Below are 224896 nucleotides of genomic sequence, written 5' to 3'. Positions count from 1 at the left end.
GCATCTCCCGCACCGCCAGGATGTCGGCCGCGTCGGCATCGTCGGACTTCACGATCGCCTTGTCCGACTTCAGCGGGAGGTCGTAGCCCTTCTCGACCTCCACGCCCGCGAGGATCAACCGGGCGCGGGCGATCTCCGCGTCGAAGACCGCTCCGAGCAGGAGCACGACGTTCGCGATCCAGATCCACAGCAGGAAGACGATGATCCCGGCGAGGGTGCCGTAGGTCTTGTCGTAGTGCCCGAAGTTCGCCACGTAGAACGCGAACAGCGCGGAGGCGACACCGAGGAGCAGGATCGCGACGACGGCGCCGGGCGTCAGCCAGCGGAACCGCGGCTGCCGTACGTTCGGCGTCGCCGAGTACAGGAGCGCGACGAGCAGCACCAGGGCGAACACGACGACCGGCCAGCGCAGGATCGACCACGCCGTCTTCGCGGCGTCGCCGACGCCGAGGGCGTTCCCGAGGGCCTCGAGGATCGGCCCGGAGATCACGAGCAGCACCGCCACGATCGCGACGAGCACGAGCGACGCGATCGTCACCCCGAGCTGGACGGGGCGCAGCGCGAACGCGGACCGGCCCTCCCGCACCCCGTACACGCGGTTGAGGGCGCGGCCGAAGCCGCCGACGTACCCGGACGCCGACCAGATGGCGCCCACGATGCCGACCACCAGCGCGACGCCGGTCGCGGGGGACTTCGCGAGCGCCTCGATCGGGCCCTGGACGGTCGTGAGCATCCCGGGCGCGAGCTGGTCGACCATCCCGAACAGCGCGTGGATCCCCGCCGAGCTCTGCCCGACCAGGCCGAGGACGCTGACGAGCGCGATCATCGCCGGGAACAGCGACAGCACGCCGAAGTAGGTGAGCCCGGCAGCGAGGTCGGTGCAGGAGGCCTTGCCGAAGCTGCGCAGTGTGCGCTTCAGGATGTAGCCCCAGGGAAGGCGGGGCAGGGAGGCCTCAGCGGCCACGCGCGACCCCTCGCGCCACGAGAGCGGCCGCGCCGGCCAGCACCGTCAGGTACACCGCCGCGGCGGCGATGGGGTGCGACCGGATCTGCACGCGCACGTTGAACGTGGCGAAGATGTCGTCGAGCGTCGCGGCGAGCTGGTCGCGGGTCTCCTCCAGCTCGAGCTTGAGCGTGTTCATCCCCTTGCCGGTCACGGCTGCTCTCCCTTCAGCGCCTGCGCGTCCGCCTTCAGCTCGGGGCCGAGGTCGTCGGGGACGGGCGGCACTCCGCGCTTGAGCATGGCCCGGCCGATGAGGGCGAGGATGATCGCGAGGACAATCAGGATGCCGGCGACGATGAGCGCCGCGAGCCAGCCGGGGACGACCAGGGCGAACGCGAACACGGCCGCGGTGATCAGGACGCCGAGCGCGAAGAACACGAAGACCAGGGCGCCGACGAGGAGCCCGACGCCGACGCCGGCGGCCTTCGCCTTGGCGGTCAGCTCGGCCTTGAACAGGGCCAGCTCGGCGCTGACCAGCCGCTTCAGCTGGGCCGTCGCGTCGCGCGTCAGCTCAGGAAGCGGCCGCAGTCCGCGGGTGGTCCGGCGGCGCTCTCGGGGGAGCACGGCCTTGCTCTCGGTCATTCCTCGGCCTCCCTGGGGGTTCGCGTCCGACCGTACCCCACGGTGGTGGACGAGCCAAGGGAGTGCCGACTCCGCGTGGCCCACCGGATGGTGCACACTAGTCGCATGAGCGGCAACGGCAGCGGCGGGATGGGCGCCACGGGGTCCGGGGGAGTGCTCGTCGCCGTCGTCCCAGGCCAGCCGACCGTCGTGCTCGACCAGGCGGCCCGGCTCGCCGACGACCTCGACGTCCCGCTGGTGTGCGCCAACGTCGACCCCAACCGCTACCTGGTCTCCAGCTACGTGGACGGCACGGTGGTCGCGCTCCCGTACGACCCCGACCTCCCCGAGGTGGAGGACGAGACCTTCGACCCCGAACTGGAGACGGACATCCGCGCCGCGCTGGACGGCCGCGGCGTCCCGTACTCGCTCAAGCAGCTCGCCGGCGATCCCGCATGGGCGCTCGCGCGACTCGCCGACGAGATGGACGCCCGCTACATCGTGGTCGGGACGCGAGAGGCGGGACTGCGGGGCAGCCTCCGCGAGTTCTTCAACGGCTCGGTCGCGGTGCACCTGGCCCACCGGCAGCACCGGCCGGTGATCGTGGTGCCGCTGGCGCCGGTGAGCGGCGCCCAGACGCTGCCGTGGGAGGACCCGCCGGTATAGTGGAGCGGCGGCGATGGATCTCGCCGGGGCCGGCAGGCCCGAACCGCGACGGTCGCTGATAGCTTGGGCTCAATCGGTCGTTGCAACACCGTGTTGTTGAAGCGAGCGTAGCTGTTCCTCGAAGACTTCCGCGGGAGTGCGCCAGTTCAGGCTTTTCCGTGGCCGGTTGTTGAGCGCGAGAGCGACGGCTTCGAGGTCCTCGGCCGACCACCGCGAGAGGTCCGTGCCCTTCGGGAAGTATTGACGCAGCAACCCGTTTGTGTTCTCGTTCGTCGGCCGCTGCCAGGGCGAGTGGGGGTCGGCGAAGAACACCTTCGTGCCCGTCTCAAGCGCGAACTGGGCATGCGCAGAAAGCTCCTTGCCGCGATCCCAGGTGAGTGTCTTGCGAAGCTGTTCTGGAAGCTTCGTCATGGTCGCGACGAGAGCAGCATTCATCGCGACGGCGCCGTAGCCTCCCAGTGCAGGACCGTTCTTCACATATGGGTTCTCGCCCCAGCCCTCCAGGCGGGGCAGGTGCACCAGCAGAGTCGAGCGGCTCTTGCGCTCGACGACAGTGCCGATCGCCGATCGGCCCGTTCCGATGATCAGATCCCCCTCCCAGTGCCCAGGAACGGCGCGGTCCGCCGCCTCCGCAGGACGTTCGGAGAACACGACATCGGCGGTGACATGCCCTTGCGGCCGGTTCTGCGCTCGAGCTCGTGGCTGCCGGAGTGCGCGACCGGTTCGCAGGCAGGTGACGAGTTCGCGTTTGAGCGCGCCACGGCCCTGGATGAACAGCGACTGGTAGATCGCCTCGTGGCTGATGCGCATGGACTCATCATCCGGGAAGTCGACCTTCAGGCGGTGTGAGATCTGCTCCGGGCTCCACGCGATCGCCCACCGCCGGTCCTGCCGATGCGGCTTGTTCCGCCCCTTCCATGCCAGCGGCTCAGGGCCGACGACCACGCTGCCATCGGGTCGGCGGACGTTGCCGGCGAGACGGTCCTGGACGTACTCGCGCAGCCTAGCGTTGGTCACCAACCTCGCCTTCTTCGGCCGCTTCGCCGCCTGCTGCGCCTTCCACTGCGCCACCAGCGCCCGGTATTCCTGCTTGCCGCTGCGCGTGGCGGCATTGCGGCGCAGCTCGCGGGAGATCGTTCCCGGGTCGCGGCCGATCCTGCGGGCGATCTCACGCACGCCGAGCTGCTTGGCGCGGAGAAGCGCGATCTCCTCGCGTTCCTCGAAGGACAGATAGCGACCTGTGGGCGGGGCGAGGCTGATCGGCGGCATGCCGCCAGCGTGACGAAACCAACGGGTCCCGACCGGCACAGACACGCCCACCGTCAGCGCCGCTTCGGCGGAGGTGATACCCGTCGCGATCAGACGCCAGAACTGCCGTTGCACCTCCCGCGAAGGCTCAGGCCGCCCGGGCGAGCGCATCGGCGGACGCAACGCCCGATCCGCACGCCACTGCCGACGCGCACTCACGGGCACTTCGCTGGTCTTCTTGCTCCAATCCGCCGTCACCATCGCTGAACACCTCTCGATCGAGGTGTTGCGACAACCAGTTGAATCCGCCTAGTTCCTGCGCTTCATTGTGAAGGGTGGATGCCGCTTGCCCGCGAGAACCCCGTTGCCGGTGCATCTGCACTGGCGGTCCGTCCTGCTCGTCTTCGTCGGCGGAGCCATCGGCACGACCGTGCGCTACCTGCTGTCGGCGGCCGTGCCGACCGTGGCGGGCATCCCGCTCATCACGCTGGTCATCAACGTCACGGGTGCGTTCGTGCTCGGCTGGCTGCTGGAAGCGCTGGCCCTGCGCGGACCGGACGCCGGGCGGCGCCGTGACCTGCGGCTGTTCGCCGGCACCGGCATCCTCGGCGGCTACACGACCTACAGCTCCTTCGCCGTCGACACCGACGGGCTGTTCGCCGCGCACAACCCGGGCGGAGGAATCGGCTACGCGGTCGCGACCATCCTCATCGGCGCTGCGGCGTCGGTCGCCGGGATCGCGGCCGCCGCGGCGCTCGGCCGGCGACGGGCGCGGCGCGCGGGAGCCGGCCGGTGACGCCGCTGCTGGTGCTCGCGGTGGCGGTGGCGGGCGGCCTGGGAGCGGTCTCCCGGCTGGTGCTCGACGGCGTGCTGCGCAGCCGGTTCCGGATCGGCTACCCGTTCGGCACGACGGTCATCAACGTGACAGGGTCGTTGGTCCTCGGCCTCGTCACCGGGCTGGCGCTCGCCCACGGCCTGCCGCCGGAGTGGCGGGCCATCCTGGGTACCGGGTTCCTCGGCGGGTACACGACCTTCAGCACGGCGAGCTACGAGACCGTGCGGCTCGCACAGCAGCGGCGGTACCGGGCGGCGCTGTTCAACGGCGTCGGGATGCTGATCCTCGCGCTCGCCGCCGCCGCGCTGGGGCTGTGGCTGGGCGGCCTGCTCTGAACATCCCGGCTCTCGACGGCCGAGCGGGGAGGGTCAGCCCTCCTGCTCCATCCACCACTCGGTGAACTCCTCGGCGCGGCCGTCCGGCGCCAGCACCACGACCCAGAGGTTCGAGTAGGTCGGGCCGTCGTGGTAGTCGGTCACGCCCTCCACGAAGTACTGGGAGCCGTCCTGGCCGAGCAGCCGCCACTCGAAGTCGACGGAGCCCGGGTCGTCCTGCGCGTCCAGCCAGCCCTCGACGATCTCGAGGTGCCCCTCCCACGGCTCGGCGAACGGCTCCGTGCGGTAGCTCGCGTCCTCCGTGAAGAGCGCGCGGATGTCGTCGGGGTCGTTGGACTCCCACGCGCGGCGATAGCGGTCGATCCAGGTCGTGATCGCGTCGGCCATTCCCCCGTTATACGCCCTGCCGCGGTCGACTCACCAGACTTGACAGGGGGCCGCAGCTCTGCGCCGTTCCGGCCGCCGGCCGCTCAGGTGCGGGCGAGGGCGAGTTGCGGCAGGGCGTCGAGCAGCGGGGCGAGCTCCGGGATGCGGTGCGCCTCCGCGAGGGCGGCCTCCAGCGCCTCGTCGTGCACCGGCCGGGCGCTGTCGAGCAGGCGGTGGCCGCCCGCGGTGAGCTCGGTGTAGATACCGCGCCGGTCGTCCAGGCAGTCGATGCGGGTGAGGAGGCCGCGCTCCTCCAGCCGGTTGACCAGCCGGGTGGTCGCCGAGGGGCTCAGCGCGCTGGCGCGGGCGAGCTGCTGCATGCGCATGTGCCAACCGTCCTGCCGGCTGAGGGCGTCGAGCACCGTGTACTCGACGACGGACAGTCCTGCCTCGCGGGAGAGCGCCCGCTCCAGCTCGTTCTCGATGAAGTTGTGCAGTGCGGCGAGGGTGCGCCAGCCTTGCGCGCGCACCTCGACGGCGTCGTCGGCGATGCCCATGTGTGCTCCTCGGGTCGTGATGGTTCCGGGCGGGGTTGCGCGAAGTAATTGCATGTGCAACTATTTATGGCGCGTCTGCAACTAACTACTGTACGCGGTCGCCCTCCCCGTCCCCGACATTCTCAGGAGTTCTCATGCCTGCTGGCCTGATCGCCCTCGCGCTGGGCGGATTCGGGATCGGCCTGACCGAGTTCGTGATCGCCGGCCTCCTGCCGGAGGTGGCCGCCGACTTCCATGTCGACGCCGCCGCGGCCGGCTGGCTGATCTCCGGCTACGCCCTGGCGGTCGCCGTCGGAGCGATCGGCCTCACGGCGGCCGTCACGCGCCTGCCGCGCAAGGGCGTGCTGCTCGGGCTGATGGTGCTGTTCATTGCGGGGAACGCGGTGTCCGCCGTGGCGCCCGACTACGCGACGATGCTCACCGGCCGGGTCCTGGCCGCCCTCTGCCACGGCGCCTTCTTCGGCATCGGCTCGGTGGTCGCTGCGAACCTGGTGGACCCGGCCAGGAGGGCTCGCGCCATCGCGATCATGTTCACGGGGCTCACGGCCGCGAACGTCCTCGGCGTGCCGTTCGGCACCCTGCTCGGCCAGCAGCTGGGCTGGCGCTCGACGTTCTGGGCGATCACGGCGATCGGAGTGCTCGCCCTGATCGGGCTCGCGCTGCTGGTGCCCCGTGACGCCGGGCGGGCGGACTCCGCCGCAGACCACGGGCTCCGGGGCGAGCTGCGCGCGTTCCGCTCCGGCCAGCTGTGGCTGTCGCTCACGGCGACGGTGCTCGGCTTCGGTGGGATGTTCGGCGCGTTCACCTACATCGCCTACACGCTGACCGGCCTGTCCGGGTTCCCCGCGGCGGCGGTGCCGTGGCTGCTCATCCTGTTCGGGCTGGGCCTCTTCGCCGGCAACGCGGTCGGCGGCCGGTTCGCCGACCGGTCGGTCGACGGCACGCTGCTGGTCGTGCTCGCCGTCCTCGCGGCGATCCTGGTGGCGTTCGCCCTGCTGGCGGCGCTGCCGGTCGCCGCGGTGATCGCGCTCGTGCTGATGGGCGCGTTCGGGTTCGCTACGGTTCCCGGCCTCCAGCTGCGGGTGCTGCGGTCGGCGGAGGACGCGCCGACCCTGGCCTCCGGGGCGAACATCGCCGCGTTCAACGTCGGCAACGCCCTCGGCGCGTGGCTGGGCGGTCTCGCGATCGCCGCCGGCCTCGGCTTCGCCTCGCCGTTGTGGGTCGGAGCCGCGATGACCCTCGGCGCGTTCGCCGTGATCGCGGCGGCCGCGGCGGCGCTTAATCCACGCTTCCGGTCCGGTAGACAGCGGAGTACACTCGCTCCTGTCTCGAACGGAAGGCCGACGATCAGGGGGTGATCGTGTGGTGGACGTGCCGGTGGTACGCCGCTCCGCGTTCCCTCCTGCGCGGCTTCTGATCGGTTCCCTTCTTCTCGGCGGCGGCATCGTCGCGCTGGGGCTGCTCTTCAGCGGCGGCTCCGCCCAGGCGGCCGAGCCGCCCGCGCCGAACCCGCTCGGTGGCGTGGTCGCATCGGTGACTTCGGTCGCCGCAGGTGTGGGGGACACCGCGGGGACGGCGGTCTCCACGGCCGCCCCCGCTGTGCCCGCGCCGGTCCGCGACGTCGTCGCGCAGGTGACGCAGCCCGTGACGGCGGCCGTCCAGCAGGTGGCGCAGGCCGCGCCGGTCGAAGCCGTGGTGACGCCGGTCGCGCAGACGGCGGACACCGTCGTCGCCTCGACCCCGGTGGCCCAGGTTCCCGCCGCATTGCCGGTCGTCGGCTCCGTTCTCGGCGACCACCCGGTCGCGAACCTGACGGAGCCGGTCGCATCCGCCGCGGATCACGCGGTCTCGGGTGTCGCGGGAGCGGTCGACGCGGTCGTCGCACCGCTCGCCGCAGCCGTCGTGTCTGCTCCACCGGCCGGGGATCCGTCCGGCGGAGGCGTGGCCGGCGTGACCGAGCCTTCTACGACCGCGCCGGGCGTGGTGTCGATTGTGGCGCTGGGCGGCCTCCTCGTCCCGGGCGCGGGCGTTCTTGCGGCGGCCGGTTCCGGATCCGGCGCCGCCGGGCCGCCCACGTCCGCTGCGAGCTCGATAACGACGTCCGGATCGCCTGGCGGCGCTCCCCCCGGCGGCTCCGACCTGCCGTCACCCGGGGCGCCGTCCGGTGCGCTCGGCACGAACTCGGCGAACGGAGGCGCGGGCGGATCCGCGCCGGGGTTCGCCGCCTGGGCCGCCGCTGCGGCGTCGCCCGGAACCGCGCTGACCGGCCGTGCCGGCCTGCCCGCGGACGACGACCTCCCGTCGTCGCCTCTCTTCGATCACGACATCAGCCCCGACTGAGTGGGATCGGCTCTGCCCGCGCGACGCCGTCGCGCCGAGCAGAACACGATCCTGCGCTCCCGCCCGGGAGCAGCACACTCGACTCGAAAGGCTGATCGATGAACAAATACGTCTCCAGAGGGCTGTGGTTCACCCTCTGCGTCGGCGGGCTCTGGCTCGCCGGAACAGCGGCGGCGAACGCCGCGCAAACGACGACCGACGGAACCGGCGGGGTCGCCTCCGGCAACCAGGCCGCGGTCGGCGTCACGGTACCGGTCACGGTCTCGGGCAACGGCATCTCCGTTCTCGGCGACTCGTCGTCCGCGGGCGGCGGGGCGGCTCCCGCGTCCGCGCCGGCTCCCGCTCCTGCCGTATCCACGATCGGACTCGGTGGAGTGGCCGGTGGGGATCAGGCGCTGGTGAGCGTCGCGGTTCCGGTCACGGTGACCGGGAACGCGGCGAGCGTGGCGGGGGACTCCGGGAGCGGGGGTGCGGCGCCTGCCGCGGCTGCTCCTGCTGCTGCTCCGGCCGCTCCTGCCGCCGGCCTGACGACCTCGGGCACGAACGGCGTGGCCTCGGCAGCTCCCGCTGCGGCTTCTCCGGCGTCCCCGGGTCTGACGACCTCGGGCACGAACGGTGTGGCCTCGGGCGCGCAGGTGCCCGTGGACGCCGCGGTTCCGGTGGCGGCGAACGGCAACTCGATCGCCGTCCTCGGCGACGCGAGCAGCACCGCCCCGTCCGCGAGCGCTCCGCCGCAGTTCTACCCTGCCTCGACCGCTCCTGCTGCCTCGGGTGCTCCGGCTGCCTCGGGTGCTACGACCTCGGGTGCGACGACCTCGGGTGCGAACGGTCTGGCCTCGGGTACTCAGGTTCCGGTCGGTGCTGCCGTTCCGGTGGCGGCGACCGGCAACTCGGTGGCCGTGCTGGGTGATGCGGCCTCGTCCGGTTCGTCGGCTTCGCCGGCGTCCGGTGGCTCCAGCGCCTCGGGTGCGACGACCTCGGGTGCGAACGCCCTCGCGTCGGGCACTCAGGTTCCGGTCGGTGCTGCCGTTCCGGTGGCGGCGACTGGTAACTCGGTGGCGGTGCTGGGTGATGCGGCCAGTTCTGGTTCGTCGGCTTCGCCGGCGGCCGGTGGCTCCAGCGCCTCCGGTGCGACGACCTCGGGTGCGAACGGTGTGGCCTCTGGTACTCAGGTTCCGGTCGGTGCTGCCGTTCCGGTGGCGGCGACCGGTAACTCGGTGGCGGTGCTGGGTGAAGCGGCCGGCTCTGGTTCGTCGGCTTCGCCGGCGGCTGGTGGCTCCAACACCTCCGGACTGACCACCTCGGGTACGAACGGTGCGGCCTCGGGCACTCAAGTACCGGTCGGTGCTGCCGTTCCGGTGGCGGCGACCGGTAACTCGGTAGCCGTGCTGGGTGATGCGGCCTCGTCTGGTTCGACGGCTGCGCCGGCGTCCGGTGGCTCGAACGCCTCCGGTGCGACGACCTCGGGTGCGAACGGTCTGGCCTCGGGTGCTCAGGTTCCTGTGGGAGCTGCGGCTCCGATCACGGCAGGTGGAAATTCCATCGCCGTGCTCGGCGACGCGAGCAACACGGGTTCCACGACGCCGTCGACCGCCGGCGGCTCCAGCACTCCGGGTCTGACGACCTCGGGCTCGAACGGTGCCGCCTCCGGCGCTCAGGTGCCGGTGAACCTGGCGGCTCCCGTGACGGCGGGTGGCAACTCGGTCGCCGTCCTCGGTAACGCGAGCAACTCCGGTTCGGCGTCGGCTCCGGCCGGGACCGGTTCGATCCTGCCGACGCTGAACACGACCGGTGGCGGTGGCCTCCTCGGGGGTCTGCAGGCGCCGGTCGGTGTCTCGCTCCCGGTGACGGTGGGGGGCAACTCCCTCGCTGTCGGGGGTGACGCCGCCACGGTCGGGACGGGGACGACCGGATCCACCGGTGGCACCGGCTCGACCGGGGGTACCGGCTCGACGGGTGGCGGCGGGCAGTCCGTCTCCACCGACGTCGGGGGCCAGGGCGTGGCCGGGACGAACCCGGGCTCGGCAGGGCTGAGTGCGGCTGCGCTGGGCTCGGCTGGGCTGGGCTCGGCCGGGCTGGGTGACTCCGCGGCGGGCGCCTCCGTCCTGGCGTCCACCGGGTCGGACGCGCTCACGATCGGTGGGATCGGGGCGCTGCTCGCCATGCTGGGCACGCTCGTCCTGTTCGGGGCCGCGAACCGGGAGCGTCGCCACCACACCCGGTGACGCAGGCGGAACGCCGACTCCCACACACCCGACAGCGACAACCCTGACGCGACGGGCCCGGGACGGCCGAGAGGCCGGCCCGGCCCGGGCGCGTCCCGGGCCTGGCGCGCCTGTCAGTAGCCGATCGGGCGTCCCGGTGTGAGCGGGGCGTCGCTGGCGGCGTACTCCTCGCCGCGGTTGTACTCGGCCTCGCGCCGCTCGACCTCGGCGATCAGCGCCTTGTTGAGCATCTCCGACCAGCTGCTGTCCCGCTCCTCGAACGAGGTCGAGCGGTAGGCGGCGCGCGCTCGGTTGCGGAGGGTCTCGGAGAGGTAGAACGTCACCGACGTGCGGCGGTCGGTGGTGAGCGCGCCGGCGATCGCGTTCGGCCGGCCTGCTGGCTCCGGGAGCGGCTCGTCGCGCGAGCCGGTGAGCTCGGCCGCGGTCTCACCGGCGATGTCCGGGGCCTGCGCCTCCGTCGCAGGGGGAGCGTCCTCCGCCGGAGTCTCCGTGCTGACAGTGGGGAGGTCGAGAAGAGTCACGAAAGCACCTCGCAAAATACCGCATGTATGATCTGCCAGCAACATACTATGTGATGACCTTCAGGAAGGCCAGAGCGGGATCCGCGTCAGCGCGACAGTCGCTCCACGATCGCGCCGAAGAGCTGCGGCCGGGCGCTCGCCGTGGGCACGATCCGCGGCCGGAAGGACGACCGCGCGGCGACGACCAGTCCGGTCGTCAGCATCCGGAAGTCGCGGGTCGTGGCCCGCCAGGCCCGCTCGTACTGCTCCGTGTTCCCCGCCCGCACAGCGGCGACGGCGGCACGCGCCTGCGCGAACCCCACGCGCATTCCCTCGCCGGTGAGCGCGTCCACGTAGCCGGAGGCGTCGCCGGCGAGCAGGACCCGTCCGGACGCCCGCGACCGGGAACGCTGCAGGAGGGGGCCGGCGCCGCGCGCCTCCGTCACGGCCTCCGCTCCCGCCAGCCGCTCGCCGAGGGCCGGGATCGCCTCGATCGCGGCGGCCTGGTCGAGCGGACGCGGGCCGAGGACGGCGACGCCGACCGTGCGGTCGTCCACCGGGGTCACGTAGGCCTCCACGAGGGGCGACCAGTGCACCTCGACCAGGTCGGTCCAGGGTGCGACGGCGTAGTGCCTGCGCAGGCCGTACCTCCGGCGCACGGGATGCTGCGCCCGCCCGTCCAGTCCGAGCAGCCGGCGGACGGGGGAGTGCAGGCCGTCGGCCCCGATCACCCACGGGGCCTCGACGAGTTCCCCGTCGGCCAGCCGCAGCTGCACCCCGTCCCTGCGCTGCTCCAGCCCCGCGACGCGGCCCCGGACGACGCGCGTGTTCAGCTCGGCGGCCCGTCGCGCCAGCTCGCGGTGCAGCACCGTGCGCCGCACGCCCCGCCCCGGCCGCTCGGCGAAGCGGTGCTCCACGCGGTTCGCGCCGTCGAGGTAGGCGATCCCGGCGAGCGGATGCCCGGGCGGGTCGACGCCGATGCGGTGCAGTGCGGCGAGGGCGCCGGGCATCAGGCCTTCCCCGCAGGCCTTGTCGATCGGGTCGTCGCGCGGCTCGATCACCAGCACGTCCATCCCCGCGAGCCGCGCCTCGATGGCGCAGGCCAGCCCGATCGGGCCGCCGCCGACCACGACGAGCCCTGCCGCGGTCATGCGGGCGCAGACGCGGCGGCGACGCCGGCGAGCGCCCGGTTCTCGCACGGGATCCGGAAGCCCAGCAGCAGGACGGCGTTCAGCGCGGTGAAGGCCAGCGCGGTGATCCACGCGGTGTGCACGAGCGGGAGGGCGAACCCTTCGACGACGACGGCGACGTAGTTGGGGTGGGACAGCCACCGGTACGGGCCGCGGCGCACCAGCGGGAGGCCGGGGACGACGATCACGCGGGTGTTCCAGCGCGGCCCGAGCGTCCCGATGCACCACCAGCGCAGCGCCTGGCTCGCCAGGACCAGCACGAGCATCGGCCAGCCCAGCCACGGCAGGAACGGCCGGTCGAGCAGCCACACCTCGGCGAGGCAGGCGAGCAGGAGGCCGGTGTGCAGGGCGACCATCGGCGGGAAGTGCGCGCGCCCGTACTCGACCCCGCCGCGGGCGAACGACCAGCGGGCGTTGCGCGTGGAGACCACCAGCTCCGCGATCCGTTCGGCCCCGGTGGCGAGGATGAGGACGGTGTACCAGATCACGCCGCGGCGCCGATCGCGTTCCCGGCGCCCGCCGCCTGGGCTCCCGCCGCCCAGCGCAGCAGCACCAGCTCGCTGGTGACCCCGGGCCCCAGCGCGAACAGCAGCCCGACGGTCCCCGGCGGGTGCGCGTCCAGCTGCTCGGCCAGCACGTGCAGGACGGCCGCCGACGACAGGTTGCCGACCCGCGCCAGGGACCGCCAACTCGCCTCCAGGGCGTCAGCGGGCAGGTCCAGCGAGCGGGCGAACGCCTCCAGCACCTTCGGGCCGCCGGGATGCGCGGCCCAGGCGTCCACGTCGGACACCGCGAGACCGTGCTCGGCGAGCAGGCCGCGGGCGTCACCCGCGAAGTTGCGATCGATCACGTCCGGCACGCCGGCGCTCAGCACGATGCGGAAGCCGGTCCCGCCGATGTCCCAGCCGATCACGTCCTCGGTGTCCGGGTAGATGCGGCTGCGGGTGTCGACGACCTCCGGTCCGGGGAGGCCGAGCTCGCGGGCGCGGTCGTCGCCGGCCATGACGACGGCCGCCGCGCCGTCGCCGAACAGCCCGCTCGCCACGATGTTGGCCATCGAGTCGTCGCGCGCCTGCACGGTCAGCGAGCAGAGCTCGACGGAGAGCAGCACGGCGATCTCGCCGGGATGGCCGGCCAGGTAGTCGTGCACCCGGGCGATCCCCGCGGCTCCGGCGACGCAGCCGAGGCCGAAGCTGGGCAGGCGCTTGACGTCCGGCCGCATCCCGAGCCGCTGGACCAGCTGCGCGTCGATGGAGGGCGCGGCGATCCCGGTCACCGAGGTGAAGAGCAGATAGTCGACGTCGGCCGCGCTGAGCCCGGCGGTCGCGAGCGCCTGGGTGACCGCGCGCTCGGCGAGCGTGGTGCCCTCCGCGATGAAGAAGTCGTTGGACTCGCGGAACGAGGCGAGCTCGCTGTAGCGCTCCAGCGGCATCACCAGGCTGCGCGTCTCCACCCCGCTCGCCGCGTGGATCCGCCGCATCACGGCCTGCCGGGTGGGGTCGGTCGTGATCATCGCGAGCAGCGCTGTCGTGATCTCGCCCTGGCTGTAGCTGCGGGCGGGCAGCACAGGCGCCACGGCGACGATACGGCTCACAAGCGAAACGTACCACCGGGGTGGTTCCCGCGGCGGAGGTCGCGGTGAACTGTCAGACCGGGGTTACGCCCCAGAAGATAGAACAGCGAACGCATCGATCTCGACGAGCATCTCGGCGCGCGGGAGGCCGGTGAACACCGTGGTGCGCGCGGGCAGCACGCCGGAGGCGACCCGGGTGGACAGGAACTCCCCGTACGCCTCGTTCATCGCCGCGAAGTCGTCGCGGGTGGTCAGGTAGACGCGGAGCATCATCACGTCGTCGAAGCCGGCGCCGCCCGCCGCGAGCACGGCCTCCACGTTGCGCAGGGTGCGCTCGGTCTGCGCCTTCACGTTGCCCGGGTGCAGGTACTCGTTCGTCGCGGGATCGACCGGACCCTGGCCGGAGACCTGCAGGAAGGGGCCGCGCTTCACGCCCTGCGAGAAGGTGTGCGCGGGCGCGGGGGCGTCGGCCGTGCTGACGGCGATGCGGTCGGTCATGGGGTTCCCTTCGGTGCTGCGGATGCGGTCGGTGCGGATGTGCTGGGTGCGGATGCGGGCGACGGCGCCGCCGTGCGCGCCCCCAGCTCGGTGGAGATCCGCGCCGTCGCGGCGAGCAGCGCCGGCAGCAGCGCGAGCACGCCCTCGTGGGGGAGGACCACGTTCGGCACCGAGATCGAGACGGCCGCCGCGACCCGGCCGTCCGGCCCGTGGACGGGCGCGCCGACGCAGTTCATGAACGTCTCGTGCTCCTCGTGGTCCTCGGCCCAGCCGCGTTCGGCACTGATCGCGACGTCGGCGAGCAGCCCGTCGACCGTCACGTGCGTCCGCGGGGTGAAGGCGCGGAGGTCCAGGCCGGCGGCGACGCGCTCCCGCTCGGCCGGGTCCAGTCCGCCGAGCAGCACCTTGCCGACCGCGGTCGCGTGGATCGCCGCCGGGAGGCCGATCCGCGAGTACATCCGCAGCCCCTGCCGCGACTCCACCTTGTCGATGTACGTCACCACACCGTCCTGGTACGTCGCCAGGTGCACGGTCTGGCCCGTCTCGGCGGCCAGCGCGCGCAGGGTCGGCGACGCTGCGGCGCGCACGTCCACGGCGTCGAGCGCGTCGGACGCCAGCGCGAACACCGCCGGGCCGACCCGATACCGGTGGCCGGCGTCGTGCGCGACGAACCCGCGCGACTCCAGCGTCTGCAGAAGCCGCAGGACGGTCGACTTGTGCACGCCGGCCTCCTCGGCCAGGGCCTCGAGCGTGCGGACGCCGCGCGAGACGAGGTCGAGCAGGTCGAGGGCGCGGGCGACGGACTGGCTCACGGCGCGGCCTCCGGCGATGCGGCCTCCCGCGAAGCCGCAGGGACGCGTCCACCGGCCCAGGGGATGTCCCCGGGGTGGACGCGCCAGTGCTCCCAGACCGCGTCCTCCGCGGCGGAGATCGTGTCGCGCTCGCCGCGGTCCGGGACGGACAGCGGCCGGTCGCCGTGACCGATGAGCGTGAGCGAGGCGAGCGCGTGCCCGAGCCGCAGGGCGGCGGTGTCGTCGCGTCCCTCGGCGCGGCCGGCGAGGAACCCGGCGGCGAACGCGTCGCCCGCGCCGACCGGCTCGACGACCTCCACGGTCAGGCAGGGCACGTGCGTCTCGCTGCCGTCCCGGCGGTAGGCGGAGGCGCGGCGCTCCTCGTCCTTCAGCACGAGCGTCTCCAGGTGCGGGAGCTCGGCGAACAGACGCGCCGGGTCGACGTGCCCGAAGTGCGCGCCGGTCTCCTCGTGGCCCGCGAACAGCAGGTCGGCCTGGGCGACCAGGCCGTCGAGCGCGATCCGGTCGCGCCCGGTCCAGAGCGCCGGGCGCAGGTTGAGGTCGACGCTGATGAGCGTGTCCGGGCCGACGAGCGAGCGCAGCGTGGACGCGACCTCGGCGGCGGAGGCGGACAGTGCAGGCGTGATGCCCGAGGTGTGCGCGACGGTCGCGCTGCGCAGCAGGGACGCCGCGGGTTCACTGCGCAGCTGCGCCACGCCGAGGGCGGAGGCCGCCGACCAGCTGCGGTAGTAGTGCATCCGGGTCCGCACGCCGCCGGCGCCGGCGACGGGCTCCTTCACGTAGAGGCCGGTCGGCCGGTTCGCGTCCCGCTCGACCGCGGAGGTGTCGACCCCGGCCTCGTGCGCCGCAGCGAGGATCCGGTCGCCGAACCCGTCGCCCCCGAGGCGCGACACCCACGCGGTGGGGAGGCCGAGTCGGGCGAGGGTCGTCGCCACGTTGAACTCCGCGCCGCCGACGTCGGAGCCGAAGGTGTGCGCGTCGGCCAGGGGGAGGTGGTGGTCGGGGTAGAGCACGACCATCGCCTCGCCGATGGTCACCAGGCGTGCGGGAGCGGGCATCCGCCGTCCTCTCGTGATCGTCGATGGGCTGGGTCGAGCCTTCGCGATCGACCGTCTTTCGCGATCGACTGGCCTCATGCTAGACAAGAGGGCAGTCAAACTGCAATGCACGTTGCACGATACGCAATGAACGGGAGAGCGCATGGAGGCGTACAAGGCCGTACCGCTCGGCTTCGGCCCCGCCGAGGTGGCCGACCTCCCGCGCACCCGCCCCCTGCTGCGCGACTTCCCGACCCCGGTCGTGACCCTCAGCAAGTCCGCGGTGGCGCACAACCTCGCGACGATGGCCGACTGGTGCGCGGAGGCCGGCGTCGCGCTCGCGCCGCACGGCAAGACGACGATGAGCCGCGAGCTCTGGCAGCGCCAGCTCGACGCGGGCGCGTGGGGCATCACCGTGGCGACACCGTGGCAGGCGTCCGTCGCGCTCGGCTGGGGGATCCCGCGGGTGCTGCTCGCGAACGCGCTCGTGCAGCCCGCCGCCCTCCGCGCGTTCGCCGCCGACCTCGACCGGCTGACGGTGTGGGCGGACTCGCCGCGCGCCGTCGAGATCATGACCGAGACGCTGACCGGCGCCGGCGCCGCGGGGCCGCTCGCCGTGCTGGTCGAGCTCGGCGCGGAGGGAGCCCGCACCGGCGCACGCGGTCTGAAGGCCGCGCTCGCCGTGGCCGCGGCGGTCGCGGCGTCCCCGGTCCTCCGGCTCGCCGGGGTCGCCGGCTACGAGGGTGCGCTCGCGCACGACGCGTCGCCGGCGTCGCTCGCGCGCGTCCAGGCCTACCTGGAGGAGCTGCTGGCACTGCACGACGCGATCGAGGCCGCGGGCCTGTACCCGCCGGGCGCACCCGTCATCCTGACCGCGGGAGGCAGCGCCTACTTCGACCAGGTCGCCGAGGTCCTCGCGCCGCGCCGCTCGCCGGCCGGGGGAGACGGTCGCGAGGTGGAGGTGCTGCTGCGGTCGGGCTCGTACGTGACGCACGACGACGGCTTCTACCGCTCGATCACCCCGTTGCGCCGCGGAGGAGGCCACCACAACGCAGCCGGCCGCGAGTTCCACGCCGCGATCCACGGCTGGGCGACCGTGGTCTCCCACCCGGAGCCCGGGCTGGTGCTCGTGGACGCGGGCAAGCGCGACCTCCCGTACGACGAGGGGCTGCCGATCCCGCTGGCCGTCCGCCCGTTCGGCGCCACGGCCGCGGTGCCGCTGGAGGGGGCCGTCGTCACCGCCCTCAACGACCAGCACGCGTTCGTGCGGGTGCCGGAGGACGCCGCCGTGGCGGTCGGCGACGTCATCCGGTTCGGGCTCTCGCACCCCTGCACGACCTTCGACAAGTGGCGCGCGCTCGCCGTGGTGGACGACGCCCTCGCGCCGGAGCCGCGCGTGATCGGGCTCGTGGAGACGACGTTCGGATGACCGGAGCACCCATGCTGATCGAGACCCTCACCGTCGACCGGACGCTCGCTGTCATCCGGGCGCCGCGCATCGACGACCCGGCGGCGCTCTGCCAAGCGCTCGCCGCCGGCGGCATCCGCACGGTCGAGTTCACGTTCACCACGCCGGGCGTGGAGGCGGTGATCGCGGCGGCCGCGGCGGACCCGCGCGGCGCGCTGATCGGGGCGGGCACCGTCACCGACGCCCGCACGGCGGAGGCCGCCATCGCGGCGGGCGCACGGTTCCTGGTGACGCCCGGCCTCAGCGAGGGCGCGGCGGCGGTGGCCCGCGACGCCGGCGTGCCGATCATGCTCGGCGCGCTCAGCCCCTCGGAGGTCATGCGCGCCGTCGAGCTCGGCTCTGCGGCGGTGAAGCTGTTCCCCGCGTCGGCCGTCGGTCCCGGGTATCTGAAGGACCTGCGCGGGCCGTTCCCCGGCATCCCGTTCATCCCGTCGGGCGGCCTCCACGCGGGCAACGCGGGGGAGTGGCGGGCGGCGGGCGCGCTGGCCGTCACGGCGGGGTCGAGCGTGGTCAGCGCGGCCGACATCGAGGCGGCGGCGTGGGAGGCGGTGACCGGACGGGCGCGCGCGTTCAGCCGGGCGGCGACCGCGTGACGGGAGCCAGGGACCCCGAGCCGCTGCTGATCCGCGGCGGCCTTGTCCTCGACGGCGCCGGCGGTCCCGGGCGGCACGGCGACGTGCTCGTCGCCGGTGGCCGCATCGTGGAGGTCGGCGACGGGATCGACGCCTCGACCGCCCGGGTGATCGACGCCGGCGGCCTCGCCGTGGCCCCGGGCTTCATCGACCTCCACGCGCACGCGGACCTCGCCGTGCTCGCAGACCCGCAGGGCCTCGCCGCGGTCAGCCAGGGTGTGACCACGCAGGTCGTCGGGCAGGACGGCCTCTCCTACGCGCCGGCGGGCGACGAGACCCTGGCGGTCCTCCGCGGGCAGCTGGCCGGCTGGAACGGCCTCCAGCGCCCGGGCGTCGGCTGGGCCGACGTCGCCGGCTATCTCGCGGAGGTGGACCGGCGCGGCAGCGCGACGAACGTCGCGTACCTGGTCCCGCACGGGACCGTCCGGCTCAACGTCGTCGGGCCGGACGACCGGCCCGCGACCGCGGCCGAGCTCGCCGCGATGCGCGCCCAGGTCGACCGGGGGATGCGGGACGGCGCCTTCGGGCTCTCGGCCGGGCTCAGCTACGTCCCCGGGATGTTCGCGGACACGGCCGAGCTCGTCGCGCTGTGCGAGGTCGTCGCCGCCCGCGGCGGGTACTTCGCGCCGCACCAGCGCTCGTACGGCGCCGGCGCGCTGGCGGGTTACGCCGAGATGATCGCCATCGCGCGCCGGGCCGGCTGCGCCCTCCACCTCACCCACGCGACCATGAACTTCGCCGTCAACCGCGGCCGCGCCGGCGAGCTGGTGGACCTGATCGACGCGGCGCTCGCGGACGGGGCCGACATCACGCTCGACACCTACCCGTACCTCCCGGGATCGACCACTCTCTCGGCGCTGCTGCCCGGCTGGGCGGCGGCGGGCGGCCCGGACGCGACGCTCGCGCGCCTGGCCGACCCGGTCGCACGGGCGCGCATCGTGCACGCGCTCGACGTCGTCGGCTCCGACGGCGCGCACGGCGTCCCGGTCGACTGGAGCGCCGTCGAGGTCTCCGGCGTCCGCGACCGAGCGCTCGCCGACCGGGTCGGCCGCACGATCGCCGAGCTCGCCGCGGAGCAGGGCCGCCCTCCCGCGGAGGCGGCGCTCGACCTCCTGGTGGCCGACCGGCTCGGCACCGGCATCCTCCAGCACGTCGGCGACAAGGACAACGTGCGCACGATGATGCGCCACCCGCGGCACACCGGCGGCAGCGACGGGATCCTGGTGGGCGACAAGCCGCACCCGCGCGCGTGGGGGACGTTCCCGCGCTACCTCGGGCACTACGTGCGCGAGGAGGGCGTCCTGACGCTGGAGGACGCGATCGTGCACCTGTCCGCCCGTCCCGCCGCACGCCTCGGGCTGACCGACCGCGGCCGGATCGCGCCGGGGATGGTCGCGGACCTCGTGCTCTTCGACCCGGACACCGTCGCCGACCGGGCCACGTTCGAGGAGCCTCGCCGGCAGGCGGCCGGCATCCCGTGGGTGCTCGTCGCGGGGGTCCCGGTCGTCGCGGAAGGACACCGGACGGAGGCCGTGCCCGGCCGGGCGCTACGCTCGGCCTCATGCGCGCCTTCCTGATCCTGCACGGCTGGGACAACTTCCGGCCGCCTGGGCACTGGCAGTTCGAGCTCGCCGCTGCCCTGCGCGCGCGGGGCGAGCGGGTGGTGTACCCGCAGCTCCCCGATGCGGAGCGGCCGGAGGTGGACGCCTGGCGGGAGGCCGCGGCCGCGGCGCTCGCGGAGGCGGCAGCGGACGGCGCCCGGGTGACGGTCGTCGCCCACAGCCTGGGCGCGATGCTCTGGCTGGGCGCGCGTCCCGCCGACGACAGTGCCGTCGAGCGCGTCCTGCTCGTCGCGCCGCCGTCGCCCGGCTTCCTGCTCGACAACCCCGAGGTCGCCGCGTTCGCCGCGCTGGCGCCGAGCCGGCCGGGCGCCGAGACGCGCATCGTCGCCTCCGACGCCGACCCGTGCAACCCGGAGGGCGCGGCGGCCGTGTTCGCCGGTCCGCTCGGTCTCCCGCTCACGACGATCCCGGACGGCGGCCATCTCACGCTCGCGTCCGGATACGGAACGTGGCCGTCGGTGTTCGAGTGGTGCCTCGACCCGACGGCCACGATCCTCCCGCGCTAGCGGGAGGAATGCCGGAGACTCAGTACTCGCCGCTCAGTACTCGGCGGCGCGCACGACCGCCACGAGCGGCTCGAAGAGCGCCTCGCCGCGCGTCACGCCCATGACCTCGTCGACGATGTCCTCCGGGTCCGCGCGGCGCAGGAGCTGCTGGAACTCCACGCTCTGGGTGTCCTCCGGGACGTCGAAGCGCAGCGCGGCGCCGATCGCCGCGATCAGCGCCTCCGGGATGCCACCCACGTACTGCACGTAGTCGGCGGCCGGCCCGACGAACCGGTCGTTGCGGCCCAGCTTGCGCAGCGGCTCGCGGCCGACGCGGATCACCTCGTCCACCAGGTAGGGGTTGCGGAAGCGGTTCAGGATCTTCGCCCGGTACGCCGCCAGCTCCTCCGGGTCGAGCCCGTGCTTGGCGCTGAGCGCAGCCGACGTCTCCGCCAGCGCGGCCTCCGTCGCCTCCAGCACGGACGGGATGCCGATCGCCTCGCTGATGATCGTCGCTCCCGCGAGGAACCCGGTGTAGGCCACCGTCGCGTGCCCCGTGTTGACCGTGAACAGCTTGCGCTCGATGTACGGTCCCAGCGAGTCCACGAAGTGCGCTCCCGGGATCGGCGGCACGTTCCCGTTGAACGGGCTGCGGTCGACCACCCACTCGTAGAACGTCTCCACCGTCACGTCGATGCCCGCGTCGGGCGCCTGCGCCGGCACGATCCGGTCGACGGCGGTGTTGGCGAAGACCGCGCGGGCGGCCAGCTCCTCGCGGGTGTCGTCGTCGGGGAGGCCGTCCATCAGCTCGGCCGCGAGGAGGTCGGTCGCGCCGATCGCGTTCTCGCACGCCATCACCGCGAGCCGGGGAGCGTCCGCGGCCCGGGCGGCGAGGCCGCGCGCGATCACCGGAGCGACGAAGCGCAGGATGCGCGGCCCGACCGCCGTGGTCACCACGTCGGCGGTCGCGATCTCGGCGACCAGCGCGTCCTCGGCGGTCGCGCTGTTGATCGCGCGGAACCCCGTGACGGTCTTCGTCTCCGCGTCGTCGCCGACCAGGTGGACATCGTAGGACTCCGCCGCGTCGAGCGCCTCGATCAGCTCGGCGTTGACGTCCGCGAACACCACCTCGTACCCGGCTTCGTGGAGCAGGAGCCCCACGAAGCCGCGCCCGATGTTGCCCGCGCCGAAGTGGACGGCTTTCATGCGAGCTCCCCCTCAGTCGTTGACGTCGCCGAGCAGTGCGAACAGGGCGTCCGCGTCCGGTGCGTCGATGAGCTGCTGCACATCGTCCTCCTCCGAGAAGAGGATGGCGATCTTGCTCAGGATGTCGAGGTGCTCGTTGTTCTTCCCGGCGATGCCCACGACGAACCGCACCTCCTCGCCGCCCCAGTCGAGCGGCGAGGAGTAGCGGATGAAGGAGAGCGCCGAACGCACGATCTCGTCCTTGGACTCGTTGGTGCCGTGCGGGATGGCCAGGCCGTTCCCCATGAAGGTGGAGACGGTCGCCTCGCGCTGCGCCATCGAGTCGACGTAACCCGGCTGCACGGCGCCCGCCCTCACGAGCAGCTCACCCGCCTCCCGGATCGCGTCCTCCCGCGTGGTCGCGGTGCCCGCGGCCACGACGTTCGCCCGGTCGAGAATCGTGTCGGTCATTTGCTGGCGTCCTCCGTAACGGTCTGCTGCTGCTTCGCGACGAGGTCGACGACCTCGTCGTACTTGGGGCTGTTCATGAAGTTGTCGACGGACACGTGGAGCGAGGCCGGCGACTGGCCCTTGGCCCGGTCGGTGAGCTCACGCTGCGTGATCACCAGGTCGGCCGAGCCGTCGAGGTTGCTGATGGCCTGGTTCGTCACCGTGACCCCCTCCACGCCGGCCTTCTTGATCTTGTTCCGCAGCACGGACGCGCCCATCGCGGACGAGCCCATCCCAGCGTCGCACGCGAAGACGATGTTGCGCACCAGTCGGTCGGTGCCGTCGCCCTGCGCGTCGCCGGTGTCGTGCTCGCCCTCCTGGACCAGACCCTCCAGGACCGACGAGGACTTGCCCTTGTTGGCCTCGGTCTGAGCCACGGCGGCGTTCAGGTCGCCCAGGTTGCCGGCGGCGATGTCGCGGCGGCGGCTGGCTCGCAGGATGATCGACGCGACCACGAACGACACCGTCGCCGCTCCCACCACCGAGAGCGCGACACCGGGGATGCTGCTGAGCGGTGCCTGCACCAGGACCGCGATGATCGACCCGGGGGAGGCCGGAGCGCGCAGGCCCGAGTTGAACGTCACGTTGATCGCGATGCCGGTCATGCCGCCGAGGATGGCCGCGATGACGATCATCGGCTTCATCAGCACGTACGGGAAGTAGATCTCGTGGATGCCGCCGACGAACTGGATCAGCGCCGCGCCGGGCGCGCTCGCCTTGGCGATGCCCATGCCGAAGATCGAGTAGGCGATCAGGATTCCGAAGCCGGGGCCGGGGTTGGCCTCCAGCAGGAACAGGATGGACTTGCCCTGCTGCTGCGCCTGCTCGATGCCGAGCGGGGTGAGCACGCCGTGGTTGATCGCGTTGTTGAGGAACAGCACCTTGCCCGGCTCGATCAGGATGCTCGCGAACGGCAGCAGGTGTACCGAGATCAGCCAGTTGACCGCGTTGCTCAGCACGCCGCTCAGCCACTCGACGAGCGGGGCGATCCCGAAGAACGCACCGATCGACAGCAGCATGCCGACGATGCCGGCCGAGAAGTTGTTCACCAGCATCTCGAAGCCGGCCTTGATCTTGCCTTCCCAGATGCTGTCGACCTTCTTCATGACCCACGCGCTGAGCGGGCCCATGATCATCGCACCGATGAACATCGGGATGTTCGAGCCGACGATGACGCCCATGGTCGCGATGCTGCCCACCACGCCGCCGCGGACGCCGTAGACCATGCGGCCGCCGGTGTTCGCGATGAGGAGCGGAAGCAGGTACGTGATCATCGGGCCGACGAGGCCCACGTACTGCTGGAAGGTGTGGCCGCTGGGGTCCTGCGCGAGCACGGTGGCCGCGCCGGTCCAGCCGATCTTCGCCTGATCGCCGAAGCCGCCCAGGATGCCGTTGATCGCCCAGCCGGTGCTCTGCAGCCAGCCGGTGGCGATGAAGAGGGCCGTGATGAACCCCCAGGCGATGAACGCCGGGATGTTCGGCATGACCATGTTCGAGAGGAAGGTCCCGAAGCGCTGCACGTGGACGCGAGCGCTGCTGGGCTGCTTCGGCGTCGTCGCTGTCGCCGATGTCATGATGGTGCCTCGTTTCTGTGTCGGTCCTGCCGAGGCAGGTGGGGTTCCTGCCTAGGCAGGCGGATGGGCGAACCCGGCGGCCGTGGTTCGGACGGCCTCCCGGGCTTCGGCCGCGCCGTCGGCGGCCAGTGCTGCCTCGGCCAGGGCTCTCGCCTGGTCGAGGGTGTAACGGGTGAGGGACAGCCGCACGTCGGCGAGGGCCGCCGGCGACATCGAGAGAGTGGTCGCGCCGAGGCCGACGAGCACGACGGCGAGCAGCGGGTCGGCCGCGGCCTCGCCGCAGATGCCGACCGGCTTGCCGTGCGCGGCACCCGCTGCGCCGACCTCGCCGACGAGGCGGAGGACGGCCGGGTGCCACGGGTCCTGGAAGCCGGCGACCGAGCCGAGGAGGCGGTCGGCGGCCATCGTGTACTGGGTGAGGTCGTTGGTGCCGATGGACGCGAACGCGGCCTCGGCCAGGATCCGGTCGGCCAGCAGGGCGGCGGAGGGGACCTCCACCATCACCCCGACGGTCTTGAGCCCGAACTCGGTCGCGAGTCTCACGAAGTACCGGGTCTCCTCGACCGTGGCGACCATCGGAGCCATGACCCACAGGTCCGCCTCCGTCTGCGCGTCCGCTTCGGCGAGGGCGGTGAGCTGCTCGCGGAGGATGTCCTCGTTGGCACGCAGCGCGCGGAGGCCGCGCAGGCCCAGGGCCGGGTTGTCCTCGTGGGCGTCGTTGAGGAACTCCAGCGGCTTGTCCGCCCCTGCATCGAGGACCCGGACCACGACCTTCTTGCCCGGGAACGCCTGCAGCAGCTTCACATACTGCTCGCGCTGCTGCTCCACGGTCGGTGCCATCCGGGCGTCCAGGAACAGGAACTCGGTGCGGAACAGGCCGACACCCTCCGCGCCGGCCTCGACCGCCTTCTGCGCGCCCTCGGCCGAGCCGAGGTTGGCCAGCAGCGGGATCGGCGTGCCGTCGGCCAGCGCGCCGGGCTCCAGGCCACCGGCCAGCGCCGCCTCGCGCTCGGCGATGCGGCGGCGGGCGTCCTCGGACTGCGCCGAAGTCGGTGCGACCGTGACCGTCCCGGCGCCGGCGTCGAGGATCACCTCGGTGCCCGCGGCCAGGGCGTCCGCCCCGGCGACGCCGACGATCGCGACGATCGCCTTCTCCCGCGCCAGGATCGCCGTGTGCGAGGTCGGGCCGCCCTCGCGGGTGACCAGGCCGAGCACCTTCGTCAGGTCCAGCAGCGCCGTGTCGGCCGGAGCCAGGTCGCGGGCGACCAGGATGTACGGCTCGTCGGATTCGGGGACACCCGGGGCCGGCCGGCCCTCCAGGGCGGCGATCACCCGCTGGGCCACGTCGTCCAGGTCGGTGGCGCGCTCGCCCATGTAGCCGCCGAGGCCGATCAGCATGTCGCGGAACACCCCGAAGCCCTCGAACACGGCCCGCTCGGCGGTCGTGCCGCCGTCGATCCGGGAGGCGACGTCGTCGGCGAGGGAGGAGTCCTCCGCCATCATCGACTGCGCCTCCAGCACGTCCGCCGCGGTGCCGGACACGCGGCCGGCGCGCTCGCGGAGGTCGGCGGCCACGGTCGCGACGGCCTGCGCGACGCGGGCCTTCTCCTCGTCCGGGGTGCGGGTGCTGGGAGTGGTGTCCGGCTCGGGGAGCGGGTCGGACATGCGGAGCACGTGGCCCAGGGCGATCCCCTGGCCGATGCCGGCCCCGGTCAGCTGCGACGTCTGCGTCGTGTTGTCTGTGGTCTCGGACATGGTCAGGCGTCGTGGTCCGTGGTGAGGATCTCGGCCAGGTCGTCGAGGACCGCCTCGGCGTTCGGGGCGTCGGTCGCGAGGACGATCTTGTCGCCGTGGTCGATGCCCAGCGAGATCACGCCGAGGATGCTGCCGGCGTCGACCGTGCGCCCGCCCTCCTTCGAGAGCGACACCTTCGCACCGGAGGCGCCGACGGCCTCCACGAAGAGCTTGGCGGGTCGGGCGTGCAGCCCGTGGGTCGATCCGACGGTGATGATCCGCTCAGCCATTGTTCCGGTCTCCTTCGTTCTCGGGTGGCACGGTACGCCGCGGTCCCGCGGCGCCGTTCGCTCTCATCGTGCCCCGGCCTTCGCGCTCAGGGCCAGGTCCAGCGCCTGGGCGCCGTCCAGGGCGGCGGGTGAGACGGGCGGGAGCACAGCGACCGCGGTCCCGGTGCCGGCCGCCCTCGCGCGCAGCCCGGCCACGCCGGACTCGAGGTGCGCGCCGACGAGCACGACGTCGATCCCGGCGAACGAGTCGAGCTGACTCGCGCTCCCGGCGGCGACCTGCACCTGCAGCCCGCGAGCGGCCGCGGCGGACCGCAGCTTCACGGCGACGAAGGTGCTGGAGGCGCCCGCGCCGCAGACAACGACGATCTTCATCGACCTCATGCCTTTCGGTGGAACGGTGGAACGGGTGGTCCGGTGGATCGTGACCATGCTCCGCCCGGCGGGCGGGTGCGGGCCAGGACGGTTTCTTCCTGGGGGGCGGAAGGGGCGGGCGATCTGAAACATGTTGAATTGACATTGATGCTCTATGCTCAGGGAGCATGCACCTCCGGGCCCTCTCCAGACCCCTTCGTCTGCCCGCCGCCGCTCTCGTCGTCGGCGCGCTCGTCGCCACGACGACGGCGGCTTCGGCAGACGATCCGTCGGCCGCGCAGCGCCTGTCCGTCGAGTCCGTCGACGGCCGCGTCTCGGCGACGCTGAACACGGGACCGGACGGAACACTCGACCTCACGACGTCGCTGGACGGCCGTCCCGTGCTGCAGCCCGTGCGGCTGGGCATCGTGACGGAAGCGGCCGACCTCACGACCGGGCTGACCTTCGAACGCTCCGAGCGCCGGCGGATCCAGTCCAGCTACGCGCCCGGCGGCGCGGAGAAGGGGACCGTCTCCTCTGTCATGGATGAGCTGGTGGCCGTCTACCGCAAGGGGACGGCCGGCCTGACCGTCGCGGTCCGGGCGACTCCGTCCGGTGTGGCGTTCCGGTACACGGCCGACCTCCCCGGTTCCTCCGCGGTCGTGGCCGAAGCGACCGCGTTCGAACTCCTGGCCGGCTCGACGGTCTGGGCGAGCCCCTACGAGCGCAACTACGAAGGCAAGCCGCAGCGGTTCGGGCCGACGGAGCTGGGTGGTAACCGGCTGTCCATGCCCGCGCTCGTCTCCGCACCGGACGGCCGCTGGGTGCAGCTGACGGAGGCCGCCGTGCGCGCTGGCGGCGGTCCCTACCCGGCGGTGCGGCTCGATGCCCCCCGCGGCAAAGGGCAGGCACTCCGGGTGGCGCTGCCCGGGCCGGACAACGCCGTCTTCGATGAATCTCCGGCGAGCGTGCGAGTGCCTTTCGACGGATCGCTGACGACACCGTGGCGCGTGATCGGAATGGGGAGCGGGCTCGACGCTCTGGTGGAGTCCCACCTCCTCACCGATCTCAACGCTCCTCCGGCCCCGGAGCTGACCGGGTCGGCGGCGAACTGGATCCGGCCGGGCGTCTCGCTCTGGCCGTGGTGGTCGAACTCGATGGCGAGCGGCGACGACTACCTCGCACTGCACCGCCAGTACGTCGACGCTGCCGAGCGACTCGGCCTTCCGTACGTGACCGCGGACGCGGGCTACTCCTCGTGGGATCAGCTCGAGGAACTGGCGGACTACGCGAAGGCGCGCGGCGTCGGCATCTTCGCGTGGATGCACCGCAACGAATTCCGGAGGGCGGATAAGACGCTCTTCGATCAAAGCGAGATCGACAGCGCCATGAAGAAGCTCGCGGAGCGCGGCGTCGTCGGGCTGAAGATCGACTTCTTCGACTCCGATCGTGCGGACATCATGCGCTTCTACGACCGGCTCAGCATCGGCGCGGGCCGCGCGAAACTCATGCTCGACTTCCACGGTTCGACCAAGCCGGGAGGCGAGCAGCGCACCTACCCGCACGTGCTCACGAGCGAGGGCGTCGCGGGCGCCGAGGGATACAAGAACGGCAACCCGGCATCGGCGCGGGACAACGTCAACCTCACGCTCGGCCGCGGGCTTCTCGGCAGCGCCGACGCGACACCGGTCGCCCTGTCGCTCGCGAATCCGCTGACGACCCAAGCGCACCAGCTGGCTCTGTCGGTCGCCTTCACGTCGGCGCTCACCACGCTGGCCGACACTCCGGCCGCGTACGAGACCTGGCCGGGCGTGGATGTGCTCCGATCCCTCCCGACCGTCTGGGACCAGTCCCTGCTTGTCGACGCGGCCCCGGACAGCCACGCCGCCTTCGCCCGCCGGTCCGGTCAGGACTGGTACGTGGGCGCGATCACGGATGGCGCACGGCAGCTCCCCGTGCCGCTCGACTTCCTCGGGTCTGGGACCTACACGGCGACGGTCTACCGGGATGGCGGGGCGAACGGGCAGCCCCTGGTCGAGCGATCCGCGGTCACCTCGGCCGATACGCTCACCCTCCCGCTCGCGGAGCACGGCGGGGCGATGGTCGTCCTGACGCCCGGGCATCCCGCGCCGACCCCGAAGGCCGATCGGATCCTCGAGGCCGAGTCCGCCGCGATGGGCGGCAGCGCACGCGTCGCGCCCTGTGCGTCCTGCTCCGGCGGGGCCAAGGCCGGTTATGTGGGCTACGCGGGGATCACGTTCTCGGACGTCGAAGCTGAGGGCGCGTACACCGCCCGCATCGCCTACCTCTCCGGCGAGAAGCGGAGGCTGACCGTCACGGTGGACGGGGTCGCGTCGCCGCCGGTGACTCCGGCGGAGTCCGGGCGTGGAAGCGGCGATCCCAACGGCTGGAACGTCCCCCGCACGATCGACGTGCCTCTTCACTTCGCGCCGGGGAAGCACACGATCGTGCTGTCCGGGACCGATGGGAACGCCCCGGACCTCGACCGGGTCGAGCTCATCCGGACCTATCAGGCGGAGGACGCGGCCAACGTCCTCACCGGAAGGGCCACCCGGGCGCCGTGCGCAGCGGCCGGCTGCAGCGGCGAGATGGTAGGCCAGCTCGGGTACGGCGCCTCCGTGACCTTCACGGGCGTGACGGCAATGAAGGCCGGCGCGACGACGGTCGGCATCCGCTACGCCTCCGCTCAGGTGCGGTCCATCGTCGTCCGCGTCAACGGAGGACCGGAGCGCGTCGTCACGTTCCCGCGCACCGCGTCGTGGGACGACTGGAGTCTCCGAACCATCAGCGTGGACCTCGTCGAAGGACTCAACTCGATCACGCTCGCCGCGGAGGCGTCCGGCTGGGCTCCCGACATCGACGCGATCGACGTCGCGCAGTAGCGGAGTCTCCCATGCCGATTCCCACCGACGACGTCGCCTCCACGCTCACCCGCAGGGGTGCCCGCCGCGCCACTCCCCACCCCCGCCTCGCCATCCTCGACCTCCTCCGCCTCGCCGCCGCCCTCTCCGTGGTCGCCTACCACTGGCTGTTCTGGGGCATCGAGCACGGCGCCATCCACTCGTTCGGAGCCACGCCCGTCTCCTGGCTGGCCGCGTACGGGTTCCTCGGTGTCCAGCTGTTCTTCCTGATCAGCGGGTTCGTCATCTTTCTGTCCGCGTCCGGGCGCGAGGCGTCCGCGTTCGCTGCCGGGCGGGCGACGCGGCTGTATCCGGCCTACTGGGCCGGGGTCGCGCTCACCTCGGCGACCCTGCTGGTCACCGGGCAGACCGCTCCGCTCGAGCTGCTGCCGAAGTTCCTCGCCAACCTCACGATGGCGCCCGCCGTGTTCCGGCAGCCGCAGCTCGACGGGGTGTACTGGACGCTCACCCTCGAGCTGCAGTTCTACGCGCTCGTCTTCCTCTTCCTGCTGTTCCGGCGGCGGCGCTGGCTCGACACGTTCTTCCCGCTGTGGGCGATCGGGATGCTCGGGACGACGCTGTTCGTGCCCCGGGTGGCCGCCCTCCCGCTCTGCGGCGACCTGTTCACGCTGTTCGCGGGCGGCGCGATCATCGCGATGATCTCGCGCAGCGGGTGGACCGCGTTGCGCGCGGCCGGCCTGCTCGCGAGCGTCGTCGGCGGTGTCGTGGCGACCATCCGGCACGCGGACGAGTCGGGCGACGGTGCCGCGACCGACCCGGTCGCGCTGGGGGTCGTCGTGGTCCTGCTCTTCGTGCTCGTGCTCGTCCTCACCCGGCCCGCGGTCGCCGCGCTCCCTGTCCCGGGGAGCCGGTTCCTGGGGGCGCTGACCTACCCGCTCTACCTCAGTCACGCCGTCTTCGGCTACGCACTGCTCAACCGATGGGTGGACCCGGGCGCGATCTGGCCGGGGATCGCGGCGGCCCTCCTCGTCGTCCTCGGGGTCGCCGCCGCGGTCCACTTCCTCGTGGAGCGGGCGGGCGCGCCGCTCTGGCGGTCCCTCTTCCGGTTCGTGTTCTCACCGGTCGCCAGGCTGGAGGCGCGGTCCAGACGAACTTCCTGAGGGGCGGAAACTTGCCGCGAGCGACCTGCGGCAACCGCTGCCGAGTGATTGACTCGGGTGGGAAAGGTGGTCGCGGTCCATGGCGCTCTCCGCGAAGCAGACGAGGATGCTCGACATCCTGTCGCGTCGTGCTGCCTGGGTGACCGCCGCGGAGCTCGCGCACGACCTGGGCGTCACCTCCCGCAGCATCCGCAGCTACGCCGCCGCGCTCGGCGAGCTGGTCGAGTCCGGTCCCACCGGGTACCGGGTGAAGGGCGACGCGTACGCCGCCTACCTCGCCGACACCTCCGGCGCGGCCCCGGCGGCCGGGTCGCCGCAGGAGCGGCTGGCGTTCCTCGCGCGGAGGCTGCTGGACGAGCCCGACGGGATCGACGTCTACGAGACGGCGGAGAGCCTGTTCGTGTCCGACTCCACCATCGAGTCCGACCTCACCCGGGTCCGCAGCCTCCTCGCCGGCACCGAGCTCGCGCTCGACCGGCACGGACCGGTGGCGCAGCTGACCGGCCCGGAGATCGCCCGGCGCAAGCTCATTAGCCGGCTGTTCCGCGACGAGACGCGCCAGGGCGTCGTGGATGTGTCCCGCATCCAGGAGGCGTTCGGGTCGCAGGGGCTGGCCGCGTTCAAGTCCGACCTGGTGGAGATGCTGGACGCGCGCGGGTTCTTCGTGAACGAGTACGGCATCAACGACGTCCTCCTGCACATGGCCGTCGCGCTCGACCGGGTGGCCAAGGACCGGGTGCTCCCCGCCGCGGGCGGCGCCGACGCGGGGGAGGCACTGCGCGGCCTCGCCGACGACCTCGGCGGGCTGGTGCGGAAGCACTTCGGCGTCGAGCTGGACCCGACCGAGCTGCGCTACCTCGCCATCCTGCTGCGCACCCGGGTGATCGCGCCGGGCGCGCGTGCGGACAGCGTGGCCGAGTTCGTCAGCGACGAGGACCTGGCCGTCGTGCGCGGCATCGTCGCACGGGCCTCCACCGAGTATCTGGTCGACCTCCGCGACGAGGACTTCATCGTGCGGCTCACGCTGCACGTCCAGAACCTGGTGGCGCGCGCGCACGAGAACACCTACTCCCGCAACCCCCTGACCCGCTCGATCAAGAGCTCCTACCCGATGACCTACGAGCTGGCCGTCTACATCGCCAGCCGGCTGCAGGCCGCGGAGGGGATCGCGGTCAACGACGACGAGATCGCCTACATCGCCATGCACGTCGGCGCCTACCTCGAGCAGCAGTCGCGCCGCAGGGACGCCGTGCGCACCGCCGTGGTCTGCCCCAACTACTACGACATGCACATCCTGCTGCGCGAGAAGCTGGAGAGCGCCCTCGGCGACGAGCTGGACATCGTGAGCGTCATCACGTCGACCGACGCCGACTGGTCGGCCATCGACGCCGACCTCGTGCTGACCACGATCGACCCGCGCGGGCGCCGGGAGAACACGGTCATCGTGCAGCCGTTCCTCACCGAGACCGACGTGGAGCACATCCGGCAGTCGGTCGCCCGCATTCGCCGGCAGCGGCGCCGGGCCGGGATCAAGAACGAGCTGCTCGAGTACTTCGACGAGAGCCTGTTCCTGCGCAACTTCTACGCGCGCGACGCGATCACGATGATCCGCGCCCTCGGCGACCGGATGATCGCGGCCGACGCGATCGGCAGCGACTACGTGGAGCAGGCGGTCGAGCGCGAGCAGATGTCGTCGACGGCGTTCACGGACACGCTGGCGGTGCCGCACGCGATGACCATGAACGCCAAGCGCACCGCCATCGCGATCGTGGTCAACGACACCGCGATGGACTGGGGCGACGCCCGGGTCAACGTGATCGCGTTCATCGCGTTCTCGGAGGGCGGCCGCGCGGCGTTCCAGACGGTGTTCGACCAGTTCGTGGAGGTGTTCTCCGACCGGGAGGCCGTGCTCGGCCTCATCCGCCGGGCCGACACCTTCACGGCGTTCATCGACGAGCTCGTCCGCATCATCGACGCCTAGCGGCGGCACATTCGTCACGAATGTCGCGTTTGCCGCCGCGATTCCCCACATTCGGCACGAATGTGCCGGCGTACATTCAGCACGAATGTCGCGTTTGGCGGCGCGATTCGCGACATTCAGCACGAATCGCGCGGCGCTGGAACGGCGGAAGCCGCCGGGCGCGCAGCGGAACGTGCGCGCCCGACGGCTTCCGGGCCGCCGTCAGTTGGCGGTGACGAGGTACGTCACGGCGACACCGGGGGTGCCGATCGCGACGGTGTACTTGTCGTTCTTGTAGACGGCCTTGCTGTCGGTCGCGCCGGGCTGGACCGTGTAACCGGCCTTCTCGAGTGCGGCCTTCGCGTCGGCGAAGCCGTTCTTGTCCTTCGGCTGGACCGTGACGGACCAGCCGTCGTTGTGGTCGCCGTTCGCGACGAGCACGGTGCCGGCGACGATCGGGACGTCCGACTTCGGGAAGTCGGAGGGCAGCGACTTGGAGGTCGCCTCCTGGGAGGCCGACGCCGACGGCGTCGAGCTGGAGCCGCTACCGCTGCCGGAGCAGCCGGTGAGTGCGGCGATGGACAGTGCCGCGACCAGGGCGGCGGGAACGAGCATTTTGCTGTTGGTGCGCATGATTCTTCCTAGTGCTGTATGGAGTGCGGTAGTGCAACACTCCAGCCTACTGCGCAGCCTCCGACGCTCCCGGCGGGACCTCCCGCGCCCGGGTCAGCCCAGCAGCAGCGTGCTGAGCTGGTCGGCCGAGTGCACGACCGCGATCGCGCCGGCCGCCTCCGCGGGCGAGCCGTAGCCCCACTCGACGAGGATGGTCGGGATGCCGTGCTCGGCGGCGCCCTCCACGTCGAACTGGCGGTCGCCGACCATCACGGTGTGGTCGAGCGCGACGCCCTGCTCGCCGAGGCGGCGCAGCGCGTCGGCGACGACGTCGGCCTTGGCGCTGCGGCTCTCGTCGTCGGTCGCGCCGGCGATGACGTCGAAGTACTGCGCGAGCTCGAAGTGCTCCAGGATGCGCGTGGCCTGCGTCTCCGGCTTGCTGGTGGCGACGGCGAGCGGGATGCCGGCGGCCTGCAGGCGCTGCAGGAGGCCGCGGATGCCGGGGAAGACGGCGCTGTCGAACGCGCCGTTGGCCGCATAGTCCGCGCGGTAGACCGTGAGGGCGTCGCGGGCGGCCGCCTCGTCGAAGCCGGCCATCGACTGCAGCGAGTCGAGCAGCGGCGGTCCGACGTACTCCACGAGCTCGGCGGGGGTGGGGATGGGGAGGCCGAGCGTCTCGAACATGCGCACCAGGGAGGCGGTGATGCCGGGTGCGGAGTCGGTGAGGGTGCCGTCGAGGTCGAAGAGGACGCAGGTCCAGGTGCGCGCGACGGTCGTGGGCGCGTCGGTGGTCGTGGTGATCGGGTTTGTCATAGCCGTCCCATGATATGTGAGGTGTTCGTGCGTGCCGTCAGTGCTCGCTGAGAGCTGACTCGATGTGCGAGCGCGCGACGACCATCGTGTGCGCCGCTCCCGGGTCGAACTGGACCGCCACGAAGTCGGCATTGGCGATGTAGCCGAGCGCTTCGGCGGCAGGGACGATGACGGCCTGCACGCGGGTTCCCTTGCCTCCGGCGGCGCCGACGGCGTTCCGCAGCGCCTTCATGGAGGTGAACAGCGGCAGCACGGGCTCGCCCGCCGTCGACTGGATCGTGCGCAGTCTCACCTCGTCCGGCGTCGACCCCGTGACGTCGACGACCAGGCCGCCCTTCGTCGCGGCGGCGAGCAGAGCCTCCAGGTTCTCCAGCGTCGGCTCTGCCGTGATGGCCGCGAGAGCCTTGCGGACCGGCCCGTTCTCGTAGGTCTGGGGGAAGCGTCCCGCGGGTGCGGCCATTAGAACAGCCTGCTGTCGCTGTCGTCCAGCCCGCGCATGGCGTCGTAGTCGAGCACGAGGCAGCGGATGCCGCGATCCTCGGCCAGCGTGCGGGCCTGCGGTTTGATCTCCTGCGCCGCGAACACCCCGGACACGGGAGCCAGCAGCGGGTCGCGGTTCATCAGCTCCAAGTACCGGGTGAGCTGTTCGACGCCGTCGATGTCGCCGCGGCGCTTCAACTCGACCGCGACTGAGGCGCCGCGCTCGTCACGGGCCAGGATGTCGACCGGCCCGATCGCCGTCATGTACTCGCGGCGGACCAGCACATGGCCATCGCCGAGGAGGTGGATCTGCTCGGCCAGCAGCTTCTGGAGGTGCGCCTCCACACCATCCTTCTGCAGCCCGGGGTCGATGCCGAGGTCGTGCGCGGAGTCGTGCAGCACCTCGTGGATGGAGACGATGAGCATGTCGGCGGTCTTCGCCTGCGTGACGCGCCAGACCTCGGTGATCCCGGCCTCCCGCTGCAGCTCGTCGGGCTCGTCGACCGTGAGGGTGCACGGCGGGCTCATCCAGTTGAGGGGTTTGTAGGAGCCGCCGTCGGAGTGGACGAGGAGGCTGCCGTCGGCCTTGAGCATGAGCAGGCGCTTGGCCAGCGGGAGGTGGGCGCTCAGGCGGCCGGCGTAGTCGACGGAACAGTTGGCTATCACGAGGCGCACCGGTCAAGTGTACGGTGCCGGCGGTGCTGCCGCCTGGGCGGTGCTGGCAGGATGAGGGCATGGCCCACGACCTCCTCATCGGCACGTACACCCAGCGCCTCCCGCACGTCGACGGTCACGCCGAGGGAGTGCTCTCGGCACGGTTCGACGGCACGGCGGTCGGCGACGTCGCCGTGGCGGCGCGCGTCCCGAACCCGTCGTGGGTAGCCGTGTCGGTCGACGGCTCGCGGGTCTACGCGGTGGAGGAGACCGGGCCGGACGGCGGCGTCTCGGCGTTCGCGCGCTCGGCCGACGGATCGCTGCGGCCGCTGGGCCGGGTGTCGAGCGGCGGCGATTCGCCCGCGCATCTGGCGCTGCACCCCTCCGGCCGGTTCCTGCTGACCGGGACGTACGTGGGCGGGAACGTCTCGGTCTTCGCGCTCGACGCCGGCGGAGCGCTCGGCGAGCGGACCGCGTTCGTGCAGCACGAGGGCCGCGGCCCGGATGCGGTGCGGCAGGAGGCGCCGCACGTGCACCAGCTCGGCATGGACCCGGTCACCGGGGCCGTCGTCGTCGTGGACCTCGGAATCGGGGAGGTGCGCTGGTACGCGCTCTCGGACGCGGGCGAGCTGACGCTCCGGCCGGAGGCGACCGTCGCGGTCGGTGCCGAGGGGCCCCGGCACCTGGCGTACCACCCGGACGGCCGGCACATCCTCCTGCTGAACGAGCTCGGCAGCACGCTCGAGGTCCTCCGCCGCGAGGGCGATCGGTTCGAGCGAGTTTCCTCGGTCGGGACGCGGGGACCCGCAGCCGACGCGTCGGCCGCGAACCTCACCGCCGCGGTGCGGCTGACGGCGGACGGGCGCACCGTCCTCGCGACCAACCGCGGCGACGACACGATCGCCGTCTTCGCGTTCGACGCGTCGACGTCCGGGCTGGAGCTGGTGGAGGTCGTCCCCGTGGGCGGCAGGGCGCCGCGCGACCTGGTCCTCTCGCCGGAGGGCGACCGGGTGCTGGCGGCCTGTCAGGACAGCGACGAGGTCGTCGTGTTCGCGTTCGACCCCGCGACGCGCGCGCTGCGCCGGCTGGGCTCCTCGCCCGTGCCGACCCCCGTCTGCCTCGCGTTCGCCTGAGCGAACCCGTCGCGCGACGCGCGTCCGACTCCACATCGGGCTCCCGCCGGCCGCGCACCAGCCGAGTACGCAGATAATCCGCGTACTCGAGCGTTCTCGCCTGACTTTGCGCGTACTCGCCGGTTGGGCAACAGCCGAGTACGCAGATTATCCGCGTACTCGCGTGTTCTCGCCTGACTTTCCGCGTACTCGCGGGTTGGGCGACTGCCGAGTACGCGGATTATCCGCGGACTCGCGCGGCTTCGCCTGACTTTCCGTGCGCTCGCATGCGAGGCCCGAGCTCAGTCGGCGGCGGCCGCCAGGTCCCGCGCGCGCCGCTCGGCCGCCGGGCGCACCGCAGGCGCGGCCAGGAAGGACGCGACCAGCAGCACGAGGATGAGGTACAGCGCGTTCAGGAGGCCGAACTCCTTGCCGAGGAAGCCGATCAGCGGCGGCCCGACCAGGAAGGCGCAGTAGCCGATGATCGCCACGGCGGACACGCGCGCGGCCGGGTTCTCGGTCCCCTCCGAGGCCGCCGACATGCCGAGCGGGAAGCCGAGGGAGACGCCGAAGCCCCACAGCACGGTTCCGATCACGGCCACCCAGAGCGGCCCGCCGAGGATGAAGAGCAGCAGCCCGGCGACGCCCATCGCGGCGGTCAGCCGGATCGCGGCGACGCGTCCCACCCGGTCGACGATCGGGCCGCCGAGCACGCGGCCGAGGGTCATCGCGGAGACGAAGAAGCCGAACACGAGCGCGCCGGTGGAGTTGGACTGGCCGTGGCCGTCCACCGTGGCCAGCGCGATCCAGTCGTTGGCGGATCCCTCGCCGAACGCCATGCCGAGCATGACGACGCCGATCAGGATGAGCCGCCAGTCCGCCCAGACCGCCAGCGAGGCGCGCAGCCGCTGCCCGAACGGCACGCGCTCCGTCTCGCCCGTCTCGTCGCCGAGCTCGGCCTCGCGCGGGATGAAGCGGATCGCGACCAGCGCCACGACGACCATCAGGACGGCGATGAACGAGAGGTGCCAGACCACGCCGATGTGCAGGGCCGCGGCGCCGGCGCCGATGCCGGCGCCGAGGACGGTGCCGAGGCTGAAGAAGGCGTGCATGAGCGGCATCAGCGTCTTGCCGATCTCGCGCTCGACCGCGGTGCCCTCCACGTTCATCATCACGTCGACCATCCCGTTGCCGAATCCGAGCAGGATCAGGCCGACCGCGACCATCGGCACCGCGTGGAACACCGTCGAGCCGAAACCGATCGCCAGGGTGCCGATCGCGACGATCGCCAGGCTGCCGACCATCCCCTTGTGCGGGCCGAAGCGGACGAGCACCAGCGAGGACACCGAGAGGCCGACGATCGCGCCCGCCGACATGCCGAGGATGAGGTAGCCGACCGACGACGGGTCGCGGCCGAGGCCTAGGTCGTCCCGCACGCCGGGGATGCGGGCCACCCAGGTCGCCATCGCGAGCCCGCTGAGGATGAAGATGACGAAGACGGCGTTCCGCCAGGCGCGCAGTTCGCGGCGGCTGCGGGTCGTCGTCGGGGTCGGCTGTGACATCGGCTGTCCTGGGAGAGCGAAGGGGGCCGCGGGCGGCCGCCGGGTTCTGGTGGGGAGCGGATTTTCGCCGCTCGAATCGTTTCGATCGAAACGATTCGACTAAGCTATCACACGTGAACGACAGCAGCACACCCCTCGCGGGCGCCCGGCCGACTCTGGCCGCCGTCGCCCGCCTGGCCGGTGTCTCCAACTCCACCGCATCGCTCGCCTTCTCCGGCACCGGCCCCGTCTCGGACGCCACGCGCGAGCGCGTCCTCGACGCCGCGAAGCAGCTCAACTACGCCGGCCCCGACCCGCGTGCGCGGTCGCTGCGGCGCGGACGGTCCGGGATCGTCGGGGTCGTCATGGAGGAGCGGGTCGGCGACGCCTTCCGCGACCCGATCAAGATCGCGCTCCTGGACGGCATCTCCGACGAGATCGCCGCGGTGGACGCCGGCCTCCTCATCCTCACCGACGCGGGCGACACCGCTCAGCGCATCGAGGACGCCCCGATGGACGCGGTCGTCCTCGTCGGCTGCAGCCCCCGCCTGGACGAGTCGGTGGCGATGCTGCGCCAGCGCGGCATCCCGCTCGTCGCGATCGAGGGCGACCCGGCGGACGACGTCCCCTCCATCGGCCAGGACAACCGGGAGGCCACCCGCCTCGCCGCGCAGCACCTCCACGACCTCGGCCACCGGGAGGTCGCGCTGGTCACGCTGCCGCTCACGCGGGACCGGGCGCGCGGGCCGCTGACCCCCGCGCTCGTCGGCGGCAGCAGTTCCACCACCGCCACCGAGCGCCTGGCCGGCGCGCGGGACGTGTTCCCGGACGCGGGCGGCTGGACCACGCGCGGCTCGTTCGTGGAGGAGGGCCGGATCGCGGGCGTCGCCCTCCTCTCCGACCCGTCGCGGCGGCCGACGGCGATCATCGCCCAGAGCGACCTGCTGGCGGCCGGGGTGATCCGCGCGGCGGAGGAGCTCGGCCTAGAGGTCCCGGCCGACCTCAGCGTGGTCGGCTTCGACGGCGTCCGGGTGGACGGCCTCTGGCCCTACGACCTCACGACCCTCGTCCAGCCCGCCGTCGAGAAGGGCCGCGCCGCCGGCCACGCCATCGTGGAGATGCTGGAGGGCCGCCCGCCGCGCCCCACCTCTTTCACAAGCGAGTTCCACCGCGGCAACACCACCGCCGAGCCGCGCGCCTAGCGCGGGCGCCCGGAGTCGTCGCGAGCGGAGGATATTCGGCCGCTCCCGTCCCGGATCTCCTCCGCAGCCTGCGTCCGCCCGGCGTGTCGCCCGGGATCTCCTCCGTTGCCGACGCCACCGCCAGCCGCGCTCGCCACGATGCCGGCGCCGCGGAGAGCGGAGGACATGCAGTCGCTCCCATCCCGGATCTCCTCCGCAGCCTGCGTCCGCCCGGCGTGTCGCCCGGGATCTCCTCCGTTGCCGACACACGCCCCCGCAAACCCCTCCACCCCGGCCCGCATAGGGTGGGTCCATGGACCTCGAAGCCCTCTACCGCGACCTCCACGCCCATCCCGAGCTCTCGTTCCAGGAGCATCGCACCGCCGGCATCGTCGCCGAGCAGCTGTCGGCCCTCGGCCTGGAGGTGCACACCGGCATCGGCCGCACCGGCGTCGCGGGGGTGCTGCGCAACGGCGACGGGCCGACCGTCCTCCTGCGCGCCGACATGGACGGCCTGCCCGTGCGGGAGGAGACCGGCCTGCCGTGGGCGTCGACGCAGACCGCGCCCGGCGACGACGGCAACCCGGTCCCGGTGATGCACGCCTGCGGCCACGACATCCACATCACCTGCCTGCTCGGCGCCGTCGAGCGGTTCGCCGAGACCACCGACGACTGGTCGGGCACGCTGGTCGCCGTCTTCCAGCCTGCGGAGGAGCACGGCGGAGGCGCCGAGGTGATGGTGCAGGACGGCCTCTACGAGAAGGTTCCCGCCCCCGACATCGTCCTCGGCCAGCACGTCACCCCGTTCCCGGCCGGGATGGCGGGCGCGCATCCCGGTGCCGCGATGGCCGCGGTGGACGCGTTCGAGGTGACGCTGCACGGCCGCGGCGGCCACGGCTCCCGGCCGGAGACCACCATCGACCCCGTCGTCATGGCGGCGTCCGCCGTGATGCGGCTGCAGACGGTCGTGTCGCGGGAGATCGCGCCCCAGGACACCGCGGTCGTCACCGTCGGCACCCTCCACGCCGGGACGAAGAACAACATCATCGCGCCGTCCGCGACCCTGGGGATCAGCGTCCGCAGCTTCGACGATGCCGTCCGTGCGCGGGTGCTCGACGGGGTGGACCGCATCCTCCGCGCCGAACTGCAGGCGAGCGGCTCGCCGCACGAGCCCACCACGGACTGGGGCGAGCGCTACCCGGTCACGGTGAACGACGTGGAGGCCACCGCACGCGTCAACGCGGCCTTCGCGGCTGAGTTCGGCGAGGAGGCCGTGCTGGAGCCGGGTGCGCTGTCCGGCAGCGAGGACGTGGGCAACCTGGCGACGGCCGCGGGCGTCCCGCTCGTCTACTGGCTGCTCGGCGGCGGCGACCCGGAGAGAGTCCGCGCGGCGATCGCTGCCGGGACAGTCGAAACCGACATCCCGTCCAACCACTCGCCGTTCTTCGCGCCGGTGCCGCAGCCGACCATCGACACGGGCGTCCGCGCCCTGGTGGCGGCGGCGCGCGAGTGGCTGGCGTGAGCCAGCGCTACCGCACCGCCCCCACCCGCATCCACGCCCGGGTGCGCGCCCGCAGGCCGAGCGTCAGCGCCCGCGCCCCGAGGTAGCCGAACGCGAACGCGGCGGTCAGCCAGGCGAGCCCGCCCGCGCCGGGCGGCCCCCAGGCGACCGCCGCGAGCGCCAACGGCACGAACACCGCGACGTTGAGCACCCCCGTCAGCGCGAGGTAGCGGGCGTCGCCGGCGCCGATCAGCACGCCGTCGAGGACGAACACATACCCGCCCAGCGGCGCGCTCACGCCGATGATCGTGAGCGCGGGCGGCAGCAGCGCGGCGACCGACGGGTCGCTCGTGAACAGGCCGGCGGCCACCGGACTGAGGGCGACGGTCACCGCTCCCAGCACCACCCCCGCCCCGAGTCCCCACTGCACGCAGCGGCGGAGGACCTGGCGCACGTCGTCCAGCTCGCCGGCCCCGAGTCCTTTGCCCACCAGCGCCTGCGCCGCGATCGCGAGCGCGTCGAGCGCGAACGCGAGGGTCGCGAAGACGGTCATCGTCACCTGGAACGCGGCCAGCTCACCGGGGCCGAGCCGGGTCGCGCAGAACACCGCCAGCAGCATGGCAGCGCGCAGGCTCGCCGTGCGGACGAACAGCCAGCCTCCCGCCCGGGCGGTGCGGCCGATCCCGGCGTGGTGGGGGAGCAGCGGCGAGCCGACGCGCCGGGCGTGCCGGACGACGATGACCGCGTACACGGCGACCATCGCCCACTGCGCCACGACCGTGCCGAGCGCGGAGCCCGCGATCCCGAGGCCGGCCAGGTAGATGAAGCAGAAGTTGAGCAGGATGTTCGCGCCGAACCCGGCCACCGCGACCGCCAGCGGGGTGCGGGTGTCCTGGAGGCCGCGCAGCAGCCCGGTCATGGCGAACACGAGCAGCATGGCGGGCAGGCCGAGCATCGAGATCGACAGGTAGGTCTCCGCCTGCGCCGCGACCTCGGCGGACGCCCCGAACAGTCCCACCAGCACCGGGGACGCCGCCCAGCCCGCCGCCGCGAGCACGACGCCGAGGCCGAGCGCCAGCCAGCTCCCGTCCACCCCGGCGCCGACCGCCCCGCGCTCGTCCCCGGCGCCGAGCTTCCGCGCGACCGCGGGGGTCGTCGAATACGCGAGGAACACCATCAGGCCGACGATGGTCTGCAGGACGGCGCTCGCGATCCCCAGTCCCGCGAGCGGCGCGACTCCCAGGTGCCCGACCATCGCCGAGTCGGCCAGCAGGAACAGCGGCTCGGCCACGAGCGCGCCGAGCGCGGGCACCGCGAGACGGAGGATCTCGCGGTCGAGCGGGCGGCGGGGGAGGACGTTCACGGCCCGACAACGCTACCGCGGGCGTGCGACACACGACGTGCGGGAGGTCCGCCCGCTAGCATCGCCGGATGCGCCTCACCGTCCTCGGCACCGCCAGCCACTACCCGACCCCGGAGGCCGCCTGCTCCGGCTACCTGCTCGAGCACGGCCGCGCCGCCGTCTGGGTGGATGCCGGGCCCGGCAGCCTCGCCGAGCTCCAGCGGCACCGCTCGCCCGCCGACCTCGACGCGCTCTGGATCTCGCACGCGCACGCGGACCACACCGCCGACCTGCTCCCGCTCTACTACGCGCTCGCGTTCGGCGACCTCCCGCCGCGGCCGCCGCTGCCTCTGCTCGGCCCGGCCGACCTGCGCGGGCGGCTCGTCGGGTTCCTCGGCCCCGGCGCCGGCCCCGAGCTCGACCGGGTGTTCGCGTTCGCGTCCCTCGCCGACCGCCGGAGCCTGCGCATCGGCGGCCTCGAACTGGACTGGGAGGCCGTGCCGCACGACGTCCCCGCCTGGGCGCTGCGGGCGCGGGCCGGGGACGCCTCCCTCGTCTACACCGGCGACGCGACCCTGTCGCCCGGGCTCGTCGCTTTCGCCGGCGGGTGCGACCTGCTGCTCTCGGAGGCCGGGGCCGACCGGCCGGACGGCAGCCACCTCACGCCGGAGGACGCGGGCGCGCTCGCCGCGGACGCGCGCGCCGGACGCCTCCTGCTCACCCACCTCGCCCTCGGCCTGGACCCCGCGGAGGCCGTCCGGCGCGCCGCAGGGAACTACGACGGGCCCATCGCTCCGGCCCGTCCGGGCGACGTCGTGTCGGTCGGCCCGGTGTCGGAGGCTGTTCCTACAGTGGAGGCATGAGCCACCTGATGCCGGAACTGCTGTCCACCTGGTCCTGGCGGCTCGAGCGGGTGCGCAACGGGCGCACGGTGCTCACCAAGGGGCAGGCGGCCTCCGCCCGCACCGATCTGCTGCACGACCGGTCCGCGCACCCGGCCGACTACTCCGGCTACGAGGAGGAGTACGCCACCGCCCTCGACGCGCTGGGCGTGCTCGCGCAGCAGGCCAACCGCAGCGACGACCTCCTCTCGGTGCTGCGCGCCGAGCGGCGCTCGCAGGACCAGCCCGCGCGTGAGCGCTACGCGACCGCGCCGGACAGCGCCGGCGCCCAGCGCACCTCCCTCGCGGCCGAGCACGACCGGGTCCCGACGGGTCTCCCGGAGGCGCTGGACCAGTGGGTGCACCGGCTGATCCGCTACCGCAGCGGAGCAAAGATCATCGCCCCGATCGAGGCGGCGCGCGCCGAGATCCGGCTGCGCAACGAGGCCGACCTCAACCCGGGCGCCTACCGCAACGCGACCGCCGCGCCGTACTTCGGCCGGGTGATGCGGGAGCTGGGCGAGATCGCCACCGCGCAGCGCCCCGGCGTCCACATCTCCCGGCGCGGCCTGCACCGCGGCCTCACCGACGACTCCTTCCTGTGAGCCGCGCCTCCACGCGGCGCCGCGGGCCGGCGTCGCTGCCGGTCGTCGTCGCCCTGCTGGTCGTCCTGGCGGGCGCAGGAGGGTATGCGGCGCTGACCGGGGGCGGTGCCGGCGGCGCACCCGCGGATCGGTCGTCGTCCGTCGCGTCCTCCGACCCTTCCACGCTCGCCTCCCCGGCCGGCGCCCGCGCGGCGGACGGCCTGCTCGACGCGGCCGGAGCGCGTGCCGCGCTGGCGCAGCTCCCGGTGAAGGGCCGCGCCCCCGCGACCGGCTATGACCGTGTCGCGCGCTTCGGGGAGGCTTGGCTCGACGTGGACGGGAACGGCTGCGACACCCGGGACGACATCCTCGCCCGGGATCTCGCCGGCGTGACCCGGCGCACGGACTGCAAGGTCCTCACCGGCACCCTGGACGACCCCTACACCGGCCGGAGCATCGCGTTCACGCGCGGCGTGCAGACCTCCGCCCTCGTGCAGATCGACCACGTCGTGGCGTTGCTGGACGCCTGGCAGACCGGCGCGCAGGGCCTCACTCAGGAGGCGAGGGTCCGGCTCGCCAACGACCCGCTCGAACTCCTGGCCGTGGACGGCGCCACCAACCAGGCCAAAGGCGCGGGCGACGCCGCCACGTGGCTGCCGCCGAACCGCGGATTCCGCTGCGAGTACGCGGCCCGGCAGGTCGCGGTGAAGGCGAAGTACGGCCTGTGGGTGACGCCCGCGGAGGGCGCGGCCCTGAAGGGCATCCTGGCCGCCTGCTGACCGTCGCGTCGCCGCGTGCCGGGCGCCGTGGACGCCGCTACGATCAACGCATGCAGCAGCCAGAGCGCACGATCCGCCTTCGGTCCGGCGCCGCCGCGGGGCGACCGTGACGCCCGCCGAGGCGGCCGGCCTCCTCGGACTCCCCGACGGCGCGACCGAAGCCCAGATCGAGGAGGCGTACGCCGCGCGCGTCGCCGCCGTCCCGGAGAGCGACACCGCGGCCGTCGACGCCCTGACGCGGGCTCGGGATGCGCTGCTCGCCGGCGTCCGCTGGCAGCCGCCGCAGGGCGGAGGTGCGCAGAGCGCGCCCGGCGGAGCTCCGCAGAGCGCGCTTGGGGGAGGTGCGCAGAGCGCGCCCGGCGTCCCGCAGAACGGGGCGCATTCGTCCGCTGACGCCTGGGCACGTCCCGCGGCGCCGTCGCAGACGGGGTACCCGCTCCAGCCGGGCTCCGTGCCGCCGTCGGCCGCCGGGTACTCGACGCCTGCCGGCTCCGTCGCCCCGCCGCAGGCTGGCGTGGCACCGCAGCCTGGCGCCCCCGCGCAGCCCGCCCCTGCCGCGCAGTCTGGGGCCCCCGCGCAGCCCGCCCCTGCTGCGCAGCCCGGCGCCCCCGCGCAGCCTGGCTACCCCGCGCAGCCCGGCTACCCCGGCTACCCCGCGCAGCCCGCATACCGCGCCCAGCCACCTCAGCCGGCCCAGCGTTTCCCCGAGCAGCGCTTCGGCCAGCAGCCCGTCGTCCCCGCGCCTCCCGGCTACGCGCCCCCCGGCTACGCGCCCCCGGGCTACCCGCCGTACGCGGGCTATCCCGCCGCCCCGACCCCGCCGCGCAGGGGCCTGTCCACCGGCGGGATCATCGGCATCGCGCTCGGCGGCACCGCGGCGCTTCTCGTCTTCCTGCTCGTCGTCGTGCTGACGGTCGTCGGGAGCGCGCACCGTGGCGCCTCGGACGCCTCCCAGCACGGTTCGGCCGCCGCGCCCTCCACCTCGTCGCCGTCCGCCAGCGGGAGCGAGAGCTACGTCATCGACGGCGTGACCATCCAGCCGGAGCAGGGGTGGACCTTCCTGCTCACCTCGCAGCGCGACTGCCCGGGCGCCGAGGTGGTGGTCGGGTTCGCCGACACGGTCGACGGCGACTCGATCGACCAGCGCACCGAGACCGTGACCCTGAAGGCGGGCGTCCCGTACACGTACACCGTGCCCGACACGGCGTCCACGCACCCGTACGCGGGCATCGACGATCTGCAGTGCATCCCGACCTGACGCGACAAGCATCGGCGGCCGGCGACACGCGTAAAGATTCTGTTAGAAGTTTTCACAAATTATTGAAACGCGCGTAGAGTCACGCCATGACCACAGTGATTGAGGCCGCGGGCCTCGAGAAGCGATTCGGCAGGGTCCGGGCACTCGACGGACTCGACCTCACCGTCAGCGAGGGCGAAGTCCACGGTTTCCTCGGGCCGAACGGCGCAGGCAAGTCCACGACCATCCGCATCCTCCTGGGCCTCGCCCGCTCCAACGGCGGCTCGGCTCGGGTCTTCGGCAGCGACCCCTGGCGGGACGCCGTCGCACTCCACCGGTGCATCGCCTACGTCCCGGGCGACGTCAGCCTCTGGCCGAACCTGTCCGGCGGCGAGGCCATCGACCTCCTCGCCCGGCTGCGCGGCGGCACCGCCGACAAGGCCGCCTACGCCGAGCGCAAGAAGCGTCTGATCGAGGTCTTCCAGCTCGACCCGACCAAGAAGGGGCGCGCCTACTCGAAGGGCAACCGCCAGAAAGTCGCTCTGGTCGCCGCCTTCGCGACCCCGGCCGACCTGTACATCCTCGACGAGCCGACGAGCGGCCTCGACCCGCTGATGGAGGCCACCTTCAACGCCGAGATCGCCCGGATCTCCCGGGACGGTGCGACCGTGCTGCTCTCCAGCCACATCCTCTCGGAGGTCGAGCAGCTCTGCGACCGGGTCAGCATCATCCGCGAGGGCAAGACCGTCGAGTCCGGCACGCTGGACGAGCTCCGCCACCTGACCCGCACCGAGGTCTCGTTCGCCGAGGACGGCACGACGGACGCACAGCTCGCGCGCATCCCCGACGCCCACGACCTGCGCACCGACAACGGCCGGATCAAGTTCACCGCGGACAGCGACGGCCTCGCACCCGTCCTCGCAGCGCTCGCCGAGCTGAACGTGAAGAGCCTGACCGTCGCGCCGCCGTCCCTGGAGGAGCTGTTCCTCCGCCACTACGGCGACGAGCTGGCCGGCGTCGACAAGCTGGAGGCGGAGGCGAAGGGGCGATGAGCACCACGACCACCGACCGCCCGGCCGCGCGGGCCGGGCAGACCGCGGTCCCCGAGCGCGGACGCGTCGCGACCCTCGGGGTCCTGCTCCGTCAGCGCCTGCGGCGCGACCGCTGGCAGCTGCTCATCTGGATCCTCTCCATCGCCTTCCTCGCGCTGTTCTCGGCCGCGAGCATCGTCCAGACCTACGGGTCGGCGGCCGGCCGCGAGGAGCTCATCCGGCTGGCGATCGCCAATCCGACCGTCCTCGTCCTCCGCGGGCTGCCGCAGGGGACCGGACTCGCCGCGGTCACCTTCTTCGAGATCTACACCTTCCTGGCGCTGCTCGCCGGCCTCATGAACACCTTCCTCGCCGTGCGGCACTCGCGCGCGGAGGAGGAGTCGGGCCGCGCCGAGCTGATCGGCTCCACCCCGGCGGCGCGGTTGACGCCCACCGTGGCCACGGTCGTCCACGGCGTCCTCGCGGACATCGTGCTGGCGCTCGCGACCGCGCTCGGCTTCATGGCGGCGGGCCTGCCCGCGTACGGCTCGCTCGTCGCCGGCGCGGCGGTCGGCGGCGCGGGCATCGCCTTCCTCGCGGTCGGCCTCCTGCTCGCGCAGGTGATGAGCACCTCCCGCGGCGCCAATGGATACGCCTCCGCCGTCGTCGTGCTGGCCTGGGTGCTGCGCGGGATCGGCGACGCGATCGGCACGGTCACGAGCAGCGGGACGACCATGGTGTCCGGCTGGCCCACCTGGCTCAGCCCGATCGGCTGGGGCGAGCAGTTCTCCCCGTGGGTGCGCAACGACTGGACGCCGCTGCTTCTGCAGCTCGGGTTCGCCGTCGTGCTCATCGCCGCCGTGTTCGGCCTCCAGGCCGTGCGCGACTCGGGCGCGGGAATCGTCCCGGAGCGCGCGGGGCGCGCGGACGCGCTGCCGACGCTGAACGGCCCGCTGGGGCTCGCCTGGCGCCTGCAGTGGCCGACGATCCTCGGCTGGACGGTCGGCGGCCTCCTGACCGGTGTCCTCGCGGGGGCGCTCGGCAGCGTGGTCAGCTCCTCGATCGCCAACGACCCCAACCTGGCGAACATCCGGGATGCCGTCGCCCACCTGGGCGCGGGCGGCTCCGGACCGATGACGGCGCTGTTCCTCTCCGCGATCATGTCGATCGTCGGCGTGCTCGCCGCGGCCTGCGCGGTGCAGGCGGTCATCCGGCTGCGGCAGGAGGAGGTCGGCGGCTCGGCCGAGGTGATGATGGCGACTCCGGTCTCCCGCGTGCGCTGGCTGTTCGACTTCGTCCTGGTCGGCCTGATCGCGATCGTGCTGGTGCTGGTGGCCGCGGCCCTCGCCGCCGGGCTGTCTGCCATCGCGGCCGGCGAGAAGGCGTCGAGCTTCAACGACGCGTTCGCCGCCGCCGCCGCGCAGTTCCCGGTGGCCCTGGTCTACCTGGGCGTGCTGACGCTGGTGTTCGTGGTGCTGCCGAGCTGGACCGTCCCGGTCGGCTGGGCCGCCCTCGGCGCCGGGGCCTTCATCGGCATCTTCGGCGCCCTGATCAAGCTCCCGGACTGGCTGCGGCACGTCTCCCCGTTCGCGGACGCGCCCGTGGTCGTCGGGAAGGTCGATTGGACCGGTGGATACTGGATGTTCGGCATCGCGATCGTCGCGCTCGCCGCCTCGGCGGTGCTGATCCGCCGCCGCGACTTCGCGATCGGGTAGGGACGGGAATGGCCAGGGACGAACGGGCGCTGACGGAGATGATGGAGCACTCCGCGGCGGTGCTGACCGCCGCGGGGTTCCCGAAGATGCCCGCCCGGGTGCTGATGGCGCTCACCGTGACCGACTCGGCCGGTCTCACGGCCGCGCAGCTGGCCGAGCGGCTGGACGTGAGCGCCGCGGCCATCTCCGGCGCGGTCCGCTACCTGCAGACCCTCGGGATCGTGCGGCGGCTCTCCCAGAACGGCAGCCGCCGCGACCTCTACCAGATGCCCGCCGACTGGTATGCGCTGATGGTCCGCAACAGCCCGATCTACGGCGTCCTCGCCGACCAGGCGGATGCCGGCCTGGCGGCGATCGACGACCCGGACGACCCCGCCACCGAGCGCCTGCGTGACATGGCCGGCTTCTACCGCTTCATGCGGGACCGCCTGCCCGACATGCTCAACGAGTGGGAGCAGATCCGCGCGGCGCGGGACGCGTAGCGGCCCCCATCAGCACCGCGCCCGTATCCTGATCGTCGTGCCGACCGGATATCTGTGGCTCGGCGTGGCCTTCGCCGCCGCGTCGGTGATCGCGATCGTGGTGTGGATCGTGGTGGAGCGCCGGCGAGGGACCCGGGCCGCATCGGCGCGGGCCCGCTCGGCGGCCTGGTCCGTCGGCACCACCAACAATCTCGCAGAGCTCCACGGGGCGGTCCTCTCCCGGGTGACCTTCGACGGCTCGGACCCGCAGCTCGAGTTCGAGAAGGACTTGCGCCTGGTGGTCACGCTGACCCGGTGGCCCGCGCTCGTCGTCGGCAACCGAGTGCTCCGATTCGGCCACGCCGAATACCGGGTCCGGCTCGCGGAGCTGCTGGGCGACCGGGTGCGCTCGGCGCGCACGTCGATCGACGACGAGGTGGTCCTCGAGCTGTCTCGCGGCAGCCTGCTCATCGAGCCGTAGCGGGGGATCGGCGAGCATACGGAGCCGCGGATCCGTCCGGCGACCGGCGTGCCTGGCCTCCACCGCTGTCGACATCTGAAATGCTAGTGATCGACTCACCCAGGGGGACCGATCCATGCGTTTCACCACTCCGGCGCAGAAGGCGCTCGTGGTCGCGGTGCTGCTCGCCGTCGACGTGGTGCTCGTGCTGTTGTTCGACGCGCTCCACTCGGAGGCGGCCTCCATCGTGCTGACAGTGCTCCAGGTCGCCGGCTGGTACTTCGCGACGCGCGTGTTCCGCGGCCCGGGGGAGTCGGTGAGCGCGGCGCGGCCGTGGTGGCGGATGACGAACCGGCCGCTGCTGTCGCTGCTCGTCGGTTCGGGCTACGCGGTCCTCGCCGTGGTGAACGTCGGCTTCTCCCTCGCGGGCTACGGCAGCCTCTCCGGAACGGTCTCGATCGTCGCCGAGCTCCTCCTGGCGGCGCTGTTCCTCAACTCGTACGCGTGCCTCCGCCCACGCCCGCGCGTCAGCGGCGGCGCGCGCACCTGACAGCCGGGCGGCCGCGCCGTAGGCTGGGGCGCATGACGCTCTCCTCCGGCATCGCCACCGACGAACTCGACCCCACGATCCGCCCGCAGGACGACCTGTTCCGGCACGTGAACGGCACGTGGATCGCCCGCACCGAGATCCCGTCCGACAAGGCGCGCTGGGGCTCCTTCATGGAGCTCGCGGAGCAGTCGGAGGCGGCCGTGCGCGAGATCGTCGAGGCCGCCCAGTCGGCGCCGGAGGGCACCGAGGAGCGCAAGTTCGGCGACCTGTACACGAGCTTCCTCGACGAGGACCGGGTCGACGCGCTCGGGGTGAAGCCCATCGAGGCCCAGCTCGCCATCGCGAGCGACGTGTCCAGCATCCCGGAGTTCCTGAAGACCCTCGGCGAGCTGGAGCGGCACGGCGTCGGCGGCATCTACCAGCTGTTCGTCGACAACGACCCGGGCGACCCCTCCCGTTACCTCGTCTTCGCCGAGCAGGCGGGTATCTCGCTGCCGGACGAGTCCTACTTCCGCGAGGAGCGGTTCGCCCCGATCCGCGAGGCGTTCGCCGCGCACGTGCAGCGGATGTTCGAGCTGGCCGGCTTCCAGGACGCGCCGGAGCGCGCCCAGCGCGTCTACGACCTCGAGGTGGAGATCGCGGCCCAGCACTGGGACAACGTGACCTCCCGCGACTCCGAGAAGACCTACAACCTTTTCACCTGGGCCGACGCGACCGCCCTGTTCGCCGGGGCGGCGGCGGACGGCGGCCACGCGCACGCCGCCACCGGCCTCGACAGCTGGGCCGCCGGCCTCGGCGCTCCGCAGGGCGCCCTCGCCGAGATCGTCCTGCGCCAGCCGTCGTTCACCTCCGGCGTCGCCGCGCTCCTCACCGAGGAGAAGCTGCAGTCCTGGAAGGACTGGCTGGCGTGGCAGATCATCCACGACTCCGCCCCCTACCTGACGGGCGACTTCGTGGACGCGAACTTCGACTTCTACGGCCGCACCCTCACCGGCACGCCCGAGATGCGCGCCCGCTGGAAGCGCGGCGTCTCGCTCGTGGAGGGCGTGATGGGGGAGGCCGTCGGCCGCATCTACGTCGAGAAGCACTTCCCGCCCGCCGCCAAGCAGGCGATGGACGAACTGGTCGCCAACCTGATCGAGGCCTACCGGCAGAGCATCCAGAAGCTCGAGTGGATGGGTGAGGACACCCGCGAGCGCGCGCTCGACAAGCTGAGCAAGTTCACGCCCAAGATCGGCTACCCGGTGAAGTGGCGCGACTACTCCGCGCTCGTCATCGACCCGACCGACCTCGTCGGCAACGTGCGCGCCGCCGCCCTCTTCGAGTTCAACCGCGAGCTGGACAAGATCGGCAAGCCGATCGACCGCGACGAGTGGTTCATGACCCCGCAGACGATCAACGCGTACTACAACCCCGGCTTCAACGAGATCGTGTTCCCCGCGGCCATCCTGCAGTACCCGTTCTTCGACCAGGGCCGGGACGCCGCCGCGAACTACGGCGCGATCGGCGCCGTGATCGGCCACGAGATCGGCCACGGCTTCGACGACCAGGGCTCCAAGTTCGACGGCGACGGCAAGCTCGACGACTGGTGGACCGCCGCCGACCGTGCCGCGTTCGAGAAGCGCACCGGCAGCCTGATCGCCCAGTACGATGCGCTCGCGCCGGCCCAGGTGCCCGACCACCACGTCAACGGCGCCCTCACGATCGGCGAGAACATCGGCGACCTGGGCGGCCTCGGCATCGCGTGGAAGGCCTACCTGCTGTCGCTGGGCGGCGAGGAGCCCCCGGTGGTCGACGGCCTCAGCGGCGCGGAACGGTTCTTCCTGTCGTGGGCGCAGGCCTGGCAGCAGAAGGGCCGCGACGAGGAGGTCATCCGTCTGCTGGCGATCGACCCGCACTCGCCGAACGAGTTCCGCTGCAACCAGATCGTCCGCAACATCGACGCCTTCTACGACACGTTCGGCGTCACCGAGAGCGACGCGCTGTGGCTGGCGCCGGAGGAGCGCGTGACCATCTGGTGACGCGCGCCGACGTGCGCGAACGGGATCGCCCCGGGACCCCCCGTCCGGGGTAACATCATCCCTATCGTGTCGAGGAGCCCTACCTCGACGCGTGGCGGGCCGGGGGGACCGCAGCACCGACCGATGCCCCCGACTCGGAAGAAAGACCCAGCGCGACAGTGACGATCCAGACCCAGGAGACCGAGCGCCGCCGCAGGCATGCGACCGCCCGTCGAGGACGGCATCGCGGCACCGCGGCCTCCACCCCCGAGGTGTTCAGCCGCGGCTTCGAGGCGCTCGGCCGGCTGGCCGTGCAGGGCGTCCAGGTCTCCGCGCGCGCGACGGACCTGTCGACCGGCGAGGTGCTCTTCTCGGTGGACGACCACGTGGTGATGCCGACGGCGAGCATCGGCAAGGTGCTCCTGCTGGTGGAGGTCGCGGCGCGGCTGCAGTCCCGCCAGCTGAGCCCGCTGGCCCAGCTCGACCGCAGCCCGCAGGACATCGCGGGCGAGTCCGGCATCTGGCAGCACCTGCAGGTCCCCGCCCTGCCGGTGGCGGACCTCGCGGCGCTCGTCGGCGCGACCAGCGACAACCTCGCGACGAACGTCCTGCTGCGGCGCGTCGGCCTGGAGGCCGTCAGCGCCCGTACGGAGTCCCTCGGCCTCACCCGCACGGCCCTCCTGGACCTGGTCCGCGACCACCGCGGCCCGGACGACGCCCCGCAGCTCTCGGTCGGCAGCGCGAACGAGCTCACCTGGCTGTTCTCGGCCCTGGCCCGCGGCGAGGTCGTGGACGCGGCGACGAGCCGCCAGGTCATCTCCTGGCTCTCCCTGAACAGCGACTTCTCCCTCGTCTCGAGCGCATTCGGCCTCGACCCGCACTCGCACCGCCACCCGGAGCACGGCATCCTGCTGGTCAACAAGACGGGCACCGACGCGGGAGTCCGCAGCGAGGTCGGCGTGCTGCGCGGGCCGCGCGCGGGCGTCACCTACGCGGTGTCGACCTACTTCGACGACACGGCCCTGCCCGCCCGCCTGGCGGTCATCGACGGGATGCGGACGGTGGGGCTGGATCTGCTGGAGTACGTGTTCTGAGGCGTCATCGCCCCGCCAAGAAAGCATCCTCCGCCTCATAGTCGAACCACCGGTCCGCCGCCGCGCGCTGTGCGAGCGTCGGGAAGACCTGCTCCCACCCTTGCCCGCGGCGCTCGCCTGCGCGCACCTCGCGTACGGCCCAGTCCACCGCGTCCGCCACGGCCGCGCGGTACGGCACCGGCTGACGGTAGCCGAGTTCCACGATGGCCGCGGCCATGCTCAGCAGGAGCGGGTGCGCGACGCTCCAGGGCGTGCCGCCGACCTCGTTCACGGGCGGCCCGGCGAAGGTCACGACCTCCACCTCCTGGTCGAGTGCCGCGTACACCGCGTGAGCGATCTCCGCGACGCTCACGTCGTCCTCGTCGACGGCGTTGAGCACGCGGCGGCCCGGGTGGTCGGCGCACAGGGCGACCAGCTCGGCGATGTTGACGGTGGCGGACGTGCTGAACCGGTTGCCGCCGTCATCGGAGAGCAGCACCGTCCGGCGGCCGTCCAGCGCGCGCTTGATGAAGAACCACTCCCGCAGCGCCGGGCTGAATGGGCCGTGGATAGCACCGGGGCGGAGGATGCTTACCGGCAGGTCCTCGACCCCGAGCAGCCGGCGCTCCATCGCGGCCTTCAGCGGGGAGTATGTGCGCTCGGCGTTGTCGACGGTCGGGTCCGTCTCGCGGAGCGGGAGCGGGTACTCGGGGAAGTCGTCCGGGCCGGTCACGATGTCCAGGTAGCCGCCCTCCCGGCCGATGTAGACGGAAGCGGTGGAGATGACGACGAGCGAGCCGACGTCGCCAGCGAGCGCGGCGAGCTGGTCGGCATGCTTCGGCTCGTACGCGACCGTGTCGAGGATCAGATCGCGCCCGCGCGCCAGCGCGAGCAGGGCGTCCGTGTCGTCGCGGTCGAGACGGACGGTGGTGACGTCCAGGTCGGCCAGGGCGGTGTCGCCGAAGTTTCGCCCGCGGTGGGCGACCAGCACGGACCAGCCGTCGGCGGCGAGCCGGCGGGCGGCGGCGGAGCCGATCTGCCCGGTCCCGCCGATGATCATCGCGGTGCGCCCCGCGGCGCCGGAGTCGACCGTCATGGCGCAACCGTACGCCGAGCGGCGCGGCCGCGGCAGGATCCCGGGTCTGCCGTCAGCAGACCGTCACCCCAGCAGCGCCCTCACCCCAGCAGAGTCCGTGCCAGCGCCACATACTCCCGCGCGTTCGCGTCCGGCAGGTACGCCCGCCCGATCGCGTTCCCGATCGCCGGCAGCGACACCGCGTCGGGGTAGGCCAGCCACAGCGTCTCGTAGGTCGGGTTGAACTTGCTCTTGAAGGCGAACAGCGACCGGAAGCCGTACGCGGGCTCGAGCGTCCGGGCGAGGAACGCGAGCAGCCGGTCCATCACAGCGGGCTCTTCGTCGGGTCCATCCTCGTCGGCGTCCTCCGGAGCGGCCGCACCCGCCGGCTTCGTCGCCAGCGGCGCGCCGGACAGGCTCAGCACCTCCACCCCCTCGCCGCGCATCCGCTGCGCCGCCGACGCGATCACGAACTCCATGATCCCCGGGATGGTCTTGTCCGCCCGCCGCATGAAGTCGATCGTGTAGCCGACGATGCGGCCGTCGCGCCAGCTCGGCAGCCAGCTGGTGACCGCCTGGAGGTCGCCCTGCGGGTCGTAGGCCAGGTAGAGCCGCACCTCGGGGTCCTTCAGCTCGGCCATCCCGCCGAGGGTGAAGCCCATCTCCGGCAGCTCCTTCTCGGACACCCACTGCTCGCTCAGCGCGACGATCTGGGTCTGCTGGATCGGGGGCAGCTCGTTCCACGTCGTCCACAGCGTGGAGATGCGCTCCTTCACACCCCGGTTGTGCGCCTGCCGCACCTTCTGCCAGGGCTTGCCCTGCATGTCGAAGGTCTGCGGGTGCATGAGGGTCTCCTCGCCGACGGAGACGCTCTGCCAGCCGAGGGACTCGAACACCGGGAGGAACGCGCCGTGGATGCTGTAGAACGCGGGCGTCCAGCTGTTGGCGTCGCAGAACCCGATGAAGTCGATGATGGTCTGCTCCGCGCGCTCGGGGCGGCAGACCGGGTCGGACAGGGTGATCGCCACCCCGTTGATGACCCGGTAGGCGACCGCGGCCTCCCCGTCCTCGGAGAACCAGTACACGTTGCCGGGCCAGGTGCCCATGAAGCCCAGCGTCCCGCCGCCGCCGGCGTGCAGGAGCTCGCGGAAGTGCAGCTCGTCGCCGACGGTGCGGCCAGTGGAGGTCGCCCGGTACAGCCGCATGGTCCCGACGACGAAGATGATCCAGAACACCGGGCCCACCCACTGGTAGAGCAGCAGGGTGAACGGCGCGGTCGGGACGATCACCGAGCCGAGCACCGACTCGAAGCCGGAGGGCACGAACCGGCGCAGCATGGAGGCGAAGACGTCGCCGATGGAGGCCTCCGGCACGAACGACGACAGCGTCCCGAGCGCCGCGATCAGGTACAGCACCGCGAGCAGCGCGAACGCGACCACCACCAGGATGGTGAAGCGCACCACCGCGTCCCTGGGCGCGCGGATCTGGAACTGGCGGCGTGTGGCCACCAGCAGCGCGATCGACGCCAGCGGGACCAGCAGCGTCGCGATCAGCCAGAGCAGCACCTCGATCGCGGGCGCCAGCGCGTCCAGGCTGTCCACGTTGATCGTGATCCGTCCGCCGGGGAGCGCCGTGAACGGGAGGACGATCATCCCCGCGTTCACGATGATCCCGAGGACCCACGCGAAGTGCCGGCCGCGGCGGAGGCCGATGGCGGTCACGATCAGCAGCACCAGGGGGAGCAGGCTGAGCAGGAGTGGGCCGACACCCTGCACCGAGACGGCCGCGAGCTCGTCGCGGCAGTTGCTGGTGTCGGCCGCACGGCAGGCCGCCAGCACGGTCACGGCGTCCACCTGGCGGTGCTGGAAGAGCGCGGCGATGAACGAAAGCGGCCCGAGGCCACCGGGCGGCAGCAGTGCGGCGAGCGGCCCGACCGCCGTGATCGCGACGATCGCGGCGACCAGGTTGCGGGTCTCGGCGTGCGAGCTGCGGCGCATCCGGTGCACGCGGCCGCGGCGGAGGATCACGCCGAGCGCGAGACCGAGCAGCGCGGCGATGAGGCGGTACACGTTGTTCTGGTCGCCGTTGTACAGCACGAACATGACCACCGTGGCGAAGGTCAGGAGCCGGATGCGCCTGCGCCACAGCGTCGTGGCGAAGGCGCTCGCCGCCACGAGCGCGCCGACGATCCCGATCGTCGGGTCGAGGGTGAAGTCGAACTCCGTGGCGCGGGCGAGGATCTCGCCGATGCCCGCCGCGGCCCACTGGCCGAGCACCCCGATCGTGATGCCCAGCACCCCGGTGACGAGGAAGGCGACGATGAGCCGGACCGTCCCGAGCAGCCGTTCGGCGGCGGCGAGCAGGGTCAGGGCCAGCAGGAACGAGATCACGACCTGGATCGGGTCCTCCGGCACGAACAGCGCGGTGAACGGCGTCCACCAGAAGCCGGCCCGGATGGTCGTGGACACGCCCGCGGCCCAGACCAGGGAGCCGCCGCCGACGCTCGCGGCGCTCCACAGGGTCCCGGTGGCGATGGAGGTCGCCAGCACGATGACCGCGAGGCTCACGCTGGCCGGCGCGATCTGCACGTAGGCGCGCAGCATCGCCCACGCCGGCGGCCGTCCGGGCGAGGGATCCGCCGCCGGCGACGGTGCGGTGTCTGTGGGAGCCGTGCTCATCGTGTCTCCGTCGCGGTGGCCCCCACCCTAGCGGTCGTCATCCGTCCGCGGAGGCAGAATGTGCGGTCCGGAGGGCGGCTGGCGTGTTCGCGGAGGGTCAGATCTCGCGCAGGCGCTCCGCGAGGTAGCGGTCGAGGCCCTCGAGCGGGATGCGCTCCTGCTTCATGGTGTCGCGGTCGCGGACCGTCACGGCGTCGTCCTCGAGCGAGTCGAAGTCGACGGTCACCGCGAGCGGCGTGCCGATCTCGTCCTGGCGGCGGTAGCGGCGACCGATCGCGCCGGAGTCGTCGAAGTCGACGTTGCGGCGCTTGCGGAGCCGGTCCGCCAGCGAGCGGGCGAGCGGCGACAGGGCCTCGTTGCGGGACAGCGGCAGCACGGCCACCTTCACCGGCGCGAGGCGCGGGTCGAGGTGCAGCACGGTGCGCTTGTCGGTGCCGCCCTTGGCGTTCGGCACCTCCTCCTCGTCGTACGCGTCGACCAGGAACGCCATCAGCGCGCGGGTGAGGCCGAACGACGGCTCGATCACGTACGGCACGTAGCGCTCGTTCTTGTTCTGGTCGAAGTAGCTCAGGTCTTTGCCGGAGTGCTCGATGTGGGTCCGCAGGTCGTAGTCGGTGCGGTTGGCGACGCCCATCAGCTCGCCCCACTCACTGCCCACGAAGTCGAACTTGTACTCGATGTCGATGGTGCGCTTCGAGTAGTGCGCCAGCGCGTCCTTCGGGTGCTCGAAACGGCGGATATGGGACGGGTCGATGCCGAGGTCGACGAACCAGTCCCAGCAGAGGTCGATCCAGGTCTGGAACCACTCCTCGTCGGTGCCGGGCTCGACGAAGTACTCGATCTCCATCTGCTCGAACTCGCGGGTGCGGAAGATGAAGTTGCCCGGCGTGATCTCGTTGCGGAACGCCTTGCCGATCTGGCCGATGCCGAACGGCGGCTTCTTGCGCGCGGCCTGCAGCACGTGCGCGAAGTCGGTGAAGATGCCCTGCGCGGTCTCCGGGCGCATGTAGTGCAGGCCGGACTCGTCGTCCACGACGCCGAGGAAGGTCTTCATCAGGCCGGAGAACTGCCGGATCGGCGTCCACTGGCCGACCTTGTCCGGGTGGTCGGGGTCGGCGATGTCGTCGAGGCCGTTCGCCGGCGGGTGGCCGTGCTCGGCCTCGTACGCCTCGAACAGGTGGTCGGCCCGGTAGCGCTTGTGGGTGATGAGCGACTCGGTCAGCGGGTCGCTGAAGACCTGCACGTGACCGGAGGCCTCCCACACCGCCGTGGGCAGGATGATCGCGGAGTCGAGGCCGACCATGTCGCCGCGGCCGCGCACGAACGCGTTCCACCACTCGCGCTTGATGTTCTCCTTGAGCTCGACGCCGAGGGGACCGTAGTCCCACGCCGAGCGCGTGCCGCCGTAGATCTCCCCGGAGGGGAACACGAATCCGCGGTGCTGCGCCAGCGTGATGACGGATTCCAGTCTCGACGGTGCGGCCATGGGTGCTCCCTGTTCGGTGCCGGGGTGGTGGGGGACCCGTCCATCCTACTGAGGATGCGCCGCCGGCGTTTGGCTCGCCGAGGCGGCTGACTCTACCTTGTAGTAGACTTGCGAACGCAAAACTCCATGCAGGCTTATGAACTGCTCGCGGGGTATTGCGATCCGCGGACCCCTGGCTCAGGCCGGGGGTTCTTGCGTTGGGCTGAGCCAGTGCACGCCGTCGTCGCTGTCGGCCGGCCAATGGGCCGAGGTCTGCATGTACGCCGCGATCGCAGCGTGCGACGGTTGAAACGAGCCGCCCCAGACATCTGGATTCGTTTGACGGTGCTTGTGGTACGCGCCATAGGCGATCAAGTCCGCGGCTTGGATGAGCTGGCTGTACCGACTGTCCTGCATGACGACGTCCTCCACGATCCGTCGTGTGGACAACTCCAGAGACCGATGGACGTCGCGATACGGACCCGATGCGCGTAGTGCACGCTCCCAGAGCTCGTGTCGTTCCTTCGCGTCGAGCGTACCGGTCTCGTCGAGGCCGTGCTGTCCGTCGTAGAAGATCATCACCCGGGTGTCGCGGAGCGCCGCCCAGTCCTCCAGCCAGGCGATGAATCTCGCGTACATCACGTGCGGTGATCGCTCAGCGGCCCCGACGGTGACCAGCTCGAATGAACTCCGCTTGCTCAGGTGGCTCAGAGCGATACGGGCGGCCGTGGCACGGGAGCTGCCGGTGAACGCGGCCTCCTGCTCCGGGCTGTCGCAGAACTGTCCGCGCCCCTTGAACAACTTGTTCGCGTGGAGCTCCCGGCGCTTGTGGACCCCGAAGAGTCGATGCAGCTCTTCGCGTCCGGTCAGCCACGCATCGAGGACGTGGGACCAATCGACATCCCGGATCAGTAACGCGGTCAGCAGCTTCCCGCGTGAAGGGTCGCCCGAATCATCGACATAGCAGAGGTGCACGCATCTATGATTTCAGATGCCGCCGACCTCACCGGCCCGCGCGGAAGTCGTCCTCCAGGATCGCGAACACCGCGGTGTCCGACCACTCGCCCTTGTAGATCTCGCTCCCGCGCAGCAGCGCCTCCTGCGTCATCCCGATGATGCCGCAGAGCCGCGCCGACGCCTCGTTGCGGGCGTCGAGCTGGGCGAAGACGCGGTGGCCGCCGAGGGTTTCGAAGCAGAGCTCCAGAAGGCGGGTGGTCGCTTCGGTGGCGTAGCCGCGGCCGTGGACGGCCGGGTGGAACACCCAGCCCATCTCGAACTTCGCCCACTCCGCCTTCTTGAGGAAGAGGCTCACGTGGCCGATCACCCGGCTGTGCCCGCCCTCGGGGTCCGGCAGCTCGACCGCGTAGACGATGCCGTCGCCGTCGGCCGCGAGGCGGTTCATCGCGATGCGCTTGCGCAGGTGCTCGGCCGACTCGTCGTGGTCGTGCACCTCCCAGTAGAGGTAGCGGGCCACGTCCTTCAGCCGCTCGAACTCGTGCGCGTTCTCCAGGTCGCCGCTGTTGAGCGGGCGGAGCAGCAGTCGCTCGGTGCGGAGCTCCTCCGCCGCGTAGGGCAGGCCGGTGGCGGCGTGCGGCTCGGTGGCGGTGATCGTGGCCTCGTCGCTCACGTGTCCTCCTCTGGTGGGTGCTCCTGGACGGACGTCAGGAGGCGGCGGTCTCGTCGTCGACGGCGCGGAGGCCGGCAGCGCGCGGGGGCTCCTCGACCTCGACGCCGAACAGGGCGGCTGCGGCGTCGACGAACGCCTGGGCGTCGCCGTTCCTGGCGAGTTCGCGGGCGCGCACCGACGGGGTGTGCAGGAGCACGCCGGCGAGGTGGCGCAGGGCGGCCTCGGTCTGCTCGGACGAGTCGCCGCGCGAGCGGGCCCGTGCGATCTCCGCGTCGAGGACGCCGAACACGTGCGTGCGGAGGGCGACCAGTGCCGGGGTGATGGCCTGCTCGGCGCTCTGCGCGGCGAACTCGGCGGCGGCCGCGCCGACGAGCTCACGGGCGTCGGCTGCGGCATTCAGCTCCTCCACCGGGGCGTGGATGCTGATGGTCTCCAGGTCGAGCAGTTCGACGCCGCGCAGCTCGGCGACCGCGGGGTCGACGTTGCGCGGGAGGCCGAGGTCGATCACGAGGCGGCGTTCGGCGGCGTCCGGTGCGGCGATCGCGTCCGCCAGCAGGGTGCGGGTGATCACGTGGTCCGTCACGGCCGAGCAGGTGACGACCAGGTCCGCGGCGCCGAGCGCCTCCAGGAGGTCGTCGGACTCGACGGGGACGACATCGTGCGACAGCGCGAACTTCGCGGCGCGCCCGGTCGGCGAGAACACCTGCACGTCGACCACGCCGCGCTCGCGCAGCGCCGCCAGGCTGGCCCCGGCGTACTTGCCGGTCCCGACCAGCAGGACGCGCACAGCGGCCCAGTCCGTGATCCGGCTCTCGGCCAGTTCGAGCGCGAGGCGGACCATCGAGCGGCCGGCGGTCATGATGCCGGTCTGGTTCTTGACGCCGCGGGAGGTGCGCGACGCGACCTGGAAGACGCGCTCCAGGTTCCCGGTCACGGTGCCGGAGGTGCGGGCCGCCTGCAGCGCGCGGCGCACCTGCCCGGCGATCTCGCCTTCGCCGACGACGACGGACTCGAGGCCGCTGGAGACGGAGAAGAGGTGCTCGGCGACGGCGTCGTCGCTGTAGACGGCGCTGGAGGAGCGCAGCACGTCGGCGTCGATGCCGCTTGCGGCGGCGACGGTCTCGATCACGTGGTCCGCGGTCGCGGCCCCGGCGAGGCGCTGCGCGTCCACGTCGAGGTAGGCCTCGAAGCGGTTGCAGGTCGCGAGGACGACCGATCCGGCGACGATCCCGTGCTGCTCCGCGAGTGCCGCGGTGACGGCCGGCGCATGGCGCTCGAGCCGTTCGAGGAGGTCGAACTCCGCAGTGCGGTGGCTCGACGAGAAGCAGAGAAGCACGGGTGAAAGGATACGCTCGGCGCCGTCGAGACTCGAATCGGGATACCCCGTCCTGAGCCTGTTCGACAGGATTCCCGGGGGATTGGCAGATTGGGCCCTGGCAGAATCGACGAGTGACCTCCCTCGACCCGTCCCACCCGCTCTCCGCCGGCCGCACCGCGGACAGCCGCCTGGTCCGCTCCTACCAGGGCGAACGCCAGGAGACCGTCCCCGTCTGGTTCATGCGCCAGGCCGGGCGCTCGCTCCCCGAGTACCGCGAGCTGCGGGTCGGGACGCGCATGCTCGACGCCTGCCTCGACCCCGCGATGGCGAGCGAGATGACCCTGCAGCCGGTGCGCAGGCACGGTGTGGACGCGGGCATCTTCTTCAGCGACATCGTCGTGCCGCTCAAGCTCGCGGGCGTCGCGGTCGAGATCCAGCCCGGCAAGGGCCCGGTCTTCGAGCAGCCCGTGCGCACCGCCGCCGACGTGGCGCGCCTCGAGGAGGTCGACCCGGCCTCCCTCGGCGCCGAGACCTTCGCCCCGATCGCCGAGGCGGTCCGGCTGACGACGGCGGAGCTCGGCGACACCCCGCTGATCGGTTTCGCCGGCGCGCCCTTCACGCTCGCGGCGTACCTCGTGGAGGGCGGCCCCTCGAAGGACCACATCCGCGCCCGCACGCTCATGCACGCCGACCCGGAGACCTGGGCGCGACTGATGGCGTGGAGCGCCGACGTCACCGGCGCCTTCCTGCGGGCGCAGCTGCTGGCCGGCGCGAGCGCCGCGCAGCTGTTCGACTCCTGGGCGGGCTCGCTGTCGCTGCACGACTATGTCGAGCACGTCGCGCCCGCGTCCGCCCGGGCGCTCTCGCACGTGCGCGACCTCACCTACGAGGTGCCACGGCCCCCGGCGGCCGACGCCGACGCGATCGGCGACCTCGAGCCGCTGGTGCGCAACGTCCCGATCGTGCACTTCGGCGTCGGAACCGGCGAGTTGCTCAAGGCGATGCACGAGGTGGGAGCCGACACCGTCGGCGTGGACTACCGCACGCCCCTGGACGAGGCCGCGCGCCGGCTCGGCCACGTCGTGCCGGTGCAGGGCAACGTCGACCCGGCGATGCTCGACGCGCCCTGGGAGGTGCTCTCGGCGCACGTCGTCGACGTCCTGGAGCGCGGCCGGGAGGCGCCGGCCCACGTCCTCAACCTCGGTCACGGCGTCCCGCCCGAGACCGATCCGACGGTGCTGACGCGCGTGGTGGAGCTCGTCCACGGATGGCGGGCATGATCTCCGGACCGCTCGATCGCGACGGCCTCGACCACGATGGCCTCGACCACGACGGCCTCGACCACGACGCCCTCGCCGAGGGCATCCGCCACGCCGTGGAGGCGCCGCCGACCCGGATCGTCGTCATCGGCGGCGGAGTCTCCGGACTGGTCGTCGCCCGGGAGTGCGCCCGGCCCGGCTTCGAGGTGACCCTGCTGGAGGCCTCCGGCCGGGTCGGCGGATCCGTGGCGCCGCTGGAGCTCGGCGGGATCACCGTGGACGCCGGTGCCGAGAGCTACGCGACGCGCGGCGGCCACGTCGCCGCCCTCCTGAACGAACTGGGTCTCGGCGACGACATCGTGGAGCCGAACCCCGCGGGCGCGTGGGTCCGCAACGGCACGCGCACCGTTCCGCTCCCGAAAGCCGGGCTGCTCGGCATCCCGAGCTCGCCCCTGGCCACCGATGTCGTCGCCGCCATCGGCTGGGGCGGCGCCGTGCGCGCCTACCTCGACCGGCTCATCCCCGTCCTCAAGATCGGCCAGGAGCGCCGGCTCGGCACGCTGGTCCGCAAGCGCATGGGCGCCAAGGTCCTCGACGAGCTCGTCTCGCCTGTCGTCACCGGCGTCTACTCCGCGAACCCCGACGACCTGGACGTCGACGTGGTCGCCCCCGGACTGAACGCCGCGCTGACCCGGCTCGGCTCCCTCTCCGGCGCGGTGGGGGAGCTGCGTTCGAAGGCGAAGGCCGGCAGCGCGGTGCAGGGCATCCGCGGCGGCATGTGGCGGCTGCCGGAGGCGCTCGCCGGAGACATCGCGGCCCGCGGCGGCACGATCCGCACGGACGCAGCGGTCGTCTCGGTGACCCCCTGGGTCGCGCCGGACCCCGAGGAGGTCGCGGCGGCGGCCGTGGAGGACGCCCTGGTCGAGGCCGCCGGCGACCTCGCGCTCGACGGGCTCGTCCCGGAGGACGGCGGCCTCGACGCGCGCCCGAACGCCGACCCCGCCGACCCCGCCGACCCCGCCGACCCCGCCGACGCGCGTCCGGCCCGCTGGACCGTGACCCTCGCCGACGGCGCCGCCCTGGACGCCGACGTGGTCGTTGTGACGTCGCCCGCCGACGCCGCTCTCGCCCTGCTCCCGGGCATGGACGCCGCCCTCGCCGACCTCGGCGCCCTCGACTGGCCTGCGGCCTCCAGCGTCGAGCTGGTCACCCTGGTCCTCACCGACGACCGCGTCGGCGCGGCCCCGCGCGGCACCGGCGTGCTCGTCGCCGACGGCCCGGACTCCGGCGTCGCCGCCAAGGCGATGACCCACTCCAGCGCCAAGTGGGCGTGGGTCGCCGAGGCGGCGGGGCCCGGACGCCACGTGGTCCGGCTGTCGTACGGACGCGCCGGCCGCCCGGCCGACACGCTCGCCCTCGGCGACACCGCGCTCCGCGATCAGGCGGTCGCGGACGCGGCTGCGCTGCTGAATATTCCGCTCACGGCATCCGATGTCGCCGCCTTCGCCCGGACCCCCTGGACGAACGCCCTCCCCTATGCCACAGTGGGGCAGCGGGAGCGCATCGCGCGCGTCCGCGACGGAGCAGAGGGCGTCGAAGGACTCGAGGTGACCGGCTCCTGGCTGACCGGCACCGGGCTCGCCTCCGTCATCCCGGACGCGCGCCGGGTGGCCGAGCGGGCCAGGGGGCTACGCTGGAAGGCACTGACCGACGACCTGGAAGGGTAGGACGGAATGCGGGGCAAGATCCTCTTCGTGACGGGAGCGGCGGTCGGCTACGTGCTGGGCACGCGCGCCGGGCGCAAGCGCTACGAGCAGATGAAGGCGGCCGCGCAGAAGGTCTGGGAGTCACCGGGGGTGCAGAAGCAGGTGAACGCTGTCGAGGACTTCGTCGCCGCGAAGGTCGGCGAAGCCCCCGAGGCCATCTACGTCACGGTCAGGAAGGCCGTCGCCCGGGCGAACGACCGGCGCCGCGAGGCCCGCAGGCCGGCAGGCACGGCGGGGGTGGCCGTCGTCGCCGCCACGCGAGATGATCCAGAGACGACCTGATCCGGTCGCGAGCAGTCGAACACGGATGCCACGGATGTCACGAAAAGGGCGGGTGAGCCGATGACCGATCGGGAGAGCGCCAGGTCGCAGTCGCTGGGTGAGCTGATCGCGTCGCTGCCGCGGCTGCTGATCCAGCTGGTCAAGGCCGAGCTGGCGAACCTCAGGGCCGAGTACGCCGAGAAGGCGAAGTATGCCGGAATCGGCATAGGGCTCTTCGTGGTCGCCGCCGCCTTCCTCTTCTTCGCGCTGGGCGTGCTCGTCGCGGCGGCGATCCTGGGACTCGCGGTCGTGCTGCCGGGCTGGGCGGCGGCGCTCATCGTCTTCGGCGCCCTCCTGATCATCGCGGCGATCCTGGCGCTGATCGGCGTCGGCTCGCTCAAGCGCGTGGACGGCGCAGCGCCCAAGGAGACCATCGCGAGCGTCCGGTCGGACATCGACGCAGTGAAGGGGTTGGGCCGATATGACAACTGACCGCAGCGGCGTCGAGCGGGCCAGGGCCGACCTGGCCGCCACCATCGACGCCATCCAGTACAAGGTGAACGTCCCCGCGCGGACGGCGGAGCGGTTCCGCCGGCTGCGGGACGACAACCCGCTCGCCCTGGTCGGGATCGCCGTCGGGGTGGCCGTGGCCGTGGGGGGCGCGGTCTGGGGGATCGTGGCGGCGTCGCGCCGCTGACACCGGGCCGTCCGACGGACGCGGCCCGTCCGGTTTTTGCCTTCTCAGCTTTGCGAGGGAGACTGTCGGTATGAGTACCCCGGCTGCCGTTCCGGCAGAGTCGACCGCCCCCGAAGACACCACCCCCGAAGGCCCCAGCGGTTTCACCCTCTGGGCCGTCCTGCGCCGGGACCCCGCCCGTCCCGACGACCTCGACGGCACCGACGTGCCGAAGGCCGTCCAAGAGCTCGAAGGCGTGATCGCCGACATCGAGCTGCAGGGCGTCGTCACCCGCGGACTCTACGACGTGAGCGGCCTCAAGGCCGACGCCGACGTCATGATCTGGCTGCACGGCCCGGAGGCCGAGGCGCTGCAGTGGGGGCTCCGCCAGCTCCGCCGCACCCGGCTCTTCAAGTCGCTGCTCCCCACCTGGAACGCGATGGGAGTGCACCGCGACGCCGAGTTCAACCGCCAGCACGTGCCCGGGTTCCTCCGCGGCAAGGAGCCGCGTGGCTGGCTCTGCGTCTACCCCTTCGTGCGCAGCTACGACTGGTACCTGCTGCCCGAGGACGAGCGTTCTCAGATGCTCGCCGAGCACGGTCGCATGGGCGCCGCGTTCCGGGGTGTCCTGGCCAACACGGTCGCCTCGTTCGCGCTCGGCGACTACGAGTGGATCCTGCCGCTGGAGGCCGACGAGCTCACCGACCTGGTGGACATGATGCGCGACCTCCGCTACACCGAGGCGCGCCGCCACGTGCGCGAAGAGGTGCCGTTCTTCACCGGCCGCCGCATCCAGCCGGCCGAGGTCGTGGAGGTGCTCCAGTGACGGGTACCGAGGCCGTGCCGCGGGTGCTCGGCGCGACGCCGGCCGCCGCCTCCGGCCCGGAGCACGTGACCGAGCCGGTCGCCTACGACGCGATCCTCCTCGCCGGCTTCGGCGGCCCCGAGGGCCAGGACGATGTCATCCCGTTCTTGCGCAACGTGACCCGCGGTCGCGGCATCCCGGAGGAGCGCCTGGAGGAGGTCGCGCACCACTACCGCCACTTCGGCGGGGTGAGCCCGATCAACGACCAGAACCGCGAGCTGAAGGCCGCGCTGGAGGCCGAGCTGGCGTCGCGCGGCATCGACCTCCCCGTGCTGTGGGGCAACCGCAACTGGGACCCGTACCTCGAGGACGCCCTGGCCGAGGCGCAGGAGCGCGGCTTCACCAAGCTGATCGCCATCGCGACGAGCGCCTACTCCTCCTATTCGAGCTGCCGCCAATACCGCGAGGACTTCGCCCGCGTGCTGGAGGAGAAGGGCCTGGAGGGCACCATCCAGATCGACAAGGTGCGCCAGTTCTTCGACCACCCCGGCTTCGTGGAGCCGTTCATCGAGGGCGTACGCAACGCCGTCGACGAGCTCCGCGAGCGCGTGCCGGGCATCGACCCGGCGACCGAGATGCGCATCCTCTACTCGACGCACTCCATCCCGTCGACGGACGCAGCCAAGTCCGGTCCCGCCGAGCGCGGCTTCGGAGAGGGCGGCGCCTACGCGGCCCAGCACCTGGCCGTCGCCGAGATCGTCTCGCAGGAGGCGACCGGCGGCGTCATCGGCTGGGACCTCGTCTACCAGTCCCGCTCCGGCCCGCCGTCGATGCCGTGGCTGGAGCCCGACATCAACGACCGGATCGCCGAGCTCCCCGCGCTCGGCGTCAAGGCCGTCATCATCGTGCCGCTCGGTTTCGTGAGCGACCACATGGAGGTGCTCTGGGACCTCGACAACGAGGCGATGGAGACCAGCGAGGAGAACGGCCTCGTCGCCGTCCGCGTGCCCACCCCCGGCACCCACGCCCGCTACGTGAAGGGCCTGGTCGACCTCGTCCTGGAGCGCCGCGACGGCGTCCCGGTCGAGCAGCGCCCCGCGCTGACCACGCTCGGTCCCTGGTACGACGTGTGCCGCCCGGGCTGCTGCGAGAACGTCCGCCTCGGCTTCAAGCCGGCCGCCGCGGGGCTCGCGCCGTGAGCGGCACGGTGAGCAAGGCCGAGGGCGCGTCCGCGCGCCGCGACGGCGTGCTGCGCATCGGCACCCGCGGCAGCGCGCTCGCGGTCGCGCAGACGACCGCCGTCGCCGAGTCGATCGCCCGGGCGACCGGGCTTGACATCGAGCTGGTCACCGTCACCACGCACGGCGACACCTCGCGCGAGTCGCTGTCGGAGCTCGGCGGCACCGGCGTCTTCGCCACCGCGCTGCGGGAGGCCCTCCTCGCCGACGAGTGCGACCTGCTCGTCCACTCGCTCAAGGACCTGCCGACCGCGCAGGCGCCCGGCCTGGTCATCGGCGCCGTGCCGAAGCGGGCGGACGCGCGCGACGCGCTCTGCGCGCGCGACGGCCTCACGCTGGAGACGCTGCCCGAGGGCGCCACGGTGGGCACCGGCTCGCCGCGCCGCGTCGCCCAGCTGAAGTCGGTCCGTCCCGACCTGGAGGTCGTCGACATCCGCGGCAACGTGGACACCCGGCTCGGGAGGGTCGCCGAGGGCGACCTCGACGCCGTCGTGCTCGCCGCCGCGGGGCTCGGCCGGCTCGGCCGCCTCGACGCGGTCACCGACTTCTTCGCGCTGTCCCAGGTGCCGACGGCCCCCGGACAGGGCGCGCTCGCGCTGGAGGTCCGGGCGGGCGAGGAGACCGGCCGCGGAGACGTCGCCCGCGCGCTGAAGGCCGTCGACCACGCGACCACGCACGCCTGCGCGACCGCCGAGCGCGCCGTCCTCGCCGGTCTCGAGGCGGGCTGCGCGGCCCCGATCGGCGCCTCGGCGCTGGTGGACGACGGTCTCCTGTTCCTCACCGCCACCGTGTACCGCCCGGACGGGTCCGAGCGGCTCACGGCATCCCACGCCGCCACCCCCGACTCCTTCGGCGCCGCCGACCTCGACGAGGCCGCGCGTGACGTCGGAGCACGCGTAGTGGCCGAACTGCTCGGCGCGGGGGCGGCCGACCTGGCCCCGCTCGGGAGCGCATGATGCCCTCCACGCCGTCCTCTCCGAAGCCGCTCGCCGGCTGGCGCGTGCTCGTGCCCCGGGGAGGGCCGTGGGGCGACTCGGTCGCCGCCGACCTGCGCGCCAAGGGAGCGTCGCCCGTCGTCGCCGCGATGATCAACTTCGCGCCGACCGCCGACGCCCCGGCCCTGGAGGCCGCGCTGGCGCGGCTCGCCGCCGGCGGCTTCGACTGGGTGACCGTCACCAGCGCCACCACGGTCGACGTGCTGAGCGCCGCGCGCGCCGTCACCCCGCCGTCCACCCGCGTCGCAGCCGTCGGGGAGACCACGGCCGCCGCGCTGGCCGCCGCCGGGTACGCCGTCGACCTGGTCCCGTCGGAGGACAACTCCGCGCGCGGGCTGCTCGCCGAGTGGGAGGCCGCGACCGAGGGCGTCGTGCCGCTGCGCATCCTCACCCTCCGCTCGGAGATCGCCAAGCCACTGCTGACCGAGGGGCTGCGCCGCATCGGCCACGACGTGGAGTCCGTCGTCGCCTACCGGACGGTGGGCATCCCTGTCCCGGAGAACATCGTCGCCGACGTGCGCGACGGCCTCGTGCAGGCCATCCTCGTCACGAGCGGCTCCGTCGCCGAGCAGGTGCAGGTGCAGCTCGGACCCATCCCCGAGACCACGCTCGTCGCCGCGATCGGCCCGCAGACCGCCCGCGACGCCCGCGAGTACGGCCTCCGCGTCGACGTGATCGCCGAGGAGCGCACCGCCGCCTCCCTCATCGAGGCCGTCGCGGCCGTCGCAGCGTCCCGCCCCACCCCCGCCTCCTGACCGCAGCGGCGGCTGCCGCGTGCGGCGGGCACCCAGCGCCGCGGGCGTAAGCTGGGGAGAGTGAGTGAGTTGCATCCCGTCGTACGGCCCCGGCGCCTCCGGCAGTCACCTGCCCTGCGCCGTCTGACGGCCGAGACCCGTCTTCATCCGGCCGAGCTGATCCTCCCGCTGTTCGTGCGGGAAGGCGCCTCCGAGCCGCGCCCGCTCGGTTCCATGCCGGGCGTCATGCAGCACAGCCTCGACTCCCTGAAGCGCGCGGCGGCGGAGGCCGCCGAGGCCGGCGTCGGCGGCGTCATGCTCTTCGGCGTCCCGGAGACCCGCGACGCGGTCGGCAGCGCCGCGACCGACCCGGACGGCATCCTGAACGTCGCCACGCGAGCCGTGGCCGCGGAGGTGGGCGACGCCCTCGTCGTGCAGACCGACCTGTGCCTGGACGAGTTCACCGACCACGGGCACTGCGGGGTCCTCGACGCCCAGGGCCACGTCGACAACGACGCCACGCTGATCCGCTACCGCGACATGGCGATCGCCCAGGCCGAGGCCGGCTCCCAGCTGCTCGGTCTCAGCGGGATGATGGACGGCCAGGTCGCCGCGGTGCGCGACGCGCTCGACGCCGCCGGCCGCACCGATGTCGTCATCCTCGCCTACTCCGCCAAGTACGCCTCCGGCTTCTACGGCCCGTTCCGGGAGGCTGTGGACTCGCAGCTCTCCGGCGACCGCCGCGCCTACCAGCAGGACCCGGCCAACCGCCGCGAGGGCCTGCGCGAGGCGCAGCTCGACCTCGCAGAGGGCGCCGACATCCTCATGGTGAAGCCGGCGCTCAGCTACCTCGACGTCCTCAGCGACGTGGCGTCCATCAGCGACGTGCCGGTCTGGGCCTACCAGGTCTCCGGCGAGTACGCGATGGTGGAGGCCGCCGCCGCGAACGGCTGGATCGACCGCGAGCGCGTGATCGAGGAGACCCTGATCGGCGTGCGGCGTGCCGGCGCCGACGCCGTGCTCACCTACTGGGCGACCGAGGTCGCAGGATGGCTGCGATGAACGACTTCCACCACACCGACTCCCTCGACCTCCAGGCGCTGGCCGACGACGCCGCGCTCGGCGACATCAACCTCGCCCAGTTCGAGCGCGCCCAGCGCGTGATCCCCGGCGGCGTGAACTCCCCGGTCCGCGCCTTCCGCTCGGTCGGCGGCACCCCGCGCTTCATGGTGTCGGCGCACGGCCCGTACATCGTGGACGCGCAGGGCCGCGAGTACGTCGACCTGGTCGCGTCCTGGGGTCCGGCGATCCTCGGCCACGCGCATCCCGCCGTGATCGACGCCGTGCAGGCGGCCGCCGCGCGCGGGCTCTCGTTCGGCGCCTCCACGCCGGCGGAGACCGAGCTGGCGGAGGCCGTGCTCGGCCGCGTCCCGTTCATCGACAAGCTGCGGCTGGTCTCCACGGGCACCGAGGCCACCATGACCGCGATCCGCCTGGCGCGCGGCTTCACCGGCCGCCCGCTGCTGATCAAGTTCGCCGGCCACTACCACGGCCACTCCGACAGCCTCCTCGCCGAGGCGGGGTCGGGCCTGGCGACGCTGTCGCTCCCGGGCTCCGCGGGCGTCACCGAGGCCACGGCCGCGCAGACGCTGGTCCTCCCGTACAACGACCTGGACGCCGTCCGCGCCGCCTTCGAGGCGAACGGCCCCGACATCGCAGCCGTCATCACGGAGGCCGCCGCCGCGAACATGGGCGTCGTCGCGCCGGACGAGGGCTTCAACGCGGCCCTGACCGACCTGGCCCACGAGTACGGCGCGCTGCTCATCCTCGACGAGGTGCTCACCGGCTTCCGGGTGAGCGACGCGGGATTCTGGGGACTGGACCGCGGCTACACGCCCGACCTGGTCACCTTCGGCAAGGTCATCGGCGGCGGGATGCCGCTGGCGGCCGTCGGCGGACGCGCGGAGCTGATGGACTTCCTGGCGCCGACCGGCCCGGTCTACCAGGCCGGAACCCTCTCCGGGAACCCGGTCGCCGTGGCCGCGGGCCTCGCCACGCTGGCGAACGCCGACGAGGCGGTCTACGACCGCCTCGACGTGGTGGCCGACACCCTGTCGAGCGCCGTCTCCGACGCTCTCGCCGCGGAAGGCGTCGCCCATCGCGTGCAGCGCGCGGGCAACCTGTTCAGCTTCGTCTTCGGCGACTTCGCGGCGGCGCCGCGCACGTACGCCGAGGTGCAGTCGCAGGAGGCGTTCCGCTACCGGCCGTTCTTCCACGCCATGCTCGACGCGGGCGTCTCGCTCCCGCCGAGCGTGTTCGAGGCGTGGTTCGTCACGGCCGCCCACGACGACGCGGCGGTCGCGCGCATCCTGGAGGCCCTCCCGGCCGCCGCCCGCGCGGCGGAGCAGGCCACCCCGGCCTGATCCTCCGCCCCTCGACTCACTCGTCGGCGGCGGAGGGCTCGCGCGACAGCGACTCGACATACGTGTAGGTGGCGGACGCTGGCCAGCCGTCCGCGTCGAGCAGCGCGTAGACGTCGAAGTTGAGCGTCCCGCCGCCGCCGGCCGCGCGCCGCAGCGTGCGCGGCGGGACGTCCGAGGACGCCCGCACCGTCACCGTCTGCGGGTCGACGCCCGAACGGAGAAGGCGGGCGTGGAAGGTGGTGGTTCGGGTCACCGGTCCACCTTCTCACACCCGCCCGGGGCGCCGTCCGCCTATGCTTGCCCGTGCGATTCGCGCGAGCGGCGGGACAGCGAGTCGATGATGACCGCGAGCAGCAGGACCGCTCCGGTGATCATGAAGCGGTACGACGAGTCGAGGTTGAGCAGCGTCAGGCCGTTCGAGATCGACTGGATGACGAGAATGCCGAGCAGGGCCGACCACGCCGATCCGCGGCCGCCGAAGAGGCTCGTGCCGCCGATGACCGCGGCGGCGATCGCGTTCAGGTTGGTGTCCGTCCCACCGGAGCCCGCGCTCACCGACGCCAGGCGGGCCGCGGCGAGCAGGCCGCCGATCGCCGCGAAGGTGGAGCAGAGCACGAACACGCTGATGAAGATGCGGTTCACCTTGATGCCGGCGCGGCGGGCCGCCTCCACCGAGCCGCCGACGGCGAACACCGAGCGGCCCCACTTCGTCCGGGTGAGGAAGAAGTTCATGATGACGACGAGGATCACGAAGAACAGGAACATCGCGCCGGTGCCGCGGTCGGTCGAGAGGTACCAGACGGCGATGCAGAGCCCGATCAGGAGCAGTCCGGACTTGATGAGGACCACGGCCATCGAGCCCTCGGAGAGACCGGCGTTGCGCCGGCGGACGTTGCGCCGCCAGTCCGACCAGAACATCGAGAGCGCGGCGATCGCTGCCAGCGCGTACGCCGCCCACGGCGGCAGGAACGTCTGCTGCGCGAAGTTCACGATCCACGAGTCGTAGGGGATGTTGATCGAGCTGTTCGGCCCGAGGATCCAGAGCTGGACGCCCAGGAAGCCGAGCAGACCGGCCAGGGTGATCACGAAGCTCGGCACGCCGAACCGGGTGAACAGCTGGCCGTAGAGGAAGCCGATCAGCGAGCCGGCGAGGATGGCGACGATCACCGTGAGCGCCAGCGGCCAGTGCAGCTGCGTGAAGCCGACGCCGAGGATCGCCGCGGCGACACCGCTCACCGAGCCGACCGACAGGTCGATCTGGCCGAGCAGCAGCACCAGGACGATGCCGATCGAGATCGTGCCGATCGCCGCGCACTGCAGGGTCAGGTTGACCAGGTTGTTGGCGCTGAGGAAGTTCGGGTTGAGGATCTGGAAGACCACCCAGATCACGATGAGCCCGACGACGACGGGCAGCGAGCCCAGGTCGCCGCCGCGCACGCGGCGGCCGAACGCGCGGACCGCGCCGCCCAGCCCCTGTTCGCGGATGAGGCGCTCGTCCTGGAGGTCGGCCGCGACCTGGGCCGGGGTCTCTGGTGCCTTGGTCATCAGGCCTGCTTCCCTTCGCTGTTCTCGATGCGCTCGACGCGCTCCTCGATGCGTTCGGCCCGTTGCGCGACGACGTTGTCGGTGGCGCCGGTGATCGCCGAGATGATCTCTTCGTAGCTGACGTCGGGGACCCGGAAGTCCCCGTTGTTGCGGCCGAGCCGCAGGACCGCGACCCGGTCGGCGACCGCCTGGACGTCCGCCATGTTGTGGCTGATCAGGATGACCCCGAGCCCGCGTTCGCGCAGCCGCTCGATGAGGTTCAGCACCTCGGCGGTCTGGGCGACGCCGAGCGCGGCGGTCGGCTCGTCCAGGATGACGATGCGCGGGTCGCCGATCAGCGAGCGGGCGATGGCGACCGTCTGCCGCTGCCCGCCCGAGAGCGACGCGACCGCGATGCGGACCGACGGGATCCGCGCCGAGAGCTGCCGAAGCAGGCTCCACGACCGCTTCTCCATCTCCTCCTCGTCGAGCGTTCCTCGGGTGATCTCCCGGCCGAGGAAGAGATTGGAGACGACGTCCAGGTTGTCGCAGAGCGCGAGGTCCTGGAACACCGTGGCGATGCCCAGCCCGCGCGACGCCGCGGGCGACGGGATGTTGACGTCCTGGCCGTCGAAGGTGATCGTCCCGGAGTCCTGCGGGTGAACCCCCGCGAGGATCTTGACCAGGGTGGACTTCCCGGCTCCGTTGTCGCCGACGAGGGCGACGACCTCCCCCGGGTAGACGTCGAGGTGGATGTCGGTGAGCGCCTGCACGGCGCCGAATCCTTTCGAGATCCCCCGCAGCGAGAGGACGGGCTCTCGGCTGGACCGCTCCTGGTCGGTGACCGCGGATTCCATCGTCACGGCGTTCTCCTTCGGGCCTGACGCGATGCTGTCGCGTGGTGCTGGATGGTGCTGTCTTGGCTAACTGTATGGCGGAACCACCCGGCCCGGGGATGCGGGATTCCGCACCCTCGGGCCGGGTGGCCCCTGGTGGTTCTGAGGACTACTTGATGCCGTACTTGTCGCACGCCGCCTTGTAGTCCGGGGTGCAGATCTTCGCCGCGGAGTCGGGACCGTAGAACTGGTCCTTCACGACCGTGGACTCGATGTTGTCCGTGGTCACCGCGACCGGGGTCAGCAGGATGGACGCGATCTTCGCGCCGCCCGCGGTGGAGACCTGGACGGTCTGCTCGGACGGCTTCTGGCCCTTGGTCAGAGCGATGGCGAGGGTCGCCGCCTGCTCGGCCTCCGGCTTCAGCGCCTTGTAGACGGTCATGTACTGGTCGCCGGCGAGGATCCGCTGGATGCCCGCGAGCTCAGCGTCCTGACCGGTCGTCGGGGGCAGCGGGCTCAGGTTGGCCGCCTTCATGGCCGCGATCGCGCCACCGCCGGTGCCGTCGTTCGCCGCGTAGACGCCCTTGATCTGGCTCTTGAACTGCGAGACCTGACCGGACACCCAGTCCTGGGCCTTGGCGGGGTCCCATCCTGGTGTGTCGTACTCGGCGAGCACCTTGAAGCCGCTCGAGTCGATCACGCTGTGCGCGCCCTTCTTGAAGAGAGTGGCGTTGTTGTCCGTCGGCGAGCCGTTGACCATCAGGATGCCGCTGCCGGAGGGCACGCCGTCCTTCTTCAGCTTGTCGACGAGGGCGGTGGCCTGCAGCTGGCCGACCTTCTCGTTGTCGAACGAGATGTAGTAGTTCAGGTCGGGGCTGTTGATCAGGCGGTCGTAGGAGATGACCGGGATGTTCTTGGCCTTCGCCTCGCCGACGATCGACGCGGCGGCCTCACCGTCGAACGGGTCGAGGACGAGCACCTTGACGCCCTGGGTCAGCATGGACTCGGCCTGCTGCTGCTGCTTGCTGGCGTCGCCGTCCGCGTTCGCGTACAGGACGGTGCAGCCGGAGCAGAGCTCCTTGACCTTCGCCTCGAAGTAGGGCTTGTCGGCCGCTTCGTAGCGGGCGGTGACCGAGTCGGGGAGGAGGAGACCGATCTTGGCGTTCGCGGCGCCCGACGCGTTGTTCGTCGACGTGTTGCCGGAACCGTTGGAACAGGCTGTGAGGGTGAGGGCTGTGGCCAGGATCGCGGCGGACGCTATGACCGCTCTCTTGGTGGCGATCTTCATTGAAAAACCTCCGATTCGAGGCCGCCGACGTTGGCGGCTGGGTTGAGTGTGTCAGGGGCCGGCGCTTGGCGTCAATACTTGAATCCAAGCTTTCGATAACGGTTCGTCACGGACGGGGGTCAACGGGGGACACGGCGGCTGCGCGGTCTCAGACCGCGACGCCCACGCTCGTGATGGAGATGCTGTCGACCGCGTGCGCCACGGCTCCGAGCGTGGCCGCGCGCACCCCGAGCTGACCCTGGACGATGTCCGGCATGAGGTCCTCGTTCACGATGATCGAGCGCTCGACGGCATGCCGCATCGGGCCGAGCAGCAGCTCGCCTGCGCGGGCGAGCTCGCCGCCGACGACGACCCGCTCCGGGTCGAGCAGGTTGCACAGGTTGGCGGTCGCGATCCCGATGTGCCGGCCGGCGTCGGCGATCGCCCGGATGCAGCGGGCGTCGCCCGCCATCGCCTGCAGCACCACGTCGCCGAGCTTGAGGCTGCCGAGGTGGTCGCGGAGCTCGTCGAGGATGGCAGGGCCTCCCGCGATCGCCTCCAGGCAGCCGCGGTTGCCGCAGCGGCAGAGCGGCCCGTTCTCCCGGATCGTGGTGTGGCCGAACTCGCCGGCGACGCCGTTGTTGCCCCGGAAGAGCTGGCCGTTCAGCAGCAGGCCGGCGCCGATCCCGTCGCCGACGTCGAGCGTGATCGTGGTCCGCTTGCCGCGGCCCGCTCCGAGCCGGGACTCCGCCAGGGCGGTGAGGTTGGCGGCGTTGTCGATGAACACCGGGCGCTTCACCCGGCGTTCCAGCGCCTCCGCGATGACCACGCCGTCCCAGCCGCGCATGATGCCGCTGCGCGCGATCGTGCCGGTCGCGCGGTCGAGCGGGGCGGGGACCGCCAGCCCGACCGCCAGCACCTCGTCGCGGGAGGCGTCGACCGAGTCGAGCATGTCCGTCAGCAGCATGGACACCTTGTCGAGCTCGTTGTCCGCGCGGTGGTCCTTGGCGAGCGGCATGTGGTTCTCGGCGACGACCGTGTTCGCGACGTCGGCGAGCGCCACGCGCAGGTGCCGCGTGGAGAAGTGGACGCCGACGACGAGCCCGAGCGCGTGCGCGAGCGTGACGTGCTGGGCGCGCCGGCCGGAGCGGATGCTCTGCGCCGTATGCAGGACGCCGGAGGTGGAGAGCTCCTTGACGATGTTGGAGACGGTGGCGGGGGAGAGCCCCGTCGCGCCGGCCAGTTCGACCTGCGTCAGGCCCCCGTGCTTCTTGATGGCGTCGACGATCCGAGCCCGGTTGGCTTCACGAAGTGAAGTCTGCGAGCCCGGAGTTCGCCGCTGCGTTGCCACGACGAGAAGGATACATGCCGTCCGAGCATGCGGATCATGAGAGTCCTGCCACCGCCCGGCGCTCCCGCGCGGCGGCTCTCCAAGTCAACGGTTACGGGTTTGTGAGATTCACGACACCCTTCGGCCCCGGGCGGCGGGCAGGATAGAGCTATGGCCGACCTGCACGTTCACCCCGACCGCCTGGAGATCCACCTCACCCGGGCCGAGAAGGTGCTCTCCGTGCGTCGGGAGGACCTCGTGATCCCGCGGGAGAGCATCCGCTCGGTCGCGATCACCGAGGATCCGTGGATCTGGATCCGCGGCATCCGCGCCCCGGGCTCCGTGGTCCCGCTCACGCTCTCGGTCGGGACGTGGAAGTTCCACGGCGGCAAGGACTTCCTGCTCATCAAGGGCAAGCAGCGCGCCGCGGTGGTCGTCGACCTGGATGGCGAGGAGTTCTCGCGCGTGATCGTCTCGACCCCGCACGCCGCCAAGCTGGTCGAGGCGCTGCGCGTCGACGTCCGCGAGATCCCCGCGGACGGAGAGATCATCGACTGATCCGCTGCCGGCGCGGCCGGCCCCGCGCGTCACCCCGCGTGCGCGACCGAGAACAGCACCAGCCCGAGCAGCGGCGGAAGCCCCTGCAGCAGCGACGCGCCCCAGTAGCGCCGGCCGGTCGTCAGCAGCACGATCGCGGCCAGGACCATGGACGCCCCGGTGAAGAACATCAGGCCGAAGCCGACGTGCCGCAGGGTCGTCCAGTACAGCACCAAGCCCACCGCGGCGCCGCCGGCCAGGAAGAGGTTGTAGAAGCCCTGGTTGTAGGCCATCGGCCGCACCACGTCCGCGTCCCGCTGGCTCGTCAGCCCGAACCGGCGCCAGACGGTCGGCGATGACCACAGCATGCTCTCCATCGCGAAGAACCCGAGGTGCACCACCGCCGCGAGCGCGATGAGGACGGAGCCGAGGATCGCCATGGGGGGAGACTACGCTGCCTGGTGATGGAATCGCTGCAGGCGTCCTGCGCCGTCTCCGGGGGTGGGCCCGCGGGGATGATGCTCGGACTGATCCTCGCCCGCGCCGGGCTCGACGTGGTCGTGCTCGAGAAGCACGCCGACTTCTTCCGCGACTTCCGCGGCGACACCATCCATCCGTCCACCGTCGGCGTGCTGGGGGAGCTCGGGCTGCGCGACGCGTTCCTCGGCCTCCCGCACACCAGCATCCGAACGCTCGACGCGGTGGTCGACGGCACCCGGCTGCATCCGATCGACTTCCGCAGGCTGCCGCCTCCCGACGACTTCCTAGTGCTCGCGCCGCAGTGGGACTTCCTGACCTTCCTGGCCGGGGAGGCCGAGCGGCACCCGAACTTCCGGCTGCTGATGAGCACCGCCGCGACCGGGCTGATCCGCGACGGCGACACCGTCCGCGGGCTGGTGGCCGAGGGCCCGGACGGCCCCGTGCGCGTGGAGGCCGACCTGACCGTGGCCGCGGACGGGCGCGACTCCGCGCTGCGGGCCACCGCGGGGCTCCGGCCGCGCCGCTTCGGCGTGCCGATCGACGTCATCTGGTTCCGGCTGCCGAAACCCGCAGAGACGCACCCTTCGACGCTCGCGTACCTCGGCGACGGCGCCATGGTGATCACGATCGACCGCGGCGACTACTTCCAGACCGGGCTGGTCATCGCCAAGGGCGGCATCGATCAGCTGCGTGCGGCGGGTCTGCCGGCCTTCCGGTCCGCGGTGGCGGGCGCGGCGCCGTTCCTGCGCGGGCCGCTGGAGACGATCACCGACTGGGAGCCGCTCACGCTGCTGAGCGTGCAGATCGACCGCCTTCCGCGCTGGTACCGGCACGGCTTCCTCGCGATCGGCGACGCGGCGCACGCGATGTCCCCGGCCTTCGGCGTCGGCGTCAACTACGCCGTGCAGGACGCGGTCGCCGCGGCGAACGCGCTGGCGGCGCCCCTCCGCGACGGGCCCGTCGACCTGCGCCTCCTCGACGCGGTGCAGCGCAGGAGGCTGCCCCCGGTCGAGTGGATGCAGCGCATCCAGCTGGCCGCGCACCGCGGGATCAGCCGCCCGGGCGCCGGGCCGCTGCTGTCGCGCTCGCCGTCGCCGGCGCTGCGGCTGGCGATCGCCGCGGCGACGCCGGTCGCGCAGCGGCTCACCGCCCGGCTGATCGGGCGCGGCCTGCGCCCGGAGTCGGTCGCGCCCGAGCTGCGCTGACCGCCCCGGAGGCGTCCGCTACGAGAACAGCATGAGCACGATGCCGATCAGCGGCAGGGTGCCCTGGATGAGCGCAGGGCGCACATAACCGCGCCCGCTCGTCACGAGCACGACGGACGCCGCGAGCATGCTCGCCATCGTGAAGTAGATGAGCGCGAGGCCGGCCGCGTGCAGGCCGACACCGAAGAGGATCAGCCCGATGACGGCGCCGATGGCCAGGAACAGGTTGTAGAAGCCCTGGTTGTAGGCGAGCGGGCGGGTGGTGTCGGCCGACGCCTGGTCGGCGACGCCGAAGCGCCGCCAGACGGCGGGCCGCGCCCAGGCGACGCTCTCCATGACGAAGATCCCGACGTGGAGCGCAGCTGCCAGCGTGACGACGACGGTCGCGAGGACGATCATGCGGTCAGCCTACGGCAGCGGGCGGCTCACGCCCGGACGTCGACGACGGTGCGCCCCCGGAGCCGGCCCGCCAGGATGTCGTCGGCGGCCGGGATCGCCTCGGCGAGCGGGATGAACCGGGTCATCGCGGCGAGCGCCTCCTCGTCCAGGTCGGTGGCGAGCCGGCGCCAGGCCGTGTCGCGGAGGGCGGCGGGCGCCTCCACGGAGTTGATCCCCACCAGGCTGACCGCCCGCAGGATGAACGGCAGCACCGTCGCAGGCAGGTCGGGACCCTGGGCGAGCCCGCAGGCCGCGACCGTCCCGCCGTAGTTCGTCTGGGCGAGGACGTTGGCGAGGGTGTGGCTTCCGACGGAGTCGACGGCCCCGGCCCAGCGCTGGCTCTGCAGCGGCCGTCCCTCGTCGGAGAGCTCGGCCCGGTCGATGACGGCGGTGGTGCCGAGGTCGGTGAGGTAGCCCGCCAGCTGCTCGGGCCGGCCGGTCGAGGCCGTAACCGGGTAGCCGAGTTTTGCCAGCAGCGCGATGGCGACGGATCCCACGCCGCCGCCGGCGCCGGTCACCAGCACGCTCGACCCCGCGGCGTGCACGGCCTCCGGGTCGACGCCGTTGCGCTCCAGCGCGAGCACGGCCAGCATCGCCGTGAATCCGGCCGTCCCGATCGCGGCGGCCTGCCCGGACGTCAGCGTGCCCGGTACCCGGACGAGTGCGTCGCCGCGCACGCGGGCGCGCTCGGCCAGGCCGCCATGGTGGCTCTCGCCGATGCCGTCGCCGTTGAGCACGACCCGGTCGCCCGGGCGCCAGCGCGGATCCTCCGACGACTCCACGACCCCGACGAGGTCGATCCCGGGGATGAGCGGCGACACCCGCGCCACCCCCGGCCGGCCCGCGATGGCCAGCCCATCCTTGTAGTTGAGGTCGGAGAACTCGACGGCGATCGTCACGTCGCCCGGCATGAGGAAGTCGTCGGTCACGCGCCGGACCTCGGCGGTGTGGGCCAGGATCCGGGACCCCTCCTTCTCCTGCTCGATGACGATGGCGCGGAAGTCGCCCATGGTTCTCCTTCGGTCGCGGCGGGAGGGTGCGGTCAGTTCAGGACGGGGACGTCGGCGGGCAGCTCGCCGCCGGCGTAGAGCTCCGAGGCGGTGCGCTGCAGGGCGGCGAGCGCGACGCGCTGCGTCCACGGGCCGTAGGAGACCCGGGCGACGCCCAGCTCGTGCAGCCGCGCGGGCGGCAGCGACCCCGGCACCGCGATCACGCTCAGCTTCCGGACGCCGAGCCCGGCGACGAGCTCCCGCACGGTCTCCTCGTCGAGGCGGCCGGGGACGAAAACGCAGGTCGCACCCTCGTCGAGGAACGCCCGGCCGCGGCGCACCGCCTCCGCGGTCTTCTCGGCGGCGGTCGGGAGGGCGTTCCTGAGCCAGACGTCGGTGCGCGCGTTGAGGGCGAACGGCACGCCCTCCTTGTCCGCGGCGGCGACCGCGGCACGCACGTGCGCGACGGCCTCCTCGAACGGACGCACCTGGTCCTCCAGGTTGGCTCCGACCGCGCCGACGCCGATCGCCCGGCGGATCGTCTCGCCCGGGTCGCCGTAGCCGCCTTCGAGGTCGGCGCTCACCGGGAGATCGGTGGCCGCGACGATGCGGCCGACCATGTCGAGCATCAGGTCGAGCGGGATGTTCTCGCCGTCCTCGTAGCCGAGCGTCGCCGCGATCGAATGACTCGCGGTCGCCAGCGCGCGGGTCTCCGGGAGGGCGGCCACGGCCTTCGCGCTGATCGCGTCCCACACGTTGACGACCTGGAGCAGCTCGGGGGCGTCGTGGAGACGGCGCAGCTCGGCGCCGCGTTCGGTGATGGAGGTCATGACGCCACCCTACGACCCGCGCGCGACCCGCTCTAGGATGAGCGCATGGCGGGGACCGGTGAGCCGGACGGGCCGGTGCGGGCGGAACCCGCGCCAGGCGGCACCGGGCCGTCCACGACCGGGAGCGGGCCCTCCGGAATCAGTGCCGAGCCCTCCAAGACCCTGTCCGCGACCGGGCGCCGGGTCTCGGTCAACGCCGTCGTCGACAACATCTTCTTCGTCTTCGGCGGGGTCGCGGCCGTCTGGCTGGCGTTCATCATCCTCACGGAGAGCTTCTCCTGGGGCTGGTTCCTGCTCGCCTTCTTCGTCCTGTTCTGGATCGTGCTCGCCTACCTCGTGCTCCCGCGGCTGCACCGCATCCTCACCCAGATCTACGTGCCGGACTACTTCATCGGCCGCGCCCGGACGAGCGACGGCCTCCTGGGCGACCCGATCAACCTCGCCCTCCTGGGCTCGGAGGCGCAGCTCGACGAGGCGATGACCTCCGCCGGCTGGACCCGGGCGGACGACGTGACCGCGGCCTCCAGCCGACGCATCATCACTTCCACCCTGCTCCGCCGCAGCTACGACGAGGCGCCCGTCAGCCCGCTCTTCCTGTTCGGGCACCAGCAGGACATGGCGTACCAGCAGGAGGTCCAGGGCAATCCCGCCAAGCGCCACCACGTCCGGTTCTGGCGCTGCCCGGAGGGCTGGCTGCTGCCGGGAGGCCACCGGGTCGAGTGGCTCGCGGCCGGCACGTTCGACCGGTCGGTGGGCTTCTCGCTGTTCACACTGCAGATCACGCACAAGATCGACGCCAACACCGACATCGAGCGCGACCACATCGTCTCGACGCTCCAGCGGGCGGACCTCGGGGTCGAGGTCGCGGTCATCCGGGACTTCTCGTCCGGCTACCACGCCCGCAACGGCGGCGGCGACGCCATCGAGACCGACGGCGACCTCCCGGTGGTCGACCTCACCGCCGTGGAGGTGGAGCCGCGCGCGGTCGCGGTCGCCGCGGACGCCGACCAGCGGCGGCTCGAGCGGGCCGAGCGCCGGCCGGTGCCGACGACGCTGGGCTTCCTGCTCATGCTGCTGCGCGTGGTGGCGGGCGTGGTGACGGTGGTGACCACCGTGCTGGCCTGGCCGGCGTTCATCCGGGCCGAGCTGCTGTCGGGGACCGGCAAGGCGCTCTCGGCGGCCGAGCAGCAGAGCGCGGACCTCGTCTTCGGGATCGCGATGGGCGTGTTCGCGGCGGGGCTGGTGTTCTACTTCGCGATCTCGCTGCTCGTCTTCACCGGGAGCAACTGGGCGCGCATCGTCGCCATGTCGTACAGCGCGCTGCTGATCCTGGTGGCCGCGATCGACTTCTTCAACGGCGGTGAGCAGGTGACCCTGCGCACGAACATCCTCGGCCTCCCGCTCGACATCCTGGTCGTGCTCGCGCTCTCGTCCCAGCGGGCGCGGCACTGGGCACGGCGCCCGCGCGCGCGGTCGCGGCGCGGAGCGGGCCGCGGAGCGGGCGCGGCCGGGGGAGCGGGCGTGGCCCGGGAACGCGCGGAGGCGGCGGCGCTCGCCGCGGAGGACGCGCCGGCCGACGACACCACCGTCCGCTGACGTGGCGGCCCCGCGGCCTCACATCAGCTTCTTGCCCTCCGACCCTCCCGCCTTCAGCGCCGACTCCTCGGCGTCGAGGAACGCCAGCACCGACCGCACCGCCAGCTCCTGGTACCGGCCCTCCTCCCGCGCGTCGAGCACCGCCTGCCGCTCGGCCACGATCATCGACCGCCGCAGCCTCCGGTACTCGAGGGGAGCCGCCACCTCGGCGTCCGGGACCGGGTTCTCGAGCGCCTCGGAGAGGAACACCGCGTTGACCCGCAGCCGTTCGATCACCCGCTCGTCCTCCTGGCCGGTGACCTGCGACTCCAGGTGCTCCAGGCCGGCCGCCTGCGCCTCGGCGAGCAGCCGCTCCATCTCGCCGGCCTCCTGCGCGAAGTCCGGTGGCGGCAGCTTGAGCCGGCGGATCACCCACGGCAGCGCGAGCCCTTCCAGGAGCGTCGCGACCACCACGACGAAGGCCAGGAACTGCAGGAACTCCCGGTGCGGCGTGGCCGCGGGGAGCAGGAACACGGCCGCGAGGGTGACCACGCCGCGGATCCCGGCGAAGGACACGGCGATGCCGGTCGGCCAGGTCCAGCCGCGCTCGCGGAGGCGTTGCGGCCCGTACCGGTAGAGCGCGGTCGTGCCCACCATCCAGAGGAACCGCGCCAGGAACAGCGCCAGCAGCACCGCGATGCTGATCCAGACGGTCTGCGCCACGGTGATGCCGGAGCGGAACGCCGAGCTGAGGATGCCCGACAGCTCCAGCCCGATGAAGAGGAAGACGGCGTTCTGCAGCAGGAACTCGATCGTGCGCCAGTTGATCGTCTCGGCGATGCGCGCCTCGGCCGTCTGGATGGTCGGCGACCGGTACCCGAGGTAGAGGCCGGCGACGACGACGGAGAGGATGCCCGACCCGTGCAGGAACTGCGACGGGATGAACGCCAGATAGGGGGTGATGAGCCCGAGCGAGGTGTCCAGGACAGGGGAGCGGAGCTGCTTGCGGATGATCGAGAGCACCAGACCGACCACCAGGCCGATCCCGACGCCCACCACCACGGCGATCACGAAGTCCCCGGCGATCGCCCACGGGTTCACGACGCTGACGATCGCCGCGATGCTCGCGTTCAGCGCCACCAGGGCCGTGGCGTCGTTGAGCAGGCTCTCACCCTCCAGGACGGTCACGAGCCGCCGGGGGAGGTGCACCCGGCCCGCGATCGCCGTCACCGCCACCGTGTCGGTCGGCGCCACCACGGCGCCGAAGGCGAACGCGGCCGCGACCGTGATCGCCGGGACGACCAGCCAGGTCGTGAAGCCGACGACCACGACGGTGAACACCACCAGGCCGACCGAGAGCAGCAGGATGCCGTCGCGCCGGGCGCGGACGTCGACGATGGAGGTCTGGATCGCCGCGGCGAAGAGCAGCGGCGGAAGCAGCCCGAACAGCACGAGTTCCGGGTCCACCGCGACCTGCGGCACCCCGGGGATGAACGACGCGATCGCGCCCACGACCACGAGGACGACGGGGGCCGACCAGTTGACGCGACGCGAGAGGCCCGTGACCGTGACCGTGACGACGACGAAGGACACGATCCAGACGATGGTGGTGACCGGATCCATGAGGTTCATCTTGGCCGCAACGCGAAACGGCCAGCAATGGTTCCCGCGAATCGGGGGAGAACGCGCCGAACCCTGAAGCTGTGGAGGACTACCGCCGGGTCACGCCGCGTGCGCGGCGCACTCCACGACGTCGCACGCCTCGCACACCACCAGCTGCTCCCGGCACGAGGGATCGCTGCAGTTCCGCATCCGATCGGTCCCGACGCCGCACCCCGCGCAGCGCCCGACCACCGCGGCACGGTCGGAGAACCGCACCGATCCGCGCCCGTCGAAGACGTACAGCGACCCCTCCCACAGGCCGTCGTCGCCGAAGCGCTCGCCGTAGCGGACCACGCCGCCGTCGAGCTGGTAGACCTCCTCGAATCCCCGCGAGCGCATCAATCCCGACAGCACCTCGCAGCGGATGCCGCCGGTGCAATACGTCACGACGGGCTTGTCCTTGAGATGGTCGTACCGACCGCTCTCCAGCTCGGCGACGAACTCGCGGGTCGTCGCCACGTCGGGGACCACCGCGTCGCGGAACCGCCCGATCTCCGCCTCGAACCGGTTGCGGCCGTCGAAGAACACCACGTCGTCCCGCTCGTCGAGCAGGGCGTGCAGCGCCTCGGGATCGAGCCGCGCGCCGCCACCGATGACGCCCGACGCGTCCACCCGCAGCTCGTCCGGCGCCCCGAACGACACGATCTCGTCGCGCACCCGCACGGAGAGCCGCGGGAAGTCGCGGCTGCCGCCGTCCTGGTCGAGCCCCGACCCCTCGCTCCACTTCACATCCAGGCCGCGGAACGCCGCGTACTCCTTCGTCTTGCGCAGATACCGCTTGAGCGCGCCGAGCTCGCCGCCCAGCGTCCCGTTGATTCCGTCGCCCGACAGCAGGATGCGGCCACGCAGGCCGAGCGACTCGCACAGGTCGCGCTGCCAGAGCCGCACCGCCTCCGGATCGGGGAGCGGGGTGAAGGCGTAGAAGAGGAGGACTTTCGCGACGGGCACCGGGGGATGCTAACAGCGGTCACTGCGAGAACAGACAGATTCGTTCGCCATCCGTTCAGCGGAATGGACCAGAGTAGGAGGATGCGAACCATCGTCATCCTGCCCACTTACAACGAGCGGGAGAACATCGGGCCCGTGGTCGGCCGCATCCGCGCCTCGGCGCCGGAGGTCGACGTGCTCGTGGTCGACGACGGTTCGCCGGACGGCACGGGCGAGATCGCGGACGCGCTCGCCGCGACCGACGCCAACGTCAAGGTCCTGCACCGCGCCGGCAAGGAAGGCCTCGGCGCCGCCTACCGGGCGGGCATGGGCTGGGCGCTCGACGCCGGTTACGACGCGGTGGTCGAGATGGACGCCGACGGCTCGCACCGTCCCGAGGAGCTCCCGGCGCTGCTGGCGGCCCTCCGCCGCCTCCCGCAGGGCGACGCGGCCGAGGGGGCCGACCTCGTGCTGGGCTCCCGCTGGGTCGAGGGCGGCGGCGTGGTCAACTGGCCCGCGCGCCGGCGCCTGCTCTCGAAGGGCGGCAGCACCTACTCCCGCCTGTGGCTGGGCGTCCCGGCGAAGGACGTGACCGGCGGCTACCGCGCGTTCACCGCCGACGCGCTGCGCCGCATCCACTTCGAGGACGTGGAGAGCCAGGGCTACTGCTTCCAGATCGACATGCTGCGCCGGGCATACGACGCGGGCCTCACCGTCGTGGAGGTGCCGATCACCTTCGTGGAGCGCGAGCACGGTGTCTCCAAGATGAGCGGCAACATCGTCGTCGAGGCCATGCTGCGCGTCACCGGCTGGGGGATCGTCGGCCTCCCGCGGCGCTTCCGCCGCCGCCCCGCCCCCGCTACCGTCACGGAGACCACCCAGCGGGCGTAGCGTGAGCGCCATGTCGAAAGATCCGCTGGAGCGCTTCGGCGCCGTTCCTCAGTTCACCGTCACGAGCGACGACGTCGCCGACGACCGACCGCTCGACCGCGCGCAGTGGGGCGCGGGAGGCGGAGGCGGCGACGTCTCGCCGCAGCTCTCCTGGAGCGGGTTCCCCGCCGAGACGAAGAGCTTCGCCGTCACCATCCACGACCCCGACGCCCCGACCGGCTCGGGATTCTGGCACTGGGCGGTCTACAACCTCCCGGCGTCGGTGACCTCGCTGCCGTCCGGCGCGGGCGCGGTGGGCGGCGCGAACCTGCCGCGCGGCGCCGCCATGCTCTCCAACGAGCTGGGCTCGAAGAGCTTCACCGGAGCGGGTCCGCCTCCCGGGACCGGCACGCACCACTACTACATCGTCGTGCACGCGCTCGACGTCGACCACCTCGACCTCGACCCGGAGTCGACGCCCGCCATCCTGGGCTTCAACGCGCACTTCCACGCGCTGGGCCGCGCCGTCGTCGTCCCGGTCGCGACCGCAGGGGACATCTAGACGGCTGACGGGCTCAGTGCTTGTTCCCGGTCAGCGCGAGGATCCCGCCGAGCCCGATCATCAGCACCCCGCCGGTCGCGCCGAGCCGCTCGACCCGCTTCGGGGACCGTCCGAACCACGCCCGGGCGGTCCCCGCGGCGAGCGCCCAGACGCTGTCGAACGTCAGTGCGAGCAGCAGGAAGACCACTCCGAGCTCGAACAGCTGCATCGGGATCCCGCCCGCCTGGTAGTCGACGAACTGCGGCAGCACCGCGACGAAGAAGACCAGCGACTTCGGGTTGGTCAGCCCGACCAGCATCCCCTCGCCGACGCTGCGCCAGTGCGAGCGCCGCGGTGGGGTCGCCTCGTGCGTGACCGCCGTGTGCCTGCGGTGCCGGATCGCCTGGACCCCGAGGTACATCAGGTACGCGGCCCCGGCGAACTTCACGATCGTGAACGCGACCGCCGACTGCGCCACGAGCGCTCCGATCCCGAGCGAGACCGCGACGACCAGCGGCAGCATCCCGAGCGCGTTGCCCAGCACGCTGAGCAGTCCGCCGAGCCTGCCGAGGGCCAGCGACCGCCCGATCACGAAGAGCACGCTGGGGCCGGGGATGACGATGAGCGCGATCGACGCGAGCGCGAACGCGAGCAGGGAGGGCGGCGGGACCATAGCAGGAGCGTAGGGGAGGTAGGTTCGTAACGTGAAGCTCCACAACGTCCGTGTGCACAGAAGCGACGAGAACCTCGCCCGTCAGGACCAGCTCGCCTGGAAGATCGCGGAGGTCGCCGCCGACCCGGTCGAGGTCGACCCCGAGGTCACCGACATGGTGATCAACCGGGTCATCGACAACGCCGCCGTGGCCGCCGCCTCCCTCACCCGCAGGCCCGTCGTCTCGGCGCGCTCGCAGGCCCTGGCGCACCCGTTGCCGGCCGCGCAGCTGGAGGAGCTGACCGCCTCCACCGAGCACCCGCAGGACGGCGCCACCGTCTTCGGCGAGCCGCAGCGGCTCCGGGTCAGCCCGGAGTGGGCCGCTTGGGCGAACGGCGTCGCCGTGCGCGAGCTCGACTACCACGACACCTTCCTCGCCGCGGAGTACTCCCACCCGGGCGACAACATCCCGCCGATCACGGCCGTCGCCCAGCACGCCGCACGCGCCTACGGGCTGACCGGCCGCGACCTGGTGCGCGGCATCGCGACCGGGTACGAGATCCAGATCGACCTCGCCATGGCGATCAGCCTGCACGCCCACAAGATCGACCACGTCGCGCACCTCGGCCCGTCGGCAGCCGCGGGCATCGGCACGTTGCTGCACCTGCCCCGGGAGACGATCTTCCAGGCCATCGGCCAGGCGCTCCACACCACGACCGCCACGCGCCAGTCGCGCAAGGGCGAGATCTCCAGCTGGAAGGCGCACGCGCCCGCCTTCGCCGGCAAGATGGCCGTCGAGGCGATCGACCGGGCCCTGCGCGGCGAGACCAGCCCGACCCCGATCTACGAGGGCGAGGACGGCGTGATCGCCTGGCTGCTCGACGGCCCGTCCGCGTCCTACGACGTCCCGCTCCCGGAGGCCGGGGAGGCCAAGCGCGCCATCCTCGACTCGTACACCAAGGAGCACTCCGCCGAGTACCAGGCGCAGGCCTGGGTCGACCTCGCCCGCAAGCTGCACACGGAGCACCCGGAGGCCGCCGACCCCGAGCGTGTGGAGAGCATCGTCATCCACACCTCGCACCACACCCACTACGTCATCGGCTCGGGCGCGAACGACCCGCAGAAGTACGACCCGACCGCTTCCCGCGAGACGCTGGACCACAGCATCCCGTACATCTTCACCGTCGCGCTGCAGGACGGCGGCTGGCACCACGTGGAGTCCTACCTCCCGTCCCGCGCCGCCCGCCCCGACACCGTCGCGCTCTGGGCCAAGGTCACCACGACCGAGGACCCGGAGTGGACCCGCCGCTACCACTCGATCGACCCGGCCGAGAAGGCGTTCGGCGGTCGCGTGGTCATCACGCTCGCCGACGGTCGCGTGATCGAGGACGAGATCGCCGTCGCCGACGCCCACCCGCTCGGCGCCCGGCCGTTCGCCCGCGCCGACTACGTCGCCAAGTTCCGCACCCTGGCGGCCGAGGTGCTGGAGGAGGCCGAGATCGAGCGCTTCCTGGCACTGGCCGAGCGCCTCCCCGAGCTGTCCGCCGCCGAGCTCGGCGGCCTCACCATCACTGCGCGCCCCGGCCTGCTGGCCGGCGTCCCCGCGCCGAGAGGACTGTTCTGATGCTCTACTCCTCCATCCCCGCTCACGAGAAGCGCGTCGCGTTCCGTAAGCGGCTGGCCTCCGGCGAGCTGGTCCGGATGCCCGGCGCCTTCAACCCGCTGAGCGCTCGCCTCGTCGAGCGCAAGGGCTTCGAGGGCGTCTACATCTCCGGCGCCGTGCTGTCCGCCGAGCTCGGCCTCCCGGACATCGGCCTCACCACGCTCACGGAGGTGGCCGGCCGCTCCGCCCAAATCGCGCGGATGACCGACCTCCCCACCCTGGTCGACGCCGACACCGGCTTCGGCGAGCCGATGAACGTCGCCCGCACGGTGCAGACGCTCGAGGACGCCGGAGTCGCCGGCCTCCACATCGAGGACCAGGTGAACCCCAAGCGCTGCGGCCACCTCGACGGCAAGCAGGTCGTGGACGAGGACACCGCGCTCAAGCGCATCCGCGCCGCCGCCGACGCCCGCCGCGACCCGAACCTGCTCATCATGGCGCGCACCGACATCCGCGCCGTGGAGGGCCTGGAGGCCGCGATCGACCGCGCCAAGGCGCTGGTCGACGCCGGCGCCGACGCGATCTTCCCCGAGGCGATGGCCGACCTGTCGGAGTTCGAGGCCGTCCGCAGGGCCGTGGACGTGCCGATCCTGGCCAACATGACCGAGTTCGGCAAGAGCGACCTGTTCACCGTCGATCAGCTGCGCGACATCGGCGTGAACATTGTGATCTGGCCGGTCTCCCTGCTCCGGCTGGCAATGGGAGCGGCCGAGCGCGGCCTCGACCAGCTCCTCGCCGAGGGCACCCTGGAGCCCATGCTCGGCTCGATGCAGCATCGCGCCGAGCTCTACGACCTGATTGACTACGAGGGCTACAACGCGTTCGACACCTCGGTGTACAACTTCGAGGTGCGCCGCTGAGCACTGCTCACAGCCGCGCCCACCACCAGCCAGACCACAGCAGCGAAGGAGCAGCACAATGACCGACCCGGAGATCCACAAGGGCCTCGCCGGCGTCGTGGTGGACACCACGAACATCTCGTCCGTGAATCCCCAGACCAACTCGCTGCTGTACCGCGGCTACCCGGTGCAGGAGCTGGCCGCGAAGTGCTCGTTCGAGGAGGTCGCCTGGCTGCTGTGGCACGGCGAGCTGCCGACGCCGGAGGAACTGGCCGACTTCCAGAAGCTGGAGCGCGGACTGCGCCGGATGGACGACCGCACCCGCCGCGCGCTGGACGACATCCCCGCCTCCGCGCACCCGATGGACGCCCTGCGCACGGCCGTGAGCCAGCTCGGCGGGATGGACCCGACGCTGGAGCAGCCGAACGGCATCCTCGACCCCGAGCTCAACCTCAGCCGCGCCGTGTACCTCTTCGCCCAGCTCCCGACGATCGTCGCGTACATCCAGCGCCGTCGCCGTGGCCTGGAGATCGTGGAGTCGCGGGACGACCTCGACTACGCCGAGAACTTCCTCTGGCTGACGTTCGGCGAGGTCCCGGACGACGTGGTCGTCGACGCTTTCCGGGTCTCGCTGGTGCTGTACGCCGAGCATTCGTTCAACGCGTCGACGTTCACCGCGCGCGTGATCGCCTCCACGCTCTCGGACGTGTACTCGGCGGTCACCGGCGCCATCGGCGCCCTGAAGGGCCCGCTGCACGGCGGCGCGAACGAGGCCGTGATGCACGCGTTCGACGAGATCGGCAGCGCCGACCGCGCTGAGGCGTGGCTGGACGACGCCCTCGCCGAGAAGCGCAAGATCATGGGCTTCGGCCACCGCGTCTACAAGAACGGCGACTCGCGCGTCCCGACCATGCGAGCCTCGCTGGAGACGCTGGCGGAGCACTACGACCGGCAGGACCTGCTCGACCTCTACAACGCGCTCGAGCAGGCGATGGGCGACCGCAAGAACATCAAGCCGAACCTGGACTACCCCTCCGGCCCGGCCTACAACCTGATGGGCTTCGACACCGAGACCTTCACCCCGCTGTTCGCCGCCGCGCGCGTCACCGGCTGGACCGCCCACATCTTCGAGCAGTACGCCGCCAACTCCCTCATCCGCCCCCTCTCCCTCTACACCGGCCCCGCCGAGCGCCACCTGAGCTGACCCCGCACCCCGGCCGGCACCCACCCCGCCTCCCGCAGCCAACGGAGGAGATCCACCCATCTCGGGCCCGGATCTCCTCCGTTGACTGCTTTTCGGCCCACAGCGCCCCAATCTCCTCCGCTAGCCAGCGCATGCCCCGGCGCGCAGGTAACGGAGGAGATCCACCCATCCCGGGCCCGGATCTCCTCCGTTGACTGCGTTTCGGGCCCACAGCGCCCCAATCTCCTCCGCTAGCCACCGCACGCTCCCGCGCAAGTAACGGAGGAGATCCACCCATCCCGGGCCAGGATCTCCTCCGTTGACTGCGTTTCGGCCTGCCGAGACCCCCGATCTCCTCCGTTACCTACAGGACCCCAGCCCGCAAGCAACGGACGAGACCCGCCCGGAATCTCCGTCGACTGCTGTATCAGGCCTCGCGCGCCCCGATCCCGCAATCACCGCCACAGCAGCAGCGCATCCCCCTGCCCGCCACCGCCGCACAGCGCCACGGCCGCACGCCCGGACCCGCGCCTCGCCAGCTCGTGCGCCGCATGCCCCGCCAGCCGCGCGCCCGACGCCCCGATGGGATGCCCGAGCGCGATCGCGCCGCCGTGGATGTTGACCTTCTCCGGGTCCACGTCGAGGTCGGCCGTCGACTGCAGCGCCACCGCCGCGAACGCCTCGTTGATCTCCACCAGGTCCAGGTCGTCCACACTCCACCCGGCCCGCTTGAGCGCCGCGTTGATCGCGTTCGACGGCTGCGAGTGCAGCGAGTTGTCGGGCCCCGCGACCTGGCCACTGGCCCCGACGACCGCGAGCCACTCCAGCCCCAGCCGCTCCGCGTTCTCGCGCGAGGTCAGGATGAGCGCCGCCGCACCGTCGCTCAGCGGCGACGAATTGCCCGCGGTGAGCGTCCCGCCCTCGGCGAAGCTCGGCCGCAGCTTGGCGAGCACCTCCACGGTCGAGTCGGGCCGAACGCCTTCGTCCGCCGACACGACCACCGGGTCGCCCTTGCGCTGCGGGATGCTGACCGGCGCGATCTCGTCGGCGAAGACCCCGGAGGCCGCCGCCGCGCCCGCGCGCTGGTGCGACGACGCCGCGAACGCGTCCTGCGCCTCCCGCGTGAGCCCGAGCTTCTCCGTGTAGCTCTCGGTGGAGGCGCCCATCGAGATCTTGTCGAACGCATCCGTCAGCCCGTCGTAGGCCGCCGTGTCCAGCGCTTCGAGCGAGCCGTACGTCCACCCTTTCCGCGAGCCGGGCAGGATGTGCGGCGCGTTCGTCATCGACTCCTGCCCGCCGGCCGCGACCACCGTCGCCTCGCCGGCGCGGATGAGCCGCGCGGCGTCGATCACGGCCGCGAGGCCGGAGAGGCACACCTTGTTGACCGTCGTCGCCGGGACGTCCCAGCCGATCCCCGCGCCGATGGCGGTCTGGCGGGCCGGGTTCTGGCCGGCGCCGGCCTGGAGCACCTGACCGAAGATCACGGTGTCGATGTCCGAGGCCTGCAGGCCGGACTGCTCGATCGCCTTCCGAAGCGCGACGGTCCCGAGCTGCACCGCGGTCTGGCTCGCGAGCGCGCCGGTCACCTTGCCGAGCGGCGTGCGCGCGGCCGAGAGGATGACGACGTCGTTCGGACGGGGTTCGGGGGTGGGGCTGGTCATTGCGGGGCGACTCCTTCGTCGGCGGATTCTCTCCACCCATTGTCATCCACAGGCGGAGGCCTCTGGGCAGTTCTCCACAGATTGAGACGATCCGCCGGGAACGACCCCGTGCGGTTCCTAGCGTGGACGCATGTCCGAGCCGGAAACCGTAGAGGAGCCCCTTTCCCATGTACCCAGTCACGACCGCCCGCGCGAGCGGATGCGCCGGCTCGGTGTCGGTTCGCTCACCGACGACGAAGTCCTCGCCCTCGTCCTCGGTTCCGGCCAGATGGGCCGCAATGTCCTGTCCCTCGCGCGCGCCATCCTGGCCCGCTGCGGCGGGTTCCCCGGGCTCGCGACGATGGACTTCGCCCGGCTCGAGACCCTGCCGGGCGTCGGCCCCGCGACCGCCGGACGGCTCGTCGCCATCATCGAGATCTGGCGCCGCGCCGGGCGATCATCGTCGTGGACGCGCCTGGTCGACCACGAGGCCATCGCGGAGGTCGTCCGGCCCGAGCTGCTGCACCGCGACAGCGAGCGCTTCGTCGTGGTCGTCGCCGATCGCGCCGCACGCCCGCTGGAGATGGTGCTCGTCCGCGACGGCGGTGTCGACGAGCGGTCGATCCAGCCCGCCGACATCCTCCAGGCCGTCCTCACCCGCGGCGGCCGGTCGTTCGCCGTCGCGCACAACCATCCGTCCGGATCGCTCGACCCGTCCGTGGCCGACACCGTGCTCACCCGGCGGCTCGATCAGGCGGCCGCCACGATCGGACTCCGGTTCCTCGGCCACATCCTGGTGGCCGGGGAGCAGTGGACCGCGCTCTCGGCTACGGGGTCAGCCGGGTCGGGCCGCGGAAGAGATACGTCGTCTCGCGCAGGTTGGCGAGGTGCAGCATCAGCATGAGCACACGCGCCAGCCCCATCCCGAACCCGCCGTGCGGGGGGATGCCGTAGCGGAACGTCGCGAGGACGTCCTCGAGCTCCTCCACCGAGAGGCCCTTGTCGACGGCCTGCTTCTCGAGGATCTCGACGCGGTGCTCGCGCTGGGCGCCCGTGGAGATCTCGACGCCGTTGAAGATGAGGTCGTAGCTCTTGGTGAGCGACGGGTCCTCGGCGTGACGCATGTGGTAGTAGGGCCGGATGCTCGAGGCGTAGTCCGTCAGGAACACGAACTCGTGCCCGTAGGTCTCCTTCACGTACGCCGAGATGCGGCGCTCGCCCTCCGGGTCCATGTCGTCGTCGGCGCGGGGCACCTCGTAGCCCTGCTCCGCGACGATGCGCTTCGCCTCGGCGAGCGGGATGCGCGGGAACGGGGTGGTCGGGACGGTGACCTCGACGCCGAAGAGCGCCTCGATCTCGGCGCCGTGCTTCTCCTTGACGGCCGTGAAGCCGGCGACGAGGAGGTCTTCGTGCACCTTCATGACGTCCTCGTGGCTGTCGATCCAGCTGAGCTCGGTGTCGACGCTCGTGAACTCCGTCGCGTGCCGGCTGGTGAAGCTGGGGTCGGCGCGGAACGCCGGGCCGATCTCGAAGACCCGGCCGAACCCGGCCGCCTGCGCCATCTGCTTGAAGATCTGCGGGCTCTGGGCGAGGTACGCGGTCGTCTCGAAGTAGGGCAGCTCGAAGAGCTCGGCGCGCGACTCGGACGCCGACGCCATCAGCTTGGGGGTGTGGATCTCGATGAAGCCGTTGTCCACCCAGTACTGCCGCATCGCGTGCTCGAGCGTGGTCTGCACGCGGAAGATCAGGTTGTGCTTCGGCTCGCGGAGGTCGAGGAAGCGCCAGTCCATGCGCTTGTCGATGCCGCTGTCCGCGGCGATCGGCGTCTCGGCGATCGCTGTGGTCTCGACTTCGAGGGTGTTCAGCTTGATCTCGATGCCGCCGAGCTTGACGCGCTCGTCGTGCTTGAGCTCACCGGTCGCCCGCACGAACGAGCCCTGCGAGAGGCCGGAGATGGTCGTGGCCGGCTCGTCGGCGACGACGGTGCCGTCCTCGTCGACCGTGCGCGGATTGACCAGCTGGACGGCGCCCGACTCGTCGCGCAGCACGACGAACTGCACCTTCTTCTGGTCCCGGACGGTCTCGACCCATCCGGCGACGCTCACGGGGCCGTCCGGGAGGGCGGCCAGGTCTTTGATCAAAACGCGTGCGGTCACGATCGACAAGCCTACCGCCCGCGCATACCGCCTCAGAGGGCCGGCAGCGGGTCGCGCGCTCCCACGCTCAGTGAATTCAAGGCAAGCCGCTCCGTAGACTGGTGCGGTGGTAGCAAGCCAGGTACATCTCGTCCGTCACGGAGAGGTGTTCAATCCCGATGGCATCCTGTACGGCAGGCTGCCCGGCTTCGGGCTGTCCAAGCTCGGTCACCGGATGGCGCAGGCCGCCGCCGACGACCTCGCGGCCCGCGACCGCCCGGTCTCCCTCCTGCGCGTCTCGCCGCTGCAGCGCACGCGCGAGTCGGCTGCGCCCATCGCGGCGGCCCTGGGCCTGGAGCCGGAGATCGACGAGCGGATCATCGAGCCCACCAACCACTTCGAGGGCACCAACATGCGCCGCGCCCTGAAGAACCCGGTCAACTGGCCGTTCCTCGTCTACCCGCCCCGGCCGAGCTGGGGCGAAGCGTACACCAGCATCGAGAAGCGGATGCGCGAGGCCGTCGACGACGCCTTCGACTCGGTCGAGTCCGGCGACGTCGTGCTCGTCAGCCACCAGCTCCCGATCTGGGTCATGCACCTGTCGGCGGCGGGAGAGCCGTTCCTGCACGACCCGCGCAAGCGGCGCTGCGCGCTCTCCAGCATCACGACCTTCGAGCGCACGACCGAGCCTGCCCCTGCGCCCCAACCGCGCCCGGGCGAGCCGGCCGTCCCTGCCGACCCCGACGCCCCGCCCGTCATCCGCGTGGTGGAGGTCGGCTACGCCGAGCCCGCCGGCAGCCTCATCACCGCCGCGACCGATGTGGGGGCCGTGTGACCTCCGTCCGCCCCTCCGCTCGGCGCCGCCTGGCGCTCCTTCTTCCCGCGGCCGCAGCAGCCGCAGCGCTCCTGCTCTCCGGCTGCACCTCCAACGATGCCCTCGCCAACCAGTACCGCTCCGGCAACGGCCAGAACTACATCGCCGGCGACGGCAGCGTGAGCGAGTACGCGGCCGCGAACCGCGGAGCCCCCGTCGCGTTCTCCGGCAAGCTCGCCGACGGCACGGCGGTGTCGTCGAAGGACTACGCAGGCAAGGTCCTCGTCGTGAACTTCTGGTACGCGGGCTGCCCGCCGTGCCGGGTGGAGGCGCCCGACCTGGAGTCGCTGTCGCAGAAGTACGCCGCCCAGGGCGTCAGCTTCCTCGGCGTGAACCTCTACGATTCCGCGAGCACCGCGGCCAGCTTCGAACAGGACAAGGGCGTGACGTACCCGTCCGTCCTCGACCGCGATACCGGCTCGGTCCTGCTCGCCTTCAGCAAGACCGTCCCGCCCAAGGCCACGCCGACCACCCTCGTGATCGACGAGGAGGGCCGCGTGGCCGCCCGCATCCTCGGCGCGATCCCGGACAAGAGCATCCTCGACTCGCTCATCTCCGACGCCGTGGCCGGGAAGTGACCGTGAACGTCGGTCAGATCGTCTTCAGCGGCCAGCTCCTGCTCGCACTTCCCATCGCGGTCCTCGCGGGGCTCGTGTCGTTCGCGTCGCCCTGCGTGCTCCCGCTCGTGCCCGGCTACCTCGCCTACGTCGGCGGGATCAGCGACCCCGGCGCCAAGCGCGACCGCGGCCGGATCCTGACCGGGGTCGCCCTGTTCGTCCTCGGCTTCGCCGTCGTCTTCATCGCCTACGGCGCCGCCTTCGGCGCGCTCGGCAGCTGGCTGGTCCGCTGGCAGGAGGTGGTCATCCAGGTGCTCGGCGTGCTCGTCATCGTGATGGGCCTCGTCTTCATCGGCCAGTTCTCCTTCCTGCAGCGCACGATCAAGCCGACCTGGCGTCCGGCGACCGGCCTGATCGGGGCACCGCTGCTGGGCGTCGTCTTCGGCCTCGGCTGGACGCCGTGCATCGGCCCGACGCTGGCCGCGATCAGCGCGCTCAGCGTCGGTAGCGGATCGCCGTGGCGCGGAGCGCTCCTCGGACTCTTCTATTGCATCGGCCTCGGCATCCCGTTCCTGCTCGTCGCCCTCGGCTTCGACTGGGTCGCCGGTTCGGTCGCCTTCCTCAAGCGGCACATCCGGGTCATCAACATCATCGGCGGCGCGCTGCTGGTGGTCATCGGAGTCCTGATGGCGACCGGCCTCTGGACCGCCATGATGTCGCAGTTCCTGGGGGTGATCTCCGGCTTTGTCCCGGCCATCTGACCACATCGACGTCGCGCCTCCGCGCGAGGACCCCGACGTCGTGCAGCCCAAGCTCGGCCCGCTCGGCTGGCTGCGCTGGGCCTGGCGCCAGCTCACGAGCATGCGCACGGCATTGTTCCTGCTGCTCCTGTTGGCGATCGCCGCCGTCCCCGGCTCGTTGTTCCCGCAGCGCGGCGCCGACCCGAACGGTGTCACCAAGTACTTCAGCGACAACCCGCAGCTCGCACCGGTGCTCGACAAGTTCCAGCTCTTCGACGTCTACACGTCGTTCTGGTTCTCGGCCATCTACCTGCTGCTGTTCGCCTCGCTGATCGGCTGCATCATCCCGCGCACGGCGCACCACTTCCGCGCCCTCCGCGCCCGGCCGCCGAAGACGCCCGTCCGGCTCACCCGGATGTCCGGCTTCCAGGCGCGCATCCTCCCCGCCGAGCTGCGGGCGGACGCACCGGACCCGATCGACTCGGCCCGCCAGGTGCTCCGCCGCTCCCGCTACCGGGTCTCGCTCTACCAGGACGCGCGCTCGACCTCGGTGTCGGCGGAGCGCGGCTACCTGCGCGAGACCGGCAACCTGGTGTTCCACATCGCCCTGCTCGGCGTGCTGGTCGCCGTCGGCATCGGCGGAGGTTTCGGCTACACCGGCCAGAAGGTCGTGGTCGTCGGTCAGAGCTTCGTGAACAGCCTGCCCTCGTACAACTCGTTCAACCCGGGGCGGTTCTTCTCCGACGGGTCGCTCGAGCCGTTCTCGATCCGGGTCGACAGCCTCGACGTCGCCTACGAGACCAAGAACCCCAACGCCAAGGGCACGCCGCTCGACTACACCGCGAAGGTGACGACGACCGGGCCGGGAGACACCTCCGGCTCATCGACGATCAAGGTCAACGAGCCGCTCGCGATCGGCGGCACCAACGTCTACCTCCTGGGCAACGGGTACGCCCCGACCATCACGGTCCGCGATCCGGAGGGCAAGGTGGTCTTCAGCGACTCGGTGCCGTTCATCGCCGAGGATGCGCAGCTCACCTCGCTCGGCTGGGTGAAGGTGCCGGATGGCCTGCGGGAGCAGGTCGGCATGATCGGCTTCTTCTATCCGACGGTCGGCAAGAGCGGGACCGCCGCCGGCGCCCTGACCTCGACCTTCCCCGGGCTGAACGATCCGGTCCTCAGCCTCAACGTCTACGCCGGCGACCTCGGCGTCGACAACGGCGTCCCGCAGTCGGTCTACAGCCTGAACACCGACAAGATGACGCAGTTGGCCGGCCCCGGCACGAAGTCGAAGGCGCTCCAGCTGAGGCCGGGGCAGACGGTCGAGCTCCCGAGCGGGCTCGGCACGATCTCGCTGAGCGACGTCAAGCGGTACGCGTCGCTCGATGTGCACCACGACCCCGCTCAGGGCTGGGTGCTGCTCTTCGCGATCCTCATCCTGGGCGGCCTGCTGACGTCGCTCTTCGTGCCGCGCCGCCGCATCTGGGTCAAGGCCGTCGAGAACCCCGACGGCTCCCTGACCCTGGAGTACGCTGGCCTCGCCCGTGGTGAGGACCCGAACCTCCTCGCGGCTGTGTCCGCCGTCGCCGACGAGCACACCGCACTCCTCACCCGAACCCCGACGAATTAGGCTTCAATCGTGACCGAAACCCTGTCCCAGCTGTCCACGGTCTTCATCTATGTGGCGATGGGGTTCTACGCGGCCGCGTTCATCGCGTTCGCGCTCGACCTCGCCCGTAGGGGAGCCAGAGCAACGGCCGAGGAGGCCGCGCTGGTCCCCAGCGCCGTCGCGCGCAGAGCGGAGGTGGCCACGCCCGTCGGCGCCACAGCCGCCCGGCTGTCCGTGTCCGGCGGCAGCGCGGACGCACCCCCGCAGGCCCCGCCGTCCTCCGCGCTCGGCCGACTGTCCAGCCGGATCAGCACGCGCCTCGAGGACGATGTGATGAACGGCGCCGCCTCGTCGGCGTCGATCAAGTGGGCGTTCGGCCTCACCATCGCCGGCTGGGGCTTCCACCTCATCGCGACCGTGCTCCGCGGCATCGCAGCCGACCGGGTGCCGTGGGCCAACATGTGGGAGTTCTCGATGACCGGCACGCTGGTCATCGTCGGCGTCTTCCTGGTCGCGAACCTCGAGTGGGAGATCAAGTACCTGGGGACGTTCATCATCGGGCTGGTCCTGGTGCTCCAGGGGATCGCGCTGCTGCGGTACTACGTCCCGGTGGTCCCGCTGCAGCCGGCGCTGCAGTCGTACTGGCTGGTGATCCACATCATCGTGGCCGTGCTGGGCACGGCGTTCTTCGCCCTCGGCTTCGCGTTGTCCGGACTCCAGCTGCTGCAGTACCGGCGCGAACGCCAGGTCGCGGAGTCGCGCCCGCAGCAGTTCCGGTTCCTGTCGACCCTTCCGAGCGCGGTCGCTCTGGAGAACCTGGCGTACCGGATCAACATCGTCGGCTTCATCGCCTGGACCTTCACGCTGATCGCCGGAGCCATCTGGGCCGAGAAGGCGTGGGGCCGGTATTGGGGTTGGGACACCAAGGAAGTCTGGACGTTCATCATCTGGGTGATCTACGCCGGCTACATCCACGCGCGGGCGACCCGCGGGTGGCGCGGATCCCGTTCCGCATGGCTCGCGATCATCGGCTTCGCCGCGGTGCTCTTCAACTTCGGCGTGGTCAACGTGTTCTTCCACGGACTGCACGCCTACTCCGGGCTCGGATCCTGAGCCGTTTGCACTCGCTCCGCCAGACGCGGTCGCCCTTCCGGGCGGCCGCGTTTTCGCGTTCCCGGGGGCGACTTCCGCGGAATCACGCGGATCCGGCCCTGCGACACGCCCGGGATGTAAGCGGAATTTGCGACGTCCCGGAGGCCTGCGTAAAGTACTTACTTGTCACCCCAAAGGTGCGGGAGAGCGGAAGAGCTCCCCGGCCTCAAGCGGGACCGAATCCTTAGCCTAGCGGCAAATCTCAACTTGAAAGAGTTGCTTTGCTGCGCTTAGGATTAACACCCCACTCACTGAGCAGGTCTAACCGGTTCGGTTCGTGCAAATCAGATGTATCCCACGATGGATGAACGAAAGAGCGCGAAACGGCCGACTTGACAAACTGACTGAGAGTGGTAAGGTAGAGAAGTTGCCTCACAGAGAAGCCCGAGAGGGTTGAAGGTGAGAGCGTCCGATCCTTGAGAACTCAACAGCGTGCACAATGTCAAATGCCAAAAACCTCGGCATTGACCCGAAGACCTCGGTCTGAAAGTCGATGCAAGAGATTCCTTTGGATTAGAAACAGAATGTCAGTAGATATTCGAAACTAGTCAAGACAAACTCGCAGGAGACGAGATATTCCTCTCCGATCCTGCACTATGTTTCCAGTCGCTTGCGACTTGGAGCTGAACATTTTACGGAGAGTTTGATCCTGGCTCAGGACGAACGCTGGCGGCGTGCTTAACACATGCAAGTCGAACGATGAACCTGGAGCTTGCTCTAGGGAATTAGTGGCGAACGGGTGAGTAACACGTGAGTAACCTGCCCTTGACTCTGGGATAACCTCCGGAAACGGAAGCTAATACCGGATACGACGTACGGAGGCATCTCCTGTACGTGGAAAGAACTTCGGTCAAGGATGGACTCGCGGCCTATCAGGTAGTTGGTGAGGTAACGGCCCACCAAGCCTACGACGGGTAGCCGGCCTGAGAGGGTGACCGGCCACACTGGGACTGAGACACGGCCCAGACTCCTACGGGAGGCAGCAGTGGGGAATATTGCACAATGGGCGCAAGCCTGATGCAGCAACGCCGCGTGAGGGATGACGGCCTTCGGGTTGTAAACCTCTTTTAGTAGGGAAGAAGCGAAAGTGACGGTACCTGCAGAAAAAGCACCGGCTAACTACGTGCCAGCAGCCGCGGTAATACGTAGGGTGCGAGCGTTGTCCGGAATTATTGGGCGTAAAGAGCTCGTAGGCGGTCTGTCGCGTCTGCTGTGAAAACCCGAGGCTCAACCTCGGGCCTGCAGTGGGTACGGGCAGACTAGAGTGCGGTAGGGGAGAATGGAATTCCTGGTGTAGCGGTGGAATGCGCAGATATCAGGAGGAACACCGATGGCGAAGGCAGTTCTCTGGGCCGTAACTGACGCTGAGGAGCGAAAGCGTGGGGAGCGAACAGGATTAGATACCCTGGTAGTCCACGCCGTAAACGTTGGGCGCTAGATGTGGGGACCATTCCACGGTTTCCGTGTCGCAGCTAACGCATTAAGCGCCCCGCCTGGGGAGTACGGCCGCAAGGCTAAAACTCAAAGGAATTGACGGGGGCCCGCACAAGCGGCGGAGCATGCGGATTAATTCGATGCAACGCGAAGAACCTTACCAAGGCTTGACATACACGAGAACGGGCCAGAAATGGTCAACTCTTTGGACACTCGTGAACAGGTGGTGCATGGTTGTCGTCAGCTCGTGTCGTGAGATGTTGGGTTAAGTCCCGCAACGAGCGCAACCCTCGTTCTATGTTGCCAGCGCGTAATGGCGGGAACTCATAGGAGACTGCCGGGGTCAACTCGGAGGAAGGTGGGGATGACGTCAAATCATCATGCCCCTTATGTCTTGGGCTTCACGCATGCTACAATGGCCGGTACAAAGGGCTGCAATACCGTAAGGTGGAGCGAATCCCAAAAAGCCGGTCTCAGTTCGGATTGAGGTCTGCAACTCGACCTCATGAAGTCGGAGTCGCTAGTAATCGCAGATCAGCAACGCTGCGGTGAATACGTTCCCGGGCCTTGTACACACCGCCCGTCAAGTCATGAAAGTCGGTAACACCCGAAGCCGGTGGCCCAACCCTTGTGGAGGGAGCCGTCGAAGGTGGGATCGGTGATTAGGACTAAGTCGTAACAAGGTAGCCGTACCGGAAGGTGCGGCTGGATCACCTCCTTTCTAAGGAGCATCTGGCACCCTCGGGTGTCCAGGCGCCGGATCTGAGCGAACGTCTCAGCCGGTTAGCTCATGGGTGGAACATTGACATTGGTGCGGAGCCGAACGGCTCGAACTCAGTACATCCCTCGGGATAGGAACGGTTCGGACCCGGAAGCCCCGCACATGCACGCTGTTGGGTCCTGAGGGACCGGACCTCATCCACTCGGATGAGAACCGAATCCTCTGGACCTTTTCTGGTCGGCCATAACTGGGCCGGCGGAGAAGGTACCGCCCGTACTTTGAGAACTACACAGTGGACGCGAGCATCTTAGATTCGAACCTTCGGGTTCGAATCACATAGATGATCACAGTACTTATGTACTGATAGATCATTGGTCAATCTGCTCATCTTCGACAGCATTTATTTGCAACGGAGTTGGGCCGATCGATTCTAAAACTCATGTGATTTCAAATTTCTAAGAGCAAACGGTGGATGCCTTGGCATCTGGAGCCGAAGAAGGACGTAGTAATCTGCGATAAGCCTCGGGGAGCTGATAAACGAGCTTTGATCCGAGGATCTCCGAATGGGGAAACCCCGCTGGGCCCGTAAGGTGACCCAGTGACTCCCGCCTGAATATATAGGGCGGGTAGAGGGAACGTGGGGAAGTGAAACATCTCAGTACCCACAGGAAGAGAAAGCAAAAGCGATTCCGTTAGTAGTGGCGAGCGAAACCGGAAGAGGCTAAACCGATCATGTGTGATAGCCGGCAGGCGTTGCATGGTCGGGGTTGCGGGACTTTTCAGCAGCTTCTGCCGAACTGCAAGCGTTACAGAGGATCATAGGCGAATGGCATTGAAAGGCCAGTCACAGAGGGTGCCAACCCCGTAGCCGAAATGGTCCAATGGCGCGAAGAGTATCCCAAGTAGCACGGGGCCCGAGAAATCCCGTGTGAATCTGTCAGGACCACCTGATAAGCCTAAATACTCCCAGATGACCGATAGCGGACAAGTACCGTGAGGGAAAGGTGAAAAGTACCCCGGGAGGGGAGTGAAATAGTACCTGAAACCGTTTGCTTACAAACCGTTGGAGCCTCCTTGTAGGGGTGACAGCGTGCCTTTTGAAGAATGAGCCTGCGAGTTAGCGATATGTGGCGAGGTTAACCCGTGAGGGGTAGCCGTAGCGAAAGCGAGTCTGAATAGGGCGATTCAGTCGCATGTCCTAGACCCGAAGCGAAGTGATCTATCCATGGCCAGGTTGAAGCGACGGTAAGACGTCGTGGAGGACCGAACCCACTTAGGTTGAAAACTGAGGGGATGAGCTGTGGATAGGGGTGAAAGGCCAATCAAACTTCGTGATAGCTGGTTCTCTCCGAAATGCATTTAGGTGCAGCGTTGCGTGTTTCTTGCCGGAGGTAGAGCTACTGGATGGCCGATGGGCCCCAAAAGGTTACTGACGTCAGCCAAACTCCGAATGCCGGTAAGTGAGAGCGCAGCAGTGAGACGGTGGGGGATAAGCTTCATCGTCGAGAGGGAAACAACCCAGACCACCAACTAAGGTCCCTAAGCGCGTGCTAAGTGGGAAAGGATGTGGAGTTGCACAGACAACCAGGAGGTTGGCTTAGAAGCAGCCACCCTTGAAAGAGTGCGTAATAGCTCACTGGTCAAGTGATTCCGCGCCGACAATGTAACGGGGCTCAAGCACGCCACCGAAGTTGTGGCATTGACATTATTGGTAGGCCTTCGTGGTCCAGCCGTGTTGATGGGTAGGAGAGCGTCGTGTGGCGAGTGAAGCGGCGGTGTAAACCAGCCGTGGACGCTACACGAGTGAGAATGCAGGCATGAGTAGCGAAAGACGGGTGAGAAACCCGTCCTCCGAAAGACCAAGGGTTCCAGGGCCAGGCTAATCCGCCCTGGGTAAGTCGGGACCTAAGGCGAGGCCGACAGGCGTAGTCGATGGACAACGGGTTGATATTCCCGTACCGGCGAAGAACCGCCCAAGCTAATCCAGTGGTGCTAAGAGTCCTAATCCTGGACACGGATCCCTTCGGGGTGAAGGTCCGGGCCTAACGCTCGACCCCATGCTGGTGCGGCTAGCGTATTAACAGGTGTGACGCAGGAAGGTAGCCCAGCCGGGCGATGGTTGTCCCGGTGTAAGTGTGTAAGCCGAGAGATAGGCAAATCCGTCTCTCACATAGGCCCAGGCACGATGCGTAGTCTTCATTGACGAAATGGGTGATCCTATGCTGCCGAGAAAAGCATCGACGCGAGGTTCCAGCCGCCCGTACCCCAAACCGACTCAGGTGGTCAGGTAGAGAATACTAAGGAGATCGAGAGAATCGTGGTTAAGGAACTCGGCAAAATGCCCCCGTAACTTCGGGAGAAGGGGGGCCTGAGGCGTGAACGGACTTGCTCCGGGAGCGTTTGAAGGCCGCAGAGACCAGTGGGAAGCGACTGTTTACTAAAAACACAGGTCCGTGCCAAGTCGCAAGACGATGTATACGGACTGACGCCTGCCCGGTGCTGGAAGGTTAAGAGGAAGGGTTAGCTTCGGCGAAGCTCAGAATTTAAGCCCCAGTAAACGGCGGTGGTAACTATAACCATCCTAAGGTAGCGAAATTCCTTGTCGGGTAAGTTCCGACCTGCACGAATGGCGTAACGACTTCCCAGCTGTCTCAACCGCGAACTCGGCGAAATTGCACTACGAGTAAAGATGCTCGTTACGCGCAGCAGGACGGAAAGACCCCGTGACCTTTACTACAGCTTGGTATTGGTGTTCGGAGTGGCTTGTGTAGGATAGGTGGGAGACTTTGAAGCGGACACGCCAGTGTTCGTGGAGTCATTGTTGAAATACCACTCTGGTCACTTTGGATATCTAACTTAGAACCGTAATCCGGTTCAGGGACAGTGCCTGGTGGGTAGTTTAACTGGGGCGGTTGCCTCCCAAAAAGTAACGGAGGCGCCCAAAGGTTCCCTCAACCTGGTTGGCAATCAGGTGTCGAGTGTAAGTGCACAAGGGAGCTTGACTGTGAGACTGACAAGTCGAGCAGGGACGAAAGTCGGGACTAGTGATCCGGCAGTGGCTTGTGGAAGCGCTGTCGCTCAACGGATAAAAGGTACCTCGGGGATAACAGGCTGATCTTGCCCAAGAGTCCATATCGACGGCATGGTTTGGCACCTCGATGTCGGCTCGTCGCATCCTGGGGCTGGAGTAGGTCCCAAGGGTTGGGCTGTTCGCCCATTAAAGCGGTACGCGAGCTGGGTTTAGAACGTCGTGAGACAGTTCGGTCCCTATCCGCTGCGCGCGTAGGAAATTTGAGAGGATCTGACCCTAGTACGAGAGGACCGGGTTGGACGAACCTCTGGTGTGCCAGTTGTTCCGCCAGGAGCACCGCTGGTTAGCTACGTTCGGGATGGATAACCGCTGAAAGCATCTAAGCGGGAAGCCGGCCTCAAGATGAGATTTCCATGCCTTCGGGCGAGAGGCTCCCAGCTAGACTACTGGGTTGATAGGCCGGATGTGGAAGTGGGGACTAAAGACCCATGGAGCTGACCGGTACTAATAAGCCGACAATTTGATAATCACTACTCTCATACCGTTGTAAGGCGGGTATGAGGGGCAAGAGATTGCTCGCGTCCACTATGTGGTTCTCGATGTACGGTCGAGAACTGATTCAAGCGAAGCTTGATCGTTCACTTTGATACATCAATAGTGTTTCGGCGGCCATAGCGAGAGGGAAACGCCCGGTTACATTCCGAACCCGGAAGCTAAGACTCTCTGCGCCGATGGTACTGCAGGGGGGACCCTGTGGGAGAGTAGGACACCGCCGGACTTCTTTGTGAGATGGCCACCCAGTGATGGGTGGCCATTTCGCGTTAACGGCACATTTTCGCGCGGGCGGTTCCTTGCGCGATCCACGCACATAGGCTGGGCGGAAACCCCGGCACCCGACAGGAGAAGTCGTGAGCGATACACCGGCAGACGACGACAGGACGTCCGCCTCGAGCGGCGACGGCCGCGGTCGAGGCGCCGGCCGCCCACGCAGCGGCGCCGGTCGGGACGACGCCCGCACAGGGGGAGCTCCGCGTCGCGATTCGGGCCAGGGCTACGACCGGGCGAAGGGCGGCGACGGTGGTCACCGCACCGGCGCCCCGAGCCGGCCTCGTGACGGCCAGTGGAACCGCGACGGTCAGCGTGGCGGAGCTCAGCGCCGCGACGGGCAGGGCGGCTACGGACAGTCGCGCGACGGCCAGCGTCGCGATGGGCAGGGCGGTTACGGACAGTCGCGCGACGGCCAGCGTCGCGATGGGCAGAGCCGCGACAGCCAATGGAGCCGTGACGGCCAGCGCCGTGATGGCCAAGGTCGTGACGGGCAGTGGGCCCGTGGTGCGCAGTCCCGCGATGGACAGGCCCGGTCCGGCCAGGGCCGTGATGGGCAGCGTCGCGAGGGCAGCTGGAACCGTGACGGGCAGGATCGGGGCGCGCAGTCGCGTGACGGGCAGCGCCGCGAGGGCAGCTGGAATCGTGACGGGCAGAGCCGTGACGGGCAATGGAACCGTGGTGCGCAGCCCCGCGACGGACAGCACCGTGACAACCAGGCCCGGTACGGTCAGAGCCGCGACGGGCAGCGCCGTGATGGACAGCGCCGTGAGGGTGGTTGGCACCGTGACGGGCAGGGCCATGGTGCTCAGGCTCGTGATGGACAGCGCCGCGAGGGCGGCTGGAACCGTGACGGGCAGGGCCACGGTGGTCACGGGCGCGAAGGACAGCGTCAGGGCGGTGGTTGGAGCCGCGACGGTGAGAACCGCGGCGGACAGTTCCGCGATGGCCAGCGGCGCGACGGTCAACAGGGCCGCGACGCGAAGCGCTCCGGTTCGTGGGATGCCACGCGGTCGCGGGACACGTCCGGGTCGCGTGGTTTCGCCGGCAGCCGTGATGGCGGCGGCGGGCGCGGCGGTCAGGGCGACCGCGGTGGGCGACCGGCAGGGGGCGGAGCGAAGGGCTACGGCCGTTCGGACGACAAGCTGTGGACCAGGGACGGCCGACCGGCGCGCGGCGATCGTGACGCGCGAGAGCGCGAGTACGAGCTTGACGCCGAGGCGGCGCTGGCCAGGGAGCTGCGGTCGGTGCGTCCTCGGCACGACGACCCCGACCTCCCGTTCGATGTCGAGGCACGCGAGCTGCCCAAGGAGGCGCGCGTCGAACTGAAGACGCTCAGCAAGGACAACGCCGACTGGGTCGCGCAGCACCTCGTGATGGCCTCCCGGCTCATCGAGAGCGACCCGGAGCTCGCGCACCGTCACGCCCTGTCGGCCGCGCGCCGCGCCGGGCGTATCGGTGTCGTCCGCGAGACCCTGGCGATCACGGCGTACGCCACCGGCGACTTCGCGCTCGCGCTGCGGGAGCTCCGCACGTACCGCCGGATCACCGGCTCGAACGACCAGATCGCCCTGATGGTGGACAGCGAGCGCGGGGTGGGACGGCCCGACCGCGCTCTCGAGCTGGGCCGGTCGGTCGACCGGAGCGCACTCCCGTCCGACGTCCAGGTATCGCTGGCGATCGCCATGTCCGGCGCACGCCTCGACCTCGGCCAGGAGGAAGCCGCGCTCGCCGAGCTGGAGATCCCACAGCTTGACCCCAACCGTGCCTTCAGCTGGAGCCCGGACCTGTTCCACGCGTACGCGGAGGTGCTCGAAGCCCTCGGCCGCGACTCCGACGCCGCGACCTGGCGGGAGCGGGCGCAACGCGCCGAGCTCGCGCTCGAAGAGGCGCACGCCGACGCCGAGTTCGAGACGGTGGACATTATCGAGGAAGAGTTCGAGTTCGCGGTGGCCCTCGAGGACGAGGCGGATGCCGATCTCGCGGAGGACCGGGAGTCAGCGGAGGATGGTGCGGCCGATGGTGCTGTGGAGCACGAGGTGGCGACCGACGAGCCCACGACCGACGAGTACGCCGTCGATGAGGACACGAGCGCGGCGACTGCAGTCGACGAGGCCGTGACCGATGCACACGCCGTCGGCGCAGACGTGAACGACGAGATGGTCGGCGTGACGACCGCGGAGGCTGCCACCGGTGTGGCGGCGGCCGACGAGGCACTGGCCGAGGACATGCCCACCGACGATGCCTCGACGGAAGACGCAGGAGTGGACCCGGCGGCGGCCGACACGGCTGTGGCCGGTGACGTGCGCGCCGCCGACGTCGTGACCGATGCTCCCGCCGACGAGGCGGCGGCCGAAGGCGCCGTGGCCGACGACACAGCGGCCGACGACACAGCGACCGACGCCGCCAACGACGACGACGTGGAGGGTGAGCCGCACGATGGCGCTGTTTCGACGGGCGAGTGACGCCGCGACCCCGCTGACCGGCGTCGACCTGGTGCTGGCCGACCTCGACGGGGTCGTCTACACGGGCCCGAACGCCATCCCGTATGCGGTCGAGAGTCTCAACAGCGCGGCTGAAACCGTTCGTGTCGGTTACATCACGAACAACGCCTCGCGGACCGACGCGTCTGTGGCGGAGCACCTGCGCGAGCTCGGCCTCCGCGCCCAGCCGACGGATGTCGTCACGTCACCGCAGGCCGCGGTCCGGCTCCTGAGCGAGCATGTTCCTGCGGGCTCCACCATCCTCGTCGTCGGCGGCGACGGCCTGGTGGACGAAGTCCAGAAGGGCGGCTTCACGGTCACCCGGTCGGCGGAGGACGACCCGGCGGCGGTGATCCAGGGCTTCGCCCCCGAAGTCGGCTGGACTCAGCTCGCCGAAGCCGCGTTCGCCCTGCAGGGGCGCAGCGACGCCGAGCGCCCGTGGATCGCGACGAACACGGACTGGACGATCCCGGTCGCCCGCGGCATCGCGCCGGGCAACGGCACCCTGGTCTCTGCCGTCCACACGGCGGCCGGCCGGTTGCCGCTGGTCGCGGGCAAGCCCGAGGTGGCGATCTTCCGCGAGGCCATCGCGCGCTTCCGGGCGAGCAAGCCGCTGTTCATCGGCGACCGCCTCGACACCGACATCCTCGGCGCCAACCGGGCCGGCATCGACTCGGTGCTCGTGCTCACGGGCGTCGACCGCGCCAAGCAGCTCCTGGCGGCGGACGCCGACTCGCGCCCGACCTACATCCTGGGCGACCTACGCGGGCTGAATGAACCGTACCCGGCCGCGAAGACGGCGAAGAACGGGGCGGTCACGGTCGGGAGCGCCACGGTCGCGATCGACGGCAACGATGTGCGCATCGTCAGCGAGGGCGACGACGAGCTCGACCTGCTCCGCGCCGCATGCGCGGCGATCTGGGACTCCGGGCGGGCGATCTACGGCCTCGAGGTGCCGGAGCGGTTGTACCGCTGAGGTTGAGGCGCTGCGAGCGCGACGTGTTTCGTGCGGCGTGCGCAGCAAACTGGATGTCCCGATAGGCAAGGTGCAGGCTTGAGGTTGCCGGAGTGGTCGTATCGCTCAGGCGGCGTGCGCGGCGGGACGGGCGGTCTGCGGCCTCGAGGTTCGGAGACGTTGTACCGCTGAGCAAGCGGCGCGCCTCCACCGAGAACGGGTGCGCGGCTTCCGATACGGGGGCGGCAGCATCACGTCGGGGAGGGGCGCCTCTGGCGTCCGCCGCGATCAGAGCGCCGTCGTGTGCTCCACGATGCGGTAGCAGCGGCGCACGCGGTCGAGCCACCAGTCGCGTCGGTCATCGGGTGCGCTGAGAGCGTCGAGTCGCAATCCCGAGACCTCCGGGCGGAGCACCGGGATCGCGCCGTCCACCGGGACCAGCGGGGAGTCCGCGACGTCGTTCTCGAACAGGGCGACCGTGCCGAGCCCGCAGTCGAACTCGAGGTCGGGGACGGCCGCGGCGAGGTGCGCGCCCATCGCGATGCCGACCGAGGTGTCCAGCGCGCTCGAGACGACGACCGGGAGGCCGGCCTCCGCGACGATCCGCAACGCCGAATGGACGCCTCCGAGCGGCTGGGCCTTGATGACGAGCAGGTCGGCCGCGCCGGCACGTGCGACCGCGAGCGGGTCGCTCGCCTTGCGGACGCTCTCATCGGCGGCGATCGGGATGTCCATGTAGCGCGTGCGCCGGCGGATCTCCGCCAGCTCGTCCACGGTCGCGCACGGCTGCTCGACGTACTCCAGGTCGAACGATGCGAGGGCGTGGATCGCGTGCTCGGCCTCGTCCACGTTCCAGAGTGCGTTCGCGTCGACGCGGACGCGGCCCTCCGGACCCAGGTGCTCGCGGACCGCCCGGACGCGGGCGACGTCGTCGGCGAGGGTCTGGCCCGGCTCGGCGACCTTCACCTTCGCCGTCCGGGCGCCCGGGTACCGGTCGAGGACGGCGGGCACGTCCGCGGCCGCGACCGCCGGCACGGTGGCGTTGACCCGGATCGCGTCGCGTAGCGCGGCGGGAGCCGGCCGCCAGCCGAAGTCGATGGCGGCGTGCAGCCAGGCGGCGGACTCCTGGTCGTCGTACTCCACGAAGGGGGAGAACTCCGTCCAGCCCTCCGGTCCCTCGAAGAGGACGGCCTCCCGCACGGTGATCCCGCGGAACCGCGTGCGCATCGGAAGCCGGACGACGCGCGCTGTCCCCAACAGGTCGGCGAGTTCGGGCAGCATTCCACAAGTTTGGCACGCGGCCGGGTCGCCTGTTGCGCTCGACCGTAGGCTTGTGGCATGGCTTCGGCAGTATCAGACCTCTTCGACCCCGCGGTGTGGACGGACGTCCCCGGATTCGGGGCGCTCACCGACATCACCTACCACCACGATGTGAGCGGGCGCATCGCGCGGATCGCGTTCGACCGTCCGGAGGTGCGCAACGCCTTCCGCCCGCACACGGTCGACGAGCTCTACGCGGCCCTCGACGACGCCCGCACGAACCCGAGGATCGGCGTGGTCCTGCTCACCGGCAACGGGCCCAGCCCGAAAGACGGTGGCTGGGCGTTCTGCTCGGGTGGTGACCAGCGTATCCGCGGGCGCGACGGCTACAAGTATGCGGACGGCGAGACGGCCACGGGCATCGACGCCGCGCGCAGCGGGCGGCTGCACATCCTCGAGGTGCAGCGGCTGATCCGCTTCATGCCCAAGGTCGTCATCGCGGTGGTCCCGGGCTGGGCGGCGGGCGGCGGCCACTCGCTGCACGTGGTCTGCGACCTCTCGATCGCCAGCGCGGAGCACGGCCGCTTCAAGCAGACCGACGCCGATGTCGGATCGTTCGACGCGGGGTACGGGAGCGCGTACTTCGCGCGTCAGGTCGGGCAGAAGTTCGGGCGCGAGGTGTTCTTCCTCGCGCGCGAGTACTCGGCGCAGCGCGCCTACGAGATGGGCGCCGTGAACGCCGTGGTTCCGCATGCCGAGCTGGAGGCGACGGCCGTCGAATGGGCGCGGGAGATCCTGACGAAGTCGCCCACCGCCATCCGGATGCTCAAGTTCGCCTTCAACGCCGTGGACGACGGGCTGGTCGGTCAGCAGGTGTTCGCCGGCGAGGCGACCCGGCTGGCCTACGGCACCGACGAAGCGGTGGAGGGCCGCGACTCGTTCCTCGAGAAGCGGGAGCCGGACTGGTCGCCGTTCCCGTGGCAGTACTGAGCGGGACGGGGTCGCGGCTGGGCGTGGAAGCGGTGAGGGATGCGCAGGCTGGTGATGCGGAGGCGCCGGCCACTCGGATGGTGAAGGTCAGGCGGCCTGGCGGGGCGGCGCCGACCGCTTCGACGACGGGGAGGCGCGGGTGAGCCGGGCGTATCGGGTCGTCGATGCCGGGCGAACCGCCGAGGTGTTCGAGGCGCTGCGTGAGGCGCTGTCCGAGGGAGGGCCGGTGGTCGTCCCTCGGGGGGCGACGCCGGAGGCGGCGAGCCGGTCGGGGGCCGGGCCGGGTGAGCGGGCACACGCCGCCGACGCGTGGCCCGGACCGGGCGAGCGGGCTCCGCAGAACGTGGCGCTCGTCATCGAGACGTCCGGATCGACCGGGGTGCCGAAGCGGGTGGCGCTGTCGGTGGACGCGCTGCTGGCCAGCGCCGCCGCGTCCGCGGGGGCGATGGGCGGGCAGGGGCAGTGGCTGCTCGCCCTCCCCGCGCACTACGTGGCCGGCGCGCAGGTGATCGTCCGGTCGCTCGCGGCGGGCACGGAGCCGGTGGTGTACGGGGACGGGCACTTCGATCCGGTGCGCTTCGCGGCGCTGGCCGGCGACCTGACCGCGGACCTCCGCTACACCTCGCTCGTCCCCGTGCAGCTCGCCCGGCTGGTCGACGCGGCCGAGAACGGTGCGCGTGCGGTAGGGGACGCGCTGCGCCGGTTCGACGGCATCCTCGTCGGCGGGCAGTCGCTCGACCGCGGCCTGCGCGACCGCGCCGAGCTCCTGGGGGCACGGATCCTGACCACGTACGGCTCCAGCGAGACCGCCGGAGGCTGCGTGTACGACGGGGTGCCGATCGGCACGACCGTCGTCCGCGAGGTCGACGGGCTGCTGGAGATCAGCGGTCCCACTCTCGCCGAAGGCTACGTGGGCGACGCCGACCGCACGGCGGCGGCCTTCCACGAGGAGGACGGGGTGCGCTGGTACCGCACCGGCGACCTCGGCGAAGTGCGCGACGGGCGGATCACCGTGCGCGGGCGGTCCGACAACGTCATCATTTCCGGGGGCGAGAAGGTGCTGCTGGACGCGGTCGAGCGCGTCGTGCGCTCGCGCGCCGACCTCGGGGACGCTGTCGTCGTCGCGGCGGAGGACGAACGCTGGGGTCAGGTCCCCGTGGTCGTCGCGACCGGCAGTGCCGACCTCGCCGGCCTCCGCAGCCTCGTCGCCGAACAGCTCGGCAGGGCGGCCGCGCCCGCGCGGATCGTCACCGTCGCCGAGCTCCCGCACCTGAGCAGCGGCAAGCCCGACCGGGTGGCCGCCGCGCGCCTCGCCCGCGGCGACGGCGGCGGAGCGCCTGCGGCATAGCGGTTGTTGTTACGATTCGCACTGTGATGAGCCAGAACAACCCCCGAATGCAGCGGATGGCGCCGCCCCCGGCGCGCGGACCTCGAGGCGGGAGGAGCGGGCGTCCCGGCGCCAAGGCCTCCGTCGTGCGCCCGGCCACCGCATCCGACTGGATCGCGGGTGCGCGGCTCCGCACCCTCCCGCTGGCCGTGGCGCCGGTGCTCATCGGCGTGGGCGCGGCGAAGGTCATCGAAGGCGCGGGCATCTGGCACCCGATCCGCTCACTGCTGTGCCTCGCGGTCGCCGTGCTGCTCCAGATCGGCGTGAACTACGCCAACGACTACTCCGACGGCATCCGCGGAACCGACGAGTACCGGGTCGGCCCGGGCCGGCTCACCGGCTCGGGGAAGGCCGCACCCCGCAAGGTCCTGACCGTGGCGCTGACGTTCTTCGGGCTGGCGGCGGTCGCCGGGCTCATCCTCGTCATCCTCACGCAGCTCTGGTGGGTGCTCCTCGTCGGCGCCGCGGCGATCGCGGCGGCCTGGTTCTACACCGGCGGCAAGCGGCCGTACGGCTACTACGGCCTCGGCGAGGTGTTCGTCTTCGTCTTCTTCGGGCTCGTCGCCACCGCGGGGACGACCTACATGCTCGCCAAGACGGTCAACCAGGAGGCGTGGCTCGGCGGCGTGATCGCCGGCCTCATCGCCTGCGCGGTGCTCATGGTCAACAACATCCGCGACATCGAGCCCGACCGGCTCGCCAAGAAGCGCACGCTCGCCGTACTGCTCGGCAGCACGGCCTCGCGGATCGTCTACTGCGTGTTCCTGCTCGTGCCGTTCGGCATCCTCGCGGTGCTGGCGCTGTTCTACCCGTTCGCCTGGTTCGGGATGTTCGCGCTGCTCGCAGCGCTGCCGGCGTGCGTCATCACGCTGTTCGGGAAGACGCCGCGCGAACTCGTCACGGCGCTGCAGCTCACCAGCCTGACCGGGCTGCTCGTGGCGATCGCGCTCGGCGCCGCCTACGCCTTCTGACCCGGGGTCGGCCCGCCGGCGTCCGCCTCGGACTCGGCGGCGTCGAGCGCCTCGTCCTCCGCGTCGTCCGCCGACGGCGCCGGCTTGTCGCGGTGGCGCACCGCGTACAGGTCGGTCGCGACCGCGTGGCGCTGCTTGGCGAGCAGGATGTACGACAGGCACAGCCCGATGAGCGCTGCGGCGATGACCGCGGCCCACCAGACGATCCCGATCAGGAGCAGGACCACCAGCGGCACCACGAACACCACCAGCCGCAGCACGGTGTAGGTCAACCAGGAGGGAATCCGCTTCACCCTCCCAGCTTAGGCAGGCTCTCTGAGAGTTACGATGTAGCCATGGTTCGCCTCTGGATAGTCCTCGGCGTCGCAGCCGCGGTTTTCTACATCTATTCGGTGGCAGACTGCGCTCTCTTCGACCGTTCCAGGGTGCGTGGCCTACCCAAGCCCGTGTGGGTGCTCGTCGTCGTCCTCTTCCCCATCATCGGGGGGATCCTCTGGTTCCTGATCGGGCGCGGCCGACGACGCGCGGACGTCGGACGCCGGGTCAGCGCACCCGACGACGACCCCGAGTTCCTCGGCAAGCTCCGGATCGACCACGACCAGGAGGAGCGCATCCGCCGGCTCGAGAAGGAGCTGGCCGAACTCGACGACAACGGTCCGGACGACCAGACCGGCCGACGGGATGGCTGACCCGCGGGTCTCGGAAGAGCCCGCGGAGGTGGAGCAGACCGGCAATCCGGCGACCGACTACGCCCTCGCCCTCCTCGCCGGCTTCGTGGAGGCCGGGGTCGCCGACATCGTCGTGAGCCCCGGGTCGCGCTCGCAGGCGCTCGCGCTCGCCGCGGCCGAACTCGAACGCGCCGGCGCCGCGCGGCTCCACGTGCGGATCGACGAGCGCGTCGGGGGCTTCCTCGCGCTCGGGCTGACCCGGGAGACCGGTGCGCCGACCGTGATCGTCACGACGAGCGGGACGGCGACCGCGAACCTGCATCCCGCAGTCCTGGAGGCCCACGAGGCCGGCATCCCGATGATCGTCGTCACCGCCGACCGGCCGAGCGAGCTGCGCGGCATCCGCTCCAACCAGACCACGCGGCAGGACGGCCTGTACGGCACGGTCGTGCGTGCGAGCCACGACGTCGCGGCCCCGGTCGGCGCGGCAGGTGAGACCTCGGACGCCCGCGCCCTCGCACGAGCCGCGGTCGCGGAGGCGGTGGGCGCCGACAGCGCCGACCCCGGACCGGTGCACCTCAACATCGGATTCCGGGAGCCGCTGTCGGTCGCGGTGCCGCAGGTCCACGGGGTCGCGCGCGGCGACCTGCCCGCAACGGCCGGCCCCGAGGCGCTCGGCAGGGCGGTGATCGAGCTGACCGACGGACCGCGCACGGTCGTCGTCGCCGGCGCCGACGCGGGGGCCGAGGCGGCGGAGTTGGCGCGCGCCGGCGGCTATCCGCTGCTCGCCGAGGTGTCCAGCGGGAGCCGCTTCGGTCCGGAACTGGTCGTCGCCTACCGCGAGCTGCTCCGCGACGAGGCGTTCGGAGGCCGGGTGGAGCGTGCCGTCGTGTTCGGGCATCCCACGCTCAGCCGCGAGGTTCCCGCCCTGCTCCTCCGTGACGACGTCGAGGTGCTGGTGGTCGCCCCGACCGGTGGAGAGGCGTACAACCCGGGCCGGCGCGCACACGTGGCCGGAGGAGTCCGGGCGCCGGCGGACGTCGACCTCCGCAGCCCCGAGGTCCGGGCCTGGGTCGGGAGCTGGGTCTTCGCGAGCCGCCGCCTGGCAGAGGAAGCGGAGCGCGCGGCCGACCCCGCCGCGGGTGCGCCCGATGTCGAGAAGGCGCGCTCCTACGACCCGGCCGACGCCCTGGCGTTCGCCCGGGCCGAGCTCGCCGCGGTCCGCGCCCCGATCACCCGGCCCCTGCTGGCCGAGGCGCTCTGGCGGTACACCTGGCCGCACGACCGGCTGGTGCTGGGAGCGTCCCGGCTCATCCGCGACGCTGACCGGCTGGTGCCGGGTAAGAAGATCGTCGTGCACGCCAACCGCGGGCTCGCGGGGATCGACGGCACGATCGCGACCGCGACGGGCATCGCGCTCGCCGCGGAGGCCCGCGCGGCGGAGACCGGCGCCGCCGCCGGCGTCACGCGGGTCCTGCTCGGCGACCTCGCCCTCCTGCACGATGTCGGCGCGCTGCTCGGGGGAGCGGGCGAGGCGCGGCCGCACCTCCAGGTCGTGGTGGGGAACGACGGGGGAGGGACGATCTTCGACGGGCTGGAGGTCGCGGCCACCGCGCCCGCGGAGGCGTTCGACCGGGTGCTGTACACCCCGCAGGCCGTCGACCTGTCCGCGCTCGCGCGCGCCTACGGCTGGGAGTACCGCGTCGCGCGGACGAAGGGCGAGCTCGACCAGGCGCTGTCGGCACCGCCGCAGGGGCCGAGCATCCTCGAGGTGCCGCTGCCGCGCTGAGCAGTGCGGCCCGGTGGGTCCGCCGCGGCGCCGCGTCGCGTCGTCTGAAGTCGTCTCTGCGGATGTTCCGCCGGGATCGTCGCGCCGGCGCCGCATCGCGATCGTCGCGTGGTCGGCTGTCGTCCGCGGCGATGTCCCGCCGGGATCGTCGCGCCGGCGCCGCCGTGCCTACGCAGCCGAGCGGGGTCGCGCCCGGCCGTGCCCGCCCTTCCCGACGGTCAGAGGCTGTCCGGGTCCAGGTTGAGGGCGGTCGAGGCGAGGAGGTACTGGTTGCCGCCGTCTCCCGGGAGGTCGGGGTTGAGCCAGAGCAGCCACTCCACCGGGATGCCGAAACGGTCGGCGACGCTCGTCGTGGTGTCGCCCGCCGCGACCTCGTAGCGCTTGGGCGCGCCGGAGGCCGTCCTCGCCGTGACCGTCCCCGTCGCGTTGGGCCGTGCGCCGGCGTCGGCCGGGTGCACGTTCGTCTGCCGGACCGGCACCGACCAGCGGACCGTGTCGACCGCGAGCACCTTGTTCGGGCCGAGCTCCTGCGGGACGCCGTCGAACGACGCGGCGGACGAGTACGTGACGAGCGCGGCGAGGTAGGACGGCTGACCGGTGCCCGCGAGCAGCGCCGTTGACGCCGGTGCCGTGGACGAGGTCGGGCCGCCGAGCGCGTGGTCCCCGACCCCGTGATAGGTCAGGCCGTCGCCGACGCTCGGCGGGACCTCGATGAACGTCACGGAAACCGGCACCGGAACCGTGGAGGTGAAGTTCGAGTACTGGGCGGAGTACGTGTTGTCGCCGTTCGAGACCACCCGGTAGTGGAAGTGGATGCTGCCCTTGGGCGAAGCCACGTTCGCCTCGGCCACGACGGTGCCCGCGGGAACGGGCGTCAGTGTCGGCGGCGGAACCGGCGTGCTCGTCGGGGTGGGCGTTGCCGTCGGCGTCGCGGTGCCGAGGCTGCGCGCGTCCGCCATTGGCGTACTGGTGGGCTTCGGCGTCCGGCCGTGGGTCGGCGCACCGCCCGGCCGGCCTCCGCCCGCGAACAGCGCGCAGCCTGCGAGCAGCGCCACGACCGTCGCAGCGGCGACCGCCGCCGCCGCCGCACGTCTCCGGATTATTCGATTCGGCACGATTTCCCCCTCGCAGAACCCTAGCGGGCTTGGAGAGCATCGACAACGAAGCTGAGGAGGCGTTGGCGCATCACTAACATGACCGCGTGCACATGATCTTCCGGACGATGCTCCACGCTTTCCTCTCCCGCTTCGGCGAACCGCTCGGTCACTGGGACGTCGCGCGCACCCGCTTCCGCGTGATGCCGACCGACCTCGACATCCTGAAGCACATGAACAACGGCGTGTATCTCTCGATCGCCGACATCGGCCGCTTCGACCTGCTGCGCAGGAACGGCGTCTGGGCGACCTTCTCCGAGCGCGGCTGGTACCCCGTGGTCGCGTCGGAGACCATCTCGTTCCGGAAGTCGCTGGAGCTGTGGCAGCCGTTCGTGGTCGAGTCGCGCATCCTCGGCTTCGACGAGAAGGCCGTCTACGTGGAGCAGCGGTTCACCGTCGACGGCGAGATCTACACGCAGGCGTTCATCCGGGGCCGGTTCCTCAAGCGCGGCGGCGGGGTCGTGTCCATCGAGGAGCTGCTGGAGGCGGTCGGGCCGGCTCCGACCGATGTCACGGTGCCGGAGTGGCTGCTCGAGTGGGGCGCGGACGCCGCCCTCCCGTCGACGCGCGCGGAGGCGCCGAGCGTCTGGGCTGACTGAACGGGGCTCAGCCCGTGAGTCCGCGCTCAGTCCGGGAGCCCACCGTCGCTCAGGCCGGCCCGAACGCGAAGACGCCCTCCGGATCGTAGGTCGCGCGCGCCTCGGTGAGCCGGGCGCGCACCTCGGCCGGCCAGGTCGCCGCGAACACCGCCGGGTCCGTCAGATCGGCCGCCCAGTTGACGTTGGTGATCGCGGAGATGCGGTGCTCCAGCGCGCGGGTGATCGCCTCGGCCGCCGCCGGAGCCGTGGTGCCGAAGGTCGCGGGATCGGCGGCGATGGCGCTCAGGGCGTAGCCGCTGTCGCGTCCGCCGACCGCCGTGCCGTCCCGGGTGTCGCGCCGGGCGGCGCCGCCGAGCTGGCGGATCTCCAGCGCGAGGAACGGCGAATCGACGCTGGGACCGGCCACGTCGAAGAGCGCGTCGCCGTCCGCCACGTCGAAGTCGTCCAGCATGAAGCCGCGGATCCAGGCCGGCGCGCCCTCCTCCGGATCGTTGTGGATGGTCGCCACGGCCGTGGTGGGGATCTCTCCGACGAAGTCGAGGAAGACCGGCGCCGCCGCGCGGATCGGCGCGAACAGGCGCTCGCCCTCCGACGCGTCGCCCGGGTAGGCGAACCGCACGCTGAGCACGGTGCGACCGCGGAGCGGCGGAGGCGGGCCGTCGACGTCGGGAACGCGCAGCAGCACGACGGAGGTCGTGGCCTCCTCCCCCAGCGCGCCCGCCCAGTCGACCCAGGCGCGGAAGGCCGGCTCGATCGCGTCGCCCTCGAAGAAGACGCTTCCGGCGTAGAGGGTCGTCAGCGGCACCAGCTCCAGCGTCATCTCGGTGACGACGCCGAGGCCGCCCTTGCCGCCGCGGAGCGCCCAGAACAGCTCCGGATGCGACTCGGCGTCGGCCGTCACGATGTCGCCGTCGGCGGTGACGACGCGGAAGCCGCGCACCCAGTCGGCTGTGAAGCCGTGCGTGCGGGCCAGCGGGCCGAGGCCTCCGCCGAGCGTGTAGCCGACCGCGCCGACGCTGGTCGAGGATCCGGTGATCGGTGCGAGCCCGTACTCGGCGGCCGCGGCGATCACCGGGGCCCAGCGGACTCCGGCGCCGAGCCGGACCAGCCGTGACCCGCCGTCCACGTCGATCGTGTCGAGCGCACGCGTGGAGACGATGAGGCCGCCGCTGATCGGAGCCTCCGACCCGTGGCCGGTGGCCTGGACGCGCACCGGGAGGCCGTGCTCGCGGGCGAAGCGCACCGCCTCCGCGACGTCCCCCTCGTCGGCCACGGCGACCACGACGTCCGGGTCGTGCCGGATCGCGGGGTTGAAGCAGGCGACCTCGGCGGCGAGCCCCTCGTCGCCGCGCACGTAGACGGTTCCGTGGACGCGGTCGCGGAGGCGCGCGACGGCGTCGGCTTCGATATCGATTCCCATGGCGAGAACCTACGGGAGGCCACCGACACTCGGCCAGCCCGTCCCGGCGACCGTGCGCCGCGCGATCGTCAGCCGCGTGACGTAGCATGCCGTGCATGACCGCCGTGCTCCCCGCCGACGCCCCGTCCGGGCGCGCCGTGGAGACGGTGTACCGTCCGGCCGGCGCCCTCGACCTCTCCGGCACGCTCGGGCAGCTCGGCCGGGGGCCGTACGACCCGACGACGACCTGGGACCTCGGCGGGATGTGGCGCACCTGGCGAACCCCGGAGGGTCCGGCGACCCTGCGCGTCCTCCGCCCGGCCGCGGACGGGAGCGTGTCGGCCGCGGCCTGGGGACCGGGCGCCCACTGGGTGATCTCCGCGGTACCGGAGCTGCTCGGGCGCGGCGACGACTGGTCGCGGCTGGACGTCCGGTCGCACCCGCTGCTCCGGGACAGCCTGCACCGCAACCCCGGCCTGCGGCTGACGCGCACCGGGCTGGTGCTCGAAGCGCTCCTCCCCGCGATCATCGAGCAGCGCGTCACCAGCCTGGAGGCCTACCGGTCGTGGGCGCGCCTGCTGCGCTGGTACGGCGAGCCCGCCCCCGGTCCTGCGCCGGAGGGCATGCGCGTGGTGCCGACGCTCCAGCAGTGGCGCGGCATCCCCTCCTGGGACTGGCATCGTGCCGGCGTCGACCCGCGGCGGGCCCGCGCCGTCCAGGCCGTCCTCGTGGTCGCATCGTCCCTGGAGCGCGCCATCGCGGCGGCGGCCTCCCTCGACGCGGCGGAGGCGGCCCTCCGGACCATCTCCGGAGTCGGGCAGTGGACCGCGGCCGAGACGCTGCAGCGCTCGCACGCGCATCCCGACCTGGTCAGCGTCGGCGACTACCACCTCGCGCACCAGGTGGGCGAGGCGCTCACCGGCTCGCGGGTGGACGACGACGGGATGCTCGAACTGCTCGAGCCCTGGCGCGGCCAGCGTCAGCGCGTGGTGCGGCTGATCCTCGCCAGCGGGTTCCGCTTCCAGCGCCGCGGGCCGCGCGTCGCCCTCCAGGACCACCGCTGGCACTGAGCGGCGGCCGGGAGGCGTCGGCGCGGGTCAGCCGGTCGTGCCGTTCCGCTGGGCGGTCGCGTGCTCGGCGCGGAGGTCGCGGTCCAGCTCCCGGCACAGCGTCTCGTAGTGGTCGCGCATCGCCGGGTAGTAGTCCTCCCAGTCCGGCAGCTGCTTGCCGTTGTGCGCGGCGACCAGGCGGTCCAGGTAGTAGTCCCAGCCGATGCAGTAGTCCGCCGAGGAGCCGACCGCGCGCAGCCGCTGCCCGAAGGTGACGGTCGTGTGACCGCTCGCCTCGGTCAGGTGGACGAACATCACGAGCGAGTCCGGCGCCTTGCCGACGTCGACGTGGAGCCGGTGCGGGGCGTCGCAGAGCATGACGGCGACGTTCTGCCACTCGGCGCCCTCGCCCTCCGCGTTCATCCGGAACTTGACCGCGCCGGTCGAGCCGGTCCCGGTGTACTCGCCGATCCACTCCGCGAGCCGCGGCGATCGGCTGAAGTACGTCCACACCTCCTCGATCGGAGCCTTGAAGATGCGGTCGAGGACCACATACACTCCGTCGTCTTTGCGAACGAGTCGTCCTGTCGGCTGCGGCATCATGGTGACCTCCTGGAGAGTCCCCTCGTGAACCACAGACTAGTCACCGGCTCACGATTCCGGCAGGGGGCCACGCCTGGGTGTCGTGTGCGAGAGTTTTCAGTCCTTCCGAGGACGCCCTCAGCCCTCCAGGACCGCCATCGCTGCGTTGTGGCCGCCGAGCCCGCTGACCGCGCCGCCGCGGCGCGCTCCGGACCCGCACAGCAGGATGCGGTCGTGCCTGGTCGCCACGCCCCAGCGCTGCGCGGGGGTGCGCAGGTCGTCGTCGTCCTCGGCGAACGGCCAGGAGAGCGGCCCGTGGAAGATGTTGCCGCCCGGCATGTTGAGCGCCTGCTCCAGGTCGCGTGTGGTCTTCGTCTCGATGCACGGGTTGCCGTCGCCGTCGGTGAGCAGCAGGCTCTCGATCGGCTCGGCGAGCACCGAGTTCAGCGAGGCGAGCACGGCGTCCTGGAGGCGCTGCCGGGTCGCGTCGTTGTTGTCGTCGGTCAGCCAGCGGTCGGGGGTGTGCAGGCCGAACACGGTGATCGTCTGGGCGCCGCTCTCGGCGAGGTCGGGGTCGAGGATGCTGGGGTCCGCGAGCGTGTGGCAGTAGATCTCGCAGGGCAGCAGCTCGGGCATCACGCCGCGCAGCATCCCCGCGTGCGCGGCCTCCAGCTGCGAGAGCGTCTCGTTGATGTGGAAGGTCCCGCCGAACGCCGCTGCGGGGTCGATCGACTCGTCCCGCAGCCTCGGCAGGCGCTTCAGGAGGAGGTTGACCTTGACCTGGGCGCCCTCGGCGCGCGGGCGCGGCGGGTCGGCGGGCTCGCCCAGGAGGGCGTCGAGCACGTCCGGAGCGACGTTCACCAGCACAGTGCCGCCGTCCACGCGGCGCTCGTGGCCGTTGCGCGTGTAGGAGACCGTGCCGTCCGGGCTGATGGAGGTGACCTCCGCGCCGGTGACGATGCGCGCGCCGGCCTCGCGGGCGACCCGTGCCAGCTCGCCGGTGACGGATCCCATGCCGCCGACCGGGACGTCCCACTCGCCGGTGCCCTGGCCGATCACGTGGTAGAGGAAGCAGCGGTTCTGGTACAGGTCGGGCTCGTCGACGCTCGCGAACGTCCCGATGAGCGCGTCGGTCGCGGCCACGCCGCGGACCAGGTCGTTCTGCAGCCGGGACTCGATGAAGCCGCCGATCGGACGCTCGATGAGCGCGTCCCAGAGCTCGTCGTCGCCGACCAGGGCCTTGGCCTCGCTGCGCGTGAGGAGCGGCTCGGTGACGGTCGGCCAGAGCGCCCGGGCGACGGAGCCGGTGGACTCGTAGAAGCGGGTGAACGCGTCGGCGTCCGCCGCGGCGCCGATCCGGGCGAAGGACGCGGCGGTCGCCTCCGCGTCGGTGTTGTCGATGAGGAGCCCGGCGCCGTCGGGGTCGCCCGGCACGGGGGTGTACGAGGAGTAACGGCGCCGGGCCAGCCGGATGTCGAGGCCGAGATCGTCGATGATCCGCTGCGGCAGGAGGCTGACGAGGTACGAGTAGCGCGAGAGCCTGGCCTCGACGCCGGGGAAGGCCTGGGCGCTGACGGCGGCGCCGCCGACGTCGTCGAGGCGTTCGAGCAGGATCACGCTGCGCCCTGCCTTGGCGAGGTAGGCGGCGGCGGTGAGGCCGTTGTGACCGCCGCCGACGATCACGACATCGTGGCTCGCGGCTGCGGGGGAGGCTGCGGGGTCGGTCATGGCTCAGAGCCTATGGGATGCGTCGGCTTCAGGACGCGCCGTGACCGTGCGGGGCGCCGTGGCCGTGCGGGGCGTGCTCGGCGGGCACCGCCTCCGCGAGCGCCCGGCGCGCCGCGACCACTCCGGGACTCGACGCGGACGAGCGGCGCGCGGACGTGAAGATCGTGCGCCGCGGCGCGCCGGGGAGGGGCAGCAGCGCGACCTCCGGGCGGGCGCCCGCCCAGACCAGGTCCGGCAGCAGCCCCACGGCGTTGCCCGAGGCGACGAGGCGGATGTGCGTCACCAGGTCGGCGGTCTCGAAGCGCACGTCGGGCTCGAAGCCGGCGGCGCGGCAGAGCTGGACGGCCCAGGTGCGCGAGACGGTCCCCTCCGGCTCCAGCACCCAGGGGAGGCCGGCGGCGCCCGCGAGCGAGTCGGCGCGGACCCGTGCGCCGCGGTCGGCCGCGGTGGCGAGGTGGATGCCGTCGGCGGCGAGGTCGGTGCGGTCGAGGTCGGCGCGCAGCGGACGGGTGCTGCCCGGGTACTGCTCGGCGACCGCGAGGTCGAAGTCGCGCGCGGACACGTCGAAGAGGCCCTGCTCCGGCTCGCGCTCCGTCACCTCCACGCGCAGCTCCGGGTAGTCGCGCGCGAGCGACGCGACGGCCGCGGGCAGGATGGCGTGCGCTGCGGACTGGAAGACCGCGACCCGGACCACCCCGGCGACGGTCGCGCCGGAGCCGGCGACGGCGGCCTCCGCGGCGTCGAGGGCGTCGAGGATGGCCGCAGCCCGCTGCGCGAGCAGTTCGCCCTGCGGGGTGAACTGCAGGCGCCGCCCGGACTTGACCAGCAGGACCGCGCCGGCCTCGCGCTCGAGCGCCGCGAGCTGCTGGGACACCGAGGACGGACTGTACGAGAGCGCTGCGGCGACGCCGGCGACGGTGCCGCGGATGCGGAGTTCGTGCAGGAGGCGGAGCCTGCGGATGTCGAGCATGCACAACCATTCGGTGGGGGTGAGCGATATTGTTCGGAAACGTTCGCTATTGCCGATGATAAACCGCATTCAGAATGTATCCACAGGCAGTGGCGACTGCGACTTCTCCACAGATCACCGGGCATCCCGCGTCGCCTCAGGAGCGAGGAATACAGTCGTGGACATGGTTGAACACACGGACGACGCGCACACGGTGCGGCCGGACGCGCTCGGCGCGCCCGCCGCGGGCGAGGCGCGGCCCGCGCACGTCGCCCAGGAGGCCGTCGAGCTCGTCCGGCGCTGGCTCGCCGAGAGCGCGCGCAGCGGCGAGGACGCGCCGCGCGACCCGGCGGCCGAGCGCCTCGCCGGCGTGCTGCGCGACCCGCACGGCCTCGACTTCGCCGTCGGCTTCATCGACGGCGTCGCCCGGCCGCAGGACCTCTTCGTGGCCGGCTACAACCTGCAGCGGGTCGCCAAGCGGATCCCGGCCTTCCTGCCCTGGTACATGCGCGCGGCGATCTGGCTCGGCGGCGTTTTCGGACCGGTGCTGCCCTGGGTGGTCATCCCGATCGCGCGGCGCGTGCTGCGCAGCATGGTCGGCCATCTCGTGGTGGACGCGACGCCGGAGAAGCTCGGGCCGGCCATCGCGCAGCTGCGCTCGCCGAAGGACCGGGAGGGCCACGGCGCCCGGCTCAACCTCAACCTGCTCGGCGAGGCCGTGCTCGGCGAGCAGGAGGCCGCCCGCCGGCTGGAGGGGACGCGTGCGCTGCTCGCGCGCGACGACGTCGACTACGTCTCCATCAAGGTGTCGTCGATCGCCTCCCAGCTCTCGATGTGGTCGTTCGACGAGACCGTCGACCGGGTGGTCGAGCGGCTCGTGCCGCTCTACGAGCTCGCGGCCGCGTCCCCGACGCCCAAGTTCATCAACCTCGACATGGAGGAGTACCGCGACCTCGACCTGACGATCGCGGTGTTCGAGCGCATCCTCGGCCGCCCGGGACTGCTCGGGCTGGAGGCGGGTATCGTGCTCCAGGCGTACCTCCCCGACGCGCTCGACGCGCTGCAGGGGCTCACCGAATGGGCGACCCGGCGCCGCGCGCAGGGCGGGGCGCCGATCAAGGTCCGCGTCGTGAAGGGCGCCAACCTCGCGATGGAGCGGGTCGACGCCGCCATCCACGGCTGGCCGCTCGCGACCTACGGGAGCAAGCAGGCGACCGACACCAACTACAAGCGCGTCCTCGACTGGGCGCTGACCCCCGAGCACACCGACGCGGTCAAGATCGGCGTCGCCGGGCACAACCTGTTCGACGTCGCCTACGCCTGGATCCTCGCCTCCCATCGCGGCGTGACCGGGCGTATCGACTTCGAGATGCTGCTCGGCATGGCCACGGAGCAGGCCGAGGCGGTCAAGCGCACGGTCGGGCAGCTCCTGCTCTACACGCCGGTGGTGGACCCGGGGGAGTTCGACGTCGCGATCTCGTACCTCATCCGCCGCCTGGAGGAGAACGCGAGCCAGGAGAACTTCATGTCCGCCGTGTTCGAGCTCGGCTCCGACCGCGGGCTGTTCGACCGGGAGCGCGACCGCTTCCTGGCCTCGGTCGCCGACCTGGAGGCCGACCCGCTGCCGCGCGGCGCCGCGCCGCTGCCCAACCGCACGCAGGACCGCTCGCGCGAATGGGAGCAGGAGACCGCGGAGTCGTTCACGCGGCCGCCCGCGGTCGACGCCGAGGCGACGGTCGACGGGCCCGCGGGCCCGGCCGGCGCGGAGGCGGAGGGGCTGACGAGCGTCGTGCTCGGGCTCACCAGAGGGTCGGGCGGAGCGGCCCTGGAACCGCCGGCGCCCGCTGTGGCGGGTGCCGCCACGGCGGGATTCCAGAACACGGCGGACACCGATCCGTCGCTCGCCGCCAACCGCGGCTGGGGGCGGCGCATCCTTGCCCGCTCCGCCACGAGCGAGCTCGGCCTCCGCACCATCGCGGCGGCGGAGGTCGTCGACCCGGGTCACCTCGACAGGATCCTCACCGCCGTCCGTTCGGCGGGGACGGCGTGGGGCGCCCGGCCGGGCTCCGAGCGCGGCGCGGTCCTCGACCGCGCCGGCCACGCGCTCGAAGCGAACCGGGACCGCCTGATCGAGGTCATGGCCGGCGAGACGGGCAAGACGATCGCCGAGGCCGACGTCGAGGTGAGCGAGGCGGTCGACTTCGCGCACTACTACGCGTCCCTCGCGCGCGAGCTCGACGCCGTGCAGGGCGCCGTGTTCGTCCCGTCGGCGCTCACTGTGGTCACGCCGCCGTGGAACTTCCCCGTGGCGATCCCTGCCGGAGGCGTGCTGGCCGCGCTCGCCGCGGGCAGCGGTGTCGTCATCAAGCCGGCGCCGCAGGCGCGCCGGGCCGCGGCGGTCATGGTGGAGGCGCTCTGGGAGGCGGGCATCCCGCAGGAGCTCCTGGCGCTCGTGGACGTGGCGGAGAACGACCTCGGCCGGCAGCTCGTCGCCGACCCGCGCGTGGACCGGGTGATCCTCACCGGCTCGTACGAGACGGCCAAGCTGTTCCGGTCCTGGCGGCCGGACCTCCCGCTGCTCGCCGAGACCAGCGGCAAGAACGCCATCATCGTCACCCCGAGCGCCGACTACGACCTCGCGGTGGCCGACATCGTGAAGAGCGCGTTCGGCCACGCCGGCCAGAAGTGCTCGGCGGCGAGCCTCGTCATCCTCGTCGGCTCCGCCGCGCGCTCGGAGCGCTTCCGCAACCAGCTCGTCGACGCCACCACGAGCCTGCGGGTCGGGTACCCGCAGGACCCGGTGAGCCAGATGGGGCCGCTGATCGAGCCGGCCTCCGGCAAGCTGCTCCACGCCCTCACCACGCTCGGCGCCGACGAGGAGTGGCTGGTCGAGCCCCGACCGCTGGACGACACCGGGCGGCTCTGGTCCCCGGGGATCCGCACCGGGGTGCAGCCGGGCTCCTACTTCCACCTCACCGAGTTCTTCGGCCCGGTGCTCGGCATCATGACCGCCCGCAACCTCGACGAGGCGATCCGGTTCCAGAACGCGATCGAGTACGGCCTCACCGCCGGCCTCCACTCGCTCGACTCCGACGAGCTCGCGCAGTGGCTCGACACGGTCGAAGCCGGCAACCTGTACGTCAACCGCGGCATCACCGGCGCCATCGTGCGCCGTCAGCCGTTCGGCGGCTGGAAGCGCTCCTCGGTCGGCGCCGGCACCAAGGCGGGCGGCCCCAACTACCTGCTCGGCCTGGGCTCGTGGCAGCCGGAGTCGGGCGCGTCGAGCTCCAGCCTCCACCTGCGCGGCCTGGAGCCCCGGGTGTCCGACCTGATCGAGTCCGGCCAGTCGTCGATGGACTACCCCGCGTTCGACCTGGTCCGCCGCTCGGCCCTCAGCGACGCGATCGCCGTGGCCACCGAGTACCACCAGGCGAAGGACGTCTCCGGGCTCGGCGTGGAGCGCAACATCTTCCGCTACCGGCCGGTCCCGGTCGCCATCCGCCTGTCGGAGGGCAGCGGGCTGCCGGAACTGCTGCGGGTGATGGCGGCGGCCACGGTCGCGCGCTCGCCGTTCACGGTGAGCACGAGCGTCGCGCTGCCGCGCGGCACTCAGCAGCTGCTCAAGTCGCGCGAGGTCGAGGTCGTCGTCGAGACCGACGAGCACTGGCTGTCGCGCGTGCGCGGCCGCCGCGTCACCGCCCACCGCATCCGCCTGATCGGCGGCGACCCGGCGGCCCTCGCCGCAGCCCTCGGCGGAACCCCCGACGTCGCGATCTACAGCGGCCCGGTCACTCCGTCCGGCCGCATCGAGGTGCTCCCGTTCCTCCACGAACAGGCCATCTCGATCACCAACCACCGCTTCGGCAACCCGACGACCTTCTCGGAAGGGGTGATCTAGGGCAGGAGCGCTCGGGCGCTACTCCTCTTCCTCCTCGAGCTCCAGGAGCTCGTCGGCGGCGTCGGTGTTGCCCAGTGCCGCGAGGCGGCGCAGCTCCTCGAGGTCGCCGCGCTCGGCGGCCAGCTCGACCAGGGCGTCCTCGGCGTCCGAGCTTCCGGCGTCGGCGAGGCGGCGCAGCTCGGCGAGGTCCTCGGCTTCGATCGCGGCCTCCACGGCCAGGGCGAGAGCATCCGGATCCGACGGGGTCGGGGGTGTGGCGGACATGGCACTCCTTCCGATGAGCGCCACCTTACCCGGGGCTACGCTGAGACGCATGACCGAGAACCCGCCCACCGCCGCCGTGCCCGCGATCGCCCTCAATTCCGGGACGAGCATCCCGCAGCTCGGCCTCGGGACCTGGCCGCTCGACGACGCGGAGGTCGAGCGCGCCGTCCTCGCGGCGGCGGAGCTCGGCTACCGCCATGTCGACACCGCCGCCAAGTACGGCAACGAGACCGGCGTCGGGCGCGGGGTCCGCGGCAGCGGCCTCGCCCGCGAGGAGTGGTTCGTCACGACCAAGCTCGACGGTGGCTACCAGGGCGACGACCGCGCGGTCGCGGGGCTCGACGCGAGCCTGCAGCGGCTCGGGCTCGACTACGTCGACCTGCTGCTCATCCACTGGCCGCTTCCCGCGCGCGACCAGTACGTGTCCACCTGGGAGACCTTCATCCGGTTGCAGCAGAGCGGCAAGGCGCGCGCGATCGGCGTCTCCAACTTCAAGCCGGCGCACCTCGACCGCCTCATCGCCGAGACGGGGGTGACGCCCGCGGTCAACCAGATCCAGCTCAGCCCCGCCATTCAGCGCCGCGAGCAGCGAGCCTATGGGGTCGAGCACGGCATCGTCACCGAGTCGTGGAGCCCGATCGGGGGCTCGGGCGACCTCCTCGCCGCGCCGGTCCTCGCCGAGGTGGCAGCCAAGCACGACCGCACCGTCGGCCAGGTCGTGCTCCGCTGGCACGTTCAGAACGGCCTCGTCGCGATCCCCAAGTCGCGCAACCCCGAGCGGATGGCGGAGAACCTCGCCGTCTTCGACTTCGAGCTCGACGCGGACGACCTCGCGGCCATCGACAGCCTCGACGAAGGCCCGGACGCCGGCGTGGACTCGGACCGCAGCGGGCACTGAAGGCGCGCGATCCTCAGGCGCCGGCGTGGACTCGGACCGCAGCGGGCACTGAAGGCGCGCGATCCTCAGGCGCCAGCGTGGACTCGGACCGCAGCGGGCACTGAAGGCGCGCGATCCTCAGGCGCCGGCGTGGACTCCGACCGCAGCGGGCACTGAAGGCGCGGGACTCTCAGGCGCCGGCGTGGACTCCGACCGCAGCGGGCACTGAAGGCGCGGGACTCTCAGGCGCCGGCGTGGACTCCGACCACAGCGGGCACTGAAGGCGCGGCAGCCTCAGGCGCGGACGAGCGGCAGCCGTACGGTGACCACGAGGCCGCCGCTCGGCGCGTTCGCGAGCTGCACTCCGCCGCCCGCGGCGCCCGCCAGCGCGGCCACGATCGCCAGCCCGAGTCCGCCGCCGCCGCCCGCGCGGGAGGTCGTCCTCGCCCCGTCCGCGCGCGTGAACCGGTCCAGTGCCACCGGGATGAAGTCCTCCGGCATGCCGGGCCCGGAGTCGTGCACGGTGAGGACGACCCAGTCCGGCTCCACGTGCAACGCGGCGCTCACCACGTCCTCGACCGCCGGGGCGGACGGCTCGACGTCGCCCGGCCGCGGCACCGGGCCGGTGTCCGAACGGGCGCCGCGGCTGCGGATCGCCGTGATGGCGTTGCCGAGCAGGTTGTCCAGGATGCGGCCGAAGTCGGTCGGCGACAGCGCGATCCGGGAGTCCGAGCTCGGGCGGCGCTTGGGGTCGTAGTCGAAGTCCACCGAGATCGACCGGTCGTCCTCGTCGCTGCTGACCAGCAGGCGCGCGCGGTCGATCGCGTCGGTCAGCTCGTCCACCAGCGTCCGCCAGTCGATGCGTCCGCTGGAGGGGCCGGCCTCGATGCGCGACAGCTCGAGCAGGTTGTTGGCGAGCGTCCCCAGCCGCAGGGCGGTCGAGTGCGACGAGCGGATGTCGTCGAGGAGCGCGTCCGCGTCGCCCGCGTCCAGCTCCGCCAGCTCCAGCTGGCCGCGCAGCACGGCCAGCGGCGTGCGGAGCTCGTGGCTGGCGTCGGACACCATCTGGCGCTCGCGGTCGGCCGACGCCCGCAACCGGCGGATCAGGTCGTTCAGCGTCGTCGCCAGCTCGGACAGCTCGTCCTGGGCCGGGCCGACGGTCAGCAGGCCCGCGTCGTCGCCCCTGCCGGCCGTCTCGCCGCCGGCGATCCGGTCGGCCTGCTCGCGCATCCGGCTGACCGGCCGCAGCGCCGCACGCGCCAGCAGCCAGGACGCCCCGCCGAAGCCGAGGATCAGGACGCCCGCGCCGATCAGCAGGGCGAGGGTGAGCCGGTCGAGGATGAGCGAGGTCGTCTCGTCGTTGCGGGCGGCGACGACGTGCATGGTGCCCGCTTTGGTCGGCACGGCCTTCACGAGCACTTCGTACGTGTCGTCGCCGACCTGCACGGTCGACGGCGTCGGCGGGAGGGCCAGCAGGCGGTCGATCCGGTCCTCCAGCGCCGTGGGCAGCGTGGAGTCCAGGATGACGCCGTTCGCGTCGACGACGGCGAGCTCCTGCCCGCCGCCTGGCAGGTCGAACGGTCCGGTCGGATTCGACTGGACCGACTGGACCGGGGCGGCCACGTCGTTGTCGAGGAGGGTGACGGTCGCGTTGTGGAGGATGGACGACACCCCCACGCGGATGACGACGACCGCGACCAGGCCGAACAGGGTGGCGACGATGAGGCTGCCGATCGTGATGCGCGCGGTGATCGACAGGCGCCGCAGCCAGGTCACGGCGCCGGGGTCTCCGTCGGCTGCTTCGCGTCCGCCTGCTTGCCCTCGGTCGTCGACTCCAGCGCGTTCTTCGCGTCGAGCCGGTAGCCGCGGCCGCGCTCCGTCACGATGGACAGGCCGGCGCCGGCCAGGTCGAGCTTCTTGCGCAGGTAGGAGACGTACTGGTCGATGACGTTCGTCCCGATGTTGTCCGTGGTGCCCCAGACCGACTCGAGGATGTCGGCGCGCGACAGCGTCTTGTCCGGGTTCGTGGCGAACAGCCGCAGCAGGGTGAACTCCCGGCGGCTGAGCGGCATCTCGTGGCCGGAGACCAGTGCCTGGTGCTCGTGCGAGTCGATCGTGAGCCGGCCGACGCTGACCTGCGGCCGCATCCCGCTGGGCTCGCGGCGCAGCAGGGCGCGCACGCGCGCGGCCAGCTCGGCGAACGCGAACGGCTTCGTCAGGTAGTCGTCGGCGCCGGAGTCGAGGCCGTGCACGCGGTCCTCGATGGCGTCGCGCGCGGTGAGGAGCAGGATCGGCATGGGGTTGGCCGCCTCGCGGATGTGCCTGCACAGCTCGAAGCCGCTCATCCCGGGCAGCATGACGTCGATCGCGGCAGCCGAGAACGTGTCCCCGCGCAGCGCGATGAGGGCGTCGACGCCGTTGGTGACCAGGGTGACGTCGTATCCTTCGGCGGCGAGACCCCGCTCGACGAGGCCTCCCATGTCCGGATCGTCTTCGACAACGAGCAACTTCATGCGCCCATCGTGCCACTGATCGCCGTGGTCGCGCTCGGATCGGGGGGTCGGACGCTTGACGTCCGCTGAATGTTCTCGCAGAACGGACGTCAGGTTTGCTCCACCACCGACTTGAGCGAGCCCAACGTCATGCCCCAGTTCTCGCTCATCCGCTCGGCCTCCGCCTCGTCGGCGCAGCCGTCCTGGGTGACGGTCACCGCGGTGCCCCCCGCGTCGTCGGCGAGGAGGTACGAGACCGTCTGGTAGCTCTCCGGGACGTCCGGTTTGCCGCTGAGCGGGCTGTAGTAGCTGGAGACGAGGCGCTCGCCGGGGACGACCTCCAGGATCGTGCCCTTGTCCTCGTACGGCCTGCCCTCCCACTCGCCGCGGTAGACGATCGGGCTGCCCTCGTGCCAGTCGGTGCTGACGCGGCTGCCGAACAGGTAGCGCGCGATCGTGTCCGGGTCGGTGATGGCGCGCCAGACGTCCGCGCGCGGGACGTCGACGTGGATGGTCGCTCGTGCTGTCGTGCTCATTGGCCCAGCATCCACCCGTCGGCGGCGCGCGGATAGAAGATTCGCGACGTCAGTTGTTGCCGCGGTTGATGAGCCGCGACAGCACGATCGCGCTCCGGGTGTGGTCGACGTTCGGCGCCAGGCGCACCTTCTCGAGCGCGGCCTCCAGGCTCGGGATGTCGCGCGAGCGGATGTGGACGATCGCGTCGGCGCTGCCGGTGACCGTGCCCGCGTCGACGACCTCGGGGACGGCCGAGAGGATGCGCAGCAGCTCCTCGGGCGACACGGTGCCGCGGCAGAACAGCTCGACGTAGGCCTCCGTGCTCATCCCGTCGATGGCGGGGTCCACCTGGATGGTGAAGCCGCGGATGACCCCGTCGCCGACGAGCTTGTCGACCCGGCGCTTGACCGCCGAGGCGGACAGGCCGACGACGCCGCCGATGTCGCCGTAGCCGGCGCGCGCGTTCTGGCGGAGCAGGTCGAGGATGCTGCGATCGAGGTTGTCCACGGCGCAAGCATACGGTGGATCGTTGCGCGGAGGTGAACGTTACGCGGGAATCGTGCGCTCCTGCGCAATGGATCGGCGTGCGTGGAACTCTGGGCGCGGGCGCCTGCGCGGGGCTGTGCGCGCAGTGGATCATCGTGCACGAATTCTGCGCGACACGCAGAAGGGCGGCGATTTCGTGCGCGAAGACGCAGCCAATCGCTGACATCCGCGTGTGAGACTAGCTCCGAGCTTTCGGCGATGACGCCCGCGACGATGCGCGCGTCGACGCCGCCTGGCCTTCGCGACCACCGCGACCATCCCGAGAGGACGACCATGACCGACACCGTCGCCCACCGCATCCACCCGTCGACGCCCGCGCCGACGGAGCGCCAGGCGCAGGCGATCGCGCTCGAGGACGAGCACGCTGCCCACAACTACCACCCGCTCCCCGTCGTCATCGCCGAAGGCGAGGGCGCCTGGGTGACCGACATCGACGGCCGCCGCTACCTGGACTGCCTGGCCGCCTACTCCGCGGTCAACTTCGGCCACTCCCACCCGCTGCTGCTCGACGCGGCGCGGGCGCAGCTGGACCGGATCACGCTGACCAGCCGCGCCTTCCACAACGACCAGCTCGGCCCGTTCGCCGCCGAGCTCGCGGCGCTCGCGGGCAAGGACCTGGTGCTGCCGATGAACACCGGCGCGGAGGCCGTCGAGACCGCGATCAAAGTGGCGCGCGCGTGGGGCTACCGCGTGAAGGGCGTGCCGGACGGGCGCGCGAACATCGTCGTGATGGCGGGGAACTTCCACGGCCGGACCATCACGATCGTGAGCTTCTCCGACGACCCGGACGCGCGCGACGGCTTCGGCCCGTACACGCCGGGCTTCCGCACGGTCCCGTACGGCGACGCGGACGCCGTCGCGGCCGCGATCGACGACGACACCGTGGCGGTGCTGGTGGAGCCCATCCAGGGCGAGGCCGGGGTCGTCGTGCCGCCGGCGGACTTCCTCCCCGCGGTCCGGGCGCTCTGCGACGAGCGCCGGGTGCTCCTGATCGCCGACGAGATCCAGTCCGGGCTCGGCCGTGTGGGCGCGACGTTCGCGTGCGACCTGGTGGGTGTCGTGCCCGACCTCTACCTGCTCGGCAAAGCGCTCGGCGGCGGGATCGTTCCGGTCTCGGCCGTGGTCGGCGACCGCGACGTGCTCGGCGTCATCCAGCCCGGCGAGCACGGCTCCACCTTCGGAGGCAACCCGCTGGCCGCGGCGGTCGGCCGGGCTGTGGTCGGCCTCCTGGCGACGGGGGAGCCGCAGGAACGCGCGGAGCTCCTCGGGCGCCGCCTGCACTCCGACCTCGCCCGGCTGCTCGGCCACGGCGTCCGCGAGGTGCGCGGCGCGGGCCTCTGGGCCGGCATCGACATCGACCCGGCGCTCGCGACCGGGCGCGAAGTGTGCGAGCTGCTCATGGAGCGCGGCGTGCTGGCGAAGGACACCCACGGCTCCACGATCCGGCTCGCGCCGCCGATCGTCGTCGAGCCGAGCGAGATCGACTGGGCGGTGGACCAGCTGGAGGCGGTGCTGCGGGAGCTGGGGGCGCGGTAGGAGAACTCACACCGAAGGTCACCCGGACGGCGTGAGCTCCGCCGATCGTCAGGGATCAGCGGAGCCGTCACCCGGCGTTCACCTCCGCGCGCGGCGGTGGGAGCATGGGCGCCATGACTGACACCGGCGACAGCGACAGGCCAGGCACGGCGACCGCGACCACCGACGCGAGCCACGGCTTCTTCGGGCAGCCGCGCTCGCTCGCCAACATCTTCGGCGTGGAGATGTGGGAGCGGTTCTCGTTCTACGGGATGCAGGGCATCCTCCTCATCTACCTCTACTACGACGCGGCCAAAGGCGGCCTGGGCGTCGACCAGGCGACCGCCGCGGGCATCGTCGGGGCGTACGGCGGGGCCGTGTACCTCTCCACGATCCTCGGCGCCTGGCTGGCCGACCGGCTGTTCGGGTCGGAGCGCGTGCTGTTCTGGAGTGCGGTCGTCATCATGGCCGGGCACATCTCGCTCGCCCTGCTGCCGGGATTCGCCGGCGTCATCGCCGGCCTCCTCTTCATCGCCGTCGGCAGCGGAGGGCTCAAGGCGAACGCGACCCGCATCGTCGGGACGCTCTACGGCGAGCACGACCCCCGGCGCGACGCCGGCTTCTCGCTCTTCTACCTCGGCATCAACCTCGGCGCGTTTTTCGGGCCGCTGCTGACCGGGCTGCTGCAGTCCACCCTCGGCTTCCACTGGGGGTTCGGGCTCGCCGCTGTCGGGATGGCCATCGGCCTGATCCAGTACTCGCTCGGCCGCAAGCGCCTCCCGGACCTCGCCCGCGAGGTGCCGCACCCGCTCCCGCGCACGCGCCTGCCGCTCGTGATCGGTATCGCGGTGGCCGGGGTGATCGTCATCCTCGCGCTGGTGCTGACCGGGGTGGTCAACGCGATCAACCTGGCGCTCTGGGTGATCGGCGTCACCATCGTCGCAGCGATCTCCTACTTCGTCGTCATCCTCAGCTCGAAGCTGCTGAGCCCGGACGAGCGCAGCCGGATCGTCGCGTTCATCCCGCTCTTCATCACGAACGCCGCGTTCTGGTCGCTCTATCAGCAGCAGTTCACCGTGGTGACGATCTACTCCGACGAGCGGCTCGACCGGAACCTGTTCGGGTGGGAGTTCCCGGTCTCGTGGGTGCAGTCGATCAACCCGATCTTCATCATCATCCTCTCCGGCGTCTTCGCCGCGATCTGGACCAAGTGGGGCGACAAGCAGCCGTCGACGCCGCTGAAGTTCGCGGCGGGCACGGTCGTGATGGGCTTGGCGTTCTTCCTGTTCCTGTTCTGGGCGGGAGGCGGCAAGAACAGCACGCCGCTGCTCGCGATGGTCGGCATCCTGCTCGTGTTCACGGTCGCGGAGCTGCTCATCTCGCCGGTCGGCCTTTCGGCCTCCACGAAGCTGGCGCCGCACGCGTACCAGGCGCAGATGGTCGCGCTGTACTTCCTGTCGGTGGCGCTCGGGACGGCGATGTCCGGGCAGCTCGCGAAGCTCTACTCGCCGGCCACCGAGGGCGTGTACTTCGGCGTGATCGGCGCGGTCGCGGTGGTGATCGGGGTCGTGCTGGCGCTGATGAGCCCGTGGGTGCTGCGGATGATGCGCGGGGTGCGGTAGCCGGCGCTCGGTAGCCAGCGGAGGAGATCGGGCGCGACACGCCGCGGTTCGGCAGCGAGCGGAGGAGATCGCGGGCTGGGGCGGTCGGAAGTCCTCCGTTGGCTGTGGGGGCGCGGGTGTGGGGCGGGGGCGGTACCGGCGGGAGGTGGCTGCCCGGCATACTGGAGGGCATGACGGTTCGGGATGGAGCGGCGCAGGTGCTCGCGGTGTGCCGCGTCGCGCAGCTGCGGCCGGACGCCGGCAATGTCGGCGTGACGGCGATCGATAAGCAGCCGGTGGAGTCCCGGTTGAAGGTGCGCGGCCTCGGGCTCTACGGCGACGTCCAGGCCGACCGGAAGCACCACGGCGGCTCCACCAAGGCGCTCTACGCCTACGCCGAGGAGGCCGCCCAGTGGTGGGCCGCCGAGCTCGGCCGACCCGTCCCGCCCGGGCTCTTCGGCGAGAACCTGCGCACCTCCGGACTCGACGTCGACGGCGCCGAGATCGGCGAACGCTGGCGGATCGGCGACTCGCTCGTCGTCGAGGTGACCTGCCCGCGCACGCCGTGCGCGACGTTCCAGCGGCGAATGGGCGAGCCCCAGTGGGTGCGCCGGTTCACCGAGGCGGGCCGGGTGGGCGCCTACCTGGCCGTCGTCCACACCGGTACGGTCGGCGCGGGCGACCGGGTGGGGGTCGTGCGGAAGCCCGGCCACGGCGTCACGATCGAGTCCTGGTTCACCGGCGCGGACGCCGACCAGGCCGACGCGCTGGTGGCGGCGGAGGAGGCCGGCGCGCTGGAGCTGGCGCGCGAGATGCGCGAGTCGATCGCGAAGGTGCGCGGCCGCGCCGCGTAACGCCCACGCTCACATCGCGCGCAGCGAACGGAGGACATCCGACCGCCGCAGCCCGCGAACTCCTCCGCTCGCTGCCGCGCCCCGGCGTGTCCCGCCCGATCTCCTCCGTTGCCGACTACGCCTCCTGCAGCCCCAATTCCCGCCGCCAGTGCGCGAGGAACTCCGCGCCCGCGGTGTCGTGCACGGCATCCCCGATCGTGATGACCTCGTACGGGCGGTCGAGCACGCCGTCGGCCGGCCGCACGTCCACATGCGCGACCTCCCGCCCGGTGGAGTGGACGTAGTCGGCCATCTTGTAGTCGCTGCGGGAGTCGCCGACCGAACGCCAGCGGTGGGGGAGCGGGCCGCGCTCGGCGAAGTAGTCGAACGCCCGCTGGGCGCCGCGGTCCTTGTCCAGCAGCACCGACTCGATGTCGGTCGAGATGATCGTCGGGTCGATGCGGAACGGGACCTCCCCGGCCGCGTCAGGAGCGACGCGCTCGCCGTAGCGCAGGCCGAGGCCCAGGCCGGTGAGGAGGTCGAAGGCGGCGTCCTGGAACCGGCTCTGCGCCTCGTGGTAGGTGTCCGCGTCCACGTCGGTGCGTTGCTCGACCGAGATCATGGCGCGCTTGGTCTCGTCGAAGAACATCGTGTCGGCGAAGCGCTCGCGGACGAGCGAGCGGATGCCGTCGACCGCAGCGTCGGGGAGCGCGACCGAGGCGTCCACCGCGACGTCGCCCATCCCGTCGCCCGTGATCGGCGCCCACGCGCCGCCCTTCTCGAACACCCCGAACATCCGCGCACCGTGCGACTCCAGCGCCTCGCCGAGGCCGGCGTCGCAGAGCGGCGCCACGACCTGGTTGCGGATGAAGTCGCCGGAGCGGCCGGTGATGAACGCGATCGGGACACCCGCCGCCGTCATCGCGACCAGGTCGGTGACGATGCTGCGGATGGCGATGGTCCGGGTGACGGGGCTCGCGATCGGGCCGTCGACGTCGAAGAGGAGACCGAGGTTGTGCACGCTCCATTCTCCCGCGCGGGCCGCGACCTGCCGGAACAGCGGGACAATGGACGCAGGCCACGAAAGGAACGTCCCGTGCTCCGCACCATGTTCAAGTCGAAGATCCACCGCGCCACGGTCACCCACGCCGACCTCCACTACGTGGGCTCGCTGACCGTCGACCTCGACCTGATGGAGGCCGCCGACCTGCTCCCCGGCGAGCAGGTCGCCGTGGTCGACGTGACCAACGGGTCCCGGTTCGAGACCTACCTGATCGCGGGCGAGCGGGGCAGCGGCGTGGTCGGCGTCAACGGCGCCGCGGCGCACCTGGCCGAGGTGGGCGACACCGTCATCGTGATCTCCTACGCGCAGCTGGACAACGCGGAGGCGCGGACGTTCGTGCCGACCGTCGTGCACGTCGACGCGCAGAACCGCATCCTCGCCGTCGGCGCCGATCCGGCCGAGGCGCTGACCGAGGGCGTGAGCGTCCCGCCGTTCGCGGTCGCGTCCGCCGCGGGCGCCGTGGTCGCGTGACGCACTGCGCCACCGAGCGCATCCAGGCCGTCGAGGCGCGCCGCATCGAGCTGGACGCGGAGGTCCCGTTCGCGCAGCTGCGCCGGGCGTTCGAGGAGCAGGTGCCGGAGCTCGACCTGCGGCTGCAGCGCGGCCTGCTCGACCAGCGTGCGGACTGGTCGACGCTGACCAGGATGCTCGAAGGGCCGGCGACGCACGGCCTCGTGCGGTTCTGGACCGGCGACCCGAGCGCCGTCATGCGGGTCGGCGGCGTGGACACGGCAAGCGTGGGCTACCTCGTCGGCGACTACGCGACGGCGGCCCGGATGTACCGGCACGACGCCGGGGCGCTGCTCTACGCACCTCTGCGCGTCGAGCTCCACGCCGCGCGCGGCGGCCGCACCGTCCTCAGCGTCGAGCAGCCGAGCGCGCCGCTGCGCGGGTTCGGCAACAACAAGATCACGCAGGCGGGGTACGAGCTCGATCGGAAGCTCGGCGACCTGCTCGAAGACCTCGGCCTGCCGCGGCCCAGCGTGCTGCGGGTGTAGCGCGGGCCGCCGGGCCTCACGGCTCGCGCAGCCCCCACGCCTGGCCGTAGCCGCCCTCCGCCTCCGGCCGCTCCATCAGCTCCAGGAACGGCCGGGCCGGGAACGCCTCCGGGCCGAGCACGCCCGCGCCCGACCAGGTGCCGTTGGCCAGCAGCTCCAGCGCGATCACCGGGTTGAGCGCGGTCTGCCAGACCACGCACTGCGACTCGTACTCGCGCATCGTCCACTCGTTGTCGGCCACGTGGTACAGGTACACGCTGCGGGGGAGGCCGTCCTTCCCGGTGCCGGTCACCCAGACGCCGGCGCAGGTCTTGCCGGTCATGCGCGGGCCGATCGTCGCCGGATCGGGGAGGGCCGCGGCGACCACGTCGCGCGGGGCGACCTCCACCGGCCCCGCCGCGCTGCGGACGCGCAGCGGCGCGGTAGAGTCCAGCCCGAGCAGGTGCAGGGTTTTGAGGACGCCGATGAACTCCGCGCCGAGGCCGTACTTGAACGTCACGCGCTCGGCGTCCAGCCAGCGCGGCATCAGCAGCACCTCCTCGTGCTCGACGTTCACGCACTCGACCGGCCCGATGCCCTCGGGGAAGTCGAAGACCTCCGGCTCGCTGAACGGCGGGGTGGTGAACCAGCCGCCGCCCTCCTCGCCGAGCCGGCGCTTCTCGAAGATCACCGGAGGGTTCAGGCACTCCTCGATCGTCGTCCAGATGCTGAACGACGGCGCGAAGATCTCGTTGCCGTCGTCGTCGCGGACCACCAGGTTCGCACCGTCGCGGGTGCCGAGCTCGTCGATGTGCGAGAACAGCTCGTCGGCGGCGTAGCGGGCGAACACATCGGACAGCCCCGGCTCCACGCCGACGCCGACCAGGGCGAGGCGGCCCGCAGCCTCCCAGCGCTGGTTCTCGGCGAACTGCGCGTCGCCGAGCTTCACCCCGGTGCGCCGATAGGGCTCCGTCTCGTGCGGGTGGGAGAGGCTCATCGCCATGTCGAGGTAGTCGGCGCCCGCCGCCAGCGCCCCGGCGAAGATGGACTCCACGAAGGACGGCTCGACCGCGTTCATGACGTGCGTCGCGCGGTGCTCGCGGGCGACGGCGGCGACCGAGCTCGGGTCGGAGGCGTCGATGCGGGTCGCGGCGAACCGCGCGGCGACGCGCTCGCCGTGGCGCCCGCGGATCCAGGCGACCGCGGCCTCCGCCCGGGACAGGTCGTAGTCGCTGACGACGAAGGACTCGAAGAACGACCGGCGGGCGGCGATCTTGGCGATGGCGTTCCCGACACCGCCGGCACCGATCAAGAGGATGCGCATGCTGCTCATTGTGCCCGGCAGGAGGGCCCCGGGGCGAGGCGTCGACTTCCGCTCCCGTCGATGGAGCGCGGGCGATTGACCAGTATTCTTGCTGAATGGAACTTCGTCAGCTCGAGCACTTCGTCACCGTCGCCGAGGAACGGCACTTCACGCGCGCGGCGGAGCTGCTGCAGATCTCCCAGTCGGGCCTGTCGGCCTCGATCCGCTCGCTGGAGCAGGAGCTGGGCACGTCGCTCTTCATCCGCAGCACGCGCCGGGTCGAGCTGACAACCGCCGGCCAGGCGCTGCTGGCGGACTCCGTGCGCACGCTGGCCAGCGCGGCGGCCGCGCGCAACGCGGTCGCCGCGGTCCGCGGCCTCGTGCGCGGCCGCCTCACGATCGGCGCGGAGCCCTGCCTCGGCTCGGTCGACCTCCCGGCCGAGCTGGCGGCCTTCCGCACGGCGAACCCGGGCGTGGAGGTGCGGTTGCGGTACTCGGGCTCCGAGGAGCTGGTGGACGCGGTCGCCGGCGGTCGCGCGGACGTCGCCGTCGTGGTCGACACCGGCCACACCCCGGGCGGCGTGCGGCTGCGGCCCCTGAGCACGCAGTCGCTGCTGGTGCTGTGCCATCCCGAACACCGGTTCGCCGCCGAGGACAGCGTCCCGATCGAGGCGCTGCGCGGCGAGCCGCTGGTCGGCTTCCAGGAGGGCTGGGCCGCGCAGACGCTGGCCCGGCGCGCGTTCGCGGCGGCGGGTTTCGACTACCGCGCGGCGATGGAGGTCAACGACGTCCACCCGCTGCTCGACCTGGTCGGCTACAACCTCGGCATCGCCGTGGTTCCGGCGAGCTTCGCGCGCAAGCGGCCGGAGCAGCTGCGCGCGGTGACGCTCAGCGGGGACGTGCCGGAGTGGACGGTCGCGGTCGCGGTGTCGGACGAGCCGAGCCCGGCGGCCGCCGCGTTCCTGCGGCAGCTCGCGCGGGTGGAGGCGCCGACTCCCGTCGACGCCTCCACGATCTCCGCCTGAGAAGCCCCGCTCACGCCGCGTTCAGCGCCGCCAGCTCCTCGCCCGTGAGCTCCACGTCCACCGCGGTGAGCGAGTCCAGGATCGTCTCCGGCCGGGATGCGCCCGGGATCGGGATGACGTGCGGGCTCTGCGCGAGGTGCCACGCCAGCGCGACCACCTGCGGGCTGATGCCGCGTGCGGAGGCGATGTCGGCGAACGGGGCGAACCGGTCGCCGAGGTCGCTCGCGTTCGAGATGCCGCCGAGGGGGCTCCACGGGAGGAACGCGATTCCCAGCTGGTCGGCCAGCCGCAGTTCCGGTTCGCTCGAACGGAAGGCCGGTGAGAACTGGTTCTGCACCGAGACCAGCCGGCCGCCCAGGATCTCCTGCGCCTGGCGGATCTGCTCGGGGTTCGCGTTCGAGATGCCGGCGTAGCGGATCAGTCCCTCGTCGAGGAGGTCGCGCACCGCGCCGACCGAGTCCGCGTAGGGGACCGCCGGGTCGGGCCGGTGGAACTGGTACAGGCCGACCGCGTCGCCGCCGAGTCGGCGCAGCGACTCCAGAGCGGCCTCGCGGATGTGCTCCGGACGGCCGTCGACCGTCCAGCTGCCGTCGCCGGGCCGCAGGTGGCCGCCCTTCGTCGCGACCAGGACGGTGGAGGCGTCGCCGCTCCAGCTGCGCAGCGCCTCGGCGATGAGCTCCTCGTTGTGGCCGACCTCGTCGGCGTGGACGTGGTAGGCGTCGGCCGTGTCGATCAGGGTGACGCCGGCGTCCAGCGCGGCGTGCACGGTCGCGATCGAGCGGGCCCGATCGGGGCGCCCCTCGATCGACATGGGCATTCCGCCGAGGCCGATCGCGGAGACCTGCAGGTCGGCCAGTGCGCGGTACTTCATTCGTTCTCCTTGCGTGTTCGGGTCGTGGGTCGGGGCGCCCGCTTACCAGGCGTAGTCCTCCGGCGCCGTCTTGTGTCCGGGGAAGATCTCGTCCAGCCGGGCCAGCGCGGCCTCGTCCAGGTGGACGTCGAGCGCGCGGATGCCCGCCTCCAGCTGCTCGTGCGTGCGCGGGCCGATGATCGGCCCGGTCACGCCGGGCCGGGAAAGCAGCCACGCCAGCGCGATGTCGCCCGGCTCGTGGCCGAGGTCGGCGGCGAACGACTCGTAGGCCTCGATCGCGTCGCGGTGGGTGGCGAGCGTCTCCGCCGCGCGGCCCTCCAGGCGGCGCCGGCCTTCGTTCTGCTTGCGCAGCACGCCTCCGAGCAGTCCGCCGTGCAGCGGCGACCAGGCGATCACACCGACGCCGTTCGCCTGCGCGGCCGGGAGGACCTCCAGCTCCACCTGCCGGGTGAGGAGGTTGTAGATCGACTGCTCGCTGACCAGGCCGAGGGTGCCGCGCGAGCGGGCCTCCGCCTGGGCCGTCGCGATGTGCCAGCCGGCGAAGTTGCTGGAGCCGGCGTAGAGGATCTTGCCCTGGGCGATGGCGACGTCGATCGCCTGCCAGATCTCGTCCCAGGGGGTGTCCCGGTCGACGTGGTGGAACTGGTAGATGTCGATGTAGTCGGTCTGCAGTCGCTTCAGGCTGGCGTCGAGCGCGCGGCGGATGTTGAGGGCGGACAGCTTGCCCTCGTTGGGCCAGTCGCCCATCGCGCCGTACAGCTTGGTGGCGAGGACGGTGCGCTCGCGGCGGCCGTCGCCCTGCGCGAGCCAGTCGCCGATGATCGACTCGGTCGCGCCGCGGCCCTGGCTGCGGCCGTACACGTTCGCGGTGTCGAAGTAGTTGATCCCGGCGGCGTGGGCGGCGTCCATGATCGCGAACGAGTCCTCCGCCGACGTCTCCGGTCCGAAGTTCATCGTGCCGAGCACCAGTCGCGACACCTTCAGCCCGGAACGGCCCAGCTGCGTGTACTGCATGTCTGTCATGGCGCCAGCCTCCGCTGGAACCGGCGAGATGTCCAACAGGAGACATGGATGGGATTGTCCGGTCCTGGAACTGAATCCGGGGGAGAGGGCGGAGACGAGGAGAGGCGCCGCGGACTAGCATCCCACTCATGCGCGAGGTCATCCCCCGAGTCCACCGGCTGCAGTCGGCCGTGCCGGCAATGCCTACCTGATCGAGGAGGGCGACCGGGCGGTGCTGATCGACACGGGGCTCCGCTCGGGCGCGGCGGGCGTCGTCGCGGAGCTGGCGGCCGCCCGCATCCCGGCGGTCACCGATGTCGTGCTGACGCATTACGACCCCGACCACGTCGGAGCCGCGGCCGCCGTGCAGCGGGCGACGGGTGCGAGGGTGTGGCTCGGCGCGGCGGACGTGCGGATCCTGCGCGGCGAGGAGCCGGCGCCCACGCGGACGCGCCGCGCGATGTTCCGCTCGGGCTGGCTGGGCCGGCCCGAGCTCCCGGAGCTGACCGCGCTCCCGGACGACGCGGAGACCGAGGTCGCACCGGCCGTCGTCGCCGTCCCGGCGCCGGGCCACACGCCGGGGCATCACGTCGTCCGCTGGCGCGGGGTCGCGTTCATCGGCGATGCCGCCCGCGTCTCCGGAGGCCGGCTCGTGCACTTCCCCGGCTTGCTCATCAGCGACCGGGCGGCGGCGGACGCGACGATCTCCGCGATCACGGCCTCCGCGCCGCGCCTCGTCTGCCCCGGCCACGGCGCCCCGGCCCGTCTCGCCTGACGCGTCCCGCCTGACGCGTCCCCCTGCATTTCCAGGATACGGGAGGGCAGGGGGCTTGCGGCAAGGCCCCGGTCAGGGCGCAGAATCGACCCTCGTGACTGCCTCCTCGCCTGCCTTCGCCCTGCCCGAGAACCTCCACGCCAAGTCCGCTCCCGCCCTCATCGCCGACGACGAACGGCACTTCGCCGCCATCGATGGAACCCTCCGCCGGACGGTCGCAGAGCTGTCCGACCAGCTCGCCGCCGAGCTCCGCGCGCCGGGAGGGCACGGTCAGAAGGCGCTCGACCGGGACACCGAGGTGCGGCGCCTCAGCGCCCGGCTGCGCGCCCTCGGCCGATTCGGGCTGGACGTTTGCCTCGGGCGGATGGTCACCACGACCGCGGAGACCGTCTACATCGGCCGGTTCGGGCTCACCGACGCCGACGGCCGCAAGCTGCTGGTCGACTGGCGGTCGCCCGCCGCCGAGCCGTTCTTCGGCGCGACGCTCGGCGACCCGATGGGGCTGGTCAGCCGGCGCCGCTACCGCTGGACCGGCGGCCGGATCACCGACTACTGGGACGAGGTGTTCGCGCCGGACGCCCTGGACGACGCGACCGAGCGCGCCGCGCTGGACGACCAGTCCGCGTTCATCGCGAGCCTGGGCGCGAGCCGGTCGCCGCGGATGCGGGACATGCTCGCCACCATCCAGGCCGACCAGGACGCCATCATCCGGGACGGCTCGCGCGGGGCGCTCGTGGTCGACGGCGGCCCGGGAACGGGCAAGACCGTCGTCGCCCTGCACCGCGCCGCCTACCTGCTGTACTCCGACCCGCGGCTCTCCCAGGGGCACGGCGGCGTGCTGTTCGTCGGCCCGAGCCCCGCCTACCTCTCCTACGTCTCCGACGTGCTCCCCAGCCTCGGCGAGGAGGGCGTGCAGCTCTGCACGCTGCGCGACCTGCTGCCGGAGGGCGCGACCGCGGGGGCGGAGCCGGACGAGGCCGTCGCCCGGCTCAAGGCGTCGGCGGCGATGGTGACGGCCGTCGAGCGGGCGGTGCGGTACCACGAGGTCCCGCCGTCGCGCGGGATGGTCGTGGAGACCGAGTGGGCCGACCTCCCGCTCGCACCGGAGGACTGGGCGGACGCGTTCGACGCGGCCGGCGCCGGCGCCCCGCACGACGAGGCGCGCGACGAGGTGTGGGAGGAGCTGCTGACCATCCTGGTGGCGAAGGCCGGCGACGCGGTCCCGGCAGCCGCGCTGCGCCGCCAGCTCACGCGGAACGACGGGCTCCGCGCCGCCTTCACGCGCGCGTGGCCGCTCCTCGACCCCGCCGGCGTGCTGGGGGACCTGTTCTCGGTGCCCGCCTACCTGCGCGCGTGCGCGCCGTGGCTGACCGAGGACGAGGTCCAGGCTCTCCAGCGCGCCGAGCCGCGGGCGTGGACGGTGTCCGACCTCCCGCTGCTCGACGCCGCCCGGCAGCGCATCGGCGACCCGGCCGCGAACCGCGTCCGCCGGGAGCGCGAGGCCGTGCTCGCCTTCGAGCGCGAGGGCCGCAACCGCGTGGTCGACGACCTGATCGCCGCGGACGACGGCGAGGGCCTGGTGACGATGCTGAAGGTGGAGGACGCGCAGCGCTCCCTGATCGACGAGGCCGCCCTCCCGAGCCTCGACCCCGACCTGCTGGCGGGGCCGTTCGCGCACATCGTCGTGGACGAGGCGCAGGAGCTGACGGACGCCGAGTGGGGGATGCTGCTGCGGCGCTGCCCGTCGCGCAGCTTCACGATCGTGGGCGACCGCGCACAGGCGCGGCACGGGTTCGCGTCATCGTGGGCCGAGCGGCTGGCCGCGGCGGGCCTCCCCGAGGTGCGGGTGTCCACGCTGACCGTGAACTACCGCACCCCGGAGGAGATCATGGCGGAGGCCGCTCCGGTGATCCGGGCGGCCATCCCGGACGCGAACGTGCCCACGTCGGTCCGCAGCAGCGGGCTGCCGGTGGTGCGGGGGCGCCGGGACGAGCTGGACGGGATCGTGGCGGCATGGCTCTCGGCGAACCCGGCAGGGATCGGGGCACTCATCGCGGCCGAGGGCGCGCCGCGCCGGCCGTCCCCGTCCGACCGCCTCCGCGTCCTCACCCCCGCGCAGTCGAAGGGGCTCGAGTTCGACCTCGTGGTGCTGCTCGACCCGGACGGGTTCGGCGACGGGATCGAGGGCGCGGTCGACCGGTACGTGGCGATGACGCGGTCGACGCGGGAGTTGGTGGTGCTCGGAGGCTAGACCCCCAGCGCCGCCTGCAGCTCCGTGTCGCTCGGCTCGACCAAGTGGCGGCCGTCCGGGAACACGATCACCGGGATGTTGGTGCGGCCGCTGATCGCCTGGGCGCGGTCGGCCTGCTCGGGCTGGGCGACGAGGTCGATGTACTCGTAGTCGGCGCCGAGGCGGTCGAGGAGGGCCTTGGAGCGGATGCAGTCGCGGCACCAGTCCGCGCCGAACATCGTGACGGTGTCGAAAGTGTCGGTCATGGCCTCCAGCCTAAGCAGCGCCGACTGGGAGTCCGCCGTCCACGATCAGTGTCGCGCTCGCCGCGGTCGGCTCGATGAGGCGGGCGTTCGCGCCGTCGACGTCGTGCGCCCAAGCCCGCGCCGCGTCCGGGGTGCGGCCGTGGCGGGTGTGGCGGTCGACCAGCCGGCGCAGCCGCTCCTCCTCCGGCGTCGCGACGAACCAGGTCTCGGCCAGCAGGGGACGGAGGCGCCCCCACGGCTCCGTCGGAGCCAGGAGGTAGTTGCCCTCCACGACGACGAGCCGGGTCTCCGGGAGGACCGCCAGGCTGCCGGCGATCGGCTCGCCGACGGAGCGGTCGAACGCGGGCGCGTAGACCGGGTGGTCCTGTTCGGCGAGGACCCGCTCCAGCAGGGCGACGAAGCCCCAGCCGTCGAAGGTGTCGATCGCGCCCTTGCGGTCGTGGCGGCCGAGCGCCTCCAGGGTGGCGTCGGCCAGGTGGAAGCCGTCCATCGGGAGGTACGCGGCGATCGGCATCCCGGCCCGCTCGTTCACGGCGTCCACCACCGCGCGGGCGAGGGTGGTCTTGCCGGAGCCGGGGCTGCCGGCGATGCCGACGATCGCGCGTCCGGCTCCGGCCGGGACCAGGTCCAGGGCCCGGCGCGCCAGGGCGTCCACGTCGGGGGGCGGGATCTCGGGCTGCATGCCGACCATTCTCTTCGACCGACGTGGCACCGATCATATGGTGTCGTAGCGACAATAACTGCTATGCTCCCGACACCAGCCGTCGTTCGAAGGAGATCGCCGATGCCCGCAGCCGACCAGCCCCGTCCCCTCGACGCGCATCGCGCCGCGCTCCAGGACCCGCCGATCGAGTACCGCCCGGAGCTGCGCTGGTGGCTGGCCGAGGGCCTGCACACCGACCGCACCCTCCGCTTCGAGATCGACGCTGCGCACCGGCTCGGCTTCGGCGGGATAGAGTTCCTCGCCATGGACGAGCAGGCGATCGACCACTCCCGGTACGGCTGGGGTTCTGAGGAGTGGGTGCACGACTCGCAGCTCGTGGTCGAGGAGACCACGGCGCGCGAGATGTCGGTGAGCTTCACCTCCGGCACGAACTGGTCCAACGCGAACCTGCCGACGATCGACCCCGACCACCCGGCGGCGGCGCGCGAGTTGAACGTCGTCGTGGAGGAGGTCCGGGCCGGCGCGGGCCGCAGCGGCGCGCTCCGCCGGATCGACCTGGACGCACAGCGGGAGGAGAGCCTGCTGCCCGGGCACCGGGTGGCGCCGAAGACGCAGGAGTTCTTCGCCGTCGTCGCCGCGCCGCTGGTCGCGGACGGGGTCCTCGACGCCGACGGCGTCCTCGATCTCACCCCGCTCGTCGCGGACGGCGCGCTCGACTGGGAGCCCGCCGACGACCGCGAGTGGCGGCTGTTCACCTTCTGGTCGCACGGCACCGGCCAGACGGCGTCCCCGTCCGCGAGCGTCAACTACACGGTGAACTACCTCGACCGCGCCGGCGTCGACGCGGTGATCGACTACTGGGGCTCGACTGTCCTCACGCCGGAGCTGCGCGAGCTGATCGCCCGCAACCCGCGCGCGCAGATGTACATGGACTCCCTCGAGCTGAACACCTGGGGCGAGGGCGGCCTGTTCTGGGGCGCGTCGGTCGCGCGGGAGTTCCGCGAGCGGCGCGGCTACGACATCACGCCGTGGCTGCCGTTCCTCACCCGCAGCGTGCTGCTGATGGCCTCGGCCACCACCTACCGGTACCAGCCGACGGGCGCCCAGCGCGCGGCCGTCGAGAAGGTGCGCCACGACTACGTGGAGACGCTGACCGACCTCTACATCGAGAACATGCTGCGGCCGTTCGCCGCCTTCCTGCACGAGAACGGCATCCTGCTGCGCTCCGAGATCAGCTACGGCCTGCCGTTCGAGCTCACCCGTCCCGGTCCGGAGGTCGACGGGATCGAGACCGAGTCGCTTGAGTTCGGCTCGCAGATCGACGCCTATCGCCTCCTCGCCGGGCCGGCGCACCTGTTCGGCAAGCAGTACTCGTCCGAGACCGGCGCGACGACGCGCAACCACATGCTCGACCACCGGTTCTACGACCAGATCATCGCGACGCAGCTCGCCGCCGGCATCACCAAGACGGTGCTGCACGGCTGGGCCAGCACGGCGGGCGCCGAGGGTGCGACCGAGTGGCCGGGGCACGAGGGGATGTGGCCGGGCTTCTCCGAGCGCTTCGACCTGCGCCAGCCGGCCAGCGAGTTCTACCCGCAGTGGAACAGGGCCGTCGGCCGGTACCAGTACCTGCTGCGGCAGGGCCGCCCGCGCATCGATGTGGGAATCCTCCGCACCGACCACTTCGTCGACAACATGTCGGGGATGTCCTTCCTCGACGAGGCCGGGAAGCGGATCCCCGACGAGGTCGCCTACGGGCGGCATTGGATGCGGAACCGCGAGAACCACTGGTGGCAGGACCTCGGGATGCAGGACGCCGGCTGGAGCTACGAGTTCCTGGACGGGTCGCTGCTGCTCCGCGACGACATCGTCCTCCGCGAGGGGCTGGTGCAGCCGGACGGCCCGGGTTACCAGGCGCTGATCGTGTACCAGGAGGCGCTGAGCGCGGACGTCGCGCAGCACCTGCTGGACTGGGCCCGGCAGGGCCTCCGGGTGCTGATCGTGAACGGGGCCCGCGAGCTCAGACTGCTCCTGCGCGGCGAGCACGTCGTGAACGAGCGCGCCGCCTCCCGCACGCCCGGCCTCGACCACCGCGACGACGAGCTCGCCGCGACCATGGCCGAGCTGCGCGGCCTCCCGACCGTGGCGGAGGTGGACGACCCCGCACAGACGGTGGCGGCGCTGCGCCGGCTGGGGGTCGTGGGCCGCGCCGAGTTCGTCGCCGAGAACCGCAACGTGCTCGGCTACCTGCGCGAGGACGGCGAACTCCTGCACGTGTACCTGTACCACTTCCTCTACGAGACCGGCGAGGACACGGTCGTGGAGGTCGCGCTGCCCGGCGTCGGGACGCCCTACCGGGTCGACCCGTGGAGCGGCGACCTCGCGGAGCACCGCGGGGTGCGCGCCGACGGCGACCGCACGGTGCTGACGGTGGCGCTGGCGCCCGGCGAGACCGCGCTGCTCACCGTGGACCGCTCGCAGGCTCCGGTGGCGTCGGCGGTCGCCGCGCGCGAGGTCGTGCGGGAGGTCGGCGGCTGGTCCATCGCCGTCGAGAGCTGGGACGCGGGCGAGAACGAGCTCATCGTGGAGGACCGCGGCCTCGGCTACGAGACCCGGGAGGTGCGCCCGGCGACCGCGGTGACCACGCTGCCGGTGACGGGATCGGACCTCCTGCCGTGGAGCGACCTGCCCGGCGTCGGACCCGAGGTGTCGGGCGTCGCGGAGTACCGCGCCTCGTTCGCGCTGGACGCGGCCGCCGCGCCGGGCGAGCGGCTGCTGCTCGACCTCGGCTCGACCGCGGGCGGCCTGGGAAGCGTGGTGCTGAACGGCGGGGAGGCCGTCGGCTTCGACACCTCCCGCCCGGTCGTCGACATCACGGCTGCCGCCAGGGCGGGCGTCAACACGGTCGTCGTCCGGGTGGCCAGCTCGCTGAACAACCGGCTCATCGCGCGCGGCTACTACGACGACATCCCGGACATGGGGCTGTTCCTGCTCGGGCGGCAGGAGGCGCATGTCACGGTGGTCCGGCCGCACGGGCTTCTCGGTCCGGTGAGCGTCGTGCGGGAGGGGTGAGCCGGGCGCCGATCGGCCTCGCCGGCTGCGATACTGTCACGACGCGACGAGAAGGAGGTGGCAGCGTGTCGGAGGCCCCCGACCTCTCCCCGGTCATCGAGCAGGACCCCCTCGACCTGCGCCTGTCGATCGCGTCGATCGTGCACTGGGCGGACAGCCGGGAGGTGCGCGTGCGGGTGATGGAGAAGATCGGCTTCCCGGTCGACGACATCCCCATGTTCGTCGTCGTCAACCAGCTCGCCTACCGCGGCGCCCTTCGCCCGACCGATCTGGCGGCGACGCTGGGCACGGGCAAGGCGAACATCTCCAAGATCGTGCGGCGCCTGGAGGAGATCGAGCTGGTGGCGCGGGTGCCGTCCCCGAGCGACGAGCGCAGCGTGCTCGTCGCGCTGACCGACGCCGGCCGCGAACTGGGCGAACGCATCATGGCGGTCGCGCAGGCGCAGGTGGACGAGGTCACCCTCGGCTGGGACCCGCAAGAGGTCGAGAACCTGCGCCGGTACATCGCGCGGTTCGCGCGGCAGGCTTTCGCGGGGCTGGCGATGACGCCGGGGCTGCGGGAGCGGCCGTGACGGGAGGCGGGGCCGGCGGCGTGACTATGAGTCCAACCGGTACGCCCGCGCCGCCGCCCGCGTGAACACGTCCTCCTGCTCGTCCTCCGACGCCCCTGCTAGCAGCTCCTGCGCCGTCGCCCAGGTCTCCGCGTAGGGTCCGGCGAGGGTCGACACCGGCCAGTCGCCGCCGTACAGCGTCCGCGCCGCCCCGAACGCGTCGAGCGCGTGCTCGACGTAGGGGCGCAGCCGCGCCGCGTCCGACCCGCCGCCGAGCGTGGTCAGGCCGGAGAGCTTGACGAACACGTTCGGGCGCCGGGAGAGCTCGGTGATGAGCCCGGCCCACGGCTCGGCGTCGGGCGCTCCAACCGGCGGCGTGCCCAGGTGGTCGATGACGAGGCGCAGGGACGGCAGCTCGTCGGCGATCGAGACCGCGTGCTCCAGGTGCCGGGGGAGCACCCCGATCACATCGAAGCTCAGGCCCCGCTCCGCGAGCAGCGCGAGCGAGGCGCGCACAGCAGGCCTGCCCAGCCAGTCGGCGTCCGGCTCATCGTGGATGAGGTGGCGGACCCCGACGAACGACGGATGTTCCGACCACCGGTCGAGTTGGAGCGCCGCCGCCGCGGGGTCGAGCAGGTCCACCCAGGCCACGACCCCCGCCACCATGGGCGAAGGCACGGCGAACATCGCCGCCGAGTCCTCGACGGAGTCGGCGGCCTGGACGAGGACCACGCGGTCGACGCCCGCCCGCTCCAGCTGGGGCTCCACCTCGGCGAACGCGAAGGTGCGGTCGATCGGGGCGAGCGCGGCGGTCAGCCACGGGTACGCGACCCGGTCCAGGTCCCAGAGGTGCAGGTGGGCGTCGACCGTCATGTCACTCGGCCAGGTCGAAACGGACGAGCGAGGGTCCGGCGACCGCGGGCTCCGGCAGCGTGACGACGATCGCGTCGCCGTCGCGGGAGGCCGTGACCGGGGTGCCGTCGGCGAGGCGGGTGCTCGCCGCGTCCACGGCGGCGGAGGCCGGGAGGCGGACCGTTCCGGCCGCGTCCACGAACGCGTTGGCGACGGCGCCGGTGCGGGTCCAGCGCAGCCACGGCTCGTCCGAGGCGCCGGCGATCGCCGAGTCCAGCCTGGTCGAGCCGAAGACGGCGTCGCCGTTCACGGCGTTCCACGCGGCGAGGTGCTCCAGCGTCCGGCGCTGCAGGTCGGGCACGGTGCCGCGGGCGGTCAGGCCGACGTTGAGGAGGAGGTTGCCGCCGCGGGAGACGATGTCCACGAACGACTTCACCGCCTCCGGGCCGCTGAGCAGGTGCGTCTCGTCCTCGACCTGGTTGTAGCCGAACGAGAAGCCGATGCCGCGGCAGTTCTCCCAGGCGCCGGAGGCCTCCACGGCGGTGCCCTGCTGGTACTCGCTGGTGCGGAAGTCCCAGTGCGTCTCACCCCAGCGGTCGTTGGAGACGCCGTCCGGTCGGGTGGCGTAGAACTTCTCGAACAGGTTCTCCATGCTGAACGGGCCGGACGGCTTGCCCGCGTCGGGCCACTCGATGTCGCCCCAGAGGATGTCGGGGGAGTAGCGCTCGATCAGGTCGTCGACGTGCTTGTACGCGTATTCGGCGTAGGCCGCGTCGACGGGGCGGCCGAACTGCTGGCCGTCCGAGGTGATCGGCGGCAGCTGCGAGAAGTGCCAGTCGAGGCCGCCCGAGTAGTAGACGCCGAAACGGAGGCCGGCGTCGCGCGTCGCCTTCTCGAAGGCGCCGACGAGGTCGCGGCGCGGGCCGCGGGCGACGGTGTTGCGGCCATCGGTGCCTGGCGCGTCCCAGAGGGTGACGCCGTCGTGGTGCTTGGTCGTCGGCACGAAGTAGCCGGCTCCGGTGCTCTTCACCAGGGCGATGAACTCCTCCGGGTCGAACTCGGCGGGGTCCCACTGGTCGAGGAAGTCGTCGTAGGGGGCGCCGCCGTAGACCTCGCGCTGGTGCTCGGCCGCCGGGCTGCCTTCGATGCGGATGGTGTTGTAGTACCACTCGGCGTACGGGTTGTGCGCGAACCAGTACTCCTTCTCGATGGTGCCGAGCTCGCCGATCGGCTCCGCCCACGCGGGGACCGAGTAGGGGCCCCAGTGCACGAAGACGCCCAGCTTGGCGTCGCCGAACCACTGCGGGAGGTCCCGCTCGAACCGGCGGTAGTTCTCGGGGCGGACGGGGTCGTCTGTGAACATGGCCACGCGGAGCTTCTCCTTCTGCGCTGAACGGATGCGATTCGCGGAATCGTTGTGGTGGGATCCGCTGCCAGATATCCTATAGGCAATAGGCTTCACTCGAAAGACCCAGTCGAAAGACCCACTCGAAGGAGAGTTCGTTCCGTGACCCCCACCCTCACCGCGGCGCCCGACTCGTTCGTGCGCACCGACCTCGTCCGCCTGCCGGGCGGCGAATGGTTCACCGGAGCCGGCTTCGGCCTGTTCGTGCACTGGGACCACGCCAGTCAGCAAGGCATCGAGATCTCCTGGCCGCTGGTCGGTCGTTCCATCATCCCCGGTTCCGACCGCGTCGAGGACACGGTGACGGTCGAGCAGTACCAGTCCACCGCCGCGACGTTCGACCCGGTGGAGTGGGACGCCGTCGCGCTCGCCCGGCTCGCCAAGCGCGCCGGTGCGCGCTACGTCGTCTTCACCGCCCGGCACCACGCGGGCTACTCGATGTTCCACACCGCGCACTCGGACTTCGGCATCCAGCACTCGCCGTTCGGCCGGGACATCACGCGGGAGTTCGTGGAGGCGATCCATGCGGAGGGCATCCGCGTCGGCATCTACTACAGCCTCCCGGACTGGAACCACCCCGACTACCCGGCGTTCACGATGGACGACCGGCCGTACCCGCTCGAGCACTGGCCGGCCGCGGGCGACCCGGCCAACGCGGGAACCCCCGTCGCCGATGACCGGCACCGGCGGCCGACCCCCGAGCAGTGGGCGCGCTACCAGGACTACCTGCGCGGCCAGCTGACCGAGCTCCTCACCGGCTACGGGACGATCGACCTGCTCTGGTTCGACGGCGAGTGGGAGCGGTCGGAGGAGGAGTGGGACAGCGCCGGGCTGCGTGCGCTCATCAAGTCCCTCCAGCCCGACGTCGTCATCAACGACCGGCTGCTCGGCCAGGGCGACTACAAGACCCCGGAGCAAGGCTTCCCGGTCACCGCTCCGGAGGGGCCGTGGGAGCTCTGCCTCACCATCGGCCAGATGTGGGCGTGGCGTCCGGGCGACACCAAGAGCAAGAGCACGGTCTCGCTGCTGACCACCCTGATCGAGGTCGCCTCCCGCGGCGGAAACCTCCTGCTCAACATCGGCCCCAAGGGCGACGGCAGTCTCAACGCGTCGCAGGTGCGGACCCTGGAGGAGATCGGCGCGTGGATGGACACCCACGCGGAGAGCGTCGTCGGCGTCTCGCCCACCAGGGGCGTCGACTTCTACGGGCCGTCCACCGCGCGGCAGGGGACCCTCTACCTCCACCTCGTCATGCGTCCGATCGAGCAGGTCGTCGTGCGCGGCATCCCGGTCGGCCGGGTCCGCTCGGTGCGGCTGCTGGCGACCGGCGAGGAGCTGCCGTTCGAGGTCAACGTCGAGGTCCACGAGCAGGTCGAGCAGAACGGCGAGCCGCTCGGCGAGCTGCACATCCCGGCGCCGACGGCCTCCGGAGCCGCGATCGACGTCCTCGCGATCGACTTCGAGCCGCTCGCCGGGTAGATCCGCCGGACTACTTGAAACCTATATCAAACACCCTATAGGATCGCGCCAACACGGCGATCACTTTGATGAATCCAATGGAGGAGGCACAGCACGTGACACCACGAACCAAGCGCGCAGCGGTACGGGCCGGTACCGCCATTCTGCTGGCAGGAGCGCTCACCGCGCTCGCCGGTTGTGCGGGCGGCGGAGGCGGCAGCGCCTCCGGCGGCCCGATCAGCATGTACACCTGGGTCAGCAGCCAGAGCGACCGCGACCAGTGGCAGGGCTTCATCGACCTCGGCAAGAAGGTCGACCCGAAGCTGGACGTGACGATCTCGGGCCCGAGCTTCAACGACTACTGGACCAAGGTGAAGACCCGGCTGAGCGGGTCCAACCCGCCCTGCCTGCTGACCACGCAGGCCGCCCGCGCCCAGGAGCTCTCCGGGCTGCTGATGCCGCTCACCGACCTGATCAAGAAGTACAACCTCGACACGTCGAAGTTCGACGCCTCCATGCTCAAGGGCATGACGGTGGACGGCAGCATCCGCGCCATCCCCTACGACGCCGAGCCGATCGTCCTCTACTACAACGCGGACGCGTTCCAGAAGGCCGGTCTCGCGCTGCCGAGCTCGACCTACACCCGTGACCAGTTCCTCTCCGACGCGAAGAAGCTGACCACGGCCGACCACAAGGCGTTCGCCATCGAGCCGGGCTTCTTCATCCCGAACGCGTGGGCCATCGCCGACGGCGCCGAGGCGGTCAAGGGCGGCAAGCTCGACCTGACCAACTCCAAGCTGGTCGACTCCGTGCAGTCCTACTTCGACCTGGTGTCGAAGGAGGGCATCGCCAAGGCGCCGGAGGCCGCAGACGGCTCCGACGTCGCGCAGTCCGCGTTCACCTCCGGAGCGAGCGACATGCTCATCGAGGGACCGTGGATGTACGGCACCTTCGCCGCCGCCGCCAAGTTCAAGCTCGGCGTCACCATCGTCCCGACCGCGTCGGGCGACGCCAAGGGCATGACGGCCGGCTCGGGCTTCGGCATCGCGAAGAACTGCAAGGACCCGGACGGCGCGTTCAAGGCGATCATGGCCATGACCGACACCAGCGTCCTGAAGGGCCAGGCCGAGAAGCGCGGCATCGTCCCCTCGCGCCCGGACGCGCAGTCGGCGTGGGCCGACGGCAAGTCCGCCGAGGCGTACAGCGCGGTGCAGGCCCTGCTGAAGGACGCGAAGGCGCAGCTCACCACCCCGACCTGGAACCAGGTCGAGACCCTGTTCACCCAGTACGGAGTCGAGGGCTACCGGGGTGACAAGACCGCCAAGGATGTGCTGACCACCATCCAGAACTCGGTGGGGCAGTAGGCGGATGTCCTCGCCACTGATCACGGGCGCCGTCGTCTCGGAGGAGACGGCGGCGTCCGCCGCGCCCCCGACCCGCCCGTTCCATGTTCCGCATCCCACGCCGCCGCGCGGCCGGAGGAGGCGGAAGGGCGACGGCCTCACCGCGCTGGCCTACCTGTGGCCGGGCCTCGCCGGCTTCACGTTCTTCATCCTGGTCCCGCTGCTCGGGTCGCTGGTCATCAGCCTCTTCGAGTGGCCGCTGTTCGGGACGCCGACGTTCGTCGGGTTCGCCAACTACCAGAAGCTGTTCAGCGACCCGACCTTCTACACCGTCCTTCTGAACACGGTGATCTTCGCGTTCGTCTACACGGCGCTGAACCTCCTGCTCGCCCTGGCGGTGTCGCTGTGGCTGAACACCCGGGTCAAGGGCGCCGGATTCTGGCGCGTGATCTTCTTCCTCCCGGCGATCACTCCGATGGTCGCGAACGCGCTGGTGTGGCGGCTGCTGCTCAGCGACAACGGGATCGTGAACTCGGCGCTGCACGCGATCGGCGTCCAGGGGCCGAGCTGGCTGTCGGACTCCCGGTTCGCGCTGGCCTCGGTGATCGCGATGTCGGTGTGGCAGTCGTTCGGCTACAACGTCATCGTGCTCTCGGCGGGCATCGCCGGCATCCCGAAGGAGTTGCTGGAGGCCTCCCGGATGGACGGCACGAACGCCTGGCAGCGGATGCGCTCGATCATCCTGCCGATGATCTCGCCCGCGCTGTTCTTCACCATGACCATGACGATGATCGGCGCCTTCCAGGTCTTCGTGCAGCCGCAGATCCTGACGCAGGGCGGCCCGGGGGAGTCGACGAACACGTTCGTTCTCTACCTGTACCGCAACGGCTTCGTCTTCGACCGGCTCGGCTACGCGTCCGCGCTCGCCTGGATGCTGTTCATCGTCGTCATGCTCATCACCGCGCTGCAGTTCGCGGGACAGAAGAGGTGGGTCAACTATGACAAGTGAAGCGACCAGGGTGCGGCGCCGGCTGCGCCCCGCCCAGCGGAAGGTCGTCGCCAAGACCTGGCTGAACACGGCGGCGGTCACGGTCGTCGCGCTGGTGTTCACGTTCCCGTTCATCTGGATGTTCTTCTCGGCGCTCAAGCCCGAGTCGGAGGTGTTCTCGCCCACGCCGTCGTTCATCGGCTCCGAGGTGAAGTGGTCCAACTTCGTCGACGCGTGGACGCTGGTGCCGTTCGGCCGGTTCATCTTCAACGGCTTCTTCGTCGCGCTCTGCGGCTCGCTGCTGTCCGTCGTGGTGGCGGTGCTGTCCGCGTACGCGTTCTCGCGGCTGCGGTTCAAGTACCGCGACCGGCTGTTCCTGCTCTACGTGCTCACGCTGGTGCTGCCGCAGGAGGTGCTGGTCGTCCCGCTGTTCATCATGATGAACCAGCTCGGGCTGGTCGACACTTATGTCGCGCTCATCATCCCGTTCGCGTTCACGGCGTTCGGGACGTTCCTGCTGCGGCAGTTCTTCCTGACCATCCCGATCGAGTTCGAGGAGGCCGCCCTCATCGACGGCGCCTCGCGCTTCCGCACGCTCTGGTCGGTGCTGCTCCCGCAGCTCGCCGCCCCGATCTCCGTGCTCGGCGTGTTCTCCTTCGTGGGCTACTACAACTCGTACCTCTGGCCGCTCATCATCATCAACAGCCAGGACCTGGCGACCGTGCCGCTCGGGCTCTCGATGTTCACCGGCGAGCACGGCACCCAGTGGAGCCTGATGATGGCCGCCTCCACCATCGCCATCATCCCGTCGCTCATCATCGTCGCCGTCCTCCAGCGCCAGCTCATCAAGGGCGTCGCGCTCGGCGGCTTCGGCGGGCGCTGACCGCGGCGCCCGCGCACCGACCATCCACCCAGAAAGCAGGACACGCATGACCCTCGCCCCGCCCACCGCCCGCCTCGCCGTCGACGGCACCATCGTCAGCGCCGAGGCGTGGCTGAGCGATCTCGAGGTCGAGACCGTGCGCACCGACGCCGTGCAGTCGTTCCTCAAGCAGGAGACGATCTTCGTCCGGCTGCGGACGGCCGGGGGCGTGGAGGGCGTCGGCTACAGCTACACGATCGGCACCGGAGGCGAGGCGGTGCTGAGCCTCCTGCGGACCTGCCTGCTCGACGTGCTCGTCGGCATGGACGTCAATCGTCCGGAGGCCGTGTGGCGCGCTCTCTTCTCGGCTACGCGAGCGACTACAGTCGGCGCGATCACGTCGCTGGCGCTCGCCGCCGTGGACACCGCCGTGTGGGATGCGCGCTGCACGGCCTCCGGGCTTCCGCTGTGGGTCGCCGCGGGCGGCTCGCGACCGAGCATCCCGCTGTACGACACCGAAGGCGGCTGGCTGCACTACGACACGGACGAGCTCGTCGCGCAGGCGGTGGAGTCGCAGAGGCGCGGCCTGAACGGGGTGAAGATCAAGGTGGGCAAGCCGCGCGGGCACGAGGACGCCGAGCGCCTGGCCGCCGTGCGCGCGGCGGTCGGTCCCGGCATGGACATCATGGTCGACGCCAACCAGTCGATGACGGCGGCGGAGGCCATCCGGCGGGCGGCGCTGTTCGAGCCGCTGGACATCTTCTGGTTCGAGGAGCCGCTGCCGGCCGAGGACGTCGCAGGGCACCGCCGGCTGGCGGAGTCGACGACGCTGCCGATCGCGGTGGGGGAGTCGATGTACTCGGTCGGGCACTTCCGCGAGTACCTGCAGGCGGGCGCCGCCTCCATCGTGCAGGTGGACGTCGCGCGGGTCGGCGGCATCACGCCGTGGCTGAAGGTCGCGCACCTCGCCGAGTCGTTCAATGTCGCGGTGGCGCCGCACTTCCTGATGGAGCTGCACGTGTCGCTGTGCTGCGCCGTGCCGAACGCGCTCTACCTGGAGCACATCCCGCAACTGCGCGCGGTGACCAAGCGGGAGCTGGTCGTCCGCGACGGTCACGGGGTCGCGCCGGACGCCCCGGGGCTCGGGATCGAGTGGGACTTCGACGCGATCGACGACCGGCGGGTGGCCTGAGATGGGCATCCCGACGGACGGGCCGGCGCAGCGCGGTCCCGTCGGCCTGGGCGTCGCCGCGCTCGGCAATCTCTACAGCGCCCGGCCGGACGACGTCTGGCCGGGGATCGTCCCGGCGGCGTGGGAGGCGGGCATCCGCTATTTCGACGTGGCGCCGCACTACGGCCTCGGCCTCGCGGAGGAGCGCCTCGGCGAGGGGCTGCGCGGCCTCCCGCGCGACGAGTACGTCGTCTCGACCAAGGTCGGCCGGATCCTGGAGCCGAACCCGGAGTACCGGCCGGGCGACACCGACATCGCGAACCTCTTCGACGTCCCCGCGACGCGGCGCCGCCGCCTCGACTACTCCCGCGACGGCGTGCTGCGGTCGGTGGAGGACTCGCTGAGCCGGCTCGGCCTCGACCGCATCGACATCCTGTTCGTCCACGATCCGGACGAGAACGAGCGGGAGGCGCTGGACGGCGCCTTCCCCGCCCTGGAGGAGCTGCGCTCGCAGGGCGTCATCCGGTCGTACGGTGCGGGCATGAACCAGTCCGCGATGCTGGAGCGTTTCGTGCGGAACACGGACCTCGACGTGGTCATGTGCGCGGGCCGCTACACGCTGCTGGACGGCACCGCCGCGGCCGACCTGCTCCCGGCCGCGCAGGAGCGCGGGGTGGAGGTCGTGGTCGCGGCCGTCTTCAACTCCGGCATCCTCGCGACCGAGCGGCCGGGCGCCGGGGCGACGTTCGACTACGGAGCGGCGCCGGCCGCCCTGATCGAGCGCGCGCGCTGGATCGCCGATGTCGCGGCGCCGTACGGCGTCACCCTCCCGCACCTCGCCGTGCAGTTCCCCCTGCGGAATCCCGCCGTCTCGACCGTCGTGCTCGGCGCGGAGACGCCGGAGCAGATCGTCCGGAACGCCGCGCTCGCGGCTCCGCCCGTGCCGGAGGAGCTGTGGGCGGAGCTGGAGGCCGACGGCCTGACGCCGCCCGCGATCCTGCATCCTCTTTCCTCTATCTAGCAGGCACGCGAGCCTAGGATGTGCACATGAGCATCGAACCCTCCCCCAGCGAACACTTCCTGCCGGCCAGGCGGGCGCTGGCCGACGACGTCTACGACGCCGTGCTCGGCCTGCTCATGGACCAGGTGATCGAGCCGGGCAGCCGGGCCAGCATCGACGGGATCGCCCGCCAGCTCGGCGTCTCGCCCACGCCCGTGCGCGAGGCTCTCGCGCGCCTGGAGTCCGAGGGGCTGGTCGTGAAGAAGGCGCTCAAGGGCTACACCGCCGCTCCGCTGCTGGACGCCGACGGGCTGCGCGAGCTGTTCGAGATGCGGCGCCTGCTGGAGCCGTACGCCACCCGCAACGCGGCCGGCGAGATCGACGCCGAGACCCTGGACCAGCTCGAGCGGCTCTGCGACGACATGCACCGCAGTGGCGCGGCCGCCCACACCGGCGACGACCGGTTCAAGGACTACAAGGACTTCGCCAACCAGGACGCCGAGTTCCACCGCCTCATCGCGCTGCACTCCGGGAACGCCCTGCTGGCCGACGCGATCTTCCGGCTCCGCTCGCACATGCACCAGTACCGGATCTACTTCAAGCACGGTGTCGTCGAGGAGACGTCGGGCGAGCACGAGGCCGTGCTGGAGGCGCTGCGGGCCGGCGATCCCGCGCGCGCCGAGAAGGCCATGCTCGACCACATCACCAAGTCGTACACGCGCATCGCGACGAGTCTGGAGGAGGCGGAGGGGCAGTAGCCGCCGCCAGCGCCGACCCGACGCCCACGTGCCTGTGCACGTGGGCGTCTCTTGTATCCAGGGTGCGCTGCACGACTGGCGTCCGACACCTATATCCAATAGGATGTTGCCTATGACTACCGTGACCGACTTCGAGACCCTGGACGTGCGCTTCGAGACGTCCGCCCTCCTCGACGGCTCCGACGCGATGAATCCCGACCCGGACTACTCCGCCGCCTACCTCCGCGTGAGCACCGACGCTCCGGACGGGCTGGAGGGTCACTCCTTCGTCTTCACCATCGGCCGCGGCAACGACGTCCAGGTCGCCGCGATCGAGGCGGTGGCGCACCGGGTGATCGGGCGCGACGTCGAGGCGATCCTGGATGACCTGGGCGGGTTCTGGCGGGAGTTCGTGCACGACTCGCAGCTGCGCTGGCTGGGCCCGGAGAAGGGCGTGATGCACATGGCCATCGGCGCTGTCGTCAACGCGTTCTGGGACCTCAAGGCCAAGCGCGCGGGCCTCCCGCTGTGGCAGCTTCTCGCGCGCATGACGCCGGAGCAGCTGGTGGACCTGGTCGACTTCCGCTACCTCAGCGACGCCCTCACCCGGGACGATGCGCTCGCGATCCTGCGCGCCGCCGAGCCGGGCCGTGCGGACCGGGAGGCCGAGCTGCTGCGCACCGGCTATGCCGGTTACACGACGACCCCCGGCTGGCTGGGCTACCCGGACGAGAAGCTGCGGCGCCTCGCGCGGGAGGCCGTGGACGAGGGCTTCCAGCAGATCAAGCTCAAGGTCGGCGACCGGCTGGAGGACGACGTGCGCCGCCTCGGCATCGCGCGCGCGGAGGTCGGCCCGGACATCCGGATCGCCATCGACGCCAACCAGCGCTGGGACCGGGACCAGGCGATCAAGTGGATCCACGCGTTGGAGCCGTTCGACCTCGCCTGGGTGGAGGAGCCGACCAGCCCCGACGACGTGCTCGCCCACGCGGCGATCGCCCGCGCGGTCGCGCCGGTGCGGATCGCGACCGGGGAGCACGGGATGAGCCGGGTGCTGTTCAAGCAGCTGCTGCAGGCCGACGCCGCTGCGATCGTGCAGATCGACTCGACCCGCGTGGCCGGTGTGAACGAGAACATCGCCATCCTGCTGCTGGCGGCGAAGTTCGGCGTCCCGGTCTGCCCGCACGCCGGCGGCGTCGGGCTCTGCGAGGCGGTGCAGCACTTCTCGATGTTCGACTTCGTGGCCGTGTCCGGCACGCAGGAGGGCCGGATGATCGAGTACACCAAGCACCTGCACGAGCACTTCGTCGCGCCGGTCGAGCTGGTCGGCGGTCGCTACCGCGCGCCGCTCGCGCCGGGGATCGGGATGGAGATGCTGCCGGAGTCGCTGAGAGCTCACGTGTTCGCCGAGGCGGCACTCGCCTAGAGCGTGTCAGAGAGTTCGGTCCGAGCGTTCACGGGCTCGGTCTGCAGCGCCGCTCTGCAAATCTTGCAAAGTTTCGTCACCGATTTTCACGCGCCTGCGCTATCGTGTTCCCGTGTCCAGGCGACTAGCAGAGGTGGCCCGCAAGGTCGGGGTCAGTGAGGCGACCGTGAGTCGCGTCCTCAACGACAAGCCGGGGGTTTCGGAGCCGACCAGGAGGGCGGTGCTGACCGCGCTCGATGTCCTCGGCTATGAGCGTCCGACGAAGCTGCGCGGCGAACGCCCTCGGCTGGTCGGGCTGGTGCTTCCGGAACTGTCCAACCCGATCTTTCCGGCGTTCGCGGAGGTCGTCGGGGGCGCCCTGGCCCAGAACGGTTACACGCCCGTGCTCTGCACGCAGACCGCCGGCAGCATCTCCGAGGCCGACTACATCGACCTCCTGCTGCAGCAGCAGGTCTCCGGGGTGGTCTTCGCCGGCGGGCTCTACACGCAGGAGGCGGGGTCGCACGAGCACTACGAGAAGCTGCGGGACGTGAAGCTGCCGACGGTGCTCGTCAGCGCGCCGGTCGACGGGCTGGGTTTTTCCGCCGTCTCGTGCGACGACGCCGTGGCCACCCAGCTGGCGGTCCGGCACTTGGTGCAGCTCGGCCACACGAAGATCGGCTTCGTCCTCGGGCCCAAGGATCATGTGCCGTCGCGCCGCAAGTTCGAGGCGGCCGAGCGGGAGCTCGCCCGGGCCGGCCTCGAGTTCGAACCGAGCAGGGTCATGCGGTCCCACTACACGCTCGAGTCGGGACAGGCGGCGGCCACCCGGCTCCTCCAGACCGGTGTGACCGGCATCGTCTGCGCGAGCGACCCGCTGGCGCTCGGCGTGATCCGCGCCGTCCGCCGTGCGGGACTGCGCGTCCCCCAGGACGTCTCGGTCGTCGGCTACGACGACTCTGCTCTGATGGGCTGCGTCGAGCCCCCGCTCACGACGGTGCGTCAGCCGATCGAGCCGATGGGACGGATGGTGATGGAGCTGCTCACGCAGCAGATCGCCGGCGAGACGATCCCGCCGGAGGAGTTCCTCTTCGAGCCGGAGCTCGTGGTGCGGTCCTCGACCGGACCGGCGCCCACGGACTAGCGCCGCACATCGAAAGGGCTCGTCACGGTCTCCACCCGTGACGAGCCCTTTTTGCGCGCTTCGAGTGCCCAGAATTCGGCCGCACGTGACCGCAAGTACACGCAAGAGTGCGCAAATGGCTTGCGTTCATTTTAGTTCTTGCGTCATTTTGTCGAGAACCCTACGTTGGCTCTGACGGAAACGGACAACAGTTGGACCTCCGTGGCACCCGTCCCTGATCACAGCCCCAACCGGCGCCGACGCCAGCGGCAGTCCGGTCTGCACAGAAAGGCTCCGCGTGGACCTGCCCCTGCTCGCTGACGACTCAGCGGCACCGACATCAGCGGCACCGACGGTCGAGGCGACGACTGCGCGTCCGGACGCGATCCCGTCCACCGACGACCCCCTCTGGTGGCGCGGTGCGGTCATCTACCAGATCTACCCGCGGAGCTTCGCCGACGCGAACGGCGACGGGATCGGCGACTTAGACGGCGTGCGCCGGCACCTGGGGTATCTCAAAGACCTGGGCGTCGACGCCATCTGGTTCACGCCCTGGTACCTGTCCCCGCTCGCCGACGGCGGCTACGACGTCGCCGACTACCGCACGATCGACCCCGCCTTCGGAACCCTCGAGGAGGCCGAGGCCCTCATCGCCGATGCGCTGGAGCTCGGCATCCGCACCATCATCGACATCGTCCCCAACCACGTCTCCGACCGTCACCCCTGGTTCCAGGCGGCGCTGGCCGCCGGTCCCGGTTCGCCGGAGCGTGAACGCTTCTGGTTCCGACCGGGCCGCGGCGTCGACGGAGCCGAGATGCCGAACCACTGGGTCTCCAACTTCTCCGGCGACACCTGGACGCGCACGGTCGACCCCGACGGGAACCCGGGGGAGTGGTACCTCCACCTGTTCACCCCCGAGCAGCCGGACCTCAACTGGAACCACCCCGATGTCCTCCGCGAACACGAGGAGATCCTGCGTTTCTGGTTCGACCGCGGCGTCGGCGGAGTGCGGATCGACTCCGCGGCTCTGCTGGTCAAGGACCCCGAGCTGCCGGAGGTGCCGGAGCACCCGGGCCCGGGCGAGCACCCCAACACCGACAGGGATCAGCTGCACGACATCTACCGCGACTGGCGCGCCGTCGCCGACTCGTACCCCGGAACGCGCGTGCTGGTCGGCGAGCTCTGGCTCCCCGACATCGAGCGGTTCGCCAAGTACCTGCGCCGCGACGAGCTGCACACGGCCTTCAACTTCGACTTCCTCGCCCGGCCATGGGATGCCGACGAACTGCGGGCGTCGATCGACTCGACGCTCGCCGCCCACGCTCCCGTCGAAGCGCCCTCGACCTGGCTGCTGTCGAACCACGACGTCACGCGGCCCGTCACCCGGCTGGGGCGCGCGGACTCGTCCTTCGCCTTCGCGAAGAAGCGCGTCGGCACACCCACCGACCTCGCGGTCGGGACCCGACGCGCGCGGGCCGCGGCCCTCCTGGTCGCGGCCCTGCCCGGTTCGCTCTACATCTACCAGGGCGACGAGCTCGGGCTCCCCGAGGTCGAGGACATTCCGGCAGACCGGCTGGAGGACCCGATGCACTTCCGCTCCGGCGGCGTCGATCCCGGCCGCGACGGCTGCCGCGTCCCGCTCCCGTGGAGCGGCGACCGCGCCCCGTTCGGGTTCAGCCCGGCAGGCGCGGCGGGGGAGCCCTGGCTGCCGCAGCCGGCGTCGTGGAGCGCGTTGACCGTGGAGGCGCAGCGCAGCGACCCGGAGTCGATGCTCTCGCTCTACCGGAGGGCACTCCGGCTCCGCCGCGACGAGGCCGGCCTGGGCGACGGCGACTTCGCCTGGCTCCCGAGCGAGAGCGGTGTGCTCGCGTTCACGCGCGGCGACCGCTTCGTCAATGTCACCAACCTGTCGGGCGCGGCCGTGCCGCTCCCGCCCCACGAGGGGGTCCTCCTCACCAGCGCACCGCTGCAGGACGGACTCCTCCCCGACGACTCCACGGCGTGGCTCCGAACACAGCTCGCCTCGCCGGAGAGCCGCGTCTGATCGACCCGATGACGCACCTGACTGCACCACACCGCACACCGAAAGGAACCAGACAATGAAGTCCCTGAAACCACGACGGCTCGGCAGCAAGGTCGTCGCGCTCGGTATCGCGACCGCCGCGAGCGTCGCCATGCTGAGCGCCTGCTCGTCCGATGGCGGCAGCAGCAGCAACGGCCAGGTGAACCTCGTAGTCGCGCCGGTCCTGCCCGGCGCGACCGCGGACGCCCTCAAGACGCTCGACACGCGCGTCAAGGAGTTCGAGAAGAAGAACCCCGACATCCACGTCAAGGCGATCGAATACCAGTGGACGGCGAGCACCTTCGCCGCCGAGCTCGCGGGCGGAACCCTGCCCGACGTGTTCAACGTCCCGTTCACCGACTCGAAGACGCTGGCGAACAACGGTCAGCTCGCCGACATCACCACGCCGTTCAAGCAGACCTCCACCGCGGACAAGTGGAACAAGAACGTGCTCAACGTCGCCACAGGCGACAACGGCAAGATCTACGGCATCCCGTGGGGGCCGTACGCGATGGCTCTGTCCTACAACCGCGACATCTTCACGCAGGCCGGGCTCGATCCCGACAAGCCGCCGACGACCCTCGACGAGATCGAGGCCGACGCCAAGACCATCGCCGAGAAGGTGCCGGGCGTCGCGGGCTACATGCAGATGACCAAGGACAGCACGGGAGGCTGGAACCTCGCGACGAGCACCTACGCGCTCGGCGGCCGTCTGGAGTCCACCGGTTCGGACGGCAAGGTGACCGTGAAGACCGACAACGACCAGACCAAGCAGGCGCTGACATGGCTCAAGAAGCTGCGCTGGGGCGACAATTCCATGGGCAGCAACTTCCTGTGGGACTGGAGCGGAATCAACCAGGGCTTCGCGTCGGGCAAGATCGCGATGTACATGAGCGGTTCCGACGTCATCGGCTCGCTGATGCAGGCGAACGGGTTCGACCCGTCCAAGTACGGGGTGACCACCTACCCGATCGACACCTCCAACAGCAAGGCCGGCATCCTGTCCGGCGGAAACGTCGATGTGGTGAACGTGAAGGACACGCCGGAGCAGATCGCCGCAGCGGTCAAGTGGATCGACTTCTACCGCACCCAGCCGCAGGTGAACGAGAGCGACGCGGTCACCCTCGCCAAGTCGAACAAGGCGGGTAACCAGGCGGTCAACGCCCCCACCCTGCCGCTCTTCGACAAGGCCACCTGGCAGCAGTACCAGACCTGGATCAAGCCGTACGCGAACATCCCGGCCGGCAACGTCAAGCCGTTCAACGACGGGATCTTCAGCCAGACGATCGTCCCGGAGCCGCCGGCGCACACGCAGGACCTGTACGCGGCGCTCGACTCCGTCGTCCAGGCGGTGCTGACCGACAAGAACGCCGACGTCGACACCCTGCTCAAGGGAGTCGACACGAAGATCCAGGCGCTCATCGACGCCGACGCCAAGAAGTAACAGAGAGCACCACAGCGGCCGTCGGGCCGCCGGCGCCCCGAGCGCCCGGCGGCCCGGCGGCCACGGCCGACGGAAAGCCAGGACATGACGACATCCACCGACGTGCGCGCCACCCCCGCGCGGGAGCGCCAGAAGCGGCGGCACAACCCGATCACGTGGGTTCAGCGCGGCGGCCTCACGACGCTGCTGTTCCTCCTCCCGCTGCTGATCGTCTTCGGGGTCTTCTCGTGGTCGCCGATCGTGCAGGCGGTCGTCATGAGCTTCCAGAAGACCAATCTGGTCACGCCGCCGACCTTCGTCGGCTGGGACAACTTCGTGGCGGTGTTCAACGATCCGTTGTTCTGGATCGCCGTGCGCAACACCGCCTACTTCGCCTTCCTCGCCGTCCTCATCGGCTACCCCGTCCCGCTGATCGTGGCCGTGCTGATGAGCGAGGTCCGGCGCTTCAAGGGGCTGTTCAGCGTGCTCGCCTACCTGCCCGTCGTGATCCTGCCCGTCGTCTCGGTGCTGCTGTGGAAGATCTTCTACGACGCAAGCCCGACCGGGGTGTTCAACACGATCCTGGGCTGGTTCCACATCCCGCCGCAGCCCTGGATCCAGGATGCCGCGACGGCCATGCCGTCCCTCGTGCTGCAGGCGACCTGGGCGGGCGCGGGCGGGACGATCATCATCTACCTCGCGGCGATGACCTCCGTCGCCCCCGAGCTCTACGACGCGGCCGAGGTCGACGGCGCCTCCCTCTGGGGGAAGATCTGGCACGTCACGCTCCCGCAGCTGCGCGGCATCCTCTTCATCACGTTCATCCTGCAGATCATCGCGACGGCGCAGGTGTTCCTGCAGCCCTACCTCTTCACCGGCGGCGGCCCGGCGAACTCGACGACGACGATACTGCTCCTGATCTACCAGTACGCCTTCACGAACAGCCTCGGCGGGGCCTACGGCCAGGCGACGGCGCTGAGCCTGATGCTCGCGGTCTTCCTCGCCGTGCTCTCGATCGTCTACTTCCGACTCACCGCGCGATGGAGCGACAATTGACCACCACAGTCCCGGCCCAAGAAGTCCAGGTCACCGAGCCGCTGCCCGACTCCGGAATTCCCGGGAGGCGGTCCCGACGGCGCCCGAGGCCGGTGGAGGCGGAGGACCGTCACATCCTCTCGGCCGCCGACTGGCGCCGCCCGCGGATCCGGATCACCACGAACGTCGTGCACGTCATCCTGCTCGTGTTGCTGGTGCTGGTCGGACTCTTCCCGCTGCTGTGGCTGTTCAAGTCGGGCATCACGCCGACGCAGGACACGCTCACGAACCCGCTCGCGCTGTTCCCGCACGGGATCGCGTGGGACAACGTCGTCAAGGCGTGGAACGACGTCCACATCGGCGACTTCTTCTTCAACACGATCGCGATGGCCGCAGGCGAGTGGGCGGTGCAGCTCATCGTCGCCACCACCGCCGGGTTCGCACTGTCGGTGCTGCGCCCGAAGTACGGCCGGTACCTCGCCGGGCTGGTGCTCGCGACGCTGTTCGTCCCCGCCGTCGTGCTGCTCGTGCCGCTCTACCTGACGATCCTGCACCCGCCGCTGATCGGCCACTCCCTGATCAACACGTTCTGGGCAGTCTGGTTGCCTGCCGGTGCGAGCGCGTTCAACGTGCTGCTGGTGATGCGGTTCTTCGACAGCCTCCCGCGCGAGATCTTCGAGGCCGCGCGAACGGATGGAGCGGGGACGTTCCGGCTGTTCTGGTCGATCGTGCTCCCGATGTCGAAGCCGATCCTCGGCGTCGTCTCGGTTTTCGCGATCAACGCGGCCTGGGCGGACTTCCTGTGGCCCAACCTGGTGCTGGCCGACATCCACATCCAGCCGCTGTCGGTGCGGCTGCCGCAGATCCAGTCGAGCACCGACCTCGGCGTGTACCTTGCCGCGCTGAGCATCGCGACGCTCATCCCGGTGGTCATCTTCCTGGTCTTCCAGCGGACGTTCTTGCGCGGCGGCGGACTCGGCGGAGCCGTCAAGGGCTGAGCGGAGCCCGCGTGTCCTCGAAGCTGCGTCACCGCACTCAGTAAGAACCAGGGCACGGCTCACGCGTGCTCCGTCGACGAACGGCCGTGTACTCCGCGGCGGCCCCTGGGCGCCGGTGGGAGGTAGGTTCCGGCTCCGCGAACGACGAGGCCGTGATCGCCGAACTCGAGCACCTCGTTGACTAGCGCACCTGTCTGGGTGCGATAGTGGACGAAGCAGGCGCGCCGCCGTCGGCGAGGTGAAGACGGCGTCGTCGGCGAAATGTGCCAGCACCGCGTCGACGTCGTGCGTGTTCCAGGCCTGCAGCCAGATGTCCGCGAAGTCCTGCGCCTGCTGGTGGTTCATGCGAGCTCGTTCGGGATCGATGGCCAACGCTCGTCGGCCCGGAGAGTTGTGAGTGCGGCGATGGTCGCGTATCCGCGCCATTCCAGCGCCGCGGCGGCCGAGTAGCTGGCGAAGTCGACGGGCCATCCGCCGTCGGGCTGCTGCGCCCGTTCGAGCCGGTCCAGCTCGTCCACCACGGATCGCGGATCCAGCAGCTGTCGCAGCGGTCGACCGGGCTCGGACGCGAGATGGACGGTCTCACCCGCGGCCCCGCCCTCGACCGGGAGGGCTCCGTCCGATGGGATGAACCGCGCCAGCCGGTCGAGCAGCTCGGCCGCCTCGGGATGGGCGTCGGACGCGGCGTCTAGGAACTGCAGCGCGAAGGACAGCACATAGGCGAACGGCTGGTCCTCGATCCGTCGGATGGCCTCGAAGCAGAAGCGCGTGGCGGCCTGCACCCAGGGATGATCGGCCAGCGTCCTATCCCACCGGGCGGCGCGGTACGCCTGGGCGGCCACCGCTGCCGTGATCTGCAGCGAGGATTCGGCCGGATCGGCGTGCACCCAGAACGGCGCGCAGCCGGTCGGGTCCGCGATCGGCAGCGCGAACGGCAAGCCGCCGTCGGGCAGCGAGATCGAGTCCAGCCAATCCAGGAGCATTGTCGTGCGTGGCGATGTCGCCGGCCCGGCATCCGCGATCGCTTCGAGGGCGTGCAGGGCGGCTCCGGGCTGGCTCTCCGGAGCCCGGAGGTCGGGCTCGAGCCCCCAGCCGTACCCGCCGTCCGAGTTCCGATACGCGTCCAGAGCGTCGATCACCGCGCGCCGGTCGGCATCCTCGCCCGTGACAAGCGCCTGGAAGCGGCGGCGGTCGAGCACCCGCGCATGCGACCTCAGAAAGGCCGCGGCATGGCTCAGGTCGATGCTCATGAGTGCCCGCGTCTCTCGTCGGGGTTGGAGCTCGGAGCGCCTCGCCCCGTCGTGAGCAAACCGTGCAGGCTCTCGGAGAGATAGTGCCTCCACGCCCTCGAACAGACGTCGTAGCATTCGTCCTCCGCCGTCAGTCCGACGTGTGTGAACCGGATCTGCGTCCCTGTCGCGTCCGGTCGCAGCTCGAATGCGAGGTCGGTGCCGACCCACTCCTCGGGATCATCGACGAACGTCATCCGGCTCTTCACCACGCGCCAGACCACGCGCCGACCGTGGACAAGCTCGGTGACCCGCATGGTGGCCGCGTGCACCCCCGGCACCTCGTAGGAGAACTCGGTTCCGACGGTATCGGCCGAACCGTCGATGTCGGCCATCCACCATTCGCGCGGATGGACGATCGCGTCGAACACGGACGACGGGTCGCGGGCCAGGACGAACTCGATCGCCAGATCGGGAGGAGACGTGGTGGACATCGGCTCAGCCTTTCTCTGCTGTGGTCGCTCCACTGTGGCACCGGCGTCCGTCGTCGGCTTGGACGAATCGGACACGCTCTTCACGCGACGGCGAGGTCGGACGGAGCCTGGCCAGTGAGCCGGCGGCACTCGCGGGCGAAGTGGGCCTGGTCGAAATACCCCGCCATCGCGGCAGCGGTGCTCAGGCTGGTGCCTCCGCGGACCAGCCGGAGCGCGCGCTGGAACCGGTGGATCTCCATCAGCGTCTTCGGGCCGTAGCCGAAGACGCGTCGGCACAGCCGCTGCAGCGACCGTGGCGACATCTCGTGCAGCTCGGCGGAGGCGGCGACTGGCAGCCCAGCGCGGGCGGCGCGGTCCACCGACGCCGCGTGGCGGAGCGCGGCGCGGTCCGGATCCGACGTCGCCCACAGCGCGACGAGCACCTGCTCCAGAGCGCCTGCGGCGTCCTCGTCGAACGCGTGCCCCGGAACCCGGGGTGGGTGGGTGAGCTCGGCGAGCTCGACCCGCCGGTCGGTCAGTTCCTCTACCGGCAGCCCGAGCAGCGCATGCGCGACGCCCGGATCCAGTCGGATCCCCCAGGTCGTCTCTCCGGGCCGTGTGTCGAAGAGCATCGAGCGCGTGTCAGGGCCCGCGACCACCAGTCGTTCACGGAACCACATCAGGTCGAGGGCACCGTCTGGCGCGACACGCAGCTCGGACCCCTCCGCGACGGCTCGCCACCCTACGGCGCCGGTTGCGCACCGCCATTCCGAATAGCCCATCGACAGTTCCTTCGTGGTCGCGTCGGGTTTCGTCGACGTGGGACGGTGCTCCGCCCACTGCTCGCCGCCGCGCGGGGTGCGGCGAACCTCAGCGCTCGGTTTCGCCATCCGCCTGGTCGCGGAACACTGACCAAGCTATCGGAGGCGGCAGAGCATGGGTATGCCTCCACTATTCGCGCCGCGGGCGCAGCGAGTACATCCCGCCGTCGACGGCGAGGATGACCCCGTTGCTCGACGCGGAGCGCGGCGAGGCCAGGTATGCGACCGCGCCGGCGACTTCCTCCGGCTGCACCAGCCGACCGCTGGGCTGGCGGGCCTCCAGGGCGGCGCGCTCGGCGTCCGGGTCGGCGGCACTGTCGAGCAGGCGCCCGACCCACGGGGTGTTGGCCGTGCCGGGCGCGACGGCGTTCACGCGGATGCCGAACGGCAGGCAGTCCGCGGCGATCGCGAGGGTCATCGCCGAGATGGCGCCCTTGGAGGCCGAGTACAGCACCCGCTGCGGGAGGCCGGCCCACGCGGCGATCGAGCTGGTGAGCACGACGGCCGGCGCCGGGGACTGCTTGAGGTGCGGCATGGCGTGGCGGATGGTCCGCGCCGAGCCGATGACGTTGACGTTGAGGACGCGCGTCCACTCGGCGTCGTCGTTGGCCTCCACGTCGCCCTGCGCGCCGATGCCGGCGTTGGCGATCACGATGTCCAGGCGGCCGGCGTCGGCCACCACCTCCGCGATGGCGGAGCGCACGCTGTCGTCGTCGCCGATGTCGCAACGGATGCCGGTGTGCGGCGCTGTGACGGCGGACGCGTCGAGGTCGAGCGCGTAGACGCGCGCGCCGCGGCCGGCCAGCTCGTCGGCGATGGCCTTGCCGAGGCCGGATGCTCCGCCCGTGACCGCGGCCACGAGCCCTTCGAAATCGGACAACGTCGTCTCCTTGTCGGTGTTCCGGATGGTCGGAGTGCGCTCAGAGCTCAGAGCTCAGAGCTCAGCGCTCAGCGCTCAGCGCTCAGGGCGCGGGCCGCACCGTGCTCGCCTGCTCGCCGAGCCCGTCGATCCCGAGCCGGACCTCGTCGCCAGCGGCGAGGTACGGGAACCGGCCGGAGAGCCCGACGCCCTCCGGGGTGCCGGTGTTGATGAGGTCGCCCGGCTCCAGGGCGGTGAACTGCGAGAGCCGGTACACGATCTCGGCGACGCCGAAGATGAGGTCGGAGGTGTTCGAGTCCTGCCGGGGCTCACCGTTGACGGTCGACCGGATCCGCAGTCCGGACCCGTCGCCCACCTCGGCCGCCGGCACCAGCCAGGGGCCCAGCGGGTTGAAGGTCTCGAAGCTCTTGCCCTTGCTCCACTGCCCGAGCGAGCGCTGCAGCTGGTACTCGCGCTCCGACACGTCGTTGGCGACGGCGAAGCCGGCGATGTGCCCGAGCGCCTCCTCCGGGGAGGACAGGTAGCGTGCGCGCGTGCCGATGACGGCGGCGAGCTCGACCTCCCAGTCGGTCGTCGTCGAGCCGGGCGGGAGCAGGATGTCGTCGTTCGGCCCGACCACCGTGTTGGGGTGCTTGTAGAAGACGACGATGTCGCTCGGCGGCTCGGAGCCGGACTCGCGGGCGTGCGCCGCGTAGTTCATCCCGATGCAGATGACCGCCTGCGGGCGCGCGATCGGCGGACCCACGCGGAGCCCGGCGGCGTCGATGACCGGAAGCGTCCCGGCGCGGGCGGCGGCCTCCGCGCGGGCGAGCCCGTCGGCGGCGAGGAACGCGCCGTCGATGTCCGCGGTCAGCGGGCGCAGGTCCCAGGTCGTCCCGCCGTCGCTCACGACGGGGAGCTCCGCGCCGACGGCGCCGAGTCGCATGAATCGCATGGAGGGTCCTTTCACCGGGGCTTCCGTCGCCCGCGTTCAGCCTATTACTATTTCCTATAGGAATCCAAGAACGGCCGCCGGAAGGAACCCTATGCGCGTCGCCCTGCACTCCATCCTCCGCGACGGTCACGAGGCGGCCTACGAGGAGGCGCACACCGTCATCCCGGACGACCTCGCCGACTCGTTCGCCCGGCTCGGCATCCACGACTGGACGATCTGGCGCAGCGGCCGCGATCTCTTCCACCTGGTGGACTGCGACGACTTCGCGGCCGCCATGCGGGCGCTGGACGACGACCCGGCCAACCAGCGCTGGCAGGCGTTCATCAACCAGCACGTCGACCACTTCGTCACGACGGCCGACGGCCCCGAGGGGATGGTGCTCGGCGAGGTGTGGCGGCTCCGCGACCAGGAAGCCCGCTAGATTCGGCACGAATGTCGCCTTTGGGCGCGCCATTCACGACATTCGGCACGAACGGCACGCGGCTATCGGCGCGCTGTGCTCGCCCGCACCACCAGCTCTGGCTGGTAGAGCACGCGCCGGGGCTCGAGCCCCGGGTTCTCGGCCTCCTCGAGGAGGATCTGGACCGCGGTCTCGCCGATCAGGTGGCTCGGCTGCCGGATCGAGGTGAGCGGGACCACCGACGCGCCGGCGAACTGGATGTCGTCGTAGCCGATCAGGGCGATCTCCTCCGGCACCGCCAGCTTTCCGTCGCTGAACAGCGTCTGCAGGAGACCGATCGCCAGGAGGTCGTTGGCCGCGAACACCGCGTCCGGGCGGTCCTCCGGGGCGCGGTCGGCGATGGCCTGGCCGGCCTTGCGGCCCTCCAGGACGTCCGGCGCGGCCGTGTCGACGAACTCCAGGGTGACGCCGGGGTGGCGCGCGACGACCGAGCGGGCGCCGGCGAGGCGGTCCGCGACCTGCTGGATCGCCACCGGGCCGCCGACGAAGGCCAGGCGGGTGCGGCCGGTCTCGATCAGGTGCTCGGCGGCCATCGCGCCGCCGGCGACGTCGTCCACCGACACCGAGCTGAACGTGCTGTCGCTGCTGACCCGGTCCACCAGGACGGCGGGGATGCCGCGGTCGCGCATCCGCCGCAGCCGGTCGGCCGCGTCGCCGACGGGCGAGAGCAGCACGCCCCGCACGCGCAGCTCCTCGAACAGGTTGAGGTAGCCCGCCTCGCGGTCCTGGCGCTCGTTGCTGTTGCCGACGATGACCGAGTACCCGGCGTCGGCAGCCGCGTTCTCCGCCGCGGTGGCGACATCGGTGAAGAACGGGTTGGCGCCGCTCAGGGTGATCAGCCCGATCGCCTGGCTGTGCCCGAGGCGGAGCTGGCGGGCGGCCTCGTTGCGCACGTAGGAGAGCTTCTCCATCGCCTGGTGGACGCGTTCGACCGTCTCGGCCGACACGATCTCGGGCCGGTTGAGCACGTTGGACACGGTCCCCACGGACACCTGGGCCAGTGCTGCGACGTCTTTGACGCTTGCGGAAGCCATAGTGAATTCCCCTCTCGCCGGTCATCGTAACGGATGCGCCAGTTGAATCGAAACAATTTTCAAAGACCCGACCTCCGACCCTCCACGGGTCACGTAGCCAACTGAGTTAAAGCCCAGGTCAATAGCATTTTATCGCAGAAGAAGCATTCTTGTCCGGGATTGAACGCACGATTCAGCGGTGTTGTCCAGCGTCGTTACTGAATCGACACAATTGGTTCTTGACGGAATCCGCCGCAGGACTTATCTTCATGTGAAGCGTTTCAAAACACCCCGAACACCCAGGGGCGGAGACGTCCCGAATACAAGGAGGTATTTGATGTTCTCTCGCAGGACGACGACAAAGCTCGTCGCCACGCTCGGCGGCATCGCAATCGCGGCGCTCGCCCTCGCCGGCTGCAGCGCGTCGGGCGGCTCCGGCGGCTCGACCACCATCTCGCTGCTCGCCGGCGGCAACGACCCCGCGAGCACCAAGTTCGCGAACGACCTCGCCACCGCGTTCCACAAGGCCAACCCCACGATCACGGTGAAGGTGGAGACGCGGCCCGGCGGCACCGACGGAGACAACCTCGTCAAGACCCGGCTGTCGACCGGCGAGATGAACGACGTCTTCCTCTACAACTCCGGCTCGCTCTTCCAGGCTCTACACCCCGACACCCAACTCCAGCCGCTCACCGACGAAGCCTGGGTGAAGGACCTCACGAGCGACTTCAAGAAGACCGTCGGCACCAGCAAGGGCGTCTACGGAGCACCCTGGAGCACGTCCTTCGACGGCGGCATCATGTACAACAAGAAGGTCTACGAGAAGCTCGGCCTGTCGGTCCCCACGACCTGGAGCGACTTCATCAGCAACAGCGAGAAGATCAAGGCCGCGGGCATCGTCCCGGTCATCCAGTCCTACGGCGACACCTGGACCAGCCAGCTGTTCGTGCTCGGCGACTTCGCCAACGTCAATGCGGCCGACCCCAACTGGGCCACGGACTACACGAACAACAAGCCGAACGCGAAGTACTCCAAGCAGCCGGCGCTCGAAGGCTTCACGCACACGCAGGAGGTCTTCGACAAGGGCCTGATGAACAAGGACTACGCGTCCCTCACCAACGTCAACGCCCTCAAGATGCTGGCGACCGGTGAAGGCGCGCAGTATCCGATGATCACGGCCGTCATCAGCAACGTGCTGCAGTCCAACCCCGACAAGATCAACGACATCGGCTACTTCGCGATCCCCAGCGACTCCGGTGAGCCGCACGCGACGGTCTGGGAGCCCGGCGGCGCCTACATCCCGAAGACCACGACCGGCGACAAGCTGACCGCCGCCAAGAAGCTGGTCGCGTTCATCAACTCGCCCACCGGCTGCGACATCCAGAACAGCGCGGGAACCCCCGCCGGCCCGTTCGCGATCAGCACCTGCAAGGTCCCGGACAGCGCCCCCGCGCTGGTCAAGGACGAGCTGAAGTACCAGGACGACAAGAAGACCGGCCTCGCGCTCGAGTTCCTGTCGCCGATCAAGGGCCCGAACCTGGAGAAGATCCTCATCCAGGTCGGCTCGGGCATCTCCTCCGGCACGCAGGGCGCGGCACTGTACGACCAGGATGTGAAGGCCCAGGCCCAGCAGCTCGGCATCAAGGGCTGGTGAGCCCTCGTCCGGGCCGGCGCGCAAGCGCCGGCCCGGACCCCCGGCCCCGGGCCGCACCCGCAAGACTCGACGAGGAGCAGACAATGTCGACGGCAACCCCTGCGACCGCCCCCCAGGCGGCCGACATCATCACCGAGGTGGGGGCCTCGGAGAAGAACAGACCCCGCAAGACCCGGATGCGGTCGCACTACCCGACCTGGTTCTTCATCCCCGCGATCGTCCTCTACGTGATCTTCTTCGCGATCCCGACGATCTCCTCCTTCTACTTCTCGCTCACCCGGTGGTCGCTGTTCGACTCGCAGTTCATCGGGTTCGCGAACTACGTGCAGTTCTTCCAGGACCCGCAGCTCTACACGAGCTTCATCCACACCCTCATCTATGCGGTGCTGACCTCCGGGGTCAAGGTCGTCCTCGGCTTCCTGCTCGCCCTCCTGCTGACCTCCCCGGTCGTGGGCCGCGGCTACCTGCGGGCCGTGGTGTTCTTCCCGGTGCTGCTGTCGACGATCGGTGTCGGCATCCTGTGGAAGTCGCTGCTGGACCCCTTCCATGGCATGGTCAACGCGGTGCTCGGCTTCTTCGGCCTCCCGCAGCCCGGCTGGTTCACCGACCCGAACCTGGCGCTCTACACGATCGCCGGCGTGGACATCTGGAAGGGCGTCGGCATCGCGACGCTGATCTTCATGGCCGGCATCGTGGCCATCCCGAACGAGTACTACGAGGCGGCCAGGATCGACGGCGCCGGCGGCTGGAACATCCTGCGCCGCATCACGATCCCGCTGAGCCGCGGCGCGACGGCGACCGTCATCATCCTGTCGCTGATCGGCGGCCTGCGCTCCTTCGACATCATCTGGGCGACCACGGGAGGCGGCCCCGGCTTCACCAGCGACGTGCTCGCCTCGGTGATCTACAAGCAGTACCAGGCCGGCTTCTACGGCCTCTCCACGGCGGGCAACGTCGTCCTCTTCCTGGTGGTCACGCTCATCATGGTGCCGCTGTCGTACGTCCTGAACAGAAAGCAGGTGGAGCTGTGACCCGCACGAAGGTCCGCGCCTGGATCGTCGGCGTCATCGCGATCCTCGTCTCCGTCGTCGTCTTCCTGGTGCCGTTCGCGTTCGTGGTGCTGCAGGCCGCGAAGACCCCGGACGACGCCTCCACCCTCGCCTTCACCTGGCCGAAGGAGTGGCAGTTCTTCCCGAACCTGGTCGCGGTGCTGCAGAGCAACGACGGGCTGATCTGGCGGGCGTTCCTGAACTCGTTCGTCCTCACGGTCGGCTCGGTGGCGCTCATGGTGATCCTGTCGGCGATGGCCGGCTACGTCCTCGCCCGCAAGCGCAGCAAGTGGGGGCCGGTCGTGAACTTCTTCGTGCTCGCCGGCCTGATCGTGCCGCCCGCCGTGGTCCCCACCATCTGGGTGCTGCAGGGCGTCGGCCTCTACAAGACGATGCCGGGCATGATCCTGATCGAGACCACCTTCGGGCTCTCCTTCTGCATCCTGCTCTTCCGGGCCTTCTTCAACACGGTGCCCAAGGAGCTGGACGAGGCGGCGGTGCTGGACGGCGCCGGCCGGGTGCGGCTGTTCTTCCAGGTCATCCTGCCGCTGCTGAGGCCGGTGATCGTGACCGTCATCGTGGTGCAGTCGGTGTTCGTCTTCAACGACTTCGCCGGACCGCTGTACTTCCTCCCCGGATCCGACAACGCGACCGTGCAGACCACGCTCTACACGTTCTCCGGGCAGAACCTGAGCTTCTACAACCTGCTCTTCATGGACATCCTGCTCATCACCATCCCGCCGCTGGTCGCGTACATCTTCTTCAACCGGCAGATCGTCGCCGGCATGACCAGCGGTGCGATCAAGGGCTGACGGCCTGCCGACCGACGACCGAAACCGAAAACGAAACGAAACCGGAGACACGACAACCATGACTTGGCACGCCCAGATGATCGCCGCCGACGAGGCCTTCGACGGGGCTCCGCTGCTCCGCAGGGAGTTCGCGCTGGAGGAGGGCCACGGCGCCGTCGCCCGCGCGACCCTCACGCTCACCGCCCAGGGGGTGGTCGAGGCCTGGCTGAACGGCCGCCCCGTCTCGGAGGATCTGCTCACCCCGGGGTGGAGCAGCTACGAGTGGCGCCTCCGCTACGCGACCTACGACGTCACCGACCTGGTCGAGCCGGCCACCGTCCTCGGCCTCGCGCTGGGCAAGGGCTGGTTCGGCGGCCGCCTCGGCTGGACCGGAGGCGCGGCCTGGTACGGCGGCGCCCAGGGCGCCTTCGCACAGCTGGAGGTGGTGTTCGCCGACGGCAGCACCCAGCTCATCGTCACGGACGACGCGTGGGCCAGCGGCCCGAGCGCGGTGCTGGCCAACGATCTCTACGACGGCGAGACCATCGACGCCCGCCTCCGCGACGACGCCTGGAAGCTGCCCGGCTTCGCCGGAGAGGGCTGGACCGGGACCCACGCGATCGAGTTCGACACCGCCAAGCTGCAGCCCTACATCGGCCCGGCCGTCACGCGCTGGGCCGCGCTCCCGGTGCAGGAGATCAGCACCTCGCCCTCGGGCAAGACGCTCGTCGACTTCGGGCAGAACCTGGTCGGCTGGATCAAGGTCCGCGTGCAGGGCCCGGCCGGCACGGAGGTCACCATCCGCCACGCGGAGGTGCTGGAGCACGGCGAGCTCGGCGTGCGCCCGCTGCGCAGCGCGCAGGCGACCGACCGCTACATCCTCTCGGGAGGCGTGGACGAGTTCGAGCCGACCTTCACGTTCCACGGCTTCCGCTACGCCGAGATCACCGGCTGGCCGGGCGAGCTGAAGGCGGAGGACCTGACCGCGATCGCGATCGGCTCCGAGCTGACCCGCATCGGCGAGTTCTCCAGCTCCGACCCGCTGCTCAACCAGTTCCACGAGAACGTGGTGTGGGGCATGCGCGGCAACTTCGTCGACGTCCCCACCGACTGCCCGCAGCGCGACGAGCGCCTCGGCTGGACCGGCGACATCGCCGCTTTCGCGCCGACCGCCGCCTACCTGTACGACGTGGACGCCTTCCTCTCGGACTGGCTGGTCGACCTCGACCTGGAGCAGCGCCACAACGACGGGATCGTCGGCTTCGTCATTCCGGACGTGCTCAAGTACATGCCGCACCCCGCGGACTTCGGCAAGCCGAACACGACCGCGCTCTGGAGCGACGCGGCGGTCTGGGTGCCGTGGGACCTCTACGAGGCGTACGGCGACACCGCGGTGCTCGAGCGGCAGTTCGACTCGATGGCCTCGCACGTGCGCCGGGTGAAGTCGCTGCTCTCGCCGGCCGGTGTCTGGGACGGCAACTTCCAGTTCGGCGACTGGCTCGACCCGGACGCGCCGCCGGAGGACCCGGCCAAGGCGAAGGCCGACAAGGGCGTCGTCGCGACCGCGTGCGCCTACCGGTCCGCGCGGATCCTCGCCGACACCGCGGCGCTGCTCGGCCGCACCGCGGAGCAGGCGGAGTTCGAGGCGCACGCCGCCGACCTCCGCGCCGCGTTCAACCGGGAGTACGTCTCGGGTGGCGTGGTGCTGAGCGACTGCACCACGGTGTACTCGCTCGCGATCGTGTTCGGTCTGCTCGACCCGGCCGACGAGGAGTTCGCCGGCGACCGGCTCGCCGAACTCGCGGCCGAGGCGGGCTACCGCATCTCGACCGGGTTCGCGGGCACGCCGTTCATCGCTGACGCGCTCACCCAGACCGGCCACACGGACGTCGCCTACCGGCTGCTGCTGGAGAAGGAGTGCCCGTCCTGGCTGTACCCGGTGACGATGGGCGCGACGACGGTGTGGGAGCGCTGGGACTCGATGCTGCCGGACGGCACCATCAACCCGGGCGAGATGACCTCCTTCAACCACTACGCCCTCGGCGCGGTGGCGGACTGGATGCACCGGGTGGTCGGCGGCCTCGCTCCGCTGAAGCCGGGCTACGCGTCGGTGCTGGTCGCCCCGCAGCCGGGCGGCGGCCTCACCGAGGCGGCCACGTCGCTGGAGACCCGGCACGGCCGGGTGTCGGTCCGCTGGAGCCTGGACGGCGACCTCCTGACGGTCGACGCCGAGCTCCCGGAGGGTGTCGACGGGATCCTGCGGCTCCCGGGCCGCGAAGACCAGCGGCTCAGCGGCGGGCCGGTCTCGGTCACCGCTGAGGTTCACTCTTCTGTGGGCGCTGTGCGCTGACGACGGACGGACGGGGGAGTGATCGACCATGCGGCGCGGATGTCTCTGCTCGGCAGCCGCGCCGCGTGGTTGTTCCCGTACGTGTTATGCTTTGAATCGATTCAGCTTGAATCGATTCATAACCATCGATGACGAGACACAGACGACAAGGGAGTTGAGGTGGAACGGGTGTGCTTCACGATGCGGCTGAAGCCGGAGCGGGTCGCCGACTACCTGGCCGCGCACGAGACCGTCTGGCCGGAGATGCTCGACGCGCTGCGCGAGACCGGCTGGTCGGACTACTCCCTCTTCGTCGACCGGGAGGAAGCGCTCGTCGTCGGTGTCCTGGAGACCGACGATTTCGAGGGCGCGATCGCCGCGATGAACGAGCGCGAGGTCAACGCGCGCTGGCAGGCGACCATGGCCCGTTACGTCGCCAACGAGGCCGCGCCCGACTCCACCATGAGACGCCTCGACGAGTATTTCCATCTCCCGTAGACCCGCCCGGCGTCGCCGCCCGGCGCACCACGACTTCCATGACAACCACGAAAGGGAGACCATGACCCTCACCGACGACATCCGTTCGCAGCTCGCGCTGCAGGCGATCGAGCTGCCCTCCTGGGCGTTCGGCAACTCGGGGACGCGCTTCCGGGTGTTCGGCACGCCGGGCACGGCGCGCGACCCGTTCGAGAAGGTCTCCGACGCCGCGCAGGTCCACAAGCACACCGGGCTCGCCCCGACCGTCGCGCTGCACATCCCGTGGGACAAGGTGGACTCCTACGCCGACCTCCGCAAGCACGCGGAGGACAACGGCGTGGAGCTGGGCACGGTCAACTCGAACACCTTCCAGGACGACGACTACAAGTTCGGGTCGGTCACGCACTGGGACGACCGGATCCGCCAGAAGGCGATCGACCACCACTTCGAGTGCATCGACATCATGAACGAGACCGGGTCGCGCGACCTGAAGATCTGGCTCGCCGACGGCACCAACTATCCGGGCCAGGACTCCATGCGTGCCCGCCAGGACCGCCTGGCCGACTCGCTTCAGAAGATCTACGAGCGGATCGGCGAGGGCCAGCGGCTGGTGCTGGAGTACAAGTTCTTCGAGCCGGCGTTCTACCACACCGACGTCCCGGACTGGGGGACGAGCTACGTCCAGACCGCCGCGCTGGGCGAGCGGGCGGTGGTGTGCCTGGACACCGGCCACCACGCGCCGGGCACGAACATCGAGTTCATCGTCATGCAGCTGCTCCGCCTCGGGAAGCTCGGCAGCTTCGACTTCAACAGCCGGTTCTACGCCGACGACGACCTGATCGTGGGCGCCGCCGACCCGTTCCAGCTGTTCCGGATCGTGTTCGAGGTGATCCAGGGCGGCGGCTACGCCAACCCGGACGTCGCGTTCATGCTCGACCAGTGCCACAACCTGGAGGCCAAGATCCCGGGGCAGATCCGCTCGGTGCTGAACGTCCAGGAGGCCACCGCCAAGGCGCTGCTGGTCGACACCGAGGCGCTCGCCGCCGCGCAGGCCGCCGGTGACGTGCTGGCCGCCAACACGGTGTTCATGGACGCGTTCAACACGGACGTGCGCGCCGACCTGGCTGCCTTCCGCGAGTCCCGCGGCCTCCCGGCCGACCCGATGGCCGCCTACAAGGCCTCCGGCTACCAGCAGAAGATCGAGACCGAGCGCGTCGGTGGCACCCAGGCCGGCTGGGGCGCCTGACCGCTCCGCACCCTCCCTCGCAGACCACCCACCGAAGGAACCACGCAGAATGACGAACGAGACCGTCGCGGCCCTCCTGGCCCGGTCGAACCGCCTCGGCGCCGACCCGAAGAACACGAACTACGCCGGCGGCAACACATCCGCCAAGGGCACGGAGACCGACCCGGTGACCGGCGAGCCGGTGGAGCTGCTGTGGGTGAAGGGGTCCGGCGGCGACCTCGGCACCCTGACGGAGGGCGGGCTGGCGGTGCTGCGGCTCGACCGGCTGCGCGCCCTCCAGAACGTGTATCCGGGCGTGGAGCGCGAGGACGAGATGGTCGCGGCGTTCGACTACACGCTGCACGGGAAGGGCGGCGCGGCGCCGTCGATCGACACGGCGATGCACGGGCTCGTTGATGCCGCGCACGTCGACCACCTGCACCCGGACTCCGGTATCGCGATCGCCACCGCCGCGGACGGGGAGGCGCTGACCGCGAAGGTGTTCGACGGTCGCGTGGTGTGGGTGCCGTGGCGGCGCCCCGGCTTCCAGCTCGGCCTCGACATCGCCGCGATCAAGGCGGCGAACCCGGACGCGATCGGCACCGTCCTCGGCGGCCACGGCATCACCGCGTGGGGCGACACCTCCGAGGAGGCCGAGGCGAACTCGCTGTGGATCATCCAGACCGCTGCCGACTACATCGAGGCCAACGGCCGCCCCGAACCGTTCGGCGCTCCGCTGCCCGGCTACGAGCCGCTGCCGGAGGCCGAGCGCCGCGCGAAGGCGGCCGCGCTCGCGCCGCACCTGCGCGCCATCGCCTCCACCGATCGCGTGCAGGTCGGCCACTTCACCGACGCCGACGTGGTGCTCGACTTCCTCGCGTCGTCCGAGCACCCGCGGCTCGCCGCGCTCGGCACCTCGTGCCCCGACCATTTCCTCCGCACGAAGGTGAAGCCGCTCGTGCTCGACCTGCCGTCGGACGCCTCCATCGAGGACTCGGTCGCTCGGCTGGAGGAGCTGCACGAGCAGTACCGCGCCGACTACCAGGCCTATTACGACCGGCACGCGACCCCGGAGGCGCCCGCGATCCGCGGCGCGGACCCGGCGATCGTGCTCATCCCGGGCGTCGGGATGTTCTCCTACGGCAAGGACAAGCAGACCGCCCGCGTGGCCGGCGAGTTCTACGTCAACGCGATCAACGTGATGCGCGGCGCCGAGGCGCTCTCCACCTACGCGCCGATCGACGAGGCGGAGAAGTTCCGCATCGAGTACTGGGCGCTGGAGGAGGCCAAGCTGCAGCGCCTGCCGAAGCCGAAGCCGCTCGCGGGCCGAATCGCGCTCGTCACGGGCGCCGCCTCCGGCATCGGCAAGGCCATCGCCACCCGGCTGGCGGCCGAGGGCGCGTGCGTCGTCATCGCCGATCTCGACCTCGAGAAGGCGCAAGCGGCGGCCGCGGAGATCGGCGGTCCTGATGTCGCGCTCGGCGTCGCCGCGAACGTCACCGACGAGAAGGCGATCGACGCCGCGATCCAGGATGCGCTCCTGGCGTTCGGCGGCCTGGACCTCGTCGTCAACAACGCCGGCCTCTCCATCTCCAAGCCGCTGCTGGAGACCACCACCGCGGACTGGGACCTCCAGCACGACGTCATGGCCAAGGGCTCGTTCCTGGTCTCGCGCGCCGCCGCGAAGGTGCTGATCGACCAGAAGCTCGGCGGCGACATCGTCTACATCTCCTCGAAGAACTCGATCTTCGCCGGCCCGAACAACATCGCCTACTCCGCCACGAAGGCCGACCAGGCCCACCAGGTGCGCCTGCTGGCCGCCGAGCTCGGCGACCACGGAATCCGCGTCAACGGCATCAACCCGGACGGCGTCGTGCGCGGCTCCGGGATCTTCGCCGGAGGCTGGGGCGCCAAGCGCGCCGCGGTCTACGGCGTGCCGGAGGAGGAGCTCGGCAAGTACTACGCGCAGCGCACCCTCCTCAAGCGCGAGGTGCTCCCGGAGCACGTCGCCAACGCCGTGTTCGTGCTGTGCAGCAGCGACCTCGACCACACCACCGGACTCCACATCCCCGTCGACGCGGGCGTCGCGGCGGCCTTCCTGCGATGAACGGGGGCGTGCGATGAAGGGGGGCGCGGGTGCCGTCGCCGCGGTCGACCTCGGCGCGACCAGCGGCCGGGTCATGCACGCCCGGGTCGGCGCGAACACGCTGGAACTGACCGAGGCGGCGCGGTTCCTCAACACGCCCGTGCGGGTGTGGGAGGGCGACCGCACCGCGCTGCACTGGGACCTGACCGGCCTCTACTCCAGCGTGCTGGAGGGACTCGGCGCGGTCGCGCGCTCGGAGCCCGGCCTCCGCAGCGTCGGCGTGGACGCGTGGGCGGTCGACTACGGCCTGCTGCGCGACGGCCGCCTGCTCGGCGAGCCGTACCACTACCGCGACGAGCGGACCGCTGCAGGTGTCGACCTGGTGCACGCGCGCGTGTCGCCCGAGCAGCTCTACCGCGAGGGCGGCCTCCAGTTCCTCCCGTTCAACTCCCTCTACCAGCTCGCGGTCGACCAGGAGTCGGGGGCGCTGGAGACGGCCGACGGCTTCCTGCTCGTCCCCGACCTGATCACCTACTGGCTGAGCGGCCGGGCCGTCGCCGAGCGCACCAACGCCTCCACGACCGGCCTGCTCACGGCCCGCGGAGCGTGGAACGACGCCCTCATCGAGCGGCTGGGCCTGCGCCGCTCGCTGTTCCCGGCCCTCGTGGACGCGGGCACGGAGGTGGGCTCACTGCTGCCCTCGCTGGAGCTGCCGTTCGCCGGCACCGGGCCTGCGGTGACCGCGGTCGGCTCGCACGACACCGCGTCCGCGGTCGTCGCGGTGCCGATGGACCCGGCCCGCGCCGCGTACATCTCCTGCGGAACCTGGGGCCTGGTCGGCGTCGAGCTGGAGGGCCGGGTCGTCAGCGACGAGGGCCGCGCGGCCAACTTCACCAACGAGGGCGGCGTCGACGGCCGCGTCCGCTACCTCCACAACGTCATGGGCCTGTGGCTGCTGAGCGAGTCGATCCGGGAGTGGCAGCGCCGCGGCCTCCACGTGAGCCTGGAGAGTCTGCTCGCCGAGGCGGCGGAGCTGCCGCGCCCGGCGGAGCTGTTCGACGCCGACGACCCGCGCTTCCTGGCGCCGGGCGACCTCCCCGCACGCATCGCCGGCTGGTTCGCCGAGCGCGGCCTGCGTGCGCCGGCGAGCCCGGCCGGGATGGTCCGCGTCATCGTCGAGAGCCTCGCCGAGGCGTTCGCGTCCGCCGTGCGCGCCGCCGCCGACCTGTCCGGCGTGCCGGTCGAGACCGTCCACATCGTCGGCGGGGGAGCGCGCAACGCGCTGCTCTGCCAGGCGACCGCCGACCGCGCGGGCGTCCCCGTCCTGGCAGGCCCGATGGAGGCAACGGCCCTCGGCAACGCGCTGGTCCAGGCCCGCGCGGTCGGGCTGCTCTCCGGCGACCTGGAGACGCTGCGTGCGCTGGTCGCCCGCAATTACGCGCCCGTCCGGTACGAGCCGGCGCGGGTGGCCGTCCGCTGATGGAGCATCACGAGCGGGCGATCGCACGGTACGTCGCGGAGGTGTCGGCCGATCCGTCGGTGCTGGCCGTGATCGTCAGCGGCTCGGTCGCGCGCGGCGCCGAGCGGCCGGACTCCGACGTCGACCTGTACCTGGTGGTGACCGAGGAGCGCTGGGATGCGGCCTGCGCGGCCCGCCGCCTGATGTACACGAGCACGGACGGCATCGGCTACGACGAGGGCTACTTCGACATCAAGCTGGCGACGCTGTCCTACCTGTCCGACGCGGCCGAGCGCGGCGACGACCCGGTGCGCGACTCGTTCGCCTCCGCCCGCGTGGTGTTCAGCCGGGTGCCCGACCTCGACGACCGCCTGGCACGCGTGGTCGAGGTGCCGGCCGCCGAGTGGGAGGACCGCGTCGCCGGCTTCGTCGCGCAGTGCCGCCTGCACGGCGGCTACTTCCTGCCGCAGGCGTACGAGCACGGCGACCCGCTGCTCCTCGCGCACGCGGCCGTGCACCTGGTGACATCGGCGGCCCGGGCGCTGCTCGCGCACAACGCGGTGTTCTTCCCCGGCCCCAAGTACCTGCGGGCGCGGGGGGCCATGCTGCCGCGCGTGCCGGACGGGTTCGGCGCGCTGCTCGATGCGGTGATCGCGACGCCGACACCGGAGACGGCGGGGGCGCTGCTGGAGGCCGTGGAGGCGTTCGTCGGCGACGCCCTGCCTCGCGACGAGACGCTGTCCCGGTTCGTGCTCGACAACGAGCTCGCCTGGCGCTACCGGACGGCGCCGCCGGAGTACTCGTAGCGGAACCTCGGGCGCATGCCGCTCCTCCCGCCGCGGCGTCACTTCGCACCTGCCGGCCCGCTCCGCCGCAGCCAACGGAGGACCCACGGCCCGCCACAGCCCGGATCTCCTCCGTTGACTGCCGACACGCGGGGGACGCGCGCCGATCTCCTCCGTTGGCTGCGCCGCCCTCAGCTCGCCCGCGTCGCCGTCGCCTCGGTCTCCTCGAGCTCCTCGCGGGCCGCCTCGTGGGGGCTCAGCACGACCCGAGGGCGGAAACCACTGAACCGCACCCGCAGTCCGCGGTAGCGCACGAGGTAGAACACGCCGACGAGCGCGGCCGCGAACCCGCTCGCCGCGCCGACCCCCATCGCCCAGCGCGGGCCGAAGGTGTCGGCCACCCAGCCGACGATCGGGGCGCCGATCGGGGTGCCGCCCATGAAGATCGCCATGTAGATGGCCATCACCCGGCCGCGCAGCAGCGGGTCGGTCGTCATCTGCACGGTCCCGTTGGCGGTCGTCATCAGGGTCTGCGACGAGACGCCGATGATGATGAGGGCGACCGCGAACAGCCAGTAGGTGGGCATGACCGCGGCGATCGCGCAGCCCGTGCCGAAGAACGCCGCGCCCGCGAACAGCAGCGACACCCGCGGCCGCTCGCGCCGGGCGGCCAGCAGCGCGCCGATCACGGAACCGATCGCCATGATGGACGACAGGATGCCGTACTCGCCCGCGCCCTGGTGGAACACGCTCACCGACATGGTCGAGATGAAGATCGGGAAGTTGAGGCCGAACGTGCCGATCAGGAACACCATCACCAGGATGACGATGATGTCGGGCCGCCGCCGCACGTAGCGGAACCCGTCGATCAGGCCGCCCCGCGACCGCTTCGCCCGCTCCGCCCGGTACAGCTTCTCCGTGCGCAGCAGCATCAGCGACAGCAGCACCGCGCCGAACGTCGCCGCGTTGATGAGGAACACCCAGCCCGCGCCGACGGCCGCGGTCAGCAGGCCGGCGACCGCCGGGCCGAGGAGGCGCGCCATGTTGAACGACGCCGAGTTGAGCGCGACCGCGTTGGAGAGGTTCGGGCCGGCGACCAGCTCCGACACGAACGTCTGCCGGGCGGGCGCGTCGAAGGCCGCCACCACTCCGAGGAGCAGCGCGAACACGTACACGTGCCAGAGCTGCACCATCCCGGTGACCGTGAGGATGCCGAGGCCCAGCCCGAGCAGCCCCATGAGCCCCTGGGTCAGCATCAGCAGGCGGCGCCGGTCGAGGTGGTCGGCCGCCCAGCCGGTCACGGGCAGCAGGAGCAGCTGCGGTCCGAACTGCAGCGCCATCACGAAGCCGACCGCGGCCGCGTTGTTGTGGGTGAGCTGGGTGAGGACGATCCAGTCCTGCGCGGTGCGCTGCATCCACGTGCCGACGTTGGACACGATGGCGCCGCCCGCCCAGATGCGGTAGTTGACCCCGGAGAGGGAACGGAACATCGCGCTCACGAGTCGGCGATCCCCCTCATGATCGCGGCGGCCTCGGCCAGGGTCTCGCGCTGCTCGGGGGTGAGCGTGCGGAGGCGCTGGTTCAGCCAGGCGTCGCGGCGTCGGCGCGTCTCGGCGACGAGCCGGAGTCCGGACTCGGTCGGGACGACGACCACCTTGCGCCCGTCGACGGCGTCGGCGGTGCGCACGACGTAGCCGGCCTGCTCCAGGTGGTTGACCGTGCGGTTCATGGAGGGCGGGGTGACGCGCTCGTGCTCGCTCAGCCTCCCGATCGTGCCGGAGCCCTCGCGGACGAGGAACGCGAGGGTGGAGGTCTGGGTGTCGCTCAGCTCGTCGTCCTCCTTCTCCGCGCGCAGCCGGCGGGACAGGCGCGCGACGGCGATGCGCAGTGCGCTGCTGAGGTCGTGCGTGGAGAGGCGTCCCATAGATAGTTAGCCTAACAAATTAGGCTGGCTAAATAAAACGCTGTGCCAGAATGGGCCCGTGCAGCGAGAGTTCAGCGCCGACGACGGCCTCCGCATCTTCTTCGACGTCTACCCGGCCGAGCGCCCGCGGGCCGCCGTGCAGGTCGCACACGGCGTGGGGGAGCACGCCGGCCGCTACCGCGCCCTCGCCGAGCACCTCGTCGCCGAGGGCTACACGGTCTACGCCGACGACCACCGCGGCCACGGCCGCACCGGGATGGAGCAGTGGCACGGCGACGCGTCCAAGCTCGGCAGGCTCGGGCCGGGCGGCCTGCGCGCGGCGCTGCGCGACCTGCGCGCCTTCAGCCGGCTGATCCGCGACGAGAACCCCGACCTCCCGCTCGTCCTCGTCGGCCACAGCTGGGGCTCGCTCATGGGCCAGATGACCCTGAACCACCACGCCGACGACTACGACGCCGCGGTGCTCTCCGGCACCGCCTACCGGATGATCGGCTCGATGAACAGCGGCGACCTCAACAAGCGGCACGCGCACCTCGGCACGACCGGCGCCGAGTGGCTCAGCCGCGACCCCGCGGTCGCGCAGGCGTTCATCGACGACCCGCTGTGCACCCTGGTCCCGCTGCAGAAGCTTTTCGGAATGGCGGACGCCGCCCGGCTGCTCGGCCGCCCGGCCCGGCACCTGGCCCGCGACCTCCCGCTGCTCATCGCGGTCGGCGACGACGACCCGCTGGGCGGCCCGGCCTCCGCCCGCAAGCTGGAGCGCTCCTACCGCACCCGCTCCGGCCTGTCCGACGTGACGACGATCGTCTACCCCGGCGCCCGCCACGAGATCTTCAACGAGACCAACAAGGAGGAGGTCTACGCCGACGTCACCGCCTGGCTCGACCCCCGCATCCCCGCCCGCACCTGACCGCAGCCATCGCTTCCTCACTTTCTCCCGCAACACGCCGTGCGGAGGCGGGAGAAAGTGAGGAAGAGATGGCTGCCCGGCGCGGGTTCTAGGCTGGTCCCATGCATGGTGAGTACAAGGTGCCGGGTGGCAAGCTCGTCGTCGTCGACCTGGAGGTCGTGGACGGGCTGATCTCGGGGTTCCGGCTGGCGGGCGACTTCTTCCTCGAGCCCGACACCGCGCTGGAGGCGATCGACGCCGCCGTCGACGGGCTCCCCGCCGAGGCGGACTCCAAGACCATCGCCGCCGCGGTCAAGGACGCGCTCCCCGAGGGCGCGTCGCTGCTCGGCTTCTCGCCGGAGGCAGTCGCAGTCGCCGTGCGCCGCGCGCTCGCCCGGGCGACGAGCTGGCGCGACTACGACTGGCAGATCGTGCACGCCAAGGCCGTCTCGCCGCTCATGCACCTCGCCCTCGACGAGGTGCTGACCACGGAGGTCGGCGAGGGCCGCCGCGGTCCGACCCTCCGGATCTGGGAGTGGGACGAGCCCGCCGTCGTCATCGGCAGCTTCCAGTCGGTCAAGAACGAGGTCGACCCGGTCAACGCCGAGAAGTACGGCGTGCAGGTCGTGCGCCGGATCACCGGCGGCGGCGCCATGTTCATGGAGGCCGGCTCGGTCGTCACCTACTCGATCTACGCCCCCGCGGACCTGGTCCAGGGGATGAGCTTCGCCGACAGCTACGCGTTCCTCGACGAGTGGGCCGTCATCGCGCTCAAGTCGCTCGGCATCGACGCCAGCTACGTCCCGCTCAACGACATCACCAGCCCGAAGGGCAAGATCGGCGGCGCCGCCCAGAAGCGCCTCGGATCCGGCGCCGTGCTCCACCACGTCACCATGAGCTACGACATGGACGGCCAGAAGATGACGGAGGTCCTCCGCATCGGCCGGGAGAAGATCAGCGACAAGGGCATCACCAGCGCCGCCAAGCGCGTCGACCCGCTGCGCAGCCAGACCGGCCTCAGCCGCTCCGAGATCATCGAGCAGATGAAGCTGACCTTCCGAAGCCTGTACGGCGCGACCGACGGCGACCTCACCGAGGCGGAGTACGAGGAGGCCGAGCGCCTGGTGGAGTCCAAGTTCGCGACGGAGGAGTGGCTGTACCGGGTGCCCTGACCCGCGTCGCGCGCCTCCCGCGCTGGCCCGGCGACCTTGGCGGTTCCTGTGCGTCAGGGGAGCGTCCAGAACCGTCCGGTACCCTTGACGGCGTGAATTGGTGGGCCGTGGTCGTGGTGGTGGGCATCGTCGCGGCGATCGTGACGGGTGTGAAGCTCGGCTGGATCGACCTCTCCAACAAGGCGGCCCGAGGCTCCGGCAGCATGAGCGGCGCGATCGGCGGCTCGTTCGACGAGATCTTCGCCCCCACGCGTCACGAGGCCCAGCAGGAGCTGGACCGGCAGTCGTTCCTCCCCGCTCCGGCGCCGCTGCCCGGCGACGGCGGCGACGCGGGCGTCTGGGATGCCGGCAAGATCACGATCGACGTCGGGCCCGCGGGCCGCGGTCAGCGCGCGGAGGGGCGTGCGCCCTCCGAGGAGGGTCGCGCGACCACGCGCACCACCGCCTCGCACCGCGCCTAAGGCCGGCTCAGCGGCTCAGCGGCTCGGCCCGGCTCAGCGGTCGGCCCGGCTCAGCGGCCCGGCCCGGCTCAGCGGCGCTGCAGCGCCAGGTACTCGGGGTGGTCCGCCAGCCAGCGGCGCACGTACGGGCACGTCGCGATCACCCGCAGCTCGGTGTGATCGCGCACGTCGTCGAGCGCCGTCTGGACGAGCTGGGAGGCCATCCCGCGCTCGCGCTTCTCCGGGTCGACCTCGGTGTGCACGAACACGATGGCGTCGCCGCGGAGCTCGTATTCGGCGACCCCGATGACTTCGCCGTCCTTCAGCAGGGCGTAGCGGGACTGATCGGGCTGGTTCTCGACGGTCAGCGTCATGCCGTCAGGGTACCGCCCGACCGCGCCGACCGCCGCAGGTCGGGTCCATGCGGGAGAATGGAGGCATGTCAGAGCCCGCCGCCGCCGCGTCCGGGCTGTGGCGACCCGACGGGCCGAGCACGATCGTCCGCGGCGACAACCTGGAGGTCATCGCCGGGCTCCCGTCCTCCGCGTTCCAGCTGATCTACCTCGATCCGCCGTTCAACACCGGCCGCTCGCAGGCGCGCCAGCGCACGACGGCGGTGCGGTCGGAGGCCGGCGCCGGCAGCGTCATCGGCTTCAAGGGCCGCAGCTACGAGCGCATCAAGGGCGACATCCTCAGCTACGACGACCGGTTCGAGGACTACTGGGGCTTCCTGGAGCCGCGGCTGATCGAGGCGTGGCGGCTGCTCGCCGACACCGGCACGCTCTACCTGCACCTGGACTACCGGGAGTCGCACTACGCCAAGGTGCTGCTGGACGCGCTGTTCGGGCGCGAGTCATTCCTCAACGAGATCGTCTGGGCGTACGACTACGGCGCCAAGGCGAAGAACCGCTGGCCGGCCAAGCACGACACGATCCTGGTCTACGTCAAGAACCCGGCCGACTACTACTTCGACTCCTCGGCCGTCGACCGCGAGCCGTACATGGCTCCCGGCCTGGTCACCCCCGAGAAGGCGGAGCTGGGCAAGCTGCCCACCGACGTCTGGTGGCACACCATCGTCTCGCCGACCGGTCGCGAGAAGACCGGCTACCCGACCCAGAAGCCGGAGGGCGTCCTGCGCCGCATCGTGCAGGCGTCGAGCCGCGAGGGCGACTGGGTGCTCGACTTCTTCGCCGGCAGCGGCACCACCGGGGCGGTCGCGGCGGCGCTGGGCCGCCGGTTCCTGCTGGTCGACAGCAGCGCGGACGCGGTCGCCGTGATGCGCGCGCGGTTCAGCGGGCAGCCGGACGTGCTCTTCGCCGGCTGAGCCGCCTCAGCCCGGAGCCTCCACGTGCGCCTTGAGCGCCTTCATCGTGCGGCGGCTCTCCCTGGCGGCCACCATCACGAACACCGGCTCGACCGCGCGGTACATCCCGTGGGTCGTCAGCTGCCCGACCCGGGTGACCCGGGTCACGCCGCCGGAGTCCTCGACGTCGTACACGATCAGCGCGTCGACGCGGCCGGACGGTTTCGCCTGGTGGAAGCGCAACTCCCGGTCCGGCACGTCGTCGACCAGCTCGCCGCGCATCCGCCCGATCATCGTGGCGTCCACGTAGGTCGGAGGGCCGTCCGGCGGCGGGGCGGCCTGCCCCGGCGGGACGCGCGTCCCGCGGTAGACCATCGAGTGCGTCAGCCAGCCCGGGTAGGCGTCGACTGCGCGGAGCGTCGCGTAGACGTCGTGCGCCGGCGCGTCGATCTCGATCGTGTCGGTGAAGCTCCTCATGCCGCCGTCCTACACCCGCCTTCGCAGGTTACGCACCAGCGGCCTTTCGGCGACGTTCCCGGTTTTCTCGGCAGTTCCCGGGATGGGTGTGGAAGGGTTGATTACTATGCGACCCGCCCCCCTCCGACTCCTGCCGTTCGTCTGGGGTGCTCTGGGGACCACGATCGTGTTCACCGGGGTGTACCTGTTCTTCGTGCGCACCTACATGGGTCAGGTGCTCGACGAGCGCTCGTTCGCCGGCGCCGACGTCTGGAAGGGCGACCTGATCGACTTCGCGCACGCGTTCCTCAACGCGCTGCCCGCCGCGGCGGTGGTGATCGGCGCGATCATCGCGGTGGTCATCGTGCTGGTGCGACGCAACTGGCTGGTGTTCATCATCGCGGTCATCGCCGCGGTCGCGGCGAACGTGAGCACCCAGGTGCTCAAGTACTCCGTGCTGTCGCGGCCGTCGAAGGGGGTGGACGCGGGGCTCGCGAACTCGCTGCCGTCCGGGCACACGGCCGTCGCCGCTTCGGCCGCGCTGGTCGTCTTCCTGGTCGCCTCGCCGCGGTACCGGCCGCTCGCCGCGGTCGTCGGCTCCGTGTTCACGATCGCCGCGGGCGCCTCCACGCTGGTGGAGCAGTGGCACCGCCCGAGCGATGTGATCGCCGGGATGCTGGTCGTCGCGTTCTGGGGCTGCATCGCCGGGATCGTCGTGGCGGGGCTGCGGCTGAGCCCGGCAGACCCCCCGGTGCGGTCGAAGCTGTGGGCGCTGGTCTGGATCGCGGCGGCGTGCGGTGTCTGGGCGGCCATCGCGCTCATCGTCACCTACACCTCGACGCAGAACGGCACGGAGCACCTGTTCATCGCGTACGCCGGCGGCGTCTCCGCGATCGCCGCGACCAGCTTCCTCCTCGCCGCCATCGGCAACCGCCTCTACCGAGCCCTCGCCTGACCGCACCCCACTGACAGCCGCGCGCCACCGCCCCGATGTCCGGAGTTCCGGAACACTAGCCCGCGCCGCGGCGTGGCGGTCCGTTGCTACGGAGATCACGCGGCCACCAGCCCGGATCTCCGGAGCTGGTCGCGCAGCGGCGCGCTAGGAGCTCTGGCGGACGACGAGCTCGGTGGGGAGGAGGGTGACGCGGTCGACCGGCTCGCCAGCGAGGCGGCGGACGAGGACGCGGGCCATTGCCTGACCCAGGCCGATGGACGGCTGGTGCACGGTGGTGAGCGGCGGCGTCGCGGTGAGCCCGAAGTTGTCGTCGTCGAAGCCGACCACCGCGATGTCGCCCGGGATGCTGAGGCCGGCCTCGTGGATGGCCGAGTACGCGCCCGCCGCCATCTGGTCGTTCGCCGCGAACAGGCCGTCGATCGGGCGGCCGGCGGCGAGCAGGCGACGCATGGCCTCCAGGCCGGAGGAGGGCGAGAAGTCGCCGTACTCGACCAGCGTGTGGTCCAGCCCGTGCGCCTCGAGCGCCCGGCGCCAGCCGGTGTAGCGGTCGAGACCGGCCGGCATGTCCTGCGGCCCGGTGATGAGCGCGATGTTCCTGCGGCCGCGCTCGATCAGGTGCTCCGCCGCCCCGGCCGAGCCCGCGACGTTGTCCACGTCGACGAAGTACGACTCGTGCTGCGCCTCGCTCACCGGCCGGCCGCCGAACACGATCGGCAGCGTGGAGCCGAGCTGCGCGTAGGAGTGGTCGCCGGAGTGGTGGGAGACCACCAGCGCGCCGTCCACGTTGCCGCCCATCAGGTAGCGGCGGGTCTTGTCGGGGTTGGTCTCCGACGAGATGACCATGTTGAGTGTGTACTCGGTGTCGGCGAGGCTCAGCGCGACGCCCTGCACGATGGACGCGAAGAACGGGTCGGCGAAGACCTTGGCCGTCGACTCCGGCACCACCAGTGCGATCACCTGCGTGCGCCGGGAGGCCAGCGAGCGGGCGGCGCGGTTCGGCACGTAGTTGAGGTCGGAGATCGCGCGCGTGACCGCGGCCACCACCTCCGGCGTGACCTTGGTGGAGCCGTTCACGACGCGCGAAACGGTCGCCCGGGAGACGCCCGCGCGCGCGGCCACGGCCTCCAGGGTCGGCACGCTGCGGCCGTCCACCTGCTCCGTCGTCATGGGGTCCTCTCCTCGGGCCGCTCGGGCGTCGGGGCGTCGGTCGACGCCCGACCTATGTTAGGCGCGTGCCGCGGCAGGTCCAATGGGCGCGCCAACCACCGCGGCGGCCGCCTGGGCCTGTCGCGCCTCCGCCTGTCGGGCCTCGGCGATCACCCGGGCGTACGCGCGCCCGGAGTCCTTCACGGTGCGCTCCAGGGTGTCGTAGTCGACGTGCACGATCCCGAACCGCTTGGCGTACCCCCAGGCCCACTCGAAGTTGTCGAGCAGCGACCAGACGAAGTAGCCGCGCACGTCGGCGCCGGCGGCGACGGCCTCCCGGACCGCGTCGAGGTGGTCGAGGATGTACGCCTCCCGCTCCAGGTCGCGGATGCGGCCGTCGTCGTCCACCACGTCGTCGTACGCCGCGCCGTTCTCGGTGATGTACAGCGGCGGCAGCGCCGGGTACTCGGCGCTGAGCCGCACCAGCAGGTCTCGGAGGCCGTTCGGGTTGACCTCCCAGCCCATCGCCGTGGTCGGCAGGTGGCGGGACGGGAACATGACGAACTCGCTGCCGACGAACGGCGACGACTTCGGGCGGTCGGTCGGCGTCGGCGCGGCCACGGTGTCGGCCGGGAGCGGCCGGCCGCTGACGTTGTCGTCGTGGTAGTGGTTCACCCCGAGGAAGTCGATCGGCTGCCGGATCGCCGCCAGGTCGCCGTCGTGCACCAGCTCCTCGAACCGGTAGTCGCGGAGGTCCTCCAGCACGTCCGCCGGATACGTGCCGTGGAGCAGCGGGTCGAGGTACATCCGGTTCCACAGACCGTCGATGCGGCGGGCGGCGTCCCGGTCCCGGGCGTCCTCCGGGTCGTCCGGGATCGCATTGGTCAGGTTGAGGGTGATGCCGACGCGCAGCTCCTCCGCGCGGCCGTCGTGCTCGCCGGCGAGGTCGCGGATCGCGGCGACGGCGAGCCCGTGCGCCAGGTGCTGGTGGTGGAGGGCGGCCAGCGCGGCGCGCGGCTCCCGTCGGCCCGGCGCGTGCTCGCCCGCCGCGTACGCGATCAGGGACGAGCAGAGCGGCTCGTTGAACGTGGTCCAGTGCGACACCCGGTCGCCGAGCGCGTCGTAGACGGCCACCGCGTAGTCGCGGAACCGGTACGCCGTCTCGCGGTTCGCCCAGCCGCCGCGCTCCTCGAGGGCCTGCGGGAGGTCCCAGTGGTACAGCGTCAGCCAGGGCAGGATGCCGGCGTCCAGCAGCTCGTCGACCAGGCGGCTGTAGAAGTCCAGCCCGGCCCGGTTGACCGTGCGGTCGCCCGGCTTGACCCGCGCCCACGAGGTGGAGAAGCGGTACGACTGCAGGCCGAGCTCGCGCATCAGCGCCACGTCCTCCGGCACGCGGTGGTAGTGGTCGATCGCGCGCTCAGGGGTGTCGCCGCCGGCGATCGCGCCGGGCACCCGGGCGAACGCGTCCCAGATCGAGTCCTCCTTGCCGTCCTCGTGCGCGGCACCTTCGATCTGGGCCGCCGCGGTGGCGGAGCCCCAGAGGAAGCCGGTGGGCCAGGGGGTACGGTCGTCGGTCATTCGTCAGCCTTTCACCGCGCCCCGACCGGCTGAGCCCGGAGGCCACCGGCACGAGCCCGGAAGGTACGGTGGTCGGTCATTCGTTCTCAGCCCTTCACCGCGCCGGCCATGATGCCGGAGACCAGTTGCTTGCCGGCGAGCACGAACAGGATGAGCAGGGGGATGGTCGCGAGCACCGCGCCGGCCAGCACGATCGAGTAGTCGACGTACTTCGCGGACTGCAGCTGGCTCAGCGCGACCTGCAGGGTCGGGTTCTGCGGGGCGACGAGCAGCGGCCAGAGGTAGTCGGTCCACGCGGTCATGAAGGTGAACAGCCCGAGGATCGCCATCGCCGGCCGTGCGGCGGGGACGCCGACGTGCCAGAAGGTCCGGATCATGTTCGCGCCGTCGACGCGCGCGGCCTCGATCAACTCCTCGGGGATGACGTCCACCAGGTACTGCCGCATGAAGAACACGCCGAACGCGGTGACCAGCGTCGGCACGATCACCGCGCCGAGGGTCCCGGTCCAGCCGAACTGCTTCATCACCATGAACAGCGGGATGATGCCGAGCTGGGTGGGCACCGCGAGGGTGCCGATCACGAACACCAGCAGCCCTTCGCGGCCGCGGAACCGCAGCTTCGCGAACGCGTACCCGGCGAGCGTCGAGAAGGCGACGACCGACACCGTGATGACGGTGGAGACGATGATCGAGTTGCCGAGCGCCTGCCAGAACGGCACGGTGTCGAGCACGGCGCCCACGTTCTTCCAGAACTGTCCGCCGGGCAGCAGCGGAGGCCACGTCGAGGTGAGCACGGTGCTGTCGCTGGAGCCGGCGACGAACGACCACCACAGCGGGTAGGCGCCGCCGACGAAGAGGGCGATCAGGATGCCGTAGGCGAGGAAGCCGGGCCGGCGGTCGATGCCGAGGGCGCGGCGGCGCGGGGCGCGCTGCACGGCCGGGGTGCGGGTTGCGGTGGTCATACGTTCTTCTCCTCGCTCGCCGCGGCCAGCGCGAGGTCGCCCTCGGCGCTCGCCGCGGGCTCGGCGTCGGTCTCGGTCGGGGTGCCCCCGGCGCCGGCCGCCCGGCTCCGCGCCAGCCGCTTGGCCGTCCGCGACCGGTGCACTCGCGCCTCGGTGGAGGCGATCCGGCGCGAGATGAGGAAGTTCAGCACGCCGAACACCACGATGATGAGGAACAGCATCCAGGCGATCGCGGACGCCCGGCCGAAGTTCTGCCGGTTGAACGCCATGTCCCACAGGTAGAGCACGGTGGTCTGGTACTGCCGCTGCGGGCCGCCCGGCACGGCGCTGGACGGGTTGAACAGCTTGGGCTCGGTGAAGATCTGCAGGCCGCCGATGGTGGCCGTGATGATCACGAAGATCATCGTTGGGCGGATGCTCGGCAGCGTGATCGAGAAGAACCGCCGGAACGATCCCGCTCCGTCGAGGGCGGCGGACTCGTGGATGTCGCGCGGCACCGCCTGCATCGCTGCGAGGAGGATGAGCGCGTTGTACCCGGTCCAGCGCCAGTTGACCATCGTCGCGATCGCGATGTGCGAGGGGAGCGTCTCGGTCTTCCACATGATCGGGTGCAGCCCGACCGCCTGAAGCATGTTGTTGATCAGCCCGTACTTCTCGTCGAATGCGCTCGAGAAGATCAGCGTGACGGCGACGGGGGTGACGACGTAGGGGAGGAGCACGCTCATCCGCCAGAAGGTCTTGGCCCGGATGTTCTGGTCCAGGATCGCGGCGATGAACACAGCGGCGATCAGCTGCGGGATCGCGGAGAGCAGGAAGATGCTGACCGTGTTGAAGAGCGAGTTCCAGAAGAACGGGTCCTTCAGCTCGGTGACGTAGTTGGCGAAGCCGACCCACGGGCCGGGACCGGTGAGCAGGTTCCAGTTGTTGAGCGAGACGACGAACGTGTAGATCAGCGGGAACAGGCCGACGAGGGCGAAGAGCACGAAGAACGGCGCGACGTAGAAGTACGGCGAGGCCTTGACGTCGAAGCGGCTGAGCTTCTGCTTGAAGGTGAGTGCCCGGCGGTCGTCGCGGTCGCGCCCGGCCGCGGCGGGCGCGGCTTCCGGTGTGCGGGTGACGGTGGTCATGCGGTTCTCCATGAGGGGAGGGTGTGGAGCGGAGCGGGGTGGAGCGGATGGCTCAGGTGAGGGTTCGGGCCCCGCCGCCGACAGCAGCGGGGCCCGATCGGTGAGGTGTCCTACTTGTTGACGACGAGCTGGTCGAGCAGCTTCATCGCGTTGGCCCAGGCCTGATCCCCGTTGGCCTTGCCCGAGTCGAGCTGCTGCACGGACGGGCCGAACACCTGGGACTGGATGACCGAGTCGTCCGGTCCCTTGTACTGGGCGACGACGCCCTTCGCGCGCTCCGCCAGGATCTGGCCGACAGGGGCGTTGTTGAAGAACTTCGTCAGGTCGCTCGCGCCGGTCACTCCGGGGTCGGACTGCGCCGCGGTGACGGACGGGAACGTGCCGGCCGCCTGGAAGGTGGCGACCTGCGACTTGGCGGTGGTCAGCCAGGCGGCGAGAGCCGCGGCCTCCTTCGGGTGCTTGGACTGCTTCGGGACCGTCAGGAACGAGCCGCCCCAGTTGGCCGCGCCGCCCGGGAAGACGTTCGCGAAGTCCCACCCGGTGGAGGCGTCGCCGCCGCCGGCCTTGACCTGGCCCTGCACGACGCCCAGCATCCAGCCCGGGCAGACGAACGTGGCGAACGAGCCGTCGGTGAAGGCCTTGCCCTTGCCCCAGTCCCACTGGGTCTGGTTGGAGGAGAGACCCGCGGCGGCTCCGGCGGCCAGCTTGCTCCACAGCGACTTGAGGGTGCTGTTGTTCTGGATGTTGAGCTTGCCGTCCTTGGTGTAGTAGCCCTCGGGCTGCTGGTTCACCATGGCGTTCCAGATGAAGCCGGACTGGTCGTAGAACGCCTTGCCGGTGGCCGCCTTGTACTGCTCGCCGACCTTGAAGTAGTCGTCCCAGGTGGCGTTGGCGCCGCCGAACAGCTTGGCGACGGAGTCGCGGTCGCTGGGCAGTCCGGCCGCGGCGAAGAGCTTGCCGTTGTAGCAGAGGCCCTCCGGTCCGATGTCGGTGCCGTAGCCGATGATGCGGCCGTTCTTGTCGGTGGCCTGCTTCAGCTTCCAGTCGACCCAGCGGCTCTTGATGTCGTTGGCGCCGTAGTCCTTGAGGTCGTTGAACTGGTCGGAGACCTGCATGACCTTGGAGAGCCAGCCCTCCTCGACGGCCTGGACGTCGGGGAGCCCGCTGCCGGCGGCCTCCTTGGTCTGCCAGTCGGTCAGGGCGTTGTCACCGGTGTCGATGTTGGTCGCCTTGATCGTGATGCCCGGGTGCTCCTTCTCGTACTGCGAGTAGAGCTTGTCGAAGCCCATCGTGCCGAACGTGGTGACGGTCAGCGTGATGGGGTTCGAACTGCTCCCCGCGTCACTGCCGCTCGCTGAGCAGCCTGTCGCGAGGAGGGCGAACGAGGCCGTGGCGGCGACTGCCGCTGCGACCGTGGTGCGTCGTGAAAGCTTCACGGATCACTCCCTTGTGCGTGGTTTTCGTGCTGGTCGATGAGACCGGTGAGAGCGCTCTCTTTGAAGGCCGTGAGAGCGCTCTCACGGGTTGCCTGAGAATGTAGATCGAGGGCGAGCGCGTTGTCAAGCGGCACTGTGATCGCGCTCTCATCGTTGAAACGGCGGCATTTGTTGCAGTGACGGCGAAATGCGCGGGATTCTGCGGAGCGTCGAGCACTGCCGTGATCGAATCGTGACCTCGGAAGGTGGTCTTTTAGATAGACTGCCCTACCTAGATAAGAGGAGGGCGCCGATGGCGGAGTCGCCGCGCAATACGGGCGCGCGCACCGGCACGGCGCGCCGCCGGATCCTCGAAGCGGCCGCCCGGAGGTTCTACGCCGACGGGATCGCGGCCACCGGCATCGACGCGATCACCGCCGACGCCGGCGTGGCCAAGATGAGCCTCTACAACAACTTCGCGTCGAAGTCGGCGCTCGTCGCGGCCTCCCTGGAGGCGCGGCACGCCGAGTGGCTCGCCCTCTACGCCCGCCGCGCCCGCCGTACGCCCGACCCGCTCACGCGCATCCTCGCGGTCTTCGACGCCTACCTCGACCAGGCCGCCCTGGCGCCGGAGCCCGGCTACCGCGGCAGTGGCCTGCTCAACGCCGCCGCCGAGCTGCCGTTCGGCGACCCCGGCCGCGAGCTCGTGCGGCGCCACCTCGCCGAGGTCGACGGCATCCTGGCAGCGGGACTCCGCGAGCTGACCGATCGCGCGCACGCGGAGCGGACGGCGCAGCACCTGTCGTACGTCCTGAACGGCGCCCTCGTCCGCTCGGGCCTGGAGGCCGACCGCCGCCGCCTCCGCGACGCCCGCGCCCTCGCCGTGGACCTCCTCACCGCCCTCTGACCCCGCGACATTCGGCACGAATGTCGCCTCTCGCGCGACTATTCGCGACATTCGGCACGAATGTCATGCGGGACTCGCCGCCGGTGCTCAGGTGCACATTCGGCACGAATGTCGCGTTTCGCGCGGCCTTTCCCCACATTCGGCACGAATGGCGTGGCGCCTACTCCCGCGGCAGCAAAACACACATTCGGCACGAATGTCGCGTCGCGCGCAAGCATCCACGACATTCGGCACGAATGTCATGCGGGACTCGCCGCCGGTGCTCAGGTGCGCATTCGGCACGAATGTCGCGTTTCGCGCGGCCTTTCCCCACATTCGGCACGAATGTCGTCGCGCCCAACGGCGGGTGGGCGTGGCCTGGCGCTCGGCGGCGGGCGGGGTCCAGACTGGTCGCGGCCCGTGGCGAGCAGGGGAGGTGTGCGGATGCCGGTCATCATCCTCGTCGGGCTGGCCGCGGTCGCGCTCTGGTCGCTCGTCGCGCACCGCTTCGAGCGGTTCGGGATCGCCGGGCCGGCCGCGCTCGCGGCGCTCGGCTCCCTCGTCGTCCTCGTGGACGTGAAGGGCTTCACGGCGGCGATCGACAGCGATGTCGCCCAGCACGTCGTGGAGCTGATCCTCGCGGTGCTGCTGTTCGTGGACGCGTGCGAGGTGCGCGGCGGCATCTTCGGCGGCCAGGGCCGGTCGCTCGCACGGCTGGTGCTGATCGCGCTGCCGCTCTCCCTCGTGCTCGTGGTGCTGACCGGCGGCTGGCTGCTGCCCTCGCTCAACGTGTTCGTGCTGATCGTGATCGCCTGCATCGTGATGCCCACCGACTTCGCGCCCGCCACCGCACTGCTGCGGTCGTCGCGCATCCCGGCGCGGGTGCGGCAGATCCTGAACGTGGAGAGCGGCTACAACGACGGCCTCATCTCGCCGCTGTTCGCGATGTCGGTCGCGATCGCCGTCGCGCTGCCGAGCATCTTGAAGGTGGCGAACACCGGCACGCAGCTCTCCGGCGCGGGCGAGAAGGAGGTCGAGAAGAACCTCTCCGACGCCGCCTACGCGTTCTTCGGAGCGGTGCCCGCCACCGTCGTCGCGATCGTGGTGGGCATCCTGATCGGCGGGGTCCTCGGGCTCCTCACCCGGTGGGCCGCCGACCGGGGCTGGGCGACGGCCTCCGGCATCCGCTTCGTGATGCTGATCGCGCCGCTGCTGACCTATGGAGTCGCGACGCTGCACGACGTGGACGCGAACGGTTTCGTCGCGGCGTTCGTCGCCGGCGTGATGTTCCGCGTCACCCGCACCCGCCGCCGCGAGCTGCGGGCGGTCCCGGAGGACGAGCTGCTGCTGGTCGAGGAGGCCAGCAAGGTCGCGTCCGACTTCGTCTGGTTCATCCTCGGCGGGATGACGACGGCGGTGATCGTGGAGGGCATCGACTGGCGGGTGCTGGTGATCGCCGTGCTGGCGCTCACGCTGTTCCGGGCCGTGCCGGTCTACGTGTCCATGCTCGGCTCACCCGTGACCTGGCGGGAGCGCACCTACATCGGGCTGATCGGTCCGCGCGGCACCGCGTCGATCGTGTTCGGCCTGCTCGCGTACAACCACCTCCCGGACAGCGACAGCGGGGACGTGCTCAGCGTGACCGTGCTGACGGTGGTGGGCAGCATCGTGCTGCACGGCGTCGTGACCCCGCTCGTGCTGCGGCGGGTGCCGCCGGCGGCCGCGGGCGCGGACGGCGGAACGGCCGCCGCCCGGGTGGGCGACGGCCGTTCCGTCGGTGAGGTGGACTGATCCGCTCCGGCGTCAGTCGACCGCCGGCCGCGGCCGCTGGGCGGCGACCGACGCCGTGTCAACGACCGGCTCGATGAGCGCGCCGGTCTCGCCGGCCACCCGGCTCGCGATCAGGCCGAGGTCGGTCTCCTCGAGCTCCTCGCGGGCGGCGGCGTCGGGCCCGGCCGAGGCCATCGCCCCCACCGGGACCGGCTGGCGCTCGCCGGCCTCTGCGCCCTCGCGGGCGGCTGCCGCCTCCGCGCTGGCGTCCGCGGCCTCCTGCAGCGCCGACTTCGCCCGCAGCGGCGGGGTCTTGAAGAACAGCGACAGGATGAACGCCACGAGGACCACGAACATCGCGACCCAGTAGACCTGCACGGCCGAGTTGTTGAACGCGACCAGGAACGGCTTCGAGAGCCGCGGGTCGGCGTTGTTCAAGAAGGACGTGTCGTTCGTGGCGGAAGTGTCGTTCGTGCCGGTGCCCTTCTTGAGCTGCGTCTGCACGACGGGCACGAGCGTGTCCACGAAGGCGGAGCGCGCAGCCGGGTCGGAGAAGTCCAGCGTGACCGTGCCGTCGCTCGCGACCTTGGCGTACGGGGCCTGCGCCTCGATCTTGGTCGCCGCGGTCTGGATCGCCTGCTGCTGGGCGGCGGCCTCCGCCTGGGCCTGGGCCTGGGGCGGGATGTGGCCGGCGGCGACCTGACCGGCGACGGCCTGCGTGGCCGCGGCCTTGGCGCCGTCGACCGACTTCTGCAGCGCCTGCTGCGTGCGTGCGGTCGCCTTGCTGATGATCGGCGTGTAGGCCTGCTCCATGATCTGCTTGTTCTCCGGCGCCGAGGCGACCGACGGGGTCAGCGCGGCGTCGAGGGCGCTGGTCAGCGTCGGCTTGTCGGTCAGAGCGGTCTGGATGTTCGTCGGGAACACCGTGAACAGCAGCGACAGCAGCACGGCGGTGCCGAGCGTTCCACCGATCTGGCGGAAGAACGTCGAGGCGCTGGTGGCCACACCCATGTCGCGGAGGCCGACCGAGTTCTGGCTGGCGATGGTCAGTGTCTGCATGAGCTGGCCGAGGCCGAGGCCGATGAGCAGCATCGCGCCGGCGATGAACCAGTACGAGTCGCCGAACTTGAGGAAGGTCAGGTAGAAGAATCCGCCCGCGAGCATCGCGGTACCGATGATCGGGAACTGCCGGTAGTGGCCGGTGCGGGCGATGATCTGGCCGGAGGCGATGGAGGAGATCATCAGGCCGAGGATCATCGGGAGGAGCTGCAGGCCCGACAGGGTCGGCGAGGAGCCGAGCACGATCTGCAGGTAGAGCGGGAGGGTCAGCATCGCGCCGAACATGCCGAAGCCGACGAGCACGCCCATGACGGTCGCCATCGAGAAGGTGCTGGAGCGGAACAGCTTGAGCGGGATGAGCGCGTCGTCCTTCATCGCCATCTCGATGAAGATGAAGGCGATGATGCCGACGGCGCCGATCACGTAGCAGGAGATCGATGCGGCGCTGCCCCAGCCCCAGTCACGACCCTGCTCGGCCACGAGGAGCAGCGGGACGAGGGCGACGATGACGCCCGCGGCGCCCCACCAGTCGATGCGCGCGGAGCCGCGGTCGTGCTTCGGCAGGTGCAGGAAGCGCAGCACCATGAACAGCGCGGCGATGCCGATCGGCACGTTGATGAGGAACACCCAGCGCCAGCCGGCGATCCAGAGGATCTGGTTCGCGCCGGCGAACAGCCCGCCGATCAGCGGGCCGATGAGGCTGGAGATGCCGAAGACCGCGAGGAAGTAGCCCTGGTATTTGGCGCGCTCGCGCGGGGCGAGCATGTCGCCCATGATCGCGAGCGGCATCGACATCAGACCGCCGGCGCCGAGGCCCTGGATGGCGCGGAACGCCGCGAGCTCGAGCATCGAGGTCGAGAACGACGCCAGGATCGAGCCGACGATGAAGATGCCGATGGCGATGATGAACAGCGGCCGGCGCCCGAAGATGTCCGAGAGCTTGCCGTAGATCGGCGTCGAGATCGTCGAGAGGATGAGGTAGCCGGTGGTGACCCAGGCCTGCTGGCTGAGGCCGTGCAGGTCGTCGCCGATCGTGCGGATCGCGGTTCCGACCACCGTCTGGTCGAGGGCCGACAGGAACATGCCGGCCATCAGGCCGAAGATCACGAAAAGGATCTGCCGGTGCGACATGATCGGTTTGGGTGCGGCCGTTGCCGCGCTGGTCTGACTGGACATCTGTCTCCGTGTCGAGAGTCGTGTGAGGGGACGCCCGTCACGCGGAGCGTCACACCGGTGTGGGGCAAAGAATTTTGCGGAGAGTGCAAAGTTACACCCAGTGCGAGTCTTTCGGCAACGCGAGACTACGCCTTCGGGGGGCTCGTTCGCCATGGGCGAACGGTCGTGCGAGTTCCGCGCGACGACGCGGTTCCCAGCGGCTTTCGCGGAGCGCCTGTGTGCCCCGTACAGGTGCCGCATAACTGCCGGGGGTACCGTGGCCGACGAATCCCGTCACCCTCCGAGTCATCCCCGAAGGTCGTATGAGTTCTCTCAGCCGTTCCCGCCGTGTGTTCGCCGTCGCCGCGACCGCTGCCGCCGCCGCACTCCTGTTCACGGGGTGCGCAGGCGAGCCGTCACCGGTCATGAAGGCGATCGCGGGCGCGGCGCCGGTCGCCCAGCCGACGAACGCGATCGTCTCGGGCATCGAGCCGGCCGCGGGCAGCGTCGCGGGAGGCACGGCCACGATCGCGGGCACCGACCTCCAGCACGTCGCCTCCGTCCAGATCGGCGGGCAGCCCGCACCGGTCACGCAGGCCACGGCGGACAAGGTCGTGGTCGCCGTCCCGCAGGCGGCGAACTGGGCCGCGGGACCGGTGCCGATCACGGTCACGGCGGCGGACGGCAAGGTCGTCCCGACCGCAGGCAAGACCTACACCTACCAGGTGCAGACCCCGGTGGACCGGCAGCTGGCGTACGCGATGGCCCACTGGAACGACTACAACACCGCCGAGTACGGGGACCTCAACCCGGTCGGCGGCGACTGCGCCAACTTCGTCAGCCAGACCCTGATCGCGCGCGGTTGGCAGATGAACTCCGACTGGTACAACCACGACGCCGCAGCCGACTGGAGCCCGGCGTGGGGCTACGTGCCGGCGATGGACGACTACTTCCGCGAGAACGCGGCGCAGCTGGGACTCACCGAGTACTCGTTCGACCAGCGCGACAAGATCAAGGTCGGCGACATCGTGATGTTCGACTGGAACAACAACAACTCGCTCGACCACGTGCAGATCGTCTCGGCGGTGAACAACGTGAACGGCAAGATCACCATCGAGATGGCCGGCCACAACACCGACACCGACTACCGCGACCTCGACCACACGATCACCGTCGAGCACCCGGGCGCGACCGGTCACTTCTGGAGTCTCTCAAAGTAGAGGCCCCGTTCGGCGCGAGACCGGGAGTGCGCTGAGCGAATCGCCCGGGCGCGCGTCTATGCTCGGTGCGTGAACCCGACCGGTCCCCGCCGCCCCCGACGGAACCCGCTGCTGCGGTCGAGCCGTCCCGGCCTGCTCGTCGCGGCCGCCGCCGCCACCCTCCTCGTCTTCTCCGGCTGCTCGGCCGGCACTCCTGGCCAGCCGCAGGCCAAGCCCTCCGGCCACGCCACGCCGACGGCGTCGCACACGCCGCGTCCGCTGCCGACCAGTACGCCGACGGCCGCGGCCGCGGGCTTCGACAAGCACGCCCAGTCGATCGACGACCCCACGAGCACGTGGGTCGTCGTGAACAAGCCGCGGCCGCTGAACCCGATCAACTACACTCCCGCCTCGCTCGTCTACCCCGAGGTGACCTACGTGAACCGCCAGCCGATGCGGCCGGAGGTGGCGGAGGCCCTCGTCCGGATGTTCCAGGCGGGCAAGAAGGAGGCCGGCCTGGACTTCTCGGTGCAGAGCGCCTACCGGTCGTTCGAGTCGCAGACCAACGTGTACAACGAGGATGCCGCGCGCAACGGGAAGGCCTACGCCGACACGGACACCGCGCGTCCGGGCCACAGCGAGCACCAGACCGGGCTCGCCGTCGACATCAGCGCGGTCCCGGCGAAGTGCTCGCTCGACGCGTGCTTCGCTCACACGCCGCAGGGGGAGTGGCTGGCGGCCAACGCCTGGCGCTTCGGCTTCCTGCTGCGCTACCCGGCCGACAAGGTGCCCGTCACCGGGTTCGCGTTCGAGCCCTGGCACTTCCGCTTCGTCGGCGAGCCGCTGGCCGCCCAGCTGAAGTCGACGGGGATCACCACGCTGGAGGAGTTCTTCGGCGTCCCGGGCGGGACCGAGTACCACTAGGTCGCCGCGGCGCTACCCGTAGTACGGCCGCGTGCACGTGACCTGCGCCGCCGTCTGCCCGTGGACGTTCGACGGCAGCTCCACCGCGGCCTCCCCGGCCGGCGCCTCGGTCTCCGCGGGCGCGGGAGCGGGCTCCTCGGCTCCGGGCGCCGCCTCGGAGCCGAGCCCGGTGTCGCCGGTCAGCGTCACGGGGCGGTCCTCGCGCAGGGCCGACATCAGCAGCTCGGCCTCATCGGCGGTCGGCGCGACGCCGTCGCCGTCGAGCTGATTGGGGTACTGCACGAAGACGACCTTCGAGACGTCGACGTTCTTGAGCGCCACGCCCAGCGAGGCGATCGTCGTGATGTCCTTGAGGCTCTCGGAGAGCAGGATGTTGTCGGCCGCCGCCTTCGCCAGCGCGTACACCTTCACCGGGTTCGCCAGCGTGTCCGCGCTCTGGATGGTCCGGACCAGCGAGGAGAGGAACACCTGCTGGTTGCTGATCCTGGCGAGGTCGGAGCCGTCGCCCACCGCGTACCGGGAGCGCAGGAAGGCCAGCGCCTGCTGGCCCTGGAGCGTGTTCTCGCCGGCCTTCACGTCGAGGCCCGTGTACTTGTCGAAGATGTCACCGCCCACGCACACGGGCACTCCGCCGACCGCATTGGACATCTCGATGACGCCGTCGAACTCGATCACCCCGGCGTAGTCGATCTCGAGCCCGGTGAGCTGCTTGACCGTCAGCACCGTGCAGGCCAGGCCGCCGTAGCTCAGGGTGGTGTTGAGCTTCTGGCGGCTCATCGCGCCGTGACTGCCCCCATCGGGCTTCGGGCAGGACGGGATCGGGACGTACATGTCGCGCGGGAGGCTGACGACCGTGGCGTTCTTGTGGTCGGCGGAGACGTGCAGCAGCATCGTCACGTCGTTGAGCGCCGCGTCGCGGACGTCGTAGGCCGGGTTCCCTCCGCCGCTGTCGCTGCCCGCGAGGAGGACATTGAAGGCGCCGTCCACCGCGCCGACGTGCGGCGTCAGCGGCTTGCCCGCCTCGTCGACGAGCTGCACGCCGTCTTTGGAGCTCACGGCCGCGACGACGTCGAGGGCCGCGTAGGCGGCGAGGACGCCGGCGCTCACGGCGACGACGGCGACCGCCTTCCCGGCCAGCGCGGCGGCCGATGTGAGCGTCCGCCTGGGCCTCAGCCTGCCGTGCCGGGCGATGGGCAGTCCCGCCCGTCCGGCCTGGGCTCGTCTCTCCTGGGCTCGCGCCTCGGCGCGGGTCGGGGTCTCGTGCATCGGGCCAGGCTAGCGGCCGATTCTGAATGTAAGACCTAAGCCGTGAAGATTTCATCCAGTCGGCGATATCGTGTCGAACCCGATACCGCCAGACCTGGAATGCGGTAGACACCTCAGTACAGTTGGAGCATGGTCATCGACGCGCAGGCGGTGCAGCAGACGGAGTCCGCGCGGCAGCGCGCACTGGCCGGCCTCCGGGTGCTGGACACCGGGCCGGAGGCCCGCTTCGACCGGATCACCCGGCTGGCCCAGCAGCTGTTCGCCGTCCCGATGGTGAGCATCACGCTCCTCGACGGCGACCGGCAGTGGCGCAAGTCGCACATCGGGCTCACCACCGAGGCGCCGCGCGAGAAGGCGTTCTGCGACATCACCGCCCGGCAGGACTCGACCCTGATCGTCGACGACGCGCTGGCCGACGAGCGGTTCGCGGACAACCCCTTCGTGGTCGGCGACCCGCACCTCCGCTTCTACGCGGGCGAGCCCCTGCACGCCCCGGGCGGGGAGGCCGTCGGAACCCTCTGCGTGCTCGACACCGAGCCGCACACGCTCACCCCCGAGCAGGCGACCGTGCTGCGCGACCTCGCCGACTGGGTGCAGGACGAGCTGAACCGCGACGACGAGCTCGACCGGGCGGCCATCGCCCAGAAGGGCCTGCTGCCGCGCCGCAAGCCGCGGGCCCGCGGCTTCGATGTCGCGGCCGCCTGCGAGTCCTCGCACGGCGTCTCCGGCGACTTCTACGACTGGTACGACGTCGGCGACGACTTCTGTGTGACGGTCGGGGACGTGATGGGCAAAGGGCTCGCCGCCGCGATCGTCGGCGCCTCGGTCCGCACCGCGTTGCGCAGCGCGATGGACTTCGCCGACCTCGAGGACTCGGTCGACGCCGCGTCGCGCCTGGTCGAGGAGGACCTCGACCAGCTCGCCACCTACGTCACCCTCTTCCACGCCAAGGTGCACGCCGACGGCGCGGTCGACTACGTCGACGCCGGCCACGGTCTCGCGCTCGTCGTGCGCGACCGGGGGCCGCTGGAACGGCTGCAGAGCAGCGCCCTCCCGCTCGGCATTCCCGCGCCGGAGCCGCGCACACCCGACCGCGTGCTGCTCGGCCCGAACGACGCCCTGGTCTGCGTGAGCGACGGCGCCCTGGACGCGCTCGGCGGCGACAGGGCGTTCCCGGTGCTGGAGGCCATCGTGCGCGGCAACGCCACCGCGGGCGGCGCGGTCTCCCGCATCCTCAGCGCCGCGCGCGCCGGCGTGCCGATCGACGACGTGACCGCCGTGATCGTCCGCCGGAGCAGCCGGTGAGCCGCGTTCCCTGCGCCGGTCAGGCGGGGCCGGAGCCGGGTCAGCCGCCCAGGGCGTCGCCCACGATGCGCTTGGCCTCCTCCTGCACCTCGCGCAGGTCGTCCTCGCCCGCGAAGCTCTCCGCGTAGATCTTGTAGACGTTCTCGGTGCCGCTGGGGCGCGCGGCGAACCAGGCGGTCGCCGTCTCGACCTTGACGCCGCCGAGCGGGGCGTCGTTGCCCGGCGCACGGCTCAGCTTGGCCGTGATCGGCTCCCCGGCGAGCTCGGTCGCGGCGATCGCGTCGCCGTCGAGCTTGCCGAGGGCGGCCTTCTGCTCCGGGCTGGCCGGCGCGTCCACCCGCTGATAGACCGGGTCGCCGAAGCGCTCGGTCAGCTCGCGGTAGAGCTGGGAGGCCGACTTGCCGGTCACGGCGCGGATCTCGCTCGCGAGGAGGGCGAGCAGGATGCCGTCCTTGTCGGTCGTCCACGCCGAGCCGTCGAAGCGCAGGAAGCTCGCGCCGGCGCTCTCCTCGCCCCCGAAGCCGACCGAGCCGTCGATCAGGCCGGGGACGAACCACTTGAAGCCGACCGGGACCTCCCAGAGCCGCCGGCCCAGCGACTCCGCGACGCGGTCGATCATCGACGACGACACCAGGGTCTTGCCGACCGCGGCGTCCTTCCGCCAGCCGGTGCGCGTGGTGAACAGGTAGTCGATCGCGACGGCCAGGTAGTGGTTCGGGTTCATCAGGCCGCCGTCGGGCGTCACGATCCCGTGCCGGTCGGCGTCGGCGTCGTTGCCGGTGAGGATGTCGAACTCGCCGCTGCGCGCGACCACGGACGCCATCGCGGAGGGGCTGGACGGGTCCATCCGGATCTTGCCGTCCCAGTCGAGCGTCATGAAGCCCCAGGTCGGGTCGACGTCCGGGTTCACCACGGTGAGGTCGAGCTCGTAGCGGTCGGCGATCGCCTGCCAGTAGTGCACGCTCGCGCCGCCGAGCGGGTCGGCGCCGATGCGGATGCCGCTCTCCTTGATCGCCTTCACGTCGATGATGTTCTCGAGGTCGGCCACATAGTTGCCGCGGAAGTCGTAGGTCTCCACGCCGCTCGGCTCGGACATCCGGACGTCGCGCAGCCCATCCGCGATGATCTCGTTCGCGCGCTTGGCGATCCAGCTCGTCGCGTCGGTGTCGGCCGGGCCGCCGTGCGGCGGGTTGTACTTGAAGCCGCCGTCGCGCGGCGGGTTGTGGCTCGGCGTGACCACGATGCCGTCGGCCTGGTCCGGGTGACCCGCCTTGTTGTAGGCGATGATCGCGTGCGAGACCGCGGGCGTCGGCACCCAGTCGTCGAACTCGTCCACCAGCACGCGCACCTCGTTGCCGACCAGCACGGCCAGCGCCGTCGTGGTGGCGAACTCGCTGAGCAGGTGGGTGTCCGCGCCGATGAACAGCGGGCCGGTGATGCCCTGCGCGTTGCGGTACTCGACGATCGCCTGCGTGGTCGCGGCGATGTGGTCCTCGTTGAAGGCGGTGTCGAGCGACGAGCCGCGGTGGCCGGAGGTGCCGAACACCACGCGCTGCTCCGGGATGCTCACGTCGGGCTTCAGCTCGTAGTACGCGCGCCGCAGGGCGTCGACGTCGATGAGGTCGGAGGGCTGCGCGGGGGTGCCTGCTCGTTCGTCCATGCGACTACTCTTCCACGGCGGCGGGGAACGGGCGAGGGCCGGGCCGACGCGCCTCGCTAAGCTGAGGGCCATGTCCTCCGCGCCCGCCGACCCCACTGCCGAGTTGCCCGCGTCCGTGGACGAGGTCTACAGCTTCCTCGGGCCGTCCGGCACGTTCACGGAAGCCGCGCTCGCGCAGGTCCCGGAGGCCCGCGGCAAGAGCTGGCGGGCCGTCAACAACGTCGGGGAGGCGCTCGCCGACGTGGTCGCCGGCCGGAGCGTCGCGGCGATGATCGCCATCGAGAACTCGATCGAGGGCGGCGTCTCGGTCGCCCAGGACGCCCTGGCGACGATCCCGGGCCTGCGGATCGTGGGCGAGTACCTCGTCCCGGTGAACTTCGTGCTCGTCGCACGCCCGGGCACGCCGCTGGCCGACGTGCGGACGATCAACGCGCATCCGGTCGCCTATGCGCAGTGCCACCAGTGGCTGGACGCGCACCTCCCGGCGCACGGCCACCTGCCCGCCTCCAGCAACGTCGCCGCAGCGGCGTCGCTGTTCGAGGGGAGCACCGCGGACGCCGCGATCGCCCCGCCCGGCATCGTCGACCACCACGACGTGACGGTGCTCGCCGAGAACATCGGCGACAACCCCAACGCGGTCACCCGCTTCGTCCTGGTCAGCACCTCCCGCACCGTGCCCGCGCCGACCGGCGCGGACAAGACCAGCCTGATCGCCGAACTCCCCGACGACCGGCCGGGCTCGCTCCTGGACCTGCTGGAGCAGTTCTCCACCCGCGGCATCAACCTGAGCCTGATCGAGTCGCGGCCGATCGGCGACGCACTCGGCCGGTACCGGTTCGTCATCGACGCGGACGGCCACATCCACGACGAGCGCGTCGCGGACGCCCTGCTCGGCCTCCGCCGGTTCAGCCCGTCGGTGATCTTCCTCGGGTCGTACCCGCGCGCCGACGGCGCCCGGGTGGACTTCGACCAGCGCTACCGCGACGACGTGTTCACCGAGGCGCGCGAGTGGCTCGCCACGTTGGTCGACGACCACGGTGCCGCTTCCGGCGACCGCGGGTAAGCTGCGCAGCAGGGAGCGCTCCCACCGCGCGAGCGGCGGCCTGACGACCGGCTGAGCGGCACAGGGAGGTCGGGATGATCGTGGACGACGAGCAGAAGGACGCCGCGCGCGGCATCGACCCCCGCTACGACCCCCAGTTCCAGCGCGGCTACCGCCCCCAGCCCGGCGAACGCGCCCGCACCCGGTTGCGCCCCGCGCCCGCGCCCGCTCCCTCCCTGCCGGAGCGCGCACACGACGACGAGGACAGGGCGCCGGCCGAGGCGGCCGCGCTCTCCATCGCCCCGGTCGCGATGCCCCGGGCGGTCTCCGCCCCGGCGCAGCCTCCCGCCGCCGAGGCCGCGCTCGAACGGGAGGCCGTCCGCGCCGCGCCCGCTCCCGGCATCCTCGACCGGCTCGAGCTCTCACCCCGCCGCAACCCGCTGATGCTCGCGCTCTGGCTGATCGCGGGCGGCTTCGTGGTGCTGGGCATCGTGCTCTACTCGGTCTCGGTGAGCCTGTCGTACACCGGCTCCACCCCCTCGACCGACGTCGGCTCGCTCGTGATCTCGCAGCTCGGCTGGATGCTCGCCGGCCCGCTGATCACGGTCGGGCTGCTGACGCTGGTCGGACTGCTGTTCCTCACGGCGCTGGCAGGTCGCGGGCGCAGACGGCCGCCCGACCAGGAGGCCGACGGCGAGCTCCCCGACGACGAGCCGTAGGCCACCGGGCCGGGACCGGCCGCGGGCTGCACAATAGGAGACCTATGGCCTCCGACCCGACCCCGCCCGCCGACTCCTTCCCGTACGTCGCGCCGCCGCCCCCGCCGCCGACCGGAGCCGACCCGGGTGGGCAGGCTGCCGCGCCGTTCGCGCCGTCTCCGTACGCGCCGTCTCCGGCGGCCTCGTATCCGCCTGGGGCCTATCCGCCCGGGGCCTATCCGCCTGGGGCGTATCCGCCTGGCGCCTATCCACCGGCGGCCTCTCCGTACGGGTCCTACCCGCCCGCGCCGACGACGAACGTCCTGGCCATCGTCGGGTTCGTCGCCTCGTTCTTCGTCGGCCTCGCCGGGATCATCTGCGGGCACATCGCGCTCTCCCAGATCCGCCGGACGGGGGAGAAGGGGCGCGGCCTCGCGCTCGCCGCGACGATCATCGGGTACGTCCAGGTCGCCCTCTGGTTCCTCTGGATCGCCGCGGTGATCCTGATCGCGGTGGCGGGCGGCGTCGCCCACACGGTCGCGGCGGAGGCCTCCGCCTCGCCGAGCGCGCCGAATTCGGACTGCATCACGCTGGAAAGCGCGGCGCAGTCGCTGTCGAACTCGCTCACCAACCTCGAGGCCTCCGACTGGCGGAACGCCCCGGGAGACGCGAAGGCCAAGGTCGTCGAGGCGTGGACGCGCTTCGAGGATCAGACGTCGTCGATCGCCGACCAGACGATGAGCGACGGGATCAACACCGAGGACGACAACCTCAGCGCCCTCAGCACGGCCCTCGTCGACTACGAGGCGGCGGCGCCCGGCCAGGGCGACCAGGCCGCGGTGACGAACGCGTTGACGAAAGCCTCGGACGGCCTCCGCACGCTCACGTCCACCTGCGGGTGAGCCCGCCCGGTTGAGCCCGGCCCGCTAGCGCGGCACCCGCACCCGCAGGCCCTGCGGGTCGACGGCGATGCCGAGCCGGACGACCTCGCCGAACCCGTCGCCGTCCAGCTCGAACGGCTCCGGATCGTCCAGCTCGACCGCTACCGTGGCGCCGCGCAGGTAGCTGAGCCGCGTGCGGATCGCCTTGTCGGTGAAGCGGATGATCCGCCTCCCGAGCGAGCTCCTGTGCAGCACCCGGTTCTCCCAGGTGACCTTGCGCCAGATCGCCAGCCAGCCGAACGCCGTCACCGGCTGCAGGACGGCGATGTCGATCAGGCCGTCGTCCACCTCGCTGTCCGGGATGAGCTGCATGTTGCCGGGGAGGCTGCCGCAGTTCGCGAACAGGATGGTGCTGACGTGCGCGGTGCGCTCCGCGTCGTCGTCGATCCCGAACCGGACCCGGACCTTGCGCGAGCGCGGCCAGGACCGGAAGGCCGACTCGACGTAGGCGAGCCAGCCGACCCGGCGCTTGAGCTCCGGGCGCGTGGTCTCGATCATCCGGGCGTCGAAGCCGATGCCGGCCATGACGAGGAAGGCGTGCTCGCTGCTGCTCCCGTCCGGCCGCTCGGCGGTGGCCAGACCGATGTCGATGCGGCGGGTGACGCCGCCGAACGCGACGGCGACCGCCTCCTCCAGGCCGGTGAACGGGACGCCGATGTTGCGGGCGAGGAGGTTGCCCGTGCCGCCGGGCAGCAGGCCCAGCGTCGCGTCCTGGTCGCGCAGCGCCTCCGCGACAGCGCGGACGGTGCCGTCGCCTCCCGCGGCGAGCACGAGCGTCGCACCGCGTTCGAGCGCCTGCCGGGTCTGCCCCTGGCCGCCGTCCTCCGGCGTCGTCTCGAACCAGAGCAGGTCGACGTCGCGCTCCGCGGCCGCGCGCGCCTCCACCACCGCCCGCACCCGGGGCACGTCCACCCGCACAGGGTTGTAGACGACGGCGACCGTCGTGCCGCTCGTCCCCTCCCGATCGTCCACGGGTTCACGCTACTCGACGGCGATAAGCTGGGGCAGTGATCGATCCCGTCCTGCTGCGCGAGAACCCCGATGTCGTCCGACGTTCCCAGGAGGCCCGCGGCGACTCCGTGCAGCTGGTCGACGAGGCCCTGCAGGCCGACATCGAGCGCCGTGCCGCGATCACCGCGTTCGAGGAGCTGCGCGCCGAGCAGAACGCGTTCGGCAAGCAGGTGGCCCAGGCGCCCAAGGACCAGAAGCAGGCGCTCGTCGCCCAGGCGCAGGCGCTCGCCGGCCGGGTGAAGGAGGCGCAGCAGGCGGCGAACACCGCCGAGGCCCACTTCGACGCGGTGCTGCGGCGCATCGGCAACCCGATCGTCGACGGCGTCCCGAGCGGCGGCGAGGACGACTTCATAGTGCTCAAGGAGGTCGGCGGCGTCCCGGAGTTCGACTTCGAGCCGCGCGACCACCTGGAGCTGGGCGAGCTGCTCGGCGCGATCGACATGGCCCGCGGGGCCAAGGTCGCGGGAGCCCGGTTCTCCTTCCTGCGCGGCGTCGGCGCCCGCCTGGAGATCGCCCTGATGAACATGGCGCTCGACAAGGCGGTGGCGAACGGCTTCGTGCCGATGATCACGCCCACCCTGGTGAAGCCGGAGGTGATGCAGGGCACCGGCTTCCTCGGCTCGCACGCCGACGAGGTGTACCACCTGGCCGACGACGACCTCTACCTCACCGGCACGAGCGAGGTCGCGCTCGCCGGGTACCACGCGGACGAGATCCTCGACGTCTCGGAGCCGCTGCGCTACGCCGGCTGGTCCACCTGCTACCGGCGCGAGGCCGGCTCGGCGGGCAAAGACACCCGCGGAATCATCCGCGTGCACCAGTTCAACAAGCTGGAGATGTTCGTCTACACCCTCCCGGAGAACGCGGAGGCCGAGCACGCCCGGCTGCTCGCCTGGCAGGAGGAGATGATGCAGGCTCTCGGGCTCAGCTACCGCGTCATCGACACCGCGGCCGGCGACCTCGGGTCGAGCGCCGCGCGCAAGTACGACGTGGAGGCCTGGATCCCGACGCAGGGCCGCTACCGCGAGCTGACCTCGACCTCCAACTGCACCACCTTCCAGGCCCGCCGCCTGGAGATCCGCTACCGCACCGAGTCGGGCAAGACCGCCCCGGTCGCGACGCTGAACGGCACCCTGGCCACGACCCGCTGGCTGGTCGCCATCCTGGAGACGCACCAGCGCGCCGACGGCTCGGTGCTGGTCCCGGAGGCGCTGCGGCCGTACCTCGGCGGCCTTGAGGTCCTGGAGCCGATCGCGCAGTGAGCACCGAGGCCGGGAGCGACCGTCTGCTGATCGCGCTCGACGTGGACGGCACCCTGATCCACGAGGACGAGTCCGTCGGCGAGGCCGTGCTGGCCGCGGTCACGCGCGTCCGGGAGGCCGGGCACGAGGTGATGCTGGCCACCGGCCGCAGCTGGGAGACGGCGAGGGGGATCCACGAGAAGTTCGGGCTGACCAGCAAGTTCGTCGTGTGCGCCAACGGCGCGCTGACGATGATGCGCGACGAAACCGTCGAGGGCGGTTACCGGCGCGAGTTCATCGAGACGTTCGATCCGACCGAGGTGCTGCGCACCATCCGGCCGCACCTGCCCTCCGGCAGCTTCATGGTCGAGGACCCGACCGGCTTCCGCCGCTACACCGAGGGCATGACCGACTGGGAGCTGGTGAACGCCGAGCAGGTCTCCTTCGAGGAGCTGGCCGAGCACCCGGCGACCCGCGTCGTGGTGGTGTCGCCGCAGCACGACGAGGAGGAGTTCCTCGCCATCGTCGAGCGCATGGGTCTGCAGCGGGTGAGCTACTCGATCGGCTGGACCGCCTGGCTCGACATCTCCCCGGACGGCATCAGCAAGGCGACGGCGATGGAGCGGGTGCGGCACGCGCTCGACATCCCGCCGTCCCGGCTGGTCGCCGTCGGCGACGGCCGCAACGACCTCGAACTGCTGCAGTGGGCGGGCGCCGAGGGGCGCAGCGCCGCGATGGGGCAGGCTCCGGACGAGGTGAAGGCGGCGGCCACGGAGGTCACCGGCTCCGTCGCCGAGGACGGACTCGCGGCGGTTCTCGACTCCCTCTGAGCGCCGTCGCCGGGCGCGTCCCTGGCCTCTCTCTGAACGGGACGGCAGACGGCGGAAGCCTCCCGATCCGGCCCCTGACCGGGCATTACCTCACCCAGAGCATTGCCAGGAGCCTGTGTCAGAGTTGTGAATGGTGTGTGCCCTCTCAGGCGCCGCCATCGCGACGTCGTCCGACGAGAGGGAGTGAATGAACGAGTTGCCCACCCGCGCCCAGGCGCGAGCGCAGGAGAAGTCGGCCGGCCCTTCGGTGGCCAGGCACGGACGCCTCAAGCGGCATTCTCCCTTCACGACCGTCGCGGCCCTGCTCCTCGGCGTGCTCGCCGTCGCGGGGATCAGCACCGCCGGCGTCGCGGCGTACGCCACGTACGACGTGGCCGCCAGCCTCAAGCCCGCGGTCAAGCTCGTCAACGCCAAGGGCCAGGTCGTCACGCCGGGCATCGGCGCGATGGACGGCGCGTTCAACGTCCTCCTCGCGGGCTCGGACTCCGGCGGCGGCAACAAGGCCTACGGCGACCGCGGCGAGAACCTCAACGACGTGACGATGCTGCTGCACGTCTCCGCCGATCACAAGAACGCCACCGTCGTCAGCTTCCCGCGCGACATGTACGTGCCCATCCCGTCCTGCCCGGACGGCAAGGGCGGCAGCTACGACGCGATGAGCCGCCAGAAGATCAACAACACCTTGAGCTACGGCGGCCTGGCCTGCACGGTGCTCACCGTCGAGAAGCTGACCGGGCTCGACATCCCCTACGCGGGCGTCATCGAGTTCGACGGCGTGATCGAGATGTCCAACGCCGTCGGCGGCGTGGACGTCTGCGTGGCGGGCGACATCAAGGACCCGTACACCGGCCTGGACGTCAAAGCGGGCGAGAACACCCTGCAGGGCCAGCAGGCGCTGGCGTTCCTCCGCACCCGTCACGGCGTCGGCGACGGCTCGGACCTCGGCCGGATCAGCAACCAGCAGGTGTTCCTCTCCTCGCTGGTCCGCACGATCAAGAGCGCGGACACGCTGGCCAACCCGGTCAAGGTCTACGCGCTCGCCAAGGCCGCGACCAGCAGCATCTCGCTGTCCGAGAGCCTGAACAACCCGACCACGATCGCCTCGATGGCGATGGCGCTCAAGAACGTCGACGTCGCCAAGGTCGTGTTCGTGCAGTACCCCAACCACTACGAGGGCGACGGCGTCGCGCCTACCAAGGACGCCGCGAGCACGCTCATGACGGCGCTCCACGACGACAAGCCGGTCACGCTGACCGGCGACACCGGCGTCGGCTCGGAGGCGGCCCCCGGAGCGCAGGCTCCGGCCGCGCAGGCTCCCGCGACGCAGGTCCCGGCCACGCAGGCGCCGGCCACGCAGGCGCCGGGCGGCACCTCGGCCACGGCTCCGGCCGACGGCTCGTCCGTCCAGCTCCCGTCCGACGTGCACGGCCAGACGGCCGCGCAGGTCACCTGCTCGAAGCCGTTCCAGGACTGACCGGCGCTGCTCGGCTGAGCATGGCGGGAATGAACCGCCGTGGTGCAGACTTGAACACAGTGGAGATTCGTCCTCCGCTCACACACCTCATCGTGTAACTACCTCGCGCCGGCTCCCCGGCGGACCAAGGCGGCACTTGAAGCCCGCGGTCCGCCGCGGTGAAGACAGAAGGCCACGGCATGACACGACCCGACACGACATCCTCGGACGTCACCCGCGAGCCCGAGCACGCGACCACGCTGCTGCGGGCCGCCGGGTTCTCCTACTTCCCCGTCGCGCTGCTCGCGCGGCTCCCGTACGCGATGATGGTCGTCGGCGTGCTGACGCTCGTCGTCTCGGCCCGCGGCGAGCTGTCGCTCGGCGGACTGACCTCCGCGATGGTCGGCCTCGGCACCGCGATCTTCGGCCCGCTGATCGGCGCCGCCGCCGACCGCATCGGCCAGCGCGGCGTCGTGCTCGCCGCCGGCATCGCGAACAGCGTCGTCCTCCTGGCGATGGCGTGGGTCGTCTTCAGCCCGGCCCCGGACGCGCTGGTCCTGCTCGTCGCGTTCCTGATCGGCGCGACCGCCCCGCAGGTGTCGCCCATGTCGCGCAGCCGGCTGGTGGGGATCATCGCCCGCCGTCTCCCGGGCGACCGTCACGCCGCCGTCCTGAACGGAACCATGGCGTACGAGTCCGCCGCCGACGAGGTCGTGTTCGTCTTCGGCCCGTTCATCGTCGGCCTGCTGGCGACGACGCTGAACCCGGCCGCCCCGATCATCGGCGCGGCCGTGCTGACCGTGCTGTTCGTGACCGCGTTCGCCCTGCACCGCAGCGGCTCCTTCCGTCCCACGACGGAGGACGGCCTCCCGGTGCGCCAGGCCCCCGCCCGCGAGCTGTTCCGGCCGGGGCTGGTCGCGGTGACGGTCGGCGTCCTCGGGATGGGCCTGTTCTTCGGCTCGATGCTCACTGCGCTCACCTCGTTCCTGTCGGACTTCGGCCACCCGGAGCAGGCCGGCCTGGTCTACGGCGTGATGGGCGTCGGCTCGGCCGCGCTGGCGCTCGGCGTGGCCTGGTTCCCGCTGCGGTTCTCGCTGCGCTGGCGCTGGCTGGTCTTCGCGGGCATCCTGGCGGCCTCCACCGCCGCGCTGCCGTTCGCGACCACCGTGCCCGGGATGATCCTGGTGCTGCTGGTGGCCGGCTTCGGCGTCGGCCCGACCCTGGTGACGCAGTACAGCTTCGGCGCGGAGCGCAGCCCGGTGGGCCGCTCGGCTACGGTGATGACGATCCTCGGCTCGGCGGTCATCGTCGGCCAGTCGGCGTCGTCGGCGCTGGTGGGCGCGCTCGCCCAGAACGTCGGAACGCACGCGGCGATGTTCGCCCCGATCGCGTCCGCGCTGATCGTGCTGGCCGCCGGCGTGGCGAATGTGCTCATCACGGGCCGCCGGCCGGCGAGCACCCGCGTCCGCTAGGCAGCGTGGTTCGCTAGGCAGCACGGTTCGCTAGAATCGGGCGACGCCGCTTCGCCGGCGCCGGGAGGGCTGTCCGAGCGGCCGATGGAGCCAGTCTTGAAAACTGGTGGGCAGAAATGTCTCGTGGGTTCGAATCCCACGCCCTCCGCCACAGATTATGCGTCTCGATCCCAGTAAATCACTGGGATCGAGCGATTGGCGCCGGACTGGCTCCACTCGATTTGACAACAAACTGACAACAAACGCTGGCGGAAGTCGGTCATCCGGGGCATGTTTGTGTGATCGCGAGCGTCGGAAAGCTCGATTGGCGGCGGCTACCGCTTCAATGTGGACATGATCGATGTCGGCTGGCTTCTCGATACGTGGCGCGCTGCGAAGTGGGAAGCGATCGTCATGATCTGGAACGCGATCGTGGCAGATGTCATTGCCTACCCGTGGTTCGCTCTCGTGCTCGCAATCCTTGTTTTAGGGGCCGGCGTCAAAGGGCTGGGCAAGCTAGCTAAGTACGTTGGCGGCGCTTACTGGTCTTCTCATCACTGAGGACGGACGCTCGGCGAGATGCGATCGTTCGACAGAGCGTCTGGCTGCGCCGTCCAGAGCTTCAGCTACTGCGTCGAGGTCGTCGTCGAAGAGGTCCGCGTAAACGTCCAGCGTCATCGCGGCGGAGGCGTGGCCGAGCATCCTCTGCACCGCCTTCACGTTGGCTCCTGCGCTCACGGCGAGGCTGGCGGCGGTGTGCCGCAGGTCGTGGACGGTCATCGGTTCTAGGCCGGCCCGGTCGAGTGCGCTCTTGAACCACGTCCGTTGCCCGCGTGTCGCGCGCTTCATGTGTTCACCGAACCGGCCGGAAAAGAGCAGGTCGTTCGGCTCCTTGCCTGCAGCTGCGCCGGCCAGCGCGTCGATGAGGAACGCCGGGAACGGTACCGACCTACGCTTGTGGCTCTTCGGAGTTCCGACGATGGTGGCAGGACCGACTTCTACCGCGTTCTCCGAGATGGCGAGTCGGCGACGAGTGAAGTCAACGTCGCGCACGCGGAGGGCGATGACTTCGCCCCAGCGAAGGCCAGTGTAAGCCAGGAGGAGAACGAGGGCTTCGTGTTTGCCGCTCGCGTAGGCGAGGTCGTGAACCTGTTGGTGGGTGAGGTACCGGTGAGCTCGGGGGACCTTGCGCGGCAGTCGCGATCCACGGGCTACGTTGACAGGCACGCGCCGGTCCTTCACGGCGATGTCGAGGATTCCGGCGAGGACACCGAACGCCCGCAAGACAGTCGTAGCCGACCTGCCGGCGCTTAGTGAGGTTACCCATGCCTGGACATCCGAGTGCCGAACATCGCCGACGGGAACTCTTCCCCAGCGTGGCTCGACCTGGAGCCGCCATGCAATCTCGAGCGGGCGGAGTGAGGAAGGCTTGAGGTGCGTCTGGTTCGCCAGCCACTCCACTCCGAGGGATGCGATAGTCACCCTCGCCGCGCTTGCATCGATGTACTCGCCACGGGCCTTGTTCGTCTCGACGGTGGCGAGGTAGAGCTCCGCTTCGCGCTTGGTCTTGAATCCTCGTTTCGTGGTCTGGCGGTGGTCGGGGGTTCGGTACATGACGCGATAGCGTCGGCCCCCGGCAGACTCATATGACAGAACGCTGCCCATTTCGCCCTCCTGTTAGGTCGCAGCCACCTCTTGGATGCCCGCAGAGGTGAGAAGGGCTGCCACTCGCTCCAGCTCGAGCTCGACCAGCTCCAGGCGTGCCTCGACGCTTGCGTCGAGTGTGAGATCAGAGTCTCCGGACGCCGCTCCGACATCGCGAACGATCCGAAGGCGGTCGAACTCGCGTCGAAGGGTGCCGAGCTCGCGGAGTGAACTCAGGACGGAGATGTCCACGCGTTCGGCGGCCCGTCGTGGCCGATACGAACTCGATGGAGTCGCTGAAAGCCAGCAATCGAACTCGGCCGCGGTCATTCCGTCGAAGTCCTCGCCGAGGTTTTGCAGGTCGAGTTGGGAGTCGGGCCGGCCGATGGGCGAGAGCAGCATGCTGATCGGCACGTCGAGGCCGCGCGCGATGTTCAGGAGCTGGCTGACGCTGATGTCGGCCTTCCTGCCCGATTCGATGTTCTCCAGGATTGCGGGGGTGATGTTCCCGCCGGGAATCGCATCTGCCAGGTCGCTCGTCGTGCGAAATCCGCGTTCGCGACGCGCCAACCTGATGCGCGCGCCGATGCTGGTCTCCGATCGAAAGTCTGCCATTTCGACAGCCTATCTCCACCTCTGTTGTCAAGTCACGGATTTCTTGGTATGGTCGTTTCAACAATTGGAAAGCTCCTGAGTTGTCGAAACGGAGGAGATGAGATGACAGGAGAATTCATTCAGCCCGCTGAGGTGGTTGAACTCACCGGGCTGTCGGTCGCAGCGCTCGCCCAACTCCGGTATCACGGGAAGGGCCCGCGCTTCTACAAGCCGACCCCACGCACTGTGCTCTACAAGCGGACGGAGGTGTTGGCATGGCTGGAAGCGAGCGCACAGACGAGGACCGGAGCGTACGCGTAGCCGGGTTGCCGTCAGATGCACCGGGGGTGATTCAGGACTTCGTGGACGGATACATTGTCCCGGTCGATCCGATGGATGATCTGCACTGCGAAGGCTGTCAGTAGAACAGCTGGTTCACCCCGGCGAGCCGCCGACCCGCCACCCCTGTTCGGGGGTAACGTGCGGCACCAAATGGAGCGGTCGATTCTTACCCTCTTCACCGTGACGCTGGCCTCGTTAAGCGAGTCAGGGCGGCGGAGACGCATCGTGGCTGAGACTCCCGAACTTCAGAGTCGAAGTCGCCACTCCACCATCGAATCCGGGAGCGCCGCCCCGAAGCTCATATCCCCGGCGCAGCTCGGAACATCCAACCTTCCTAATCCAAGGCGGGGCTCCTGCGCGCCAATTCGCGCTGACAAAGCCCTGTTCTGACGAGCCGTCCCCGACTCGAACCCGGTCCTTCGCAGTAGCCACTTCCATGCAAGGAAGGTTGTGATCTCGTGGCTGGAGGAACCAAAGTCCGCGCGCGGACAGATGCTCTTCTCACCGAGCTGCTCCGTGAAGTCGACACGTTGCAGCCGTACGTCCGCTTCCAATTGCGCGGCTGGCCGAATGAGGTCGACGCCGTCTTACAGCAGGCCCGCGAAACGGTCTGGCACCGATGCTCCACCTTTGACCCGGAGCTGGGGACTCCGCATGCTTTCGCGTTCGGCATCACCCGTCACGTCGTGCTGCGGGAGATCGAGCGGAAGTATCGCCCGATGGACGAAATCACCATCGATGTCAACATCGAGTCCGACTCGGACATCGACCCGCTCGAGACGATGATCCGCCGGTTCGACGCTCACCGCTGGATGGTGTTGGTCGCCGACTACGTCGGCCCATCCGACTGGCACGTGATGAGCGACCTGAGCCTGGCCGACGGCGACGCCGAGCGGGTGGCAGAAGCCCGCCAGCTGTCCAAGCGCGGTGTCCGCACGATCCGCGAGCGGGTGTGCCAGACCGCCCGAACCGTGCTCGCCGCCCTTGCAGCCGCGGACGCGGGACTGCCGATGACCGGGTCCGTGATCGTGTCGTGCGTGCCCGAGACCGGCGGTTTCCGGGAAGTCGCCGAGATGATCGGCGACGACGCAGACACCATCGCCGCCACCCTCCACATCCATCCCGGCTCGGCGCGAGCCCGGATCGCGACCGCCAAGCGATTGCTGATGATCGCCCGGGACGTCCTCGAGCTGGAGAAGGCGGCATGATCGGCGCAAGTGCCGCGGCCGCCCATGCGGTGTCGCATCCAAAGACGACTCGGAACCTCCTGATCGTCGCGGCGGTGATCATCTTGGTTGTCCCCGTCACGCTCGTCGCCGTGCCGGTCAGCTTGGTGCTCGCGATGGGAACCAACGGATTCGGCGGCGGCGGGGGAGCGTGCGGTGGATCCGCGCCGTCGGTCGAGGCGGGTCAGAACGTGGACGGGTACGGGCCTGATCAGTTGAGAATCGCCGCGACGATCATCACCGTCGGCCAGCAGATGAGCGTGCCCCAGCACGGGCAGACACTCGCGTTGATGGTCGCGATCGGGGAGTCAGGGCTGCGCAACCTGGACCATGGCGACGCAGTGGACAACACCACGATCGGTGTCTTCCAGCAGGGCGCCGGCTACGGCACCCCTGGGGAGCGGATGGACCCGGCGACCGCAGCCGCCGCGTTCTACACACGCATGCTGCACGTCCCGGACTGGCAGGCCCTCGCCCCGACCCTGGTCGCCCACGCGGTCCAGATCAACGCCGACCCGTACCACTACGCCCCGTTCTGGACGGCCGCCGAGCAGGTCCTCGCCGCCCTGACGGGAGCGAGCGCCCGTGCGTGTCAGGTGCCGGCAGACGCTGCCGCTGCCGCTGTAGTCCTCGTCGGTGCGATCCAGGCGAAGAAGCTGAACTTCCTCGAACCCCGCTACCAGCAGCAGGTCATCAACATGGCTGACGGTACCGCGACGCCGGATTGCACGATCGACGCGCACGTCCTCCAGCTGATCGTCGTAGCTGTCCAGGCCTTCCAGCAGGTCGGGGTCAGCGACCTCAACCGGCGCTGCACAGGCACAACCCCAGGAGCGGGAACAGCGTCCGCGCACTGGAAAGGCAAGGCCGTCGACTTCTACGCGATCAACCGCCAATCCCTAACCGGCGCCGACCCGCTTTCCGTCCAGCTGATCCACGCCCTGGACCCTTTCGCGCCGCGCGGGTCATCGGTCGGTCAAAGCGACTGCCGGTCCCGTGCGCACATGACGCTCGGTGTGCTCATGAACTTCACCAGCGACTTTCCCGATACCTGCAACCACCAGCACATCCAAGTGCCCTGACCAAACGAGTCTCCCAAATGCGCGCCACAAATCGCTCCGTACCGGAAGTTCTAAGTGAAGGACGCATACGAAACCGAGGTGAACTGAGATGAACAAGAAGCTGATCGCACTCGTTGCGCTCCTCCCATGCCTGGCCTTCGCAGGCTGCGTCGGTACGACGCCAACACGGAACCCGTCGTTCACCACAGTCGCGCCGGCCAAACCAACGCCGACGTCGACGTCCGCACAGGATGCGATGCCGGCGGCATCAGGCATCGTCAGCAGCGTCTGGGTCGACGTCTACCCCGGCACCACCTTCAAGGCCAAGCACGGCTGCCGGTGCACGCTCCCGGACTCGCCTTCCGAGCTCTTCCCGGTCGGAACCCGAGTGCTGTTGCTGAAGATCACCATGACCGGCAAGTGGATCCCCTCCCAGGGCAACCAAGACTTCCAGGACGTCACCGGCACCACCCTTAAGGGCACACAGTTCGACGGCCGACCCGAACCGGCCGTCCTCGACACCGCAGACGGACCCGCCGCCGCCAAAGCCGCTGGCCTGCCCTGGCTGCCCAACGGGCTATTCCACGGACAGACGACTTGGACGGTCCCGAACGAGAAGAGCCGATCGTTCGCCGCCGCCTACTACGTCCCCGCCGGCGTCGACCAACTCGAACTCACCGTGAACATCCCGTCAGAGGGCAAGGCGAACATCCTCACCGTCCCCCTTCCGGCCTCCGCGACCGGCGCAGCCTCCGCGAGCGGGGAGTGACCGTCATGAACCTGATCTTCAACCTGCTCGGCCTGCTGGGCCTGATCTTCATCGCTCTGCTCGGCATCGCCGCCTCCGGCTACCTCGCCGCCCGGCGCATGCGCGAAGCACAAGAACCCGAACCGTCGACCGATCCCACGGAAAGGAACCAAGAATCATGAACGCACTCAACGAAGCCCTCGTCACGGTCCACGCACGCATCATTACCGTGGCGGCGGTGCCGAACCCCAGCCCGGACTTCTCCGGGCCCGGCGTCGGCGCCTTGCAGACGATCGCGAACGTCGTGTTCGCCATCGTGCTCATCCTCGGTGTGATCGGCGGCCTGATCGCCGCCGGGTTTATCGTCGTCGGCCACGTCTCCAGCAACGGACGCGTTCAAAAGGCTGGGATCATCGGCGTTCTCAGCTGCCTCGCCGGGGTTGCAGTCGCCGGCAGCATCGCCGGGCTGATCAACTGGGGCCAGTCCCTCCACGTGGCGTGACCATCATGATCGCCACTGTCGCTGCCGCACCACCGGATCCGTTCACGCCGAACTACGGCTGCTTTGTCGCCGACTTCGGGTGCCAGGCATCCCAAACGATCGCCCAGTTCATGGGGTCCACCATCAAGAACCTCGGCGACTTCATCGCGACGATGATCGCCGGCTCCTTCAACACGAACATCGACCAGGGCAGCTGGAACATCGCCCACTCGCAGTTCCTGTTCTGGATCGCCGTCACCGCACCCGTCATCTTGATCGTCGCGCTGGTCCAGATCGGCATCGCGATGATCCTTCAGGACTGGTCACGCATCGGCCGCACCGCCGCCGGTGCCGCCCTTGCCATCCCGTTCAGCGCGATCTGCGTGTGGGGGATGCAGAAGGCTTCCGGCATCACCGACGACATCACGCACGCGCTTACCACCGCAGTCCAAGGCGGCGACCTGAGCCAAAGCCTGCTCCGGGTCGTCGGCCTCTTCGACGCCCCGAAGCAGATCCACGGCGCCGTCATGAAGACCATGCAGTTCTCCCAGGACGGCGTGATCTGGGGTATGGCCACCCAAGGGGCACAGGGTCCAGGCTCCGTCGGCGAATACGTGATGGCGCTGCTCATCGTCGGCTTGATGATGATCGCATCGCTGTTCCTGTTCATCGCCATGTCGATCCGCGAGTTCGGACTCCTGGCGCTTGCCGCGATGGCCCCGGTCGGGCTGATGATGATCGGCCAGCCCAAGCTAACCGCCTGGGCCCAACGTTGGCTGAACCTCTCTGTCGGGTTGCTTATCGCCAAGCCCCTGGCCGCCGGTGTGGTCCTTCTGGCTGTAGAGCTGACCAAGGCCAGCCTCAGTATCGGCGTCATCCTCGTCGCCGCCGGCGCGGTGATCGCCGCGTCGTTCAGCCCGTTGTGGGCGACCAAGCTCGTCTCGTTCGCCGGTGCTGAAGTTGGCACCGCCCTGCATCACCGGTTCTCCGTGCGCGACCAATTCTCACGGGCGAGCACCGCCGCCGCGCCCGTCCGCACCGCGGCACGAGTCGTCAAGGTTGGGAGATAACTCATGACCACCCTCACCGCTGACCAGATCATCACGGAGGAAGGCGCACCCCGGGTCCGCTTCGCCGCGCGGGAACGCCGCGGGATCTTCCTCGGTCTGACGTTCCTGCAGCTGGTGGTGATCGGCGCCGCCGTCGCGGTCCTGCTCTCCACGCTGTTCATCGACACGAACGCGATCTGGGTGATGATCCCGATCGTTGCCGTCGTGGTGTTCTTCGCGCTCGCCACCTACCGGCGCGAACCCGTGATCGTGATCGTCGCCCAAGCGGCCCGCTACGCGCGCAGGAGCCTGACCGGCCAGACGATCTTCCGTCGCGATGTCTGGCTCCGGGTGAGCGTTGCCTCCCTCAACGTCGGTCACGCGCACGTCGCCGCGGTAACCCCGGTCGTGACCTCCAAGTTCCTCCTTCCTGGCGCGCTCGGGGACGCGCAGATCGTCCAGATCCCTGGTGCCGGCGGCTTCATCTACAACGCCCGCGGAAGACTCGCCTCCGTCACCGTCAAGGTCGGATCGAAAGCCTGGGCGCTGCGCGACAAGGGCACCCAGGAGGCCGCGTACGACGGGTTCGTGGAATGGCTCAGCTCGCTAGAGAACTTGCCCGGTGTCCGTGAGACCACGATCCGGATCCGCGTCGACAGGGCCTCCTCGA

Annotated in this window: 208 protein-coding genes, 1 tRNA gene and 3 rRNA genes (2 of these 212 only partly in view); 125 read left to right on the top strand and 87 right to left on the bottom strand. The window is 71.0% G+C overall.

Annotated features, from left to right (window positions below; translation table 11 throughout):
• The 3 genes in view from HNR13_RS01330 to HNR13_RS01320 are tightly spaced (each overlapping or abutting the next) and all read right to left on the bottom strand, a layout consistent with a single transcriptional unit that may run on beyond the window.
• On the bottom strand, positions 1-964 hold the 5' portion of the coding sequence (locus tag HNR13_RS01330) for a YhjD/YihY/BrkB family envelope integrity protein (protein WP_179604093.1). The gene continues 17 nt to the left of window position 1, outside the view; the window shows 964 of its 981 coding nt (coding positions 1-964); the start codon lies at positions 962-964; its stop codon lies beyond the left edge, outside the window.
• Positions 954-1157, bottom strand: a complete 204-nt coding sequence (locus HNR13_RS21380; RefSeq protein ID WP_246312694.1) for a hypothetical protein — start codon at positions 1155-1157, stop codon at positions 954-956. Before HNR13_RS21380 ends, HNR13_RS01330 begins: the two co-directional genes overlap by 11 nt.
• Complete coding sequence (locus tag HNR13_RS01320) at positions 1154-1585, bottom strand: phage holin family protein (RefSeq protein ID WP_179604092.1); 432 nt, start codon at positions 1583-1585, stop codon at positions 1154-1156. The genes HNR13_RS21380 and HNR13_RS01320 overlap by 4 nt, the downstream gene beginning before the upstream one ends.
• Positions 1586-1690: 105 nt before the next feature.
• On the opposite strand from HNR13_RS01320, the gene HNR13_RS01315 reads away from it, so the two are divergent.
• On the top strand, positions 1691-2230 hold the full coding sequence (locus tag HNR13_RS01315; protein WP_246312693.1) for a universal stress protein: 540 nt from the start codon (positions 1691-1693) through the stop codon (positions 2228-2230).
• Positions 2231-2299: 69 nt separating this feature from the next.
• Here HNR13_RS01315 and HNR13_RS01310 read toward each other — a convergent pair whose 3' ends face one another.
• Positions 2300-3649, bottom strand: a complete 1350-nt coding sequence (locus tag HNR13_RS01310; protein WP_382314098.1) for an IS30 family transposase — start codon at positions 3647-3649, stop codon at positions 2300-2302.
• 175 nt (positions 3650-3824) lie between these two features.
• On the opposite strand from HNR13_RS01310, the gene HNR13_RS01305 reads away from it, so the two are divergent.
• Both HNR13_RS01305 and crcB read left to right on the top strand, forming a co-directional pair.
• Complete coding sequence (locus HNR13_RS01305; protein ID WP_179604090.1) at positions 3825-4274, top strand: fluoride efflux transporter FluC; 450 nt, start codon at positions 3825-3827, stop codon at positions 4272-4274.
• The gene (crcB, locus tag HNR13_RS01300) at positions 4271-4648 is read left to right on the top strand and encodes a fluoride efflux transporter CrcB (protein ID WP_179604089.1); all 378 of its coding nucleotides are present in this window, start codon (positions 4271-4273) and stop codon (positions 4646-4648) included. Before HNR13_RS01305 ends, crcB begins: the two co-directional genes overlap by 4 nt.
• Before the next feature lie 33 nt (positions 4649-4681).
• Here crcB and HNR13_RS01295 read toward each other — a convergent pair whose 3' ends face one another.
• Entirely contained in the window at positions 4682-5035 is a 354-nt protein-coding gene (locus HNR13_RS01295; protein ID WP_179604088.1) for a nuclear transport factor 2 family protein, read from the bottom strand.
• 83 nt (positions 5036-5118) lie between these two features.
• Complete coding sequence (locus tag HNR13_RS01290; protein WP_179604087.1) at positions 5119-5571, bottom strand: MarR family winged helix-turn-helix transcriptional regulator; 453 nt, start codon at positions 5569-5571, stop codon at positions 5119-5121.
• 134 nt (positions 5572-5705) lie between these two features.
• Between HNR13_RS01290 and HNR13_RS01285 the strand changes: the two genes are divergently transcribed.
• The 3 genes from HNR13_RS01285 to HNR13_RS01275 all read left to right on the top strand — a co-directional run bounded on the left by HNR13_RS01285 (position 5706) and on the right by HNR13_RS01275 (position 10136).
• Positions 5706-6929: an MFS transporter gene (locus tag HNR13_RS01285; protein ID WP_179604086.1), complete on the top strand. Its 1224-nt coding sequence runs from the start codon at positions 5706-5708 to the stop codon at positions 6927-6929.
• A 19-nt stretch (positions 6930-6948) separates the two neighbouring features.
• Positions 6949-7911, top strand: a complete 963-nt coding sequence (locus HNR13_RS01280; RefSeq protein WP_179604085.1) for a hypothetical protein — start codon at positions 6949-6951, stop codon at positions 7909-7911.
• A gap of 98 nt (positions 7912-8009) precedes the next feature.
• On the top strand, positions 8010-10136 hold the full coding sequence (locus HNR13_RS01275) for a beta strand repeat-containing protein (RefSeq protein ID WP_179604084.1): 2127 nt from the start codon (positions 8010-8012) through the stop codon (positions 10134-10136).
• 113 nt (positions 10137-10249) lie between these two features.
• Here the strand turns inward: HNR13_RS01275 and HNR13_RS01270 are convergent, their stop codons facing one another.
• The 7 genes from HNR13_RS01270 to HNR13_RS01240 all read right to left on the bottom strand — a co-directional run bounded on the left by HNR13_RS01270 (position 10250) and on the right by HNR13_RS01240 (position 15767).
• Positions 10250-10657: a ParB family protein gene (locus HNR13_RS01270; protein WP_343063396.1), complete on the bottom strand. Its 408-nt coding sequence runs from the start codon at positions 10655-10657 to the stop codon at positions 10250-10252.
• Positions 10658-10743: 86 nt separating this feature from the next.
• On the bottom strand, positions 10744-11787 hold the full coding sequence (locus tag HNR13_RS01265; RefSeq protein WP_179604082.1) for an NAD(P)/FAD-dependent oxidoreductase: 1044 nt from the start codon (positions 11785-11787) through the stop codon (positions 10744-10746).
• A complete protein-coding gene (locus HNR13_RS01260) occupies positions 11784-12314 on the bottom strand; it encodes an isoprenylcysteine carboxylmethyltransferase family protein (protein ID WP_179604081.1) in 531 nt (176 codons plus the stop codon). The genes HNR13_RS01265 and HNR13_RS01260 overlap by 4 nt, the downstream gene beginning before the upstream one ends.
• Positions 12311-13420: a 3-oxoacyl-[acyl-carrier-protein] synthase III C-terminal domain-containing protein gene (locus HNR13_RS01255; protein WP_179604080.1), complete on the bottom strand. Its 1110-nt coding sequence runs from the start codon at positions 13418-13420 to the stop codon at positions 12311-12313. The genes HNR13_RS01260 and HNR13_RS01255 overlap by 4 nt, the downstream gene beginning before the upstream one ends.
• A 63-nt stretch (positions 13421-13483) precedes the next feature.
• Complete coding sequence (locus HNR13_RS01250) at positions 13484-13897, bottom strand: RidA family protein (protein ID WP_179604079.1); 414 nt, start codon at positions 13895-13897, stop codon at positions 13484-13486.
• A complete protein-coding gene (locus HNR13_RS01245) occupies positions 13894-14709 on the bottom strand; it encodes an IclR family transcriptional regulator domain-containing protein (RefSeq protein ID WP_179604078.1) in 816 nt (271 codons plus the stop codon). Before HNR13_RS01245 ends, HNR13_RS01250 begins: the two co-directional genes overlap by 4 nt.
• Positions 14706-15767, bottom strand: coding sequence for a sugar kinase (locus tag HNR13_RS01240; protein WP_179604077.1), 1062 nt, complete (start codon positions 15765-15767; stop codon positions 14706-14708). Before HNR13_RS01240 ends, HNR13_RS01245 begins: the two co-directional genes overlap by 4 nt.
• 142 nt (positions 15768-15909) lie before the next feature.
• On the opposite strand from HNR13_RS01240, the gene HNR13_RS01235 reads away from it, so the two are divergent.
• Genes HNR13_RS01235 through HNR13_RS01220 form a run of 4 tightly spaced genes read left to right on the top strand, consistent with a single transcriptional unit; the run spans position 15910 to position 19974 of the window.
• Positions 15910-17175 (top strand): type III PLP-dependent enzyme domain-containing protein, encoded by a 1266-nt coding sequence (locus HNR13_RS01235; protein WP_179604076.1) that lies wholly within the window; start codon positions 15910-15912, stop codon positions 17173-17175.
• Positions 17172-17807, top strand: coding sequence for a bifunctional 4-hydroxy-2-oxoglutarate aldolase/2-dehydro-3-deoxy-phosphogluconate aldolase (locus HNR13_RS01230; RefSeq protein WP_246312692.1), 636 nt, complete (start codon positions 17172-17174; stop codon positions 17805-17807). The genes HNR13_RS01235 and HNR13_RS01230 overlap by 4 nt, the downstream gene beginning before the upstream one ends.
• Entirely contained in the window at positions 17804-19423 is a 1620-nt protein-coding gene (locus tag HNR13_RS01225) for an N-acyl-D-amino-acid deacylase family protein (RefSeq protein WP_343063395.1), read from the top strand. Before HNR13_RS01230 ends, HNR13_RS01225 begins: the two co-directional genes overlap by 4 nt.
• Positions 19408-19974, top strand: coding sequence for an RBBP9/YdeN family alpha/beta hydrolase (locus HNR13_RS01220; RefSeq protein ID WP_179604075.1), 567 nt, complete (start codon positions 19408-19410; stop codon positions 19972-19974). Before HNR13_RS01225 ends, HNR13_RS01220 begins: the two co-directional genes overlap by 16 nt.
• 33 nt (positions 19975-20007) lie before the next feature.
• Here the strand turns inward: HNR13_RS01220 and HNR13_RS01215 are convergent, their stop codons facing one another.
• The 6 genes from HNR13_RS01215 to HNR13_RS01190 all read right to left on the bottom strand — a co-directional run bounded on the left by HNR13_RS01215 (position 20008) and on the right by HNR13_RS01190 (position 25618).
• On the bottom strand, positions 20008-21159 hold the full coding sequence (locus tag HNR13_RS01215) for a mannitol-1-phosphate 5-dehydrogenase (protein WP_179604074.1): 1152 nt from the start codon (positions 21157-21159) through the stop codon (positions 20008-20010).
• A 12-nt stretch (positions 21160-21171) separates the two neighbouring features.
• The gene (locus tag HNR13_RS01210) at positions 21172-21609 is read right to left on the bottom strand and encodes a PTS mannitol transporter subunit IIA (protein ID WP_179604073.1); all 438 of its coding nucleotides are present in this window, start codon (positions 21607-21609) and stop codon (positions 21172-21174) included.
• Complete coding sequence (locus HNR13_RS01205) at positions 21606-23222, bottom strand: PTS mannitol transporter subunit IIBC (RefSeq protein WP_179604072.1); 1617 nt, start codon at positions 23220-23222, stop codon at positions 21606-21608. Before HNR13_RS01205 ends, HNR13_RS01210 begins: the two co-directional genes overlap by 4 nt.
• Before the next feature lie 51 nt (positions 23223-23273).
• A complete protein-coding gene (gene ptsP, locus HNR13_RS01200; protein ID WP_179604071.1) occupies positions 23274-24977 on the bottom strand; it encodes a phosphoenolpyruvate--protein phosphotransferase in 1704 nt (567 codons plus the stop codon).
• 2 nt (positions 24978-24979) lie between these two features.
• Positions 24980-25246 carry an HPr family phosphocarrier protein gene (locus HNR13_RS01195; protein WP_179604070.1) on the bottom strand — a complete coding sequence of 89 codons (267 nt, stop codon included), beginning with the start codon at positions 25244-25246 and terminating at the stop codon, positions 24980-24982.
• A 63-nt stretch (positions 25247-25309) separates the two neighbouring features.
• Positions 25310-25618: a PTS sugar transporter subunit IIB gene (locus tag HNR13_RS01190; protein ID WP_179604069.1), complete on the bottom strand. Its 309-nt coding sequence runs from the start codon at positions 25616-25618 to the stop codon at positions 25310-25312.
• A 167-nt stretch (positions 25619-25785) separates the two neighbouring features.
• On the opposite strand from HNR13_RS01190, the gene HNR13_RS01185 reads away from it, so the two are divergent.
• From HNR13_RS01185 to HNR13_RS01175, 3 genes are all read left to right on the top strand, one after another.
• Complete coding sequence (locus HNR13_RS01185; RefSeq protein WP_179604068.1) at positions 25786-28500, top strand: glycoside hydrolase family 97 N-terminal domain-containing protein; 2715 nt, start codon at positions 25786-25788, stop codon at positions 28498-28500.
• Positions 28501-28511: 11 nt separating this feature from the next.
• Positions 28512-29639, top strand: a complete 1128-nt coding sequence (locus HNR13_RS01180; RefSeq protein WP_179604067.1) for an acyltransferase family protein — start codon at positions 28512-28514, stop codon at positions 29637-29639.
• A gap of 79 nt (positions 29640-29718) precedes the next feature.
• Positions 29719-31620 (top strand): BglG family transcription antiterminator, encoded by a 1902-nt coding sequence (locus HNR13_RS01175; RefSeq protein WP_179604066.1) that lies wholly within the window; start codon positions 29719-29721, stop codon positions 31618-31620.
• Between the two features lie 201 nt (positions 31621-31821).
• On the opposite strand, the gene HNR13_RS01170 is transcribed toward HNR13_RS01175, so the two are convergent.
• From HNR13_RS01170 to nucS, 4 genes are all read right to left on the bottom strand, one after another.
• Complete coding sequence (locus HNR13_RS01170; protein ID WP_179604065.1) at positions 31822-32232, bottom strand: hypothetical protein; 411 nt, start codon at positions 32230-32232, stop codon at positions 31822-31824.
• Between the two features lie 93 nt (positions 32233-32325).
• Entirely contained in the window at positions 32326-33024 is a 699-nt protein-coding gene (locus HNR13_RS01165) for an HAD family hydrolase (RefSeq protein WP_179604064.1), read from the bottom strand.
• 37 nt (positions 33025-33061) lie between these two features.
• The gene (locus HNR13_RS01160) at positions 33062-33484 is read right to left on the bottom strand and encodes an SseB family protein (protein WP_179604063.1); all 423 of its coding nucleotides are present in this window, start codon (positions 33482-33484) and stop codon (positions 33062-33064) included.
• Positions 33484-34179 carry an endonuclease NucS gene (gene nucS, locus HNR13_RS01155; RefSeq protein ID WP_179604062.1) on the bottom strand — a complete coding sequence of 232 codons (696 nt, stop codon included), beginning with the start codon at positions 34177-34179 and terminating at the stop codon, positions 33484-33486. The genes HNR13_RS01160 and nucS overlap by 1 nt, the downstream gene beginning before the upstream one ends.
• Positions 34180-34238: 59 nt before the next feature.
• Here nucS and HNR13_RS01150 point away from each other — a divergent pair, with 59 nt between their 5' ends.
• Positions 34239-35291 carry a lactonase family protein gene (locus tag HNR13_RS01150; protein ID WP_179604061.1) on the top strand — a complete coding sequence of 351 codons (1053 nt, stop codon included), beginning with the start codon at positions 34239-34241 and terminating at the stop codon, positions 35289-35291.
• A gap of 281 nt (positions 35292-35572) precedes the next feature.
• Here the strand turns inward: HNR13_RS01150 and HNR13_RS01145 are convergent, their stop codons facing one another.
• Complete coding sequence (locus tag HNR13_RS01145) at positions 35573-36832, bottom strand: MFS transporter (RefSeq protein ID WP_179604060.1); 1260 nt, start codon at positions 36830-36832, stop codon at positions 35573-35575.
• A 113-nt stretch (positions 36833-36945) separates the two neighbouring features.
• Here HNR13_RS01145 and HNR13_RS01140 point away from each other — a divergent pair, with 113 nt between their 5' ends.
• Positions 36946-38013 carry a substrate-binding domain-containing protein gene (locus HNR13_RS01140; protein ID WP_179604059.1) on the top strand — a complete coding sequence of 356 codons (1068 nt, stop codon included), beginning with the start codon at positions 36946-36948 and terminating at the stop codon, positions 38011-38013.
• Positions 38014-38305: 292 nt separating this feature from the next.
• Positions 38306-39514 (top strand): amidohydrolase, encoded by a 1209-nt coding sequence (locus HNR13_RS01135; RefSeq protein WP_179604058.1) that lies wholly within the window; start codon positions 38306-38308, stop codon positions 39512-39514.
• A gap of 7 nt (positions 39515-39521) precedes the next feature.
• On the opposite strand, the gene HNR13_RS01130 is transcribed toward HNR13_RS01135, so the two are convergent.
• Positions 39522-40856, bottom strand: coding sequence for an MATE family efflux transporter (locus HNR13_RS01130; protein ID WP_179604057.1), 1335 nt, complete (start codon positions 40854-40856; stop codon positions 39522-39524).
• Between the two features lie 68 nt (positions 40857-40924).
• Between HNR13_RS01130 and HNR13_RS01125 the strand changes: the two genes are divergently transcribed.
• The 11 genes from HNR13_RS01125 to HNR13_RS01075 all read left to right on the top strand — a co-directional run bounded on the left by HNR13_RS01125 (position 40925) and on the right by HNR13_RS01075 (position 51627).
• Positions 40925-41698, top strand: a complete 774-nt coding sequence (locus HNR13_RS01125; protein WP_179604056.1) for an MBL fold metallo-hydrolase — start codon at positions 40925-40927, stop codon at positions 41696-41698.
• Positions 41695-42321: a hypothetical protein gene (locus tag HNR13_RS01120; RefSeq protein ID WP_179604055.1), complete on the top strand. Its 627-nt coding sequence runs from the start codon at positions 41695-41697 to the stop codon at positions 42319-42321. The genes HNR13_RS01125 and HNR13_RS01120 overlap by 4 nt, the downstream gene beginning before the upstream one ends.
• Positions 42318-43079, top strand: a complete 762-nt coding sequence (locus HNR13_RS01115; protein WP_343063392.1) for an HNH endonuclease family protein — start codon at positions 42318-42320, stop codon at positions 43077-43079. Before HNR13_RS01120 ends, HNR13_RS01115 begins: the two co-directional genes overlap by 4 nt.
• Positions 43080-43185: 106 nt before the next feature.
• Positions 43186-44337, top strand: coding sequence for a hypothetical protein (locus HNR13_RS01110; RefSeq protein ID WP_179604054.1), 1152 nt, complete (start codon positions 43186-43188; stop codon positions 44335-44337).
• Positions 44338-44423: 86 nt separating this feature from the next.
• On the top strand, positions 44424-45368 hold the full coding sequence (locus tag HNR13_RS01105; protein ID WP_179604053.1) for an ABC transporter ATP-binding protein: 945 nt from the start codon (positions 44424-44426) through the stop codon (positions 45366-45368).
• Positions 45365-47062 (top strand): ABC transporter permease, encoded by a 1698-nt coding sequence (locus tag HNR13_RS01100; protein WP_179604052.1) that lies wholly within the window; start codon positions 45365-45367, stop codon positions 47060-47062. The genes HNR13_RS01105 and HNR13_RS01100 overlap by 4 nt, the downstream gene beginning before the upstream one ends.
• An 8-nt stretch (positions 47063-47070) precedes the next feature.
• The gene (locus HNR13_RS01095) at positions 47071-47544 is read left to right on the top strand and encodes a GbsR/MarR family transcriptional regulator (RefSeq protein WP_179604051.1); all 474 of its coding nucleotides are present in this window, start codon (positions 47071-47073) and stop codon (positions 47542-47544) included.
• A gap of 37 nt (positions 47545-47581) precedes the next feature.
• A complete protein-coding gene (locus HNR13_RS01090; protein WP_179604050.1) occupies positions 47582-48004 on the top strand; it encodes a hypothetical protein in 423 nt (140 codons plus the stop codon).
• Between the two features lie 115 nt (positions 48005-48119).
• Positions 48120-48533, top strand: a complete 414-nt coding sequence (locus HNR13_RS01085) for a hypothetical protein (RefSeq protein WP_179604049.1) — start codon at positions 48120-48122, stop codon at positions 48531-48533.
• 32 nt (positions 48534-48565) lie between these two features.
• A complete protein-coding gene (locus tag HNR13_RS01080; RefSeq protein ID WP_179604048.1) occupies positions 48566-50554 on the top strand; it encodes a M13 family metallopeptidase in 1989 nt (662 codons plus the stop codon).
• 158 nt (positions 50555-50712) lie between these two features.
• Positions 50713-51627: a serine hydrolase gene (locus HNR13_RS01075; protein WP_179604047.1), complete on the top strand. Its 915-nt coding sequence runs from the start codon at positions 50713-50715 to the stop codon at positions 51625-51627.
• A 4-nt stretch (positions 51628-51631) separates the two neighbouring features.
• Here the strand turns inward: HNR13_RS01075 and HNR13_RS01070 are convergent, their stop codons facing one another.
• From HNR13_RS01070 to HNR13_RS01045, 6 genes are all read right to left on the bottom strand, one after another.
• The gene (locus tag HNR13_RS01070; protein WP_179604046.1) at positions 51632-52702 is read right to left on the bottom strand and encodes an NAD-dependent epimerase/dehydratase family protein; all 1071 of its coding nucleotides are present in this window, start codon (positions 52700-52702) and stop codon (positions 51632-51634) included.
• 80 nt (positions 52703-52782) lie between these two features.
• Positions 52783-55359 (bottom strand): bifunctional lysylphosphatidylglycerol flippase/synthetase MprF, encoded by a 2577-nt coding sequence (locus tag HNR13_RS01065; protein WP_179604045.1) that lies wholly within the window; start codon positions 55357-55359, stop codon positions 52783-52785.
• A 97-nt stretch (positions 55360-55456) separates the two neighbouring features.
• Positions 55457-56845 (bottom strand): glycine--tRNA ligase, encoded by a 1389-nt coding sequence (locus HNR13_RS01060; RefSeq protein ID WP_179604044.1) that lies wholly within the window; start codon positions 56843-56845, stop codon positions 55457-55459.
• A gap of 177 nt (positions 56846-57022) precedes the next feature.
• Positions 57023-57799 carry a DUF3800 domain-containing protein gene (locus HNR13_RS01055; protein WP_179604043.1) on the bottom strand — a complete coding sequence of 259 codons (777 nt, stop codon included), beginning with the start codon at positions 57797-57799 and terminating at the stop codon, positions 57023-57025.
• 28 nt (positions 57800-57827) lie between these two features.
• Positions 57828-58451, bottom strand: coding sequence for a GNAT family N-acetyltransferase (locus HNR13_RS01050; protein WP_179604042.1), 624 nt, complete (start codon positions 58449-58451; stop codon positions 57828-57830).
• Positions 58452-58485: 34 nt separating this feature from the next.
• A complete protein-coding gene (locus HNR13_RS01045; protein ID WP_179604041.1) occupies positions 58486-59787 on the bottom strand; it encodes a glutamyl-tRNA reductase in 1302 nt (433 codons plus the stop codon).
• Positions 59788-59900: 113 nt separating this feature from the next.
• On the opposite strand from HNR13_RS01045, the gene hemE reads away from it, so the two are divergent.
• The 11 genes from hemE to hemL all read left to right on the top strand — a co-directional run bounded on the left by hemE (position 59901) and on the right by hemL (position 69926).
• The gene (gene hemE, locus HNR13_RS01040; protein ID WP_179604040.1) at positions 59901-61049 is read left to right on the top strand and encodes a uroporphyrinogen decarboxylase; all 1149 of its coding nucleotides are present in this window, start codon (positions 59901-59903) and stop codon (positions 61047-61049) included.
• Complete coding sequence (locus HNR13_RS01035) at positions 61046-62755, top strand: protoporphyrinogen/coproporphyrinogen oxidase (RefSeq protein ID WP_179604039.1); 1710 nt, start codon at positions 61046-61048, stop codon at positions 62753-62755. The genes hemE and HNR13_RS01035 overlap by 4 nt, the downstream gene beginning before the upstream one ends.
• 6 nt (positions 62756-62761) lie before the next feature.
• Entirely contained in the window at positions 62762-63076 is a 315-nt protein-coding gene (locus HNR13_RS01030) for a hypothetical protein (RefSeq protein ID WP_179604038.1), read from the top strand.
• Between the two features lie 60 nt (positions 63077-63136).
• Complete coding sequence (locus HNR13_RS01025; protein WP_179604037.1) at positions 63137-63547, top strand: phage holin family protein; 411 nt, start codon at positions 63137-63139, stop codon at positions 63545-63547.
• Positions 63537-63752, top strand: a complete 216-nt coding sequence (locus tag HNR13_RS01020; RefSeq protein ID WP_179604036.1) for a DUF3618 domain-containing protein — start codon at positions 63537-63539, stop codon at positions 63750-63752. The genes HNR13_RS01025 and HNR13_RS01020 overlap by 11 nt, the downstream gene beginning before the upstream one ends.
• A gap of 70 nt (positions 63753-63822) precedes the next feature.
• Positions 63823-64557, top strand: a complete 735-nt coding sequence (gene hemQ / locus HNR13_RS01015; protein WP_179604035.1) for a hydrogen peroxide-dependent heme synthase — start codon at positions 63823-63825, stop codon at positions 64555-64557.
• On the top strand, positions 64554-65735 hold the full coding sequence (locus HNR13_RS01010) for a ferrochelatase (RefSeq protein ID WP_382312165.1): 1182 nt from the start codon (positions 64554-64556) through the stop codon (positions 65733-65735). Before hemQ ends, HNR13_RS01010 begins: the two co-directional genes overlap by 4 nt.
• Positions 65732-66730, top strand: coding sequence for a hydroxymethylbilane synthase (gene hemC / locus HNR13_RS01005; RefSeq protein ID WP_179604034.1), 999 nt, complete (start codon positions 65732-65734; stop codon positions 66728-66730). Before HNR13_RS01010 ends, hemC begins: the two co-directional genes overlap by 4 nt.
• The gene (locus HNR13_RS01000) at positions 66730-67524 is read left to right on the top strand and encodes a uroporphyrinogen-III synthase (protein ID WP_179604033.1); all 795 of its coding nucleotides are present in this window, start codon (positions 66730-66732) and stop codon (positions 67522-67524) included. Before hemC ends, HNR13_RS01000 begins: the two co-directional genes overlap by 1 nt.
• Positions 67525-67593: 69 nt before the next feature.
• On the top strand, positions 67594-68565 hold the full coding sequence (hemB, locus tag HNR13_RS00995; protein ID WP_179609008.1) for a porphobilinogen synthase: 972 nt from the start codon (positions 67594-67596) through the stop codon (positions 68563-68565).
• Positions 68562-69926, top strand: coding sequence for a glutamate-1-semialdehyde 2,1-aminomutase (gene hemL, locus HNR13_RS00990; RefSeq protein ID WP_246312691.1), 1365 nt, complete (start codon positions 68562-68564; stop codon positions 69924-69926). The genes hemB and hemL overlap by 4 nt, the downstream gene beginning before the upstream one ends.
• 16 nt (positions 69927-69942) lie before the next feature.
• On the opposite strand, the gene HNR13_RS00985 is transcribed toward hemL, so the two are convergent.
• From HNR13_RS00985 to HNR13_RS00965, 5 genes are all read right to left on the bottom strand, one after another.
• A complete protein-coding gene (locus HNR13_RS00985) occupies positions 69943-70179 on the bottom strand; it encodes a hypothetical protein (protein WP_179604032.1) in 237 nt (78 codons plus the stop codon).
• A 38-nt stretch (positions 70180-70217) separates the two neighbouring features.
• Positions 70218-71471, bottom strand: a complete 1254-nt coding sequence (locus tag HNR13_RS00980) for a sugar ABC transporter permease (RefSeq protein ID WP_179604031.1) — start codon at positions 71469-71471, stop codon at positions 70218-70220.
• Positions 71471-72307, bottom strand: a complete 837-nt coding sequence (locus HNR13_RS00975) for an ATP-binding cassette domain-containing protein (protein ID WP_179609004.1) — start codon at positions 72305-72307, stop codon at positions 71471-71473. The genes HNR13_RS00980 and HNR13_RS00975 overlap by 1 nt, the downstream gene beginning before the upstream one ends.
• Positions 72308-72455: 148 nt before the next feature.
• The gene (locus HNR13_RS00970) at positions 72456-73574 is read right to left on the bottom strand and encodes an ABC transporter substrate-binding protein (protein ID WP_179604030.1); all 1119 of its coding nucleotides are present in this window, start codon (positions 73572-73574) and stop codon (positions 72456-72458) included.
• Between the two features lie 148 nt (positions 73575-73722).
• Positions 73723-74904: an ROK family protein gene (locus HNR13_RS00965; protein WP_179604029.1), complete on the bottom strand. Its 1182-nt coding sequence runs from the start codon at positions 74902-74904 to the stop codon at positions 73723-73725.
• 150 nt (positions 74905-75054) lie between these two features.
• On the opposite strand from HNR13_RS00965, the gene HNR13_RS00960 reads away from it, so the two are divergent.
• Positions 75055-75441, top strand: coding sequence for a hypothetical protein (locus HNR13_RS00960; protein WP_179604028.1), 387 nt, complete (start codon positions 75055-75057; stop codon positions 75439-75441).
• A gap of 29 nt (positions 75442-75470) precedes the next feature.
• On the opposite strand, the gene HNR13_RS00955 is transcribed toward HNR13_RS00960, so the two are convergent.
• Positions 75471-75860 (bottom strand): DUF1304 domain-containing protein, encoded by a 390-nt coding sequence (locus tag HNR13_RS00955; RefSeq protein ID WP_179604027.1) that lies wholly within the window; start codon positions 75858-75860, stop codon positions 75471-75473.
• A gap of 24 nt (positions 75861-75884) precedes the next feature.
• Between HNR13_RS00955 and HNR13_RS00950 the strand changes: the two genes are divergently transcribed.
• Positions 75885-77105 carry an FAD-dependent oxidoreductase gene (locus HNR13_RS00950; protein WP_179604026.1) on the top strand — a complete coding sequence of 407 codons (1221 nt, stop codon included), beginning with the start codon at positions 75885-75887 and terminating at the stop codon, positions 77103-77105.
• Positions 77106-77123: 18 nt separating this feature from the next.
• Here the strand turns inward: HNR13_RS00950 and HNR13_RS00945 are convergent, their stop codons facing one another.
• From HNR13_RS00945 to HNR13_RS00935, 3 genes are read right to left on the bottom strand one after another with little or no spacing between them, the layout of a single operon-like run.
• Positions 77124-77504, bottom strand: a complete 381-nt coding sequence (locus HNR13_RS00945) for a DUF1304 domain-containing protein (RefSeq protein ID WP_179604025.1) — start codon at positions 77502-77504, stop codon at positions 77124-77126.
• A gap of 26 nt (positions 77505-77530) precedes the next feature.
• Complete coding sequence (locus tag HNR13_RS00940; RefSeq protein WP_179604024.1) at positions 77531-78553, bottom strand: MDR family oxidoreductase; 1023 nt, start codon at positions 78551-78553, stop codon at positions 77531-77533.
• Between the two features lie 32 nt (positions 78554-78585).
• Positions 78586-79362, bottom strand: coding sequence for an isocitrate lyase/PEP mutase family protein (locus HNR13_RS00935; protein ID WP_179604023.1), 777 nt, complete (start codon positions 79360-79362; stop codon positions 78586-78588).
• 45 nt (positions 79363-79407) lie between these two features.
• Here HNR13_RS00935 and HNR13_RS00930 point away from each other — a divergent pair, with 45 nt between their 5' ends.
• The gene (locus HNR13_RS00930) at positions 79408-80958 is read left to right on the top strand and encodes an LssY C-terminal domain-containing protein (RefSeq protein WP_179604022.1); all 1551 of its coding nucleotides are present in this window, start codon (positions 79408-79410) and stop codon (positions 80956-80958) included.
• Between the two features lie 18 nt (positions 80959-80976).
• Here the strand turns inward: HNR13_RS00930 and HNR13_RS00925 are convergent, their stop codons facing one another.
• Complete coding sequence (locus HNR13_RS00925) at positions 80977-82560, bottom strand: Na+/H+ antiporter (RefSeq protein WP_246312690.1); 1584 nt, start codon at positions 82558-82560, stop codon at positions 80977-80979.
• A gap of 99 nt (positions 82561-82659) precedes the next feature.
• Positions 82660-83547 (bottom strand): oxygen-dependent tRNA uridine(34) hydroxylase TrhO, encoded by an 888-nt coding sequence (gene trhO / locus HNR13_RS00920; protein ID WP_179604020.1) that lies wholly within the window; start codon positions 83545-83547, stop codon positions 82660-82662.
• An 81-nt stretch (positions 83548-83628) separates the two neighbouring features.
• Here trhO and HNR13_RS00915 point away from each other — a divergent pair, with 81 nt between their 5' ends.
• Both HNR13_RS00915 and HNR13_RS00910 read left to right on the top strand, forming a co-directional pair.
• Positions 83629-84417, top strand: coding sequence for a polyprenol monophosphomannose synthase (locus HNR13_RS00915; RefSeq protein ID WP_218881139.1), 789 nt, complete (start codon positions 83629-83631; stop codon positions 84415-84417).
• Between the two features lie 10 nt (positions 84418-84427).
• Complete coding sequence (locus HNR13_RS00910; RefSeq protein WP_179604018.1) at positions 84428-84958, top strand: YbhB/YbcL family Raf kinase inhibitor-like protein; 531 nt, start codon at positions 84428-84430, stop codon at positions 84956-84958.
• Positions 84959-84971: 13 nt separating this feature from the next.
• Here HNR13_RS00910 and HNR13_RS00905 read toward each other — a convergent pair whose 3' ends face one another.
• Positions 84972-85610 carry a LysE family translocator gene (locus tag HNR13_RS00905; protein WP_179604017.1) on the bottom strand — a complete coding sequence of 213 codons (639 nt, stop codon included), beginning with the start codon at positions 85608-85610 and terminating at the stop codon, positions 84972-84974.
• 31 nt (positions 85611-85641) lie between these two features.
• Here HNR13_RS00905 and HNR13_RS00900 point away from each other — a divergent pair, with 31 nt between their 5' ends.
• Genes HNR13_RS00900 through HNR13_RS00890 form a run of 3 tightly spaced genes read left to right on the top strand, consistent with a single transcriptional unit; the run spans position 85642 to position 89295 of the window.
• Positions 85642-87213, top strand: coding sequence for an MmgE/PrpD family protein (locus HNR13_RS00900; protein ID WP_179604016.1), 1572 nt, complete (start codon positions 85642-85644; stop codon positions 87211-87213).
• Positions 87213-88112, top strand: coding sequence for a methylisocitrate lyase (gene prpB, locus HNR13_RS00895; RefSeq protein WP_179604015.1), 900 nt, complete (start codon positions 87213-87215; stop codon positions 88110-88112). Before HNR13_RS00900 ends, prpB begins: the two co-directional genes overlap by 1 nt.
• A 58-nt stretch (positions 88113-88170) precedes the next feature.
• Complete coding sequence (locus HNR13_RS00890; protein WP_179604014.1) at positions 88171-89295, top strand: bifunctional 2-methylcitrate synthase/citrate synthase; 1125 nt, start codon at positions 88171-88173, stop codon at positions 89293-89295.
• A gap of 434 nt (positions 89296-89729) precedes the next feature.
• Here the strand turns inward: HNR13_RS00890 and HNR13_RS00885 are convergent, their stop codons facing one another.
• Positions 89730-90935, bottom strand: coding sequence for an acetyl-CoA C-acetyltransferase (locus HNR13_RS00885; protein WP_179604013.1), 1206 nt, complete (start codon positions 90933-90935; stop codon positions 89730-89732).
• Between the two features lie 130 nt (positions 90936-91065).
• Here HNR13_RS00885 and HNR13_RS00880 point away from each other — a divergent pair, with 130 nt between their 5' ends.
• On the top strand, positions 91066-91818 hold the full coding sequence (locus HNR13_RS00880) for a JAB domain-containing protein (RefSeq protein ID WP_179604012.1): 753 nt from the start codon (positions 91066-91068) through the stop codon (positions 91816-91818).
• Here HNR13_RS00880 and aspS read toward each other — a convergent pair.
• Positions 91742-93070 (bottom strand): aspartate--tRNA(Asn) ligase, encoded by a 1329-nt coding sequence (gene aspS, locus HNR13_RS00875; protein ID WP_343063389.1) that lies wholly within the window; start codon positions 93068-93070, stop codon positions 91742-91744. The two genes, HNR13_RS00880 and aspS, sit on opposite strands and share 77 nt — an antisense overlap.
• Positions 93071-93176: 106 nt before the next feature.
• Here aspS and HNR13_RS00870 point away from each other — a divergent pair, with 106 nt between their 5' ends.
• From HNR13_RS00870 to rrf, 8 genes are all read left to right on the top strand, one after another.
• Positions 93177-93884: a histidine phosphatase family protein gene (locus tag HNR13_RS00870; protein WP_179604011.1), complete on the top strand. Its 708-nt coding sequence runs from the start codon at positions 93177-93179 to the stop codon at positions 93882-93884.
• Positions 93881-94501, top strand: a complete 621-nt coding sequence (locus HNR13_RS00865) for a redoxin family protein (protein WP_179604010.1) — start codon at positions 93881-93883, stop codon at positions 94499-94501. The genes HNR13_RS00870 and HNR13_RS00865 overlap by 4 nt, the downstream gene beginning before the upstream one ends.
• Before the next feature lie 2 nt (positions 94502-94503).
• Complete coding sequence (locus tag HNR13_RS00860; RefSeq protein WP_179604009.1) at positions 94504-95241, top strand: cytochrome c biogenesis protein CcdA; 738 nt, start codon at positions 94504-94506, stop codon at positions 95239-95241.
• Positions 95225-96850 carry a cytochrome c biogenesis protein ResB gene (gene resB / locus HNR13_RS00855; protein WP_179604008.1) on the top strand — a complete coding sequence of 542 codons (1626 nt, stop codon included), beginning with the start codon at positions 95225-95227 and terminating at the stop codon, positions 96848-96850. The genes HNR13_RS00860 and resB overlap by 17 nt, the downstream gene beginning before the upstream one ends.
• A 9-nt stretch (positions 96851-96859) precedes the next feature.
• Positions 96860-97942, top strand: coding sequence for a c-type cytochrome biogenesis protein CcsB (gene ccsB, locus HNR13_RS00850; RefSeq protein WP_343063388.1), 1083 nt, complete (start codon positions 96860-96862; stop codon positions 97940-97942).
• A 670-nt stretch (positions 97943-98612) separates the two neighbouring features.
• Positions 98613-100136: ribosomal RNA gene (locus tag HNR13_RS00845) — 16S ribosomal RNA — on the top strand.
• A gap of 445 nt (positions 100137-100581) precedes the next feature.
• Positions 100582-103695 (top strand): 23S ribosomal RNA (locus HNR13_RS00840).
• 133 nt (positions 103696-103828) lie between these two features.
• A 5S ribosomal RNA gene (gene rrf, locus HNR13_RS00835) occupies positions 103829-103945 on the top strand.
• The 16S, 23S and 5S rRNA genes sit together here, the layout of an rRNA operon.
• A gap of 43 nt (positions 103946-103988) precedes the next feature.
• Here the strand turns inward: rrf and HNR13_RS00830 are convergent.
• Positions 103989-104960: a hypothetical protein gene (locus HNR13_RS00830; RefSeq protein WP_179604007.1), complete on the bottom strand. Its 972-nt coding sequence runs from the start codon at positions 104958-104960 to the stop codon at positions 103989-103991.
• Between the two features lie 279 nt (positions 104961-105239).
• Between HNR13_RS00830 and HNR13_RS00825 the strand changes: the two genes are divergently transcribed.
• Together HNR13_RS00825 and HNR13_RS00820 are read left to right on the top strand one after the other, a co-directional pair.
• Complete coding sequence (locus HNR13_RS00825; RefSeq protein ID WP_179604006.1) at positions 105240-106457, top strand: hypothetical protein; 1218 nt, start codon at positions 105240-105242, stop codon at positions 106455-106457.
• Positions 106432-107451, top strand: coding sequence for an HAD-IIA family hydrolase (locus HNR13_RS00820; RefSeq protein WP_179604005.1), 1020 nt, complete (start codon positions 106432-106434; stop codon positions 107449-107451). The genes HNR13_RS00825 and HNR13_RS00820 overlap by 26 nt, the downstream gene beginning before the upstream one ends.
• A gap of 267 nt (positions 107452-107718) precedes the next feature.
• Here HNR13_RS00820 and HNR13_RS00815 read toward each other — a convergent pair whose 3' ends face one another.
• Positions 107719-108711, bottom strand: coding sequence for an o-succinylbenzoate synthase (locus HNR13_RS00815; RefSeq protein WP_179604004.1), 993 nt, complete (start codon positions 108709-108711; stop codon positions 107719-107721).
• 57 nt (positions 108712-108768) lie between these two features.
• On the opposite strand from HNR13_RS00815, the gene HNR13_RS00810 reads away from it, so the two are divergent.
• The 3 genes from HNR13_RS00810 (at position 108769) to HNR13_RS00800 (ending at position 112038) form a co-directional block, all read left to right on the top strand.
• Positions 108769-109680, top strand: coding sequence for a 1,4-dihydroxy-2-naphthoyl-CoA synthase (locus HNR13_RS00810; RefSeq protein ID WP_179604003.1), 912 nt, complete (start codon positions 108769-108771; stop codon positions 109678-109680).
• A gap of 139 nt (positions 109681-109819) precedes the next feature.
• The gene (locus HNR13_RS00805) at positions 109820-111028 is read left to right on the top strand and encodes an AMP-binding protein (RefSeq protein WP_179604002.1); all 1209 of its coding nucleotides are present in this window, start codon (positions 109820-109822) and stop codon (positions 111026-111028) included.
• A 26-nt stretch (positions 111029-111054) separates the two neighbouring features.
• Positions 111055-112038 (top strand): 1,4-dihydroxy-2-naphthoate polyprenyltransferase, encoded by a 984-nt coding sequence (locus tag HNR13_RS00800; protein ID WP_179604001.1) that lies wholly within the window; start codon positions 111055-111057, stop codon positions 112036-112038.
• Here HNR13_RS00800 and HNR13_RS00795 read toward each other — a convergent pair.
• Positions 112026-112331 (bottom strand): DUF4229 domain-containing protein, encoded by a 306-nt coding sequence (locus HNR13_RS00795; protein ID WP_343063387.1) that lies wholly within the window; start codon positions 112329-112331, stop codon positions 112026-112028. The two genes, HNR13_RS00800 and HNR13_RS00795, sit on opposite strands and share 13 nt — an antisense overlap.
• 42 nt (positions 112332-112373) lie before the next feature.
• Between HNR13_RS00795 and HNR13_RS00790 the strand changes: the two genes are divergently transcribed.
• Positions 112374-112727, top strand: a complete 354-nt coding sequence (locus tag HNR13_RS00790; RefSeq protein WP_179604000.1) for a PLD nuclease N-terminal domain-containing protein — start codon at positions 112374-112376, stop codon at positions 112725-112727.
• The gene (menD, locus tag HNR13_RS00785; RefSeq protein ID WP_179603999.1) at positions 112720-114495 is read left to right on the top strand and encodes a 2-succinyl-5-enolpyruvyl-6-hydroxy-3-cyclohexene-1-carboxylic-acid synthase; all 1776 of its coding nucleotides are present in this window, start codon (positions 112720-112722) and stop codon (positions 114493-114495) included. The genes HNR13_RS00790 and menD overlap by 8 nt, the downstream gene beginning before the upstream one ends.
• Before the next feature lie 218 nt (positions 114496-114713).
• Here menD and HNR13_RS00780 read toward each other — a convergent pair whose 3' ends face one another.
• Positions 114714-115610, bottom strand: coding sequence for a LysM domain-containing protein (locus HNR13_RS00780; protein ID WP_343063386.1), 897 nt, complete (start codon positions 115608-115610; stop codon positions 114714-114716).
• 92 nt (positions 115611-115702) lie between these two features.
• Between HNR13_RS00780 and HNR13_RS00775 the strand changes: the two genes are divergently transcribed.
• Entirely contained in the window at positions 115703-116248 is a 546-nt protein-coding gene (locus HNR13_RS00775; protein ID WP_179608994.1) for an acyl-CoA thioesterase, read from the top strand.
• Between the two features lie 49 nt (positions 116249-116297).
• Here the strand turns inward: HNR13_RS00775 and HNR13_RS00770 are convergent, their stop codons facing one another.
• Positions 116298-117668, bottom strand: coding sequence for an FAD-binding oxidoreductase (locus HNR13_RS00770; RefSeq protein ID WP_179603998.1), 1371 nt, complete (start codon positions 117666-117668; stop codon positions 116298-116300).
• 95 nt (positions 117669-117763) lie between these two features.
• Between HNR13_RS00770 and HNR13_RS00765 the strand changes: the two genes are divergently transcribed.
• Positions 117764-118717, top strand: coding sequence for a DNA-3-methyladenine glycosylase family protein (locus HNR13_RS00765; RefSeq protein ID WP_179603997.1), 954 nt, complete (start codon positions 117764-117766; stop codon positions 118715-118717).
• 27 nt (positions 118718-118744) lie between these two features.
• On the opposite strand, the gene HNR13_RS00760 is transcribed toward HNR13_RS00765, so the two are convergent.
• The 3 genes from HNR13_RS00760 to HNR13_RS00750 all read right to left on the bottom strand — a co-directional run bounded on the left by HNR13_RS00760 (position 118745) and on the right by HNR13_RS00750 (position 121976).
• A complete protein-coding gene (locus HNR13_RS00760; protein WP_343063385.1) occupies positions 118745-119248 on the bottom strand; it encodes an SRPBCC domain-containing protein in 504 nt (167 codons plus the stop codon).
• 168 nt (positions 119249-119416) lie between these two features.
• Positions 119417-121006 (bottom strand): phytoene desaturase family protein, encoded by a 1590-nt coding sequence (locus HNR13_RS00755; protein WP_179603995.1) that lies wholly within the window; start codon positions 121004-121006, stop codon positions 119417-119419.
• A 28-nt stretch (positions 121007-121034) separates the two neighbouring features.
• Positions 121035-121976 carry a LysR family transcriptional regulator gene (locus tag HNR13_RS00750; protein WP_179603994.1) on the bottom strand — a complete coding sequence of 314 codons (942 nt, stop codon included), beginning with the start codon at positions 121974-121976 and terminating at the stop codon, positions 121035-121037.
• Between the two features lie 163 nt (positions 121977-122139).
• Here HNR13_RS00750 and HNR13_RS00745 point away from each other — a divergent pair, with 163 nt between their 5' ends.
• Positions 122140-125853, top strand: coding sequence for a proline dehydrogenase family protein (locus HNR13_RS00745; RefSeq protein WP_179603993.1), 3714 nt, complete (start codon positions 122140-122142; stop codon positions 125851-125853).
• A gap of 18 nt (positions 125854-125871) precedes the next feature.
• Here the strand turns inward: HNR13_RS00745 and HNR13_RS00740 are convergent, their stop codons facing one another.
• Positions 125872-126117, bottom strand: a complete 246-nt coding sequence (locus HNR13_RS00740; RefSeq protein WP_179603992.1) for a hypothetical protein — start codon at positions 126115-126117, stop codon at positions 125872-125874.
• 49 nt (positions 126118-126166) lie between these two features.
• On the opposite strand from HNR13_RS00740, the gene HNR13_RS00735 reads away from it, so the two are divergent.
• Complete coding sequence (locus HNR13_RS00735; RefSeq protein ID WP_179603991.1) at positions 126167-127015, top strand: aldo/keto reductase; 849 nt, start codon at positions 126167-126169, stop codon at positions 127013-127015.
• A gap of 273 nt (positions 127016-127288) precedes the next feature.
• On the opposite strand, the gene HNR13_RS00730 is transcribed toward HNR13_RS00735, so the two are convergent.
• The 4 genes from HNR13_RS00730 to HNR13_RS21950 form a co-directional block, all read right to left on the bottom strand.
• Entirely contained in the window at positions 127289-128770 is a 1482-nt protein-coding gene (locus HNR13_RS00730) for an ATP-binding protein (RefSeq protein WP_179603990.1), read from the bottom strand.
• Entirely contained in the window at positions 128767-129507 is a 741-nt protein-coding gene (locus HNR13_RS00725) for a response regulator transcription factor (RefSeq protein ID WP_179603989.1), read from the bottom strand. Before HNR13_RS00725 ends, HNR13_RS00730 begins: the two co-directional genes overlap by 4 nt.
• A gap of 89 nt (positions 129508-129596) precedes the next feature.
• On the bottom strand, positions 129597-130022 hold the full coding sequence (locus tag HNR13_RS00720) for an SRPBCC family protein (protein ID WP_179603988.1): 426 nt from the start codon (positions 130020-130022) through the stop codon (positions 129597-129599).
• Positions 130023-130071: 49 nt separating this feature from the next.
• Complete coding sequence (locus tag HNR13_RS21950) at positions 130072-130509, bottom strand: AsnC family transcriptional regulator (RefSeq protein ID WP_179603987.1); 438 nt, start codon at positions 130507-130509, stop codon at positions 130072-130074.
• A 312-nt stretch (positions 130510-130821) separates the two neighbouring features.
• On the opposite strand from HNR13_RS21950, the gene rocD reads away from it, so the two are divergent.
• From rocD to HNR13_RS00700, 3 genes are all read left to right on the top strand, one after another.
• Positions 130822-132084: an ornithine--oxo-acid transaminase gene (rocD, locus tag HNR13_RS00710; protein WP_179603986.1), complete on the top strand. Its 1263-nt coding sequence runs from the start codon at positions 130822-130824 to the stop codon at positions 132082-132084.
• Between the two features lie 113 nt (positions 132085-132197).
• Entirely contained in the window at positions 132198-133685 is a 1488-nt protein-coding gene (locus tag HNR13_RS00705; protein WP_382312141.1) for a peptide MFS transporter, read from the top strand.
• A gap of 170 nt (positions 133686-133855) precedes the next feature.
• Complete coding sequence (locus tag HNR13_RS00700) at positions 133856-134518, top strand: MOSC domain-containing protein (protein ID WP_179603984.1); 663 nt, start codon at positions 133856-133858, stop codon at positions 134516-134518.
• Between the two features lie 115 nt (positions 134519-134633).
• On the opposite strand, the gene HNR13_RS00695 is transcribed toward HNR13_RS00700, so the two are convergent.
• Positions 134634-135518 carry a hypothetical protein gene (locus HNR13_RS00695; protein WP_179603983.1) on the bottom strand — a complete coding sequence of 295 codons (885 nt, stop codon included), beginning with the start codon at positions 135516-135518 and terminating at the stop codon, positions 134634-134636.
• 75 nt (positions 135519-135593) lie between these two features.
• Here HNR13_RS00695 and panD point away from each other — a divergent pair, with 75 nt between their 5' ends.
• Positions 135594-136031, top strand: a complete 438-nt coding sequence (gene panD / locus HNR13_RS00690; protein ID WP_179603982.1) for an aspartate 1-decarboxylase — start codon at positions 135594-135596, stop codon at positions 136029-136031.
• Positions 136028-136558 (top strand): hypothetical protein, encoded by a 531-nt coding sequence (locus HNR13_RS00685; RefSeq protein ID WP_179603981.1) that lies wholly within the window; start codon positions 136028-136030, stop codon positions 136556-136558. The genes panD and HNR13_RS00685 overlap by 4 nt, the downstream gene beginning before the upstream one ends.
• 16 nt (positions 136559-136574) lie before the next feature.
• Here HNR13_RS00685 and HNR13_RS00680 read toward each other — a convergent pair whose 3' ends face one another.
• Complete coding sequence (locus tag HNR13_RS00680; protein ID WP_179603980.1) at positions 136575-137861, bottom strand: saccharopine dehydrogenase family protein; 1287 nt, start codon at positions 137859-137861, stop codon at positions 136575-136577.
• A gap of 95 nt (positions 137862-137956) precedes the next feature.
• On the opposite strand from HNR13_RS00680, the gene HNR13_RS00675 reads away from it, so the two are divergent.
• Complete coding sequence (locus HNR13_RS00675; RefSeq protein ID WP_179603979.1) at positions 137957-138865, top strand: LysR family transcriptional regulator; 909 nt, start codon at positions 137957-137959, stop codon at positions 138863-138865.
• 10 nt (positions 138866-138875) lie between these two features.
• On the opposite strand, the gene HNR13_RS00670 is transcribed toward HNR13_RS00675, so the two are convergent.
• Both HNR13_RS00670 and HNR13_RS00665 read right to left on the bottom strand, forming a co-directional pair.
• A complete protein-coding gene (locus HNR13_RS00670; RefSeq protein WP_179603978.1) occupies positions 138876-139736 on the bottom strand; it encodes an aldo/keto reductase in 861 nt (286 codons plus the stop codon).
• Positions 139737-139778: 42 nt separating this feature from the next.
• Positions 139779-140750, bottom strand: a complete 972-nt coding sequence (locus tag HNR13_RS00665) for an aldo/keto reductase (RefSeq protein WP_179608992.1) — start codon at positions 140748-140750, stop codon at positions 139779-139781.
• 220 nt (positions 140751-140970) lie between these two features.
• On the opposite strand from HNR13_RS00665, the gene HNR13_RS00660 reads away from it, so the two are divergent.
• Positions 140971-141513: an MBL fold metallo-hydrolase gene (locus HNR13_RS00660; protein WP_343063383.1), complete on the top strand. Its 543-nt coding sequence runs from the start codon at positions 140971-140973 to the stop codon at positions 141511-141513.
• Between the two features lie 94 nt (positions 141514-141607).
• The gene (helR, locus tag HNR13_RS00655) at positions 141608-143764 is read left to right on the top strand and encodes an RNA polymerase recycling motor ATPase HelR (RefSeq protein WP_343063382.1); all 2157 of its coding nucleotides are present in this window, start codon (positions 141608-141610) and stop codon (positions 143762-143764) included.
• On the opposite strand, the gene HNR13_RS00650 is transcribed toward helR, so the two are convergent.
• Both HNR13_RS00650 and HNR13_RS00645 read right to left on the bottom strand, forming a co-directional pair.
• A complete protein-coding gene (locus tag HNR13_RS00650) occupies positions 143761-144009 on the bottom strand; it encodes a glutaredoxin family protein (RefSeq protein ID WP_179603976.1) in 249 nt (82 codons plus the stop codon). The genes helR and HNR13_RS00650 overlap by 4 nt on opposite strands.
• Positions 144010-144019: 10 nt before the next feature.
• Entirely contained in the window at positions 144020-144691 is a 672-nt protein-coding gene (locus HNR13_RS00645) for a nucleoside/nucleotide kinase family protein (RefSeq protein ID WP_246312689.1), read from the bottom strand.
• A 102-nt stretch (positions 144692-144793) separates the two neighbouring features.
• Between HNR13_RS00645 and HNR13_RS00640 the strand changes: the two genes are divergently transcribed.
• The gene (locus tag HNR13_RS00640) at positions 144794-147745 is read left to right on the top strand and encodes a glycosyl hydrolase (protein ID WP_179603975.1); all 2952 of its coding nucleotides are present in this window, start codon (positions 144794-144796) and stop codon (positions 147743-147745) included.
• Positions 147746-147810: 65 nt separating this feature from the next.
• Complete coding sequence (locus HNR13_RS00635) at positions 147811-148317, top strand: MarR family transcriptional regulator (protein WP_179603974.1); 507 nt, start codon at positions 147811-147813, stop codon at positions 148315-148317.
• Between the two features lie 24 nt (positions 148318-148341).
• On the opposite strand, the gene HNR13_RS00630 is transcribed toward HNR13_RS00635, so the two are convergent.
• The gene (locus HNR13_RS00630) at positions 148342-149169 is read right to left on the bottom strand and encodes an amidohydrolase family protein (RefSeq protein ID WP_179603973.1); all 828 of its coding nucleotides are present in this window, start codon (positions 149167-149169) and stop codon (positions 148342-148344) included.
• Position 149170: 1 nt separating this feature from the next.
• Positions 149171-150511 (bottom strand): alpha-L-fucosidase, encoded by a 1341-nt coding sequence (locus HNR13_RS00625; protein WP_218881303.1) that lies wholly within the window; start codon positions 150509-150511, stop codon positions 149171-149173.
• A 144-nt stretch (positions 150512-150655) separates the two neighbouring features.
• Between HNR13_RS00625 and HNR13_RS00620 the strand changes: the two genes are divergently transcribed.
• From HNR13_RS00620 to HNR13_RS00560, 13 genes are all read left to right on the top strand, one after another.
• Positions 150656-152032, top strand: coding sequence for an alpha-L-fucosidase (locus tag HNR13_RS00620; protein WP_179603971.1), 1377 nt, complete (start codon positions 150656-150658; stop codon positions 152030-152032).
• Positions 152033-152127: 95 nt separating this feature from the next.
• Positions 152128-153375 (top strand): ABC transporter substrate-binding protein, encoded by a 1248-nt coding sequence (locus HNR13_RS00615; protein ID WP_343063380.1) that lies wholly within the window; start codon positions 152128-152130, stop codon positions 153373-153375.
• Between the two features lie 4 nt (positions 153376-153379).
• A complete protein-coding gene (locus HNR13_RS00610; RefSeq protein ID WP_179603969.1) occupies positions 153380-154363 on the top strand; it encodes a carbohydrate ABC transporter permease in 984 nt (327 codons plus the stop codon).
• Positions 154353-155225, top strand: coding sequence for a carbohydrate ABC transporter permease (locus tag HNR13_RS00605; protein ID WP_179603968.1), 873 nt, complete (start codon positions 154353-154355; stop codon positions 155223-155225). Before HNR13_RS00610 ends, HNR13_RS00605 begins: the two co-directional genes overlap by 11 nt.
• Before the next feature lie 46 nt (positions 155226-155271).
• Positions 155272-156396: a mandelate racemase/muconate lactonizing enzyme family protein gene (locus HNR13_RS00600; protein WP_179603967.1), complete on the top strand. Its 1125-nt coding sequence runs from the start codon at positions 155272-155274 to the stop codon at positions 156394-156396.
• A gap of 1 nt (position 156397) precedes the next feature.
• Positions 156398-157396, top strand: coding sequence for an aldo/keto reductase (locus HNR13_RS00595; protein WP_179603966.1), 999 nt, complete (start codon positions 156398-156400; stop codon positions 157394-157396).
• Between the two features lie 26 nt (positions 157397-157422).
• Entirely contained in the window at positions 157423-158133 is a 711-nt protein-coding gene (locus HNR13_RS00590; protein WP_179603965.1) for a GntR family transcriptional regulator, read from the top strand.
• 112 nt (positions 158134-158245) lie between these two features.
• Positions 158246-159538, top strand: coding sequence for an enolase C-terminal domain-like protein (locus HNR13_RS00585; protein WP_179603964.1), 1293 nt, complete (start codon positions 158246-158248; stop codon positions 159536-159538).
• 112 nt (positions 159539-159650) lie between these two features.
• The gene (locus HNR13_RS00580; protein ID WP_179603963.1) at positions 159651-160661 is read left to right on the top strand and encodes a substrate-binding domain-containing protein; all 1011 of its coding nucleotides are present in this window, start codon (positions 159651-159653) and stop codon (positions 160659-160661) included.
• Between the two features lie 283 nt (positions 160662-160944).
• The gene (locus HNR13_RS00575) at positions 160945-162684 is read left to right on the top strand and encodes a glycoside hydrolase family 13 protein (protein WP_246312835.1); all 1740 of its coding nucleotides are present in this window, start codon (positions 160945-160947) and stop codon (positions 162682-162684) included.
• A gap of 55 nt (positions 162685-162739) precedes the next feature.
• Positions 162740-164146 carry an extracellular solute-binding protein gene (locus tag HNR13_RS00570; RefSeq protein WP_246312688.1) on the top strand — a complete coding sequence of 469 codons (1407 nt, stop codon included), beginning with the start codon at positions 162740-162742 and terminating at the stop codon, positions 164144-164146.
• Positions 164147-164230: 84 nt separating this feature from the next.
• Positions 164231-165181: a carbohydrate ABC transporter permease gene (locus tag HNR13_RS00565; protein ID WP_179603962.1), complete on the top strand. Its 951-nt coding sequence runs from the start codon at positions 164231-164233 to the stop codon at positions 165179-165181.
• A gap of 56 nt (positions 165182-165237) precedes the next feature.
• Positions 165238-166158, top strand: a complete 921-nt coding sequence (locus HNR13_RS00560) for a carbohydrate ABC transporter permease (RefSeq protein ID WP_343063652.1) — start codon at positions 165238-165240, stop codon at positions 166156-166158.
• 341 nt (positions 166159-166499) lie between these two features.
• Here the strand turns inward: HNR13_RS00560 and HNR13_RS00555 are convergent, their stop codons facing one another.
• The 5 genes from HNR13_RS00555 to HNR13_RS00535 all read right to left on the bottom strand — a co-directional run bounded on the left by HNR13_RS00555 (position 166500) and on the right by HNR13_RS00535 (position 170495).
• The gene (locus tag HNR13_RS00555) at positions 166500-167408 is read right to left on the bottom strand and encodes a prenyltransferase/squalene oxidase repeat-containing protein (protein ID WP_179603960.1); all 909 of its coding nucleotides are present in this window, start codon (positions 167406-167408) and stop codon (positions 166500-166502) included.
• Complete coding sequence (locus HNR13_RS00550; RefSeq protein ID WP_179603959.1) at positions 167405-167956, bottom strand: SRPBCC domain-containing protein; 552 nt, start codon at positions 167954-167956, stop codon at positions 167405-167407. The genes HNR13_RS00555 and HNR13_RS00550 overlap by 4 nt, the downstream gene beginning before the upstream one ends.
• A 5-nt stretch (positions 167957-167961) precedes the next feature.
• Positions 167962-168642 carry a helix-turn-helix domain-containing protein gene (locus tag HNR13_RS00545; protein ID WP_179608984.1) on the bottom strand — a complete coding sequence of 227 codons (681 nt, stop codon included), beginning with the start codon at positions 168640-168642 and terminating at the stop codon, positions 167962-167964.
• Positions 168643-168811: 169 nt separating this feature from the next.
• Positions 168812-169561: an SDR family NAD(P)-dependent oxidoreductase gene (locus HNR13_RS00540; protein WP_179603958.1), complete on the bottom strand. Its 750-nt coding sequence runs from the start codon at positions 169559-169561 to the stop codon at positions 168812-168814.
• An 82-nt stretch (positions 169562-169643) separates the two neighbouring features.
• Positions 169644-170495 (bottom strand): fumarylacetoacetate hydrolase family protein, encoded by an 852-nt coding sequence (locus HNR13_RS00535; protein ID WP_179603957.1) that lies wholly within the window; start codon positions 170493-170495, stop codon positions 169644-169646.
• A gap of 91 nt (positions 170496-170586) precedes the next feature.
• Between HNR13_RS00535 and HNR13_RS00530 the strand changes: the two genes are divergently transcribed.
• Positions 170587-170916 carry an L-rhamnose mutarotase gene (locus tag HNR13_RS00530; RefSeq protein WP_179603956.1) on the top strand — a complete coding sequence of 110 codons (330 nt, stop codon included), beginning with the start codon at positions 170587-170589 and terminating at the stop codon, positions 170914-170916.
• A gap of 62 nt (positions 170917-170978) precedes the next feature.
• Here the strand turns inward: HNR13_RS00530 and HNR13_RS00525 are convergent, their stop codons facing one another.
• Positions 170979-171989, bottom strand: a complete 1011-nt coding sequence (locus HNR13_RS00525) for a LacI family DNA-binding transcriptional regulator (protein ID WP_179603955.1) — start codon at positions 171987-171989, stop codon at positions 170979-170981.
• Positions 171990-172305: 316 nt separating this feature from the next.
• Here HNR13_RS00525 and HNR13_RS00520 point away from each other — a divergent pair, with 316 nt between their 5' ends.
• The 9 genes from HNR13_RS00520 to HNR13_RS00480 all read left to right on the top strand — a co-directional run bounded on the left by HNR13_RS00520 (position 172306) and on the right by HNR13_RS00480 (position 183844).
• Entirely contained in the window at positions 172306-173622 is a 1317-nt protein-coding gene (locus tag HNR13_RS00520; RefSeq protein WP_179603954.1) for an ABC transporter substrate-binding protein, read from the top strand.
• 83 nt (positions 173623-173705) lie between these two features.
• Positions 173706-174653: a carbohydrate ABC transporter permease gene (locus tag HNR13_RS00515; protein WP_179603953.1), complete on the top strand. Its 948-nt coding sequence runs from the start codon at positions 173706-173708 to the stop codon at positions 174651-174653.
• Positions 174650-175483 (top strand): ABC transporter permease subunit, encoded by an 834-nt coding sequence (locus tag HNR13_RS00510; RefSeq protein WP_179603952.1) that lies wholly within the window; start codon positions 174650-174652, stop codon positions 175481-175483. The genes HNR13_RS00515 and HNR13_RS00510 overlap by 4 nt, the downstream gene beginning before the upstream one ends.
• Before the next feature lie 58 nt (positions 175484-175541).
• Entirely contained in the window at positions 175542-177812 is a 2271-nt protein-coding gene (locus HNR13_RS00505) for an alpha-L-rhamnosidase (RefSeq protein WP_246312687.1), read from the top strand.
• A 159-nt stretch (positions 177813-177971) separates the two neighbouring features.
• Positions 177972-178289: an L-rhamnose mutarotase gene (locus tag HNR13_RS00500; RefSeq protein ID WP_343063378.1), complete on the top strand. Its 318-nt coding sequence runs from the start codon at positions 177972-177974 to the stop codon at positions 178287-178289.
• Positions 178290-178350: 61 nt separating this feature from the next.
• Entirely contained in the window at positions 178351-179514 is a 1164-nt protein-coding gene (rhaI, locus tag HNR13_RS00495) for an L-rhamnose isomerase (RefSeq protein ID WP_179603951.1), read from the top strand.
• Between the two features lie 49 nt (positions 179515-179563).
• On the top strand, positions 179564-181600 hold the full coding sequence (locus tag HNR13_RS00490) for a bifunctional aldolase/short-chain dehydrogenase (protein ID WP_179603950.1): 2037 nt from the start codon (positions 179564-179566) through the stop codon (positions 181598-181600).
• A gap of 13 nt (positions 181601-181613) precedes the next feature.
• Complete coding sequence (locus tag HNR13_RS00485; protein WP_179603949.1) at positions 181614-183059, top strand: rhamnulokinase; 1446 nt, start codon at positions 181614-181616, stop codon at positions 183057-183059.
• A complete protein-coding gene (locus HNR13_RS00480; RefSeq protein ID WP_179603948.1) occupies positions 183059-183844 on the top strand; it encodes a nucleotidyltransferase domain-containing protein in 786 nt (261 codons plus the stop codon). Before HNR13_RS00485 ends, HNR13_RS00480 begins: the two co-directional genes overlap by 1 nt.
• 170 nt (positions 183845-184014) lie before the next feature.
• Here the strand turns inward: HNR13_RS00480 and HNR13_RS00475 are convergent, their stop codons facing one another.
• Both HNR13_RS00475 and HNR13_RS00470 read right to left on the bottom strand, forming a co-directional pair.
• Positions 184015-185313 carry an MFS transporter gene (locus HNR13_RS00475; RefSeq protein ID WP_179608978.1) on the bottom strand — a complete coding sequence of 433 codons (1299 nt, stop codon included), beginning with the start codon at positions 185311-185313 and terminating at the stop codon, positions 184015-184017.
• Between the two features lie 5 nt (positions 185314-185318).
• Entirely contained in the window at positions 185319-185747 is a 429-nt protein-coding gene (locus tag HNR13_RS00470; RefSeq protein ID WP_179603947.1) for a MarR family winged helix-turn-helix transcriptional regulator, read from the bottom strand.
• Positions 185748-185805: 58 nt separating this feature from the next.
• Here HNR13_RS00470 and HNR13_RS00465 point away from each other — a divergent pair, with 58 nt between their 5' ends.
• The 3 genes from HNR13_RS00465 (at position 185806) to HNR13_RS00455 (ending at position 188269) form a co-directional block, all read left to right on the top strand.
• Positions 185806-186657: an alpha/beta fold hydrolase gene (locus HNR13_RS00465; RefSeq protein WP_179603946.1), complete on the top strand. Its 852-nt coding sequence runs from the start codon at positions 185806-185808 to the stop codon at positions 186655-186657.
• Between the two features lie 101 nt (positions 186658-186758).
• Positions 186759-187808, top strand: a complete 1050-nt coding sequence (gene lplAB, locus HNR13_RS00460; protein ID WP_179603945.1) for a lipoate-protein ligase LplAB — start codon at positions 186759-186761, stop codon at positions 187806-187808.
• A gap of 92 nt (positions 187809-187900) precedes the next feature.
• A complete protein-coding gene (locus HNR13_RS00455) occupies positions 187901-188269 on the top strand; it encodes a hypothetical protein (protein WP_179603944.1) in 369 nt (122 codons plus the stop codon).
• 68 nt (positions 188270-188337) lie between these two features.
• Here HNR13_RS00455 and HNR13_RS00450 read toward each other — a convergent pair whose 3' ends face one another.
• Positions 188338-188694 (bottom strand): GNAT family N-acetyltransferase, encoded by a 357-nt coding sequence (locus HNR13_RS00450; protein WP_343063651.1) that lies wholly within the window; start codon positions 188692-188694, stop codon positions 188338-188340.
• Here HNR13_RS00450 and HNR13_RS00445 point away from each other — a divergent pair.
• A complete protein-coding gene (locus HNR13_RS00445) occupies positions 188688-189572 on the top strand; it encodes a DNA-methyltransferase (protein WP_179603942.1) in 885 nt (294 codons plus the stop codon). The two genes, HNR13_RS00450 and HNR13_RS00445, sit on opposite strands and share 7 nt — an antisense overlap.
• Positions 189573-189578: 6 nt before the next feature.
• On the opposite strand, the gene HNR13_RS00440 is transcribed toward HNR13_RS00445, so the two are convergent.
• On the bottom strand, positions 189579-190028 hold the full coding sequence (locus HNR13_RS00440; RefSeq protein WP_179603941.1) for an SRPBCC family protein: 450 nt from the start codon (positions 190026-190028) through the stop codon (positions 189579-189581).
• 106 nt (positions 190029-190134) lie between these two features.
• Between HNR13_RS00440 and HNR13_RS00435 the strand changes: the two genes are divergently transcribed.
• Positions 190135-190962, top strand: coding sequence for a phosphatase PAP2 family protein (locus tag HNR13_RS00435; RefSeq protein WP_179603940.1), 828 nt, complete (start codon positions 190135-190137; stop codon positions 190960-190962).
• A 144-nt stretch (positions 190963-191106) separates the two neighbouring features.
• Here HNR13_RS00435 and HNR13_RS00430 read toward each other — a convergent pair whose 3' ends face one another.
• The 5 genes from HNR13_RS00430 to HNR13_RS00410 all read right to left on the bottom strand — a co-directional run bounded on the left by HNR13_RS00430 (position 191107) and on the right by HNR13_RS00410 (position 197211).
• Positions 191107-192129, bottom strand: a complete 1023-nt coding sequence (locus HNR13_RS00430) for a LacI family DNA-binding transcriptional regulator (protein ID WP_179603939.1) — start codon at positions 192127-192129, stop codon at positions 191107-191109.
• Between the two features lie 57 nt (positions 192130-192186).
• Positions 192187-193686 (bottom strand): GH1 family beta-glucosidase, encoded by a 1500-nt coding sequence (locus HNR13_RS00425; RefSeq protein WP_179603938.1) that lies wholly within the window; start codon positions 193684-193686, stop codon positions 192187-192189.
• A gap of 86 nt (positions 193687-193772) precedes the next feature.
• A complete protein-coding gene (locus HNR13_RS00420) occupies positions 193773-194648 on the bottom strand; it encodes a carbohydrate ABC transporter permease (protein WP_179603937.1) in 876 nt (291 codons plus the stop codon).
• Entirely contained in the window at positions 194645-195775 is a 1131-nt protein-coding gene (locus tag HNR13_RS00415) for a carbohydrate ABC transporter permease (RefSeq protein WP_179603936.1), read from the bottom strand. Before HNR13_RS00415 ends, HNR13_RS00420 begins: the two co-directional genes overlap by 4 nt.
• Before the next feature lie 110 nt (positions 195776-195885).
• Positions 195886-197211: an extracellular solute-binding protein gene (locus tag HNR13_RS00410; protein ID WP_179603935.1), complete on the bottom strand. Its 1326-nt coding sequence runs from the start codon at positions 197209-197211 to the stop codon at positions 195886-195888.
• A 292-nt stretch (positions 197212-197503) separates the two neighbouring features.
• Here HNR13_RS00410 and HNR13_RS00405 point away from each other — a divergent pair, with 292 nt between their 5' ends.
• Both HNR13_RS00405 and HNR13_RS00400 read left to right on the top strand, forming a co-directional pair.
• Positions 197504-198097, top strand: a complete 594-nt coding sequence (locus HNR13_RS00405) for a TetR/AcrR family transcriptional regulator (protein WP_179603934.1) — start codon at positions 197504-197506, stop codon at positions 198095-198097.
• Between the two features lie 423 nt (positions 198098-198520).
• The gene (locus tag HNR13_RS00400; RefSeq protein ID WP_179603933.1) at positions 198521-199867 is read left to right on the top strand and encodes a cation:proton antiporter domain-containing protein; all 1347 of its coding nucleotides are present in this window, start codon (positions 198521-198523) and stop codon (positions 199865-199867) included.
• 12 nt (positions 199868-199879) lie between these two features.
• On the opposite strand, the gene HNR13_RS00395 is transcribed toward HNR13_RS00400, so the two are convergent.
• Entirely contained in the window at positions 199880-202081 is a 2202-nt protein-coding gene (locus tag HNR13_RS00395) for an MDR family MFS transporter (protein ID WP_179603932.1), read from the bottom strand.
• Positions 202082-202383: 302 nt separating this feature from the next.
• Between HNR13_RS00395 and HNR13_RS00390 the strand changes: the two genes are divergently transcribed.
• On the top strand, positions 202384-203280 hold the full coding sequence (locus tag HNR13_RS00390) for an amidase domain-containing protein (RefSeq protein ID WP_179603931.1): 897 nt from the start codon (positions 202384-202386) through the stop codon (positions 203278-203280).
• Between the two features lie 69 nt (positions 203281-203349).
• A complete protein-coding gene (locus tag HNR13_RS00385; protein WP_343063377.1) occupies positions 203350-204183 on the top strand; it encodes a M15 family metallopeptidase in 834 nt (277 codons plus the stop codon).
• A gap of 12 nt (positions 204184-204195) precedes the next feature.
• On the opposite strand, the gene HNR13_RS00380 is transcribed toward HNR13_RS00385, so the two are convergent.
• Entirely contained in the window at positions 204196-205449 is a 1254-nt protein-coding gene (locus tag HNR13_RS00380; RefSeq protein ID WP_179603930.1) for an LCP family protein, read from the bottom strand.
• A 129-nt stretch (positions 205450-205578) separates the two neighbouring features.
• Between HNR13_RS00380 and HNR13_RS00375 the strand changes: the two genes are divergently transcribed.
• The gene (locus HNR13_RS00375) at positions 205579-206754 is read left to right on the top strand and encodes a PP2C family protein-serine/threonine phosphatase (protein WP_179603929.1); all 1176 of its coding nucleotides are present in this window, start codon (positions 205579-205581) and stop codon (positions 206752-206754) included.
• 40 nt (positions 206755-206794) lie between these two features.
• On the opposite strand, the gene pgm is transcribed toward HNR13_RS00375, so the two are convergent.
• Positions 206795-208414 carry a phosphoglucomutase (alpha-D-glucose-1,6-bisphosphate-dependent) gene (gene pgm / locus HNR13_RS00370; RefSeq protein ID WP_179603928.1) on the bottom strand — a complete coding sequence of 540 codons (1620 nt, stop codon included), beginning with the start codon at positions 208412-208414 and terminating at the stop codon, positions 206795-206797.
• 70 nt (positions 208415-208484) lie between these two features.
• On the opposite strand from pgm, the gene pheA reads away from it, so the two are divergent.
• The 3 genes from pheA (at position 208485) to HNR13_RS00355 (ending at position 211056) form a co-directional block, all read left to right on the top strand.
• Positions 208485-209477 (top strand): prephenate dehydratase, encoded by a 993-nt coding sequence (gene pheA, locus HNR13_RS00365; protein ID WP_179603927.1) that lies wholly within the window; start codon positions 208485-208487, stop codon positions 209475-209477.
• A gap of 74 nt (positions 209478-209551) precedes the next feature.
• On the top strand, positions 209552-210175 hold the full coding sequence (locus tag HNR13_RS00360; protein WP_218881137.1) for a hypothetical protein: 624 nt from the start codon (positions 209552-209554) through the stop codon (positions 210173-210175).
• A gap of 44 nt (positions 210176-210219) precedes the next feature.
• Positions 210220-211056 carry a DUF4190 domain-containing protein gene (locus HNR13_RS00355; protein ID WP_179603926.1) on the top strand — a complete coding sequence of 279 codons (837 nt, stop codon included), beginning with the start codon at positions 210220-210222 and terminating at the stop codon, positions 211054-211056.
• A gap of 24 nt (positions 211057-211080) precedes the next feature.
• Here the strand turns inward: HNR13_RS00355 and HNR13_RS21945 are convergent, their stop codons facing one another.
• Complete coding sequence (locus HNR13_RS21945) at positions 211081-212067, bottom strand: diacylglycerol kinase family protein (RefSeq protein WP_179603925.1); 987 nt, start codon at positions 212065-212067, stop codon at positions 211081-211083.
• Positions 212068-212102: 35 nt separating this feature from the next.
• Here HNR13_RS21945 and serS point away from each other — a divergent pair, with 35 nt between their 5' ends.
• The 6 genes from serS (at position 212103) to HNR13_RS00320 (ending at position 217642) form a co-directional block, all read left to right on the top strand.
• On the top strand, positions 212103-213368 hold the full coding sequence (gene serS, locus HNR13_RS00345) for a serine--tRNA ligase (protein ID WP_179603924.1): 1266 nt from the start codon (positions 212103-212105) through the stop codon (positions 213366-213368).
• Complete coding sequence (locus tag HNR13_RS00340; protein WP_179603923.1) at positions 213365-214177, top strand: HAD-IIB family hydrolase; 813 nt, start codon at positions 213365-213367, stop codon at positions 214175-214177. Before serS ends, HNR13_RS00340 begins: the two co-directional genes overlap by 4 nt.
• 187 nt (positions 214178-214364) lie before the next feature.
• Positions 214365-215651, top strand: a complete 1287-nt coding sequence (locus HNR13_RS00335; RefSeq protein WP_179603922.1) for an LCP family protein — start codon at positions 214365-214367, stop codon at positions 215649-215651.
• Between the two features lie 179 nt (positions 215652-215830).
• Positions 215831-217102, top strand: coding sequence for an MFS transporter (locus HNR13_RS00330; protein ID WP_179603921.1), 1272 nt, complete (start codon positions 215831-215833; stop codon positions 217100-217102).
• 63 nt (positions 217103-217165) lie between these two features.
• Positions 217166-217253 (top strand) — tRNA-Ser (locus tag HNR13_RS00325).
• 182 nt (positions 217254-217435) lie between these two features.
• Positions 217436-217642: a hypothetical protein gene (locus HNR13_RS00320; RefSeq protein ID WP_155829060.1), complete on the top strand. Its 207-nt coding sequence runs from the start codon at positions 217436-217438 to the stop codon at positions 217640-217642.
• On the opposite strand, the gene HNR13_RS00315 is transcribed toward HNR13_RS00320, so the two are convergent.
• Together HNR13_RS00315 and HNR13_RS00310 are read right to left on the bottom strand one after the other, a co-directional pair.
• Positions 217598-218746, bottom strand: a complete 1149-nt coding sequence (locus tag HNR13_RS00315; protein WP_051337012.1) for a site-specific integrase — start codon at positions 218744-218746, stop codon at positions 217598-217600. The two genes, HNR13_RS00320 and HNR13_RS00315, sit on opposite strands and share 45 nt — an antisense overlap.
• A 12-nt stretch (positions 218747-218758) precedes the next feature.
• Complete coding sequence (locus HNR13_RS00310) at positions 218759-219340, bottom strand: helix-turn-helix domain-containing protein (RefSeq protein WP_021763917.1); 582 nt, start codon at positions 219338-219340, stop codon at positions 218759-218761.
• A gap of 779 nt (positions 219341-220119) precedes the next feature.
• Here HNR13_RS00310 and HNR13_RS00305 point away from each other — a divergent pair.
• The 7 genes from HNR13_RS00305 to HNR13_RS00275 form a co-directional block, all read left to right on the top strand.
• Entirely contained in the window at positions 220120-220869 is a 750-nt protein-coding gene (locus tag HNR13_RS00305; protein ID WP_179603920.1) for a sigma-70 RNA polymerase sigma factor region 4 domain-containing protein, read from the top strand.
• Complete coding sequence (locus HNR13_RS00300; protein ID WP_179603919.1) at positions 220866-221969, top strand: hypothetical protein; 1104 nt, start codon at positions 220866-220868, stop codon at positions 221967-221969. The genes HNR13_RS00305 and HNR13_RS00300 overlap by 4 nt, the downstream gene beginning before the upstream one ends.
• A gap of 88 nt (positions 221970-222057) precedes the next feature.
• The gene (locus HNR13_RS00295; RefSeq protein ID WP_179603918.1) at positions 222058-222717 is read left to right on the top strand and encodes a hypothetical protein; all 660 of its coding nucleotides are present in this window, start codon (positions 222058-222060) and stop codon (positions 222715-222717) included.
• Positions 222718-222722: 5 nt separating this feature from the next.
• The gene (locus HNR13_RS00290) at positions 222723-222878 is read left to right on the top strand and encodes a hypothetical protein (protein WP_179603917.1); all 156 of its coding nucleotides are present in this window, start codon (positions 222723-222725) and stop codon (positions 222876-222878) included.
• Positions 222875-223198 (top strand): hypothetical protein, encoded by a 324-nt coding sequence (locus tag HNR13_RS00285; RefSeq protein ID WP_179603916.1) that lies wholly within the window; start codon positions 222875-222877, stop codon positions 223196-223198. The genes HNR13_RS00290 and HNR13_RS00285 overlap by 4 nt, the downstream gene beginning before the upstream one ends.
• A complete protein-coding gene (locus tag HNR13_RS00280; protein WP_179603915.1) occupies positions 223195-224247 on the top strand; it encodes a hypothetical protein in 1053 nt (350 codons plus the stop codon). The genes HNR13_RS00285 and HNR13_RS00280 overlap by 4 nt, the downstream gene beginning before the upstream one ends.
• Before the next feature lie 3 nt (positions 224248-224250).
• Positions 224251-224896, top strand: partial view of an SCO6880 family protein gene (locus HNR13_RS00275; RefSeq protein ID WP_179603914.1) — the beginning only. It continues 887 nt past the right edge of the window; only the first 646 of its 1533 coding nucleotides appear in the window; the start codon lies at positions 224251-224253; its stop codon lies off the right edge, out of view.

The sequence above is a fragment of the Leifsonia shinshuensis genome (genome assembly GCF_013410375.1).
GTDB classification, from domain to species: domain Bacteria; phylum Actinomycetota; class Actinomycetes; order Actinomycetales; family Microbacteriaceae; genus Leifsonia; species Leifsonia shinshuensis.
This window is presented reverse-complemented; position numbering and strand designations above follow the sequence as displayed.

What these genes read in the sequence shown, in the direction of transcription:
- HNR13_RS01320 (WP_179604092.1), bottom strand. Translation starts at nt 1,585, where the DNA reads ATGACCGAGAGCAAGGCCGTGCTCCCCCGAGAGCGCCGCCGGACCACC.
- HNR13_RS01315 (WP_246312693.1), top strand. Translation starts at nt 1,691, where the DNA reads ATGAGCGGCAACGGCAGCGGCGGGATGGGCGCCACGGGGTCCGGGGGA.
- HNR13_RS01310 (WP_382314098.1), bottom strand. Translation starts at nt 3,649, where the DNA reads ATGCGCTCGCCCGGGCGGCCTGAGCCTTCGCGGGAGGTGCAACGGCAG.
- HNR13_RS01295 (WP_179604088.1), bottom strand. Translation starts at nt 5,035, where the DNA reads ATGGCCGACGCGATCACGACCTGGATCGACCGCTATCGCCGCGCGTGG.
- HNR13_RS01290 (WP_179604087.1), bottom strand. Translation starts at nt 5,571, where the DNA reads ATGGGCATCGCCGACGACGCCGTCGAGGTGCGCGCGCAAGGCTGGCGC.
- HNR13_RS01285 (WP_179604086.1), top strand. Translation starts at nt 5,706, where the DNA reads ATGCCTGCTGGCCTGATCGCCCTCGCGCTGGGCGGATTCGGGATCGGC.
- HNR13_RS01275 (WP_179604084.1), top strand. Translation starts at nt 8,010, where the DNA reads ATGAACAAATACGTCTCCAGAGGGCTGTGGTTCACCCTCTGCGTCGGC.
- HNR13_RS01265 (WP_179604082.1), bottom strand. Translation starts at nt 11,787, where the DNA reads ATGACCGCGGCAGGGCTCGTCGTGGTCGGCGGCGGCCCGATCGGGCTG.
- HNR13_RS01250 (WP_179604079.1), bottom strand. Translation starts at nt 13,897, where the DNA reads ATGACCGACCGCATCGCCGTCAGCACGGCCGACGCCCCCGCGCCCGCG.
- HNR13_RS01240 (WP_179604077.1), bottom strand. Translation starts at nt 15,767, where the DNA reads ATGCCCGCTCCCGCACGCCTGGTGACCATCGGCGAGGCGATGGTCGTG.
- HNR13_RS01235 (WP_179604076.1), top strand. Translation starts at nt 15,910, where the DNA reads ATGGAGGCGTACAAGGCCGTACCGCTCGGCTTCGGCCCCGCCGAGGTG.
- HNR13_RS01230 (WP_246312692.1), top strand. Translation starts at nt 17,172, where the DNA reads ATGACCGGAGCACCCATGCTGATCGAGACCCTCACCGTCGACCGGACG.
- HNR13_RS01220 (WP_179604075.1), top strand. Translation starts at nt 19,408, where the DNA reads ATGCGCGCCTTCCTGATCCTGCACGGCTGGGACAACTTCCGGCCGCCT.
- HNR13_RS01215 (WP_179604074.1), bottom strand. Translation starts at nt 21,159, where the DNA reads ATGAAAGCCGTCCACTTCGGCGCGGGCAACATCGGGCGCGGCTTCGTG.
- HNR13_RS01210 (WP_179604073.1), bottom strand. Translation starts at nt 21,609, where the DNA reads ATGACCGACACGATTCTCGACCGGGCGAACGTCGTGGCCGCGGGCACC.
- HNR13_RS01205 (WP_179604072.1), bottom strand. Translation starts at nt 23,222, where the DNA reads ATGACATCGGCGACAGCGACGACGCCGAAGCAGCCCAGCAGCGCTCGC.
- ptsP (WP_179604071.1), bottom strand. Translation starts at nt 24,977, where the DNA reads ATGTCCGAGACCACAGACAACACGACGCAGACGTCGCAGCTGACCGGG.
- HNR13_RS01195 (WP_179604070.1), bottom strand. Translation starts at nt 25,246, where the DNA reads ATGGCTGAGCGGATCATCACCGTCGGATCGACCCACGGGCTGCACGCC.
- HNR13_RS01190 (WP_179604069.1), bottom strand. Translation starts at nt 25,618, where the DNA reads ATGAAGATCGTCGTTGTCTGCGGCGCGGGCGCCTCCAGCACCTTCGTC.
- HNR13_RS01185 (WP_179604068.1), top strand. Translation starts at nt 25,786, where the DNA reads ATGCACCTCCGGGCCCTCTCCAGACCCCTTCGTCTGCCCGCCGCCGCT.
- HNR13_RS01180 (WP_179604067.1), top strand. Translation starts at nt 28,512, where the DNA reads ATGCCGATTCCCACCGACGACGTCGCCTCCACGCTCACCCGCAGGGGT.
- HNR13_RS01175 (WP_179604066.1), top strand. Translation starts at nt 29,719, where the DNA reads ATGGCGCTCTCCGCGAAGCAGACGAGGATGCTCGACATCCTGTCGCGT.
- HNR13_RS01170 (WP_179604065.1), bottom strand. Translation starts at nt 32,232, where the DNA reads ATGCGCACCAACAGCAAAATGCTCGTTCCCGCCGCCCTGGTCGCGGCA.
- HNR13_RS01165 (WP_179604064.1), bottom strand. Translation starts at nt 33,024, where the DNA reads ATGACAAACCCGATCACCACGACCACCGACGCGCCCACGACCGTCGCG.
- HNR13_RS01160 (WP_179604063.1), bottom strand. Translation starts at nt 33,484, where the DNA reads ATGGCCGCACCCGCGGGACGCTTCCCCCAGACCTACGAGAACGGGCCG.
- HNR13_RS01150 (WP_179604061.1), top strand. Translation starts at nt 34,239, where the DNA reads ATGGCCCACGACCTCCTCATCGGCACGTACACCCAGCGCCTCCCGCAC.
- HNR13_RS01145 (WP_179604060.1), bottom strand. Translation starts at nt 36,832, where the DNA reads ATGTCACAGCCGACCCCGACGACGACCCGCAGCCGCCGCGAACTGCGC.
- HNR13_RS01135 (WP_179604058.1), top strand. Translation starts at nt 38,306, where the DNA reads ATGGACCTCGAAGCCCTCTACCGCGACCTCCACGCCCATCCCGAGCTC.
- HNR13_RS01125 (WP_179604056.1), top strand. Translation starts at nt 40,925, where the DNA reads ATGCGCCTCACCGTCCTCGGCACCGCCAGCCACTACCCGACCCCGGAG.
- HNR13_RS01120 (WP_179604055.1), top strand. Translation starts at nt 41,695, where the DNA reads ATGAGCCACCTGATGCCGGAACTGCTGTCCACCTGGTCCTGGCGGCTC.
- HNR13_RS01105 (WP_179604053.1), top strand. Translation starts at nt 44,424, where the DNA reads ATGACCACAGTGATTGAGGCCGCGGGCCTCGAGAAGCGATTCGGCAGG.
- HNR13_RS01100 (WP_179604052.1), top strand. Translation starts at nt 45,365, where the DNA reads ATGAGCACCACGACCACCGACCGCCCGGCCGCGCGGGCCGGGCAGACC.
- HNR13_RS01095 (WP_179604051.1), top strand. Translation starts at nt 47,071, where the DNA reads ATGGCCAGGGACGAACGGGCGCTGACGGAGATGATGGAGCACTCCGCG.
- HNR13_RS01085 (WP_179604049.1), top strand. Translation starts at nt 48,120, where the DNA reads ATGCGTTTCACCACTCCGGCGCAGAAGGCGCTCGTGGTCGCGGTGCTG.
- HNR13_RS01080 (WP_179604048.1), top strand. Translation starts at nt 48,566, where the DNA reads ATGACGCTCTCCTCCGGCATCGCCACCGACGAACTCGACCCCACGATC.
- HNR13_RS01070 (WP_179604046.1), bottom strand. Translation starts at nt 52,702, where the DNA reads ATGACGGTCGACTCCGGCGCCGCGGGGCGCACCGCGATGATCATCGGC.
- HNR13_RS01065 (WP_179604045.1), bottom strand. Translation starts at nt 55,359, where the DNA reads ATGAGCACGGCTCCCACAGACACCGCACCGTCGCCGGCGGCGGATCCC.
- HNR13_RS01060 (WP_179604044.1), bottom strand. Translation starts at nt 56,845, where the DNA reads ATGGCCGCACCGTCGAGACTGGAATCCGTCATCACGCTGGCGCAGCAC.
- HNR13_RS01035 (WP_179604039.1), top strand. Translation starts at nt 61,046, where the DNA reads ATGATCTCCGGACCGCTCGATCGCGACGGCCTCGACCACGATGGCCTC.
- HNR13_RS01030 (WP_179604038.1), top strand. Translation starts at nt 62,762, where the DNA reads ATGCGGGGCAAGATCCTCTTCGTGACGGGAGCGGCGGTCGGCTACGTG.
- HNR13_RS01025 (WP_179604037.1), top strand. Translation starts at nt 63,137, where the DNA reads ATGACCGATCGGGAGAGCGCCAGGTCGCAGTCGCTGGGTGAGCTGATC.
- HNR13_RS01020 (WP_179604036.1), top strand. Translation starts at nt 63,537, where the DNA reads ATGACAACTGACCGCAGCGGCGTCGAGCGGGCCAGGGCCGACCTGGCC.
- hemQ (WP_179604035.1), top strand. Translation starts at nt 63,823, where the DNA reads ATGAGTACCCCGGCTGCCGTTCCGGCAGAGTCGACCGCCCCCGAAGAC.
- HNR13_RS01000 (WP_179604033.1), top strand. Translation starts at nt 66,730, where the DNA reads ATGCCCTCCACGCCGTCCTCTCCGAAGCCGCTCGCCGGCTGGCGCGTG.
- hemL (WP_246312691.1), top strand. Translation starts at nt 68,562, where the DNA reads ATGAACGACTTCCACCACACCGACTCCCTCGACCTCCAGGCGCTGGCC.
- HNR13_RS00980 (WP_179604031.1), bottom strand. Translation starts at nt 71,471, where the DNA reads ATGACCAAGGCACCAGAGACCCCGGCCCAGGTCGCGGCCGACCTCCAG.
- HNR13_RS00975 (WP_179609004.1), bottom strand. Translation starts at nt 72,307, where the DNA reads ATGGAATCCGCGGTCACCGACCAGGAGCGGTCCAGCCGAGAGCCCGTC.
- HNR13_RS00970 (WP_179604030.1), bottom strand. Translation starts at nt 73,574, where the DNA reads ATGAAGATCGCCACCAAGAGAGCGGTCATAGCGTCCGCCGCGATCCTG.
- HNR13_RS00960 (WP_179604028.1), top strand. Translation starts at nt 75,055, where the DNA reads ATGGCCGACCTGCACGTTCACCCCGACCGCCTGGAGATCCACCTCACC.
- HNR13_RS00955 (WP_179604027.1), bottom strand. Translation starts at nt 75,860, where the DNA reads ATGGCGATCCTCGGCTCCGTCCTCATCGCGCTCGCGGCGGTGGTGCAC.
- HNR13_RS00950 (WP_179604026.1), top strand. Translation starts at nt 75,885, where the DNA reads ATGGAATCGCTGCAGGCGTCCTGCGCCGTCTCCGGGGGTGGGCCCGCG.
- HNR13_RS00945 (WP_179604025.1), bottom strand. Translation starts at nt 77,504, where the DNA reads ATGATCGTCCTCGCGACCGTCGTCGTCACGCTGGCAGCTGCGCTCCAC.
- HNR13_RS00940 (WP_179604024.1), bottom strand. Translation starts at nt 78,553, where the DNA reads ATGGGCGACTTCCGCGCCATCGTCATCGAGCAGGAGAAGGAGGGGTCC.
- HNR13_RS00935 (WP_179604023.1), bottom strand. Translation starts at nt 79,362, where the DNA reads ATGACCTCCATCACCGAACGCGGCGCCGAGCTGCGCCGTCTCCACGAC.
- HNR13_RS00930 (WP_179604022.1), top strand. Translation starts at nt 79,408, where the DNA reads ATGGCGGGGACCGGTGAGCCGGACGGGCCGGTGCGGGCGGAACCCGCG.
- HNR13_RS00925 (WP_246312690.1), bottom strand. Translation starts at nt 82,560, where the DNA reads ATGGATCCGGTCACCACCATCGTCTGGATCGTGTCCTTCGTCGTCGTC.
- HNR13_RS00915 (WP_218881139.1), top strand. Translation starts at nt 83,629, where the DNA reads ATGCGAACCATCGTCATCCTGCCCACTTACAACGAGCGGGAGAACATC.
- HNR13_RS00910 (WP_179604018.1), top strand. Translation starts at nt 84,428, where the DNA reads ATGTCGAAAGATCCGCTGGAGCGCTTCGGCGCCGTTCCTCAGTTCACC.
- HNR13_RS00905 (WP_179604017.1), bottom strand. Translation starts at nt 85,610, where the DNA reads ATGGTCCCGCCGCCCTCCCTGCTCGCGTTCGCGCTCGCGTCGATCGCG.
- prpB (WP_179604015.1), top strand. Translation starts at nt 87,213, where the DNA reads ATGCTCTACTCCTCCATCCCCGCTCACGAGAAGCGCGTCGCGTTCCGT.
- HNR13_RS00890 (WP_179604014.1), top strand. Translation starts at nt 88,171, where the DNA reads ATGACCGACCCGGAGATCCACAAGGGCCTCGCCGGCGTCGTGGTGGAC.
- HNR13_RS00885 (WP_179604013.1), bottom strand. Translation starts at nt 90,935, where the DNA reads ATGACCAGCCCCACCCCCGAACCCCGTCCGAACGACGTCGTCATCCTC.
- HNR13_RS00880 (WP_179604012.1), top strand. Translation starts at nt 91,066, where the DNA reads ATGTCCGAGCCGGAAACCGTAGAGGAGCCCCTTTCCCATGTACCCAGT.
- HNR13_RS00820 (WP_179604005.1), top strand. Translation starts at nt 106,432, where the DNA reads ATGGCGCTGTTTCGACGGGCGAGTGACGCCGCGACCCCGCTGACCGGC.
- HNR13_RS00815 (WP_179604004.1), bottom strand. Translation starts at nt 108,711, where the DNA reads ATGCTGCCCGAACTCGCCGACCTGTTGGGGACAGCGCGCGTCGTCCGG.
- HNR13_RS00810 (WP_179604003.1), top strand. Translation starts at nt 108,769, where the DNA reads ATGGCTTCGGCAGTATCAGACCTCTTCGACCCCGCGGTGTGGACGGAC.
- HNR13_RS00800 (WP_179604001.1), top strand. Translation starts at nt 111,055, where the DNA reads ATGAGCCAGAACAACCCCCGAATGCAGCGGATGGCGCCGCCCCCGGCG.
- HNR13_RS00790 (WP_179604000.1), top strand. Translation starts at nt 112,374, where the DNA reads ATGGTTCGCCTCTGGATAGTCCTCGGCGTCGCAGCCGCGGTTTTCTAC.
- menD (WP_179603999.1), top strand. Translation starts at nt 112,720, where the DNA reads ATGGCTGACCCGCGGGTCTCGGAAGAGCCCGCGGAGGTGGAGCAGACC.
- HNR13_RS00775 (WP_179608994.1), top strand. Translation starts at nt 115,703, where the DNA reads ATGATCTTCCGGACGATGCTCCACGCTTTCCTCTCCCGCTTCGGCGAA.
- HNR13_RS00770 (WP_179603998.1), bottom strand. Translation starts at nt 117,668, where the DNA reads ATGGGAATCGATATCGAAGCCGACGCCGTCGCGCGCCTCCGCGACCGC.
- HNR13_RS00765 (WP_179603997.1), top strand. Translation starts at nt 117,764, where the DNA reads ATGACCGCCGTGCTCCCCGCCGACGCCCCGTCCGGGCGCGCCGTGGAG.
- HNR13_RS00755 (WP_179603995.1), bottom strand. Translation starts at nt 121,006, where the DNA reads ATGACCGACCCCGCAGCCTCCCCCGCAGCCGCGAGCCACGATGTCGTG.
- HNR13_RS00750 (WP_179603994.1), bottom strand. Translation starts at nt 121,976, where the DNA reads ATGCTCGACATCCGCAGGCTCCGCCTCCTGCACGAACTCCGCATCCGC.
- HNR13_RS00745 (WP_179603993.1), top strand. Translation starts at nt 122,140, where the DNA reads ATGGTTGAACACACGGACGACGCGCACACGGTGCGGCCGGACGCGCTC.
- HNR13_RS00740 (WP_179603992.1), bottom strand. Translation starts at nt 126,117, where the DNA reads ATGTCCGCCACACCCCCGACCCCGTCGGATCCGGATGCTCTCGCCCTG.
- HNR13_RS00735 (WP_179603991.1), top strand. Translation starts at nt 126,167, where the DNA reads ATGACCGAGAACCCGCCCACCGCCGCCGTGCCCGCGATCGCCCTCAAT.
- HNR13_RS00725 (WP_179603989.1), bottom strand. Translation starts at nt 129,507, where the DNA reads ATGAAGTTGCTCGTTGTCGAAGACGATCCGGACATGGGAGGCCTCGTC.
- HNR13_RS00720 (WP_179603988.1), bottom strand. Translation starts at nt 130,022, where the DNA reads ATGAGCACGACAGCACGAGCGACCATCCACGTCGACGTCCCGCGCGCG.
- rocD (WP_179603986.1), top strand. Translation starts at nt 130,822, where the DNA reads ATGACCGACACCGTCGCCCACCGCATCCACCCGTCGACGCCCGCGCCG.
- HNR13_RS00705 (WP_382312141.1), top strand. Translation starts at nt 132,198, where the DNA reads ATGACTGACACCGGCGACAGCGACAGGCCAGGCACGGCGACCGCGACC.
- HNR13_RS00700 (WP_179603984.1), top strand. Translation starts at nt 133,856, where the DNA reads ATGACGGTTCGGGATGGAGCGGCGCAGGTGCTCGCGGTGTGCCGCGTC.
- HNR13_RS00680 (WP_179603980.1), bottom strand. Translation starts at nt 137,861, where the DNA reads ATGCGCATCCTCTTGATCGGTGCCGGCGGTGTCGGGAACGCCATCGCC.
- HNR13_RS00675 (WP_179603979.1), top strand. Translation starts at nt 137,957, where the DNA reads ATGGAACTTCGTCAGCTCGAGCACTTCGTCACCGTCGCCGAGGAACGG.
- HNR13_RS00670 (WP_179603978.1), bottom strand. Translation starts at nt 139,736, where the DNA reads ATGAAGTACCGCGCACTGGCCGACCTGCAGGTCTCCGCGATCGGCCTC.
- HNR13_RS00665 (WP_179608992.1), bottom strand. Translation starts at nt 140,750, where the DNA reads ATGCAGTACACGCAGCTGGGCCGTTCCGGGCTGAAGGTGTCGCGACTG.
- HNR13_RS00650 (WP_179603976.1), bottom strand. Translation starts at nt 144,009, where the DNA reads ATGACCGACACTTTCGACACCGTCACGATGTTCGGCGCGGACTGGTGC.
- HNR13_RS00645 (WP_246312689.1), bottom strand. Translation starts at nt 144,691, where the DNA reads ATGCAGCCCGAGATCCCGCCCCCCGACGTGGACGCCCTGGCGCGCCGG.
- HNR13_RS00640 (WP_179603975.1), top strand. Translation starts at nt 144,794, where the DNA reads ATGCCCGCAGCCGACCAGCCCCGTCCCCTCGACGCGCATCGCGCCGCG.
- HNR13_RS00630 (WP_179603973.1), bottom strand. Translation starts at nt 149,169, where the DNA reads ATGACGGTCGACGCCCACCTGCACCTCTGGGACCTGGACCGGGTCGCG.
- HNR13_RS00625 (WP_218881303.1), bottom strand. Translation starts at nt 150,511, where the DNA reads ATGTTCACAGACGACCCCGTCCGCCCCGAGAACTACCGCCGGTTCGAG.
- HNR13_RS00610 (WP_179603969.1), top strand. Translation starts at nt 153,380, where the DNA reads ATGTCCTCGCCACTGATCACGGGCGCCGTCGTCTCGGAGGAGACGGCG.
- HNR13_RS00605 (WP_179603968.1), top strand. Translation starts at nt 154,353, where the DNA reads ATGACAAGTGAAGCGACCAGGGTGCGGCGCCGGCTGCGCCCCGCCCAG.
- HNR13_RS00600 (WP_179603967.1), top strand. Translation starts at nt 155,272, where the DNA reads ATGACCCTCGCCCCGCCCACCGCCCGCCTCGCCGTCGACGGCACCATC.
- HNR13_RS00595 (WP_179603966.1), top strand. Translation starts at nt 156,398, where the DNA reads ATGGGCATCCCGACGGACGGGCCGGCGCAGCGCGGTCCCGTCGGCCTG.
- HNR13_RS00590 (WP_179603965.1), top strand. Translation starts at nt 157,423, where the DNA reads ATGAGCATCGAACCCTCCCCCAGCGAACACTTCCTGCCGGCCAGGCGG.
- HNR13_RS00585 (WP_179603964.1), top strand. Translation starts at nt 158,246, where the DNA reads ATGACTACCGTGACCGACTTCGAGACCCTGGACGTGCGCTTCGAGACG.
- HNR13_RS00570 (WP_246312688.1), top strand. Translation starts at nt 162,740, where the DNA reads ATGAAGTCCCTGAAACCACGACGGCTCGGCAGCAAGGTCGTCGCGCTC.
- HNR13_RS00565 (WP_179603962.1), top strand. Translation starts at nt 164,231, where the DNA reads ATGACGACATCCACCGACGTGCGCGCCACCCCCGCGCGGGAGCGCCAG.
- HNR13_RS00555 (WP_179603960.1), bottom strand. Translation starts at nt 167,408, where the DNA reads ATGAGCATCGACCTGAGCCATGCCGCGGCCTTTCTGAGGTCGCATGCG.
- HNR13_RS00545 (WP_179608984.1), bottom strand. Translation starts at nt 168,642, where the DNA reads ATGGGCTATTCGGAATGGCGGTGCGCAACCGGCGCCGTAGGGTGGCGA.
- HNR13_RS00535 (WP_179603957.1), bottom strand. Translation starts at nt 170,495, where the DNA reads ATGCGATTCATGCGACTCGGCGCCGTCGGCGCGGAGCTCCCCGTCGTG.
- HNR13_RS00530 (WP_179603956.1), top strand. Translation starts at nt 170,587, where the DNA reads ATGCGCGTCGCCCTGCACTCCATCCTCCGCGACGGTCACGAGGCGGCC.
- HNR13_RS00525 (WP_179603955.1), bottom strand. Translation starts at nt 171,989, where the DNA reads ATGGCTTCCGCAAGCGTCAAAGACGTCGCAGCACTGGCCCAGGTGTCC.
- HNR13_RS00520 (WP_179603954.1), top strand. Translation starts at nt 172,306, where the DNA reads ATGTTCTCTCGCAGGACGACGACAAAGCTCGTCGCCACGCTCGGCGGC.
- HNR13_RS00515 (WP_179603953.1), top strand. Translation starts at nt 173,706, where the DNA reads ATGTCGACGGCAACCCCTGCGACCGCCCCCCAGGCGGCCGACATCATC.
- HNR13_RS00505 (WP_246312687.1), top strand. Translation starts at nt 175,542, where the DNA reads ATGACTTGGCACGCCCAGATGATCGCCGCCGACGAGGCCTTCGACGGG.
- rhaI (WP_179603951.1), top strand. Translation starts at nt 178,351, where the DNA reads ATGACCCTCACCGACGACATCCGTTCGCAGCTCGCGCTGCAGGCGATC.
- HNR13_RS00490 (WP_179603950.1), top strand. Translation starts at nt 179,564, where the DNA reads ATGACGAACGAGACCGTCGCGGCCCTCCTGGCCCGGTCGAACCGCCTC.
- HNR13_RS00485 (WP_179603949.1), top strand. Translation starts at nt 181,614, where the DNA reads ATGAAGGGGGGCGCGGGTGCCGTCGCCGCGGTCGACCTCGGCGCGACC.
- HNR13_RS00480 (WP_179603948.1), top strand. Translation starts at nt 183,059, where the DNA reads ATGGAGCATCACGAGCGGGCGATCGCACGGTACGTCGCGGAGGTGTCG.
- HNR13_RS00475 (WP_179608978.1), bottom strand. Translation starts at nt 185,313, where the DNA reads ATGTTCCGTTCCCTCTCCGGGGTCAACTACCGCATCTGGGCGGGCGGC.
- HNR13_RS00470 (WP_179603947.1), bottom strand. Translation starts at nt 185,747, where the DNA reads ATGGGACGCCTCTCCACGCACGACCTCAGCAGCGCACTGCGCATCGCC.
- lplAB (WP_179603945.1), top strand. Translation starts at nt 186,759, where the DNA reads ATGCATGGTGAGTACAAGGTGCCGGGTGGCAAGCTCGTCGTCGTCGAC.
- HNR13_RS00445 (WP_179603942.1), top strand. Translation starts at nt 188,688, where the DNA reads ATGTCAGAGCCCGCCGCCGCCGCGTCCGGGCTGTGGCGACCCGACGGG.
- HNR13_RS00440 (WP_179603941.1), bottom strand. Translation starts at nt 190,028, where the DNA reads ATGAGGAGCTTCACCGACACGATCGAGATCGACGCGCCGGCGCACGAC.
- HNR13_RS00435 (WP_179603940.1), top strand. Translation starts at nt 190,135, where the DNA reads ATGCGACCCGCCCCCCTCCGACTCCTGCCGTTCGTCTGGGGTGCTCTG.
- HNR13_RS00430 (WP_179603939.1), bottom strand. Translation starts at nt 192,129, where the DNA reads ATGACGACGGAGCAGGTGGACGGCCGCAGCGTGCCGACCCTGGAGGCC.
- HNR13_RS00425 (WP_179603938.1), bottom strand. Translation starts at nt 193,686, where the DNA reads ATGACCGACGACCGTACCCCCTGGCCCACCGGCTTCCTCTGGGGCTCC.
- HNR13_RS00420 (WP_179603937.1), bottom strand. Translation starts at nt 194,648, where the DNA reads ATGACCACCGCAACCCGCACCCCGGCCGTGCAGCGCGCCCCGCGCCGC.
- HNR13_RS00415 (WP_179603936.1), bottom strand. Translation starts at nt 195,775, where the DNA reads ATGACCACCGTCACCCGCACACCGGAAGCCGCGCCCGCCGCGGCCGGG.
- HNR13_RS00405 (WP_179603934.1), top strand. Translation starts at nt 197,504, where the DNA reads ATGGCGGAGTCGCCGCGCAATACGGGCGCGCGCACCGGCACGGCGCGC.
- HNR13_RS00400 (WP_179603933.1), top strand. Translation starts at nt 198,521, where the DNA reads ATGCCGGTCATCATCCTCGTCGGGCTGGCCGCGGTCGCGCTCTGGTCG.
- HNR13_RS00395 (WP_179603932.1), bottom strand. Translation starts at nt 202,081, where the DNA reads ATGTCCAGTCAGACCAGCGCGGCAACGGCCGCACCCAAACCGATCATG.
- HNR13_RS00390 (WP_179603931.1), top strand. Translation starts at nt 202,384, where the DNA reads ATGAGTTCTCTCAGCCGTTCCCGCCGTGTGTTCGCCGTCGCCGCGACC.
- HNR13_RS00380 (WP_179603930.1), bottom strand. Translation starts at nt 205,449, where the DNA reads ATGCACGAGACCCCGACCCGCGCCGAGGCGCGAGCCCAGGAGAGACGA.
- HNR13_RS00375 (WP_179603929.1), top strand. Translation starts at nt 205,579, where the DNA reads ATGGTCATCGACGCGCAGGCGGTGCAGCAGACGGAGTCCGCGCGGCAG.
- pgm (WP_179603928.1), bottom strand. Translation starts at nt 208,414, where the DNA reads ATGGACGAACGAGCAGGCACCCCCGCGCAGCCCTCCGACCTCATCGAC.
- pheA (WP_179603927.1), top strand. Translation starts at nt 208,485, where the DNA reads ATGTCCTCCGCGCCCGCCGACCCCACTGCCGAGTTGCCCGCGTCCGTG.
- HNR13_RS00360 (WP_218881137.1), top strand. Translation starts at nt 209,552, where the DNA reads ATGATCGTGGACGACGAGCAGAAGGACGCCGCGCGCGGCATCGACCCC.
- HNR13_RS00355 (WP_179603926.1), top strand. Translation starts at nt 210,220, where the DNA reads ATGGCCTCCGACCCGACCCCGCCCGCCGACTCCTTCCCGTACGTCGCG.
- HNR13_RS00335 (WP_179603922.1), top strand. Translation starts at nt 214,365, where the DNA reads ATGAACGAGTTGCCCACCCGCGCCCAGGCGCGAGCGCAGGAGAAGTCG.
- HNR13_RS00330 (WP_179603921.1), top strand. Translation starts at nt 215,831, where the DNA reads ATGACACGACCCGACACGACATCCTCGGACGTCACCCGCGAGCCCGAG.
- HNR13_RS00320 (WP_155829060.1), top strand. Translation starts at nt 217,436, where the DNA reads ATGATCGATGTCGGCTGGCTTCTCGATACGTGGCGCGCTGCGAAGTGG.
- HNR13_RS00315 (WP_051337012.1), bottom strand. Translation starts at nt 218,746, where the DNA reads ATGGGCAGCGTTCTGTCATATGAGTCTGCCGGGGGCCGACGCTATCGC.
- HNR13_RS00310 (WP_021763917.1), bottom strand. Translation starts at nt 219,340, where the DNA reads ATGGCAGACTTTCGATCGGAGACCAGCATCGGCGCGCGCATCAGGTTG.
- HNR13_RS00300 (WP_179603919.1), top strand. Translation starts at nt 220,866, where the DNA reads ATGATCGGCGCAAGTGCCGCGGCCGCCCATGCGGTGTCGCATCCAAAG.
- HNR13_RS00295 (WP_179603918.1), top strand. Translation starts at nt 222,058, where the DNA reads ATGAACAAGAAGCTGATCGCACTCGTTGCGCTCCTCCCATGCCTGGCC.
- HNR13_RS00290 (WP_179603917.1), top strand. Translation starts at nt 222,723, where the DNA reads ATGAACCTGATCTTCAACCTGCTCGGCCTGCTGGGCCTGATCTTCATC.
- HNR13_RS00285 (WP_179603916.1), top strand. Translation starts at nt 222,875, where the DNA reads ATGAACGCACTCAACGAAGCCCTCGTCACGGTCCACGCACGCATCATT.